Raw genomic sequence first — 164,343 nt, 5'->3', positions numbered from 1 at the left:
CTGCGCCGCCGGTAGAGGGGGTTCTAAGGCGAGTGACAGAAACCCGCAAGCAGAAAGTTGAGAAAAGTGAGGGCTTTGGGGAACCTTTCGGCAAGTAGCTGAAATTGTGAGCTATTTTTGAGCTCCCGAAGCGCAGGATCCAGCCGCCCTGCCCCGCGCCCGACGGAAGATAGGCCGGGTCCGAGTGAATCACCCACGATTCACGGCAGCGAAGCACCTATTGGGTGAATCAAATCGAAGGCCAGCACCCCTTCATAACGGCGCCGTCCTCACCCCTCTGCTTCATCATCCTCTGAACGGCTGAGCGGCAGCGGCTCTTTGAATGTGAGCGTACGGTAAGGGAATGGTATCTCAAGCCCGGCGTCATCCAACGCCCGCTTCACCGCCGTCACGACCTCATCCCGGGAGCGGCGCTGTTCCACCGGAGCCGAGCCTGTCCACCAAGTCACTTCGAAATTAATCGAGGAATCCCCAAACTCTTGGGCGAAGATCTGAATGGGGTGTTCCCCCTGCTCTACTGTCTCACAGCCCTCAACCGCTTTGGAGATGACAGTGCGCGCCTCATTCAAATCTACATCATAGGCCACGCCGCAGATCACAGTTTGACGGCGGTGCTTTTGATCCGTGCGAACATAGACAGGGTTTTTGAACAGCATCGCGTTCGGGACGATCACAAGCTGCCCGTCCGTCTGGCGAATGTGGCTCTCCCTGATGGCGATATGGGCGACTTTACCCTCGATCCCCTCGCATTCGATATGATCCCCCATACGCATCTCGCGGCGAAAGAGAATGATGATCCCAGCAAGGAAGTTCTCAAAAACATCCTTGAAGGCAAAGCCGATGGCGACCGACCCGATGCCGAGGCCGGCCAGAATGCTGGCGGGGGTAAGGCCGGGGAAGACGATCACGGCTGCGACCATGATGCCAAAGACCCAAATGAGGATCGACGTCAGGAGCGTAAAGAGGTCTTGCAGGCTTGGGCGGAGTTTGGTTCGCGACAGGGTTCTAGTGACCAGCGAACGGCCAAGCGCGGCGATCGCCCAAGTCAATATCAATACAAGGGTGGCGACGGCAATCTGCGGCAAAAGCGCAATCGTATCCCGCGCCATCTCCATGATCTGGCGCCACATAATCCTGACTGGCTCCACCCTGCCCCTCCTCCTGCTTTTCGATAGAGTGCCGCAAAACCCTTGCTGCGGTGAGTGTTAATTGCCCGCGCCTGTCACGCCATTCCTGGCCGCTTGGCCGATGAGGGCTAGCTTAGACCAGCCACTAACCCAACTAGAAAGGAGCCCGGCGGCCCCGGCGTGACACTATGGACATCATTCGCATTATCATCGCTATTCTATTGCCCCCTCTGGGGGTATTCTTGCAGGAAGGTCTAGGAAAGCACTTCTGGATTAATATCATCCTAACGCTACTGGGCTACATTCCAGGGATCGTCCATGCGATCTATATCATTATTAAGAGGTGAGTACGCCTAGCCTTGAAGCTCAGACAGAAAAGCGCGCCTCCGGTCAGAGGCGCGCTTTTGCGATCAGTCTGATAGCTTATCTTTGACGTCGCCGACGCCCTTTTGCACCTTGCCTTCAGCCTGATCGGCCTGACCTTCGTGCTTGAGGTCGTCGTTGCCTGTGGCATCGCCAGCTTCTTCTTTCAGCTTGCCACCGATGTCTTTCGCCTTGCCTTTAGCTTGGTCGTCATTCGTCATGGTTGCTCTCCTCTATATGGGTAGAGGGACAACGTCAGAAAGCTGGCGGAGGTTCCGGGCCGGGTACGGAAGTCGCGCGCGCGGCAGGGGCGGAGGGTGCGATTTGTTTGGTTCGGTGAAAGTGGTGCCCGGGGGCGGAATCGAACCACCGACACGAGGATTTTCAATCCACTGCTCTACCCCTGAGCTACCCGGGCACGGGTCACCTCTTTCAAGGTCGGGTGAGCGGGTTCTAGGACCTGTAGCGCGGGGTGTCCAGCCCCATTTTGCCCCGAAATCCACTTCTTTTCACGAAACGCAAATTATCCTGTCTTAATGGGGCCTTGCGGGGCGGTCTTGTGCTGCTTCGGCGGCCTCGATGGCTGCTTCAACGTCTTCCGGATCGCGCGAGGGGACCGCGTAGCTTCCGCTGAACCAGCGGCCCAGATCGATGTCGGCGCAGCGGCGCGAGCAGAAGGGGCGGTGTGCCTTGACGGTTTCGGCTTTGCAGATCGGACAGCTCACTGCCCTGCCCCTGCAAGTACCTCCGCCAGCACCGGACGGGCGCGTTTACGCTGCAATTCGTAATGGCCCAAAGGCGTCCAACCGACCAGCGTCGTGTCCACATCGTCGGCGCGGAAGGCAGCACGCAGCGCGCTTTCGAAGGTGCGGCGATCCTTCTTGGGCATGGGGGCGAGATCGAGGGTGATCTGCCCGCCTAGACCGCGTAGGCGCAGGGCGCGGGGCAGTGCGCGGGCGCAGGCCATGTTGGCTTTCACGCCAGCGGCTAGTGACGCATCACTGCCGGTGTTCACATCCACAGCCACAAGTGCGCGGGTCGGCTCGACGAAGATTGACGCTCCGCTGCCAAGGGGAACTTGCGGCGAGGACAGGCGGTCAAGCTCTTCCAAAACACTATGGTCGCTGAAGCCCCCAGCCTCGGTCACGACCTCGGCAGGTGTGGTCCAGTCACGCCACGCCAACAAATGCGGGCCATCGCCTTCGCTCAGCACTTCCATCTCCTGCCCGTCATCATTGGCCACGGTATCCGCAAGGGCCAGCATATTCGCGATATCCTCGGCAATATCATTGGCATCGGCCCCGGCGCAGGAGGAGCGCAGGATCAGCCCCAGATCGGCCCCGCCTGCGGCTTCATGCGCGATTTCGAGCAAACGGTCGCGCTCTTCTTCGTCCTTGATGGAGCGCGAGATGTTCAGCCCCGGCGCATCTGGCGTCACGATGGCATAGCGCGACTTGAACAGCAGCTTGTTGGTCACCGGGATCGCCTTGCCCGGCTCGGCGTGGCCCGAAACCTGCACCAGAATCGTCTGACCGGGCGCCAGACCTTTGATCTGTCGCAGGAATGCCGCGCCGTCGGCGGTCTTGAGAAACATGCCCCCCTGCCCCTTTACCGGGCGATCGGCAATCGCGCGATATACTGTGCCAACGCGCGGCGCGTCGCTGTCGACCAGAAAATCGTCCAGCTTGCCATCCACCATGAGTGCTGCAGCTTCAACATCGCCAAGATGGTCAAGAATGATGGTACGGCCCTTCATGCGGCACCTCCGTCAAATGGATAGCCTGCCGCTTGCAGCAGGTTCGCAGCCTCGGCCAATGGCAGGCCGACGATTGCAGTGAATGAGCCGCTGATCCATGGGATCAGCGCGCCAGCGGGGCCTTGGATGCCATATCCACCCGCCTTGCCGCGCCAATCGCCGGTGGCGAGGTAGCGGCGAATCTCAGGTTCAGATAAAGATTTCATCTTCACGCTGCTTTGCACATCGCGCTGCCAGAGCTTTTCGCCCCGTTTCACGGCAACGGCAGTGACCACCCTATGCCGACGGCCCGACATCAACCGCAGGAAAGCTTCGGCTTCAGCCTCATCCTCGGGCTTGCCGAGGATGCGCCGCCCTAGCGCGACGGTGGTGTCCGCGCAGAGCACGATATCATCCGCCTCAGCAGGCACGGCCGCCACCTTTTCACGCGCCATGCGGGCGCAATAGGGGCGCGGCAATTCGGCCTTGTGGGGTGTCTCGTCAATGTCGGGGGCGCGGATGGCATCGGGGACCACGCCGATCTGGGCCAAAAGCTCCAATCGGCGCGGTGATCCTGATCCGAGAATGAACTGCATCTTATGGGCCTCTTTGCCTGAGGCCGGCAGCCCGGTCGGGGCCGCGCACGGCCCCGCCTGCGCCGCGCAACGCGCGTACGCGGTGCCGCTTACTTGAAGCGATAGTTGATCCGACCCTTGGTCAAATCATAGGGTGTCATTTCCACCTGAACCTTGTCGCCAGCCAGAACACGGATGCGGTTTTTCCGCATCTTGCCTGCCGTATGCGCGATGATCTCATGGCCGTTTTCCAGCTCGACCCGAAACGTCGCGTTAGGCAGGAGTTCCTTCACGACACCGGGAAATTCGAGCGTATCTTCCTTGGCCATGGTCTCTCCTTGAGCACAAAACCCTCCAATTTGAGGGCGCAGGCTTAAATGGGCGCATTTTTGCGCTTTTTCAAGGGGGATTCAGCGCAAAGCGACGTTTATCGCCTTTCCGTCGCGGCCAATCTGGTCTTGCCAGTCCCTTCGGTTCAAAACGATGCCATCTGCGCGCACCTCGGCGACCTGCGCCAAATCGGCTTCTGCAATGGTCCAGCCGGGTGCGTTCACCTCGCGCAGCCCCAAAATGCCCGTCGGCGGGAAGCCGCGATCCGGCGGGCAGAAAATCCCCCCCGCGCCAAAAGATTGGCCCAAAGCCTCGGACCAATCCGCCGCGCCCACCACCGAAGACATCGCCGTGATGCACTGATTCTCAAGGGCGCGGGCCATGGAGCCGATGCGCACACGCCAATATCCCGCTAGCGTTTCGGTGACACTGGGCACGCAGATCACATCGCAATCGCTCAGTGCCCGGCCCAGCAGGGGAAACTCACTGTCATAACAGATCAAAATCCCGATCTTGCCAATCGCGGTCTCGAAAACCTGAAGTGCATTGCCTCCGATCACGCCCCACTCTTCACGCTCGAAACGGGTCATGATCTGCTTGTCCTGCACCCCCACCTGCCCCGTAGGCGTGATCAGCCGCGCGCGGTTGACCGGACGGCTCTCGGTCGCCGCGGGGCCAGAGCCTGCCACGATATGCACATTGTGCTCGGCGGCGAGCTTAACATGCAGCCGGTCCGCTTCCTCAAGCTTGTCCGAGACCGAGAAAAGCGAGCGCTCCAAATCGGCGGCCACTTCGGCCCCATCCAGCGTGGCCAATTCCATCGCGGCATATTCGGGAAAGACCAGCAGCTCCGCCCCCTGAACCGCGGCCTCGGCGACCCAATGCGCCAACTTGTCTTCGTACTGCGCCCATGAGGTCAGAACATCGAGCGGATAGGCGGCTGTGGCGATTTTCATTCGGAGAGGCTCCTGAGGGCTGTTTGCCCGCAGTCTGCGCAGCTTTGGCGGCGGCTTCAAGGGGGCGGCCCGGGGGCCCGAAGCGCCTCCCGCCGCTTTTCCAGATGCGACAGATATGCTGCCACTTCCATGGGCAAATGCTTGACCTAAGCCGCCCCTGGTTTCACAAGATCCGAAAGAGTTGGGACCACATGCTGAACAAAGGCATCACCCTTCGGGGCATCGAAGTGTTTGAGGCGCTCGCGCGCAGCGGATCGGTGGCGCAGGCGGCTGAGGCCACGGGGCTCAGCCAGCCCGCCGTCAGCCAGCAGATGCGCAACCTCGAAGCTGCCATCGGGGCGGAACTGGTCGATCACAACCGCCGCCCCATGCGATTGACCCAAGCCGGGCAGATGTTTCTGCGCCGAGCTGAACAGGCGCTCAGCGAATTGCGCCAAGCGCAGAGCGAAGTCACAGTGATGGATCTGGCCCATGTGGAGGCGCTGAACCTTGGTGTGATCGATGATTTCGACGATGATCTGACCCCGCGTCTTGCCACGATCCTTGGCGACAGCCTGACCGGGTGCCGCTTTCGCATGATCACCGCAGGCAGCAACGAACTGGCCCAGGCGCTCCGCGATCAAAGCCTGCATATGGCGCTTTCGGCGCAGATCGACGGACCGATTGACGGGGTTTTGGAATACCCACTGGCCCGCGACCCCTTCATCCTCGTCACCCCGGCGGGCGCGCCCTATGCCCCAGAGGCCCTGCTGCGCGGCAGCACCGATCTGCCCTTTTTACGCTACGCTGCCGACCAGTTAATCGCGCGACAGATCGAGGCACATCTTACCGCGCAGAGCCACAACCTGCGCGCACGGTTCGAGATCGGCAGCCATCTGGCACTGATGGCCATGGTAGCACGGGGCATTGGCTGGGCGATAACGACGCCCTTGGGCTACATGCGCGCTGCCCGTTTCCACGACCGGCTGGCCGCGCACCCCCTGCCCGCCCCCCTGAACACCCCGCCGCCCGCGCGAACCATTTCGCTCTTCGCCGGGGCCGAATGGTCCGGCCCGGTGCCGCGCGACATTGCCCAGACCATGCGGCAGTTGATGCAGACGCATATGATCGCCCCTGCCATCGCGCAGCTGCCATGGCTGGCGGATGGGTTTCACTTGCTTGAAGCCGAAGACCCGATCGGAGAATAATACCCCATGACCAAGATCGTGATCCTTACCGGCGCGGGGATTTCTGCCGAAAGCGGGCTCGAAACCTTCCGCGCCTCCGATGGCCTTTGGGCGCAGCACCGCGTCGAAGACGTGGCCACCCCCGAAGGCTTCGCCCGCAATCCAAAACTGGTGGTCGATTTCTACAACGCCCGCCGCGCACAGGCGGCCGAGGTGTTGGCCAACGCCGCGCATCGCGCCCTCGCCCGGCTAGAGGCCGAGCTTGACGGCGAGGTGGTCGTCATCACCCAAAATGTCGATGACCTGCACGAACAGGGCGGCTCGCAAAAAGTGATGCACATGCATGGCGCGCTCAAAGGCGCGCTCTGCGCCGCTTGTGATCACCGCTGGCCTGCGCCCATGGTGATGGCACCGGGCGATGCCTGCCCCGCCTGCAGCGCCCCTGCCGCGCGGCCAGATATCGTCTGGTTTGGCGAGATGCCTTATCAGATGGACGCGCTGTTTGATCATTTGGTTGAGGCGGATGTCTTTGCCGCGATTGGCACCTCGGGCAACGTTTACCCCGCCGCCGGTTTCGTCGCCGAGGCCCGCCGCGCCGGGGCGCATACAATTGAATTCAATCTCGAACGCTCTGCCGTGGGCAATCAGTTCGCGGAACATCGCATCGGGCCTGCCAGCCAGACGGTGCCCGAATGGGTGGCAGAGGTTTTGGCGGCGCGCCGCTAAGTCACGGCGCGCCAGATAGCCTCAGCGCGGTTCGCTGCGCAGACCCTTGTAGACCGTATAGCACATGACCAGCATCAAGATCGCAAAGGGCACACCCGTCGCCGTGACCCCGGCCTGCAGGGCCGAGAGCCCGCCGCCGATCAACAGCACGATGGCGATCAACCCTTCGACGATGCACCAAAAGATACGCTGCGGCACCGGCGCGTCGATCTTGCCCCCCGCCGTGATCGTATCGACAACCAGCGACCCCGAATCCGACGAGGTGACAAAGAACACCAGCGCCAAAAGAATCGCGATGGTCGAGGCCACCTTGGTGAAAGGCAGCTCATTCAACATTCCGAAAAGCGACAGTTCCGGCGAATAGCTGTCGATCACATTGGCCTTCACCAACGATGTTTCGGGGCTGGTCAGGATTTGATCAATCGCAATACCGCCAAAGACGCCCATCCAGATAAAGATGATGAGGGAGGGGATCAGCAGCACGCAGATGATAAATTCCCGCACCGTCCGCCCGCGCGAGACCCGAGCGATGAACATCCCCACGAAAGGCGCCCAAGATACCCACCACGCCCAATAGAACGCCGTCCACCCTTCGCGGTAGGCGTCGTCATCGCGCCCAAAGGGGTTGGAAAGCGGAATGATCTCTTGCGTATAGGCCACCAAACCGGTCCAAAAGCCATCCAGCCCCACCAACGTCGGGCCAACGAAGAGCACAAAGAGGAAGAACAGAACCGCCACGATCATGTTCACCTCCGACAGGATCTTTACTCCGCCGTCCAACCCGCGCCAGACCGACACAAGCGCCACGGCGGTGACCAAAAGGATAATGACCACCTGCACGTTGGTTGAAATTTCAAGCCCGAAGGCGAAGTTGAACCCCGCATTGGCCTGCTGCGCGCCCAAACCAAGCGATGTGGCAAGACCAAAGAGTGTCGCAAAAACTGCCAGAATATCAATGATATGTCCCGGCCAGCCCCAAACGCGATCGCCCAAAAGGGGGTAAAAACAGGACCGGATCGAGAAGGGCAGCCCTTTGTTATAGGTAAACAGGGCCAAGGCCAGCGCCATGATCGCATAGACCGCCCAGCCGTGCAGCCCCCAGTGGTAAAAGGTCGCCGCAAGCCCCATGGCGCGGGCGGCCTCGACATTCTCAGGTATGATCGACCCATCTTCGGCAATCGGTAGAGGCACCCCCAACGGGCCAGAGACGTTCATATGATACACCGGCTCAAGCACGCCAAAGAACAAAAGCCCGATGCCCATGCAAGCAGCAAAAAGCATGGCGAACCAAGCAAGGTAGGAATATTCCGGCACGGCCTCTTTCCCGCCAAGCCTGACCTTGGAGATGGGCAAGAAAATCAGCACGATACAAAAGATAACGAAGATGTTCACGATGATCATAAACAGCCAGTCCAGCTTGGTCGTGGCAAAATCCCGAACGGCAAGGAAGACCACCCCGGCTTGATCCGGGAAAAGCATCGTCAGCAGCACAAAGGCCACTGCCGTCAGGCCGGATACCATGAAGACCGGGTTGTGGATGTCAAAGCCCAGCGGGCCCAATGTCCCGTCGATGTTATCTTGGCCAACCTCGAAATCAGTCTCGATCTCATTCGTGTCGGCGGGCGTGCCCGAGGGCGGGCTAGAGTTTGGCGTGCCGGGGGTGGGGTCAGTCATGAAATCTCCGATCTTGATGCACGGTCTGAGCCCCGCTTGGCAGGTAGCATGGCCAGAACAACAAATGTCAGAGGATCAATTAGCGCGCATTTCCAAGGTTTCCCGAACAAAAACATACCCCTGCGCAACAAAACCGCTAATTGCAGCGCGGGGTGCCATCCTGATAGTCCGGAAACCCTTAAGAAAGGCCTAAGTCCAAAACGAAAAAGGCCCCGATCCTTTCGGATCGAGGCCCCAATCTGGTCTGTGGTAAGCCTTAGCTCAGCACATCGGCAGTCGCGCTGGTTTTCGCGATGGCCTTTTTGATTTTCAACGCGTTGTCGGACAGTTCAACGTCCTTGGCTTTCGCCAGGAACTTGTCCAGACCACCGCGGTGGTCGACGCTGCGCAGAGCTGCGGCAGAGATGCGCAGCTTGAACGCGCGGCCCAGTGCTTCGGACTGCAACGACACGTCGTTGAGGTTCGGCAGGAACCGACGGCGTGTACGGTTGTTGGCGTGGCTTACGTTGTTGCCCGTCATCGGGCCTTTTCCGGTCAATTCGCAACGGCGCGACATGGGTTCATCCTTTTGCTGTTGTGTCCTTCCAGCGATCCGGAAAAACACATAACGTGGGGGCCGCGCAGAGCCGACCCTGAATTGGTTCGCTGGCTTTAAGGGGAATCGCGGTAGCCGTCAACCCGAAGCGCGGGACTTGGGCATATTTCCTGCACAACGCCCGACCCCGTCAACTGCGCCCCCGCTGACCCGCCTCTGCTACGCTGGTTTTTGCCACCCGCGCCAGAGTTTCCTTTGCATCCCCCCGGCGGATTTGCGATGCAGACGCATGACCATACAGATGCGTGCCCTCTTCGTTCACCTTTTCACTGCCACCGGTGCGGTGCTGGCGATGCTTGCCATGCTCGCCGCCGTGGAAGAGAAATGGGACCTGATGTTCCTTTGGCTGGTGATCGCCTTCTTCGTCGATGGTATCGACGGCCCGCTGGCGCGCAAATACGATGTGAAGACCAACGCCCCCGAATTCGATGGCGTCTTGATGGACCTCATCATCGACTATCTCACTTATGTCTTCATCCCGGCCTTCGCGCTGTTCACCTCGGGCCTGATGGATGGCTGGAGCGGTTGGGCGATGATCATTATCATCACCTTCGCCAGCGTCATGTATTTCTCTGACACGCGCATGAAAACAAAGGACAATTCCTTTAAAGGCTTCCCCGGTTGCTGGAACATGCTGGTGCTGGTGCTCTTTGCTTTGCAGCCCGAATGGTGGATCAGCCTGATTGTTGTCACGATCCTTGCCGCAGCGATGTTTCTGCCGATCAAATTCGTGCACCCCGTTCGGACCGAGCGTTGGCGACCCGTGACGCTGCCGATGGCGCTGGCATGGACCTTCTTTGCGGGCTGGTCGGCTTGGGTGAACTTTCACTCCGAAAGCTGGGCCCATTGGGGGCTGGTGATCACCTCAATCTACCTGATCTGCGCTGGTGCTGCGCAGCAGTTGATCCCCCTCGCCGAAGACTGAGCCTGCTTCACGAGGTTAAATCAACAGCCCCGCCGCGCCTTCATGGCGCAGCAATGCGACCTTGGTTTCGACCCCGCCTGCCCCGCTAAAACCGGTCAGACCCTTTGCCCCCATTACCCGGTGGCATGGGATAATGACCGGGATCGGATTGCCACCGCAGGCCCCGCCGACCGCTTGCGCTGGCACGCCGAGGTCGCGGGCAATCTCTCCGTAGGTGCGGGTATCGCCGAACGGAATCGCCAGAATCGCGGTGCAGACCGCGCGCTGGAAGTCGCTCCCTTTGATGCGCAATGGCAGGTCGAAGCGCTGGCGCTCACCTGTCGCGTATTCGTTGAGTTGGCGCAGCGCGGCATCCAGCAGGTCCAAGCGATCCTGCCGCGCTGCCTGCCCCCAGCCAAGCGCGGTGATTGCGCCGTCTTCTTCGGTCAAGGTCAGATCGCCGAAGGGCGTGGTGAGGGAGGCGTGTTTCATTGTCCCTTTCTGCGCCAGAAATGAAATTTACGAAAGAGCGCTAAGGGCGATGCCCGTGGTTCCCACGGGCGGGGCATTGGCGACCAGAAAAAGAAAAACGGGCGCCGGTTATCCCGACGCCCGTTTTACCATGCTCTCGGACCGCCTTACACTTCCGCCAACGCCTCACGCACCGCTTCATCACAGCGCCCGCAAACGCCGGGATGCTCATGCGTGCCGACATCCGGCAGTACCTTCCAGCAACGCTCGCATTTCTCGCCTTCGGCCTTTTCGAACACCACCGCCACGCCTTGCGTTTCGGGCATGCGGAAGGCCTCAGCCGGGGCTGCATCGCCGGTTACAGTGATGTCCGAGGTGATCGCCACATCTTCGAAAGACACGCTCTCCAACGCCTCGCGCTGCGCTGCGTTGTCGACATGCACAACGGGGGCCGCTTCGAGCGAGGCACCGATCACCTTCTCGGTCCGCTGCACCTCCAGCGCCGCCGTCACCACACGGCGCGCGGCGCGGACCTTGGCCCATTTCGCGGCCAATTCCGGGTTCAGCCATGCCTCGGGGGTCTCGGGCATATCCACCAGATGCACCGAAGATGCGTCACCGGGGAAGCGCTCGAGCCAGACTTCTTCCATGGTGAAGACCAACACCGGCGCCAGCCAAGTGGTCAAACGGTGGAACAGGATATCCAGCACCGAGCGCGCGGCACGGCGGCGCAGGGTGTCGCCGTCGCAATACAGCGCATCCTTGCGGATATCAAAGTAGAAGGCCGAGAGATCGACCGTCGCAAAGGTAAACACCGCCTGAAACACGCCTTGGAAGTCAAACCGCGCAAAGCCGTCGCGCACGACCTTGTCGAGCTCTGCCACCCGGTGCAGCACCCACCGCTCCAGCTCTGGCATGTCCGTAGGATCAACCCGGTCCGCCTCGCTGAAATCATTCAACGCGCCGAGCATATAGCGCATGGTGTTGCGCAGGCGGCGATAGCTGTCGGCCACGCCTTTGAGGATTTCATCCCCGATGCGTTGGTCGGCAGTGTAATCGGTCTGCGCCACCCAGAGCCGCAAGATGTCCGCGCCATATTGCTGCACGATCTTCTCGGGCACGATGGTGTTGCCGATGGATTTGGACATCTTCATGCCCTTGGCGTCCAGCGTGAAACCATGGGTCACCACGTTGCGATAAGGCGCGCGGCCCGTGGTGCCGACCGATTGCAGCAACGAGGAGTGGAACCACCCGCGGTGCTGGTCGGTGCCTTCCATGTAAACGTCTGCGATACCGTCCTCGGTCCCGTCTTCACGGTCGCGCAGGGTAAAGGCATGGGTTGAGCCGCTGTCGAACCAGACGTCGAGAATGTCAGTCACCTGATCGAATTCCGCCGGATCGACGATGCCCTCGAGGAAGCGTTCTTTCGCGCCTTCCGCATACCACGCATCCGCGCCTTCGGCCTCGAAAGCCTCGGTGATACGCTGGTTCACTGCTTCGTTGCGCAGCAGGAAGTTCTCATCCGTTGGGGCCACGCCCTTGCGCACGAAACAGGTCAGCGGCACGCCCCAGGCGCGCTGGCGGCTGAGCACCCAATCGGGCCGTGCCTCCATCATCGAATGCAGGCGGTTGCGGCCCGATTTCGGCACCCAGTTGACCTTGTCGATACACGTCAGCGCGCGCTCGCGGATGGTCTTGCCGTTTTGGTCCAGACCGTCGCCGACCTCCTTGTCGATCGCGGCAAACCACTGCGGCGTGTTGCGGTAGATCACCGGCGCCTTGGAGCGCCAGCTGTGCGGGTAGCTGTGCTTGATCTTGCCACGCGCCAGCAGCCCGCCGACCTCAACCAGCTTGTCGATGATCGCGCTGTTGGCATTGCCCTCTTTGCCGTTCGGCTTGAGGATCGCCTTGCCGCCGAAGAACGGCAGATCGTCGCGGAAACGGCCGTCTTCCATGACGTTATAGGTGATGACCTGCGGCAGCATGCCGAGGTCACGGTAAAGCTCGTATTCCTCCAGACCGTGGGAGGGCGCGCAATGCACAAAGCCTGTCCCCTCATCCGAAGTCACGAAGTCGGCGGCACGGAAATCGCGCAGATCGTCCCATTCGCCGTTGGCTCCTTCGGCCCCGGCCAGCGGGTGTAAAAGCGAGATTTTGGCCAGTTCGTCATTCTCAACGCTGCGGACACGCTGCCACATGCCGTCTTCCAGACGCGCCCGTGCGAACACATCCGCCGCCAAGTCATCGGCCAGCAGATAGCGGTCGCCTACATTGGCCCAGCATTCCTCGGGCGTCGCGGTTACTTCATAAAGGCCGTAGGAGATGCCCTCGCCGTACACCACAGCCTTGTTCGAAGGCATGGTCCAAGGCGTCGTGGTCCAGATCACCACCTGCGCGCCGTCCAGATCACCCTCGGTGCCGGTCACCTTGAACTTCACCCAAACGGTGTGGCTTTCCTTGTCGTGATACTCGACCTCGGCCTCGGCCAGCGCGGTTTTCTCAACCGGCGACCACATCACCGGCTTGGAGCCTTGATAAAGCGTGCCGTTCAACAGGAACTTCATGAATTCCTCGGCGATAACACGCTCGGCGTGGAAGTCCATCGTCAGGTACGGATTTTCCCAATTGCCGGTAATGCCCAACCGCTTGAACTCTTCGCGCTGCACGTCAACCCAGCCACGCGCAAACTCGCGGCATTCGGCGCGAAATTCATTGATTGGCACCTGATCCTTGTCGCGGCCCTTTTTGCGGTACTGCTCTTCGATCTTCCACTCGATCGGCAGACCGTGGCAATCCCAACCGGGGATGTAGCGCGCGTCATAGCCCATCATTTGGTGGCTGCGCACGATCATGTCCTTGATCGTCTTGTTCAGCGCGTGGCCGATGTGCAGGTTGCCATTGGCGTAAGGAGGGCCGTCGTGCAGCGTGAAAGGCTGACGCCCCTCTTTCTCGCGCAGGCGGTCATAGACGCCGATCTTTTCCCAGCGCTCCAGCCAGCCGGGCTCGCGCTTGGGCAGTCCGGCGCGCATGGGGAAATCAGTCTTGGGCAGGTTCAGCGTGGCTTTGTAGTCGGGGGTCTCGGCGCACATGGGGAGCGTCCTTTAGGCATTTGGGGGTTATTCAATCTCGGTCGGTGCGAATGGCTCAAGCACCTCGGCCCGGCGTCTCAATTGCTCAGAGCGCCGGGGATATAATTCGAATAATGATCGCGGTGAGGCGTGTCATAGAGGCGCTTATAAACAGCCCCCCCTGCCCCGACAAGCCCCGGAAGAAGCGCAACAATCCGTGCTGAAAATCCCGCCACATGCGCCGCCCGCCAAACTTAACATTTTTTATGATCCCCGGCCTTCCCTTGAATTTTTCGGCAAAATCAGCATCATAAGCCTTTCGGTAAAACATATTGCCCGCGGACCCTGCATTTAAGGACCCGCGTTATTTTTAATGGGCGAAAGACCTACGTGTGACGATCAACGACACCTTTTACAACGATATGTCCGTAAAGCCCTCTGGCATGGTGGACCATTTAAGCGATGCGCAATGGGCGAGGCTTGCGCCGCTGCTGACCCAGCACAAGCATTTTACCCCGGGCGCCGTGATCAGCCGCAGGGGTGATTTCTTGGATCATAGCCTGTTGCTGCTGGATGGGCTGATCGCCCGCAGCGTGCCCCGCGGACAGCGCGCGCGAAGCACCTTCGTCGCCCTGCAGTTCCCCGGAGAGTTCGTCGATCTTCATGCTTTTCCGCTTAAAAAGCTGGACCATGATGTCATTTCACTAACCGATACGCGGGTCGCGATGATCGCGCATGATCCGCTGCGCGAACTGCTGAATGGCGATGTTGAAATGGCCCGGAAACTCTGGCTCATGACTTTGGTCGATGCCTCCATCCACCGCCATTGGGTGATGCGCAACAGTGCCATGCGCGCGCTCGCGCGGGTCGCGAATTTCCTAAGCGAGTTTGATGCCCGCATGTCGGCCGCCTACGGTATGGAGCGTCAAAGCCTGCCCTTCAGCCTGCGCCAGACCGACATCGCCGATGCTACCGGCCTTACCTCGGTGCATGTCAGCCGAACATTGCGCGAATTGCGCGAACATGGCTGCTGTGCCGTAACGGGCGGCAAACTGCTGATCCATGACCGCGCGGGGCTACATAAGGTCGGCCAGTTCGAGCCTGCCTACCTCTATATGCCGCAGTCCGAAGCGGCCCTTTAACCTGCCTCTGCCAGAGGCCGATCCGCACCCTCCACATGCAGGGCAATCGCCGGATATGTTCTGCGCGGCACCACCGCGTCGCCCTGCGCTAGGGCCGCGTGATAAAGCCGCTCAAACTTTGTCACCATCGCCTGCGCATCAAACAGCCGCGCCACACGGGCGCGCGGCACCTCGGCGGGGATCGCGAGCGCCTGTCGCAGTGCCTTAGCCAAGCCCACGGGGCTGTCATCCACAGCAACAACGCCCGCCTCGCCCAACACTTCTTCAACCGCCCCATGCGGCGTTGCCGCCACTGGCAGGCCCGTCGCCATCGCCTCTACCGCCGCGAGGCCAAAGGGTTCCTCCCACTGCGGGGTGAAAAGCGCCACCGACGCCCTGCCATAGGCCCGCCCAAGAGCCTGTGTATTCAGATGCCCAACATAGGCCACATCGTCATAAAGATGCGGTCTTACCATATCGTTAAAGTAGTCCTGATGCTCCACCACGCCGTAGATGCGCAGCGGCACCCCTGCGATCTGCGCCGCCTCTGCCGCCAGATGGGTGCCCTTGGTCGGGGTGATGCGCCCGGCCCAGACGGCGCTGCCATCGCCCGGCCCGCTTTGGGGCCATTCGGTAAGGTCGATCCCGTTGTGCACCACATGCGCCGTTTCCGGCGCGCCCTCGGGCCACCAGATGCCGCGCTGCCGGGCCGACACGACAGAAGACAGATGCCATGGCGCCGCCCCATCCATCAGCGCGCCGCGCAGCACCTTGAAGGGTGGAATATGCAACGAAGTGACCGTCGGCAGACGTTCTGCCCGCGAGAGCCGCGGCAGGTAGCGGTGCAGCGCGTTGTTGTGTACCACGTCAAAGCGCCCCTCCAGCAGCAGCCGCGCGGCGCGGGCATAGCAGGCATCGAGGTGGTCGTTCAGCGCATCGGTGCCGTGAAACTCATGCCACGGAAAGCGTGCGTCGTAATGCGTTTCGCAAATCGGCAGCAGTTTGACCCCCGGCGGCAAGCCCGCTGCACTATCGCCACTGGCCAATAGGGTCACGTCATGGCCCCGCTCGGCCAGCATACGGGCAAGGCTATGGGTAAAAGCCTCCATCCCGCCCTTGAACGGCGGGGCGATGGGGTGCCGAATATGGCCGACGATGGCGATGCGCAGGGTCATTCCGCCGCGATCCGCTCTTCGCCCCGGAGGTGGCGCAGCACACGCGCGGTATTGGCATAGGGCTGGTCTGACTGCTGCTCACAAAGCGCAAAATCATCCGCATCCGGTTCGCGCAGCTGCACCAGCGCATCGCCATCAGCCCCCACCAGCCCCATCAGGCGAAAGGCGGTAAGCCAGTGGTTCATGGTGCGGTGACCCCATTTGTCGGCAAAGATCTCGGTATTACGTAGGATCGACGGGATGTGGTGGATCGGCGGCATGCAATGCGGGTGATGCTGGTGAAAGACCTTCGCCCCCTTCGCCCAATGGATCGGCACGCCGCGTTCGTCCAACTCGCGGCCAAAGTCGGTATCCTCGCCCCCGTAGCCGGTGAAACGTTCGTCGAACCCGCCGGAGCGGTCCCAATCTTCGCGGTGGATCGCAAAGTTCAGCGACCAGAAACAGCGGTAATCGTTGCAGCGCTTCAGCCCTTCTGCGGGCGGGCCTTGGCGGTCGGAATGGCGCACAGCCACCGCTTTGAGCGTGTCATAGCTCCATCCCTCGGTCGCCGTGCCCGCGGGGAGGTAATTGACCTCGCCCATGATCAGCCCGTTTCCCGGCACCGCATAGCCCATATAGTCGGCGATCAGCTCTGGGGCCGGAATGCAATCCACGTCGAGAAAGACAAGGCAATCGCCCATGGCCTCTGCCGCGACGGTATTGCGCGCGCGTGACAGCGGCAATTCGCGGCCTGTGACCAGCACCTGCCGGATCGGGAAATCGGTCTGTGGCAGATCGTCATAAAGCGTGTCTTGCATGACCCCGATAACCAGTTCATCCGGCTGCCGGGTCTGACGGGTCAGGCCAAGGATCACATTGCGCAGATGCGTCGCCCGCCCCCGCGCAAGCGTCAGCGCGCTGACTGTGGTGTTTTCAGGCACGGATGGGGTGAACGACGTCATGTAAATCTCCGGTTTCTTTGGATGTTTTTGAAAGTAACTGATCGGTCAGACCGGTCAGCCAACGGGCGGTCTCAGCTGCGGCACCTTCATCGACCAAGCCGCGCTGCAGGGCCGGGTCATGGGTATCGAAGGTGCGTTGGATCGCCGCGCGCCACGCCCCGGCAGAGGATGGGAAATGCGGCAGATGATGCGCCGCCCCCGCGCGGTGCAGCGCCGCGGCCTTTTCGATCTGTTCATCAAAATAGCGCCACTCCGGCACGGCCAACCACGGCGTCTCGGCAGCGAGGATCTGATGACAGGTGGTATTGCCTGTCGAGGCCACGACCATATCCGCCGCCGCCAGATAATCCGCCGCGTTATCGACCCAGCCGTGATGGTGCAGGTTCGCAGGTTCGGTCGCGTGCCAATCCCGCGCCATCCGACCGATGGTGATGAATGCCGTCTCAGGCAGCGCCCGCGCCGCGATGCCAAAGGGCGCCGAGGCAAATCCAGTGCCGCCCCCGCCTGACATGACAACCACCATGCGCTGATCCGGTGCGATGCCAAGTTTTTCGCGCAACATCGTGCGCCCCGCCGGATCGGGGCGTTTTACGTCGACCCCCAAGCCCCCTGCGAAATGCGTCTTTGCCATATGCCGCGCGGGCCAATCAGGCTGCGCCAGCGCCTTTGCGGCAGGGCACAGCAGTCCGACTGCCCCGTCATAGGCCGCCTGATGCCCCGGATCGCTGCGCAGACCGTGTTGCAATACTTTGACATGTGGCACCGAACAGATCCGTGCCAATTGGGCCACTTCAGCCGATACATCGCTGATCATCAGCACCGGGTTGGCGCTGGCGAACCAAGAGGCCAGTTGCGCCATGGCCTGCCGAATACCCGGCCAGCCGAGCGGCGCGCAATGCACCGTATCCGGCGCGTTGGTGGTATCGTTGATGTCTTCGTTTCCTGTGGGCTCAAAGAGCGACGGCAAGGCAATAACCTCAACCTGCCGGGTGAAGGCGGGAAAGGTATCGGGCTTGGCGCAAAAGACGGTCACCGGCTGGCTCTCCGGGAGCGCGTTGACCACTGCGGCGCAACGTTCCGCATGGCCCCGGCCCTGATGGTGGACGAAGTAACCGATGGGCCGCGTCATTGCGCCACCATCTTGACCGGCGACTCCATCGCGTTAAGGGCGAAACCAAAGGTTTCAAGCCCTTCCAAAACCCCCGCCGCATGGGCCGCGCGGGCATGGTAGAGCCGCCTACCGCTCAGGCGTTCGCGCAGCCCGTCCATCGCATTGCCGACCAAGATGCCCCGGCCCGGCCCATCCTCCACGGCCTGCAACATATCGAAATCATTGCCACTGTCCCCGGCCACCACGACCCGGTCCATCGGCATGCCCAACCGCCGCGCCGCGGCACAGACCGCAGGACCCTTGCCCGCGGCCAGAGGCAAGACATCGATCAGCCGCCCGTGGGAGGCCACGATCTGCGCCGCCACGCCGCACCGTGCCAGATGGCGTTCCAACCGGCGCGCGGTGCGCATGTCGCCGAAACCGCTGAGCTTCCAGCGCCGCTGTTCGACCCGTGCCTGCCAGTTAAAGCCAAACTCCTTCAGCGCGCGCTCCACCCGGTCGCGCTGCCATCCGGCGTCGAGTTTTTGGGCGAAACGCTCATCCAGACAAAGCCGTCCTTCTGCATCGGGCAGATAGACCTCAGTGCCGACAGAGGTGATGAAAACACGCGGGCTTGGCAGGTTCCAATCGCGCAGGATGCGGCGGGCCTCCGGCAGACTGCGGCCCGTGGCCACGGCAAACATCGGACGGTCACGGGCGATCCATGCATTGAACAAAGCAGCAGAAGGCGCGCAGCCGGTCAGCGTGTTGTCGATGTCGCTGGCCAGCATGACCGACGCTTGCGCCGCTACTGGCGCGGGATTGCAAATATCCTCGCAGATATGCTGGACTTCTTCGGCCCATCTCGACCAATCGTAGCGCCCGACATGAGCACGCCCGGCTTGTGCAGCCTCGGCCCAGAACGCAGGCTCGTCCAAAAGCTTCAACAGCGCCGCCTCTATCGCCTCCACATCGCGGGGCGGCACACAAATGCCATGGCCAAGGTCCGCCACGATATCAGCAGGCCCGCCCTCTTGCGTCGCCACCACCGGCAACCCATGCGAGGCCGCCTCCAACATGGTCAGGCCAAAGGGTTCATGCAGCGCGAGGTTCACGAAAACCCCGCCCGTTTGCGCCGCGCGGTCATAAAGTGCGGCCACATCGCCCTGTGTATGGCTCGGCGGCAATGCCACTTTGCCCCGCAAAGCTGGCACCTCGAGCGTCTCGCGCAGGCCGAGCAGTTCCGCGCGGGCCTCTGCATTCGCCTGTAACGCATCGCCGTGCTGCCCGGCGAGGATCACAAGGTTCGCCCGCGCCTGTAGCGCAGGGCTGCCCGCATAGACCCGCGCCAAGGTCGCAAGATTCTTGCGGGCGACGGGGCGCGCCACGGCCAGCAATGTCGGGCGGTCAGGATCGCTCAGCATTTCGGCCAGCAAGGCGCGGCCTGCCCCGGCCTCTGCCGGGCGGCGCAGCGAAACGCCGGGAGAGACGCGGTGCACCCGCGCCTGCGCATCCGCCCCATAGGCTGCGACCTGCACCTCTGCCTCATCGCGCGAAGACAGCACCACCGCATCCGCCTCTTGCAGCGCGCGCCGTTCCGCCGCGATCCGGTCGGTATCTACTGCAGGCCCCGATTTGCTCAGCGCCAGCGAATGCGGGGTATAGATCACCGGGATGCCGAACCGTGCGCGCGCAGCCAGTGCCAATTGCGCCGCATCGGCAAAATGCGCGTGGATCACATCCGGCAACCGCTGCGCCTGCGCCAAATCCTCTAGAAAAGCATCCACCAGTGCGGGAATCTCCGCGGCGAGGTTTTCTTTGCTCAGATACCCCCGCTGCGCGGTCCAAAGCCGCCGGATCGACAGGCTGCGGCTGACCTGTTGTTCGGTCTGGGCGTGAACCGCCCCGAGCGCCGGCTCATCGAAAGCGCGGGTCACGATCTGCACTGCATCCACATCACCCCGTGCCGCCTGCGCGCGGGCGGCCCCCAAGATATAGGCGATGTGACCGCCGGTATCTTCGGTCACGCCATAGTTGACTGTCGGCGCCGTGAGGCAGCCCCCGAGGGCAATGTGGCAAATGAACATGAGCGGGTCTCCTTATGGAGAGGTGACCCCCCTCGCGCCCCCTCCGTTCCGATAACAAATGTTAATGCAAACATTTCTCGACGACGGGCATGGCGGTCCTAGCTTCTAGCCACTGTACCCTGCCCAGCCCCAATCAGAGCCTGCCAATGCCTTCCCAGACCCCTCCGCGCTATCTGTTCATCGGCGGGCTGCACCGCTCTGGCACGTCGTTGGTCAATCGGCTGGCCAATGCCCTGCCCGGCGCGGGTGGCATCACCGGATCGGCAGCGCCCGAGAATGAAGGCGTCTACCTGCAAGGGGCCATCCCCCATACGGCGCAATCTGGGCGGCCCATGCATTTCGCCACCAATCCACAGGAACATCTGACCGAGGCCCACCCGCTCAACACTTTGGAGACAAGGACCCGGCTGACGCAGGACTGGGCGCCGTGGTTTGCCCCGGACCTGCGCTGGCGGGTCGAGAAATCGCCGGTGAACCTGACCCGCATGCGGTTAATGCAGCACCTCTTTCCGATGTCGCAGTTCATCGTGGTCCTGCGCCACCCAGAGGCGGTCGCGGCCTCCGTCGCCGCATGGGTAGATGCCCCGCCGCAAGCGTTGATCGATCACTGGATCGCGGCACAAGCGCAGATGATGGGCGACCTGCCCTATCTCCATGCGGTGATGGTGCTGCGCTACGAGGATATCGTCGCCGACGCCCCCCGCGCCCTGCGCCGGATCGCGCGTTTCATTGACCTCTCCGAAGCGGCGCTGCCCGAAGGGATCGCGGATGGCAACCAAAGCTATACCGGGGTTCCGCAGATGACGGCTGCACAGGCGCCGGAGGCCGCGCGGTGGGGCTATGCCCCCGGGTTGCAGGTCTCACCTTGGCCCGGCCTGATACAGCACCCGCTGCGCGCCGTGCGGGAGGCGGTCGCAGCGGCCTGATCCGTTAGCCGTTGCCAAACACCCCGGTCAGCGCACGTTTGACGATGCCCCGCACGCCGGGGCGTTTTTCGCGGGCAAAGGGCAGCGGGCGGCAGACCTCAATCGCGGCCACCCCGACCCGAGCTGTCAGCGCGCCATTTACCAGCCCTTCGCCAAAACGTCGGCTCAGCTTGGCCAGGATGGAGCCCCCCAAAAGCGGCTCGATCAGGTCGTCACCCACCGCCACGGCCCCGGTGGCGACCAAATGCGACAGCACTGCGCGGGTCAGCCGCCACGAGCCGAAAAAGCCCGAACGCCCGCCATAGATCTCGGCAATGCGGCGGATCATCCGCAGGTTGCTGCTGAGCGCCGCGGCCACATCAGCCAGCGCCAAGGGGACCAACGCCGTGACGGCGGCGACCTGCCGGGCGGCGGCCTCAACCTCGCGGGTGGCGGCGCGGTCTAGGGGGGCCAGAACCTCGCTCTCGGCCAGCCCCAGCAACGCCTCGGCATCGAATTGATCGCCGCGCAGTTCGGTCAGCCGGTCGCGGCCCCAGCGGGTGTCTTCACGGTGTTTGTAAAGCGTTTCCAACCGATCCGTCACGCTGCGTGCGGCGACCAAATCCCCCTGCGCCAGCGCCTCGCCCGCGTCGTGGCGCAGCCCGTCCAGCCGCGCCAGCCGCCCAAAGGCTGCCATTTCGCGCAGGGACAGCAGCAGTAGCACCAGCAAGAACGCCCCAATCAGCAGCGTCATCGCCCAGCCCAGCAGTGGGTAGCGTGCCATCAGGTCGGTCACAAAGGTCCAAGCCGCGATCGACACCAGCGCCGTCACCAGCGCCCCGGCCAGCGCCCAGAACATCCGCACCAGCCGCGAGGGTTTGCGCGCCGCGAGCCGTGCGGCGATCTGCATCGCTTGACCCTTGGGCGGCGGCGCTTCCACGTCCAACTCAGGCACGGCCGGCGCGTCGGCGACCGAGGGCTGGGGCTTGGCGTCTTCTTCTAGGTCGAACAGGATCGGTCCCCGGGCCATCAGGCGGCCTCCCCGTGCCAGTGCAATGTAAGATCGGGCAGCCCTTCGTCATTGGCGCTGCCATCGCCACGGGCGGTTTCGGCAAACCCATGTTGGCGGTAGAAAGCGATGGCCTTTGCATTGGCCTGAAATGTCCAGCAAGTCAGTGTCTTATGGCGCGTCTTTAACCTTCGCAACAAGGCCGATCCGATGCCCCGTCCCCGCGCCGCCTGCGACACATAAAGTGCATCCAACTCCCCGCCTTCACAGGCCACGAATCCGGCGATCCGGCCTGCCTGCTCGGCCACCGTGACCCAGCCGCGGGCGATCATTGCGTCTGCGTGGGCAATATCCTCAGCTGCCGTATGAATGCGCGGCAACCATTTAGTATCGCGGGCAAAATCGCTCATGATGCCGCCCACGGCACCCGCGTCTAGGGGTTGCGCCGGGCGCAGGGTGGCGGGGCGGGTCAGCACCGCGGTCATAGCCTGTCCCCGATCAAAAACTCCGCCGCGCGGTCGAGCCGGATATGGGGCGGGCCGTCGCCGGGGCGCAGGTCCAACACCGCCGGCGCAAAACGCATGATCTGGTAATCCGCCCCCAGCCATTCCTGCGCGCCCTGCCGGGCGGGGGTCAGCAAATGCGCCGGGTCTTCGGGCAGTTCACCGGGGTAAAAAGCCGCCTGCCGCCCGCGCGTTTCATCATCGTTCAGCAGCGTGCCGCGCACCACGTCAAGTTGCTCTCCGCCATGGGTCATCACGTCTTCGGTCGTGGCCCGCAGGCTGGCGATGGCCATCGCCCGCGTGCCCGCGCCTGCGTATTGCGCCCGGTCCCGCGCGTCGCGGATCAGCGCCTGCATGATGCCGCTTAACCGTGGATGCTGGCGGTGGTGCAGGTGGTCGGCTTTAGTGGCCGCAAACAGGATTTTCTCAACCCGTTTGCCCCGCAGCAAGCTGGTCAGGAAGTTGTTTGTCCCCGGGCGGAAGGCGCCCAGAATATCGGCCATCGCGCCACGCAGGTCTTCGACCGCCCGTGGCCCTTGGTGGATCGCGCCAAGCGCGTCGACCAGCACCACCTGCCTGTCGATCCTAGAAAAATGATCCCGGAAGAAGGGCTGCACCACCTGTTTCTTATAGGCCTCGAACCGCCGCGCCATCTCGCGGATCAGCGATTTACGCGGTGCCCCGTCCGAACCGAGCAGAGGTGCAAAGGTCAACACTGGAGAGCCTGCAAGGTCACCGGGCAGCAGAAACCGCCCCGGCGTGCAGTCGGAATAGCCATTGGCGCGGGCAGTTTGCAGGTAGTCGGCAAAGCTGTCGGCAAGCCTGCGGGCAGTGGTTTCTTCCAACTCGGCATGGGGGTCGGTCTGCTCGGCCAGCGCGCGGTAGCTCGCCGCCTCCTCACGCGAGGCGATGCGCTCAATCACCTGCGCCGACCATTCGGCGTAGGTGACATCCATCAGCGCCAGATCAAGCAGCCATTCGCCGGGGTAATCCACGATATCCAGATGCAGCGTGCGCGGCCCCTGAAGCCCCGCCAGCAGCCCATTGGGCCGCACCTTGAGCGACAGCCGCAATTCCGAGATCGCCCGCGTGCTTTCCGGCCAATGCGGCGTCTTGCCGGTCAGCGCGGCGAGGTGGTTCTCATAGTCAAAACGCGGCACGGTATCGTCGGGCTGTGGCTGCAAAAACGCCGCCTCGATCCGCCCTTCGGAGGCCGCCAACAGCCCCGGCATCCGCCCCCGGTCCAGCAGGTTCGCCACCAGCGAGGTGATGAAAACCGTCTTACCCGAGCGCGCAAGACCCGTGACCCCAAGCCGGATCACCGGCTCGAAAAACGTCTCGCCCACCGTGTCGGTGACATTCTCAAACTGCCGCCAAATGCCGTCGGCAATGCCTGTGATACCCAAAGCTGCGCCCGTCCCTTTGTCTTTGCCGTTAACATAGGGTCGGCAGCCGGGGATTGCCAGAAGCGCCCGCCCGCGCTAATGCCCCGTCCATGCCCAGATATGCCTTGAAAATCGAATACCACGGTGCGCCCTTCAATGGGTGGCAACGTCAAGTTGACCAGCCCACAGTACAAGGCGCGATCGAGGCCGCCTTGGCCAAGTTGGAGCCAGGCGCGCATACCATCGCCGCCGCCGGGCGCACCGATACCGGCGTGCATGGGCTGGCGCAGGTCGCCCATTGCGACATGGCCCGCGACTGGCGGCCCTTCCGGCTGGGCGAGGCGCTGAATTATCACCTCAAACCGCAGCCCATTGCGATCACCGATTGCGTACTGGCCCCCGATGATTTCCACGCCCGTTTCTCGGCGCTTGAGCGGCGCTATCACTTCCGCATCCTCAGCCGCCGCGCCCCGGCGGTGCATCAGGCGGGGCTGGTTTGGCAGATCAAACATGGCTTGGATGTAGAGGCGATGCAGGCGGCGGCGGATCTCTTGGTGGGTAAACATGATTTCACCACCTTCCGCTCAACCGTCTGTCAGGCGGAAAGCCCGGTGAAAACACTGGACCGCTTGCAGGTCTCGCAGGTCGAGACCATGACCGGAACGGAATATCATTTCGACGTGCGCGCGCGATCTTTCCTGCACAATCAGGTGCGCAGCTTCGTCGGCTCGTTAGAGCGTGTCGGCGCGGGCTCTTGGAGCGTGGCGGATATGGGTGCGGCGCTTGCGGCAAAGGACCGTGCAGCCTGCGGGCCGGTCTGCCCGCCACAGGGGCTTTATCTGGCGCATGTGAGCTATCCGGTGGACCCGTTCGCTAAGGCGTGACGAGTTCCATCGCCTGCCCGCGGGGTGGCAATGCTACGGTATCTTCATGCCACTTTATGGCGCAACCATGGGTGGGCTTTTAGTCGTGTTCCGCCCATTGCTAAATCGCCTCCCGACCGGGCGAGCAGGCGATGGTCCGGCGCCTGCGGCTTGATGCCGGACCCGTGAGCACCCCTACGGCAGAGGCGTCCACGTCCCGTGGAATTTCCCATCTTCGCTTATCCGCTCGAACCCATGCGCGCCAAAAAAATCCCGCTGCGCTTGAATCATATTGGCCGTGCCGCGCGCCCGGCGCATGCTATCATACCACGCCAAAGCTGCCGAGAGTGCAGGCAGCGCCACGCCCAACAATGCACCCGCCGCCACGACCCGGCGTAGGGCCGGGATGCTCTCTTCCAGCCGTTTGCGCATGGCGGGGGCAAGGATCAGATGCCCGCCCGGCAACTCGCCCCGGAAAGCGTCGGCAAACTCGTCCAACAGCGCCGAGCGGATGATGCAGCCCGCCCGCCAAATCTCGGAAATACGCGCCATGTCGAGGGACCAGTCAAACTCCTCCGACGCCGCCGTAAGGATGCGAAAGCCCTGCGCGTGGCCGATGATCCGCCCGGCCAAAAGCGCCATTTCCAGATCAGCCACCTCGGGCAGTGGCGCATCTTGCACGCCCTCGGGCAGCAGCGGTTCGGCCATCTCGCGCACGACCTTTTCGCTCGACCAGCCACGCGCGCCGACGGCGGCTTCGATGGTATTGGCCGATTGCCCCATCTTGAGCGCTTCGATCAAGGTCCAGCGCCCAGTGCCCTTTTGCCCCGCTTGATCGCGGATCACGTCGACCATCGGCGTGCCGCTTTGGGTGTCGACTGACAAAAGCGCGGCCGCCGACACTTCGATCAGATAGGAATTCAGCGGCCCCTTGCGCCAGTCGGCGAAAAGGTTGCCGATCTCTACCGCGCCCTGCCCGCCTGCATCCCGCAGCAGGCCGTAGACTTCGGCGATCATCTGCATGTCGGCATATTCGATGCCATTGTGCACCGTCTTGACGAAATGCCCCGCCCCGTCAGGGCCCAGATGCGCCACGCAGGGGGAGCCTTCGAAATGGGCGGCAATCGTCTCGGCCATCGGTTTGAACTGGGTCCACGAATGTTCGCTGCCGCCCACCATCATCGACGGGCCATTGCGCGCCCCGGCCTCCCCGCCCGACACGCCCATGCCCACGAAATGCAGCCCCGTGCCTTCGAGTTCGGCACTGCGGCGGCGGGTGTCGTGGAAATCGGCGTTGCCGCCATCGATCAGGGTGTCGCCCTCATCCAACAGCGGTTTGATCGTCTCGATCATCGCATCGACCGGCGCGCCGGAGGGGATCATGAACAGAATGCTGCGCGGACGGGCGATGGCGGAGACGAAATCTTCCAGCCGTTCGGCACCGATCAGACGCTCGGCCAGCGGTCCGGCCTCGTCAAGAAAAGGCGCGATCCACTCAGCCTCACGATTGCTCACCGCCACGGTAAAGCCGTTGTCGGCCAAGTTCAGCGCCAGTGCCGAGCCCATGGTGCCCAGCCCGTATACCCCGATATCGGCGCCTGCCCCCCGTGCCGCGCCCCCGTCCGCCTGCGTGCCAGTTGCCATATCGTACATGCCTCATTTCTAGCCGGTCATACTGCCAAGCCCGCCGATCCGGCGCGCCGCAGTTTGATTTGCGTTCGGGAACACTATATAATGCGAGGATAACAAGAAAAACACCCGACCGAGGCATAGTTCTGTAATGACACAAGTATTTAGACGCGCTTGGGAGGATATGGTCCTTCCTATTTTCAAACGTCCCCGCCGCGTGCAGGTTGCGGCCCTTTGCTACCGCGAGTCCGAGGCAGGCAAAAAGGTGCTGCTGATCACCAGCCGTGACACGGGCCGCTGGATTTTGCCCAAAGGATGGCCGATCGACGGGTTGGACGGTGCCGGAGCCGCCTTGCAAGAAGCGTGGGAAGAGGCCGGGGTGACAAAAGCCGACATCGAATCCGATCCGATGGGCATTTTCGACTATGACAAGGGTCTCGGCGAAGGCTTGACCGTGCCCGTGACCACACAGGTCTACCTCACCCGCGTGCGCGATCTGAGCGAGGAATACCCCGAAGCGGGCATGCGCAAGCGCGCGTGGTTCACACCGCAGGAGGCATCCGAACTGGTGGATGAGCCTGATCTTAAAGCAATCTTGACCGCCTTTCACTAAAGTCTAGCGGCACCGGGCCTCTGCTCGGTGCCCCATTACCCTTCTCCCACCCCCAATGCCGCCGCTCGCCGGATGTTACAATTTTGTGACAGGGTGACTTGCGCCCTCGATAGCCTTATGTCACCCCCCGCTGAACGTTAGGATCGTTGGGAGATCATACAGGAATGGCAACGGAACCGCAGGGCAGCCAGTGGAAGACGCTGGACAAGGACCTCAACCGCATTTCGCAAGTCGAACTGGCCGCGACCTATGTCGCCCGTCCCCTCGTGGCGCCGGGCATTGCGCTGGCCTTTATCGTGGTGGCAGGTGCTGTCGCGGCGGTCTTCTTCGGGCATCAGCCTTCTAGCTTTGTCGTGATCGCGGCGGCGATCTTTGGCGCTTATATGGCAGTGAACATCGGCGCGAATGACGTGGCCAACAACATGGGCCCCGCTGTGGGGGCCAATGCGCTGACCATGGGCGGGGCGATCGTGATTGCGGCCTTGTGCGAATCCGCCGGTGCCTTGCTGGCGGGGGGCGATGTTGTCTCGACCATCTCCAAGGGCATCATCGACCCGGCCAGCGTGGCCGACACGCGCATCTTTGTCTGGGCGATGATGGCAGCACTGGTGTCTTCCGCGCTTTGGGTAAATCTTGCCACATGGGTCGGCGCGCCGGTCTCGACCACCCATTCGGTCGTCGGCGGCGTCATGGGTGCTGGCATCGCGGCGGCGGGCCTCGGCGCGGTGAACTGGAGCTCGATGAGCATGATAGCCGCAAGCTGGGTGATTTCGCCCGTGCTGGGTGGTGCCGTGGCGGCGATGTTCCTTGCGTTCATCAAGGCACGGATCCTGTACCAAGACGATAAAATCGCCGCCGCACGCACATGGGTGCCGGTGCTCGTGGGTCTGATGGCCGGGGTCTTTGCGGCCTATTTGGCGCTGAAGGGCCTTAAGAAAATCATCAGCATCGACATGCCGATGGCCTTGATCATCGGGCTGGTGACGGGGTTGGTGGTCTATGCCATCTCCGCCCCGCTGATCCGCCGCGCGTCCGAGGGGATGGAGAACCGCAACCGCTCGGTCAAAACGCTCTTCGGTCTGCCACTGGTGCTCTCTGCTGCCCTTCTCAGCTTTGCCCATGGGGCCAATGACGTGGCCAATGCGGTGGGGCCGCTGGCGGCGATCGTGCATGCGACAGAGTTCGGCGGCTTTGAGGATAAGGTCAGCATCCCGACATGGGTGATGATCATCGGCGCCTTCGGCATCTCCTTTGGTCTGTTCCTGTTCGGGCCGAAACTGATCCGCATGGTTGGCAGCCAGATTACCAAACTGAACCCGATGCGCGCCTATTGCGTGGCCCTTTCAGCGGCGATCACCGTGATCGTGGCAAGCTGGCTGGGCCTACCCGTCTCCTCGACGCATATCGCGGTGGGCGGGGTCTTTGGCGTGGGGTTCTACCGTGAATGGCATATGGAACGGCGCTTGCGCCGTATCGGCGGCCAGACCAACGAAGTGAAACGCATCGCCAAGGAAGAGCGCCGTCGCCGCAAGCTGGTGCGCCGGTCGCATTTCATGACCATCGTCGCCGCTTGGGTGATTACGGTGCCCGCAGCGGCGCTGCTGTCTGGCATCGTCTTTTGGATCTTGAATACCCTCGTGAACTAAGGTCAGGCGCGCCTGCGCCTCACCCTTTCCGCTGGTTCTGCCCTGCTGCCATCTCGGCCCGCAGGGCGGAGACCGGCAAATGCGGCAGCCCTTCGCCCGCAAGCTCAGCCCAGCCCATCACCCGCAGCACCATATCCGTCACTGGCGTCGCCCGGCCAAGCGCCTGCCCGCGCCGTTGCACCTCGCCCTGCAGCGCGTCGATCTCGGTCGGGCGGCGCGCGGCAAGGTCTTGCGCCATGGAGGTCCGCGCCTGCGGGTCGATCTGCAACATGGCCGAGGCGATGCGTGTGAACAGCGGTGTCGGCAGGCGCAACAGCGCCGGGACCAGACGCGCCGGGATTGGCGTGGACATGGCGGGGCGGATCTTCTCTGCCCGCAGAATGGCATGCGCCTCGGCCCATTGATCGGCCATCAGCCGCCGCCATGCCCGATCCTGCAACTGGGCCTGCAACGGCAAACCGCTTAGCGCGTTCAGCGCGTTGTTGAGGTTCATCAGGAACTTACCCCATTGCAAGGCGGTGATATCGGCGCGTTCCTCTACCTTCAGGTCCGACAGTGACAGTCGCGCAGCCAGATCAGCCGGGCCCGCCTCGATCATCAGATCGCCCGAGCTTGCCCGGTGGTAGCAGCCCTGCCCCATGGCCACGACGTTGAACGGCACCAGCCCCGCGCGCAAATCATGCTGCGGCAAGTGTTGCGCCAAAATCGCCCGGTTACCCATGCCGTTTTGCAAGCTGATGACCTGCACGCCCTGCGCCGTGTGGCGGGCGATCTGCCGGGCGATGTTTTCGGTGTCGCGCGATTTAACCGTGACCAGCACGATATCGGCATCGCGCAGGCAGGTCTCATCGCTCGCGAGGGTCAGATCATCTGCCGAGAGGTAACGGGCCATGCCGCCAAAATCGGTTAACGTCAGCCCGTGGGTACGGATCTCGGCCTGAATACGAGGCCGCGCCAGCAGGGTCACGGAATGCCCCGCCCCGGCCAGCAACCCGCCGATGAAACAACCGATCGCCCCCGCGCCCGCGACAACGATGCGGGGGCCGTCGCTCATGCCCCCAGACACCAGCGCATGACGGCTTTTTGGGCGTGCAGACGGTTCTCGGCCTCATCAAAGATCACCGAATGCGGGCCATCCATGACCGAGCTTGTCGCCTCATCATCGCGGTGCGCAGGCAGGCAATGCATAAAGAGCGCGTCAGGTTTCGCCAGCGCCATCAGCGCGTCGTTCACCTGATAGCCACGCAACTGGTTGTGCCTCCGTTCGCGGGCCGATTGCGGATCATGCATGCTGACCCATGTATCGGTCACCACCAGATCGGCCCCCTCAACAGCCTTTTGCGGATTGCGTTCGACGGTATAAAGCCCGTCGAGCGCCGCTTCAGGGTCCAGCGGCTCAGGGCCGGTAAAGACGAGATCAAATTCGAACTGTTTCGCCGCATGGGCAAAGCTGGCAAAGACATTGTTGCCGTCGCCCGACCAGACCACCTTGCGCCCCTTGATCGGGCCGCGGTGTTCCTCAAAGGTCTGGATGTCGGCCATGATCTGGCAGGGGTGCGTGCGGTTGGTCAGCCCGTTGATCACCGGCACGGTAGCATGTTCGGCCATATCAAGCAGGGTCTGCTCTTCGAAGGTGCGGATCATGATCATGTCGACATAGCGTGACAGCACGCGGGCGGTGTCGGCGATGGTCTCTCCATGGCCAAGTTGCATGTCCGCCCCCGAAAGGACCATGGTCTGCCCGCCCATCTGACGCACGCCCACGTCAAAAGACACGCGCGTGCGGGTCGAAGGTTTTTCAAAGATCAGCGCGACCATGTGGTCTTTCAGCGGCTGATCTTCATCCGGCGCGCCGCGCGGGCGGCCTTGGCGTGCGGCCTTCATGGCGGCGGCACTGTCAATGATCTGCCGCAAATCGGCGGGGTCGGTTTGGTGGATATCAAGAAAATGGTTCATCTGTCGTCTCTGTCTTGCGGGTTTAAGGCCACGGCCTCCGGTGCCCGAGGAATAATTTAGGTGAATGGCGTTCAGGCCGGGGTCAGCGCGCGCGCGATGGCGTCAAGGCGGGTCACGGCCTCGGCAATCTCATCGTCAGAAATGGTCAGCGGCGGCAGCAGGCGGATCACGTTGTCGGCGGCGGGCACGGTGATTAGGTCATGGGCATAGCCTGAGGCGACCACATCGGCATTCACCACCTTACACTTCAGCCCAAGCATCAGCCCGGTGCCGCGCACCTCTTCAAAAACCTCGGGATGCTCGGCCACCAGCCCTTCAAGGCGCTGACGCATCAACCCGGCCTTGCGGTTCACTTCGGCCAGAAACGCCTCATCTGCCACCACATCCAACACCGCACAGCCCACGGCGCAGCCCAGCGGGTTGCCGCCATAGGTCGACCCATGGGTGCCAGCGGTCATGCCCGAGGCGGCCTTTTCGGTTGCCAGCACCGCGCCCAGAGGAAAGCCCCCGCCGATGCCCTTGGCGACCATCATGATGTCGGGTGTCACCCCGGCCCATTCATGGGCAAAGAGCCGTCCGGTCCGGCCCACGCCGCATTGCACCTCGTCAAAGATCAAAAGCAGCCCGTGCTGATCACAAAGCGCGCGCATCTGCTGCAATTCCGCGTCAGGCACGGCGCGGATGCCGCCCTCGCCCTGAACCGGCTCGACCATGATGGCGGCGGTTTTATCGGTGATGGCGGCCTCCAGCGCGTCACTGTCGCCAAGGTCGAGATGTACGAAACCCGGCAGCAGCGGGCCGAAGCCTTTGGTCATTTTCTCAGACCCCGCTGCGGCGATCCCGGCAGAGGAACGGCCGTGGAACGACCCGCTGAAGGTGATGATCTCAACCCGCTCGGGCTGGCCCGCGTCATAGAAATACTTGCGCGCCATCTTCACGGCCAACTCGCAAGCCTCGGTGCCCGAGTTACAAAAGAACGCCGTGTCGGCAAAAGTCTCGGCCACCAGCCGGTCAGCCAGCGCCTCTTGCTGCGGGATGTGGTAAAGGTTTGACGTGTGCCACAGCGCTTGGGCCTGATCCGTCAGCGCCTTCACCAGCGCTGGATGCGCATGGCCAAGCGCGTTCACCGCGATCCCCGCGCCAAGGTCGAGAAAACGTCGCCCATCCGCCTCGATCAGCCATGTGCCTTCGCCTTTGACAAAGGTCAAAGGGGCGCGATTGTAGGTTGGCAGAACGGAAGGGATCATCTGTTTGTCCTTGAAAGAGGGCCGCGTCACGCCGGTAAAAGGGCATGGGGCTGGCGCAGGGTCAATGGGATTTGGTTGTTTTTGAAAGGGTGCAGCATGTCTGCTGCCAGATCAGGCCATCACGCCGCCCCCTAAAGGGCGCCATGTTTATCGAACGAAGCGTCGTCGGATGGAATATGCGGCACATTTGATCATGGCCCTTGCATAGCCGCCCTTCATCCCCCACGTAAAGCCCCAATCGCAACGCGCCGCCTTCAAGGGGCATCGGCGCTTGCACCTGCGGCCCCAGAAGATAAAATGGGGGCCGATACACTGACAAAGCGGTCCGGGCTATGGGGCCGCTTTTTAACTGGGGAACCCCGTATGTCCTGGACTGATGAGCGCGTAGAAACACTGAAAAAGATGTGGGGCGAAGGCCAGTCCGCCAGCCAGATCGCGAAAGAACTGGGCGGGGTGACGCGCAATGCCGTGATCGGCAAGGTGCACCGTCTGGGCCTGTCGAACCGCACCGCAGGGGCACCCGCCGCCGCAGCGGCCGCCAAGCCAGAGCCCAAAGCCAAGCCCGCAGCGCCCAAGGCCGAGGCCAAGCCAAAGCCCGCCGCCAAGCCAGCAGCGGAACCCGAGGCCGAAGCCGCCCCTGCGCCCGAAGCCGAAGAGCCCGCCGCAGCCCCGGCGCCCAAGCCCAACCTGCCCGCGCGCAAACAGATCATCCCCGCAGGCCAACCGCTGCCACCGCAGCCTTCGGCCAATGAGATCAGCCCAGAGGCGCTCGCCAAGGTCAGCGAAGTCGAGAAGAAAGCCAAGAAGATCGGCCTGATGGAACTGACTGAACGGACTTGCAAATGGCCCGTGGGTGACCCTGCGACAGACGATTTCTGGTTCTGCGGCCTGCCTGTGCAGCAGGGCAAACCCTATTGCGAAGCCCATGTCGGCGTCGCCTTCCAGCCGATGAGCGCACGGCGCGACCGCCGCCGCTAAGACCCGCTTCTTGAAATTAAAAAAGGCGGGTGGGTGTGAAAACCCGGCCCGCCTTTTTCTTTGCCCATTGAAAAGATCAACGCAGTTTCGGCGGTTTCGCCGGATCGCTCCCCGGAGCCATACGCGGCGTATTCTGCAAGGGCTCCATCTGCGGCAGGTCAAAGCGCAGACCGACGCGGGCCAGTTTCTCGACCACCGGGTCATTGGGGCCGAAGAAACCCACGTCCATCGCGCCTGCCTCAATGCCCGAAAAGGTCAACGCCTCGGACGCCGCCCGCACAAGCGCATCCTGCGCGCGGGGGATCGCCCCGACGAAGGCCAGAAGATGCCCGCGCCCGCCGCCGGTATATTCGACCCCCACAAGGAACGCGCCTGCCGCCATGCCGGTGGCCGTCGCCAATTTTGCATCAATCGCGGCGATCAGCGTCTCGGGCAGGCCCTGAGGCGGGAACACCCGGTCGATGCTTGCCTCCACCTCGCCCGGCGCATGGGCCAAGGTGCTGCGCAGCCAGTCCATCGCCTCGGCAGGCAACAGGATTTCCGACGGGGCCACACCGATGTTCACCGCCATGCCCAACGGCTGCCCTTCCAACATCGCGGCAATCGCCCGGCCTGAAAGCGCCACATACGGGGACGCCTCCCCCACATGGGCCGAAAGCCGCGCGGCGCGGTCGAAGACCATGACATAGCTGTCTTCAAACAACACCGGGCTGATCTGATCGCCCTGCGGCTCATCCTCCAACAGCATGAAAAGCTCAACATCCGCGATACGCTCGTAAAAGCGCAGGCGGGCGGCGTCGTCTTCGGGGGCGGCCATCATCGTGGCATGGGCTTGGTCCAGCGGGGTCGGCTCAATCAGCCGGGCTGTCTTGGGGTCAGTTTGGGGCTCGGTCATTCATCACCTCGGACACGGCGGCGCGCAGACGGGGCAAGACCTCTTCCGCGAACCAGGGATTCTTGTTCAACCATCCGGTATTGCGCCAAGACGGATGAGGCAAGGCAAAGACCCCCGGCGGATGATCGCGCCACCCCGCCACGGCCTCGGTCACATTGCGAAATCCGGGGAGGTGATATTTCATCGCATAGGCCCCGATCAGCACCGTCAGACGCAGGTCGGGCAGCATCTCAAGCACCGGTTCGCGCCATGTCTGCGCACAGATACGCGGCGGCGGCAGGTCACTGCCCTTGGCGTCATAGCCCGGAAAGCAAAAGCCCATCGGCACGATGGCAACACGGTTGCGGTCATAGAATGTCGCCTCATCCAGCCCCAACCAGTTGCGCAGACGGGTGCCTGACATATCCCAAAACGGCTTCCCCGCCTCATGCACCCGTTTGCCGGGCGCTTGGCTGGCGATCAGCAGCCGCGCGCCGGGTTTGAACCAGACGATGGGCCGCGGGCGATGCTGTGTCGCCGTCACAGCAAAACGCTCGGCACAAAGGCGGCAGGCCGCCAGATCATCTCGGATATCATTCATGAGGAGGAGATAAGCGGTAGGGCCGAAAGATAAAGGGCCGCGGGTGCTCACTTCGATATTTATCGAAATAAAGATTGCATCGCGTTGACGTTTCTATATTTCTAGAATCATGAAACAAGAATCCGCAACCCCCGCCCTTACCCTCGCTGCCAGCAGCTTTGCAGCACTTGGATCAGAACAACGCCTGTTGGTGCTGCGCACGCTGGTGCGCGCCGGATCAGCGGGGTTGAGCATCGGCACGCTGGGCGAACGCACCGGGGTGACCGGCTCGACCCTGACACATCATCTTAAACTCTTGGCCTCTGCCGGGTTGGTGAAACAGGAAAAACAAGGCCGCAGCACCATCTGCGCCGCCGTCGCCTATGAAGAAGTGCGGGCGCTGGCGAATTTCCTGCTCACCGAATGCTGCGCAGACGCAATCAACGAATGTACGGAGCATGATCATGGCTGAAACCACGCAATCCCCTCCCGTGCTCCATCGACTGGCGTTCTTGAAAGGCGCTTGGGGCATCACCTTGGCTCTTCTTGCCCTCATCGCCCTCCTGGATCCCCCGCAAGTCGTGCCGACCGTTATCTTTACCGCCGAGGCGCTTTTGGGCACCGCCCCGTTCATCGCCTTCGCCGTGCTGGCCGTGGCCTACCTGAAAGCCAGCGGCGCCGAGAGCCTGCTCGCCCGCGCATTTGAGGGCAATCCGGCCCGGATGGTGGTCATGGCAGCCGCCCTTGGCGGGCTGTCGCCCTTTTGCAGTTGCGAGGTGATCCCCTTTATTGCCGCCCTGCTCGCCGTTGGCGCCCCGCTGGGTGCGGTGATGGCCTTCTGGCTCGCCTCCCCCTTGATGGATCCGGCCATGTTCGCGATTACCTCTGGCACGCTCGGCTTTGATTTTGCCGTAGCGAAAACCATCGCAGCACTTGGCGTCGGCATGTTCGGTGGCTTCACCGTCTTGGCCCTATCGCGGACCCCGCTCTTTAATGATCCGCTGCGCGCCCAGCCCGCGAGAAGCAGCTGCTGTTCGTCGGCCAAACCCTTTTCCGGCGCACCGGTCTGGAAGTTTTGGCAACACGCCGATCGCCGGGCAAGTTTCAACGACACGGCTCTGACCAACGCGCTGTTCCTCGTCAAATGGCTGACCCTCGCCTATGTGGTCGAAGCCCTCATGCTGACCTATGTGCCCGCAGAATGGATCGCCAATGTCTTGGGAGGCACCGGAGTCATGCCGATCATCCTCGGCGCTTTGGTGGGGGCTCCGGCCTATCTCAACGGCTATGCCGCCGTGCCCCTGATCGACGCGCTGCTGGCCCAAGGCATGACCCAAGGCGCGGCCATGTCCTTTGTCATCGCAGGCGGAGTAAGCTGCATCCCGGCGGCCATCGCAGTCTGGGCGCTGGTCAAACCGCATGTCTTTGCCGCCTACCTAGCCTTTGCCTTTGTTGGCGCCATCTTCGCGGGCCTGGCTTGGCAATGGGTGGCATAATGGGGCACGGACATCATCACCATGTTGATCCCGAAAGCGGCGACGGCAAGGTCGCCGCCGCGGTGGGGATCAACATCGCCCTGACGGTGGCCCAAGTCATCGGCGGGATCGTCGCGGGCAGCCTGTCGCTCATTGCTGATGCCCTGCATAATTTCAGCGATGCCATCGCGCTGATCATCGCCTTTGCCGCGCGCAAGATCGCTCGCCGCCCGGCAGATGCGCAAATGACCTTTGGCTATGGCAGGATTGAAGCGGTGGCCGCATTGGTCAATTACACGACCCTGATCGTGATCGGCCTCTATCTTGTCTACGAAGCAGTGCTGCGGTTCTATGATCCCTCCCCCGTCGCAGGGTGGATTATTGTTGTCGTCGCAGGTATCGCGCTGCTGGTTGACCTGGGCACGGCGGCGCTGACCTACCGCCTGTCGAAGTCCAGCGTGAACATCCGGACCGCCTTTTTGCACAATCTGGCCGATGCGCTCGGCTCAGTCGCCGTGATCGTGGCGGGCAGCGCCGTGATTCTCTTTGGCTGGCATTGGGTTGATCCGGCAGCCACCTTGCTCATCGCGGGCTATATCCTCTGGCAATCCTTCACCGAAATGCCGGGCGTTGTACGTATCCTGATGCTGGGCAGCCCACCTGACATTGATGCCCATGCGGTGATCGCTACGATGAAAGACATTCCCGGCGTCGCCTCTGTTCACCATCTTCATCTTTGGATGATGGATGAACACGCCGCGGCGGTGGATGCCCATGTGGTGCTGACGGCAGAAACCCAAGCTCCGCCTGCCGGGATCCGGGACCAGATCAAAGCGGCGCTGGCAGAACGCTACCACCTGCACCACAGCACGCTGGAAATGGAATACGCACAGCAGTGCTGCGCGGAAGCGAAGGTCATCGGGCACTAAAGACGGGCCGGGCCGCCGTAGACCTAGGCTGCGGCCCGATCCCCGGAGGGTTTCTCAGGCTCTTCATCGCCAATCGGCCCGTCCCCGTTGACCATATCTTTGACATGTATCCCATGCGCCAACTCGCGCCCGGACCCATTGCCCAACGGCATATCGATATAGAACGTCGTGCCGGGGCCCGCGTTTTTGAAGTAGTCAATCTGACCGCCCAAGGCTTCGATGATCCGCTTGGAGATGTTCATGCCCAGACCGGTGCCACCCACGGCGCGCTGGTCAGACGAGTCGATCTGCGAGAATTCGTCAAAGACCTTCTCCCGCTCGGATTCCGCAAGGCCGATCCCCTCGTCAATCACGCTGATCCGCACCTTGTCATCGTGTTTAACGGAGGTGACCTTCACCGTCGACCCCGCGGGCGAGAATTTGGCCGCGTTGGACAGAAGGTTCGACATCACCTGCTGCAGGCGTTTTTCATCGGTGGCGATACCCGCCGCATCCGAGGGCTTGGCATAGCGCAGCGTCACACCCAAGTTACCCGCAAAAGACTGATTTAGCTCAATCGCGTCTTCAATAATCGTTTGCACTTCAAGCGGTTCGATATCAAAGCTCACCTTGCCCGCCTCGAACTTTTGCAGGTCGAGAATCTCGTTAATGATCGACGTGAGCCGCGCCGAATTGCGCTGCGCGATCTTCAAGACTTTCTCCATCTGCGGGGTCATTTCACCCAGAACCCCTGCGCAGGCCATATCGAGCGACCCTTTGATCGACGTCATCGGCGTGCGCAGCTCGTGGCTGATGGTCGAGACGAATTCGGTTTTTACCTTAAACGCGATCTTGGTTTTCTCATGCTCTGCTTTCAACTCTTCCAACTGTCGCAGGTTGGTGCGGTACATTTTCATGAAGATACGCGAGCAATCGACGATGAAATAAAGCACGAAGACCACGGTGAACAACTGGGTCCAGAGCTCAGACTCTATGCTCGCCCCGGTGCGGACGATGTCCCAGATTGGAATAAACAGGAACGTCGCCCCATAGATCGCAAGCCGCAGCATCAACACTGGCAGGATATGATGGTTGTTCATCGACGCAAAAAGCGCTGCCGCGAATAGGAAGAACAGCGGCAGGAAATGGGTCGTCGCCCCCTGCTGAAGCGCAATCCCAAGCGCGAAATAGCTGATCACCCCGGCGCTTAGCACCGTCCCGATGTAGATGCGGTTCATGAACAACCGCGCCAAACGGGGGCTGCGCCCGCGCCACCGGGTGATGCGCAGGAAGAGAAGGTAGTCAAAGGTCTCGGAAATCGCGATAAAGATCAACGTCGTGATCGACAGCCAAAGCTCGTAGTAAAAAGCGGACAGGCAAATGGCCGCCGCAAATATCATTTGCCGCTGCCAAAACAGGTTAACGCCGACTTGGGAATAATCCCGCATCTGCTGCACCTTGATCGCGTCAGCGAGATGCGGCGTATGAATCGGCCCGTATGTTACTTTTTCCTGCGACATCGCTCTCGTTTTCTTCGGTCGGCTGCTTGAATGTCAGCATTCTGCCGACAAACGCCCTTAACATGTTGCATTTCGGCATCGTCGCACATGTTAGACGCGATCTTCCCCCCATCTACACCCGGAAATGGGACATAAGTATGGCCATTTCGTGCAACTAGAGGTTACCCTCTTGATAAGAGTTATTTTTACAGCGAATTTTCGAGGTCAAACATGAGTCTGCAAGGACGGAGCTTCAGTGGGAAATCTTGGCAGGATGTTCTTCCCGAACTGACGCCACAAGACGCTAAAGCGTTGGAAATTAAAAATAATCGTTTCCCCCGTAAACTCCTTGGCCCCAAAGCGGCTGAACCTGATCCCTACAGCCCAGAGGCCCTCGCCCGGGCCAATCCGTACATGCGCGCCACAACTTTGTCGTTTTTGAACATGCATCAGCACGGTGAATTATTCGTCAATTTCCTCCGGGCCCGACGCCGAATCTTTATCGATGACAAGCAATGGGATCTCCCTCAGGTTGATGGGATGGAGTTTGACCAGTACGACACGCCCCGCGCGCGCTGGATCGTTCTGCACGAGTATGGAGAGGTCATGGGCGGTGTGCGTCTGATGCCCACCACCTCGACCTGCGCGCAATACAGCTACATGCTGCGCGATGCGCAGCTCGGGATGCTGCCGGACATTCCGCAGGACGTGCTGTTTTTCAAAGCGCCCGTCCGCGATGACATCTGGGAAGCGACCCGCCTTTTCCTGACCAGCGCGGTCCCCGCGCAGCGCCGCATTGCCGTGCAACGTATGCTCATGAACCAAATGGCCGGTGCCGCCTATGCCATGGGCGCAAGCCACGTTTTGGGCATCGTGCCTGCCACCTTTAGCCGGTGGATGACCCGGCTTGGCCTGATGAGCGCCGTGCCCGTGGGCCCTGTGCAAAACATCGACGGCGACCGCACGCAGGCGGCCTTGATGAACGTCAGCTACATCAGCGAGATGACCCCGACCGAAAGCACCCACACGCTGCACTGACCAGCGCACCGGGTGCCGCGCCGATGAGCAAGCCGACATCGCCCCGTCGGCTTGCCCAGCAGCCCTGCTACAGGCGGCGGTTTGAGCATCCACAGCCCTGTCCGCGCCCCTGCCCGCACGGCGACTTGCGGCAGCCGCCGCCAGCATTTCGACATATTGTGGTCAAATTCGATGAATAAACGGTTAAGGTACCTCTGATACAAGAGGCGCCGAGAGGCCGCGCTCAGCACCAACCGGAGCAGGGAATGCTGGAATTTGAAAATGTGTCCAAGTCCTTTTGGACGGGATCGCAGCACAAGGTCATCCTTGACCGGGTGTCATTTCGCGTGGAACTTGGTAAGTCCTTGGGCATTCTCGCCCCCAACGGAACCGGCAAAACCACCCTGATCAACATGATGGCCGGGCTGGAGAAACCGGATGATGGTGAGATCAGGCGCAGCTGTAACATCTCGTTTCCATTGGGTTTTATGGGCGGCGTCGTCAACAAAGTCTCGGCCATGGAGAACGCCCGCTATATCGCGCGGCTCTATGGGCTTGACCCGGACTACGTCGAGAGCTTCTGCCGTTGGCTCTGCGGCTTGGGCGAGTATTTCGACCAACCGATTGGCACCTATTCCGCAGGGATGCGGGCGCGGTTCTCTTTCGCGCTGATGTTGGCGCTGGATTTTGATATCTATCTGATTGACGAAGGCATGCCCGGCACGACAGACGTAGAGTTCAACCGCAAAGCGGGCGACATTCTGAAAGAACGGCTGCAGACCACGACGATCATCATCGTTTCGCATCAGGCCCATACGCTTGAAAAGTTCGCCCGCTCCGCCGCTGTCCTTTTGGATGGTAAATTACATATGTTCGACACCTTGGAAGAAGCGAAACAGCTCTATGACTACGAAACCCAAGGCTAGGAAATTCCGCATCCGCAAGGCACCGCCGCCCGCGGCCTCCGGCGCTTCGCCGAGCAGTGCCGCGAAAGCGCAGGCAACGCAGACCGATGCCGAAAAGGCCGAGCGAACGGCCAAGCTGCGCGCCGTGGCCGATGCAACGCAGGTGGAGCCATCGTACAGCAAGGAAGCCTTGGAACATGCCGCGCGCAGCGGAAAAACCTCTGATCCTGAAAGCCCCCGCAGTGGAGAGGTATCCTCGGCCAAGGAAGTGTCGGCCGAGCAGGATATCGACGCGATCCGCCGCGAAGGGCTGACGGGCCGCCAATTGCGCATGGCGCGGCGGGTGGCGCAGAAACACGGGCTGGCCCCGACCTCAGATTTCGACGCGGTGCGCCTTTTGCGGGCCAAGGGGATCGACCCGTTTCAGCGGTCCAACATGCTGGAACTCGTGGTGCCGCAATCGGGCGATCAGGGCGGCAACGCTCTGCCCGCCACCCGTGGGCAGCCCGGCGACGCAAAGGTGCAGCTGCCACAGACCACCCCGCGCGGCCCCCGCGGCCTGCCCTCGACCGATGTGAGCCCCGCAGAACGCCGCCAACGCGAGATTTCGGATATTCAGCGCGACATCACCCGCCGCCGTCGCCGCAAGGCGGCCATGCTGATGGTGCGGCTCGCTTTCTTTGTCATGCTGCCGACCTTTGCGGCGGGCTATTATTTCTACAAAATCGCCACGCCGATGTACGCCACCGAAAGCCAGTTCCTGATTATCCAAAACGAAGGCGGCGGCGGCAGCAGCCCCTTTGGCGGTCTGCTGCCCACGCAATTCGCCAATAGCGCGGACAGCATCGCTACGCAGGCCTATCTGCAATCGAAAGACGCGATGCTGCGCCTTGATGAAGACGCAGGCTTTCGCACGCATTTCGCAGACCCGCAGATCGACGCGATCCAGCGGCTTTCGGAAAACCCCACCAATGAGGAATCCTACAAGACCTACAAAAAGAACGTCAAAATCGGCTATGACCCGACCGAAGGCGTGATCCGGATGGAGGTCATCGCCGCCGATCCAGAGGTGTCGGAAGAGTTCTCGAAACGCCTGCTCACCTATGCCGAAGAACGGGTCAACGATCTGAGTAAGCAAAAACGCGAAGACGGCATGCGTGACGCGCTCGAAGGCTATGAGACCGCGCAGACAAACCGCCGCGCGGCGCAAGAAGCGCTGATCAAACTACAGGTCGACAACAACGTCGATCCCGAAGCGATGATCGCCTCGATCCGGACCCAGATCACCAATTACGAAACCCTGTTGATTGAAAAAGAACTCGAACTCGCCGCCTTGCTCGACAACCAACGCCCGAACCAAGCCAAGGTCGACGGCGCGCGCGGCGATGTGCGCCGGCTGCGCGAACAGCTGACCAAACTGCGCGAACGCATGACCGCCGCCAACGAAGGCGAAAACTCGCTGGCGCAACAGGCGGTCGCGGCGCAGCTTGCGCAGGCCGATCTGGCCGCCGCCGACATGGTGCTGCAAAGCGCACAAACCGCAATGGAGCAAGCCCGAACCGAAGCCGGGCGGCAGGTGCGCTACCTCACCGTGGCGGTCAATCCCGTGGCCCCGGACGAGGCGACCTACCCCCGCAAGTTCGAAAACACGATATTGGCTTTCCTTATCTTTGCAGGCATCTACCTGATGTTGTCCCTGACAGCATCCATTCTAAGAGAACAGGTAACTTCATGACCCAGCTGCGCATCGGAAATCTGACAGTCGGCAACGACCGCCCACTCACCGTGATCGCTGGCCCCTGCCAGCTAGAGAGCGAAGACCACGCGCAGATGATCGCAGGCATCCTGAAAGAAGCCTGTGACGCGGCTGGCGCGCAGTTCATCTTCAAGGCCAGCTATGACAAGGCCAACCGCACCTCCCTCTCGGGCAAGCGTGGTTTGGGCATCGAAAAGGGTCTGCAAGTCCTGCAATCCGTGGCCCGCGCCAATGATGTGCCTGTGCTGACGGATGTGCACAACGAAGCGCAATGCGCCCAAGCTGGCGAAGTGGTCGACGTACTGCAGATCCCTGCGTTTCTCTGCCGCCAGACCGATATTCTGCTAGCCGCTGGCGAGACGGGCAAGGCCGTGAACGTCAAGAAGGGCCAGTTCCTCGCCCCTTGGGAAATGCAAAATATCGTCGACAAGATCGAAAGCACCGGCAACAAGAATATCCTGCTGACCGAACGCGGCACGACCTTTGGATACAACACATTGGTTGCCGACATGCGCAGCCTGCCGCAGATGGCCCAAACCGGCTATCCGGTGGTGATGGACGCGACACATTCCGTCGCGCAGCCGGGTGGCAAGGGCGGCTCTTCGGGCGGTCAGCGCGAATTTGCCCCCGTCATGGCGCGCGCGGCCGCATCCATCGGCGTCGCCGCAATATTTATGGAGACGCACGAAGACCCCGACCGCGCCCCGAGCGATGGGCCCAACATGATTTACCTCGACCAGATGCCGGGGCTGATCAACCTGTTGATGCAATTCGATGCGCTGGCAAAAAGCCATCCGCTGACTTTCTAAATTTATCCCAAAAAGCGAGTATTTGACGTGAGTAAACCGGCCTCCACCGTGACCCCGAACACTTGGGAATTTCTCCGCGATGCGATGATCACCCCGACAGGCTTTCGCGAGTATGACGCGCGTTGGAAATATCCCGACGACATCAACCTGCCCGGTATCACCGCGCTTGGCCTTGGCCTTGGCACGCAGATGCACGCGCGCGGAATCGAGCCTGTCATCGCCGTGGGCAATGACTATCGCGACTATTCGCTGTCGATCAAAAATGCTCTGATGCTTGGGCTGATGCAGGCCGGGATCACGGTCAAGGACATCGGCCCTGCCCTCTCCCCCATGGCCTATTTCGCGCAGTTCCACCTTGATGCTCCGGCGGTCGCCATGGTCACCGCCAGCCACAACCCGAACGGCTGGACCGGCGTCAAAATGGGCTTCCAGCGCCCCCTGACCCACGGCCCCGATGAGATGGGCGAACTGCGCGACATCGTCCTGAATGGCCGGGGCGAGAAGCGCCCGGGCGGCGCCTATGAATTCGTCTACGGCGTGCGCGAAGCCTACCTCGACGACCTTGTGGGCGACTTCAAAATGACCCGCAAGCTCAAGGTCGTCTGCGCCACTGGCAACGGCACCGCCTCGGCCTTCGCGCCTGAGCTGTTCCGCCGTCTGGGGGTCGAAGTCGTCGATAGCCATAACACGCTGGATTACACCTTCCCCCATTACAACCCGAACCCCGAAGCTATGGAAATGCTGCATGACATGGCCGACAGTGTCCGCGCTTCCGGTGCTGATTTCGCGCTTGGTTTCGACGGTGACGGCGACCGCTGCGGTGTGGTGGACGATGAAGGCGAAGAGATCTTTGCCGACAAAATGGGCGTCATCATGGCCCGCGATCTGGTGAAACTCTACCCCAACAGCACCTTTGTCGCGGATGTGAAATCCACCGGGCTCTTTGCCTCTGACCCTGAGTTGCAGAAACACGGGGCCAAGGCCGACTACTGGAAAACCGGCCACAGCCACATGAAGCGCCGCGTCAAAGAACTGGGCGCGCTGGCGGGCTTTGAGAAATCCGGCCACTATTTCTTGGCCGAGCCGATTGGCCGGGGCTATGACTGCGGCATGCGCGTGGCCGTGGAAATCTGCAAGCTGATGGACCGCAACCCGGACATGTCCATGTCCGACCTGCGCCGCGCCCTGCCCCAAACTTGGGCCACGCCAACCATGTCGCCCTACGCCGCGGACACCGAGAAATACGACATCCTCGACCGTCTGGTTGAAAAGCTGGTCGCCAAAGCAGAGGCCGGGGACAAGATCGGCGGGCGCGCGATCGCCGAGGTGATCACCGTGAATGGCGCGCGCGTCATGCTCGACAACGGCGGTTGGGGCCTCGTGCGGGCGTCGTCCAACACGCCGAACCTTGTCGTGGTTTGCGAAAGCCCCGAATCCGAAGCCGAAATGCGCGGCATCTTTGCCGATATCGACGCAGTGATCCGAACCGAGCCGGGCGTTGGCGACTACGATCAATCGATCTGATCCGGCCCTTCGACGGCATGAATAAGAAAGGCCCGGGGCGATGCCACCGGGCCTTTTAACTTTGATCTCAAAGGGTTTACTTCAGCGCCGCTTCGCAAAAGGCGCGAATACGCTCCGCATCCTTCACACCCGGCGCACTTTCAACACCAGAGGACACATCGACCTGCCGCGCCCCGGTAAGGGCAATCGCCTCTCCGACATTGTCTGCATTCAAACCACCGGCGAGCATCCAAGGCTTCGGCCAGCGCCGCCCTGCGATCAGCTGCCAGTCAAAGGCCAAACCGTTCCCACCGGGCAGAACCGCGTCCTTCGGCGGTTTGGCATCAACCAAAAGCTGATCCGCGACCGTCACATAGTCGTTCAGCAGCGCCAAATCATCGCGATCCGCCACGCCGACGGCCTTCATCACCGGCAGCCCATAGCGGGCCTTGACCTCGGCCACCCGCGCGGGGCTTTCGCTGCCGTGAAGCTGTAGCATGTCGAGAAACGGCACCGCCGCGAGCAGCGCATCAAGCGCTGCATCATCCGCATTGACGGTCAGCGCGACTTTGCAAATGCCATCTGGCACCGCTTCCGTCATATGGGCTGCGGCCTCAAGCGACAGATGGCGCGGGGATTTTTCGAAAAAGACAAAGCCCAGCGTCCGTGCGCCCGCCAAAAGGGCGGCGGGCACATCCGCGGGGTCGGTCAAACCGCAAATTTTTACGTTAACATTCTCGGGCATGGGTGGGGTTTAGCCTGCTTCGTCCAGCAGTGCCAGCACCTCATCCTTGCCCTGATGCTTCTCTTCCTTAAGGCGGATCACTTCGCGCTCCAGCCGACGCCGCTCGCGGGCCTGTCGCGCCAGTTCGGCCCGGTGGCCGTGCTCTCGGATCCATTCCCAGACAAAACCGACCAAGAGACCCACGATAATCCCGCCAAGGATCACGATAAAGAGCGGTAGTTCCACAGATGGGTTCACCGCAAACCAACCTGAAATCTCGGCTGGAAGCACCTGAAGTGTCACAATATTTCGGTTCGCCAAGGCAACGGAAACCAGCGCCACCGCGAACAGCGCGATGCAGGCATAACGAATGTAACGCATCAGCTTTTCCCGTTCAGCCGGTCACGCAGCAATTTGCCCGTCTTGAAGAAGGGCACGTGCTTTTCTTCGACATTCACTGTCTCACCGGTGCGGGGGTTGCGCCCTACGCGGGCATCGCGTTTTTTGACGGAAAAAGCGCCAAAGCCGCGCAGTTCGACCCGGTCACCACGCGACATGGCGCCCGTGATCTCGTCAAAGACCGTGTTTACGATCCGCTCAACATCACGTTGATAAAGATGCGGATTGTCGTCAGCGATCTTCTGGATCAGTTCCGACCGGATCATGGCACGTCCCCCGAGAATTTATTGATGTCTTAACCGACTATAGGAAATAACGCCCCACACGGGAAGGTGTTCCACCAGCGCTGCGATAGATTTTTCGCAGCGAAACCCCTGTTATTTCGGCTTTTTTCCGCCGCATACTGCCCGCGAAGGCCCTGATGCACAGGGATTGAGCGCACATTCCTAATCCCGCTTTGCGATTCGATTGCGGGGCGCGAAGGCAAAAAGGCCCCGCATGTTGCCATGCGGGGCCTTCGCTAAGATCACACATTCAACGTAGAATGTGCTTACTCGTCGTCGCCTTTCAGCGCCGCACCAAGGATATCGCCCAAGCTCGCGCCGGAGTCGGAGGAACCGTACTGCTGTACCGCCTCTTTCTCTTCTGCGATCTCGCGTGCCTTGATGGAGACGCCCAGACGGTGTGCTTTCGCGTCGACATTGGTGATGCGCACGTCAACCTTGTCACCGACCGAGAAACGCTCAGGGCGCTGTTCGGCACGGTCACGGCTGAGGTCGGAACGACGGATGAAGCTCTTCATGCCTTCGTATTCGACTTCGATGCCACCTTCTTCGATGGAGGTCACGGTCACGGTCACGATCGAGCCGCGCTTCACGCCGCCAACGGCTTCGGCGAACTTGTCACCGCCAACGTTCTTGATCGAAAGCGAGATGCGCTCTTTCTCAACGTCGACTTCGGAGACGACGGCCTGAACCACGTCACCTTTGCGGTAGTCCTGGATCGCTTCTTCGCCGCGCTGGTCCCAGCTAAGGTCGGAGAGGTGAACCATGCCGTCGATGTCGCCGGGCAGGCCGACGAACAGACCGAATTCGGTGATGTTCTTGACTTCGCCTTCGACTTCGGTGCCCTCGGGGTGTGTTTCAGCGAACACTTCCCATGGGTTGCGCATGGTCTGCTTGAGACCAAGGGAAACACGACGCTTGGCGCTGTCGATTTCCAGAACCATGACTTCGACTTCTTGCGAAGTGGACACGATCTTGCCGGGGTGCACGTTCTTCTTGGTCCAAGACATCTCGGACACGTGAACCAGACCTTCAACGCCCGGCTCCAGCTCAACAAATGCGCCGTAATCGGTGATGTTGGTCACACGACCGCTGTGCACGGAGGACAGCGGGTATTTCGCGCCAACCAGATCCCACGGATCTTCCTGCAGCTGTTTCATGCCAAGGCTGATGCGGTGCGTCTCTTTGTTGATCTTGATGACCTGGACCTTGATGGTCTCGCCGATCGACAGGATCTCAGAGGGGTGGTTCACGCGACGCCATGCCATGTCGGTGACGTGCAGCAGGCCATCAACGCCGCCAAGGTCAACGAATGCACCGTATTCGGTGATGTTCTTGACCACACCATCGACGGTCTGACCTTCGGTCAGGTTGCCAATGACTTCGGCACGCTGTTCGGCGCGGGACTCTTCGAGGATCGCACGGCGCGATACAACGATGTTGCCACGACGGCGGTCCATCTTGAGGATTTGGAACGGCTGCTTGAGACCCATGAGCGGGCCCGCGTCGCGCACTGGGCGCACATCGACCTGCGAACCGGGCAGGAACGCAACTGCGCCGCCGAGGTCGACGGTGAAGCCACCTTTGACACGGCCAAAGATCGCGCCTTCGACACGCTCTTCTGCGGCATAGGCTTTTTCCAGACGATCCCAGGCTTCCTCACGGCGGGCCATTTCGCGGCTGATGACAGCTTCGCCACGCGCGTTTTCGACTTGGCGAAGGAAAACTTCGACTTCGTCGCCAACTTCGATTTTGGGGGATTCGCCGGGATCAGCAAATTCTTTGAGCTCAACGCGGCCTTCCATTTTGTAGCCGACGTCGATGATGGCTTGGCCCGCTTCGACAGCGATCACCTTGCCTTTGACGACTGTGCCCTCTTGGGGCGTGTCCATTTCGAAGCTTTCGTTCAGAAGCGCTTCGAATTCGTCCATTGCTTTAGTCATGTAGCTTTTCGTATCCTTATCAAATGTTTCTGGCCGCGCGGTTGTCTCCGCCGGTCTGGAGTTGCAATTGGTCGTCGTGGTGGCACTGTGCAGAAAGCGCCGGAGAAACTCCGAAGCAAAGGCACAGCGGTGGACCCGCAGCCGAACGCAAACAAAAGAGGGCCGGTTGGTACCGACCCTGCCCGTTATATCGCGCCCGAAGCTGTAACCGCCCCTTAGACAGGGCGCGTATAGGGCAATTTTGCCGCTCCTGCAAGGGCTATGCATGCGTTTGACCGGTGATATGCGGGGGGCTGCCGGGGGGCGGCGCTGCGAGGAGTGGGACAAATCAGAGATGCTCGGCACGATCCACGCGAGCGGAAAAGGCAAGCGGGGCCCGCCCCGCCAACGCGCCACCAAGCGCGCCCTACGACGCCTGCGCGAACAGCCTCACCGTGGACAGCCCCGTCACCCGACTGCCCCGCCCCATCCGGCCCCCAGACCCGGTGTCGGTTTTGGCGGATCGGCAAGATCGCCTTCAGCAAGCTCGCTGCCTTGAAAGCTGGCCAGATCCTCTACAAACTCCCACAGGCGTAGGAAGGTATAATCGACCTTTGCCAGCTCTTCCTCCACCAGCGCCGGGTTCGACCGATCAAGCGCGCGCAGGTCGCGCATTACGTCACCAACCATCGGCTTGATCTCCAGCGCGCATTCCCCGGCAAACCGCCGCAGAACACTTTGCACCTCAGAGCGTTTTTGCTCCTGCGTGGTGATGCCCAGTTGCAGTGCTGTCTTTTGCAGGGCGTTGAAAGCCGAGCGCCGCAAAGTGCTTTGCGAAAGCTCGTCCTTGGCGATGTAATCGCTACACCCGCCGCGCAGCGCCTCGATCGCCACCTCGGTTTGATCCGTCCCGGTGACCATCACGGTTGCCGCGGCACCGTTCTGCGGATGTGCCCGGATCATCTGCAGGCCGCGCAACCCGTCCCCATCGGGCAGGTTGTAATCCAGCAAGATCAGGTCAAACTCCCCCTCATCTAACTGCTGGGCTAGGGCGGCGATACTCTCCGCCTCGGACATTCGGATGGGAAAGTCGAGCCCACCGCAAAGCCGTTTGATCCGCATGCGATCAAACCGCTGATCATCCACGATCAGGATACGCGCCACAGTACCCGGCGTAGTCGTACCGCCTGCCGTATCGCCCGCGCCGGCCTCATGCCTTGCCACGCTCATCAGCTGTCCCCCTGCATTGCCCCGACATCTAGGCGCATGGAGCCTAACAAATGATTAACCCCCACCTATTCGCCACCGCCCCTGCAGAGGAATGTTGCGGTGACGCGGCGGGGCGGCTACATGGGCCGCCATGAGTGACACAGAACGCCCCCGCCGCAACTTCTATGGCCGCCTCAAAGGCAAATCCCTCAAGAAGTCGCAAAAGACCTATATCGACGAGGATCTCGACGCATTGTCGCCGGGGGCTGTCGATTGGGACGCCAATCCCGACCGCACACCGCTGGAGCTCGACACGCTGTTTGGCGGGCGCAAGGTCTGGTTGGAAATCGGCTTTGGCGGCGGTGAGCATCTGGTGCATCAGGCGGGGCAGAACCCGGATGTGGGCATCATCGGCTGCGAGCCTTATATCAACGGGGTCGCGATGCTGCTGGGCAAAATCCGGCGGGCGGGCGTCGATAACCTTGCCATCCATCCCGGTGACGTGCGCGATATGTTCGACGTGCTGACCGAAGCCTCCATCGACCGGGCGTTTTTGCTCTACCCCGACCCTTGGCCAAAAACCCGCCATCACCGCCGCCGCTTTGTCACGCCCGAGCATCTGGAGCCTCTGGCCCGCGTGTTAAAACCCGGCGCGATCTTCCGCGTGGCGACCGATATCGAAGACTACGTCCGCCAGACCCTTGAACAGGTGCCGCAGCACGAGTTTGATTGGCTGGCCGAAGGGCCGGAGGACTGGCGCGCGCCTTGGGACGATTGGATTTCGACCCGCTATGAGCAGAAGGCGCTGCGCGAAGGGCGCACCCCGCATTACCTGACCTTCCGCAAACGCTAAGCGCCTGATACCACCCTGATTACAATCCATTGCACGCGCGGCGATGGACGCTGCCGCCCGCCTGCGATAATAGGGGCCTCAAGCAGATCAGAGGTACCTCATGTCCAGTCACGGCAGCCCCATTCCCATGTCATCACGCGCTTGCGGGCCGCTTAGCGGCACTGCCGAGGTGCCCGGCGATAAATCCATCTCGCACCGTAGCTTGATCCTAGGTGCAATGGCCGTGGGCGAAACCACGATCACCGGGCTTTTGGAAGGCCAAGACGTGCTCGACACCGCCAAAGCCATGCGCGCTTTCGGGGCCGAGGTGATTGACCACGGCGGCGGCTCTTATTCCGTGCACGGCGTCGGCGTCGGCGGCTTTGCTGAGCCTGACAACGTGATCGACTGCGGTAATTCCGGCACCGGCGTGCGCCTGCTGATGGGGGCCATGGCAACCTCCCCGATCTCTGTCACCTTCACCGGTGACGCCAGCCTTAACAGCCGCCCGATGGCGCGGGTGACCGATCCGTTGGCGCTGTTCGGCACGCAATCCGTGGGCCGCGCCGGGGGCCGTCTGCCGATGACGCTGGTGGGCGCGGCTGAGCCTGTACCGGTGCGCTATACCGTCCCGGTCCCTTCCGCACAGGTTAAATCCGCTGTGCTGCTGGCCGGGCTGAATGCCCCCGGCAAGACCGTGGTGATCGAGGCCGAAGCCACCCGCGACCATACCGAGCGGATGCTGGCAGGCTTCGGCGCCGAAATCACGGTCGAAGAAACGGACGAAGGCCGCGTCATTACCCTGACCGGCCAGCCGGAGTTGAAGCCGCAGCACATCGACGTGCCGCGCGACCCCTCCTCCGCCGCCTTCCCCGTTTGCGCCGCACTGATCGTGCCGGGCTCTGACGTGCTGGTGCCGGGCATCGGGCTGAACCCCACGCGGGCGGGCCTGTTCACCACCCTGCGCGAGATGGGCGCGAACCTGACCTACGAAAACGAACGCAGCGAGGGTGGCGAGCCTGTGGCCGACCTGCGCGCGAAGTTCTCACCAAACCTCAAAGGCATCGAAGTGCCGCCCGAACGGGCTGCCAGCATGATCGACGAATACCCCGTGCTCTCGGTCGTGGCAGCCTGTGCGACGGGCGAGACCGTGATGCGCGGCGTCAAGGAATTGCGCGTCAAGGAAAGCGACCGGATCGAGGCCATGGCCAGCGGGCTGCGTGCCAATGGGGTCGAGGTCGAAGACGGGCCGGATTGGTGGATCGTCAAAGGGTTGGGCCACGGCAATATCCCCGGGGGTGCGACCTGCCAAAGCCATCTCGACCACCGCATCGCCATGTCATTCCTGATCCTCGGGATGGTCGCGCAACAGCCGGTGCAGGTGGATGACGGCGGCCCCATCGCCACCTCCTTCCCGATTTTCGAACCGCTGATGGCGTCCTTGGGGGCGCAGGTCGAACGGCTGCCTGCGTGATAGGCGACCGGCTCATCTGGCTCAGCCTCTGCGCCACACTGGCCTTTGCCGCGCTCGCGGGCTTCTCCGAAGTCTACCTGCGCGCGGAGGGCATGGGGGTCTTGGATGGGCGACGTTGGGGCTATGATCTGGCCGAGGCACGCGCCTATCTCGCCGCTCTCAGCCCGGAGCAGACCGCACTTTACCTCGGCCAGTTCCGGCTGGCTGACACCGCCTTCCCCGCGCTTTTGGCGCTGGCGCTGTTGCTGTGGTTTCGGCGTTGGTCGGCGGGCGGGCTTCGGCTGGCGCTGACGCTGGCCGTCGCGCTCTACCTCGGGGCGGATTACACCGAGAACATGCTGATCGCCCGGCTGGCCGAACTGGGGCCAGACCGGCTGACGGAACAAGCGGTCGCGACCGCCAGCCTGTTTACGCAGGCGAAATGGATGATACTGGCCGCCTGTTTCGGAGCAGCCCTGCTGCTCGGCCTTAGGGCGCGCAACGAAAGGAATGTGCAATGACAAAGAATGTAAACAGCGGCATGACCGTTGCCATCGACGGCCCCGCAGCGGCGGGCAAAGGCACGGTCGCTAAGGCGGTCGCTGCGCATTTCGGCTTTGCGCATCTCGACACAGGGCTTTTGTACCGCGCGGTTGCCGCGAAAACCCTCAAGGGGATGGACGCCGAAGAGGCCGCGCAAACCCTCGCCCCTGTTGACCTTGAAGACCCCAGTCTGCGCGACCCGGACGTGGCGCAAGAGGCCAGCAAAGTGGCGGTGATCCCCGCGGTGCGGGCCGCCCTTGTGCGTTTCCAGCGCAGCTTTGCCACCCGCGCGGGCGGCGCCGTACTGGACGGGCGCGACATTGGCACGGTGATTTGCCCCGACGCCCCGGTGAAACTCTTCATCACCGCCAGCCCCGAAGTGCGTGCGCAGCGCCGCTTTGCAGAGCTTGCGGGCAAAGGCATCGCGATCACCTATGAAACCGTGTTGGAAGACGTCAAACAGCGCGACTTGCGCGACATGAGCCGCGACCAAGCGCCGCTAAAACCGGCCGACGATGCCAAGCAGATCGACACGACTGAGATGGCGATTGAAGATGCGGTCGCCGCCGCGGTCGCTCTCATTGAGGCCAAACAGGCCGAGCGGGGCTAAGTGCCGCGAGGCCGAGAGGGTGGACGCGACCGCCCACCCCTATATCGTTATACTGCCGCCTTAAGCTGATCGACCAGATCGCGGCGCTCCCAGCTGAAACCGCCATCCGCATCAGGCGCGCGGCCAAAGTGGCCATAGGCCGCCGTGCGCTGGTAGATCGGCTTGTTCAACTGCAGATGCTCGCGAATGCCGCGCGGGGTCAGGTCGATGATCTGGCGGATCGCCTTTTCAATCGCCGCGTCATGCACATCACCGGTGCCATGGGTGTCGCAATAGATCGACAGCGGCTCGCTGACGCCAATCGCATAGCTAAGCTGGATGGTGCATTTCTTGGCCATCCCCGCTGCCACAACGTTCTTGGCCAAATAGCGCGCGACATAAGCGGCTGAGCGGTCCACCTTGGTCGGATCCTTGCCCGAGAACGCACCGCCGCCATGCGGAGCGGCCCCGCCATAGGTGTCGACGATGATCTTGCGGCCCGTGAGGCCCGCGTCGCCATCCGGCCCGCCGATGACGAAAACGCCCGTGGGGTTCACATGCCAAACCGTGTCATCGTCGATCCAGCCCTCGGGCAGCACTTCGCGGATGTAAGGCTCCACGATATCGCGGATATCGGCGCTGGTCTGGCGTTCGCTCTCATGCTGGGTCGAGAGCACGATGGAACTGACCCCTACGGGTTTGCCGTTTTCATAGCGCACCGACAGCTGGCTCTTGGCGTCGGGCCGCAGGGTGGGCTCGGTGCCGTCTTTGCGCACTTCGGCCAGACGCCGCAGCACCGCATGGGCGTAGTGGATCGGCGCGGGCATCAGCTCGGGCGTCTCATCGGTGGCGAAACCGAACATGATCCCCTGATCGCCTGCGCCCTCTTCCTTACCGTCCGCCGCATCGACGCCTTGGGCGATATGCGCGGACTGTGGGTGCAGCAGATTGGTGATTTCACATGTCGCGTGGTGGAACTCATCCTGCTCGTAACCGATGTCTTTGATGCAGGCGCGGGCGATGTCTTCGACCTTGCTAAGATATTCGTCAAGCTTGGTCTTGTTGGCCAGACCGACCTCCCCGCCGATCACGACGCGGTTGGTGGTGGCAAAGGTCTCGGCGGCGACCCGTGCTTCGGGTTCCTCGCTGATGAAAGCGTCGAGGATCGCATCGGAAATCCGGTCGCAGACCTTATCCGGGTGCCCCTCGGAAACGGATTCCGAAGTGAAAGTGTAGTTCTGACGGGACATGTAGTGCTCCAATAAAAATTACGCACCACGTCAGGAAGCCGTTGTGGTGCTCTGCCAATGGCTTAGACAACCGCTGGTGGATGGTCAATCGGCATTCCCGGGCCTGCGGCGGCGGGCCACAGCAAGCCCCGCAAGGCACAGCGCCAAAAGCACAGAAAGCGGCAAATCTCCGCTGCGGCTATAGAGTGTCGGCGGCAAGGGCGCGGGCAGTGGCGCGTCGATAAACCCTGCGGTGTTCAGCGCCAGTGACGCGGTCACCCGACCCTGCGGGTCGATCATCGCCGAGATGCCAGTGTTGGCCGCCCGGGTCATGGGCAGCCCCTGCTCAATCGCCCGCATCCGCGCTTGGGCCAGATGCTGGCGCGGGCCTGCGGCCTTGCCGAACCACGCGTCATTGGTGACCTGCATCAGAAACGCAGGCCGCGTCGGGGCGGCATTCACATCATGGGCAAAGACGGCCTCATAGCAGATCAGCGGCAATGCCGCGCCGAGCGGTCCCATATCCAAAAGCTGCGCGCCCGGCCCGCTGGAAAAGCCGTTGCCCTCCTGCGCGGCGAGCCCGTGTATCCCGAAACGCGCCATCAGATCGCCCAGCGGCATATATTCGCCAAAGGGCACAAGGTGATGTTTGTCATAGACCTGTCCGACCGCTCCATCGGCATCCAGCACCACCAGCGAATTGTAATAGCGCATGTTCGACCGGCGCTGCACGCCCAGAACCACCGGCACGTCAGAGGCCGCACCGATCTCGGCCAGCGCGCTGCCCGCCATATCCAACGCCCAAGGGATCGCAGTTTCGGGCCAGATTACCAGATCAGGCGCTAGGCTCTCGTCATTTGGCGCGGCGGCGGTGTAATCCAGTTGCCGTGTGAAAAAGAATTCGAAATTGTCGGCGTTCCACTTCTCTCGCTGGGTCGCATTGGGCTGCACCAAGCGCACAACCTGATCGGTCAATACCGCTGGCGGCGCTTGCGGTGGAAGCAGCAAAAGCAGAACGGTCGACAGCGCCAGCGTCCCCTGCCCCAATCGCAGCGCCAAAGGGCCGCGCAGCAGCAAGATCGCGGCGATGGCAAAGAGCCAGAGGTTCAGCGCATAGGGGCCGACCCAAGCCAACCCCTGCCCGGCCATCACGCCGACCAGCGCCTGCGCGGGCATGGCCCATGGGAAACCGGTGAAAATATAGGCCCGAAGCAGTTCCACCGCCGCCCAAGTCAGCGCCAAGGCCAGCCCGCGCCGTGGCGCAATCCAGCGGGCAAGACCAAAGGCCAGCCCCCAGAACAGCGCCATGCCTGCCGCCAGCAAGATCAGCGCAAACGGCGCCATCCAGCCGTGACGCTCCACATCAACCATAAAGGGCGACACGATCCATTGCAGCGCGTGCAGGAAATAGCCAAAGCCAAAGCCCCAGCCCAACAGCGCCGCTCGAAATGGGCTGCCCGATTGGGCACGGTAAAACCAAAATGCCGCCACCAGCCCGGCAAAGAGCATAAGCGGCAGTTCATAGGGCGCTTGCCCGAAGGCTGCGATGGCGCCGGCGATCGGAGCCAGCAACATCCGGCCCCGCATCGCCAGCCGTTGCCTCATCCCCCGGCCCCTTGGGTGCGGACCCGCAACCGTTTAATGCGGCGCGGATCGGCGTCGATCACTTCGAACTCAGGGCCATCAGGGTGCAAAACCACTTCGCCGCGCGCCGGAACCCGGCCCGACAGCATGAAGACCAAGCCCCCGAGCGTGTCGATCTCTTCTTCGTCGACGGTCTCATGGTCGGTCAGGGAATGGCCAATCTCAGCCTCGAAATCCCCCAGCGGGGTCTTGGCGAGCGCCAGATAGGTGCCGGGTTTTTCGACCGTCCAGTAGGTGCCCTCGTCAACGTCATGTTCGTCTTCGATCTCGCCTATGACCTGTTCGATCAGGTCTTCAATGGTGACCAGCCCATCAACACCGCCATATTCGTCAATCACCAATGCCATATGCCGCCGCTCGGCCTGCATTTTGGTCAGCAGCACACCGATGGTCATGGACGGCGGCACGTAGACCAAGGGACGCAGTATGGCGCGCAGATCAAACTTGGTGTTTTTGCCATTAAAGCCGTGGTTTAGCGCAAGGTCTTTCAGATGGACCATGCCCACTGGCGTGTCCAAGGTCCCGTCGTAAACCGGCAAGCGGGTCATCCCGCTTTCCTTGAACACCGCCACCAGCTCATCCAGCGTGGCGCTGACCGGCACGGCGGTAATATCCGCCTTGGGCACGGCCACATCATCAACGCGCATCCGGCGCAGGTTGATCATGCCATGGCCCGTGGGCCGCTCGGCCTCTCCCGATGCCTCGGGGGTGTCATCCTCGCTGTCCGATGGGCTCAACGCCTCGAACACCCGAGAAAAGAAATTGCCGGTGCGCATTGCGCTATCGTCCGGCAGCTCATGTCTATCTTCATCCGCAAGCGCGCTCTGCGCCGCGTCAGATGATCCGTCTGTATCGCCCATTGGGTCCCGTCTGTGTTGCAAAGCCCCTTAAGGCCCATTTTCCTTATATGGGTCATCATAACCCATTTTGCCAAGTATTTCGCGCTCCAACCCTTCCATCAACGTCGCGTCGGGGTCATTTTCATGGTCATAGCCCAGAAGATGCAACAGCCCGTGTACAATCAGATGGGTTACATGCGCGGCCAGAGGCTTGTCTGCCGCTTTAGCTTCGGCGGCACAGGTCTCATAGGCCAAAGCGATGTCGCCCAGTTCGAGCATTCCGTCAATGCCGGGGGCGACGGGCAGCGGATCGCCGCCCGGGGTGGCGGCACCCCGTTCCACTGCGGGCCAGCTCAGCACATTGGTCGCTCGCGCCTTGCCGCGAAAGTCTTCGTTCAGCGCGGCGATACGTGTGTCATCACAGGCCAGCAGGGTCATCTCCGCCGCCTCTGCGTCGAGGCCGAGATGCCCCAGAGTGGCCTGTGCCGCCGCATGAGCGAGCGGTTCAAGGTCGACCGCGTTCCAGCGGTCGTCCTCAATCACGATGTCGAAGTCGTCCAGCATCACATCAAGCGGCACCGCTATCCGCCTCATAAGCCTCAATAATCGCGGCCACGAGCGGGTGGCGCACCACGTCTTTGGAGGTGAAGTAATTAAAGCTGATGCTGGGGATCGTTTTCAGCAAACGCTCTGCATCCTGAAGCCCCGACTGCACCCCACGCGGCAGGTCGATCTGCGTCCGGTCGCCTGTAATGACCATGCGCGAGTTTTGGCCAAGACGTGTCAGGAACATTTTCATCTGCATCGACGTGGCGTTTTGCGCCTCATCCAGCACGACGAAGGCATTCGACAGCGTCCGCCCCCTCATAAAGGCGAGCGGCGCGATCTCAATGCGCTTTTCTTCCAGCAGCTTCGCCAATTGCTTGCCCGGCAGGAAATCATTCAGCGCGTCATAGAGCGGCTGCATGTAAGGATCGACCTTGTCCTTCATATCACCGGGCAGATAACCCAGCTTTTCTCCCGCTTCGACCGCCGGACGCGACAGAATGATCCGGTCCACATGGCCGCCGATGAACATCGACACGCCCACCGCCACCGCCAAATAGGTCTTGCCGGTGCCCGCAGGGCCGATGCCAAAGGCCAATTCATTGTCGAACAGCGATTGCACATAAGCCTTCTGCGCGTCGGTGCGCGGCTCCACCCGTTTCTTACGGGTCTGGATTTCAATCGCGTCCGAGATCGGCATTTCCAACTGGTCGCCCTGGCGCACGCCGGTGCCCACGCTGGAATTGCCCATGCGCAACATGCCGTCCACATCCGCAGGCTCAACCGAGCGCCCGCTTTCCAGTCGCACATAAAGCGCGTTGAGCAGGCTTTCTGCTTTCTCGACGGCCTCGCCCTCACCCAAGATCTGCAGGTGATTGCCGCGCCGGATGATCTGCACCTCGAGCGATTTCTCGATGGCAGCCAGATGCGCGTCATAGGCGCCGCAGAGGTCGATCAAAAGGCGGTTATCGGGAAATTCCACCACCCGTTCGGCCGCGGTTTCCGGTGTCATCAGATCAGTTGAAGGCAATGCGCGTATCCTTTGTGAAGCACTAAATGGTGAGATAGTCAGGCGGGCAGGATTTACCAACCCGTAGCGACAAAAAGGGCCGAAACGCAACGCGCTCCGGCCCGGTGTGTTTGATATGGCCCGCCAAGGTCAGTTCGGGTCTTTGATCTTGGAGCCACCTTTGAAGTGGCCCGCGGTATGTGTCGGCGGCGCCACGCCCGAGCAGACCGGCTTGCCGAATTTATCAAGCCGCGCCGAGAGATAGCCCTCGACCCCGTCGTCGATGATCCAGTGGTCGCAGCCGTTCGGATCAACCCAGATGCCCGCTTGAAGGGTGCTGAGGTGCTTTGTGTCGATGCCGCGGTCAACGGTCTTGTCCGAAGGATACCCCCGGCCCAGACCGCCTTCGTAATCGGTACAGGCCGAAAGGCCGACGGCACAGGCGGTGACCATGAGAAGTTTCGTCTTAATCACTTTTACGGTCCCTTCAGCGAATGCAGATAATTTCGACACGGCGGTTTTTGGCCATGTTCGCAGCGGAATTGTTCGGCACGGCAGGCATCCGTTCGCCATAGCCACGCACATCAGCGATCTTGGCGCCGACTTGGTTGGCGATACGCGCCACCGAGTTTGCGCGGTTGTAGGACAGACGCATGTTATAGGCATCCGAGGCACGGCTGTCGGTGTGGCCAGTGATGATGTAGGACACCGCGCCGGTCGACTGGAAGAAATTCGCCAGACGCGCGCGACCCTGGGCCGAGATGTTGTATTTGTCGGTGGCGAAGAACTGGTCCGCCTCCATCACACCGCAGACATCGCCACGGCGGCATACCGGGATGCCCTGACGGGTCGTATGCGGGGTCATATAACCCTCGGCCCCGTCATCCATGACCCAGTGCTCACAGCCGTCGGGATCAACCCAAATGGTCGGCGTGTAGACGCCCTTGTCACGGCCCTGTTGCGAAGGTGTCTGCGCATCGGCCGACGTGCTGGCCACAGTCAGCGCCGCCGCCATCGTCAGGCTGGCCATGGCGCGCAGTGCTTTGGAAATAGTGGGTCCCACAGCTTTTGTCCTATTCTAAATATTGGTTCTTATTCTTGGCAAATGCGACCCCTCCCCGGACCCGCGCCTTGTTAGTATAGGGTTAGGTTAGGTAAAAACTGCCCTGCTGTGAAGCTGTGAAATCAACATTTTGTGGCCGGGTCTTGGCGGATTACAACGAATCCTTCGCGCAATAACGGTGAAACCAGTGACTGCGGCAGCCATTCTTTGTTCGCCGGAACGGCTGAAATTACCCTATTGCCTATGCCCTGGCGACAATCCCCCGCAAGCCCTTGAGATTGTTCTCAACCCCCTGACAGTGCCTTCGAATCTTCTTGAAACACGCACCTTTAGACCTAAACCTCTATCTATCGGATCGCGAGGGTGGGACTTCGCGCGGCTTTGCCGATCTTGATTGCTGCAATGATAACTGGGGGACCAACTCATGATGAAAATGCTACTCGCCACCGCCGTCACCGGCTTGCTTGCCATGCCCGCTTTTGCCGGGGGTGTGAAATACGCCTACCACAACCAAGGCAAGGCGCATCCAACGGGCAATGTGATCCACGTCAGCTGCTACCGTGGCCCGTGGAATGATGTGATCTGGGACCGGCCAAACTCGGTCTTCGTGGATAGCCTCGTGGCCGTCGGCTATGACTTCTCCACCGCCCACGCCGTGGCCGAGCGTGTCTGCCGGGATCACACGCTGGTGGGCAACCCTGAGGGGCTGAAAGCGACGATGAAACGGATCTTCGCGGATGCCGCTTCGCATCGCAAGCACAACTACTGATAAGCTTAGGGTGCGCGGCAACGCGCACCCGCAACGGCCCTAGTCGCGGCCCGTTAGACTAAGACAGCCGCCAAAGAGTTCGTCTTGGCTTCGGTCACCCTTACGCGCTGGATGTCACCGATTTGCGCCGTGCAGTTCTCGATATGAACCGCGTGGAGATACTCTGACTTGCCAAGCATCTGACCGGGCAAGCGGCCCTTCTTCTCAACCAGAACCGACACCTCGCGCCCCACCATCGACTGCTGGATCTCTTGCTGGTGTTGGGTGATTAAACCTTGCAGGCGTTGAAGCCGGTCATCAGCCACCGCTGGATCGACCAGCGGGCGTTCGGCTGCCGGGGTGCCGGGGCGGGAGGAATATTTGAACGAATAGGCATAGCCGTAGCGCACCTGCCGGACGAGTTCCATCGTCGCCTCAAAGTCGGCATCGCTTTCCTCGGGGAAGCCGACGATAAAATCGCCCGATAGCACAATATCAGGCCTCGCTTCGCGGATGCGTTCCAGCAGTTTAAGATAGCTTTCGGCGGTGTGGCTGCGGTTCATCCGTTTCAGGATATGGTCGCTGCCCGACTGCACCGGCAGGTGCAGGTAAGGCATCAGCTCGGGCACCTCACCATGGGCCGCGATCAGATCGTCGCCCATGTCGTTGGGGTGACTGGTGGTGTAGCGGATACGCTCCAGCCCGTCGATCTTGGCGAGCGCGCGGATCAAACCGGCCAGCGTCATGCCACCGTGGTAGGCGTTTACGTTCTGACCCAGCAGGGTGACTTCGCGCACGCCGCGCTCGACCAGATCGCGGGCCTCCTCCAGCACCTTCTCGGCGGGACGAGAGACTTCGGCCCCCCGCGTATAGGGCACCACGCAGAATGCGCAGAACTTGTCGCAGCCCTCTTGCACGGTGAGGAAGGCCGCGGGCGCGCGTTTCATCTTGGGGCGACCCTTGAGGTGGTCGAATTTGTCTTCGGCCGGAAAATCGGTGTCGAGCGCGCTCTGCCCGGTCTGCACCTTCGCTTCCATCTCTGGCAAACGGTGGTAGCTTTGCGGGCCGACCACCAGATCGACAGCCGGCTGGCGGCGCATGATCTCTTCGCCCTCGGCCTGCGCCACGCAGCCCGCCACACCGATCTTCAGATCGGGGCGCGCGTCTTTCAACGGTTTCAGGCGGCCCAACTCGGAATAAACCTTCTCTGCGGCCTTTTCGCGGATGTGGCAGGTGTTGAGCAGGATCATATCCGCGTCATCCGCGCGGTCGGTCGTGACATAGCCCTGACCGCCAAGGCTTTCGGCCATGCGTTCGCTGTCATAGACGTTCATCTGGCAACCATAGGTCTTGATGAACAGCTTTTTCGGTTGTGTCATGGCGGGCATCCAAGGGTTTTGACGGATTTCGGGCAGATGGCGTCGTCTAACAGCGGTGGCCGCGTCTTGCAATGGACCCGGAATTGACCGACCTTGCGGCACGGAAATGCCAGCGGGGGCCTATGCGGTATCGCGATCTAGATCATCTTATCAAAGAGGCCCGCCCGGCGCTGGAGGCAGGCCCCATCGCCATGATCTTGGTCGAGGATGAGGTCGAGGTCGACACCACCCTGCGCCACCACCAGCAGGCGGGCTTTGACAGCGTGGTGGCACTGATGCCCCCCGCTTTTGACCTGCCCCGCGACTTGCAGGACAGCGTGCTGCGGGTGGACTATGACACCACCGCCGAAGCCGCGCTGGAGGGCGCGGTGAACCGCATGATCGCCGCGGTGCCGGGGCAATGGCTTTATTACTGCTACAACGCCGAATATCTGTTCCACCCCTTCAGCGAGACGCGCAACATAAAGGAACTGCTGGCGTTTCACAGCGAAGAGCGACGCGATGCGCTGCTCGGCTATGTGGTCGACCTCTACGCGCTGGACCTTAAGCGGCACCCCAATGCAGTGTCATTGGATCAGGCGCATCTGGACCGCTCGGGCTATTACGCGCTGGCACGCAAGGATGCGGCCCGGCAGGGGCACCCTAAGGAACGGCAGCTTGATTTCTTTGGCGGACTGCGTTGGCGGTTCGAAGAGCACGTCCCCGTGCAAAGCCGCAAGATCGACCGTATCCCGCTGTTTCGCGCCAAGCCGGGGCTGGTGTTGCGCGGCGATCACACGTTCAATGATGAGGAATACAACACCTACGCCTGCGCGTGGCACCACAATGTCACCGCGGCGGTCTGCTCTTTCCGCACGGCGAAGGCACTGAAGAGCAATCCGGGCAGCCGCTATGGTATTCCGACATTCCAATGGCAGAATTCCGAGCCGTTCGAGTGGCATTCCCGGCAGCTAATGGATTTAGGGCTGATGGAGCCGGGGCAGTGGTTTTGAGCGGGACCCGCCGGTTCTAAAGGCGCCGATTGGAGCCACGACCTATTCGAACCGTCCCGCCCGGTGGCACACCGGGCATCGCCCTCCCTCCCCCCGGAGGGCGATACCCTCGCCATGATCCCTGCACCGACCCGCCGATGCCGCCCCCAAGATCAAAACCTCCTTGCACTCACCCGCCATGCACCTATGACGGAAGACAGCCTGAACGGGAGGGTCCGATGTCCGTCAACATGCTCGACACATTCATCAAGCCGATGCACCGTGAGGGCATCAAATTCGTGGCGATCTTCGTCGCCGTCACACTGGTGCTCTTCGCCATCGAAGAAGTGCTGGGCTGGATCAGCGTCGGCCTCACCATCTGGTGCTACTACTTTTTCCGCGACCCAGAGCGCGTCACGCCGGATAGGCCCGATCTGATCGTCAGCCCCGCCGATGGCATCGTCTCGCTCATCGAGCCTGCCGTGCCGCCTGCCGAACTGGGCATGCCCGATGTGCCGCTGACCCGCGTCAGCGTTTTCATGAGCGTGTTCAACTGCCACATCAACCGCGCCCCCGTCGCGGGCAAGGTGCAGGCCGTGGCCTACCGCCCGGGCAAATTTTTCAACGCATCGCTCGACAAGGCCAGCGCCGATAATGAGCGTAACAGCCTGTGTATCCGTATGGACGATGGGCGTGATCTGGCCGTGGTGCAGATTGCGGGCCTTGTGGCGCGGCGTATCGTTTGCTTCGTCAAATCCGGCGACGGGCTGGAAACCGGCGAACGCTTTGGCTTGATCCGCTTCGGCTCCCGGCTAGATGTCTATTTGCCCGAAGGCGTCGACCCGATGGTGCGCATTGGGCAGACCATGGTCGCCGGGGAAACCGTGCTGGCCGAGTTGAAACAACCGGTGATCGACACCGCCCCACTTTAGGAAAGCCTCCATGCGCCCCCCTTCTGAAAAGACCGGCGCAGACCTTGCGCTGATCCAGCTCCTGCCCAATGCGCTGACGATCACCGCGATTTGCGCAGGGCTTTCGGCGATCCGATTTGGGGTGCAGGGCAACTATGTGCTGGCGGTGCAGCTGATTTTGCTGGCCTGTGTGCTTGATGGGTTGGACGGACGGCTCGCGCGGCTTTTGCGCTCCTCCAGCCCGATGGGCGCGGAACTGGATTCGCTGGCGGATTTCCTGAACTTCGGGGTGGCCCCGCCGCTGATCCTCTATTTCTGGGCGCTGCAAGACATGCGCAGCGCGGCCTGGATTTCCGTGCTGATCTATGCGGTCTGCTGCGTGGTGCGGCTGGCGCGGTTCAACGTGAACGACAAAGCAGAAGCCGAAAAGGCCAAGAACGGCGACGCGGTGGGCGAAAGCGGCTCGTTCTTTACCGGCATCCCCTCGCCTGCCGGTGCCTTGCTGGTGCTGCTGCCGATGACCGCCTCTTTTGCCTTTCATAACCGGCCCATCGTGCCGGATTGGTTGATCTGCCTGCATATGGTGCTGATCGGATTTTTGATGATCAGCCGCATCCCCACATGGTCTTTCAAGACCACCAAGGTCTCGCGGCGCCATGTGAAATATCTGCTGGTGGGCGTGGCAATTTTTGCCGCCGCATTGGCGACATATGCGTGGACCACGCTTGTCGTGCTCTGTGTGGCCTATATCGGCATGGTGATTTGGGGCCTATTGCGGGCGAAGAAAACGAATAAAACCAAAAGGATTTAAGATGGATATCAAGGCGGTCGAGACTTCTTATGCCCGCTGGGCGCCGATCTATGACAAAACCTTTGGCGCGTTGACCAGCGGTGGCCGCCGCCATGTGGTCGCCCATATCAACAAGGGCGCGGGCTCGGTGCTGGAAGTGGGCGTTGGCACGGGCCTCTCCCTGCCCCACTACGCGCCGCATCTATCGGTCACCGGCATTGATTTCAGCGATGAAATGCTCGCCAAGGCCCGCAAGCGCGTGACGCGGGAAGGGGTGAACCATGTGACAGACTTGCGCCAGATGGATGCGCGCGCCCTTGATTTCCCCGACGCCAGCTTCGACACCATCGCCGCCATGCATGTGCTGTCGGTCGTGCCCGAACCTGAGCGCGTCATGGAAGAGATCGCCCGCGTGCTCAAACCCGGCGGTCAGGTGGTCATCGCCAACCACTTCATGCGGACCACCGGCGTGCTGGGCTTTCTTGAAAAGGTCTCGGCCCCCTTCGCCAATACGCTTGGCTGGCATTCAGATTTCGAGATGGAGACCGTGTTGCAACAAGACGCGCTGCAGGTCGAAGACGAACGCGCCTTGCCGCCAATGGGCATGATGACGTTTCTGGTGCTACGCAAACGCGGTTAAGCCGCGCCCTGCGGTAAGGTGTAATGCCCCGCCGCCTAAGACTTCCGGCGCAGGCGGATCACCACATCGACCGAAGCAATCTCGGCCCCATCTGGCGCATCGGGCAGCTGCGCGATCACCAATTGCTCTGACGGCGCATCGGTCAGCTTGCTGTCGTCTTCCCAGAAAAAATGCGGGTGGTCGTGGGTGTTGGTGTCGAAATAGCTTTTGGAGCCATCAACGGTCACTTCCTGCAACAGCCCCGCATCACAAAAGGCGCGCAGCGTGTTGTAGACCGTGGCCAGCGACACGGCTTCGCCCTGCCCCTTGGCCGCCTCAAACAGGCTTTCAGCGGTGACGTGACGGTCTTGACCATCGCCCACCAGCAGGCTTGCCAGCGTGACACGTTGGCGTGTGGGGCGTAGTCCGGCCTGCGCCAGCCAGCGCGTCCCGACCTCTTGTTCCTGTTCGGACATCAGTTTCCTGCCTTTCAGAGCCATATAAAGGATGAAATCCCCGGTTTTCAATTGAAAACCTCGCGCCAATCGTCGCAGCCGCCCTTGCGCGGCCCTTGCAGCACGCGGTGACGCGGTGCTAAACGGGGCCGGTGTTATAACAGAGCAGCAGGAGAGCCGCAGGATGGCCGACTACCCCACGAGTTTCGACAAGGAAGATCTGCTGAAATGCGCCCGCGGCGAGCTTTTCGGCCCCGGTAACGCACAGCTTCCCGCCCCGCCGATGCTCATGATGGACCGGATCACCGATGTCTCGGCCGACGGTGGTGCCCATGGCAAAGGCCATATCACCGCCGAATTCGACATCACTCCGGACCTGTGGTTCTTCGAGTGTCACTTCCCCGGCAACCCGATCATGCCCGGCTGTCTGGGCCTTGACGGTCTGTGGCAGTTGACCGGCTTTAACCTCGGCTGGCGTGGCTGGCAGGGCCGCGGCTATGCGCTTGGCGTGGGCGAAGTAAAGCTGACCGGCATGGTACGCCCGGACCGCAAGATGCTGACCTACAAGATTGATTTCACCAAGGCGATCCAGACCCGCCGTCTGACCATGGGTGTGGCCGATGGCATCGTCGAAGCCGATGGCGAGGTGATCTATCAGGTGAAAGACATGAAAGTGGCGCTGAGCGAAAGCTGAGCTTGCTGACATCGAGACGAAAAAAGGGGGCCACGCGGCCCCCTTTTTGATTGAATGACGCCAAATATCAGGCGGTTTGCATGTCCATCGCCTTGCCGTCATGGCGGCCCGAAACAGCAGCCTCGGCCAGCACGGCGGCGACGTCGGCGCGGTGCGCCTTGGCGCTTTGGTCGACATCATCGCCCAGCTTCACCGCATCCGTCTTGCGGTCATCGGTCAAGGCCACGGGACGCAGGATCACATAAGTTAACCCGGAAGCCTCTAGGTGTTGGTCCGCCGCCTGTTTGGCCTTGAGATAATGCGCAATCTCATTGTCGTCTGGCGGATTATCCGCGCCGATTGAACTCAGCATCACAAAACGACCGACGCCAGCTTCCTTGGCCAGATCAACCAAGCGCTGCGCGCCTTTACGGTCGACCTTCTCGGTCATTTCCGGCCCAGTACTGCCGCCTGAGCCGGCCGCAAAGATAACCACATCCACACCCGCACAGACACCGTCCTGCAGGTTGGTCAGATCGCCTTTGCGGGTCTGAGTGCCTTCAGGCAGCACCGATGTGTCAGAGCCATCGCGGACCAGCGCAATCGGAGTGGCGCCGCGGTCTTGCAATTCAGCGACCAAGAGCCGCCCGGTCTTGCCGGTGGCGCCGGCGACGAGAACAGTATGTGACATGTTAAACCTCTTTGTTCGCTGTGAAAAAAATGAAGGGGCGAGCCAAGGCCGCCCCTCAATTGTTTGGTGGTCTGTGCTGCTTAGGACGGCAGGAAGATCGCCTTGGCGTTGACAAATTCACTCATGCCAAAGCCGCCATGTTCGCGGCCATAGCCAGAGTTCTTGACCCCGCCGAAGGGCATATTCGGATCTGCCAAACCAAAACCGTTGATCCGGATCATCCCGGTGTCAAACTCGGCCCGGGCCAACTCCAACGCGCGGTCTTCGTCTTTCGAGAAGATACCGCCGCCAAGACCATAGCGGCTGTCATTGGCAATGCGCATCGCATCTTCGTCATCCTTGGCGCGGATCACCGAGGCAACGGGGCCAAAAATTTCATCGTCATAGGCAGGCGAGCCGGGCTTTACATTGCCCAACACGGTCGAGGGATAATAGGCACCGGTACGGTCAGGCACTTCGCCACCGCAGAGCAATTCGCAGCCCTTTTCAATGCTTTCCTTGACCTGATCGCGCACTGTTTCGAACTGCTCTTGGCTCGACAGCGGGCCAAGGCCGGTGCTCTTGTCCATCGGGTCGCCCATCTCGATCGATTTCATCTGCTCAACAAATGCTTTCACGAAGGCATCGTAATTTTTGTCGGTCACGATAAAGCGTTTCGCCGAGATGCAGGTCTGGCCGTTGTTGTAAATCCGGCCAGCAGCAGAGAATTTCACAGCTGTGTCGATATCCGCGTCATCCAACACGATAAAGGCATCGTTCGAGCCCAGCTCCAGCACCGATTTCTTGAGGTGCTTTGCCGCCAGAGACCCAATGTGGCTGCCCGCTTTGTCCGAGCCTGTCATGGTTACGCCGCGTACCAGATCATGGGCGATCAGCTTGTCGCTGGTGTCGTGGTCGATGATGACAACGTTAAACAGGTCTTTCGGCAGGCCCGCCTCTTCGCAAATTTCTTTAAGACGCAGCGCGCTGCCGGTACAAATCTGGGCATGTTTCAGGACGTTACCATTGCCTGCCATCAGGTTTGCCGCCAAAACGCGGACCGGCTGGTAAAAAGGGAAGTTCCAAGGCTGGACTGAATAGATCACGCCAATCGGCTGATAGGTCACCACGCCGTTTTTCTTGCCATCCATCAACTCGCGGGTCTCGTCCTTGAGCTTTTCCGGGCCCGCATTGGCGGTCCAGTCGAAGATCGCAGCGCAGAGGTCAACTTCGTCAAGACTGTCTTGATAAAGCTTACCCACCTCGCGGGTCATCAACTCGGCCAGCTCCTCTTTATTATCGCGCAGCTTTTCAGCAATCTTTTTCAGATAGGGGGCGCGTTCAGTATGGGAGAGCTTGCGCCAATCCTTAAAGGCCTCATGCGTGGCTTCGACCGCGCGGATCGCCTCGGCTTCTGACATCACGGTGTAGGTGTTCAGTATCTCTTCGGTGGCGGGGTTTACCGTCTTGATCTCGGGCATTCTGTTCTCCTTTATGTCTCGTTGGTCAAACACCGCCCGTCCATTGCGCGTTCCATCACAGAACCTTGACCGCGAACTTCGCGCCCGTAGGACCGGCAAACCGCTTGCGCCGTATGGGCGTGCTGGCATACACCGGGGCTGCCAAAACAAAGGAGTGCTGCGCATGCGCCGCGTCGTCGTCACAGGGTTGGGGATTGTCTCATCCATCGGAAACAACGCCGAAGAAGTGCTCGAAGCACTCAAGAACGGCACATCCGGGATCGAAGCCAGCCCGGAGATGGCCGAACACGGGTTCCGCAGCCGCGTCGCCGGCACGCTCAAGATCAATCTGGCCGATCACATCGACAAGCGCACCCTGCGCTTCATGGGGCCGGGCGCGGGTTATGCCTATGTGGCGATGGATCAGGCGATTGCGGATGCGGGGCTGGACGAAAGCCAGATCAGCAACCCGCGCACCGGTCTGGTGGCAGGCTCCGGCGGACCGTCGACCAGCGCCATGTTCACCGCGCATAACATCGTCAAAGACACCGGGGCCACCAAGCGCATCGGGCCGTTTGCGGTGCCGAAATGCATGTCTTCGACCGTCAGCGCGAACCTTTCGACCGCGTTCAAGATCAAGGGCATCAACTATTCGATTACCTCGGCCTGCTCCACCTCGCTGCATTGCATCGGCAACGCGGCCGAGCAGATCATGCTGGGCAAGCAAGACGTGATGTTTGCGGGCGGCGGCGAAGAGTTGGACTGGACGCTCAGCTGCCTCTTCGACGCGATGGGCGCGATGTCGTCCAAATACAACGACGCGCCCGAAACGGCGAGCCGCGCCTTCGACGCGGACCGCGACGGTTTTGTGATCTCTGGCGGTGGCGGTATGCTCGTGCTCGAAGACCTCGACCACGCGCTGGCGCGCGGCGCGAAAATCTATGCCGAGGTGACCGGCTATGCCGCCACCAGCGATGGGCATGACATGGTGGCACCCTCCGGCGAAGGCGGCGAGCGCGCGATGCGTCTGGCGCTCGACACCCTGCCCGAAGGCCGCAAGGTCGGCTATATCAACGCCCATGGTACCTCCACCCCGGTTGGCGATGTGGGTGAGATTGAAGCCGTGCGCCGCGTCTTCGGCAAGGGCAGCACGCCACCGGTAAGCTCCACCAAGTCGATGACCGGCCACGCGCAGGGTGCTGCGGGCGCGCTGGAGGCGATCTTCTCGCTCTTGATGCTGGACAATGACTTCATCGCCCGGTCGATCAATGTGCAAAACCTCGATCCGGCGCTTGATCCGTTGGAAATCGCGCTTGAGCGGGTGGACAATGCGGGGCTCGATTCCGTGATGACCAACTCCTTCGGCTTTGGTGGCACCAATGGATCGATGATCCTGTCAAAGTATAAGGGCTGAGGGCGCGTTATGTCAGGATTGCTTGCAGGAAAACGCGGCCTCATCATGGGTGTGGCCAATGAACGCTCCATCGCTTGGGGCATCGCCAAGGCGATGGCAGAGGCCGGGGCCGAACTGGCCTTCACCTATCAGGGCGAGGCCTTTGGCAAGCGTCTTGAGCCGCTGGCGCAGAGCGTCGGGTCTGACTTCATGGTCGATGTCGATGTGACCGATGACGCCTCGCTCGACCGGGCGTTTGAGGAGCTGGGCGCGCGTTGGCCGACGATTGATTTTGTCGTGCATGCCATTGCTTTCTCGGATAAATCCGAGTTGACGGGGCGGTTCCTGAACACCACCCGGGCGAACTTCAAGAACTCGATGGATATCTCGGCCTATTCCTTTATCGACGTAGCGCGCCGCGCGCATCCGCTGATGGTTGAGAATGGCGGCACGTTGATGACGTTGACCTACATGGGGTCAAACCGGGTCACGCCGAACTACAACGTGATGGGTGTGGCCAAGGCGGCGTTGGAAAGCGCCACGCGCTATCTGGCGAATGATCTGGGACCGGAAGGCATCCGCGTGAACGCGATTTCGCCGGGGCCGATGAAGACGCTGGCGGGGGCTGCGATTGGTGGCGCGCGCAAGACGTATAAGCACACGGATCAGAACGCGCCACTGCGGTCCAATGCGACGCTGGAGGCGGTTGGTGGCACGGCGGTCTATCTGGCGTCTGATGCGGGGGCTTGCACAACGGGCGAGATCATCCGCGTCGATGGTGGTTTCCACGTGTTGGGGATGCCGCAGGCGGATCACCTGTAAGTCTAGAGCTAAGGGCCATCGTCTGCCCGTGGGGTGGCGATGGCAACGTGGCTTGGTGCCACTTTATGGTGCAGCCTTTAGACGACTTCGAAGGCTCCCGCCCAGCCTCACCAAATCGCCAGCCCGCCGGGACGGGCAGGCGATGGCCCGGCGCCTGCGGCTTGATTCCGGGCTCAGGTGGTAGGTTCTACCGCAGCACATCCGTCTGCCAGAGCCAGATTTTCATCCCACCATGCGCAATCGCCGGCCCCTGCGGCTTCCACGGCAACCCGGTCGCCCGCGCCAAGGGTGGCTCTGACGTCACCAGCCCCACACGCCAGCCGCGGAACCGCGCCTTCAGCGTCTCGCCCAGCGTCCCATACAAAGGATAAAGCAGCTTCTTATTCCCGATGCGCCCGCCATAAGGCGGGTTCACGATCACCAGACCGGGCGGGCCTTCGGGCGGCTGCACCTCCCCTGCCCCGTGGCAGGCGAAATGGCACCACGCACCCACACCCGCACGCTCGGCGTTGGCCGTGCTCATCCGGATTGCGCCTGCGTCCCGATCCGAGCCGTAGAACCGCGCCGCAGGTTCGGCCACCGCCCCACCGCTGCGCATCTCCTCCCAAACCCCGGCATCGAAACTCGCCAAGTCCTCAAATGCAAAGCTCCGACTGCGCCCCGGCTTCAACCCCGCCGCAATCTCCGCCGCCTCAATCAAAAACGTCCCCGAGCCGCACATCGGATCCACCACCGGCTCCCCCGGCGTGTAGCCGCAAGACCGCAGCATCAGCGCCGCCATGTTCTCGCGCATCGGCGCCTTGCCCACAGCCTCTTTATGCCCGCGCTTGTGCAGCGCCTCGCCAGAGGTATCGAGGCTGAATTGCACCGCGTTGTCGTGAATACGTACCTTCAACACCAGCGCTGCCTCGGCATCCACCGTAATCCCATGGCTTTCGCGCAGCGCCGTCTCAACCCGCTGCTGCGCGGCCCCGGCATGGTAAATCTTGGACGCCTTGCACGTCACCTGCACCTTCACCGGCACATCGGCGCGCAATACGTCACCAAAGGGAAACTTGCGGCAGCGCTTGTCCAACTGCGCCAGATGGAAGGCCATAAACCCGCCAATCCGCGCCAGCACCCGGCCCGCGCCGCGCAGCTCTAAGTTCGCGCGCCATACCTCGGGCCAGCCGCCCTGAACGGTCACGCCGCCGGGCTGCGCCTGCGCTTCTGCAAAACCTTTTTCCTGCGCCTCGGCGCAGAGCAAATCCTCAAGCCCGGGCGGGCAGACAAGGAAAATCTCGAATGTATCTGGGGTATCCATGCCCCCTGCATAAGCGCCTGCGCGCTGCGGTGCGAGAGGAAAAGACGCGCATCGCGGCTTGTAGGCCCGCCGGAAAGACATCCCCCCGGCAGGCAATGTCAGATCGCTTAGGCGATTTTGACCAGTTCGATGTCGAACTGCAGGTCTTTGCCCGCCAGCGGGTGGTTGGCGTCGAGGGTCACGGTGGTCTCGTCCACTTCCACCACGGTCACCGGCAGCGCCTGACCTTCGGGGGTCTGCATCTGCAACTGCGTGCCGGGATCAAGCGGGATGTCCGCCGGGATGCCTTCGCGCGGCACCGACTGGCGCATCTCAGGGTTCACCGGGCCGTAGGCTTCCTCGCTGGGCACCTGAACGACCTTCTTGTCGCCTTCGGCCATGCCGGGCAATGCGCTGTCGAGGCCGGGGATGATCTGACCCGAACCCACAACGAACTCCAACGGGTCACGGCCCTCAGAGCTATCAAATGTGGTGCCGTCCTGCAGCGTGCCGGTATAGTGAATCTGTACTGTGTCGCCGGATTTGACCTCAGCCATTGTTGTCTCCAATTTGTCGGGGGAAAAGGGAAGGAGGCCGCGTATCTGCACGGGTGCTCCAAATTCCGCGACAGCATGAAGATTGTGACCCCGAGAGTAAACCCCCAGTCCCGATCGATTGGGGAATTCGCCCCTTTCCGCCGCTGCGCCCGCGTGCCACTCTGCCGCGATACGGAAAGGGAGAGCCTGCCAGATGCCTATCACCACCTGCGTTTTCGACGCCTATGGAACCCTGTTCGACGTGGCAGCCGCGGCGCGTGAGGCGGCCAAAGAGCCTGCCTTTGCCGCCATCGCCGAGACTTGGCCGCAGCTGGCAGAACACTGGCGCCTCAAGCAGTTGCAGTATTCATGGCTGCGCGCCGTGACCGGGGCGCATGACGATTTCTGGCAGGTCACCCAGGAGGGACTCGACTGGTCGCTGGAGAAATTAGGCGTGGCCGATGACCCCGCTCTACGCGAGCGTTTGCTGGCGCTTTATTGGGAGCTTCAGGCCTTTGCCGAAGTTCCCGCCATGCTGCGTGCGCTGAAAGACGGCGGCCTGAACACCGCGATCCTGTCGAACGGCTCGCCCGCGATGCTGGACGGGGCGGTGAAATCTGCGGGAATCAGTGACCTTTTGGATGTGTCGCTCTCGGTCGAAAGTGTTGGGGTCTTCAAACCCCATGCATCGGTCTATGACCTTGTCGGGCAGCACTACGGCTGCGCCAAAGACGAGGTGCTGTTCGTCTCCTCCAACGGCTGGGATGCAGCAGCGGCGACGGGCTATGGCTTCACGACCGCATGGGTGAACCGGGGTGGCGATCCGGTGGACAGGCTGCCATGGAAACCGGCGCATCAGTTGCGTGAGCTCAGCGGCATCCCTGCACTGGCGGGCCTCTGATGGCGCGGTTCATCACCTCCGACGGGCTGTCGCTTCACTACACGGACGAAGGTTCCGGCCTGCCGATCCTCTGCCTTGCGGGCCTCACCCGCACCGGCGCGGATTTCGACTACCTCGCCCCACATCTGTCGGATCATCGCCTGATCCGCATGGACTACCGGGGCCGAGGGCGTTCGGATTTCGACAAGAATTGGCAGAACTACACGCTGCCGGTGGAATGCCGCGATGTGCTGGAACTGCTGGCGCATCTGAGGTTGGACAAGGTCGCCATCATCGGCACCTCGCGCGGCGGGCTCAATGCCATGGGGCTGGCGATGATCGCCCATGATCACCTGCTGGGTGTGGCGCTGAATGATGTCGGGCCAGAGCTGGACGCCAAGGGCGTCGAGTTCATCATGGGCTATCTGGGCCGCAGCCCCGCCGCCAAGACCTATGAAGAGGCCGCCGCCGCCATGGCCCGGGCCTTTCCCGAATTTCGCGGCGTGCCGGAAAGCCGTTGGCTGGAAGAGGTGCAGCGCCATTACACGGCGACCGAACACGGGCTGAAAATCACCTATGACCCGCATCTGCGCGACGCGGTTGCCACCGCAGGCCAGCCGACGCCCGACCTCTGGCCGTTTTTCGACGCGCTTCAAGGCCTGCCACTGGCTGCGATCCGGGGCGCGAATTCGACCTTGCTAAGCCGCGAGACGCTGATGCAAATGCAGGCGCGGCGGCCTGATATGATCACAGCCGAAGTGCCGGATCGCGGCCACGTGCCGTTTCTCGACGAACCCGAAGCGCTGGCCGCGCTGCACGAATGGATAGGACAACTGCAATGAATATCGACATGATCCGCGCCTCTGCCGCCCGCGCAGAGGGCCATGTGCGGCGCACGCCCCTGCTGAACTCGCATTTTTTGGATGAGATCGCAGGCCGTCGCGTCTGGATCAAACCGGAGTGCCTGCAACATACCGGCAGCTTCAAGTTTCGCGGTGCATGGTCGGCGCTGTCAGCACTTGCACCAGAGGCGCGGGCAAACGGTGTCATCGCCTATTCCAGCGGCAACCACGCGCAGGGCGTGGCACTGGCCTCCAAAATGCACGGTGCCCCCGCCGTGATCATTATGCCTAAAGACAGCCCGCGCCTGAAAATCGCCAACACCCGCGCCTATGGGGCCGAGGTCGTACTCTATGACCGCGCGAACGAAAGCCGCGAAGAAATTGGCGCGCAACTGGCCGAAGAACGCGGCCTGACGCTGATCAAACCTTACGACAATCCGCAGGTGATCGCGGGACAAGGCACCACGGGGCTGGAGATCGCGCAGCAGGCAGCCGATGCGGGGATCAACTCTGCTGAAGTCATCGTCTGCTGCGGCGGCGGTGGCCTGACCTCCGGCATCGCGCTCGCGTTGGAGGCCGAGGCCCCCGGCTTTCGCGTGCGTCCGGCAGAGCCGGAAGGCTTTGACGATGCGGCCCGGTCGCTGGCCTCTGGCAAGATCGAGCAGAACCCGAGCGCCTTGGGATCAATCTGCGACGCCATCGTCACACCCGCGCCGGGCGAGCTGACCTTTCCGATCATGCAACGGCTTGTCGGACCGGGGCTGGTGGTGAGCGACGACGAGGCGCTGCAGGCGATGGGCCATGCCTTTAACCGGCTGAAGGTCGTGGCCGAGCCGGGCGGTGCCGTAGCGCTGGCGGCGGCACTGTTCCGTGGGGCTGAGATTGAGGGCGACGATGTGATCGTCACCATCTCTGGCGGGAATGTGGATGCGGATATGTTTGCGCGGGCGCTGCAGACGTTGGGGTAAAGGCAAGGGCAGCCCCGCCCTAGGGCGGGGCATTTTTGATCTGTCCCGCCTTTGACCTTCGCCCCTCGCGCGATATGCTGGCCACCACCGCCGCTCACAGGAGACCACCCATGCAGATATTCGACACAGGTGACGTCCAACTTCACTACCGCGTCGATGGCCCCGAAGACGGCGCGCCTGTGGTCTTTGCCAATTCGCTCGGCACCGACATGCGCCTGTGGGATCCCATTCTGCCGCTCCTCGCGCCCGGTCTACGCATCATCCGTTTTGATAAACGCGGCCATGGCCTGTCGTCCTGTCCGCCCGCGCCCTATTCGATGGGGTCGCTCATTACCGATACCGAACGGCTGCTCGATCACCTGCAGGTGCGTAACTGCGTCTTCGTCGGGCTCTCGATCGGCGGGATGATTGCGCAGGGGCTGGCGGTGAAACGGCTCGACATGATCCGCGCGCTGGTGCTGAGCAACACCGCCACCAAGATCGGCAACCGCGACATCTGGGACACGCGCATCGCCGCCGTGGAACAGGGCGGCATCGAAAGCCTTGCCGATGCGGTGATGGAGCGCTGGTTCTCCGCACAATTCCGCGCCACGCCGGAAATGGCGCTCTGGCGCAACATGCTCACCCGCCAGCCGGACGCGGGCTATGCGGGCTGTTCGGCAGCGATCTCGCACAGCGATTTCATGACCCCCACCTCCGGCCTGCGCCTGCCCGCGCTCGGCATCGCAGGGTCGGAAGACGGCTCCACCCCGCCCGATCTGGTGCGCGAGTTGATGGACCTGATCCCGGCCTCGAAATTCAAACTGATCCGCCGCGCCGGCCATCTGCCCTGTGTGGAGCAGCCGCAGGAATACGCTGATACGCTAAACGATTTTCTTGCCAGTGTCGGGCATATCCCGAAGGCACAGGGCTGAGCGTGGCGGCAGGTGTCTCTGGAGGCAAGCGGGCCATGCCCCGCAACGCCTGCCGCATTCGCGCCCTATCGCGACGTCCACCCTTGCCTTCGCCCCCTGCGCGGACCAGATCTGACCGGATGCCGCTGCCGCTGATCTTTATTCTTGTGACGGTGATGATCGATGCCATGGGCGTCGGCCTGATCCTGCCCGTGATGCCCGACCTGATCCGCGAAGTGCGCGGCGGGGGGCTGAGTGATGCGGCCCTTTGGGGCGGCGTGCTGGCCACGGGGTTTGCCGCGATGCAATTCCTCTTCGGACCGGTTTTGGGTGGCCTGTCCGACCGTTTTGGCCGCCGTCCGGTGTTGCTGCTGGCGCTGGTCGTGATGACGGTGGATTACGGTGTCATGGCGCTGGCGGGCAGTGTCTGGTTGCTGCTGATCGGGCGGCTGGTGGGCGGTGTGACGGCGGCAACCCACGCCACGGCCTCGGCCTATATGGCCGATATCTCTCCGGCGCAGGACCGCGCGGCGCGTTTCGGGCTGATCGGTGCGGCCTTTGGCGCGGGCTTTGTTCTGGGGCCGCTGATGGGCGGCATCTTGGGCGAATATGGCACCCGCGCGCCGTTTTGGGCGGCAGCGGTGCTGGCGGCGGGCAATGCGGCCCTCGGCTGGGCCGTGCTGCGCGAAACCCTGCCCCAGACGCAGCGCCGCGCCTTTGACTGGCGGCGGGCCAATCCGCTGGGTGCGCTGCGTGCCCTTGGCCGCCTGCCCGAGATCGCCAGGCTTCTGGCGGTCTATTTTATCTACCACGTGGGCTTTGCCGCCTATCCGGCTGTCTGGGCCTATTTCGGGGTTGAGCGTTTTGGCTGGTCGCCGACGATGATCGGCCTGTCACTGGGTCTTTTTGGCGTGCAGATGGCCCTTGTCCAAGGCGCGCTGATCGGCCCCGTGATCCGCCGCTTGGGCGCGCGCGCCACGGTGATCTTGGGCCATGTCTTTGCCATTGCCGCCTTTGCCGCGCTGACCGTACTGACCTCAGGCACCTGGGCGCTGATCATGACCCCGCTTGCCGCCCTTGCCGGGGTCATCCCGCCCGCGCTTCAAGGCATCATGTCGGCCCGCGTCAGCGCCGATGCCCAAGGCGAGCTGCACGGCGCGCTCAGTTCCTCCACCGCGCTGGCGATGATCCTTTCGCCACTGACGATGACGGCGGTCTTTGCCTATTTCACGGCCCCCGATACCGCGCTCTATCTGCCCGGCGCACCCTTCCTGCTGGCGCTGTTTCTGACCCTCGGCGGGCTGGTGACCTTTGCCAGCCGCCCTACCCTCACGTCACAAACCGACACTTCGCCGCATTAGTCCATTCCCCGGCTTGCGCCACCGGCCCTTCCGCGTCAGGCTGGCGAAAACCAAGTGAAAGGGACAGGCCATTGCAAACCATCAAAGCCGCCGTCTGCCATGCCTTTGACAAGCCATTGAGCGTCGAAGACATCCGCCTGCAGGCACCGCAATCGGGCGAGGTCGAGGTGACCTTGGATGCCGTGGCGATCTGCCATTCCGACATCCTGTTTGCTGAAGGCGGCTGGGGCGGCACCCTGCCTGCCGTCTATGGCCATGAGGCCGCAGGCCGGATCAGCGCCGTGGGGCCGAATGTACAGGGGCTGGTCGAAGGCGACAGCGTGGTGGTCACCCTGATCCGCGCCTGCGGCAGCTGCCCCAACTGCGCCTCGGGTCAACCGACGATCTGCGAAACACCGCAGGCGCCCGAAGGGCCACTTCAGACCGCAGAGGGGGCGCCGCTTTTTCAAGCCATGAATACCGGCGGTTTCGCCGAAAAAGTGGTGGTCGACCGCTCGCAGGCCGTGAAAATCTCGCATGACATCCCCAAAGACGCCGCCTGTCTGATCGCCTGCGGCGTGATCACCGGCGTGGGTGCCGTGGTCAATGCAGCGGGTCTGCGCGCAGGCCAAGATGTGGTGGTGATCGGCGCGGGCGGGGTTGGCCTTAATGCCATCCAAGGGGCGCGCATCGCGGGCGCAAGGCGGATCGTGGCGGTGGACATGACCGAAGAAAAACTCGCCATCGCCCGCGAATTCGGCGCGACCGACACCGTGCTCGCGACCGAGGAGAAACCGTGGCGCGCGGCCTCCAAGGCCATGGGGCGCGGGGCGGATGCCGTGATCGTCACCGTGGGGGCGATCCCCGCCTATGAAACCGCGCCGCGCTACCTTGCGGCCGGGGGCCGGGTGATCATGGTCGGCATGCCCCATAGCGGGGCCGAGGCCAGCTATGAGCCGGTGGTCCTCGCGGCCCTAGGGCAAGGCATGGTCGGCTCCAAAATGGGCGACGTGGTGATCCAGCGCGATATCCCGTGGATGGTCGACCTTTACCTTCAGGGCCGCTTGCAACTCGACAGCTTGATCTCAGGGCGCTGGCGGCTGGATCAGATCAACGAGGCGATAGCCGACACCAAGACCGGCGCTGCGAAGCGCAACGTGATTATCTTCGACCGCACCTAGCCGGACCCAGAACCGGCTCAGCTATCGGGCAGATCGCCGATCAACAGGGCGCGGAAATCATTCACGTTGGTCCCGGTGGGGCCGGTGTGAAACAGGGCGTCTACCGCCGCAAACGCGCCAAAGGCGTCGTTGTGTTGCAAGGCGCGGCGCGGGTCCACCCCTGCCGCGCGCATCGCGCCCGCCGTGTCCGGCGCGACGAATGCGCCCGCGTTATCCTCTGACCCGTCGATGCCGTCGGTGTCCGCCGCCAAGGCGGTGATGCCTTCTTGCCCGTCGAGCGCCAGTGCCAAGGACAGCGCGAATTCACTGTTGCGCCCGCCGCGCCCCTTGTGGCGCAGGGTGACCGTCGTCTCTCCGCCTGAGAGCAGCACCAGCGGCGCGGGATGCGGGTAACCACTTCGTTGCGCCTGCCGGGCGAGCGCGGCATGCACCAGCGCCACCTCGCGCGCCTCGCCTTCGATCGCGTCCGACAGTATCCATGCGGTCACCCCCCGCGCCTGTGCCGCCTTGGCCGCCGCGGTGAGGGACAGACCCGCAGAGGCAATAACATGCGTGGCCGTCTTGCTGGGCGCGTCTTGCGCAGGCTGCTGCGCGGCTTCCTGTAAAAACGCCATGCAACGGGGTGGCAGTTCCAGCCCCCGCGCGGCCACCTCCTCCAAAACCTCCGCCGCGGCCCTCCGCCCCGGCACCGTAGGGCCAGAGGCCACGGCCCCCGGATCGTCCCCCGGCACATCCGAGACGACAAGGCTCACCACCTGCGCGGGATAGGCCAGTTCCGCCAGACGCCCGCCGTTCACCGTGCTGAACTGTTTGCGGATGTCATTCATCACCGAGATCGGTGCGCCCGAGGCCAGAAGCGCGGAATTCAACGCCTGCAAATCCTCCAGTGTCAGCCCCTCGGGCGGGGCGGGCAAAAGCGACGACCCGCCGCCGCAGATCAGCGCGATCACCTGATCCTCCGGCCCCAGCCCGCGCAGCGCATCCTGCAAGGCGCGGGCGGCCTCGATCCCGGCCTGATCTGGCACCGGATGGGCGGCCTCTATCACTTTGATGCGCTCACAGGGCGCGCCATAGCCATAGCGGGTGACCACGACACCGTCATAGGGATGCGGCCAAAGCGCCTCGAACGCCTGCGCCAATTGCGCCGCTCCTTTGCCTGCGCCGATCACCACCGTGCGGCCCTTGGGCGGCGGCGGCAGCCTGTCTTTCAAGATCAGCCGTGGATCGGCGGCGGCGACGGCGGCGTCGAACAGGTTGGCCAAGAACTGGCGTTTCGGATCATTGAGGTTGGGCATAGGGCACTCCGGCTGCTGTGGCGATCATGGCGGCCCGGTGCCTGCTGTCAATCCGGCAGGGGGCGATCGTGTTGCACAAACAGACAGTTGCGCGCACCCATGAGGCCAAAGTCGGGGTCATTGCACAGGCCCAAGGGCAGCGCCGCGCGCCATTTGCTGTGCCGCCCGCCCGCGTTGAAGGCGGCGAGGAAGGCCTCATCCAACATCCAAGGGTTCTGCTGCGCCACGCCCCCCGTGATGAAAACCCCACCGCGCGCGCCCAAGACCAGTCCCAAATCCCCTGCGACCCCGCCGAGGTATCGTGCCATCAAGGCCACCGCCCGGCAGGCACTCGTGTCCTCCCCAACCTTGGCCGCGGCAAAGATCGCCGCCGCCCCCTCCAGATGCGCTGGCTCGCCGCGGGCAGTTGCGATGGCCCGGTACCAATAGGGGATGCCGGTGCCCGACAGGATCGCTTCGGCCTCGACCGCCAGCACGTCGCCCATCTGGACCTCGGGCCAGAGCGCGATCAGGGCTTCGAAATAGGCCACTTCCTCGGCGCTATGGGGGGTGAGCCGCAGATGCCCGCCTTCGCCCGGCACCGCCGTGGGCCGCGCCCCTTGCCAGACCAAAGCCCCCACGCCCAAGCCCGTTCCCGGCCCGACAATCACCCGCGCGCCCGGTTGCGGCGCAGGGCCGCCCTGAAGAAAGCTCACCTTTGCCGCATCCAGCGTGGCCAAGGACCAGGCCGCCGCCTCAAAATCATTGAGCAGCAGTACCTTGCCGGGCGCCACATCGCAGGCCCGCGCCAGATCATCGCGCGAGATGCTGCGCGCGGCGTTGGTCATGCGCACCTGACCGTCGACAACCACCCCGGCCACCGCCACCGCGACCCCCTCGGGCGCGCCGCCCATTTCGCTACAAAGCGCCGCACAGGCCTCTGGCAATGTGCTCAGCCCATCGGTGCGATGCGTGCAGCGCCGCACCACCGCGCCTGCCGGGTCCACCGCCGCAAGCCGCAGGTTGGTGCCGCCGATGTCCCCTACAAGATACCACATATGTCTGCCCCAATTCCCTTGTTACCAGTGCAAGATGGCCCGCCCGCGCGACCAAGGCAAACAACAAAAAACCCGGAAGCAGAGGCTTCCGGGTCATGGGGGTCAATGCTGTTGGCTGGGGGTCAATCGGGTGCGACAGGCACGGTTGCCGTATCATCGCCCTCAATCGCGGTGCCCTCGTCGATGATGACCTCGTCTTCGGTACCGGGGGCGGTGGCGACTTCCTCGCCCGTCCAGAAGACAATGATGCCGATTCCAAAGATCACGACAATCGCCATGCCGATCAACGGCCACTTGTGACGGCTTTCCTGCTTTTTCAGATTTGTGTCTGGTGGACTCATGATCCGCTCCCTTTCGCTAGCTTCGGGCTATGCCGCGCAACACCACGCCGCGCGCGGCCCTTGTTAAGGGGCAAACCCGGCGGGCCGCGGCAAAGTTCCCGGAAGCTGGAAGGTTTCACAAAAGCGCCGTCAACTCTGCCATGGCGCGCCGGTAGCCCGCCACGATCCGGTCACGCTGCCGGTGCCGCCCGCCCGTCACCGCATGGCGCCCCGCCGACCACAGGTCCGTCACCACCCGATCCTTCGCGGCAAAGACCAGACCGTCGAGCAGTTGCGCGGGCCGCAGCGCACAAAGCGCCGGGTCTTGGCTGTCGATCGCCATCAGATCGGCCCATACGCCCACTGCAATCTCGCCCCGGCCCCGGCCAAGCGCCTGCGCACCGCCGCGCGCGGCCCCGGTATAAAGCGTCTCCCCGACCGAGCCTTCGCCCGGCACCATCACGTTGCGCGCCAGATCGCGCAGGCGTTGGGAATACTCCAAGGTGCGCAACTCTTCGGTCAATGAGATCAGCACGTTGGAATCCGACCCGATGCCAAACCGCCCCCCGGCAGAGAGGTAGCCCGGCCCGTTGAACGGCCCATCGCCCAAATTCGCCTCCGTCACCGGGCACAACCCCGCGACCGCGCCGGAACGGGCCAAGGCCGCCGTCTCTGCTTCGGTCATGTGGGTCGCATGGATCAGGCACCATCTCTCTTTCACTTCGGCATTTGCCAGCAACCATTCCACCGGACGCGCGCCTAGCCAGTCGGAAACGTCGGCAACCTCTTTAGGCTGTTCGGCGATGTGGATATGCGTCGGCACATCGGGATGTGCCTGAATCACGTCTGCCAGTTCCGCCGGAGCCGTAGCCCGCAGCGAATGCGGCGCGATGCCCACGCGGCAGTCGTTGGGCAGGTTGCCCACCGCATGCTGCGCCCGTTCAACCAGCGCGCTGAACCGGTCCACTCCGTTGCCAAAACGCGCCTGCCCCGGCTGCAATGGCACCTGCCCCGCGCCGCCATAGGTATAGAGCACTGGCAGATGGGTCAGGCCGATCCCGGTTTGCGCCGCCGCTGCCGCGATCCGGGCCGAAAGCTCCCCCAAATCGTCATAGGGCGTGCCGTCGGGCTGGTGGTGGAGATAATGAAACTCGCCCACGCTGGCATAGCCCGCTTCTTGCATCTCAAGGAAAACAAAAGCGGCAATGGCTTCGATATGCGTGGGCGTGAGATGGGCGGTGAAGCGATACATCAGATCGCGCCACGTCCAGAAACTGTCTTTGCCGGCCATGCGCGTCTCGGTCATCCCGGCCATGGCGCGTTGAAAGCTATGGCTGTGCAGGTTGGCGAGCGCGGGCAGCAGGGTATCGACGCGAGTGTCATCAGGACGCGGCGACTGCGCCGTTTCAACCTGAGCGATCCGCCCCTCGGCAACCGTAATCCGAACGTCACGGGCCCAGCCCTGCGGCAGTCTTGCGTGTTTGGCGAAAATCATTTGACGGCCTTTCGGTTTTTTATGTATAGACATATAACAATTAAAACCGCGTTAGAAAAGTGAAACCTCAGAAGGGGGCGAGAGAGATGACAGAGCATGACCGTGTCCTGATCGACCTCACCGCCGCGACCTTGGACGGCGCGGAACCCTATGGAATGATTGAGAATGCAGCGATTGCGATTACTGGCAGCCAGATCGCATGGGTCGGCCCGTGCGCTGACCTGCCACGCGCCTACCGCGATCAACCGACAGAATCACTCGGCCACCGCCTCGTCACCCCCGGTCTGATCGACTGCCACACCCATATCGTCCACGGCGGCGACCGCGCGCGCGAGTTCGAAATGCGCCTTGAAGGGGCCAGCTACGAAGAAGTCGCCCGCGCCGGGGGCGGCATCGTCTCAACCGTCACCGCCACCCGCGCCGCCAGTGAAGCCAAACTGCTGGCAGAAGCCCTGCGCCGCGTCGATGTGTTGATCGCCGAAGGCGTCACGGGGATCGAGATCAAATCTGGCTATGGTCTGGATATCGAAACCGAGCTGCGCATGCTCCGCAGCGCCCGCGCCGTGGGCCAGCAGCGCCCGATCCGAGTGCGGACGACCTTCCTCGGCGCCCATGCCACGCCTGCCGAATACGCAGGCCGTGACGACGCCTATATCGATGAGGTCTGCATCCCCGCCCTGCGCGCCGCCCATGCCGAAGGGCTGGTCGATGCGGTCGATGGGTTCTGTGAGGGCATTGCCTTTCAGCCCGCCCAGATCGCGCGGGTCTTTGACGTGGCGCAGGAACTGGGCCTGCCCGTCAAACTCCATGCCGAGCAGCTGTCAAACCTCGGCGGCGCAAAACTCGCGGCCTCCTATGGCGCGCTCTCGGCGGATCATATCGAATACCTTGACGAAGACGGCGTGAAAGCGATGGCTGAGGTGGGCACCGTCGCGGTCATCCTGCCCGGTGCTTTCTACACTTTACGCGAAACCCAAGCGCCCCCGATTGACCTGCTGCGCAAACACAGAGTGCCGATGGCGCTGGCGACGGATATCAACCCCGGGTCGTCGCCGCTGAACTCCCTGCTGCTGACGCTCAACATGGGCTGCACCCTGTTCCGCATGACGCCCGAAGAGGCGCTGCGCGGTGCCACGCAACATGCCGCCCGCGCGCTTGGGCTGGACGGCTGCGGCATGATCCGCCCCGGCCTGCGCGCCGACCTCGCCGTTTGGGATATCAAACACCCTGCCGAGCTTGCCTATCGCATCGGCTTCAACCCGCTTCACTCTCGCATTTTCGGAGGCCAATCGTGACCACCCTGACCCTCACCCCCGGCGCGGCCACCTTGGACGATCTGGCCCGCATCTACCGCGAAGAGGCATCGGTGAGGCTCGACCCCGCCTGCTGCCCGGCGATTGAACTGGCCCATGCGCGCATTGCCAAAGCGGTGGCGGGCGAGGATGCCGTCTACGGCGTGAACACCGGTTTCGGCAAGCTCGCCTCGGTCAAGATCGCCTCGGAAGACACGGCCACCCTGCAACGCAACCTGATCCTGTCGCATTGCTGCGGCGTCGGCCCGGCGATCCCGCGCGGCCATGCGCGGCTCCTGATGGCGCTCAAACTGCTGAGCCTTGGGCGCGGTGCCTCGGGCGTGCGGCTTGAGGTCGTTGACCTGATCGAAGCCATGCTGGACTGTGGCGTGACCCCGGTGATCCCCGCGCAAGGCTCGGTCGGCGCGTCGGGCGATCTGGCCCCCTTGGCCCATATGGCCGCCGTGATGATGGGCCACGGCGAGGCAGAGTTTGAAGGCCGCATCATGCCCGGCGGCGCGGCACTGACCGCCGCGGGTCTCACCCCCCTAGAATTCGGCCCGAAGGAAGGGCTGGCGCTGATCAATGGCACGCAATTTTCGACCGCCTTCGCGCTGGCGGGGTTGTTCGACGCATGGCGGGCGGCAAATTCAGCGCTGGTGATCTCGGCCCTGTCGACCGATGCCATCATGGGCTCCACCGCGCCGCTGCAGCCGGAAATCCATGCCCTACGCGGACATCGCGGCCAGATCGAGGCGGGCGAGACCATGCGCGCCCTTCTCGACGGCTCGGAAATCCGCGAAAGCCATGTGGCGAATGATGCCCGCGTCCAAGACCCTTACTGCATCCGCTGCCAGCCGCAGGTGACCGGAGCCGCGATGGACGTGCTGCGCATGGCCGCCCGCACGCTTGAGGTCGAAGCCAATGCCGCCACCGACAACCCGCTGGTGCTGGTCGGCGCAGACCTGATTGTTTCAGGCGGGAATTTCCATGCCGAACCGGTGGGCTTTGCCGCCGATATGATCGCGCTGGCCGTGGCCGAGATCGGCGCCATCGCGCAGCGCCGCGTGGCGCTGATCGTCGACCCGGTGCTCAGCTTCAACCTGCCGCCCTTCCTGACGCCAAACCCCGGCCTCAACAGCGGCTATATGATCGCCGAGGTCACCACCGCCGCGCTGATGAGCGAGAACAAACACCTCGCCAATCCTTGCGTCACCGACAGCACGCCGACCTCGGCCAACCAAGAGGACCACGTCAGTATGGCCGCCCATGGCGCGCGGCGGTTGGGGCAGATGATCGAGAACCTCAACCATATCTTGGGGGTCGAGCTGCTCTGCGCGGCACAAGGCATCGACTTCCGCGCGCCGCTGGCCACCAGCGAGACGTTGCAGCGCGTGGTGACACGGGTGCGCAAGGATGTCGCGACGCTGGACGAGGACCGCTACCTCGCCCCCGATCTGGAACGCGCGGCACAGATGGTGGCGCAAGGCGAGATCACCCGCGCCGCCGCCATCGAAATGCCGGAGCTTTCCACATGACTCCGGTAGAGATCATCCGCGGCAACAGCCCCATCGTGCTTGGCCTGCCCCATACCGGCTCCGATCTGCCCGACACAGTGCGCCGCGATCTGAACCCGCTTGGGCGCGAACTGGCGGATACCGATTGGCATATCCATCACCTTTACGAAGGGCTGTTGCCCGGGGTGACCACGGTGCGCGCGAAATTCCACCGCTATGTGATCGACGCCAATCGCGATCCGTCGGGCGCATCGCTCTACCCCGGCCAAAACACCACCGGGCTGGTGCCGCTGACGGATTTCGACGGGCAAGACATTTGGACCACCCCGCCCGACGCAGCCGAAGTTGAGGCCCGCCGCCGAGCATTCCACGCCCCCTATCATGCGGCGCTTGAGGCGGAACTGGCCCGCGTCCGCGACCTGCATGGGGTCGCAATCCTCTATGACTGCCACTCAATCCGCTCGCTGATCCCGTTCCTCTTTGACGGCCCGCTGCCCGACTTCAACATCGGGACGAACCTCGGCACCACATGCGCGCCCGAAATCGAAGCGGCTGTTGAAGAGATCTGCGCCGCAGCACCCGGCTACACTTCCGTCAGCAACGGACGCTTCAAAGGCGGCTGGACCACGCGGCACTATGGCCGCCCCGCCGAAGGGATCCACGCGATCCAGATGGAACTGGCGCAGAGCACCTACCTCAGCGCCGAGGCGCCGCCTTGGCCCTATGACCCCGACAAAGCCGCGCGGCTGCGCGGGCACCTGACCGACATCCTGACAACTCTGGCCGCCCTGGCCCCGACCCTGAAAGGCACAGCATGAGCAATCCGCGCAAGAACACCCGTGACGTCTATCCCGCGACAGGCACCGAGCTTTCGGCGAAAAGCTGGCTCACCGAAGCGCCCCTGCGGATGCTGATGAACAACCTGCACCCCGACGTGGCCGAGAACCCGCATGAGCTGGTCGTCTACGGCGGCATCGGACGCGCGGCGCGGACGTGGAAGGACTATGACCAGATCGTCGCCTCGCTACGCGCGCTGGAGGACGACCAAACGCTGCTCGTGCAATCGGGCAAACCCGTGGGCGTCTTCCAAACCCATAAAGACGCGCCCCGCGTGTTGATCGCCAACTCCAACCTCGTGCCCCATTGGGCCAATTGGGATCACTTCAACGAGCTCGATAAAAAGGGTCTGGCGATGTACGGCCAGATGACGGCTGGATCGTGGATCTACATCGGCAGCCAAGGCATCGTGCAGGGCACCTATGAGACCTTCGTGGAGGCGGGCCGCCAGCATTATGGCGGCGACCTCAAAGGCAAATGGATCCTCACCGGGGGGCTTGGCGGCATGGGCGGTGCGCAGCCCTTGGCGGCTGTCATGGCCGGGGCCTGCTGTTTGGCGGTGGAGTGCAATCCCGACAGCATCGATTTCCGCCTGCGCACCCGCTACGTCGACGAAAAGACCGACAGCCTTGATGAAGCGCTGGCGATGATCGACCGCTGGACCGCAGCGGGAGAGGCGAAATCCGTGGCCCTCCTGGGCAATGCCGCCGATGTCTTTCCCGAACTGGTGAAACGCGGAGTCCGCCCCGATATCGTGACCGACCAGACCTCGGCCCACGACCCGGTAAACGGCTATCTGCCGCAGGTTTGGACGATGGGAGAGTGGCGCGAAAAACGCGAGAGCGACCCGAAGGCAGTTGAAAAAGCCGCCCGCGCCTCGATGAAGGTGCAGGTCAAGGCGATGGTCGATTTCCATGCCGCTGGCATCCCCACGGTCGACTACGGCAACAACATCCGCCAGATGGCGCTGGAGGAAGGGTTGGAGAACGCTTTTAATTTCCCCGGCTTCGTCCCCACCTACATTCGCCCGTTGTTCTGTCGCGGTGTGGGGCCGTTCCGCTGGGCGGCACTCTCGGGCGATCCAGAGGATATCTACAAGACCGACGCCAAGGTGAAGGAAATCCTGTCCGAAGACACCCATCTGCACAACTGGCTCGACATGGCCCGCGAACGTATCTCCTTCCAAGGTCTGCCCGCACGGATCTGCTGGGTGGGTCTTGGCGTGCGCCACCGCCTCGGCCTTGCCTTCAATGAAATGGTCCGCACAGGCGAGCTGAGCGCGCCGGTCGTGATTGGCCGCGATCACCTCGACAGCGGCTCCGTCGCCTCGCCCAACCGAGAGACGGAGGCGATGAAAGACGGCTCTGACGCCGTGTCTGATTGGCCGCTGCTGAACGCGCTTTTGAACACTGCCTCGGGGGCCACTTGGGTGTCGCTGCACCACGGCGGCGGGGTCGGCATGGGCTTTTCGCAACACTCCGGCATGGTGATCTGTTGTGACGGGTCCGAAGACGCCGACCGCCGTATCGAACGGGTGCTGTGGAACGATCCGGCGACGGGCGTGATGCGCCATGCGGATGCGGGCTATGACGAGGCGCTTGATTGCGCCCGCGCACATGGGCTGGACCTGCCGGGCATCCTTTGAACCCCACGCGCCGCCGCCTTAGCGTGGCGGCGCATCAATAGCGGGTCGTCAGTCGGTGACCGGGGCGATGGGACAGGCGCACATAGGTCACCGCCTGCCCCTCCCACCATGTCGACCGCTCGACCGTGAAAACCGGATCGCCCAAGGCGCAGCCGAGATACTCGCTCAGCCGCTGATCGGCGAGGCCCGCCGAAAGGCTAATCTCTACATCCGAAAAGGGTATCGCCGAGATCAGCCATTCGTTTGGCCCCACGTCCGCAAACGCCTCCCCCCGTGCCTGAGGCAGACAGGCGAGGTTAATAAAACGATCCTCATATTGATAGGGATCGCCATCGGCGTAATGCATGCAGACCAGATGCAGCACCTCACCACCCGCGCCCAGTTTCAGCCGCGCGCGCAGCCAGTCCGGCGCAGGCTCAACCGCGTGGCTAACCAGCGAATAGCGATAATCAGCGCCCTTTTCTTCGATCTCTGCCCGGACCAGCGGAATGTCGAAGCGCGCCTGCCGCACCGGGGCCATCCGCACCCGCGTCCCGGCCTTGCGGCGGCGTTCGATAAACCCCTCGTCGGCCAATTCGCGCATGGCGCGGTTGACCGTCGCGCGGGCGCAGCCATAGGTCTCGGCCAGATCAACCTCATTGGGCACAAGGCTGCCCAGAGGCCATTCGCCCTTAGTGATCTTTGACAGGATGTCGGTTTTCACATCCCGGTAGGTGACTTTCATAAGAACGGCCCTGCTGGGTTCATGACTGTTTTATCAAGCATTACACTAGATCAATCGTCAGCCCAAGCGCCCCCGCGCGCCCCGCCCGGAGAGAAACCGCCTGAGCCCGGGCGCGGGTCTTGCCTCGCCCCGCGTTTGCTGGAAAATTACGCGCCACCTGCCCCCTCACCCAGAAAGGCCGCCCATGCGCGTTCAGCCCCCGAAAATCCGCACCGCCGCTTTGATGCTGGGCCTTGGCCTGCTCGCCGCTTGTGGCGGTAAGCAGACCGAAGTGGTCGCGGTCCCGGTGGATGAGGTGGAGTGTATGGCGCGGGCGATGTATTTCGAATCCAACCGCTCCAGCCGCGACGGGATGGTCGCCGTGGGCACGGTCGTGCTGAACCGCGTCCATTCCGAAGCCTTCCCCGATACGGTCTGCGACGTGGTCGGCCAGCGCAATCAGTTCGCACCGGGCGTGATGACGAAACCGATGAGCGACCGCGGGGCCCCATTGGCCCGCGCCACGGCGCTGGCGGTGCTTCAGGGCGAGCGGCACCCCAAGGTCACCCGCGCGAAATTCTTCCACGCCGCGTGGTACAATGCCAATTACAACAACATGCATTACGTGGTGACCGCAGGCGGCAATGCCTTTTACGAAAAGCGCCGTCCGGCCCTTGTGACTACGCCCAACCCGTTGCCGCCGCTCGAAGGGATCACCCCCCTCTGAGCGTCACAGAACCCCGCGCGCGAGCAGGATCAGCACCAAATAGCGCCCGCCTTTGGCAAGGGTGACGATCAGCGAAAAGCGCCAGAGCGGTTCGCGCATCATGCCCGCGGCCAAGGTCAGCGGATCGCCGATGATCGGCACCCAACTGGCCAGCAGGCTCCAATAGCCCCAGCGTTGATACCAGCCAGAGGCCCGCGCCATCTGCCGCGCCGAGAAAGGAAACCAGCGGTGATCGGCAAAATGGCTGAGGTAGCGCCCGAGCAGCCAGTTCAACACCGAGCCCAGCACATTCCCCAGCGTCGCCACCAGCCACAACAGCACCGTGGCATGGGCACCCGACCACATCAGCCCCAAAAGCACCGCTTCGGATTGCGCGGGGATCAGCGTCGCCGCCAGCAGTGCCGCGAAGAACAGGCTCAGCAGGGCCAGCATGTCAGCGGCGAAGGACGGGAAAGGCGAAAAGGCCGGGCATGTCGCGTCAGTAAAGTCGCCGTGGCGCGAGGGCAAGCCGCAGCCGCGCCTTAGGCGTTCCGCGCCGCACTTGGCCAGCCGCGCGGCCTACTTCGTCAGGATCAATTTCCCTGCCCGCGTGATGCGCAGCGTATAGGTTTGGCCGTCCAGCACGATATTGGCCGTCGAGCCATTGGGCACCAAGGCACGCGCATCATGCACGGCGTCTTCAACCGGTTGGCCTGCGGGCGAGGGATCAGGCAGCTTTTGCATCAGGCTCATCCTGCGTCCCCCATCTGGCGGGCGCGTTGCAGATCAATGAGGTGCTCAAGGCCGAAGCCGTCGCAGGGCGCGGTATCGGTGCTGCCAAGCGCGATATCGCGCCAGCTGTTGTTGGATTGAGTCTGTAGCCGGGCATGGGCCATTGGCTCGGGCGTGGTCACGGGTGTCCTCACGGGGGCGGGCTCCTTTCCATTGACATCCGGGCTTCCGACGCGCGGTGGCTTGGACAGTTTCGGCGTAAAGTCGTTCATACCCCGGCCAAAAATACCGGGCTCCTATAACGGCTACTTAATCCGATTATTTTAGTCAAGTATAGAAAGGCCCAGCCTGCCCCGCGTCAGGCCGCTTCGATTTGCTGAATGGCCTGAAAGCCCTCGAACCGTGGCGCGCCTTCGTGCAGCTTGCGGGTTTGCCCCGCCCGCGCATGCGCCGCGCGAAAGGCATCGCTGGTGGTCCATGCCCGAAAATGCGCTTCGCTTTCCCAAATGGTGTGCGAGGCATAGAGGATCGCCCCCTCCTCCTCTGGCCCTTTGAGCATGTGGAAGGACACAAACCCCTCCGTCTCTTTCAGATGACTTTCGCGGTTCAGCCAAAGCTCTTCGAATGCGGCGGCATTCTCGGGCAGTACGGTGAAACGGTTCATGGCAAGATACATGGGCGGGTCCTTTAATTCTTGGTCAGGGCATTACAGGGATCTTCGCGCTTGGCGCGCGGGATCAGGCGGGTCTCATCAAAAGGCATCTCTGTCTGTGTCTCGACAAAGCCGATAGCATGGGTCGTGATCTCGGGCGCCGCTTGCGCGATCAGCGCGGGAATGCCCCAATCGGTGCGGGCATGGCCGTTGCCGGTGATCACGGCCACGGGCGGGCCGTAGGTCTCGAGCGCTTCAAGCGCCGCGCGCGCGAATGTGGCGTCGCGGTAGCGTTGCACGGCGACCATGCCGCCCATCATGTCGCGCGGCATGGCCCGGCAATGGGCAGCGAACTGCACCTCGATCCGGGCCGCCTGCTGATCGTCGGGCAGCGGTTGATCAAGGCCAAAGCGCGCCGCCTCTGGCCCGAAAAGCGCGGCTGCACCCTCCAGATACACGCTGCGCACCGCATCGCGGGGGGCGGCGGCACCGATGATCCGCGCCTCGCCCAAAGCATCGAAGATCGGTGCGTAGATGTCGAAATCCTGCCAACCGCTTGCCGTCCAAGCCTGCGCGATCTGGCTGCGATCGGCATCGGCTTTTGCCCCCTGCGCGGCAGTGAGCATCTCGAACACCACGGCAGTGGGGCGCAGCGTCTCCAGCGCGGCGGCCTGTTCGAGATGGGCATGGGGGTTGTCATGTACCTCCCCCAAGATCACGATCTCGGCGAAGGTGTCGGCGCCCGCAGGCAGCGCGAGCCAGAGCAGCAAAGCGGCGCTGCGGGTCTTACCGCTCACGATTTGCGCTCATCCGCGTCGGTTTTCACTTCGGGATCGTTATAGTCGTTGGGGTCAAAATCGTCGGGGTCGAAGGGGTCTTCGTCTTCGGCGATGCCGCTGACATGGGTGGTGCCGCTTTCCTCATCGAAAACCAGCCCATAGTTCGCCTTGCCCTCGCTTTTGTAGCGCCGGAATTCGTGGATGCCTGCGTAGACAAAAACCAATGTGATCGGCAACAGAATCAAAAATGCGATAATTTGGGCGTCCATAAACGCGCTCCTTTAGATGCTTGTCGGGGGCCTGTATCACCGAAGGGGGCGCGGCGGGGTGGCACTGCGCGACCGGTGATCTGGCCAAAGATATTACGGTCCGCCGCGCGAGGCTGCGCGGTCTGACCCGATGCGGCCCTATCCGAACCGCCCTGTAAGAGAAAGCATTAATCCGGGGGCTTTGTTCCGCAAGCTCTATTTGACTGGCCCTTATTTTATTGAGGTTGGCTGGCCCTCGCGCTGCACATTCCCTAGCCTGCGCGGTGCCCCGCGCGGGGGCAGCCGCGCCACCCAACCGCCTATAAAACAAGCACAAACGCCCACACTTGGGCAGCCGTTCCTGAAAAAACCGCGCGTTACAAAAGCTTCGTCAAACTTAAACATTCGTGACATTCACCGCTGCGATAGCTCGCCCCGCAAACCCCGGGGGACTTATGCTCGTCATTTCTGAACTGACCAAAACATTCGGCGCAAACACAGCGGTAGCCCGCGCCAATCTGCAGGTCGACAAGCCGCAGATGATCGGAATCATTGGCCGTTCCGGCGCGGGGAAATCCACGCTGCTGCGGATGTTGAACCGGCTGACCGATTCCTCTTCGGGGCAGATCCTGTTCCAAGGGCGCGATGTGACTGCTCTGCGCGGCGCGGCCCGGCGCGGCTGGCAGGCAGAATGCGCGATGATCTTTCAGCAGTTCAACCTCGTCCCACGGATGGATGTGGTGTCGAACGTGCTGCACGGCACGCTCAATCGCCGCTCGACGTTGAGCAGCATCTTCAACCTCTACCCCGATGCTGACATCACCCGCGCCATCGAAATCCTCGACCGGCTGGGAATTGCGCAGCACGCGCCCAAACGGGCCGAGGCGCTTTCCGGCGGGCAGCAACAGCGCGTCGCCATCGCCCGCGCCCTAATGCAAGACCCGCAGATCATTCTGGCCGATGAACCCATCGCCAGCCTCGACCCGATGAACGCGCAGGTGGTGATGCAATCGCTGCGCCGCATCCACGAGGAAGACGGCCGCATGGTCATCGCCAACCTTCACACGCTGGATACCGCGCGCCGCTACTGCGACCGCGTGGTGGGGATGCGCGACGGCAAGATCGTCTTTGACGGCACGCCCGAGCAACTGACCACCAGCATGGCCCGAGAAATCTACGGTGCAGACAGCAGCTTTTCCGAAGCCGCCACCTCAACCGAGATCGAAACGCTGGACAAGGTGCCAGCCTGACACGACCCGCCCCAAGGGGCATATTTTCAAACTGGAGACGACAAAATGAAGAAGCTCATCGCCGCCGCATTGGCAACCACGGCCCTGACCGGCGCTGCACTGGCTCAATCCGCAGATGTCACCGAATTTCGGATCGGCATCCTCGGCGGGGAAAACGCGCAGGACCGGATGAACTCCTACGAATGTCTGCGCAGCTACACCGAAGAACGCCTTGGCGTTCCGGCCAAGCTCTTTGCCCCTGCCGACTATAACGGCGTGATCCAAGGTCTGCTGGGCGGCACGCTCGACATGGCGTGGCTGGGTGCCTCGGCCTATGCCGCCGTTTACCTGCAAGACCCCGAAGCGGTTGAGCCGGTGCTGGTCAAGATCAACCTCGATGGCTCCTATGGCTACCACTCCATCGGCTTCGCGCGCAAAGATGCGGGCATCAACACGCTGGAAGACATGCAGGGCAAGGTCTTTGGCTTTGGCGATCCGAACTCCACCTCCGGCTACCTGATCCCTTCCATCGAAATCCCCCAGACGACCGGTGCCACCATGGAATCCGGCGACTACTTCGGTGAAGTGAAATTCACCGGCGGTCATGAGCAGACCATCGTCGCGGTCAACAACGGTGATGTGGCGGGCGGCGTGACATGGGCCGACGGTCAGGGCAACTGGGAAGACGGCTATAACTCCGGCGCGCTGCGCAAAGCCGTGGACGCGGGCCTTGTCGACATGAACGATCTGGTGGAAATCTGGCGCTCCAAGCCGATCCCCGAAGGCCCGGTCGTGCTGCGCAAAGACCTGCCTGAAGAGGTCAAAGCGACCATGACCCAACTGGTGGATGAGCTGCACGAGATGGACGCCGACTGCGCCTATGGCGTGGCTGCGGGCGAGAGCCTTGGCTTCGATCCGATTGCCCATGACGCCTATGTCTCGATCGTGGAAGCGCGCAAGGCGAAATCCAACTAATCCTAAGGGACAAAAGACATCTGGCAGGTCCCGGCAACGATTGTCGGGGCCTGTCGTCATAAGGGGACGACAGATGCACCAGACCACCACCGCGCCTGACATCACGGCGGATTACCTTGCCCATACCCGACAGAAGCGGGTGATGAATATGATCCTGCTGGTCGTTTTCGTGGCCCTGCTGATCGGCGGTTTCGGCACCGCCAATGCCCGTAACGCGGGCGGGTTCTGGAACGGGCTGCCCAATGTCTTTGACTTCCCCGCCGATGTGCTGAGCGAGGCTTGGGAGCGCGCCCATCTGCTGCCCGGCTATTTCGTCAAATACCTCCCCTCTCTGATTGAGACCGTGAACATCGCCGGGGCTGCCACGCTAATCGGTGCGCTCTTTGCCTTCTTCGCCGCCCTGCTGGCCACCCGTGGCCTTGCCCCCGCCCCATGGCTCGTCGGCCCCCTGCGCCGTTTGTTGGACGTGCTGCGCGCTGTGCCTGAAATTGTCGTCGCCCTTGTGCTGATCTTCCTGCTCGGCGGTGGCCCGGTGCCTGCGATGATCGCCATCGCGCTGCATACCGTGGGCGCGCTTGGCAAACTTTTTTCCGAGGTGAACGAGAACGCCTCCCTCAAACCCGTCGACGGCCTTGCCTCTGTCGGGGCGGGCTGGCTGCAACGCATGGTGCTGGGCGTCGTGCCACAGGTCGCGCCCAACTACCTCTCCTACACGCTGCTGCGGTTCGAGGTGAACATCCGCGCCTCGGCCATCCTCGGCTTCGTCGGCGCAGGCGGCATCGGCTATGACCTGCGCAACACGATGTCTTGGGGCCAAGGCAAATTCGATGAGGCGGCGGCAATCTTTCTGCTGCTCTTCGGCACCATCATCATCGTCGACCAAGTCTCAAGCCATTTCCGCAACCGGCTGACCCATGGCCGCGCCTATAAGGACAAGGGAGCCATCCTGTGACCGACCTTACCGCTTCCACCCTCCCCGCTCAGCAGGTCGCCAGCCGCAGCTTCCGCCGCAAGCGGATGGCGAGCCTTGCCGCTCCGGTGCTGATCCTTGCCTACCTCACCTACGTCTTCTTTGCCTTCGACGTGGCCGGACTGGGCGATCGCATCAACGTGTCGAACATGAAGACGTTGGTCGCTGACAGTTACAGCTACAAAACCCATGTCGCCCGCGACAACCGCAATGGCGAGATGGAGATCGCCATCGAGGGCGAGCGCAAGGGCCGCTATGCCCCCGGCACCGCCCCCGATTGGGTCACCTTGGGCGAGACGACCCGCGTCGAGCTTGGCAACGGCCATACCGTCGAACTGGGGCCAGAGGTGCGCTATGACGTGCCGGGCTACGGGCTGATCACCGCCACACCGGGCCGCAGCGGCGTCAATGCCACCCTGCCTGACGGCCCCCTGCCCGAGTGGATCAACGCCTCGAAAAACCGCCTTGCGGTGACCACGGACGCGGGCCGCCTGACGATCACCCGCAACCGTGCCGAGGTCTTTCGCTATTTCAATGGGTGGGAGCTGTTCTTCTTCACGCTCGACAGCCCCTATCACGGCATGTCCCCGCTAGAGCTGCTGCGCAGCGGTGAATATGGCGCGATCTGGCAGGATTTCTGGTCCAACAAAATGTGGCGTCACGGCGATGTGGCTTGGGCGCTGGTTGAGACCGTTCTCATGGCCTTTCTCGGCACCTTTGGCGCGGCGATGATCGCCCTGCCGTTGGGCTTTCTGGCTGCCAAGAACTTCTCGCCCCTGGGCGGTCTGCGCTTCGCGGCACGGCGGCTCTTCGATTTCCTGCGCGGTGTCGACGGGCTGATCTGGACCATCGTCCTGTCCCGTGCCTTTGGCCCCGGCCCGCTGACCGGCTCGCTGGCGATCCTGTTGACCGATACCGGCACCTTCGGCAAAATATTTTCTGAGGCGCTGGAGAATGTGGATGACAAACAGATTGAAGGCATCGCCTCCACCGGGGCAGCGCCGGTGCAGCGCTACCGCTTTGGCGTGATCCCCCAAATCACCCCGGTGCTGCTGAGCCAAGTGCTCTACTATCTGGAGTCCAACACCCGCTCTGCCACCATCATCGGCGCGATCACCGGCGGCGGCATCGGCCTGCTGCTGACCCAGGCCATCATCACTCAAAAGGATTGGGAGGAGGTGAGCTATTACATCGTGCTCATCATCCTGATGGTTATCGCGATGGACAGCTTCTCGGGCTGGCTGCGCCGCAAGTTGATCGCGGGCAATGAGGCGGGCCACTGATGGCGCGTCTCAAAGCCGACGCGCCCTTCCTTCACCCGGACTGTGAGGTCACTGACACGCAGTTCGGGCGCTATGTCGAGATCGGGCGCGCCACGCGCCTCGCCCACTCAGAGATAGGGGATTACTCATACTGCGACCGCTGGTGCGACATCGCCAACACCCAAGTCGGCAAGTTCAGCAATATCGCCGCCAGCGTGCGCATCGGGGCCACCGATCACCCGATGGAAAAGGCCAGCCTGCACCACTTCCACTACCGCGCCGGGGATTACTTTGACGGGGCCGAGGATGACGCCGATTGGTTCGCCCTGCGCCGCAGTCGCCGCACGGTAATCGGCCATGACACATGGCTGGGCCACGGCGCGCAGGTCCGACCCGAGGTGACCATCGGCCATGGCGCGGTGGTGGCGGGCGGGGCCATCGTCACCCGCGATGTGGCGCCCTATATGATCGTTGCTGGCATCCCCGCCAAACCGCTGCGCCGCCGCTTTTCCGAAAGCATCGCCGCGCGGATGGAGGAATTGGCGTGGTGGGATTGGCCCCATGAACGGCTGCACGCATCATTGAAGGACTTCCAAACCCTGCCCGCCGAAGCGTTTCTAGAAAAGTACAGCTAGTCGCCGGGGTTGAGCGTCAGCGTCACCCGGTCGCCCGCGAACCAGGTCACCCCGTATTCCACCGGCACGCCCTCGGGGTCGACGTTGATCCCGGCAGAGCGCAAGATCGGCGCGCCTTCGGACAGCCGCAGATGCAGCGCCTGCGTGGCATTCGCCAGCTTCGCCGTCAGCCGGGTCGAGGCGCGGGTGTAATCCGCCACCCCGCCTTGCGCCAAGGCCGTGGTGACCGAGCGGCTGGTCTCAAGCGCTTCCAACAGATCGGGAAACCGCGCGGCGGGGAAGATGCTGCGGAAAATCGCGATGGGCTGCTCATCGGCCAGCGACAGCCCTTCATAGACATGCACCAGCGCCTCGCCTTCCAGCCCAAGCTGCGCGGCCTCATGGGCCGAAGCGGCGCGCGTCTCCAAGGTCAAAACCTCCTTGGCTGGCACCCGCCCCGCCGCCGCGAGGTTTTGGTGAAAGCGCACCCGTTTGCCGATGGGATAATCCGTGGGCCGCTGCGCCACGAAGACGCCTGCGCCCCGGCGGCTGTAGGTCAGCCCGCTCTCGTTCATGTCACTGATCGCGCGGCGCACCGTATGGCGGTTGACCCCGAAGCGCGCGGCCAATTGCGCCTCGGTCGGGAGCCGGTCGCCGGGGGCGTATTTCCCCGTGGCGATGTCATGGGTCAGCGTGGCGGTGATGGTTTTCCAAATCGCAGTACGGGCCATGTCGCAGAAGTTTCACATATCCAAGCTTGCGCCAGCAGGAGGCCAACGGCTAATACTTGTCTAGTTGTATAGTAAATTAGACAAATGCACAAGGTGTCTAGATGACCGTTGAAACCAAAGAAAAGACCCACGATCGGCAGGCTTGGATGGGGCTGCTCGCACGGGCCGAGGCCCGCGATCTCGCCCGGCTTTGGGAGGGGTTCGGCCCCCTGCCCGCCCATGAGATGCTCCGCGCGCCCGAGATCGGCGGCGTCATGCTGCGGGGTCGGATGGGCGCTGTGGGCGATGCCTTCAACATGGGCGAAATGTCGGTCACGCGCTGTTCGGTGCGGCTGACGGATGGGCCAGACGGCCACGCCTATGTGCAGGGCCGCAGCCGCGACAAGGCCCTGCAAGCGGCCCTCGTCGATGCGCTGATGCACAGCGATGCGGCAGATGAGGTCCGCGCCAAACTGCTCGACCCGCTGGCCGAAATCGAAAGCCAGCGCCGCGCCAGCCGTGCCGCCAAGGCTGCGGCCACCAAGGTCGACTTTTTCACCATGGTCAGAGGAGAAGACTGATGCAGACCCTATCGTTGACAGGCGGGTTTCGCGACGCGCCCAAAGACGCCGCCTTTGCCTTTCGCGCGGTGATGAACGCCATGGCCAAACCGGGTGAGATCAACAGCGTGACCGGGGCCGAACCGCCTGCGGGTCTCTCCACCGCCGCCGGGGTCGTCCTGCTGACGCTCTGCGATCCCGAAACGCCGCTCTACCTCGCGCCCGGCTTCGACCGACCCGAAGTGCGCGACTGGATCACCTTCCACACCGGCGCACCCTTCGCCCCCGCAACTGCGGCGCAATTCGCCTTGGGCGCCTGGGACGACCTGCCGCGCGGCGACTTCCCCCTCGGGACCGCCGCCTACCCCGACCGCTCTGCCACGCTGATCGTCGAGGTGGATGATCTGCGCAGTGATGGCGCGACCCTCACCGGCCCCGGCATCAAAGACAGTGCCGCGCTGTCGCTGCCCGACCGCACGGCCTTCCAGCAAAACGCGGCGCTCTTTCCGCGTGGATTGGATTTCATTTTCACCTGCAGCGACCGTTTGGCGGCGCTGCCCCGAAGCACAAAGGTGTCCTGATGTATGTAGCGGTAAAAGGCGGCGAGCGGGCGATTGACAACGCCCACGCATGGCTTGCCGAAGAGCGGCGCGGTGACGCAAGCGTGCCGGAACTCAGCGTCGCGCAAATCCGCGAGCAGATGACGCTGGCGGTGAACCGGGTGATGGCCGAAGGCTCGCTCTACGACCCCGACCTCGCCGCGTTGGCGATCAAACAGGCCCGGGGCGATCTGATCGAAGCGGTGTTCCTGATCCGCGCCTATCGCACCACCCTGCCCCGGTTTGGCGCCTCGCGCCCGATGGACACTGGCACCATGGCCTGCGACCGCCGCGTCTCGGCCACCTTCAAGGATGCGCCGGGCGGGCAGGTCTTGGGGCCGACCTTCGACTACACGCACCGCCTCTTGGATTTCAAACTTGCCGCCGATGGTGAGGTGCCGCCCGCGCCCGAAGTGGCCGATGCCGAGCCGTCTAATGACACGCCGCACATCATGGAATTCCTCGACCGCGAAGGGCTGATGCAGCGCGACACAGACAGCAAGACCCCGCCGCGCGACCTAACGCGCGAGCCGCTGGAACTACCTGCCACCCGCGACCTGCGGCTGCAAGCGCTGACCCGCGGCGACGAGGGTTTCGTGCTTGGCATGGCCTACTCCACGCAGCGCGGCTATGCGCGCAACCACGCTTTCGTCGCGGAACTGCGCATTGGCAAAGTGGCGGTCGAGATGGACATCCCCGAACTGGGTTTCGCCATCGAGATCGGCGAGGTCGAGCTGACCGAATGCGAGACGGTGAACCAATTTGCCGGCTCCAAGACCGAGCCACCGCAGTTCACCCGCGGATACGGGCTGGTCTTCGGCATGTCCGAGCGGAAGGCGATCTCCATGGCGCTGGTGGACCGGGCATTGCGTTGGGAAGAGTTGGGCGAAGACAACCTCGGCGCGCCTGCGCAGGATGCGGAATTCGTGCTCTATCACGCCGACAACATCCAGGCGACGGGGTTTTTGGAGCATATCAAACTGCCCCATTACGTCGATTTCCAATCCGAACTGGAACTGATCCGCAAACTGCGCCGCGAGGCGACAGCCGCGGCCCAAGACGTAGCACGGGAGGCCGCGGAATGAGCCCCGCCATGACACAGAGTGACCAAGACAGGCATGAGGACCGGGGCATGAACGACTACAACTTTGCCTATCTGGATGAGCAGACCAAACGGATGATCCGCCGCGCGATCCTGAAAGGGTTGGCGATCCCCGGCTATCAGGTGCCCTTTGCCAGCCGCGAGATGCCGATGCCTTACGGCTGGGGCACGGGCGGGGTGCAGGTCTCCGCCGCCATGCTGACGCCCGAGGATACCTTCAAGGTGATCGACCAAGGGGCCGATGACACGACCAACGCCGTCTCGATCCGCCGCTTTTTTCAAAAGACCGCCGGGGTCGCCGTGACCGAAGCCACGACCGAGGCCAGCGTCATCCAAACCCGGCACCGCATCCCCGAAGCCGCGCTGCGCGAAGATCAGGTGCTGGTCTATCAGGTGCCGATCCCCGAACCGCTGCGTTTTCTTGAACCTTCGGAGGTCGAGACCCGCAAAATGCACGAGCTGGAGGAATATGGGCTGATGCATGTGAAACTCTACGAGGACATCGCCCAACACGGCGCGATTGCCACGGCCTATGCCTATCCGGTCAAGGTCGAGGGGCGCTATGTGATGGACCCTTCGCCGATCCCGAAATTCGACAATCCGAAACTGGAAATGGCCGCGATCCAACTCTTCGGCGCAGGGCGTGAGCAGCGGATCTATGCGCTGCCGCCCTATACGCAGGTCGTCTCGCTGGATTTCGAGGATTACCCCTTTGAGGCGAGCAAGGCCGACCATCCCTGCGGCCTCTGCGGGGCCGAAGACAGCTATCTGGATGAGTTGATCGTCGATGACGCAGGGGGGCGCTTGTTCATGTGCTCCGACACCGATTATTGCGCGGCCCGTCAGGCCGCCGGGCATCGCGGCGCGGATGCGGCCCCTGTGTTGGAGGGCATGGCATGACTCCTTTGCTGCAAGTTGAAAACATCGCGAAATTCTATGGCGCGCGGATCGGCTGCACTGATGTCAGCTTTGATCTCTACCCCGGTGAGGTGATGGGCATCGTCGGCGAGAGCGGCTCGGGCAAGTCGACGCTGCTGAACACGCTGGCGGGGCATCTGACGCCTGATCGCGGGGCGGTGCGTTTCGACACCCGCGCCGATGGGCTGCGCGACACGGTAACGATGAGCGAGCCGGAGCGCCGGATGCTATCGCGCACCGATTGGGCCTTTGTGCACCAACACGCGCGCGACGGGCTGCGCATGAACGTCAGCGCAGGCGGCAATGTGGGCGAGCGGCTGATGGCCGTGGGCGCACGGCACTACGGCGACATCCGCGCCAGCGCCACCGATTGGCTGGGCCGGGTGGAGATCAACGAAGACCGGATCGACGACCGGCCTTCGGCCTTCTCTGGCGGGATGCAGCAGCGCTTGCAGATTGCCCGCAACCTCGTGACCGGGCCACGATTGGTTTTCATGGACGAACCCACCGGCGGGCTGGACGTGAGCGTTCAGGCACGGCTGCTCGACCTGTTACGCGGGCTTGTGCGCGAGATGGGACTGAGCGCCATCATCGTGACCCATGATCTGGCGGTGGTGCGGCTGCTGGCGGATCGGCTGATGGTGATGAAAGACGGCCATGTGGTGGAAACCGGGCTGACGGATCAGGTGTTGGACGACCCGCAGCACGGCTATACGCAGCTTTTGGTCTCTAGCGTTCTACAGGTTTGACGGTGCAGGGAAATGTTTCGCACGCGAAAAAAATGACAAACGTTAACAATAGGTTAAACAAGGCTGAACCCATGATACGCGTGGAAAATGTAAGCAAATCCTTCACCCTGCACAACCAAGGTGCGGCGGTGATCCCGGTGATGCGCGGCGGCGAATTGACCGTGGCGCGCGGCGAATGCGTGGCGCTGACCGGGGCGTCGGGCGCCGGGAAATCGACGCTGATGCGGATGATCTATGGCAATTACCTGACCGCTTCGGGCCGGGTCATGGTGGGCGATCTGGATGTCGCCCATGCCGCTCCGCGTGAGATTCTGGACCTGCGCCGCCATGTACTGGGCTATGTCAGCCAGTTCCTGCGCGTCGTGCCACGGGTAGCGACGCTGGATGTCGTGGCCGAACCGCTGCGCGCGGTGGGCAGCAGCGAGACCGAGGCACGGGCGCGGGCCGGAGAATTGCTGGCGCAGCTCAACATTCCGCAGCGGCTCTGGCAGCTCAGCCCCACGACCTTTTCGGGCGGGGAGCAGCAGCGGGTGAACATCGCGCGCGGCTTTGCGCATCCCTACCCCGTCCTGCTGCTGGATGAGCCGACGGCGAGCCTCGACGCTACCAACCGCGCCACGGTGCTGGCGCTGATCGAAGAGGCCAAGGCCCGCGGCACGGCGATCTTGGGCATCTTCCATGATGAGGCCGCCCGCGATCAAATCTGCGACCGCGAAGTGGACGTAACCCGTTTCACCCCCGGATTGGCCGCATGAGCGGGCGTTTTATCGCAGTCGTAGGCCCCTCCGGCGTCGGCAAGGATAGTGTAATGGAAGGACTGGCGGAAACCCTGCCCGACCTCTTCCTCGCCCGCCGCGCCATCACCCGGCCCGGTGAGGCCGGAGGCGAGGATTTCGAAGGGATCAGCGAGGAGGAGTTTCTGCGGCTCGAAGCAAATGGCGCCTTTGCCCTGAGTTGGGCCGCGCATGGGCTGCACTACGGCATTCCCATCGCCGTCGAGACGGCGCTGGTTGAGGGGCGCGATGTGCTCGCCAACCTCTCACGCGGGGTGCTGACCGAGGCCAAACTGCGGTTTGCGCGGTTCGAGGTGCTGTCGCTCACCGCCTCCCCTCAAGTCTTGGCCGCGCGGCTGCGGGGCCGTGGGCGCGAGACGGAGGAGGAGATCACCGCCCGTCTGGCACGGGCCGAGCGCGTCCTGCCCGATCATATTACCGCGATGGAGATCGACAACTCCGGCCCCTTGGAGCAGACCGTGGCGCAGGCGTTGGCGGCGCTCTATCCCGAGAGGGCGGCGCGGTGAACCTCGTGGAACATACCGTCTTCGGCCTGCCCCACCAGCGTCAGGCTGTCCAGAATAAAGGGCTGCGGCAGATGCGGCGTGATATAGGGGGCCAGCGCTGCGATGACCTGCGGCAGATCGCCCTTGGGCAGCTTGCCGGTCAGGGTGATGTGAAAGCGGAACGCCTCCATCACGTGAGGATAGCCCCATTTGGTGAGGTTCGCCTCTTGTGCAGGCGTCAAGTTGGCTTGGCGGCGGCGGGCCAGATCGGCTTCGGAAGGGGGCGCGCGGAACGTGTCGAGGCCGCGCACCACCTTGGCGGCCATGGCGTTGAGTGCAGCGGTGTCCCCCTCGGGCGTCAGCGCCAGAAAGCGGCCCAGCGGGGTGAGCGCAAGCCCGTCGAGCGTGACCGGCGAAAGCCGCGTGCAAAGCGCCTCAAACTCGGCCAGCAACCCGTCAGCCGTGGTGCCTTCGGCCAACACAAAGGGCGGCTTGATCGTCGCATGCAGCCCGTATTTGCGCGGCGTCTGCGTCAGGGCGGCCACGTCCAGCCCGGCGACCTCTGGGTGCGCAACGGCGCGCCCGCGTGCCACATCCCAGCCCAGCCAAGCGGCCCCAGCCTCGGCCAAACTGCCCTGCGGCGTGTAATAGATCGCATAGCGGTCGAACTTCATTCATCTTCTCCCTGCATCCAAAGATGCGCAACAAGCGTGACGTTCACATGACAAAAGAAACCATTCTCGCCAATGCCAAAATCATCCTGCCCGATGCGGTGATCCCCGGCAGCGTCGTGCTGCGTGACGGGGTGATCGCCGATATCGCGGAAGGCACCGCCCTGCCCAAAGGAGCGGTCGATTGCGAGGGCGGCTACCTCGCCCCCGGGCTGGTCGAACTCCACACCGATAACCTTGAGCGCCACATGAAGCCGCGCCCCAAGGTCGACTGGCCGCACCGCGCGGCGATCATCGCCCATGACCGCGAGTTGGCGGGCACCGGGATCACCACAGTTTTCGACGCGATCCGGGTGGGGTCGATCCTGTCGGACGCGGGGCGCAAACGCTACGGGAAATACGCCCGCGACATGGCCGATGAAATTCTGATGATGCGCGACAGCGGGGCGCTGGCGATCAGCCACCATATCCACCTGCGCGCCGAAATCTGTTCGGAAACTTTAGAGGAGGAACTGGCCGAGTTCGGCCCCGACGACAAGGTCGGCATCGTCAGCCTGATGGATCACACGCCGGGCCAGCGCCAGTTCCGCGATGTGCAAAAGTTCGAGGATTACGTCTGCGGCAAGAACGGTCTGCCCCGTGAGGATTTCGGCGATTACGTCACCTTCCTGCACGGGTTGCAGGAACGGCTTGGCGCGAAGCATGAGGCGGCAGCGGTGGCGGCGGCGGCGCGCTATGGCTCGGCGCTGGCCAGCCATGATGACACCACGGCCGAGCAGGTCGCGACCAGCCACGCCCACGGCGTGCGCTTGGCCGAATTCCCCACCACCCGCGCGGCGGCAGAGGCCTGTCACGCCCAAGACATCGCAACGATCATGGGCGCGCCGAACCTCGTGCGCGGGGGGTCGCATTCGGGCAATGTGGCGGCAAAGGAATTGGCGGAACTGGACCTGCTCGACATCCTGTCGTCGGACTATGTCCCCGCGGCCCTGCTGCTGGGGGCGGTGCAACTGGGCAATCTATGGGGCGATATGGCGCGGGGGCTGGCGACCGTCACCCGCACGCCCGCGCATCACGTAGGCCTGACCGACCGGGGCGAGATTGCCGTGGGCGCGCGGGCTGATCTGATCCTGTTCGAGGTGATGAAAGACGCGCCGATCCTGCGGTCGGTCTATGCCATGGGCCACCGGGTCGCGTAGCCTTTCACCCTCTCCGGCATCCGCCAATCTTGGCGGGTGCTGGCCCGCATTTTTCTGCGCGAAAACCCGCCCCTTGAAAGAATGTGCTTTTTGCGCTCGTCTTGTCGCTTCATAAGACTAGGTTACATATACCCTGCATCTTGCAGGTCGAATTTAGCCGGGTCCAGCGACCGACAAGCTTGAGGAAAATGGTGCAAGAAGCATTGAGATTGGCGAGCGATCGCCTTGGGCAGATCGTCGAAGACGCGGCCAGCGAAGTTTACCTGTTTTCAGTCGAAGACTTTACCTTCACCCTCGCCAATCGCGGCGCGCGGGAGAACCTTGGCTATTCGATGGAAGAGCTGCGCGGCATGGCGGCGTGGGACATCAAGCCCGAACTGTCGCGCGAGGCGTTTCTGGACCTCGTTGAGCCGCTGATCAACGGCAAGACGGCCACGCTTGAATATGAGACGGTCCACCAGCGCAAGGACGGCTCGCGGTACTGCGTTCTGACCCATTTGCAGCTGATCTCAACCGAGGGCGAAAAGGTCCTTTATGCGGCCATTCAGGACATCACCAAACAGAAAGAGACCAACGCGGCGCTGACCAAAGTCTCGGCCCGGCTGGACGCGATCCTGAGCAACACCACGATGGCCATCTTCATGATGGACGACAAACAGCAATGCGTCTTCATGAACCGCGCAGCCGAAGAGTTGACCGGTTATAAATTTGAGGAAACCGTCAACAGACCGCTGCATGACGTGATCCATCACACCCACCCCGACGGGCGGCATTTCCCGATCGAAGACTGCGCCATCGACCGCGCTTTTCCGGAAAATCACCAGACGCAGGGCGAAGAAACTTTTGTCCATAAGGACGGCAGTTTCTACCCCGTAGGCTTTACCGCCTCGCCGATGAAGGATGAGACGGGCAAGACTGTGGGCACAGTGATCGAGGTCCGCGACCTGCGCGAGGAACTGCGCGCACGCAATGCCGAGATTGAGTTCAACAACGCGCTGAAAACCAAGATCGAAGAGGCCATGGCCGAACGGGACCGGCTTGAGGCGCAGTTGGTACAGGCGCAAAAGATGGAAGCCGTGGGCCAGCTCACTGGCGGCATCGCGCATGATTTCAACAACCTGCTTCAGGTGGTGGGCAGCAACCTTCAGCTTTTGTCAAAGGAACTGGCCGAGGTCGACGGCAAGCGGCGGTTTGTCGACAACGCCATGGCGGGTGTGTCGCGCGGGGCAAAGCTGACTGCGCAACTGCTCGCCTTTGGGCGGCAGCAGCCCTTGGAACCAAAGCCGCAGAACCTTGGCCGATTGGTGCGGGGCATGGACGACATGCTGCGCCGTACCCTTGGCGAGGGGATTGAGGTCGAGACAGTGATCTCGGGCGGGCTGTGGAACTGTCTTGTCGATCCGGCGCAGTTGGAAAACGTGATCCTGAACCTTGCGATCAATGTGCGCGACGCGATGGCCCACCACGGCAAGCTGACAATCGAAGTGGGCAACGCCGCGCTTGACGATGCCTATGCCCAAAGCCACCCGAATGTGGCCCCCGGCCAATATGTCATGCTGGCAATCACCGATACCGGCTCAGGCATCGCACCGGAGATCATGGAAAAGGTCTTTGACCCCTTCTTCACGACCAAAGACACGGGCGAAGGCACCGGGCTCGGCCTCAGCATGGTCTACGGTTTCATCAAACAATCCGGCGGACATATCAAACTCTACAGCGAAGAGAACCAAGGCACGACCGTGCGAGTCTATCTGCCGCGCACGCAGCGCCAGGAAGAAAGCGCCCCGCTGCCCGCCGCAACCGAAACGCCCACGGGCAGCGGTGAGGTGATCCTTGTGGTCGAAGACGACGCCGCCGTGCGCGAGACCGCCGTCGATCAGCTGCGCGACCTTGGCTATGGCGTACTGACCGCCGAGAACGCCGATAGCGCGCTGGCGATCGTCAAAAGCGGTGTGCAGATCAACCTGCTCTTTACCGATGTGGTCATGCCCGGCAAAATCCGCAGCCCCGAGCTTGCCCGCGAGACCAAGGCGCATCTGCCGAATGTTGGCGTGCTCTTTACCTCGGGCTATACCCAGAACGCGATTGTCCACGCCGGGCGGCTGGACGAAGGCGTCGACCTGCTGAGCAAACCCTACACCCGCGAGCGGCTGGCGCTGAAAATTCATGAGATTCTCTCTCGCCAATCCAGCACCGATGCCGCCCACATGGCGCAGGAAGACGCGCACAGCGCCCCCGATGACGCGCTCAAAGTCTTGCTGGTTGAAGACGATGCGCTGATCAGCATGGCGACCGCGGATATGCTTGCCGATCTGGGCTATGCCGTGACCGAAGCCGACAGCGTCGCCGCCGCCGAACGCAGCCTTGAGGTCGAGCGGTTCGACATCATGTTCACCGATCTCGGCCTTCCCGACGGCTCTGGCATGGATCTGGTGCAGCACGTCACGCAACTGCGGCCAGAGATTGCCGTTATCATCGCATCGGGAGCCGATCCGCGGGAATATGCCGAAGGCGAAACCGAGCGCGCGCGCTATGTCAGCTTGATGAAACCCTATGATGAGCATTCCCTGAAACGCGCCTTGGAGCAGTGTAGGGAAACGGCAGGATAAGGCGGCTAGGATCAGCCCGGTTTTCGATCTATGAGGTGAGAAAACAAAAGAGAGGCAGATCATGCGCAGCATTACATTCGCAGCAGTTTCCACCCTTATCTTCGTCGCAGGTTGCGCAGGCATCGCCGCCGACCAAGTGATGGTTCACCGCACCGGGCCAAACGAGCTTTTGAAGCTGCGGTCTGGGCCCGGGCTTGATTTCGGGGTCATCATGGGCCTGCCCGATGGCACCGTCCTGAACCGCCGCGATTGTGTGACCGAGATTGGCCAGCTTTGGTGCCGGGTGTCCTTGGCCGATGCGCCAGAGGTGCAAGGCTATGTCTCGGCGGATTATATCTCAGACATCTGAGCGATAGGTCAGATTGAGGGTGGCGCGTTTGGAGCGCCGCCCATTCCGCCGACACGGTGGCCCCGCCCGCATGGGCATTCCTAAAAACTTGCCCCCAGCGTCCCTTCGCCCCTCCGGCGAAGAAATCGCCCCCCGTCCGGCACATGGGTCGATTTACTCTAAGTTCACTCTATCTCAGGCCTTCACACCCTTCGTGAAAGCCACTGAAATATCTCAAGAGTAAGGAAAACCATGTGCCGCTTCCTCGCCTATATCGGACCTGAACTGCCAATTGACGCGCTGCTCCTTGCGCCTGAGAACAGCTTGCTGAACCAGAGCCTTGATCCGGAACTGCACCCCAGCCTGCAACTGGCCGGTTGGGGCTTTGCGGCCTGGAGCGACCATCTGCTGAAACCCGACGCGCCGCTGCTTTATCACCGGCCCAAAGCGGCCTTTCACGACGACAATGCCAAGACCCTAATCCCCAGCCTACAGGCCCATACAATGCTGTCGCATATCCGCGCGGCCTCTTATGACGCCAGCGTCGTGCAGGCCGATGAAAACTGCCACCCGTTTTCCTTTGACCATACCCCGTGGATCATCGCGCAGAACGGTGCCCTGCCCCATTGGCGGCAGTTGCAACGTGAGCTCCTGCCCCATTGCAAAGATCAATACCTCACCCAGATGCGCGGCACGACGGATACGGAATTTCTTTATGTGCTGCTGCTGTCATTGCTGGAAGGCGACAGCGATGACGATGTGCAGCGCGGATTTGAAAAACTGTTGCGGGTCATTTGTGAGGCCGCGCGAAAACTTGATCTGGCGGCATTGACCAAGCTAAAAATCGCGCTTGTCAGTTCAGATCGTATTATCGGCGTAAACTATGGCTGCGGGCATGACGGCGAGACCGATGTGACCGGCGACTGGAAGAAACTGCGCGACGAGGACTTACCCCTCTCTATGCTGCTTGAACCGGTCTATGTCCTGACAGGCGCGAACTTTGAGGATCATGCGGACTCCTATAAGGTCGACCCCTGCCCCGAGGGCGAAGCCGAATCGGCGATTTTTGCCTCCGAGCCGCTGACCGAAGATGGGGATGAATGGCAGGAGATCGAGTTTGGCGAGATCGTGTTTCTGGAGCGGAAAGACGGGCTTATCTCTAAAACGGTGCGCAAGCTCGACGTTTGATCGCCCTCCCCAGCCGATAGGAGCCATTTCATGACGGATCGTTTCCAGAACTATGCCGACCTCTCTGCCGAGATGCTGCGCGATGATGATTACCAGATACGCGCCGAGGATCGAGGCAGCGCGGTGATCATCCTCGCGCCCCATGGCGGCACGATTGAGCCGGAGACTTCGTTGATCGCTGAGGCTATCGCGGGAAGCGACTATTCCTACTATCTGTTCGAGGCACTGAAAGCCGGGGCGCATGGGGATTTCCACATCACCTCGCACCGCTTTGATGAGCCGCAGGCGTTGGAGCTTGTGGCGGGGGCGACGTTGGCCGTGGCGATCCATGGGCGCAAGGATGATGGCACCGAAACGGTTTGGCTTGGCGGGCGGGCCGAAGCCCTACGCGATGCAATCGGCGCTGCCCTGCGCGACGCGGGGTTTGACGCGGCGCCCAACACCACCCTGCCCGGCGTGCATGAGACGAACATCTGCAACCGCACCCGCACAGGCGAAGGCGTTCAGCTTGAACTGCCGCGGTCGCTGCGGCGCACGCTTGCCGAAAACCCCGACCTATTAGAGAGATTCAGTAAAGCGGTACGGCAGACGCTGTGACCAGAGAGCGGCAGGCCCAGCGCGGGCCTGCCGAAGTCTTAGCTCCGTTTTTGAAACAGGATCACCATCAGCGCCAAAAGCGATGAGCCCAGCATCAACAACAGCGACACGGCGTTCAGCAGCGGGGTCGAGCCTTCTTTCAACCGGTCGAACATGGCGATGGTCAGCGGCGCGTCAGAACCCACGAGCATCAGCGTTGTGTTGAAGTTCTCAAAGCTCATGAGAAACGCCACCACGACCGCTCCGATCATCGCGGGTGCAAGGAACGGCAGCGTGATCGTGCGCACCGCCGTCAGCCGGTCCGCGCCAAGGTTCAGCGCCGCCTCTTCCAACGTGCGGTCAAACTTCTGCAAGCGGGCCGAGATCACTAGCGTGGCGATTGTGGTGATAAAGCTGAACTGCCCCAGGATCACCAAAAGCAGACCGGGGCGCAGCGCCTGAATGTCGATCTGCGCCATGTCCCAGACGCCATTGGCCAGCGTGGAGGAAAACACCAGCACCGAGATGCCCAGCACGATGCCGGGGATCACCAGCGGCAGCAGCATCAGCACATAGAGAAACCCCTTGCCGCGAAACTCATAGCGGTTGAACAGAAAGGCGTTCGTCGTGCCAACGCAAACCGACATGATCGCCACGCAAAGCGCCACGAATGCCGATGTGCCCACCGACCGCAGGATGCCACGTTCATGAAAGACGCCGATCTGAGGGCGCTCCTCGCCGAAGAACCAATTCCACGTGAATCCCTCCCACGGAAGAGACGGAAACTGGCTGTCGTTGAAGGCGAATACCGCCACCACGGTCAGCGGCAGGGCCAGATAGAGAAAAAACAGCGCCACATAGCCACCATACAGGATGCGAAAGCTGCGCGATTGCGGGATTGTCGGGATCATTGGATCACCCCATCGTTTCCTTGAGGGTCCGGCCCGTGAGCCAGAGCATCCCCCAGACGATCACCGAAGACAGCACCAAAAGCATAAAGCCAAAGGCGGCGCCCAGCTCCCAATTGGAGCGCACGATGAACTGGTTATAGATCATTTCGGTGAACCACAGGCTGTCCTTGCCGCCCAGCATCGTCGGCGTCAGATAGTTGCCCAAGCTCAGCATGAAGACCACGATACAGCCCGATACGATGCCGGGCATGGCATGGGGGATGATGATCTTACGCAGGACGGAAAGCCCGCTGCCGCCCAGATCATAGCCCGCCTCGATCACACTGTCGTCGAGACTTTCCAGCGTGGTGACAAGCGGCACCACCATGAAAAGCATGGAGGTATAGACCAGCCCCACCATCATCGTAGCATCGGTATAAAGCAGTTCCACCGGACGGTCCGCCAGCCCCACCCATTGCAACAGGTTCGAAACGAGACCGGTCTCGCGCAGCAGGATCATCCAGCCGAAGGTGCGCACCAGTTCGGAGACGTAAAACGGGATCAGACAGAGTAGGAAAAGCACCTGCTGCAACCGCCCCTTGGCCATCTTGGCGATGTAATAAGACACTGGGAAGGCGATCAGCAGCGTGAGCGCGGTTGCCAGCACCGACATCACCGCCGTGCGCCAAAAGGTGCGTAGGTAAAGTGGTTCGGTCAACGCCTTTTCATATTGCGCCAGACTAGTTTCATAGACGCCAAAGCTGATGCGTTCGCGCAGAGAGATCAGCAGCATGTCGATATGCGGGATGATAATCAAAAGCCCCAGCCACAGCACCAAGGGCGTCAGCAGCAGGTAGAATGTCAGTCGGGATTGGCTGCGCATCACGCGACCCCAAAGCAGGTCGCCTGCCCCGCGCCCCAGCCGATATGCACCGCATCGCCGCGATGCAGGCTTGAGAATTCACCTGATTGCGGCAGCGTGACTTCGAGCGTCTCACCCACGTCATCCTGTACCAACACGCGCGAAGCCGCGCCGTTGAACAGCAGGCTGGTCACAGTGCCCGTCAGTTGATTGTCAAAGCCCGACAGCGCATCGGCACTGGCGGCCAGCCGGATGGATTCAGGCCGCACGAAGATCTCGGCCCGTGCGCCTTGGGCAAGGCCCGCGCCGGTGGCCCGCATTGCAAGCCCGCTGTCGGTGCGCAGTTGCAGGGTGTCGCCCTCAACCCGCTCAATCTTGCCCTTCCAGCGGTTCGATTCGCCGATAAAACCGGCGACGAAGGGCGTCTCGGGGCGATAGTAGAGGTCTTGCCCCCGGCCCACCTGCTCGAACTGGCCATTGCTCATCACCGCGATCTGATCGGACATCACCAGCGCTTCGGATTGGTCGTGGGTGATATAGACGAATGTCGTGTCAAAGGCGGCTTGCAGGGCCTTCAGCTCAACCTTCATATGTTCGCGCAGCTTGAGGTCCAGCGCCCCCAGCGGCTCATCCAGCAGCAGCACGTCCGGCTCCAGCACCATGCAACGCGCGATGGCGACCCGTTGCTTCTGACCGCCCGAAAGCTCATCCGTCTTGCGCGCGCCGATGCCCGGCAGGCCGATCCGGTCGAGCGCCTCGTCGACTTTACGCGCAATCTCGGCCTTGGGCATGCCACGGCGGCGCAGCCCGTAGCCGATATTCTCGGCAATCGTCATCATCGGGAAAAGCGCCAGATGCTGGAACACCATATTCACCGGGCGTTTGTTCGGCGGCGTATCGAGCACCGATCCGCCCTTGATCCGAATGTCACCAGAGGTCGGGTCGAGAAACCCCGCGATCATCCGCATGATCGTCGTCTTGCCGCAGCCCGAAGGCCCGAGGATGGAGAAGAAACTGCCGGGCGGCACCGTGAAGGAGACGTTGTTAACAGCGGTGGTATCGCCGAACCGCTTAACGAGGTCGACGCATTCCAGATCTGGGGTCATGTGAATTCCGTATAAAGAAGCGACACCCTCAGCGTGAGGGTGCCGCTCGTAGGGTCAGTTATCAGTTGGCAGCTTGGACGCGGTCCAGCACTTCGCCTTCGATCGTTTCCAGACCGGCGGGCACCGGCGGATACCATTTGATGTTGTCGATGGCTTCTTGGGGGAAGCTGGCCTGATACTTGGCTTTCAGGCTGTCTTCGGCAAACTCATCTGCGCCTGCGGAGGCGGTGAAGTTGCCTGCCGCCGCGGTAATCATCGCCGCGACTTCGGGCTGCATGACAAAGTTGATCCACTCATAAGCCACATCATCGGCCTGCCCTTTGGCGGGCAGAACGAAGGTGTCGATCCAGCCTAGAGCGCCCGAGGCCGGGGCCACGAAGGTCAGATCAGCATTGTCGTCGTTCAGCTTCCAGCCGCCGGTATCCCATGCCATCGACGCGGTCACTTCGCCCGAGCGCAGCAGGTTCATCAGCTCATCACCGCCGCCCCAGTAGGTTTTGACGTTCTCTTTGCATTCGATCAGCTTGGCTTCGACCTTGCCCATGATCTCGGCGTATTTGGCTTCGTCGCCATAGGCGGCAAAGGGGTCTTCGCCCATCGCGAAAGCGAAACCGATCAGGGTCGGACGCTTGAGACGGTAAGAAACCTTACCCGCCACTTCCGGCGCGCAGAGATCGGTGTAATCCTTGACCGTGTCACCCGCTTCGGCGGTGTTCATCACCAGACCGGAGGTGCCCCAGACATGCGGCACGCCATAAACGTCGCCGTTCACGGTGGTGTTCGCCATGGTCGAATCGAGCATGGAGGTGATGAAAAGCTCTTTGTTCAGCTTGGAGACATCAATCGGCTTGTAGATGCCGAATTCCATCTGCGGGCCCATGATGCGGTCTTGCGACGGCTGAGCGAGGTCAAAACCACCGCCGCCAGTGGCGCGCAGCTTGGCGATCATCTCTTCGTTGTTGGATTTCGTGACTTCGACGGTATGGCCGGTCTCTTCTTCGAATTTCGCGACCACGTCCTCAGGTGCGTAGCCGCCCCATGTCAAAAGACGTAGCGTGTCGGCTTGGGCCACGGAGGCAAGCCCCGCCAGCATCGTGCCGGCCAGCAGAATGGTTCGTGTCATGGGAAATCCTCTTTCTAGTGTACTAATTGTCGGCAGAATGCGCGCGTTAGACCATTTGGTCAATTTATACTTCGACGCATTGCGGCCCCTTGTGGCCTGACAATGCAAAACATTTGTGACAGAGGCGGAAAATGCCGTTTGTTTTGGCAGGGTTGCTGCGGGCCTAGGCGCGCCGTGGGCCCGCAGCTTCTGCGGCCTTGCTCACCCAGATGACACAGCGGCCGGATTGCAAAACAGCCTTGCTGGGGGTCGAAGCCGGGTGCTGCATCTAAGCAGAACCCTTTCAAATATGCAGGCAATCACCGCAGGGATGATGGCCGCGCCGGGAGGCGAAACCATCGTAGTCCCAGCAAAACGCATGCAATCCCGGGCAGGATCGCCCACCCGAGAATGCATTGATCTTGCTCAATCAAGGTAGTGCGTTAGCGCGAGAGAGACTTCGGGCACATAGGTCACCAAGAGCAGGACAAACGCCAGCACGGCAATGAACGGCAAGTTGGTGCGCGACGTTTCCCAGATGCCCGCGCGGGCGATGGAGCAGGAGGTGATAAGCACCGATGCCACAGGCGGGGTCTGCTGACCGATGGCAAGGTTCAGCGTTACCATGATACCGAAGTGTATCGGATCAATCCCCACCGCATTGACCAGCGGCATCACCACCGGCACGACCAAGATGATCGCGGCGGCCCCATGCAGGAACATCCCCAAGACCAGCAAGAGCAGGTTCAACAGCGCCAGAACGATCAGCGGGTTGGTGGTGACTTCGGTGATTTGGGCCGCCAAGGTTTGCGGCACCTGCGCTTGGGTCAGGAACAACCCCAAGGCGGCGGAGGTGGACACCAGCAGCATCACCACGCCAGTCTGGCTGACGCCTTCGAGCATGGTTTTGCGGAGCCGCGAGACATCCAGATCACGGTAGATGAACAGCCCGATCACCAAGGCCGCCAGAACCGCAAGCCCCGCCCCTTCGGTGGCGGTGACAAGACCAGAAAAGATACCGCCAAGGATGATGACCGGCATGGTCAAGGCCCAGAACGCCTCTTTGAAGGTCCGGCCCACATGGCCCAGATCAAAGCTCTCGGCACGCGGCAGGTCATAGCGGACGGCCAGCACATAGGTCACCGTCATCAAGAGAAAGGCCCCCAAAAGCCCGGGCACGACCCCCGCAACGAAAAGCTTGATCACCGAGGTTTCGGCAATGGCCCCGTAGAGGATCATCGGGATCGAGGGCGGGATAATGATGGCAAGCGATGCCGAAGAGGATGTGATCGCCGCCGCCAATGTCCGCGAATAGCCGCGCCGCTTCATCTCGGGGATCAAGACGGTGCCGGTCGCCGCCACATCGGCCACAGCCGAGCCAGAGATCTCGGCAAAAACCATCGACACGCCAATGTTTACCATGCCCAGCCCGCCGCGGATAAAGCCGATCAGCGCGGTGACAAAGTTGATCAGCCGCAGAGAGATGCCGGAGGTGTTCATCAAATTGCCCGCCAGAATGAACAGCGGAATGGCAATCAGCGGAAAAGAGGTCGAGCCGGAATAGAGCTTGATCACCATGTCATAGAAAGCGTCTGGCCCGGAGGTCAGCAGAAAGCCCGCCATAGAGGTCACCCCGATCGCGACGGCGATGGGCACGTTGATCAAGATCAGGGTGATCAGGGCAATGGTGGTGTAAAGGAGGATCATTTGGCGGTGTCCTTTAGGTCGAGCGTGGCGGTTTCGGCCTCGGCCTCGGCGATGGCTTTGTCGATTTCTGCATGTTCGGGATCAATCCCTTGCGCGGCCAAGCGCAGGGCGCGCGGCAAGGTCAAGAGGGTGCCGATGATCATCAAGACCGAAGCGATCGGGATCACCGATTGCACGATGTCCAAGGTCATCCAGCGCAAAGACAGCAGGGAATCCCATTTCGCCACTGCCAACACGGCATTGCCGTAATAAGCTGTGACGGAGAAATAAATGATGACGAGCAGCTCGGAAAATAATGTCAGCACGATGGCCGCAGATTTCGGCAAGGCGATGACGATGCCCGAAAAGCCCATGTGTTGGCGCATGAACACCGCATAGGCAGCGCCGAAATAGGTGAGCCAAGCCAGCAGGACGCTGGCGATCTCATCGTACCATGCGGGCGATGCACCGAGGTAACGCATGGTGGTCGAATAAACGACCGCTCCCGCCAGTGTCACCAACAGCGCGAGGCAAACCGTTTCGATTGCCCAAAGAAGTAAACGCTCGATCTTAGCGACCATGCCTGTCTCCTGTTCTGAGTGGCCCCGGCCAGCCCATGCCAACCGGGGCGAAGCTGCGTTTACTTAGCCAGTTCTTGCGCGCGCGAGACGAGCGCGTCGCCACCCGGCACTTGGCTGGAGAAGGCAGCGTAGATCGGCGCGGAGGCTTCGATAAAGGCGGCCTTATCAGCCTCATTGACCTCTACCCCCGCTGCGCGGACCTTCTCGACCAGTTCACCGTCGGCGGTTTCGCCCTGGTTCAGCGACCAGTCCTGAACGGCTGCGGCAACTTCGGTCGCGGCGGTTTTGACCTCATCGGGAAGTTTCGACCAGGTTTCGGCCCCGGTGGTCAGATAGGTAGGTGAATAGACGTGGCCAGTCAGGCTCAGGTAGCCCTGCACCTCTTGGAAATTCGCGCCGACAATATTGGTCAGCGGGTTTTCCTGCCCGTCCATTGTGCCGGTTTGAAGGGCGACGAACACTTCAGAGAAAGACATCGGCGTCGGGTTTGCGCCCCATTCTTTGAACATCGAAACCCGCCATTCAGAAGAGGGCGTGCGGATTTTGAGCCCCTCCAAATCGCTGGGGGTGTTGATCGGGCGAGCGTTGTTGGTGATCTGGCGGAAACCGTTTTCCCAAGTCGAGAGCACTTCAAGCCCGGCTTTGCGCGCCAGTGGGGCCAAATCGGGCTGCACGATTTCGGCGTCGATTGCTTTTAGGTGCGCGCGATCCTGCACCAGAAACGGCATGTCAAATAGCGCAAATTCGGGCGCAACGTTGGTCATGATGGAAGAGATCAGCGTGAAATCCACGGTGCCCAGACGCAGCTTTTGCATCAGTTCCTTTTCGTTGCCGAGCTGTGCATCGGCATAGAATTCCACCGTGTGGGCGTCGCCCAGTTGCTCTTGCAACTGTTCGGCAAAGCGTGCGGCGCTTTTGCCCTGCAGGCTGTTCGACGCCGCACCCACGGCCACCACATAGGTGTCCGCGGCCACGGGTGTCACAAGTGCAAAGGTCGCAGCGGCCAAACTGGCGCTCAGGCTCTTTGTAAGGGTTTTCATCGTATCTCCTCCGTTGGTTAAGAAAGTTCTGCCGCATCCTTTGCACCTTTGCCTATCGGGAAATGAGCCACGAACGCGCGGCAGCTTGTGCAGTCGGTCATATTTCATTTCTTCCCCTCCGTAATTTGGCGCTTTAGCATTTTGGCATTCCAAAACTCCAATATGATGCTAAGAGTGATGTCAACATGATTCGTCTTCGGAAGTGTCCGGCAGAACGAGAAACAGCGAAAAAAGAGAGGCCCTGATGACTAAGATCAAATCCGTCCGCACCCGTGTCTGGAACTGGAAAGGGCCGACCGTGCCCCCCTCGGGGAATTTCTGCACCAATGCGTCGGATGCCCTTTGGATTAAGGGCGATGCCATGGCGAGCTTTCGTTTTCACCAGTGGCTGACCTGCGAGATTGAGACAGAAGACGGCACAATCGGCATCGGCAATGCAGCCTTGGCCCCTACCCTTGTGAAACAGGCAATCGACGAATGGTTCGCCCCGCTGGTCGTTGGCGAAGACCCCTTCGACTACGCCTATCTGTGGGAGAAAATGTACCGCCGCAGCCACGCTTGGGGCCGCAAGGGGGTCGGGATGACCGCGATCTCGGCCGTCGACATCGCGATCTGGGATCTGATGGGCAAACTGGTCGGTAAACCCGTGTTCAAACTCTTGGGCGGGCGCACCAAAGAGAAAATCCCGGTCTACTATTCCAAGCTTTACGCGGGGTCTGTCGAAAGCATGCAGGCGGAAGCGGAAGAGGCGATGCAGCACGGCTACACCGGGTTTAAAACGCGGTTTGGCTTTGGCCCGAAGGACGGCATGGCAGGCATGCGTGAAAACCTCAAACGGGTCGAAGCGCTGCGCGAGGTGATCGGCTATGACAAAGACCTGATGCTCGAATGCTACATGGGTTGGAACCTCGACTACGCCAAGCGGATGCTGCCCAAACTGGCGAAATACGAGCCGCGCTGGCTCGAAGAGCCGGTGATCGCCGACGATGTGGCAGGCTATGCCGAGTTGAACGCCATGGGGATCGTCCCAATCTCGGGCGGCGAACATGAATACAGCGTGATCGGTTGTGCCGAACTGATCAATCGCCGCGCGGTCAGCGTACTGCAATATGACACCAACCGCGTCGGCGGCATCACGGCGGCGCAAAAGATCAACGCCATCGCCGAGGCGGCGCAGATCCCGGTCATCCCACATGCCGGGCAGATGCATAACTATCACCTGACCATGGCCAATATTAACTGTCCGATGTCCGAATACTTCCCGGTCTTCGATGTCGAGGTCGGTAATGAGTTGTTCTACTACATCTTCGAAGGCGACCCCGAGGCGCAGGACGGGTTCTTGCAGCTTGAAGACGACAAACCCGGCCTCGGCATCACCATTTCCGACAAACATCTTTCCAACTTCGAGATCACAGAATGACCAAATACTCCGGCATCTGGCCCGTCGCCCCCACCCCGTTCAACGATGACGGCACGGTCGACTATGAGGGCATGAAACGTGTGATCGACTGTATGGTCGATCAGGGCAGCGATGGCATTTGCATCCTCGCCAACTTCTCTGAACAGTTCCTGATCACCGATGAGGAACGCCGCCTTTTGACGGAGGTATCGCTCAAGCATATGGATGGGCGGCTGCCCGTCATCGTCACCATCAGCCACTACGCCACCCAAATCGCCGTGGCCCGTGCGCAGCACGCCAAAGACCATGGTGCCGCAATGGTCATGATGATGCCCCCCTACCATGGCGCATTGCTGAAGGGCTCGGCGGAACAGAGCTTTGAGCAGTTTGCCCAAGTGGGAGAAGTCGGCATCCCGATCATGGTGCAAGATGCGCCGCTTTCGGGGGTGGACCTACCGGTGCCCCTGCTGGTGCGCATGGCGCGCGAGATCGAAGAAGTGCGTCTGTTCAAGATCGAATGCCCGCAGGCCGCGACCAAGCTGCGTGATCTGATTGCGGCAGGCGGTGACGCCATCGAAGGCCCTTTCGACGGAGAAGAGGCGATCACGCTGCTCGCTGATCTCGAAGCCGGGGCCACTGGCGCCATGACCAGCGCCATGATCCCTGACCAGATCAAACCGGTGATCGACCATTTCGCGGCTGGCGATCTTCGGGCCGCGACCGATGCCTATGCCCGCGTCTTGCCTGCGGTGAACCATGAAAACCGTCAATGCGGCTTTCGGTCTGCCAAAGCGGCAATGGTTGAAGGCGGGGTGATCCGCTCGGAATTCTGTCGTCACCCGATTGCCCCATTGCATCCTCAGACACGAGAGTCCCTACTCCGCTTGATCCGGCCGCTTGAGCCGGTGTTGCTGAGCTGGGGAAAATGACATGAGCAAGAAGACCGACATCACAGACCTCGACACGGGCGAGCTTGCCCTCGCGCGGCCCCGCGCCACATTGGTAGAGGTGGCCGCCGACAAGCTGCGCGAGTTGATTTTGCTAGAGAAACTGCCCGCCGGGGCGCATATCTCGGAGCGTGATCTGGCCGCTGCCTTGGGCATCAGCCGCACCCCCCTGACCCGTGCGCTGACCATTCTCGAACAGGACGGGTTGATCGAATATTCGGTCACCCGTCGACCGCAGGTGGCCAATCCCCGGCTGGATGAGATCGAACAGAACCTGATCGTTATGGGCGCGCTCGAAGCCTTGGCCGGGGAGTTGGCCTGCGCCTGCATCACCGATGCCGAGATCGCTCAAGTGGCCGAGTATCAGCGCCAGATTGAGGCGGGAGACAGCACGCTTTCCCCGCTGGAATCCTTTCGCCTCGATATGCAGATGCACGAAGCCATCGTGCAGGCAAGCCGCAATGCCCCGCTGATCGATACGCATCTTAAGTTCAATGCGCGGCTGTGGCGGGCGCGGTTTCAATCCTCGCAACGTCGCTCGGGCCGCGGCCAGACCCTGGCCGAACACCGCGCCATCGTCGACGCCCTGTCGCGGCGCGACGCCAAAGCCACGTCCGAGGCGCTGCGCCATCACCTTGCCTCGGCCGTCACCAATACCAAAAACGCTTTGCAAGAAGACGGCAAAGCCAAGGACCACAATACAGAAACGGAGTGAACATGACCCCAAGAATTGGTGTTATCCCCGGTGACCCCAGCGGCATCGGGCCGGAACTTGTCGCCCGGCTGCTGGCCGATGACTGCTGCGATCAGGCGCAGATCCTGCTGATCGGCGACCGTCACGTCTTTGAGATGGGGCAGCGCCAAGCCGGGTACGACCACACGATGACTACGGTGAACGCGGCGGCACAGGATTGGACGGCGCATGCGCCAATCGCTCTGCATGAGATGGAAACCATCGCGGCCGAGGATGTCGTCATTGGCCAAAGCACCGAAGCCTCGGGCCGGTCCACGCTACGGGTCCTCGACCAAGCGCTCGCCTTTGTGCAGGAGGGGGTGATCGACGCGATTGTCTTCGCCCCGTTCAACAAGGCCTCGATGCATATGGCCGGGATCGGGCATTCCGATGAGTTGCATTACATCGCCGAAAAGCTCGGCGTGACCAACTATATTTCCGAACTCAACACACTCGACGATATGTGGACCAGCCGGGTCACCAGCCATATCGCCCTGCGGGACGTGGCCGACGCGATCACCCCCGACCGCATCCAAGAAGCCACCCGTCTGATCGACCGCACCCTGCGGCAAGCCGGCCACGCCAGACCCCGCATCGCCGTTGCAGCGCTCAACCCCCATGGCGGGGACGGCGGCAACTTTGGCCGTGAGGAAATCGACGTGATCGAACCCGCAGTGCGTCACATGGCAGGCGGTCAGATGGCTGTGACCGGCCCCCTGCCCTCAGACACAGTCTTTCTCAAGGTCACGAAAGGCGAGATCGACGCCGTGGTCACGATGTATCACGACCAAGGCCAGATCGCCCTTAAACTGCTGGGATTTGACCGCGGCGTGACCGTTCAAGGCGGGCTGCCGGTGCCCGTCACCACCCCGGCGCATGGCACGGCATTCGACATCGCAGGCCAAGGCACAGCCGACGTCGGGGCCACCCGCGCCGCGTTTGAGATCGCCTGCAAGATGGTCCGCAATTCGCAAAAGGAGACAGCAGCATGAGCTTCACCCCGCATGGTAAACATTTGATCGCCGGCACATGGATCGGCTCTGACCAGACCTTTGCCTCTGAACCCGCAAGCGGTCCGGCGCTTGATTTCAGCGTCGGGACAAGGGCGCTCGTCGATCAGGCCTGCGAAGCGGCAGAGGCTGCCTTCTGGTCCTACGGCTATAGCACCCGCGAGGCGCGGGCCGCATTCCTTAACACCATCGCCGACGAAATCGAAGCCCGCGCCGAGGCCATCACCGATATCGGCACGCGCGAAACCGGCCTGCCCGAAGCGCGGCTGAACGGTGAACGCGGGCGCACCACAGGGCAGCTGAGGCTTTTTGCCGATCATATTCTAAAGGGCGACTACCTTGATACGCGGGTCGATCCAGCCCTGCCCGACCGGCAGCCCCTGCCCCGCCCGGAGCTGCGCATGGTCCAACGCCCGATTGGCCCTGTCGCCGTCTTCGGCGCGTCGAACTTCCCGCTGGCCTTTTCCACCGCCGGGGGCGACACCGCCGCGGCGCTGGCCGCAGGATGTCCGGTCGTCGTAAAAGGGCACTCCGCCCACCCCGGCACGGGCGAGATCGTGGCCGAGGCCGTGCATGCCGCGATTGAAAAATGCGGCATGCCAAAAGGTGTCTTTTCCCTGATCCAAGGCGGCAACCGCACGGTCGGCCAAGCACTGGTGCAGCATCCGCTTATCAAAGCCGTGGGCTTCACCGGCTCGCTTGGCGGGGGCCGCGCATTGTTCGACCTTTGCGCCGCCCGGCCCGAGCCGATCCCGTTTTTCGGCGAACTCGGCTCGGTCAATCCGATGTTCGTGTTGCCCGAGGCGTGTAAAGCGCGCGGCCAAGCCCTTGGCGAAGGCTGGGCCGGGTCGCTGACGATGGGCGCGGGCCAGTTCTGCACCAACCCCGGCATCGCAGTTGTGCCGAAAGGCGCGGAAGGCGACAGTTTTGTCGCAGCCGCGACCGCAGCCCTGCAAGACGCACCTGCGCAGGTGATGCTGACAGACGGGATCGCGCAGGCGTACCGCGACGGCAAGGCCCGGTTTGATCGGCGCAATGCCGTGCAGCCGCGCCTGTCCACCGACAGCGAAGGCCGCAACGCCCTGCCCAACCTCTATGAAACGGATAGCGCGGCCTATTTGCAGGATCACGAGCTTGGGGAAGAGGTCTTTGGCCCGCTTGGCCTCGTCGTTCGGACCGGTTCAGTCGAAGAGATGGAGAGCCTCGCGAAGGGGCTGGAAGGCCAGCTTACGATCACGCTGCAAATGGACGACGCGGATACTGACACTGCACGACGTCTGATGCCAATTATCGAACGCAAAGCCGGGCGCCTGCTGGTCAACGGCTTCCCCACCGGCGTCGAAGTGGCCGACAGCATGGTTCACGGCGGGCCCTACCCGGCCTCGACCAACTTCGGAGCAACCTCGGTCGGCACCCTGTCGATCCGGCGTTTCCTGCGCCCAGTGTGCTACCAGAACTTGCCAGCGGGCCTTTTGCCCGAAGGTTTCTAGTCAAGAGGCTCGCCCAGATCGGGCGGGCCACATCGCGTTTGAACTCTTGAGGCGTGCGGCATTGGCTGCTGGTTCGGTGGCATTGGCGCTATAAACGGTTCCTGCACCAAGCGGGTTCACACCGCTTGGTCGATCTGATCGCTGAGTTGACCGACACCCCTTTATGATACCTTGCAGGAATCCGGGGAAGGACAGCTTGCAGTCGGGCGACCCCACGAATGGTCAGGGCAGATACGCGCTGCGAGTTCAGTCATCATAGGTAGTATCGAACGATAGTTGGGCATTACGATGAAAGGGCTTTGAATTCCCTCCATAGCAATTCCGCTACGGAACCGATAATCGGTTGTGTTTGGCGAAACGCATAGATTGTAACATCAAATGCAAGGTGTGTGTGTGGCAAGTCTATCTCGCATAGCAGCCCTTGCTCCAACTCTTCCGCGATCATGTGTTCTGGCAGGCGGCCCCAGCCGAGACCTGCAATCAGCAGGTGCTTCTTGGTGTGCAAGTCGCTGACATACCAGCGGCGCTGGCCTTTCTGGACGCCGATTTCGCGGTCGAACAGCCCTCCGGCTTGGCCGCTGTCGCTCGCGATGACCTGATGGAAACGGCGCATGTCCGAGAGCCGCTCGGGATGATCCATCTCAGCCCAAAGGGATGGTGACGTAACATTGCGCAAGATCGATTTCCCGAGAGGGATGTAGTCGCAGCCCTCTTCCTCAAGCATGATTGAGGACATTGGCGAAATAGCGATTGCCGCGGTCTCCGTTTTTACGGCCTCGATGGCGCCGGACAGAACCTCCGGGCGCAAGACTACACGGGTCTCGGGAAAATCCGTTTGCAGTTTGCACAAGACGGGGGTCAGCGCGTTGAGGTTGGTGCTGGAATCCACCGCGATTGTAATCGTTTCTTCCTGCCCTCTCTCGAAGTGCTGGATCAACTGACCCAGATCCTCCGCCTCCGTCAAAACCCGCAAGGATTGAAGATAGACCCGTTTGCCCACCGGTGTGAGTACAAGCCGATACCCCGACCGATCAAACAATTCGGTCCCAGTCTGAAATTCCAGAGTCTTCAACGCTTGGCTGATCGCTGGCTGCGTCCGGTTGAGGCGTTCGGCGCCCCCTTTGACCGAACCGGTTTCAACAACGGCGCGCAAGACGTTCAGTTGATCGAGTTTCATGAGGCACCACAAGTTAAGAATTTTTTATTTAGATACTAAAAAAGTATAAATATCAATCAGGCTTCGCTTCGCTTATCACTGGATCAACAACCGGAGCAATTCAATGAAACAAGTTTCTTTCCAAGAGCCAACGCAGCCCGATCGAGTCGGTACATTTACCATCGCACGAGCCCTTCCGAACCGGGCTGTGAACGCGGTCGGCCCGTTCCTTCTTCTCGATCATCTGCCCAAGAGCGAAATTGTTGCTGGTGAGTTGCCCGAGCCCGATGGCAGCTTCGCCCACCCCCATCGGGGTATCGTGACATTCACCTATGTCATGGAAGGGGCGATGACCCATTTCGACAGCCTGGGGAACAACAGCACCGTGACAGCAGGAGGCGTGCAATGGATGAACGCGGGCAACGGCATTATCCATGACGAAATGCTCGCCACGCCCCTGCGCCGTGATGGCGGGGTGCTGCATTCCTTTCAATTCTGGATCAACCTGCCTGCGCCGAACAAAAACGAGCCCGCGCAATACATGCCCGTCTCATCCCCGGACCTGCCCGTTGTAGGACTCGCGGGGGGACGTGGGGAGGTCAAAGTTCTGCTTGGCGCTTATGACAGGCAATCCTCGCCCATCCCCACCTATGCGGGCGAATTTATCTGGCACGTGAGGATCGAGCCGCTTGCGACAGTCGATATCGCCCTGCACGCCGGTCTGCCTGTCGCTGGATTCCTGCCAACGCAAGGGGCCGTGGTCGGTGATACCAAGATCGATGCGCATACCCTCATCGGATTGGACGCCCCGAATGGGACGTTGGAGATCACTAACCCGGCTGTTGAACCGCTCGATCTGCTGCTGTTTGGCGGTGAGGCGATCACCGACCCCATCGCCATGCGCGGCCCGTTTGTCATGAACAGCGACAACGAACTGACCGAAGCGTTCCGCGAGTATCGCGCCGGGAAATTCGGACAGATCACCTATCCCGCCGATCACGCCGCCCACAAATCATAGAATTACGCCGCAAGGCCCCCAAGAAGGTTAAAAATCATGCCACAGAAAGTTGCCATTGTCGGCGGCGGGTACATAGGCGCCGAACTCGCGAAGTCTCTCGACGACACCGCACAAGTCACATTGATCGAGCCGCGCAGTCACTTCGTTCACGCGCCGGCCATGATCCGCGCGGTTGTTGATCCTTCGCTGCTGGATCGCGCTCTTATTCCCTATGATCGGCTGCTCACGAACGGCAAGGTAATCGCCTCCAAGGCGAAATCCATAGACGCGGACAGTGTTACGTTGGAGGACGGCAGTCGGGTAGAGGCGGATCAAATCGTTGTTGCCACCGGATCTGGCAACGCCATGCCATTCAAGCCTCAAGGCGCCGATATTGCGGACCTCAAGGCCGACAACCAGCGCATTCACCAGCAACTCAAAGCGGCGCGGCGCATCGGCATTGTCGGGGCTGGTGCCGTTGGCACCGAGCTTGCGGGCGAAATCGCCTATGCCATGCCGGACAAGAAGGTGACACTGATCTCAAGCGACGAGACATTGTTCCCGACGATGCCGTCAAAGCTGGGCACCTCTTTGGCCGCGAAACTGCGCAAGACTGGCGTCACGCTCATTCTTGGCCAGTTGGCGGAGAACCTGCAAAGCATGACCGAGCCTTATGCGGGCACCCTGCAACTCGCTGATGGGTCACAGCACGACTTCGACCTGATCTTTCCGGTTATCGGATCGCGCGCGAATTCCGAGGTGCTTGAAACGCTTGCCGGTGTCCAGAAAACGACGGAAAACCGGATCAAAGTCGACCCGTGGATGCGCCCATCGTCGCTGCCCAATGTGTTCGCGGCCGGCGATGTCGCGGATGCAGGCGACGGGATGACCATTGTCGCCGCAAGTCGCCAGTTGCCATGGCTAAAGACGACGCTGTCCGGATTGGCAGCGGGACAATCGGTCGAAGACATGAAGCCATATAAGCCATGGGGCAGCAAGGCACCGATCCTTGTGCCGCTTGGCCCCAAACAGGGGAATTCCTTCCTTGGTTTCTTCACTGCTGGTGACTTCCTGACCAGCAAGATGAAGGGCAATGATCTGTTCCTCAAAAAATACGCGAAGCTAATGAACCGGGCTCAGAGCTGATCAACTTACTTAACGATTCCAAGAGGAAAGACCATGGAACTCTCCCGAAGATTCTTTTTGACTTCAAGCGCGTTCGGAGCGGGCCTCGTGCTTGTACCTGGCCTGTGCTCCATCGCGACTGCCCAAGCGCCAAAGCGCGTCATTGGTAACTATGAGGCACCGGGTCTGTACGACCAGGCCGCCCAAGAAGTCGTGACAGATCGCGACGACGGCTATCACAATGACGGAAACCCGCGCCATTACGAATGGTGGTATTTTGATCTGTTCACCCAGTCAGGCCTCAAGGCCGCGGTGATCCTGATGGACCGCCCGTTAATCATGTTGGACAACCCTGACCTACCGCCGATGTTGATGTTGAACGTCGAACTCCCCGACGGCACCAACCGCGATTTCCAAGTGCCCTTCCCCGGTGTGGACTTCATCGCGTCCGAAGAGCATTGCGACGTAAAGCTGGGCAATAACTGGTGTAAAGGCCGCTACCCGAATTGGCAGCTACATGCCGAACATGATGATGTGGTCGTCGACCTAGAGCTTGTTGCAACCGTTGAGTCCTGGCGTGCCGGTTCCGGTGCGATGTATTTCGACGAGGCGCTGACGGTGTTTAACGCGCATGTCGTGCCCGCACCGCGCGCAGTTGTGAACGGCACTATTCAGGTCGCGGGCGAAACAATCGCTATCGAGGATGGTCACGGTTATCACGACCACAATTGGGGTAATGCCGGTATCGAAGGTGTTCTCAAAGCGTGGCACTGGGGCCGTGCGGAATGCGGAGATTTCACGCTTAACTTCTCGTATATTCAACACAACGCGGATTACGGCAACAAGGTCGTCTGCAAGTTCATGTTGGCAAAAGACAGTGAAATCCTGCTCAGCACCGGTGAATTTGAGGACAGTTTCGTTGGTGAAATCCATGTCGGCCCGCAGTCCGGCAACGGTTGGCCTGACGGCTTCCTGATCGAGGCACCCTACAATGGAGACATGATCCGTATCGAAATTTCAGGCAATCACCTCTTGAGCGACGCGCTCAATTCCGACCAGCAACCGAATGAAAACACCGCGCAACCAGGCTATATCCGTCTGGGCGGCGACATTAGGATAACAGTACCGCTCGCAAACGGTCCCGAGGTCGCCACCGGCAAGATCATTCACGAAATGTCCTTCTCAGAAGCGATCCCTAAAGCCGATGCAAACTGGCTCTTGTAAGTCACCGTCAGCCCCCTTTGCGAGCAAACGCCGCAAGGGGAGCCGCATCGAGTTTCCGCTATAGGGCCCTGCGCAGAGCGCTTTTTAACCGGCGACCTGTCAAAGCGCCTCAATGATCGTGGCGTTTGCGATCCCGCCGCCTTCACACATAGTCTGCAAACCGTAGCGTTTGCCGCGGGCTTTGAGAGCGTATATTAGCGTGGTCATCAACTTCGTTCCGCTGGCGCCTAATGGATGGCCCAAAGCGATAGCGCCTCCATTGACGTTTAGCTTTTCTGGATCAGCACCCATTGCCTTGAGCCATGCCAACGGGATGGGAGCAAATGCTTCGTTAACCTCATAGAGATCAATATCGTCCAGCGACATGCCTGTCCGATCGAGCACTTTTCGGGTCGCTGCCACCGGCTCATCCAGCATGATGACTGGATCACCCGCCGTGACTGACATACCGACGATCCGTGCCATGGGCGTTAGGCCATATTTTTTCAGCGCATGTTCCGACACAATCATAACCCCTGAGGAACCATCACAAATCTGGCTGGCGTTCCCGGCGGTGATTACACCACCCTCTGTCAGGGTTTTCAGTCCAGCCAACCCATCGAGTGTCGCTTCGCGGCGGATACCCTCGTCCCGCAGGTGGGGGGTGCCGTCTACGTCAACCGGTACGATTTCCTCGACGAATGCGTCGGCATCATCGGCAACTGCTGCCAGACGATGGCTTTCCAGCGCAAATCGGTCCAATGTCGTCCGGTCAAATCCGTACTTCTTGGCCACCAATTCGGCGCCATCAAACTGGCTGAAATTATCGACTCCGTATTTTTCCAATACGCGCGGGCTGTAGGCGCTACCGCCGATGCCTGCTTTCTTGTGCAGCATCATGTTCGAGAACATGGGCACCCGCGACATGCTTTCGGTCCCTGCAGCGATAACCACATCCTGTGTGCCCGACATAACTGCCTGTGCCGCGAACTGCACCGCCTGCTGCGAACTTCCGCATTGCCTGTCAATGGTGACCGCCGGAACGGTCTGGGGCAGCTTTGACGACAAGACCGCGTTGCGGCCGACCTGAAGTGCCTGTTCGCCCGCTTGTGTAACGCAGCCCATGATGACGTCGTCGACCGCTGTCGGATCAATGCCGGAGCGATCTACAAGTGCGTTGAGTACTTCAGCTGCCAAATCCGCTGGATGCCACTGCGATAACTTGCCGTCGCGTCTGCCACCTGCTGTCCGACCTGCCGCTACGATATATGCGTCTGCCATTTCGTTCTCCATTATGAGTTCTGGTGGCCATTCAAGGCCCCATGGTTTTCTTGCGCGGCTTTCCAGTCGCGGCGTATTTTGTGAGCGAGGCTCCACTTGTGAACTTCCGTTGGGCCGTCATAAATGCGAAAGGCGCGAACCTCCCGGAAGACCTGCTCCACGATGGTCTCGCCGGAAACACCCGAAGCCCCCATGACCTGGACGCATTTATCTGCGATGCGCATCAAAGCCTCAGATACGGCCACCTTCGCCATAGAGCTTTCGACGGTGCCTAGACGCCCCTCATCCAGAACGCCCGCGCACCAATCAATCATCAGCCATGCCTGTCGCAGGTCGATGTGATTTTCTGCCAGCATGAAGCCTACACCCTCGTGGTCGATCAGCGTTTTGCCGAACGCCTTCCGATTATTGGCGTAGTTGACCGCGATTTCCTGTGCGCGGGTGCAAGCGCCAAGCCAGCGCATGCAATGCGATAGTCGTGCCGGGCTTAGTCTGATTTGCGCATATTTGAACCCGTCACCGGGTTCACCCAACATCTGATCTTCGGGTACGCGCAGATCCTTGATCTCAACGACAGCGTGGCCGCCAGGCATTGAGGTATCGATCGTGTTGGGGATGTGTGTGATTTCGATTGCAGGGTTCGGCAGATCGACAAGAAACAGACAAGCGCCCTCTTCGGCCTTTGCCATAATGATCCCCACCTTTGCGCCCTGCGCACCGGTGATGAACGCCTTTGTGCCATTGATGACCCAGTGATTGCCGTCGCGCCGGCAAGCCGTTTGCATCATCTTTGGATCGGACCCTGCCCCACCTGACGATGCGGGCTCTGTCATAAAGAAGGCCGACCGCGCTCCTGCGACCAACGGATCAAGAAAACGTTTTTTGATTTCAGGACTACCGATTTTGCCGAGCAGGTACATGTTGCCCTCGTCTGGCGCGGCTGTATTGCACGCCAAGGGTCCAAGGGGTGAGAGGCCGCTTTTGTGCAGAACCACAAGGGTTTCCCGTTGAGATAAGTGACTGCCATCCGCCATGATATGGGGGGTCAAAACCCCTGCCTCTTTGGCTCTGGCGCGGAGTTCAATCACGAGCTCCTCAGTTGGGCAGCCATGATGATCACGACGCATGTCGGACTCGTAAGGTATTACCTTTTCCCGAACAAAGGTTTCGACCCGTGCGGCGATTTCATCAGCTTTGACCGGGCCTACGCCCTTCATTTCGGAGCCATCCGAATTGCACCGTCCAATCGTATCGTCTCGGCGTTCAACATGGGGTTTGAGATGATGGCTTCCACCATCTGAGCGTATTCCTCGGGTTTGCCCAAACGGCTGGGGAAAGGCGCCTGTTTGCCTAGTGAATCTTGTGCTTCTTGCGGAAGCGTTTCCAACATCGGTGTTAGAAATAGCCCCGGCGCGATCGTATTCACACGAATTGCATATCGCGCAAACTCACGTGCAATCGGCAAAGCCATACCGGCGACACCGGATTTGGAGGCGGAGTAAGCCGCCTGTCCAATCTGGCCTTCAAATGCTGCAACCGAAGCGGTATTGACGATAACGCCGCGTTCTTCCCCGACGGGCTCAGCCTCATAGAGCCGGGCTGCGAAATGAGACAGAACATTGAACGTGCCGATCAGGTTGATCTGGATAACCTTTGCAAAGTCTTCCAGCGGCAAGGGTGACCCATCTCGATTCAACACCTTTGCCGGCGGACCGATCCCTGCACAATTGACAAGGATGCGCGCTTTCCCATGTAATCCTTCTGCATCCTGAACTGCGCTTTTCACCATCTCAGGATCAGTGACGTCGACAGAATGGAATGACCCGCCAATCTCATCGGCGAGTTGATTGCCGAGCTCAGCATTAACGTCGAACAATGCGACCTTTGCCCCCCTCTGCGCCAAAAGTGATGCGGTCGCCGCGCCCAGCCCTGAGGCGCCCCCGGTGACAATCGCGGCGGTGTTTTTAATGTCCATGTTATCCTCCCCTATCGCAGCCTTGGGCTGCCCTGATTCCAGTCACCTTAGTTATTTGCTTGATGGTAAGCAAGTATAGTTGTATTTGACCTTAAACGCGCAGAGTGAGGATGAACCAGAATGGATAGCCAAGCGGAATCTTCAGCCGGAACCGAGAAGTTATTGAGTTTCCCGTTCGGTGAGAATGTCCCATGTATCGGTGACGGTTCCACCATTGAGGTTTTGGACAATCTTCTCTGGGCGAGAATGCCGGTTGGCGGCGGTCTAAAGTCAGTCAACATTTGGCTGTTCCATCATGAAGTATGTTGGGACATTATCGATACGGGCATCAATTCACCTGCAACCGTCGCAGCGTGGAATGAAATATTTGCGAGCACCATTCAGTCGCAAGCTGTGAACAGCTTAGTTCTGACGCATGGGCACCCTGATCACGGGGGTCTGGCCGGATGGATCAGCCGATGCAGAGGTGCGCCAGTCCTGATTACCATGAAAGAAGAAACGGAACTGGTTGCACTGGCCATGGGCATGTCGCAGGAACGCGATGCCCGCCAGACAGCATTCTTTCGCGCGGCCGGCGGCAGTGATGCGTTGATCGAGGCGAACATGGAACTTCAACGTTCCTATAGTGGGCTTGTCTGCACGCCACCGACGAAGTTTGAGCGCATTGCGGCAGGTGACAAGCTGACCTTGGGCGGTGATGCATGGCAGGTTGTCATAGGTTCCGGCCATTCGCCGGAACACGCTTGTCTCTACAATCATAAAAAAAGATTGTTCATCGCGGGCGACCAGGTGTTGCCAAAAATCACACCAAACGTATCGGTCCGCGCACACAATCCCGAAGCGGATCCAATGACGAATTGGCTCAGCAGTCTGGCGCGGATAAAATCAGAAATTCCGGATGACGTGTTAGTGCTGCCTTCGCACGGTGACCCCTATCGCGGATTGCACACGCGCATCGACGCGCTGATCGATGGACATGAACAAGACCTGAAAAATGCGCTTGCGGAAATCCAAGAGCCCAGGCGGGTCATCGACCTTTTCACGGTTCTATTTAACCGTGAGGTGACGGAAAGCATTTACGGCCTTGCCGCCGGCGAAGCATTGGCCAATCTGCATTGCTTGCGGACGCGTGGTCAGGCCACACGCAAGATCGACGCCGAGGGCGTCGCGTGGTGGCAGGCAACCTGAACTCGCCCGCGCACCTCGCATATTATAGTATGGTCTATTTCATCAGGACATGCGCGTAACAAACGGCACCCACCCCCACCATATGAGCGAGTCCGGTCTTGGCGTTTTTATGCTGGCGCGTACCTGCCTCCCCACGAAGCTGCCGGGTAATCTCGCCCACCTGCCCGATGCCTGTGGGGCCAACGGGATGACCCATGGCAAGCAGTCCGCCCGAAGGGCTGACGGCACAGTGACCGCCAATATTCCATGCGCCTTCTTTCAGCATCGGTACGTAGTGGCCCGGTTTGCAGATGCCAATCGCTTCAGCATAGAGCAGTTCTTCGACCGAAAAGGCGTCATGCACTTCTAAAATGTCCAGATCCGTCGCCGCGATCTGAGCCTGAGCGATGGCAAGTCGCATGATATCAGCCGTAAGCGCGGTGTCGGGATTCAGATTGTTGCCCGCCCGTTCGCTGCCCGCAGCAGAGGATGCAATCCGAACGGCTCGGCCCATATCCAGCCCCAGTCGCTTAATACCCTCTTCGGAAGCAAGAATGACCGCCGCGCCGCCTTCGCCGATAGGGGTGCATTGCAAAGCAGTAATCGAGCCAGAGATCGGTCGGCTCATCACCTCTTCGATCGTGCGGACCTTTTGACGTTGGGCATTGATATTCTTCGCACCGTTTGCGTGATTTTTCACGGCGACCAGCGCCATGTCTTCGGGGGTCACACCATATTTATGCACGTATTCGTCCGTCAGCAGGGCGAAATGGGTAAAGGGAAGGATGCTGTCCTCTGCCAGATCCGGCAGCCCGGTGCTGGCGCGATAAACTTCGGGGCGTTCCCGCTTGTCAACGCCGACCGCCAGAACGACATCGCTGATGCCAGAGGCTACCTCCATACAGGCGTGCCGTACCGCGGCCGACCCCGAAGCAGAAGCGTTTTCAATGTGTACAATTGGGCGGCCGCTATCGCCGAGATGGCGCAACATCGGGCGGCCAGCCGCCATGCCCAGTAGTGCATGCGCCACATAGGAAGACTCAACGTCTTCCCACGACACCCCAGCATCTGCTAACGCTTCGCGAACGGCGGTCAGCCCGAGCTGTACATAGCTCGTTTCGCTGCTCCGCTGGTAGGGGTGGAAGCCGATGCCGACGACGTAGACGGGGCGAAGATCGCTGATAAGTTTGGCCATGTGCTGATCCTTAATCTGCCGCCGGCATGAAACGCAGGTCTTGCGCGCCGTGGTTTGGGCGCGTTTCGGGAACAAGTTTCGTGATCATTGGCGTCCCCGGTTTTAATACGGCACCCTCGGAAACCTGCAAAATAGACCGTAGGATCGCACCATCATCTGTTTGGATCGATCCGACCCAAAAAGGGCCCTCGTGAGGGGTGCCGACAGGCATATGCACAAAGGCAGAAGCAATCAAAGTGCCCCGCCCAGTCAGCTTCTTCACGCGCAAAGCCGTCGACCCGCATTTTTCGCAGCCATATCGCTGCATCGGAAAAAACACATACCCGCAATCATCGCAGCCCCCACCGATCAGGGCAGGGTTGTCCGGCAACTGGTCTGTTCCCTCGCTTTGAAACAATGCAAGCGCTTCTTCGGTCATGGTGCCTCCCCCTACGCCTATCCTCAAATATAGCTCTATAAATTTGCTTGCTGTTTGACAAGTTTATAATTCCGCAGGCTTCCCCATTTTTATCTGGGTCCGCCAGGACAGGCTATAGATTACCCGGCCTGAATGGACTGCTTAAGGTTAGCGATGAATGTCTCCCCCAGAGAGACTGTTTCATAACTGGGGTCGAGCACTGCAAACGCCAACTGCCCGCGCAGGAATGCATAGATGACACCGGCCTGAAGCAATGGATCGACATCCCTGCGAATACTGCCGTTTTCAATGCCGATTTCAATTTCCTGCTTAAGGGTCGATATCGCCTGATTGTGCAACCGTGTCATCGTCTTCTTCAGGCTGTCCTCGATTTGTGCCTGGGTAAACAAGAAGGTCAGCGCTTTGACACGCTCGAGTTTGGATACTCTGATATAGTGCCGAATAAGGTCGTTGACCCTTTGAAGACCTCGTTTTCGGATCGGCAAATCGGCAGCATCTTTGTAAAATTCTGAAACGATATGTTCAGCCACTCGGTTTTGTAGCTCAATCTTTGACCCGAAATAATGGCCAGGCAAACCGCGACTATAGCCTGCCAGATCACCGACCTCCGCAAGCGAGAAACCATCAAAGCCCTTTGTCGCCACCAGAACCGTCGCGGCCTCAATAAGTTTTGACTCGGCTTCCTCTCGCCGTTCCCCCTGAGTTCTACGCTTCTTCGTCTTTACGTCTGCCGCCATCTTAAAACCCAGTTCTTGTCGGTGTGAGCAGCGGCTCAAAATCTAAACCGCTGCTGATGCATGCAATTCAATGTACGGATTAATTTGCTGGCCGTCCAGCTAACGGCGCGGAAGAAGGCTGTTCAGCGGTAAAGAAGCAAAGGCCGCAATTATCAGACGATACTTCTTGACGGGTTGCAGATCCCTACAATAATACTTGCTTGATAGTCAGCAAGCAAGTTGGCGAGACACGGGGAGGATCGTGTCAGTTGCTGGCACAATGGAGGACTTGCAATGAACACGACCCAAAACTCGACCTGCACGATGGGCGAATTACTTGATCGGGCGACTCGCCGCTTTGGCGACAGACCCGCGATTTCCGACGGAAAGAACAAGCTAACCTATCGAGAACTTGGTGCGAGAATCTCGCAGTATAAATCGGCGCTCGGAGCGCTTGGCCTCAAAAGCGGTGATGCCGTGGGGCTGCTCGTCACGAATACCATCGAAGCCTACAGCGTGATGGCTGCCGCCATGTGCATGGGGGTACGTTATACCGCTCTCCATCCGATGGGGAGCCTTGACGACCACCTGTTCATCGTGGGTGATGCCGAAATCGACCTCTTGGTTGTTGAGCCGACAGCCTATGCTGGGCGGATCGAGCCACTTTCAAAAGCATGCAAAATTGCGACTCTGGGACCTTCCGAGGGTCACACCGACATTTGCGCCCTTGCCGACGGACAGACGCCCGGAGATTTATCCCCAACGCTTGATTCAACGCAGATCGTCTGTGTCGTTTACACGGGCGGAACGACCGGCATGCCCAAGGGCGTCACCCACCGCCACCCGTCTTTCGTGAACAGCGTTCAGACCGTCTTGGGCGAATATGAATGGCCGGCCGAAACGCGCATGCTGATTGTGGCCCCTATTTCCCATGCAGCTGGCTTGCTGGTCCTTCCCGTACTGCTTCGGGGCGGGATGGTGGTCATGGCCAATGGCTTTACGCCGACAGGATTTCAAGAGACCATTCTTGAGCACAAGATTACAGCGACATTTATCGTGCCGACAATGATATACGCACTGCTCGATCACCCTGATGTGGTCGCCGAAAAGATGAAGTCGTTGGAGCTTGTCATCTACGGTGCTTCACCCATTTCGCCGTCCCGCCTAGAACAAGCGCTCGGCTTTTTCGGCTCGGTCTTTATGCAAGGATACGCCCAGACAGAAGTACCTTTGCAAATCAGCATCCTGCGGCGCGAAGACCACGACCCGGCGCGACCCGAATTGCTGGCGTCCTGCGGGCACCCGACCGCGGCCGTTCAAACCGCGATACTTGATGAAAACGATCAACCTGTCGCCCGCGGTGAGGTAGGTGAGCTGTGCATTCGCAGCCCAATGGTGATGGATGGTTATTGGAACCGGCCCGAAGAGACTGCTGAAGTCTTCCGCTCAGGTTGGCTACATACCGGCGACATGGCGCGCGAGGATGACGAAGGGTACCTCTATCTAGTTGACCGGAAGAAGGACATGATCATCTCCGGCGGTTTCAATGTCTATCCGCGTGAAGTTGAAGACACACTTGCAAGCCATCCGGATGTTGCCAATGTAGCCGTCGTCGGCATGCCGCATGACAAATGGGGGGAAGCCGTTACGGCTGTTGTGGTACAGCGCGAAGGATGCACGATAGACAGTTCAGCATTGTCGGCCTTTGTCAAAGACAAGAAGGGGCCGGTTTATGCGCCCAAGGCAATCCATGTTGTAGACGCGATCCCGCTGACCGCCATCGGCAAACCGGATCGCAAGGCAGTTCGCGCGATGCTGGCAGAATAGCAATTTGCTTCTGCGCAAGCGAAAACGGCCCGGATGTTGTCCGGGCCGTTTGCTTTTAAAGGTCGCAGTCTGATCACCTAGAAGGCTTCTGCGGCAAGCTCATACAGCAACTCCGAGCCAGCAGTCGCCGAAGCCCACAAACCGGCAGCCTCTGGTACCAAATGTTCGAGATAGAACCTTACGACGACTGCTTTCGATTTGCCGAAATCATCTGTTGTTACCGCTTCGAGCTGCCGTTCCAGCAACCAGCCGCTGACCGCCACGGAAACCATCATCAAGAAAGAATAGCTGCCTGCGAGCCGGTCATCGGCAGAGGCCGTCGCGTAGCGGTCCGCGACATCTTCGCATAGGTCGATCAGCCGCTTCAGTTCGGGATGTTTTGCCGAGGCCCGCATGTCGGAGATCAGCGCTGCAAAGGCCGCTCCATCCTCCATAGCTAATTTGCGTCCAACCAGGTCGGCGGCCTGAATGCCTGTGGTCCCCTCATAGATTGGAGCAATCCTGGCGTCTTTCCAATATTGCGCTGCACCCGTCTCCTCAATGTATCCCATACCGCCGTGAACCTGCATGCCCAAACTCGCAATTTCCACACCGACTTCCGAGCCGTAGGCTTTGGCAAGCGGTGTCATCAATTCGAGACGTTGCGCTGCTTTTTTGTCGCCCGCCGCGGCCCGGTCCAAACACCCCGCAGCATAAAACAAGAGCGCGCGGCTTCCTTGAGTCAAAGCTTTCATCCGCAGGAGCATGCGCCGCACATCCGGGAACTCAATAATTGGCACCGGCTGCCCATTGCGGCGGCCCTGAATGCGTTCTTGGGCATAAGCGACCGCCTTCTGCGTCGCTGCCTCTCCCAGTTGAACGCCCTGATGTCCGACACCAATTCTGGCACTGTTCATCATCGTGAACATGGCTCGCATGCCTTGATTTTCTTTGCCTATCAATTCACCGATACAGGGCTCGGATTCACCGAAAGCGACGACACAGGTCGGCGAAGCATGGAAACCGGCCTTGTGTTCGATTGAGACGACATTCATGCCATTTCTTACCGTAAACTCACCGTCGTCATCGGCCCGAAACTTCGGCGCAAGAAACAGCGATATGCCTTTTGTGCCAGCCGGAGCGCCCGGCGTCCGGGCCAATACCAAATGGACGATATTGTCCGTCAGGTCGTGGTCTGCAAAAGAAATGAAGATCTTCATACCCCTGATGGACCATGTTCCGTCTTCAAGAGGCGTGGCCGTTGTCTTGAGTGCGCCAACATCGGTGCCTGCTTGCGGTTCGGTCAGGTTCATCGTGCCTGTCCATTCCCCCGTACCAAGACGCGGTAGATACACGGCCTTTTGCGCATCGCTGCCGTGATGGAGTATCGCCTCGATCGCTCCGGCAGTCAGCGTGGTACAGGATGTGAGCGCAAAATTGCTGGCACCAAGGACCTCCTGCACGGCCATTGCCAGGCTGAATGGCAAACCCTGCCCGCCGAAACCCTCAGCCAGCGGTAGTGTGCCCCACCCTGCCGAAACATACTTTGCATAGGCATCGGGAAGTCCCGGAGGCATTGTCACCTCAGACCCTTCAATGCGGGCACCGACAGTGTCAGCTATTGCGTTCAGGTCACCCCAGCCAGATTGCGCAAAACTTCCGACCCCATCCAATATGGATACCAGTGTTTCATCATCAACACCCGAAACGGCTTCGGTCATCGTAGCCGTCTCCCGCAACACCAACATGTGCTCTTTGGCATCTGGAATATAAGTCATTGAACTGTCATCTCCTGCTGATCTGGAATCTATTCGCGGAAACTTGAAATTAGGTCACAGGCCTCCCTGCCTAGGACCGGCGCCATCCCCTATGGCCATGCGCAATTGTAAGCGGCGGGAGGACTGCACAGTTGGCGCGCGAACATCACTGCGAACCGAAAAATGGTAAGAGCGACACGAACGTTGCCTGCGCGAGCTTTCCCGCACCGCATTTTCCTATCAGGACGCGCTCGATCGTTGCGCGGGCGGAGCCAAGGCTCGGCACCGATCACTTAGCGCCCAGTAAACACAGGTTTGCGCTTTTCGATAAAGGCCGTCATGCCTTCCTTCTGATCCTCGCCCGCGAAACACTGCGCGATGGCGTAGGCCTCAACTTCATCTAGGGTCTCAGAGGCATCATCGATGATCCGGCGAAAAATGCGTTTGATGCGGGAGAGAGCCGTCGGGCTCATTTCTGCGAAAGCAGCTAGACGCTCTTCGGTCGTCTTTTCGAAGTCATCGGCTTCATGCAGTTCGTCGATTAGGTTAAGGCGCAGCGCCTCGGAAGCATCGATTACTTTGCCAGTCATGCAAAGCCTGCGGGCAGCGTTTACGCCGATCATCGCTGCCAGACGCGCTGTTCCGCCTCCTCCGGGAAGGATCCCCAGTGTTACTTCTGGCAGTCCGAACTGTGAACGGTCCGTCGCAATCCGCAGATCACACGCAATCGCTAGCTCAACCCCACCGCCAAAACAAAGACCGTCAATAAACGCTATGACGGGGCGGGGAAAATTGTGGATCGCAGAATAGAGGGTACGAATGTCCCTAACCATGCCCTCGGCATCGGAGGGGCCATTGGGCAGCATTTCCTTGATGTCAGCGCCTGCCACGAAAGCGCGGCCAGGTACCGCTGAGATCGCGACCACCCTGACGTCAGCATCATTCTGGGCCGCACGTAATGCCGTGCGCATAGCCTTAATAACGCTTGCATCGACGGCGTTCAATGCTTGGGGTCGGTTCAGAATAAGATGCAGTACAGCCCCCCTTCGACTGACGATTACAGGTTCCGCGGCAACATTACTCATCACTTAATCCTCCCAGATTCGCTTTCGGTTTAAGCTATAAACTTGCCATGCGACAAGCAAGTTTATTAATTGCTGTGAGGTTTTCAAGCCAGTCAGGCACCCTTTCTCTCGAAAGAAATAAAAGCGCTAATTCATTCTAAAGCGCTGATCTTCAGGTACAGCCTTGACGCGCACATTATTTGCTTGGTAGCAAGTAAGTAAGATGGCTGAGTGGTGTTTGGGAGGGCAGCATGAACGCGATAGAGGAAAACAGTGTCTTCATCGGAGCAACCCCATGTTCCGCATTGAAACTGCGCCTCACCTAACAAGCTACCCTTGAAAGCCCAGCAAGGCGGTTCCGCCACGCAATCGATATCGCCCAAAGTAGGCAGTGTGCCTACCCTTCTGCCCGTTTCTTGCGCGAACCTTCTCGTATCTCCGCGCCACAATAACATGAGGAAGATAAGATGAGCTATATAAAGACGGAGACCGACGGGCACGTTCTGATCATTACGCTTGATCGGTCCGATGCACGAAATGCTTTCAATCTCGCAATGTCCGAGGAGATGGAGTCGATCATCGACCGTTACGAAGAAGACATCAATCTGCGGTGCGCGATTATCCAAGCGAATGGGCCAACCTTTTCCGCTGGCCAAGATCTTATCGCGGCAGCAAAGGGTGAGCGCTCGGTCACGAAGGGACGCGGCGGTTTCGGAATCATGAATCGCCCCCCGAGAAAGCCTCTGATTGCCGCGGTCGAGGGTCAGGCGCTGGCCGGAGGTATGGAATTGACCTTGTGCTGTGACATCGTCGTGGCATCGACCAGCGCGGTGTTCGGTTTGGCCGAAGCCAAACGCGGGCTGGTCGCGATTGGTGGGGGTTGCTTCCGCCTGCCCCACCGCGTCCCGCACAACATCGCGATGGAGATGATCATCACGGCCGAGCCCCGCTCTGCCGCGGACATGCACAGCTTTGGCTATGTCAACAAACTGGTGGAACCGGGAAAAACCCTTGAAGGGGCGATGGAATACGCGGCCCTTGTCGTACGCAACGGACCTCTCGCCACGGTGGCCTCAAAGGAGATCGCTCACCGCTCCGCCACGGAGCAATGGCGCGATGAGGCCGGCTGGCGCATTCAAGAAGAGATTATCAAGCCGGTTCTGGCCTCTGACGATCTCAAAGAAGGCCTCGCTGCCTTTGCTGAAAAACGTGATCCTGTCTGGAAAGGAAAATGACCATGAACACGCTTGAGGGAAAAGTTGCGGTCGTTACCGGCGGCGCACAGGGCATCGGCTATGCCATCACGAAAATACTGGCAAATCACGGTGCAAAGGTCGTGTTCGCCGATGTCGATGGTGAAGCTTCCGCGAAGGTGGAACAGGAGTTGGGGGCAAACGCAAAAGCGCATGTCGGTGACCTGTTGGACCCCGAGGTGCCCAAAGCGCTGATCGACACCGCTGTCGATGCGTTCGGCGGTGTGGATATCGTGGTCAACAACGCCGGATACCATTGGGACGCGATGTTTCACAAGATGACCGAAAAGCAATGGCAGGCCATGCTCGACATCCATATGACAGTGCCATTCCGGGTGCTTCAGGCCGCAGCGCCCGTCATGTTCGCTGCCGCCGCCGAAGACGCCAAGGCAGGCCGCGAGGTCATGCGTAAGGTCGTAAACGTGTCATCGCTTGCCGCGTCTTTTGGCAACATCGGCGCATCTAATTACTCTGCAGCAAAGGCCGGGATGATCGGGCTCACCAAATCTCTCGCCAAAGAATGGGGGCCGCGTAAGATCTGCGTGAACTCCGCCGCCTTCGGCGTCATCCAGACCCGTCTCGGCCTGCCTCAAAGCGAACAGAACCAGATTAAGGTTGGGGGAGAAGAGGTGAACTTGGGCGTGCCGGTCAAGACGCTACAGGCAATGGGCATAGACCACGAAACTGAAACAGGCGACGTCTATAAGCCGCGCGAGATCAAGCAGATCCCGCTGGGTCGCGCCGGTCACATCGACGAGGCCGCAGGCCTTGTCTATTTCCTGTGCTCTCCTCTTTCCGACTACGTCACCGGCCAAGTGATGTCGGCGAGCGGTGGTTCTGGGGGCGGTATGTCCTGACGCCTTGGTGACGCGCACCGTCGTACTGGCATGCAAAGGAAGGCTCATCGCTTGGGAGGGGGAATCAATTCAAAACTCACCCCCAAGCAGGCTGCCACCGCACAGACCGCAGTGAGACTGATACAGGTCGATTGCTTCCAACCGAGAATTTTACTGTATCTTTTCAAACGCTTGAAAACTCGTGCCCTACCCCATCACGTAAAGGATCACACAAATAAATACTTGCTTTCTAACAAGCAATTACTAAGCTTCTTATAGGGAGAACATCGCGCGGACCACCGGGGAGGTTGGTAGTCCGAAGCGATACGGAGGACGACATCGGAAAAATACAGCTACCGAATGCAAGCCGCAATTGCGGGTGCAGAGCGGAGCCACCGACGCTGCGTTTACGTCGCAGCGATGGTCAATCAAAACGAAGGAGGATCGTTATGTACCTGAAAAAAACCATTGCCATTACAGTCGCGTCTTTCGCGCTAAGCGCGACCAGCGTGACAGCCCGTGACATCACCTATGCTCATTTCCTGCCGGCGGCAGGCTCGATCAGAGATGCAACTGTCGCTTATTTCGACCGCGTTTCGAAGGCAACCGATGGAGAGCTCACATTTGAGACATTCTGGGCAGGCGCTATGGGCGGCCCGGTTGAAATGCTGGACACGATCGGCAGTCAAACCGTTGATGCAGGCGGGATCGTCGACGCATACCTACGATCCAGCATTCCAACGGCTTCGATGTTCTCTGACTTCGGCCGTTTGGTTTCTTCTAATGAAGACATGCTTGCCTATTCCGCTGCCGTTACCGAACAGCAATTGTTGAGCTGCCAAGAATGCACTGCCGACTATGAAAACAACAACGTCAAATTACTAGCGACAACAGCGGTTGCGCCCTACTATATCATGTGCAAGCCGGAAGTAACCTCGACCGCTGATATGGTGGGCAAAAAGGTACGTGCTGTAGGCAATCCAGCCAACTTGATGCAACAGATGGGCGCGGTACCCGTATCAGTAACCACAGCTGAGATGTACGAGGCCATGCAGCGCGGCCAAGCCGATTGCAGCACAGGATCGGCCGCTTGGCTGGATGAATACAAGCTGGGTGAGTTTGTGAAGTCGATGATCAACGAGCCGATCAACGATTACATCAGCTCGGGCAATATCCTGTTCAACCTTGATGTTTGGAACGACTTTTCCGACGCCCAACGTGCTGCCTTCGTTGAAGAGCTTCCGGCGTTCGTAGCGCAGATCAACTTTGAAGCGCTTTCCGATGCGGATAAAGCGATTGAAGCGGCGAAAGCCAATGGTTTGAAGATCTATGAGCCCGATGATGAATTCAAAACACTCATCGCAGAGTTTCGCGGCGGCACCTTCGCCGATGCCATCACGACCGCCGAAGGTACTGGCGTAAAGGTCGCAGACCGGGTGGTTTCAGACTTTGAAGCATTGGTGGAAAAGTGGAGTGCCATCGTGACTGATATCGGCATGGATCAAGACGCCTACGAAGAGGCACTGCGCACGGAGATCTACTCCAAATTGCCGAACTGATCCTCCCAAGAGAACTGCGGGCGGCCTCTTTGGGTGCTCGCAGTTTTTGGCTTGCCGTGAAGTGGTTCTTAGCCCGCTTCATTTAATTCGACGCCATAAGTCAGAGATCGGAGCCGCGATGACCAAGGTGGTACAGATTGCAAACTGGGTTGCGAAAATACCGGCAGTATTTGCCGCCCTTCTCGTGGGCGCAATGATGGTCCTGGTGGCGTCGGACGTCGTCCTCAAATACGTTTTTAATGCGCCAGTCCCCATGACGCTCGAGCTTGTCGCAGCCTATTTCATGCCCGCCATATGCTTTCTGCCTCTGGGCAATGTGACACGTACAGAATCTCACCTTGAGGTCGAATTGTTCACCCAAGGCATGACAGGCCGCCCCCTCGCCGCAATCAAGCTATTCGGCTGCGCTTTCGGAATTGTGTACGGTTTATACATGCTGGACCCCGCTATTGCACAAGCCATGAAAATGACAGCACGAGCGGAATACTGGGAGGCGGCAACCGTACATGTGCCAGTTTGGCCCGCCCGCTGGTTCTTACCACTGGGGGTCACACTGATGATCTTGTGGCTCTTCCTTCTCGCCATATCGCATCTATGGGTGTTGGTGACGGGTCAGTCACCCATCGCGCGTGAAATGTCGAAACAGGCCGCTACCAAACATTCTGCAGGAACCAACCATGACTGATCTAGCCATCGGCGGCGGCGCTCTTGTCGCCATTCTCATCCTGCTTGCGCTGCGCGTCCCGATCGCGTTCGTGTTAGGTGGGGTCTCATTCGTTGGGATCATCCTCGTCCGGGGATGGAACGCGGCGCTTAACATGCTGGGCTCTTTGCCCCATAGCTTCGCATCTTCATGGGAGCTGTCTGCCGTACCGATGTTTCTACTCATGGGCGCGGCAGCGTTTCAAACCGGCTTGACGCAAAGTCTATATTCAGCCGCGCGGCTGTGGCTGAACAAGCTTCCTGGCGGCCTCGCGGTCGCAACCAACTTCACTGCCGCCGGCTTTGCGGCTGCCTCTGGATCATCGGTCGCCACGTCGGCTGCTGTGGGACGTTTGGCAATTCCGGAAATGCTGAAGTACGGATATGATAAGGGCCTCGCAACCGGCACTGTCGCGGCGTCCGGAACGCTGGGCGCGCTCATTCCGCCTTCCATCGCCTTTGTTCTCTATGGCTGGTTCACAGGTGAATCCGTAGGTAAGCTTCTGATCGCAGGCCTTATTCCAGGGGTCATGACGGGCGCGATCTATACGCTAATGATCATCCTGCGTTGTATGAAGTCACCAGAACTTGCGCCGAAAATGACCGAAGTTGTCACTATGAAAGAGAAAATGCAGGCCCTGGCCGCCGTCTGGCCGATGCCAGTTCTTGTTCTATGTGTCATCGGCTCCATCTATTCTGGCATTGCTACACCGACCGAAGCTGGCGCAGTTGGCGCAGTGATGGCGTTCGTCATCGGTGCAGCCAAGGGCAAACTCACCTGGTCGGTTCTGTGGCGAAGCATGGACGACACGATGAATACGACCGCCTCGCTGTTCTTCCTTGCAATCGGCGCTGTGATACTGACACGTTTTCTTGCGATTGCCGGCATTCCCACATTCATCGCCGAAGTGGTATCCGATCTCGGCCTGGGGCCCGTTCAACTGGTCATCGCCATGGCCATCGTGTTTTTACTGCTAGGTATGTTCCTAGATCCCATCGGCGTCATGCTCGTGACGCTTCCAATCTTCCTGCCCGCGTTTGAGGCCGCTGATTTGAACTTGATCTGGATCGGGGTCATCGTCGTCAAGATGATTGAAATCGGGCTGCTCACGCCGCCGGTCGGCATCAACGTTTATGTGGTAAAACAGGTCGCCGGTGAAAGCGTGTCGCTATCGACCGTGTTTAGGGGTGTAGGGTGGTTCCTCGCCTGCGAGGTTTTCATCATGGTTCTTCTGGTCGCCTACCCAGCATTGTCCTTGTGGTTGCCCGAATACATGGGTCACTAAGCTAATGCATCTACCCTGGTTTGCTTGTGGGGCCTTCCGACGTCTATAGTTTAGCGTCTATTTCGTTTTGTTCAGAAAATTTGAGACTGCAGCCTGGGCAAAGGGCTTGCTGGACGCCTCCGCTATCGAAGACGCCTCGCGTTCCAAATGCGCGTGCAGTTCACTCTCGCTTCCCTCCCGCACCAACCGACGGGTCCGGCCCAAAGCCCAGGCAGGGCCTTCCGCAAGACGCTTTGATACCTTTTCGGCCTCACTGTTCAACTCATCGTGGGGGACGATCCGTGTCACCAGTCCTGCGCTTTCCGCTTCCTTCGCGGTCAAAGCTGTGCCGGTCAAAAGCATCTCCATCGCACGGCGCTGGCCTAGCAAGCGCGGTAGTATCCATGTCGACCCACCATCGGGGGTTAATCCAATCGACCCATATGCTGGAACAAACTTTGCTTTATCCGAGGCCAAGACAATATCCCCGAGCGCTGACAAAACGAGCCCGGCACCCGCAGCAGTACCTTGGACAACCGTGACCAACGGCTTGTCCATCCCCTCCAACACTTCGATACTTTCGTGCAATCCACGAGCCAAAGCGCCGATGTTTTCAGGAAACTTTGCAGCGTCACTGCCAAACCCAGCGATATCACCACCCGCACAAAACAATTTCCCTGCTGCAGATAGGACAACACAATGAACGCTGCTGTCCAAAGATGCCTGCCGCACCGCATCGAATAGATCCTTCGCCAAGGTCAAGTTAATGGAGTTGCCTTGATCGGGCCGATTGAGCGTAATCCAAACAACGCCACCGCGTACCTCTGACAAAACAGTCTTCATCTCAACATTGTTGTCCTGCATTTTTGCTCCAACTTCCGTCAGCTTTCATCTGATGACCAAAGCCTGTCACCCATCAGGCCCCAAGCTTCCACCACACTTGTTAATCGTCAAGCAAATGCGACCACTGGATTCGCTTTATCTCTGAAATGCCCCGCACGTCCCGATCTCAGTGCGACATTGGCCCATACCAAAGCTCGGGAAGCCACAGCGACAATGATGGCACGAGCAACAGCAACAACAAAACGATGAAGTCCCCAATCAGGAACCGCCAGACCCCGGCAAAAGTACGTTCAACCGGTGTGTTGGTCGCACCCGAAACGACAAAGCTGTTAAGACCAAGTGGTGGGGTCACCATGCCAATTTCCGATGTTTTAGTCAGAACGATGCCAAACCAGATCGGATCATACCCCAAGCCCACGACGAGCGGAAAAGTCAGAGGCAGCGTGAGAAGGATGATCGCAAGCTGGTCAAGAAAACATCCCAAAATGAGATACATTGCAATCAAGATTGCGATCACAACAAATCCTGGCAAATCCATTGCCACGATCGTTTCAAGCAGATCCTGAGGCATTCGCGTCAGAGCGAGGAACTTACCGAACACCATTGCGCCAATAATGATCGTAAAAATCATGGCCGTGGTTCTGACGGACGAACGCAGGGCATCGATTGACCCACGGGACCGCAAACCGCCAAAGATGATCGAGATCAGCAGCGCGGAGCTTGCGCCAATTGCGGCAGCCTCCGTAGGTGTGGCGGCGCCGGAATAGATTGCGCCGGCGATGAACACGACGAGCAAAAGTGCCGGGGCGACTGGCAGCAATGTTGCCCTGCGCTCGCCCCATGAAGCACGAGCGACGGATGGCGCAATCTCCGGTTCGCGGCGGACCCATACGAGGATCGAAATGACGAACCCTGCAGCCGACAGCATACCGGGAATGATCGCCGCGATAAAAAGCCGTCCAATCGACATCTCCGTGAGGATACCGTAGATGATCAAACCCAAACTCGGTGGGATCATGATCGCCAGCGTTCCGGCTATTGCAACGGTCCCAAGCGACAAACGATCATCATATCCAAAGCGCCGCATCTCCGGCACAGAAATACGCGCCATCGCGGCCGCAGCGGCGGTGGACGAACCACTCAAGGCCGCAAAGCCGACATTCGCCGCAACAGCGGCCAAGGCCAGCCCGCCGCGCAAGTGACCGAAGAACGCGAAAGCGCTTCGAAACAGGTCTCTTACGACAGTACCGCGCGCCAGAAATTCTGCCATCAGGATGAACAGTGGGATCGTCGTCAGCAAGAATGAAGCGGTGTGCCTGTAAGGTTCGCTTTGCAGGATACCCATCATCGGCATGTAACCGATATTAAGGTAGATCCCGATCGCGCCGGTCGCCAGCAGCGAAAAACCGATCGGCATGCCCAAAACGAGCGTGATCATGAAAAGACCCAAGGGCAGGAATTCCGTGAAAGTCATTTGATGTCAGTCCTGAAATTAGTGCCCGGAACCGGAGCGTTCTGGCAAAGGTGCGCCGGTCAGCAGCAGAACCGTCTGCGTCACCAACCGAAGGCAAATCATCACAATTCCGGTGAAGAGCAAAAACCATGACGGCCAGACTGGCATCGGAACTGTGGTAAACGGAAACGGTGTGGCAATGACCTGCTGGCGCACAAAGCTATGCTCGACCTGAGTAGCCGCCTTTATTGCGATCAGCCCGAGGAAAATAAGCGCAATTACGGAAAAGACGATCAGCAGGACCCGCCGCAAGGATGGGGGGAAGTGTCGCGCAACGATGTCGACCGCCACCTGCCCCCCTGTCGCCTGCAATCTGGCCATACCCAGAAAGACAACACCGACCATCAGGTAGGCCTCGACGAATTCATGAGTACCAAACACTGGCTTGTGCAACAGATAGCGCCCGGCCGTATCGGCCGTCACCAGTACCATCATGATCGCCAATAGGGCGATTGCAACATACTCGAACGTCAGTTCAAGCGCGTCCTGCACACGAGCCAGCATTCTCATTTCAGTTTCCGCCGTGCTTTTTGAGGAGCGCGACCCACTGGTCTACGACTTCTTGCGCTGGCAGACCGCGGTCACTGTAGAGCTGGGTCCATTCTTCGCGGATCGGGTTCAATCGCTCAGTGATCTCAGCCAACACCTCCGGTTCGAGGTCATAGATATCGAGGCCTCTGTCACGGAACTTCGAAATGTATTCTTCCGACAAACCTTCGACGACTGAACTTTCGTGCGCAATGATCTCCTCGCCTACCTCGTCAAAGATGGTCCGGATATCCTCGGGAAGCGACTCCCACAACTCGCGATTCATGGCGAAGTAGGTCGCAAACACACCAAGATTCAGGTTGTTCGTTGAATACTTCAGCAAATCATCGAGTTTGTAAGAGTTTACGCTAGGCAGGCTGAAGACCGTACCATCGAGCGTGCCGTTCTGAAGTGCATTGTACATCTCCGGCGGCACCATCGTTACAGGAATTCCCCCCAGTGCCTGCACGGTAGTCTGCTGCACGTTGCCGCCTACCCGGATCTTCATGCCGGCAAGATCTTCCAGCTTTTCGATCTTTTTGGTTTTCATATGAACGTTGTAGTACGATGTGGTACTGGCGCGGACCACGCGCACACCTGCGTCGCGCATTTCAGCCTCGTCCAGAATACCTTTGCCAAGTTCCAGATAGGCACGATCCAGCGCTTCGACACTCGGCTGGAGTTCTGGGATTGGCAACGATCCGACCGTGGCCAGCGGCATCTTTTCGGCAAAGTACTGAACCGGAAGATAGGCAATGTCGGCGATGCGGTTCTGAATGGCATCCAGCATATCCTGAGCTGAGGCTACTTGCCCCGCTGGGTAATGCACAATCTTGATCCGCCCGTCGGAGCGTTCCTCCAGCAGTTTGATCCATTCCTGCGTGATGTCGTAAGTGTAATGCGTCGTCGGCAACGAGTCCGCGAGAGAGAAGGTGAAACTTTCCTGAGCTTGCAGCAAACCCGGCGCCATGAGCGCCGCCGCGAAGATACCAGCGGCTGTCTGCTTTATCAGATTTCGTCTTGTCTGCATGTTCATTCTCCCTTGATTTTTACTATTGGTAGAGCATGCCGAAGCTGGATGATGGCCTGCGGGCAAACCCCTATCGGCTGCCGCAAAATGCACAGTTCATCATTATTAAGGCCATTAGGCGTCGGCTTATGCTACGCAGCTCTCCAGTGGCATCATCGCAAGTCCTACATCCTCCCGAGACGACTGCGATGGCCGCTGCGTATACCTAAAGGCTAACTCGCCAGTACTTTCCAAACAACGCTGTCGACGGTCTGGACGCTCTATTCGCATATGCGCAAAATATCGGGAGCAGTTCCTGACAAACGAATAGCTTGACTCACCGAAGTCCCAGACCGCGCGCCACGATACCGCGCAGGATTTCGGTGCTTCCGCCTTGGATTGTCAGTTTAGGCGCGATGCGCAGGTAATAATCCAGGCACTCTCGAAAGGCCGCAACATCATAAACCTCATGGGCCATCAATCCGCTCAGACGCCGTAGTTCGGCTGGCAGTGCCTGTTCCCAAACTGTCCCCATGTCCTTGACGATAGAGGCTTCCGTCACGGGTTCGCGTCCGTCTTGCAACATGCCCGCAACCGATACCGACATGCGCCGCAATCCATAAAGCTGTGCCACCAATCGCCCAACCCCTTCGCGCAACCGCAAATCATCGGCCCCTTGTGCCAGCTTAATAAAAGCCTGTAGAGCGCCGAACGTCTCAAGAAACCTCTCGGGCCCTGAACGCTCGAACGCCAATTCGGAAGTCGCCTGTTTCCACGCGCCGTCGACCTCCCCAATTAGGTGGTCTTCGGGAACGAAAACGTCGTTGAAATTGACTTCGCAGAAATCAGCATTGCCCGACATCTGACGGATCGGGTTTGTCGTAATACCGTCAAGCTTCATATCGACGAGAAAGTTGGTTAACCCGTGCCTCCGGTTTTCTTCGGTCGGCTTTGAGGTGCGGAAAAGCCCGATCATGAAATCGGATATATTGGCATTCGAGACCCAGATTTTCCCGCCGTTAAGCCGCCATCCCCCTTCGACCCGTTTTGCGCTGGCACGTGCCGCAAACAGGTCGGAGCCGGAGTTTGGCTCGCTCATCCCGATACAAAAACTCGCGTCGCCGGCGATGATCCGAGGCAGTATTGATCGTTTAATATTTTCAGAGGCATAGCGTATCAGCGTGGGCCCACTTTGGCGATCCGCGACAAAGTAGCGGCCCGTGGGCGCTCCTGCGATAAGCATTTCCTCGTTCACGACATACCGCTCAAGGAACGACCGCTCCTGCCCGCCATACTCTCGCGGCCATGCCATTCCGATCCAACCTTTCTGGGACACCGCATGGGCGAATGCCTCGTTGTCGGATGCGATGTTGTCACTGCTGCTGAACACACCGCGCTTGATCTGGTGAGCAAGGAAATTGCGCACTTCCTGTCGCAGCTCCTGTGCGCTTGCGGGCAATCTGATCGGGTCAAATCGAAGGGATACGTTCATCTGATTTTCCTCAGCGACTGGACAGCAGCGGCCAGAGGGCGTCTGCCGGTTGTTGCATTATCTGATCGCCCAGCTTCAGCGCCCAATGGCTTTCATTGCCAAAATCATCCCGCCACGCGAGCGCGCCCAATGTCAGCCGGTGCAAAGGGTGCTCAGCGGTATAACCGATTGCACCAAAGACTTGATGGGCAATGGCACAACCGCGTTCCGCCGCTTCACCGCACCTGATTTTCGCGCTGGCGACTTCCAGCAGCAATTCTGGCCCCTTAGTTTCCATGGCCAATGCGTCCGCCGCCGAGCAGGCAGCGGATACCGCAGCAGCAGTCTCTTCTCCCAGTAAGGCAAGATGATGTTGGATCGCTTGGAATTTTGAGATCGGGCGGCCAAAGGCGACCCGTTGCTTGGCATAGTCGACCGACATGTCCAGCATGGCTTCCAGTGCGCCAGCAATTTGGTGGGCGCGCCCAACGGCTGCCATCTCAAGTATATTGACGGCATCGCCAAGCGGCTCGACCCGCAAAGGGGCAGCCCCTGTGACGGTCACACGATCTGCATTTTCGAACGATAGAGATTTGCCGCTTTCAATCTTGCAGGTTTCGGGGTCGATCAAGATCAGCTGTGGGCTGCCTTCATGCTCTGCAATGGCAATGATCTGTGTAGCGGTGGATGCGTCGGCAACGCCCACGGCCCAGCCAGTGATCAGGCCACCATCGTCGATCTGGATCGTGCTGCGCAAAGGATCGACAATCGCAATTTGTCCCTCACCATTCGGATCACAACCCGTGAGAGCCAGCGCCCAATTTGCAATCATCGTGTCCGCGAGTGTTGTCGGTACGGCCCAACGCCCGGCGACCTGCAACAACTCGAAAGCCTGATCCGCAGCCATACCTACGCCGCCCAGTTCCTCAGGCACCATCGCCAACGTCAGCCCATTCTCCAATAGCGTCTGCCATAACGCCGCGCGCCATGCGCCATAAGGCGCGTCTGCAGCGGTTTGAAGATCGGCCATATCGGTAAAGATGCGTTCGGCCGCTGCGGCAAACATGTTTTCCGTGTCGTCCACTTCGCACTCCAGCAGAGGAATTCCGCTGGAGCAGGAGACCATCGTCGCAGTAGTGTTTCAAGCGAAGCGGCAGAGGCGCAGCCTTATTCGCAATAGAGAAACTGTGCGCCCGGTCGCTATCTTGACCTTGCAGCGTATGTTCTGTTTGCTGGATCGAGGTTTCATCAGGAAACCTCGTCGTGTTTGGGGGAGCGTAACGATGCGAATTAATCGATCCGCCATGCGCGCCATGCAGGTATTTGAGACGTTCGACAAGTTTCGCAAGCCTCTCAGCCTCAATGAAATCACCCTCGAGCTGGACCTGCCGCCGTCCAGTGGCATCGCCCTGCTCAAGACCCTTGTGCAATGCGGATACTTGGAGTTCGACCGCAACTCGCGCACCTATCTGCCGACGACGCGCATCGCGATGCTAAGCTCATGGGTGCCGGATCGGCTTTTCGCGCGCACGAACATCATTCCCGTAATGCAAAGCCTCGCCGACAGCACGGGCCAGACGGTCATGATGGGAACGCGAAGCGACCTTTCAGCGCAATACGTCCACGTCATCGTCGGCAAGGAAACACCCTATTGGGAGCTTTTGCCCGGAACGCTGCGGCCTTTGGCAAGCTCTGGCATCGGGCTGCTGCTTCTCAGCACTCTGAACCCGGATGAATTGGACTATACAATCCGGCGCCTGAACATCGCCTCCGGCGACCGCGCCTTGCATTTGGATTTCGAAGAAACCGAAGCAAGCCTTAAGGTCATCAGACGCCAAGGCTATATGTTCAGCCGAAATCTGTTCCACAGCGATCAAGGCATCATCACCATTCTGCTGAACAACAAATTCTTTAACCGCACCCTGACTTTGGGCATTGGCGGACAAACCGTACATCTTGAGGAGAATCTGGAAAATTACCTGCGACTTCTGTTAAGCGCCGTTCGAGACATCGAAGCCGCCGCCAAGGAAACGCCCCCCGTACAAGAACAAAACCGCTAAAGGCACCGCCGCGCTGAAGCAACTATTTCCGCTGTTCCCGAAGGGCTGCCCAATCCTTGTCCGACCATGTCAAAAGGTCTTCGGCACCGGAGCCGGTGAAATGCAGCCCACCGTCCAGCACGACCATCTCACCGGTCATGTAACGCGCGGCGTCTGACACCAGAAACGCAGCACAGTCGGACAGTTCATCCGGGTCCCCTACCCGCCCAAGCGGTATCGCCGTTTCCTCGTTTGCATTCTTGGATTTGCGATCCGACGGGTTTAGCTGCGCCTGCGCGCCTTTGGTCGGAAAGTTCCCCGGCGCAAGGGCCACCAGACGGATGCCCTTGCTGCCCCACTCAACGGCAAGGCTTTTGGTCATCGCCAACAGCGCCGTTTTCGCCATTGCCGAAGGCACGGTGAAAGCCCGTCCCGTGATGGTAGAGGTCGACAGGATGCTCAGAACAACGCCCGTGCGACCGCTTTCAATCCAGTGCCGCCCGGCGGCAAGGGTGACATACATGGTGCCATGCAGGGTTACGGCAAGGATCGCATCCGCTGCCCGCGCGGATAATGCAGCGCTTTGTGCAATGAAATTGGCCGCAGCGTTATTGACGAGAATGTCGATCGGGGTCTTGTCCGAGATACTCTCCATCATCGCCTCGACTTCCTCCGAAGAACGGATGTCGCATTGGTAGGTTTCGACAAAACCGGAGCCAGCATCGCGCAACTGGCTGGCGGCGGTTTCCAGAACCTCGTTGCGACGTCCACAAATGACAATGTTCGCACCGAGTGTCATGAACTTCATGCCCATTGCCAGCCCCAGACCGGTCCCGCCCCCTGTGATGAGGACGGTCTTGCCGGCAAGAAGTTCAGGCGAAAAATACTTTGAATACTGGGTCATCAGGTACCTTTGAAATCTGGGGCGCGGCGTTCGCGGAATGCCGCGACGCCCTCGCGGAAATCGTCACTTTGCAGGCTCTGCCATTGCTCGTCGTTGGACATCCGAACAGCGTCTTGAAGCGACTGGCCATAGGCCAGGTTGATCTGCTTTTTGATGACCCGCAGCGACCTCGGGGACGATTGTCTGACCAGATCGCGCGCAAAGGTTTGAACGGCGTCAATGAATCCCTCGGCAGGCAACATGCTGGCAAGGCCCATCCGGTCAGCCTCATCCGCCAGGAATGTGCGACCCGTCATAAGCAGATTGGTCGCATATTGAGGGCCGACAATTCGCGGCAGCAGCCACGCTGACCCATGCTCTGCGATCAGGCCGCGCCGCGCAAAGGCTGTCGTCAGCTTGGCCCCCTCCGCGACGAACCGCAGATCGCAATACAAAGCGAGACAGAGACCGACACCCGCAGCCGGCCCGTTGATCGCGGCAATCAACGGCTTGGGCATCCCCATCAGATAGCTGTAGCGCTGGTTGAAATCGCCGTCCACTTCGGGTTGCGGGCCTGCTGGCCCACTCCCCGCCGCCTTGAGGTCCGCACCGGCACAAAACCCGCGCCCGGCACCTGTCAAAACGACGGCATGAACGGCGCTGTCATCGGCAGCCCGCTTCATCAGGGCGCGCAGCAGTTCCTCCATGTTGGGTGTCCAGGCATTCAACTGTTCTAGCCGGTTCAATGTCACGGTCGCGACACCCTCCGATACAGTATAGAGAATTTCGTCGCTGCTCATGTCGCCGTCCAGTTGCCGGCTCTGCGTTCATTCACGGCGGCAACCCCTTCGGCAAAGTCGTTGGTCTTGAACAGCTTCACCTGCTCCGTCTGCTCGCGTTCGGTTTGCTTTTCGATTGCCTCGACCATACCGGCACGCAGTGTCTCGCGGGTGGATTGCACGGCCAGCGGCGCTCCATTCGCCAGGGCACCCGCAAATCTGACGGCTGCGGCGCGCACGTCTTCCAAGGGCACCAATTCGTCCAGTAGTCCAATCTTTGCCGCTTCTTCCCCATTGATACGCGTTCCGGCAAGGAACATCCGCGATGCGGCGCGCTGTCCGATCACGCGCGGCAGCGTATAGGTCAGGCCAAACCCCGGATGGATGCCGATATGGACAAAATTCGCCGCGAACCGTGCCTCCGCCGCGCCGACGCGAAAATCCGCCACCAGCGAAAGCCCCAGACCGCCGCCGATCGCGGCACCCTGTATGGCCGCGACCACCGGCTTGCGGCATTTGAACAGCCGCAAAGCCTCACGGTACAATGCACCGGGATCACCCCCGCCCGCGTCCTGACCGGCGAAATCGGCACCCGCGCAGAACACCTTGCCTTCGGAAGCAAGCACAATCGCGCGCTGCTCCGGCTGCTGGTCAATACGCTCGAAAGCTTCGGCAAGCTCGACGATCAGATCCAGACCAAAGTAGTTTTTTGGACCGCTTTGAAAGACAACCACCGACACAGGGCCTTTCTGAGAAACACTTACATACTTCATATCCATTCTACTCCGGTATCATTTCGGACTGGTCCGCGCGCGTTGCATCAAATGCCGCATCCCGGCGAAAAAGTGCCTCGATCTGGCTGGCGGCTAGCCCACATTCCAACAAGACTTCACGCGTATGCACACCCGCTTCCGGGGTCGGCGTGTGCGTGTCATTCGTCCCGCTGAACCGCACCGGCGCAGGGATTTCTTTATAACGTCCGACGACCGGATGCTCCCTCATTGGGAAGGATGCTGCGACTTCCTCAATCGATGCAATGCGGCCAAACGGGATGGAATTAGCCGTGCAGAATGCCGCCCATTCCTCAGTGGATTTGGTCGCTATACATGGAATCAGGTCAGCGTAAAGCGATGGCGCATTTACCGAAAGCTTCCCGGCAGCGGTCCTCGGATCATCAACGAGATCCGGTCGACCGCCCGCCTTAAAAAGATGGTTATAGGCGTCGCGCGAATAAGGCATGATATTGATCCAGCCGTTCGCCGTCTTTTGCGGGCCTCGGTGCGGGCTGAGTAGGCGCTGGTATCCCGCGCCTCCCTGATCCGCATTCAACCCCGCGCTATGCTCTACCAAAACAAAGGATGCCATCACTTCAAACATCGGGACTTCGATGAACTGTCCTTCACCGGTACGTTCACGGTGCAGCAACGCGGCTGTTACTGCACCCGCGATAACCGTACCACAAACTTTGTCGGCCATGATCGTGGGTGCCAGCCGTGGAATTCCGTCAATCTGTTGGGCGGCAAACGCCAATCCCGTTTCTGATTGAATTATGTCGTCATACGCTGGATCCGCCTGACGCTCTGTACCGTTGCGAAATCCTTGAGCCTGACAGAATACAATATCCGGTCGCACCGCGGAGAGGTCTTCAAAAGTCAGGCCAAGACGCGAAAGCGGCGCAGTTCTCAGATTGGTCACGACAGCATCGCAAGTGGCTGCAATTGCAAGAACCGCTTCACGCGCCTCAGCGTCTTTAAGGTTCAGGCAGATGCTCTTCTTGTTCCGAAGCAAGTTCAAGACGACGTCAGATAAGCCCTCGGCCAAACTTGGACCCATGCCACGGTTCTCGGCTCCTCCTACCGGTTCGACAGCAAGGATCTCTGCGCCATAATCGGCAAGGATCTGGGTTGAATACGGTCCCATGATAACAGAAGACAGATCGAGAATGCGGAAGCCGGCCAGCGGACCGCCACGCTTGTTAAAAGAACTTCCCACGTTGATCATTTCCCTCCCCGGCCTAGGCATCGTCCAGCTTCGAGCCACAACTCAGGGGATCACAGGGGGGATCGTCGGCGCAAGTTCAACCGGAGCAAGTGCAGAGCATTCGGATATGAGAATGTGTATCGAGCGTTCCAAACGGGGCGCAAATACGCAACAGAAAAGGTCATCCGAAATAACTCCGAATGACATGGGTCAGATTGTTGTTTCTCAACCTCTGCGCATAAAGCTCCTTCTTTGGCTGTTGGCGGTCCAACCTGAACAGGGCGGAGAATGTCAACGCAGGCAGCGCCCTGCGCCGACCCAGCAATGCCCAACCGCGACAGGTCCAACTGTGGCGCAGACGAAACACTGAGGTTCTTGCAAAAAACCTCACTTGCTCTTCGGCCACTGCTCCCCTAACGCGCAATCAGCATGAAGCGAATGGCCTCATGCAATGGAGATTTTATGCAAGAGCCCCGGGCCCGCGCCCGTTCCTGACCTTTCCAAGCCGGTAGGCTTCAGGAGCAACTGACACATCAAGAACACTCACGCGCTTTGCTGAGTGATCCTGTTTCTGTGCTCTCATGAAATCGAGACAATCCATTGAATATATCAAAGCACGAACAGCGTGTTTTGCACGAACTCGCCCTTGGTGGAGCTATCCACTACGAACGGTGCGACAAGGGCAAGATCCGCGAAATCACCTGTTTCACACGCGAGGGACACGCCCTGACGGACTGCCCGCTCGACCTGTTTCAACGGCTGAGACGACGCCGATTCATCCGCTCGCAAAACGGACGCCCCTACCGCGTGACGCGGCTGGGGATCACCTCTGTGCGCGCGCAACTTAACCAACGCTAAAAGGATCAAAGACAATGAATGATACAACTGAAACCATCCGCCCCTACCTCGCCGAGGACGTTGAGGCGGTAATCGACATCTGGCAGCGGGCGAACGCCTTGGCCCATCCGTTTCTTTCCAAAGACTTCGTCGCCGAGGTGCATCAGGCGATGCGGGACGTCTACCTGCCCAACGCCGAAACCTATGTTCTGGAAAAGGGTGGGAACGTTGCCGGCTTCATTGCACTTATCGGCAATGAGATCGGCGGCCTGTTTCTCGATCCGGCGTTGCATGGGCAAGGCCATGGCCGGGCGTTGGTGGACCACGCGGTCTCACTCAAGGGCCCACTGTCCGTAGAGGTCTTCCGCGACAACAAAATCGGGCGGCCCTTCTATGAGCGCTACGGGTTCGATTTCGTCGCCGACGAGTTGCACGCGCCATCCGGTCAGGTTAGCCGCAAAATGGCGATGCCGGGCGCGTAATCTAACGAAATACTGCCCGCCCCCGTGAGTGGGGGGCGGGCAAACCAACCTTCGTCGTGCGATCCCAGGCGGTTCCGTTCGTGACGATTGTGCTGTGTGAACTGAGTTTCTCGAATTGGGGCGCGCCAAACACCCATGCGAACTTTCGGCGGAGGGTGTTGAGGTCAAAAGCAATCCGCATTTTCTCTGGGCGGGCCATATATATCTGCGCAAGGCCAGTCTTTCTCGGCCGATTTCTCTGCGGCTGCGTTATGCTTGAGCAGTTCGCTCGTTAGAATGGGCTCACTGCCAACGTTTGCCGCACGACAGATAAAGGTTCGCACAGCGGACTTTGCTGCCGTTCGACTGGCGGGTTGCGCCGCCTCCATGATAGGTTCGCGGAATGAATATTTTAGTTTCTCTTTCCGGACTTCCCGGTGTCGGCAAAACGACCTTGGCAAGGAAACTGGTGGCGCTTACTCCGGCTATCCATCTTCGTGTGGATTCCGTTGAAACTGCTTTGAAACGCAGCATCCTATGTATTCATCCCGCAGAGGACGCAGGCTACTTGGCGCTCGCAGCTATCGCGGAAGACAACCTTTTGCTTGGCTTCGACGTTATTGCCGACACAGTCAATCCTGTCGGAGTTTCACGAGAACTATGGACGAAGACTGCTTCTAACGGCGCGGCTCATTTGTTGAACGTCGAAGTCATCTGTTCTGATAAAGCGCTTCATCGAAAACGAGTCGAGACGCGTGTCAGCGACATCAAGGGGCTTGTCGTTCCCAACTGGCACGAGGTTTCCAAACGAACCTTTGAGCCGTGGCAGTGCGACCGCTTGTTTGTGGATACCGCCCTCGACTCAGTTGACGTATGCGCGTTTCTGATCGCCAAGGAAATGGACCGCTTGAGGTTTGTAGCTCAGTAAGTTTGGGCTTAGAGCCGCCAATAGCTGCAACGAGCTCCGAGCTCTGCTGGGCGGACTGGACCGGCCCCCGTTTCACCGGGCTGTGGTATTCGCGCAACCTATAATAATATTATGAGATGATAATACGTTACAGAATCTCAATGAGGTTACCAATGGCACCGCCGAGAGCAGCAACAGACGCGGAAATCATTGAAGCAGCGGCGACGCTATAAAGTAGGGCCGCCCGAAGGCGACCCTGTGATCCAACTTCCTCTTGGTTATCTCGCTCACACGTGGACCTCCGGGGAGGCGGACAGACGCTTTTTCAGTCGGTCTGTCGTCTCACGAAGCAGTGTATCCCAAGCGAAGCCCTCATCCAAAGTCTCGATGAGCAAAACTCGGATTTGAATGTAGCGATCTTAACGGCTGTCGTTGCCGGGGCCGTAGCCACCGTAGATGTAGCCTTCACCGGGGCTGCGCTCTATGGAGCGGGTGCTCATGACTGTGTCGGCGTCGAAGCTGTCATCGGCCGTGCTGAAGGTGATGTCATTTGCTTTGGTCGACTCGAGCGGCGCCAGCATGCGTGTCTCATCGCCAAAGGTTGTCTCTGCGCCAATCGAAGTGTCGAGGAAGAGGTCGCTGCGATATGTCGATGTGTCAGCCAGAGCGGCAGTGGAAATCAGGGCGGCGGCGGCGGTTGTCATAATCAGTTTCATACTGGGGTCCTTTGATCATACGACTGTCGCGTGATTGCGACATCATCGTTGCTGGAGAAGTAACGGAACCAGCATGATCAAAGTTTCCGCAGTGCAGCGCACACGGTCTGTGCATCGGCAAACATCTTAATTGAACAACACGGAATGGCCCTACAGCTCAGATGGGTAAACAAAGTCCGAGAAGCGCTCGTTAGGCGTCTCAAACAGGAGATCGTATGCCGCGTCTGAAAGCGCCATGACCCACCCCGACTCGGAGTTGGTCCGTCCTGGCGTTCCAAATACCATGCAGCGCACAGAGCTCTGCTCAGCGCACCACTGCAAGAGATCTGCATCTGCGCCCCCTGACCTCTTATCGATCACTCCGAGATACAGCATGTCGAATTCTTCTTTAGCGTCAGTGATCGAGTAGTTTCCTAGATCCTATGCTAGGTGCGCGCCGAGAACCTTAAAGATGCCGATGACGCCGACGCTGCATAGCTCGTCGTCCTCAAAAGTTTAGCCGCCTGATCAGTCAAGATTACCTTGAACGCATCGAAGGTAGTGATGGTATCATCATTGGGCGATACGTTCCGAGCAACAATCGAAAAAGGTACGCTTTGCATCCCGGATGGCAGCATCAGCGTCTCCGGTCAGTCCAACCCCGCCGCCTCAAGCGCCCTGTTCGCGAACCGCTCCGCCAGCGGTGCGAGGCTCGCCGCTTCATCCGAATTTGCGCTTCCGGCTCGAGCGCGATCGGCGATGCCAACGAAAATCACTGCAAACCGGAAGAGCGCGAAAGCCACATGGAACGGCCGCAGTTCAGCAGTCGGCTGCGCAAGGGCCATGTATTCGGCAATGAACTCCGCCTCCGTCGGGATACCGGCATCAGCCCAATCTGTGCCAAGAATACCCCCATATTCTTCAGGGGTCGTGCGCCACGGCATGACCGAATAGCCGAGGTCGGCCAGCGGATGACCGAGCGTTGCCAATTCCCAGTCGAGCACTGCGATGACCTTGGGTTCGGTCGGATGGTACATTAAGTTGCCAATGCGGAAGTCGCCATGGGCAATTGAAACGGCTCCGTCCTCGTCAGGCAGGTTGGCGGGCAACCATTCGGTCAGGCGGTCCAACGCGGGGATACGGGGGCCGTCAGATTCTGCATATTGCCGGGACCACCGGTCGATCTGCCGTTGAAAGTAATTGCCGGGCTTGCCGAAGTCGCCGAGGCCCACTGCATCGGGAGAGACTGCGTGCAGTCGCGCCAATGTGCGCGCGTAGTCGAGATACATCTCGCGGCGATCCTCAGAACTGACGCCCTCAATCGAAGCTGTGTCGAAGACGCGCCCTTCAAGCCGGTCCATCACATAGAATGGTGTGCCCAGGATTGAATCGTCCTCCTCCAACCAGCGCACGGTGGGCACAGGAATGTCGGTCCCGGCGAGCGCGGTCAGCACGCGAAATTCCCGCTCAATGGCATGGGCACCTTTCAGGATTGGTCCGCCCGGTTTCTTGCGCAGCACCAGTCGAGCCGAGCCGAAGTCGACGAACCATGTGGGGTTGGACTGGCCACCGCCGATCCGTTCAAGGCTCAGACCCGCCTCGCCGGGCAGGCGGTCGCCTAGCCAGCGGGTCAGGGCTTGGGTATCGATGTCGCTCATGACGCCTCCTTTGCGCGCTCGCGCAGGATAAATTTCTGGATCTTGCCGGTCGCCGTTTTCGGGAGTTCGCCGAAGAAGAACGTCCGGGGTCGCTTGAACCCGCTCAGATTATCGCGGCAAAAAGCGTCGAGGTCGTCCGAAGTGATGGAGGCCCCGGCGCGGGGCTCGATGAATGCGCAGGGGGTTTCTCCCCATTTCTCGTCTGGTGCGGCAACGACCGCGGCAAGCAGAACGTCCGGATGGCGGTGAAGGGCGTTTTCGATCTCGAGCGAGGAGACATTCTCGCCCCCTGTAATGATGACGTCCTTGGCACGGTCCCGGATCTCAATCTGACCATCGGAATGCATCACGGCCAAATCGCCGGTGTGGAACATGCCGCCCGCAAAGGCCTCCTCTGTTGCCTCCGGATTGCGGTAGTAGCCCGCCATGACGGTGTTGCCGGCCAGCACGATCTCACCCATCGTTGCGCCGTCGGCGGGCACATCTGCGCCATCCTTACCAACGACCCGCGCGGGGCCGGCCAACACATGACGCTGCCCCTGCCGCGCAAGATAGGCGGCACGCGCGTCATAGCTGTCGAACGCGCGGCTCAAAGGGTCGTTCAGCGTGGCGGGGCCGTGGCTTTCCGTTAGTCCATAGAGGTGGATTAGCTGAAACCCTTTTGCCCCCAATCCGGCCAGAAGCGCGGGCGTGGGCGCCGCGCCACCGGTGGCCACCTTAACCGACACTTGCAAACTGGCGGGGGCGCGGTCCAGAAGCATGTAGAGCACCACCGGAGCGCAGCTCATGTGGGTGACGTCATGATGAACGATCTCTGACAAGATCAGGTCAGGATCAACCCGGTCAAGGCAGACGTTCAGTGCCCCCGCCGCCACCGCCCCCCAGGTCTGGCACCAGCCGTTGCAGTGGAACATCGGCAAGGTCCACAGCAGTCGACTTTCGGGCGTGAAGCCCATGGACAGCACATTACCAAGCGCATTCAGCGCCGCGCTGCGATGCGTATAGACGACTCCCTTAGGGCGCCCGGTGGTACCCGAGGTGTAATTGAGCGAGATGGCATTGGTCTCGGCCCCAGGATAAAGCGTTAGGTCTAGCAGCGGGACGCCCCCAGAAAAAAGATCGGCGCCACCCGCCTGCCCGGGTCCGTCCGCCAGCCGCAGGACCGGGGTCTCGCTGGTCTGGCCCGGATCGGTCACCGCTTCGACAACCAGTACACGGGTGCCTGCGTGGTCAAGGATATAGGCAACCTCGTCGGCCGAGATGCGGATATTGATCGTATTGAGAACCGCACCGATCGCCGGTACTGCGAAATGCGCGGCCAATAGCTCGGGGCGGTTCGTCAGCATTACTGACACAACATCGCCGGGCCTCACGCCCTGATCTTGCAACCAACGCGCCATGCGCGCGACCAGATCGCCGAACTCCCGATAGGTCCAGAGATCATCGCGCCAGGCCACAGCAGGCCGGTCAGGATGTACTTCCAAGGTGCGCGATAGGTAGGTCAGCGGGCTTAGCGGCTGGAAGTTGGCCGGGCGCGGGGCAAGATGTGGATCGGTGAACATGATGGCTCCTTTTTTGAGCGATTATCCGGCAACATCCCAATTCCAAAATTCCCGATCTTCGTCGGTGAAATGGCGATTCAGAACCATCTGATGGACTTCGTCTGCGCCGTCGACCAGTCGCGCTTGGCGGGCGTAGCGATAGATCCATTCCAGCACCGTATCTTTGGAATAGCCCCGCGCTCCATTGATCTGGATCGCCACGTCCGCTGCCTTGTGTAGCAGGTTCGCGACGTGGATCTTCGCCATGGAAACCTCTTTTTTCGCGAACCGTCCCTGTTCGATTTCCCACGCGGCCTTCATGACCAGAAGACGCCCCATCTCGATCCCCATCGCCAGATCGCCGAGCTTGATCTGGATGCTTTCGCGTTCAGAAAGGCGCACGCCGAAGCCGTGCCGGTTTTGCGCATAGTCTTTGGCGATTTCCATGCAGCGTTTGGATAGGCCGAGCCAACGCATGCAGTGAGTGAGCCGTGCGGGGCCAAGCCGGGTCTGGGTGACCCGCAATCCCAACCCTTCACCTGCGAGAACGCGGTCGGCGGGCAGGACCATGTCCTCATAGACGATCTCGCAATGACCGCCGTGCTCTTCAGGCCCCATGATCGGAATGCGGCGCTCGATCTGGAAGCCGGGTTCGTCGGCAGCGTGAAGAAATGCCGTCAGCCCACGGCGCGGATCGTCCGAAGTGCGCGCCAGCATGATGAAATGTTCTGCATCCGCGGCACCAGTAATGAACCATTTACGACCGTTGATGACATAGTCATCGCCCCTCCTCTTGGCCGTCGTCAGCATCATCCCCGGATCGGAACCGCCGCCGGGGTGCGGTTCGGTCATGACGAAAGAAGAATTGACCTCTCCCGCCACGATCGGCGCCAACCAGCGCGATTTCTGGTCTTCGGTCGCCACTTGTTCCAAGACACGCATATTGCCGTCGTCGGGCGCGGCCGCGTTAAAAACCACAGGTCCGAAGATCGACCGGTTCATTTCCTCATAACAGACCGCAACCGCCGTAAAAGGCAGCCCCTGTCCACCCGCAGATTTTGGCATCTGCACCGCCCATAGTCCCTGCGCCTTGGCCTTCTGCCGCAGCGGCTCAAGCGCGGACCGGGCGATGTTGTCGTGCTCGTCCCAATTTGCACGGTCGGCTTCAATCGGCAGGATTTCGTCTTCGACGAAGCGAGAGATACGGCGGCGCATATCGTCGATCTCGGGAGTGATGGTGAAATCCATGGTATCTGTCCTTCAAATGGAGGTAACGAGATGGCCGCCATCGGCCACAATCTCACTGCCGGTCATGAACCGGCCAAGGTCTGAGGCCAGTAGGAACAGCGGGCCCTCGAGGTCTGCGGCCTGCCCCAACCGTCGCTGCGGCACGCGTTTGATCAGCGCCTTACCCGCATCGGTGGCAAAGAAATCGCGGTTCAAGTCGGTTTCGATATAGCCGGGGCACAGGGCGTTCACTCGGATGCCGTGCCGCGCCCATTCCAGCGCCAGTGAGCGGGTCAATTGCACCAGCCCGGCCTTCGAGGCAGCATAGGCCGAGACATGGCTCGCCACCCGCTTGCCGAGGATCGAAGCGACATTGATGATACTCCCGCCCTGCCCCGCTTCGATCATGGCCGCGGCGGCGGTCTGTGAAACATGGAAGGCGCCTTTGAGATTGGTGTCGATGATCGCGTCGATGTCTCCGGCACGGTGCTCAAGCGCGGGTTTCGACGTGGTTGTCCCTGCGTTGTTGATGACGATGTCGAAAAGTCGACCATTCAGCGCGGTGCGGACCGATCCGGGGTCGGCCACGTCAAGATCAATGGCGTCAGCAGTGCCGCCCGCAATGGCAATACGATCCGCGAGAGCCGCCAGTTTCCCGGCCCGGCGCGCGGCAAGCGTCACGTTAACGCCCTGCCCCGCCAATACCTGAGCAAAATGCGCACCCAACCCTGAAGATGCGCCAGTGACCAACGCGGCCTTTCCTGACAGGCCCGGCCATATCATTTCACTCATCGCATCCCCTCCATCCCATTTTCCGAGCAAACGCTCGAAAAAATGGATAGCCCATCGCGGCTACCCTGGCAAGACAATCTCTGTCATAACGCCCTTCGAAGTTAAGGACCCACGATGATCGACCCCGCTGCCTATTCGACCGACACGCTCTGCGCCGGCATACTGAGCCGCCACCGCGACACAATCGCTGTCAAGAAACCGGCGTTCGCCGTGCGCAAGTTGTCCAAGATCGTGAGCGCGGCGCTTGACCTTTCAAACCAGAAGGGGTTTCAGGCGATGACGCTGCGCGAGCTTTCCGAAGCCTCGGGGGTCTCCATGGGCGGGCTCTACGCCTATTTCGATACAAAAACGACGCTACTTAAGATGATCCTTACTGAGGTGACAGAGCAGGTCAGGTCCGCCTTAAGCACGGCACCCCAAGACATCCGCGCCGATCCCGCTCGCCACCTCGATTGGTTGATTGATACCCATGTGCGCCTGACAGAGACAATGCTGCCGTGGTTCACCTTCGCCTTCATGGAGGCCAAGAACTTTCCCCCGGCGGAGCGTCGCATGGCCACCGACAGCGAAGAGCTGACGGAAAGCTTTTTCGCCGAGACTATCGCGCGCGGCGTTGCGGATGGCACGTTCCGATCTGACACGTCTCCCCTGCTGGCCTCGCTTATCAAGCCGCTCCTGCAGGACTGGTATGTCAAACGATCCAAATACCGCAGACGCGGGGTGGATATCGCGGCCTATGTGCAAACCATCCAGCAGATCGTTAATGGCGCCTGCGCGCCGCCGGAGGGCGATGGGCCGGGCCAGCCTATCGTCCCGTCTATTCGAGGGTGAATAATAGGGCGCATGCCCTTCAGTCGCCCTCAGCTAATTGCTCGAGATGTAATAGGGTCACCTAATACCTTAAATGCTCGCCTCCAAAGACAGAGCCGATCTATACTTTCAGAATGGCCCGCTCAGGCGGACATACTTCAGATAAAAGTTCGGTCAGCTTTCACTCGTAGGGCGCCCCTGAAAGTCTAGCAGCATTAACTCTGCTGCAATTTAATTTAATACGTCCTTCGAGTTCCCGGAAACAGTATCAGCCTCTGTGAATTTTTAGGCAGTCAAATTGTTGGCTCACAGAAAGACAGTATCGAGGCGGAAGGCGTTGAGAGCATTGGCGGGCGAACGGTGTAGCGGTTCATCGCAGTCTCGCGCTGCATCAAACTGCTCGGTCAATCGTTGGATGTTAAGCGGCTTCTCAGAAAGCTGAACGCCGGGCGTCAGACACACGCGTGCGGGCTCAGCAATCGCATGGTCAAGTTCGGTCTGTTTCGCCGCATCGACCACACTCGTGGGTGGTGCCATGGTTTCCGGATCAGCGGCCTCCTGCATTGGGAAGCCTTCGGACACGGGCTTCGCGATCTCGCGGAGCATGCTCTGGTACGCTTCACGAACGGACATCTGGTCCGTATCGAGGCAGTCCAGAGTGGCCAGGCGTGCCTGCAGATAGACCTCCATGATATAAGCGCGACGCTCCATCGATCTCGGAATCATTCCTGTCGCCCTGGTAAACTCCTCTGCCAGTGCATTCATCGTTTCCGGTGCCGAAAAGGGCAAGGGCCTCCGTATGGTGGCACTGCATGACGTTCGTGAGCATGTCCGGGCGAACGAGATGTGGATAACTCTGGGATGCGCCGACGAGAATAGTACCGTCCGCGTTGCTGGTAGAGGTAACTCGAAAGGGGCATGCAATCTCCGCGTTTCGGAGAGCCTGCTTCGATGGGTGAAATGGAGCAGAGGCAACCTGATGTGCAACCTCGTGTGCAACCAAATCTGCCAACTCAGAAAAACAACATCGGAGCCAAACACGAAATGTGTTTATTCTCATATGCTTGTCAGGAAATTGGCTCCGGCGGTAGGGATCGAACCTACGACCAATTGATTAACAGTCAACTGCTCTACCGCTGAGCTACGCCGGAATGCCTATGTCTGTCTTTCGGGCAACGCCTTCGGACAGCGGCTCTTTAACGCGGGCAGTCCGGGGTGCGCAAGTGCAATTGGTCCATTGTGGCGATTTTTTTTTCGATTATTTGCCTCCGCTTGGAATTAGCCTCTGTCACCCGCGGTATCGGGCGCGCCTAAATCACAGATACGTGACAAACCCCCCTCGCCCGCGCTTGAGGGTGGACGGTTCGCGCGGACTGGGATTGATACTGGCCCGGTGAGCACAACCCAAAGTCCTGAAAGGGAAAATCATGACCTTCCTCTCCCCATTCCGGCCGCAGATACTATCGCTTTTCCGCATCATGTCGGGCCTATTGATCCTGCAACATGGCACGAGCAAAATTCTCGGCTTCCCGACCAGCCAAATGAGCGGCGTGTCGATCGCCTCCTTAGGTGGCATCGCCGGGGTCATCGAGCTGATCTTCGGCGTCTTGTTGGTGATCGGGCTGTTCTCGCGACTGTCGGCCTTTGTCCTCAGCGGCCTGATGGCCGTGGCCTATTTCGTCGCACATATGCCGCAGGGGTTTTTCCCGATGCTGAACGGCGGTGAACTGGCCGCGCTCTACAGCTTTGGCTTCCTCTACCTAGCGGCTGCCGGTCCGGGGCCATGGTCTGTTGACGCGAAACGCGCTCAGGGCTGAGCGTTTAGATTAAACTGGCATGGCCCGATACCGGGCCATGCCAATCCTACCGGGGGGGGGGGGGGGGGGGGGGTGGGGGGGGGGGGGCCGGCCGCTGGCCGTGGTTGGGGGGGAGGGGCCCCGGCGAAAAACCCCCCGCGGGGCGGGCGGGGCACCATTTGCCCCCGCCCCCAG

At 60.8% G+C, this 164,343-nt stretch carries 167 protein-coding genes, 2 tRNA genes and 1 riboswitch; of the genes, 79 read left to right on the top strand and 90 right to left on the bottom strand.

All coding sequences use genetic code 11. The annotated features are described in order from the left end of the window. Nucleotides 1–269: 269 nt before the first annotated feature. Entirely contained in the window at nucleotides 270–1,130 is an 861-nt protein-coding gene (locus O4H31_RS07000; RefSeq protein WP_269344123.1) for a mechanosensitive ion channel family protein, read from the bottom strand. 185 nt (nucleotides 1,131–1,315) lie between these two features. Between O4H31_RS07000 and O4H31_RS06995 the strand changes: the two genes are divergently transcribed. Continuing rightward, nucleotides 1,316–1,474, top strand: a complete 159-nt coding sequence (locus O4H31_RS06995; protein WP_243265093.1) for a YqaE/Pmp3 family membrane protein — start codon at nucleotides 1,316–1,318, stop codon at nucleotides 1,472–1,474. A 63-nt stretch (nucleotides 1,475–1,537) separates the two neighbouring features. On the opposite strand, the gene O4H31_RS06990 is transcribed toward O4H31_RS06995, so the two are convergent. The 7 genes from O4H31_RS06990 to O4H31_RS06960 all read right to left on the bottom strand — a co-directional run bounded on the left by O4H31_RS06990 (nucleotide 1,538) and on the right by O4H31_RS06960 (nucleotide 5,086). Next, nucleotides 1,538–1,711, bottom strand: coding sequence for a CsbD family protein (locus O4H31_RS06990; protein WP_269344119.1), 174 nt, complete (start codon nucleotides 1,709–1,711; stop codon nucleotides 1,538–1,540). Nucleotides 1,712–1,833: 122 nt separating this feature from the next. Further along, nucleotides 1,834–1,908: transfer RNA gene (locus O4H31_RS06985), tRNA-Phe, on the bottom strand. 115 nt (nucleotides 1,909–2,023) lie between these two features. Continuing rightward, nucleotides 2,024–2,215, bottom strand: a complete 192-nt coding sequence (locus tag O4H31_RS06980) for a DNA gyrase inhibitor YacG (RefSeq protein WP_269344117.1) — start codon at nucleotides 2,213–2,215, stop codon at nucleotides 2,024–2,026. Then, complete coding sequence (locus tag O4H31_RS06975; protein ID WP_269344115.1) at nucleotides 2,212–3,246, bottom strand: ribonuclease E/G; 1,035 nt, start codon at nucleotides 3,244–3,246, stop codon at nucleotides 2,212–2,214. Before O4H31_RS06975 ends, O4H31_RS06980 begins: the two co-directional genes overlap by 4 nt. Further along, on the bottom strand, nucleotides 3,243–3,821 hold the full coding sequence (locus tag O4H31_RS06970; protein WP_269344113.1) for a Maf family protein: 579 nt from the start codon (nucleotides 3,819–3,821) through the stop codon (nucleotides 3,243–3,245). The genes O4H31_RS06975 and O4H31_RS06970 overlap by 4 nt, the downstream gene beginning before the upstream one ends. Nucleotides 3,822–3,910: 89 nt before the next feature. Continuing rightward, a complete protein-coding gene (gene infA / locus O4H31_RS06965) occupies nucleotides 3,911–4,129 on the bottom strand; it encodes a translation initiation factor IF-1 (protein WP_005978431.1) in 219 nt (72 codons plus the stop codon). 81 nt (nucleotides 4,130–4,210) lie between these two features. Then, entirely contained in the window at nucleotides 4,211–5,086 is an 876-nt protein-coding gene (locus O4H31_RS06960) for a carbon-nitrogen hydrolase family protein (RefSeq protein WP_269344085.1), read from the bottom strand. Nucleotides 5,087–5,277: 191 nt separating this feature from the next. Between O4H31_RS06960 and O4H31_RS06955 the strand changes: the two genes are divergently transcribed. Next, nucleotides 5,278–6,273 (top strand): LysR family transcriptional regulator, encoded by a 996-nt coding sequence (locus O4H31_RS06955; protein WP_269344084.1) that lies wholly within the window; start codon nucleotides 5,278–5,280, stop codon nucleotides 6,271–6,273. 6 nt (nucleotides 6,274–6,279) lie between these two features. Then, nucleotides 6,280–6,978 (top strand): NAD-dependent deacylase, encoded by a 699-nt coding sequence (locus tag O4H31_RS06950; RefSeq protein WP_269344082.1) that lies wholly within the window; start codon nucleotides 6,280–6,282, stop codon nucleotides 6,976–6,978. 21 nt (nucleotides 6,979–6,999) lie between these two features. Here O4H31_RS06950 and O4H31_RS06945 read toward each other — a convergent pair whose 3' ends face one another. Then, complete coding sequence (locus tag O4H31_RS06945; RefSeq protein WP_269344080.1) at nucleotides 7,000–8,652, bottom strand: BCCT family transporter; 1,653 nt, start codon at nucleotides 8,650–8,652, stop codon at nucleotides 7,000–7,002. A gap of 256 nt (nucleotides 8,653–8,908) precedes the next feature. After that, nucleotides 8,909–9,208 (bottom strand): 50S ribosomal protein L28, encoded by a 300-nt coding sequence (gene rpmB, locus O4H31_RS06940; RefSeq protein WP_067625199.1) that lies wholly within the window; start codon nucleotides 9,206–9,208, stop codon nucleotides 8,909–8,911. A 268-nt stretch (nucleotides 9,209–9,476) separates the two neighbouring features. Here rpmB and O4H31_RS06935 point away from each other — a divergent pair, with 268 nt between their 5' ends. Next, on the top strand, nucleotides 9,477–10,172 hold the full coding sequence (locus O4H31_RS06935) for a CDP-alcohol phosphatidyltransferase family protein (RefSeq protein WP_269344076.1): 696 nt from the start codon (nucleotides 9,477–9,479) through the stop codon (nucleotides 10,170–10,172). Between the two features lie 15 nt (nucleotides 10,173–10,187). Here O4H31_RS06935 and O4H31_RS06930 read toward each other — a convergent pair whose 3' ends face one another. Continuing rightward, nucleotides 10,188–10,643, bottom strand: a complete 456-nt coding sequence (locus O4H31_RS06930) for a methylated-DNA--[protein]-cysteine S-methyltransferase (protein WP_269344074.1) — start codon at nucleotides 10,641–10,643, stop codon at nucleotides 10,188–10,190. A 146-nt stretch (nucleotides 10,644–10,789) separates the two neighbouring features. Next, the gene (ileS, locus tag O4H31_RS06925; protein WP_269344072.1) at nucleotides 10,790–13,711 is read right to left on the bottom strand and encodes an isoleucine--tRNA ligase; all 2,922 of its coding nucleotides are present in this window, start codon (nucleotides 13,709–13,711) and stop codon (nucleotides 10,790–10,792) included. A 371-nt stretch (nucleotides 13,712–14,082) separates the two neighbouring features. On the opposite strand from ileS, the gene O4H31_RS06920 reads away from it, so the two are divergent. Beyond that, the gene (locus tag O4H31_RS06920) at nucleotides 14,083–14,832 is read left to right on the top strand and encodes a Crp/Fnr family transcriptional regulator (protein WP_269344070.1); all 750 of its coding nucleotides are present in this window, start codon (nucleotides 14,083–14,085) and stop codon (nucleotides 14,830–14,832) included. Here the strand turns inward: O4H31_RS06920 and O4H31_RS06915 are convergent. Genes O4H31_RS06915 through O4H31_RS06900 form a run of 4 tightly spaced genes read right to left on the bottom strand, consistent with a single transcriptional unit; the run spans nucleotide 14,829 to nucleotide 20,104 of the window. Continuing rightward, complete coding sequence (locus tag O4H31_RS06915) at nucleotides 14,829–15,986, bottom strand: glycosyltransferase (protein ID WP_269344069.1); 1,158 nt, start codon at nucleotides 15,984–15,986, stop codon at nucleotides 14,829–14,831. The two genes, O4H31_RS06920 and O4H31_RS06915, sit on opposite strands and share 4 nt — an antisense overlap. Beyond that, entirely contained in the window at nucleotides 15,983–16,927 is a 945-nt protein-coding gene (locus O4H31_RS06910) for a glycosyltransferase family 2 protein (RefSeq protein ID WP_269344067.1), read from the bottom strand. The genes O4H31_RS06915 and O4H31_RS06910 overlap by 4 nt, the downstream gene beginning before the upstream one ends. Then, nucleotides 16,899–18,056, bottom strand: a complete 1,158-nt coding sequence (locus O4H31_RS06905) for a glycosyltransferase (protein WP_269344066.1) — start codon at nucleotides 18,054–18,056, stop codon at nucleotides 16,899–16,901. The genes O4H31_RS06910 and O4H31_RS06905 overlap by 29 nt, the downstream gene beginning before the upstream one ends. Continuing rightward, nucleotides 18,053–20,104: an HAD-IIB family hydrolase gene (locus O4H31_RS06900; RefSeq protein ID WP_269344065.1), complete on the bottom strand. Its 2,052-nt coding sequence runs from the start codon at nucleotides 20,102–20,104 to the stop codon at nucleotides 18,053–18,055. Before O4H31_RS06900 ends, O4H31_RS06905 begins: the two co-directional genes overlap by 4 nt. 146 nt (nucleotides 20,105–20,250) lie before the next feature. On the opposite strand from O4H31_RS06900, the gene O4H31_RS06895 reads away from it, so the two are divergent. Next, nucleotides 20,251–21,030 (top strand): sulfotransferase family protein, encoded by a 780-nt coding sequence (locus tag O4H31_RS06895; RefSeq protein ID WP_269344064.1) that lies wholly within the window; start codon nucleotides 20,251–20,253, stop codon nucleotides 21,028–21,030. A 4-nt stretch (nucleotides 21,031–21,034) separates the two neighbouring features. Here O4H31_RS06895 and O4H31_RS06890 read toward each other — a convergent pair whose 3' ends face one another. The 3 genes from O4H31_RS06890 to O4H31_RS06880 are packed head-to-tail and all read right to left on the bottom strand — an operon-like array spanning nucleotide 21,035 to nucleotide 23,927. Next, nucleotides 21,035–22,039, bottom strand: a complete 1,005-nt coding sequence (locus tag O4H31_RS06890) for a YcjF family protein (RefSeq protein ID WP_269344063.1) — start codon at nucleotides 22,037–22,039, stop codon at nucleotides 21,035–21,037. Beyond that, nucleotides 22,039–22,503: a GNAT family N-acetyltransferase gene (locus tag O4H31_RS06885; protein WP_269344062.1), complete on the bottom strand. Its 465-nt coding sequence runs from the start codon at nucleotides 22,501–22,503 to the stop codon at nucleotides 22,039–22,041. The genes O4H31_RS06890 and O4H31_RS06885 overlap by 1 nt, the downstream gene beginning before the upstream one ends. Then, a complete protein-coding gene (locus O4H31_RS06880) occupies nucleotides 22,500–23,927 on the bottom strand; it encodes a YcjX family protein (RefSeq protein ID WP_269344061.1) in 1,428 nt (475 codons plus the stop codon). Before O4H31_RS06880 ends, O4H31_RS06885 begins: the two co-directional genes overlap by 4 nt. 89 nt (nucleotides 23,928–24,016) lie before the next feature. Here O4H31_RS06880 and truA point away from each other — a divergent pair, with 89 nt between their 5' ends. Beyond that, a complete protein-coding gene (truA, locus tag O4H31_RS06875) occupies nucleotides 24,017–24,790 on the top strand; it encodes a tRNA pseudouridine(38-40) synthase TruA (protein WP_269344059.1) in 774 nt (257 codons plus the stop codon). A gap of 174 nt (nucleotides 24,791–24,964) precedes the next feature. On the opposite strand, the gene gndA is transcribed toward truA, so the two are convergent. Then, nucleotides 24,965–26,413, bottom strand: a complete 1,449-nt coding sequence (gndA, locus tag O4H31_RS06870; protein ID WP_269344150.1) for an NADP-dependent phosphogluconate dehydrogenase — start codon at nucleotides 26,411–26,413, stop codon at nucleotides 24,965–24,967. 136 nt (nucleotides 26,414–26,549) lie between these two features. On the opposite strand from gndA, the gene O4H31_RS06865 reads away from it, so the two are divergent. Together O4H31_RS06865 and O4H31_RS06860 are read left to right on the top strand one after the other, a co-directional pair. After that, nucleotides 26,550–27,011, top strand: a complete 462-nt coding sequence (locus O4H31_RS06865) for an NUDIX hydrolase (protein WP_269344057.1) — start codon at nucleotides 26,550–26,552, stop codon at nucleotides 27,009–27,011. 164 nt (nucleotides 27,012–27,175) lie between these two features. Then, nucleotides 27,176–28,657 (top strand): inorganic phosphate transporter, encoded by a 1,482-nt coding sequence (locus O4H31_RS06860; protein ID WP_269344055.1) that lies wholly within the window; start codon nucleotides 27,176–27,178, stop codon nucleotides 28,655–28,657. A 19-nt stretch (nucleotides 28,658–28,676) separates the two neighbouring features. On the opposite strand, the gene O4H31_RS06855 is transcribed toward O4H31_RS06860, so the two are convergent. The 3 genes from O4H31_RS06855 to O4H31_RS06845 form a co-directional block, all read right to left on the bottom strand. Then, entirely contained in the window at nucleotides 28,677–29,711 is a 1,035-nt protein-coding gene (locus O4H31_RS06855) for a 2-dehydropantoate 2-reductase (protein ID WP_269344054.1), read from the bottom strand. Further along, complete coding sequence (argF, locus tag O4H31_RS06850) at nucleotides 29,708–30,613, bottom strand: ornithine carbamoyltransferase (RefSeq protein ID WP_269344053.1); 906 nt, start codon at nucleotides 30,611–30,613, stop codon at nucleotides 29,708–29,710. Before argF ends, O4H31_RS06855 begins: the two co-directional genes overlap by 4 nt. 71 nt (nucleotides 30,614–30,684) lie before the next feature. Beyond that, on the bottom strand, nucleotides 30,685–31,860 hold the full coding sequence (locus tag O4H31_RS06845) for an aspartate aminotransferase family protein (RefSeq protein WP_269344052.1): 1,176 nt from the start codon (nucleotides 31,858–31,860) through the stop codon (nucleotides 30,685–30,687). A gap of 363 nt (nucleotides 31,861–32,223) precedes the next feature. On the opposite strand from O4H31_RS06845, the gene O4H31_RS06840 reads away from it, so the two are divergent. Beyond that, nucleotides 32,224–32,838 carry a GcrA family cell cycle regulator gene (locus O4H31_RS06840; RefSeq protein ID WP_209217338.1) on the top strand — a complete coding sequence of 205 codons (615 nt, stop codon included), beginning with the start codon at nucleotides 32,224–32,226 and terminating at the stop codon, nucleotides 32,836–32,838. 76 nt (nucleotides 32,839–32,914) lie between these two features. Here the strand turns inward: O4H31_RS06840 and O4H31_RS06835 are convergent, their stop codons facing one another. Together O4H31_RS06835 and O4H31_RS06830 are read right to left on the bottom strand one after the other, a co-directional pair. Then, a complete protein-coding gene (locus tag O4H31_RS06835; protein ID WP_269344148.1) occupies nucleotides 32,915–33,697 on the bottom strand; it encodes an SseB family protein in 783 nt (260 codons plus the stop codon). Between the two features lie 16 nt (nucleotides 33,698–33,713). After that, nucleotides 33,714–34,313: a uracil-DNA glycosylase family protein gene (locus O4H31_RS06830; RefSeq protein WP_269344051.1), complete on the bottom strand. Its 600-nt coding sequence runs from the start codon at nucleotides 34,311–34,313 to the stop codon at nucleotides 33,714–33,716. Between the two features lie 109 nt (nucleotides 34,314–34,422). Here O4H31_RS06830 and O4H31_RS06825 point away from each other — a divergent pair, with 109 nt between their 5' ends. The 3 genes from O4H31_RS06825 to O4H31_RS06815 are packed head-to-tail and all read left to right on the top strand — an operon-like array spanning nucleotide 34,423 to nucleotide 36,696. Further along, a complete protein-coding gene (locus O4H31_RS06825; RefSeq protein ID WP_259981992.1) occupies nucleotides 34,423–34,764 on the top strand; it encodes an ArsR/SmtB family transcription factor in 342 nt (113 codons plus the stop codon). Continuing rightward, nucleotides 34,757–35,788, top strand: coding sequence for a permease (locus O4H31_RS06820; RefSeq protein WP_269344050.1), 1,032 nt, complete (start codon nucleotides 34,757–34,759; stop codon nucleotides 35,786–35,788). Before O4H31_RS06825 ends, O4H31_RS06820 begins: the two co-directional genes overlap by 8 nt. After that, on the top strand, nucleotides 35,788–36,696 hold the full coding sequence (locus O4H31_RS06815) for a cation diffusion facilitator family transporter (RefSeq protein WP_269344049.1): 909 nt from the start codon (nucleotides 35,788–35,790) through the stop codon (nucleotides 36,694–36,696). The genes O4H31_RS06820 and O4H31_RS06815 overlap by 1 nt, the downstream gene beginning before the upstream one ends. A 23-nt stretch (nucleotides 36,697–36,719) precedes the next feature. Here O4H31_RS06815 and O4H31_RS06810 read toward each other — a convergent pair whose 3' ends face one another. Next, on the bottom strand, nucleotides 36,720–38,195 hold the full coding sequence (locus O4H31_RS06810) for a sensor histidine kinase (protein WP_269344048.1): 1,476 nt from the start codon (nucleotides 38,193–38,195) through the stop codon (nucleotides 36,720–36,722). Between the two features lie 393 nt (nucleotides 38,196–38,588). Between O4H31_RS06810 and O4H31_RS06805 the strand changes: the two genes are divergently transcribed. The 5 genes from O4H31_RS06805 (at nucleotide 38,589) to O4H31_RS06785 (ending at nucleotide 44,185) form a co-directional block, all read left to right on the top strand. Next, on the top strand, nucleotides 38,589–39,212 hold the full coding sequence (locus O4H31_RS06805; RefSeq protein WP_269344147.1) for an acyl-homoserine-lactone synthase: 624 nt from the start codon (nucleotides 38,589–38,591) through the stop codon (nucleotides 39,210–39,212). A 245-nt stretch (nucleotides 39,213–39,457) separates the two neighbouring features. Continuing rightward, a complete protein-coding gene (locus O4H31_RS06800; protein ID WP_269344047.1) occupies nucleotides 39,458–40,117 on the top strand; it encodes an ABC transporter ATP-binding protein in 660 nt (219 codons plus the stop codon). Further along, nucleotides 40,095–41,831 (top strand): capsule biosynthesis protein, encoded by a 1,737-nt coding sequence (locus tag O4H31_RS06795; RefSeq protein ID WP_269344046.1) that lies wholly within the window; start codon nucleotides 40,095–40,097, stop codon nucleotides 41,829–41,831. Before O4H31_RS06800 ends, O4H31_RS06795 begins: the two co-directional genes overlap by 23 nt. Then, entirely contained in the window at nucleotides 41,828–42,661 is an 834-nt protein-coding gene (kdsA, locus tag O4H31_RS06790; RefSeq protein ID WP_067942157.1) for a 3-deoxy-8-phosphooctulonate synthase, read from the top strand. The genes O4H31_RS06795 and kdsA overlap by 4 nt, the downstream gene beginning before the upstream one ends. A 27-nt stretch (nucleotides 42,662–42,688) precedes the next feature. Beyond that, complete coding sequence (locus O4H31_RS06785) at nucleotides 42,689–44,185, top strand: phosphomannomutase/phosphoglucomutase (protein WP_269344045.1); 1,497 nt, start codon at nucleotides 42,689–42,691, stop codon at nucleotides 44,183–44,185. 76 nt (nucleotides 44,186–44,261) lie between these two features. On the opposite strand, the gene O4H31_RS06780 is transcribed toward O4H31_RS06785, so the two are convergent. From O4H31_RS06780 to O4H31_RS06760, 5 genes are all read right to left on the bottom strand, one after another. Next, nucleotides 44,262–44,909, bottom strand: a complete 648-nt coding sequence (locus O4H31_RS06780) for a phosphoribosylanthranilate isomerase (RefSeq protein ID WP_269344043.1) — start codon at nucleotides 44,907–44,909, stop codon at nucleotides 44,262–44,264. Between the two features lie 9 nt (nucleotides 44,910–44,918). Beyond that, entirely contained in the window at nucleotides 44,919–45,269 is a 351-nt protein-coding gene (locus tag O4H31_RS06775; protein WP_259948657.1) for a lipopolysaccharide assembly protein LapA domain-containing protein, read from the bottom strand. After that, nucleotides 45,269–45,553: an integration host factor subunit beta gene (gene ihfB / locus O4H31_RS06770; protein ID WP_067626061.1), complete on the bottom strand. Its 285-nt coding sequence runs from the start codon at nucleotides 45,551–45,553 to the stop codon at nucleotides 45,269–45,271. The genes O4H31_RS06775 and ihfB overlap by 1 nt, the downstream gene beginning before the upstream one ends. 284 nt (nucleotides 45,554–45,837) lie before the next feature. Then, on the bottom strand, nucleotides 45,838–47,781 hold the full coding sequence (gene rpsA / locus O4H31_RS06765) for a 30S ribosomal protein S1 (RefSeq protein WP_269344037.1): 1,944 nt from the start codon (nucleotides 47,779–47,781) through the stop codon (nucleotides 45,838–45,840). 180 nt (nucleotides 47,782–47,961) lie between these two features. Next, the gene (locus O4H31_RS06760) at nucleotides 47,962–48,723 is read right to left on the bottom strand and encodes a response regulator (RefSeq protein WP_269344034.1); all 762 of its coding nucleotides are present in this window, start codon (nucleotides 48,721–48,723) and stop codon (nucleotides 47,962–47,964) included. A 130-nt stretch (nucleotides 48,724–48,853) separates the two neighbouring features. On the opposite strand from O4H31_RS06760, the gene trmB reads away from it, so the two are divergent. The 4 genes from trmB to O4H31_RS06740 all read left to right on the top strand — a co-directional run bounded on the left by trmB (nucleotide 48,854) and on the right by O4H31_RS06740 (nucleotide 52,140). Further along, complete coding sequence (gene trmB / locus O4H31_RS06755) at nucleotides 48,854–49,555, top strand: tRNA (guanosine(46)-N7)-methyltransferase TrmB (RefSeq protein WP_269344031.1); 702 nt, start codon at nucleotides 48,854–48,856, stop codon at nucleotides 49,553–49,555. Nucleotides 49,556–49,655: 100 nt separating this feature from the next. Continuing rightward, nucleotides 49,656–51,008, top strand: a complete 1,353-nt coding sequence (aroA, locus tag O4H31_RS06750; protein ID WP_269344029.1) for a 3-phosphoshikimate 1-carboxyvinyltransferase — start codon at nucleotides 49,656–49,658, stop codon at nucleotides 51,006–51,008. After that, on the top strand, nucleotides 51,005–51,508 hold the full coding sequence (locus O4H31_RS06745; RefSeq protein ID WP_269344027.1) for a hypothetical protein: 504 nt from the start codon (nucleotides 51,005–51,007) through the stop codon (nucleotides 51,506–51,508). The genes aroA and O4H31_RS06745 overlap by 4 nt, the downstream gene beginning before the upstream one ends. Continuing rightward, nucleotides 51,505–52,140, top strand: a complete 636-nt coding sequence (locus tag O4H31_RS06740) for a (d)CMP kinase (RefSeq protein ID WP_269344025.1) — start codon at nucleotides 51,505–51,507, stop codon at nucleotides 52,138–52,140. Before O4H31_RS06745 ends, O4H31_RS06740 begins: the two co-directional genes overlap by 4 nt. A 47-nt stretch (nucleotides 52,141–52,187) precedes the next feature. Here O4H31_RS06740 and metK read toward each other — a convergent pair whose 3' ends face one another. The 7 genes from metK to O4H31_RS06705 all read right to left on the bottom strand — a co-directional run bounded on the left by metK (nucleotide 52,188) and on the right by O4H31_RS06705 (nucleotide 58,416). Continuing rightward, a complete protein-coding gene (gene metK, locus O4H31_RS06735) occupies nucleotides 52,188–53,369 on the bottom strand; it encodes a methionine adenosyltransferase (RefSeq protein ID WP_269344023.1) in 1,182 nt (393 codons plus the stop codon). 4 nt (nucleotides 53,370–53,373) lie between these two features. Continuing rightward, nucleotides 53,374–53,422: riboswitch (SAM-SAH riboswitch) on the bottom strand. A 31-nt stretch (nucleotides 53,423–53,453) separates the two neighbouring features. Then, nucleotides 53,454–54,953, bottom strand: a complete 1,500-nt coding sequence (gene lnt / locus O4H31_RS06730) for an apolipoprotein N-acyltransferase (RefSeq protein WP_269344021.1) — start codon at nucleotides 54,951–54,953, stop codon at nucleotides 53,454–53,456. Continuing rightward, a complete protein-coding gene (locus tag O4H31_RS06725; RefSeq protein ID WP_269344019.1) occupies nucleotides 54,950–55,852 on the bottom strand; it encodes a hemolysin family protein in 903 nt (300 codons plus the stop codon). The genes lnt and O4H31_RS06725 overlap by 4 nt, the downstream gene beginning before the upstream one ends. Before the next feature lie 27 nt (nucleotides 55,853–55,879). After that, nucleotides 55,880–56,425, bottom strand: coding sequence for an rRNA maturation RNase YbeY (ybeY, locus tag O4H31_RS06720; protein WP_269344017.1), 546 nt, complete (start codon nucleotides 56,423–56,425; stop codon nucleotides 55,880–55,882). Continuing rightward, nucleotides 56,400–57,389, bottom strand: coding sequence for a PhoH family protein (locus O4H31_RS06715; RefSeq protein ID WP_269344146.1), 990 nt, complete (start codon nucleotides 57,387–57,389; stop codon nucleotides 56,400–56,402). Before O4H31_RS06715 ends, ybeY begins: the two co-directional genes overlap by 26 nt. 147 nt (nucleotides 57,390–57,536) lie before the next feature. Continuing rightward, nucleotides 57,537–57,839, bottom strand: a complete 303-nt coding sequence (locus O4H31_RS06710; protein WP_386283760.1) for a hypothetical protein — start codon at nucleotides 57,837–57,839, stop codon at nucleotides 57,537–57,539. 34 nt (nucleotides 57,840–57,873) lie between these two features. Continuing rightward, nucleotides 57,874–58,416, bottom strand: a complete 543-nt coding sequence (locus O4H31_RS06705) for an OmpA family protein (protein ID WP_419723588.1) — start codon at nucleotides 58,414–58,416, stop codon at nucleotides 57,874–57,876. 457 nt (nucleotides 58,417–58,873) lie between these two features. Between O4H31_RS06705 and O4H31_RS06700 the strand changes: the two genes are divergently transcribed. Beyond that, nucleotides 58,874–59,218, top strand: coding sequence for a hypothetical protein (locus tag O4H31_RS06700; RefSeq protein WP_067627307.1), 345 nt, complete (start codon nucleotides 58,874–58,876; stop codon nucleotides 59,216–59,218). Nucleotides 59,219–59,271: 53 nt separating this feature from the next. On the opposite strand, the gene miaB is transcribed toward O4H31_RS06700, so the two are convergent. Then, entirely contained in the window at nucleotides 59,272–60,576 is a 1,305-nt protein-coding gene (gene miaB, locus O4H31_RS06695; RefSeq protein ID WP_269344011.1) for a tRNA (N6-isopentenyl adenosine(37)-C2)-methylthiotransferase MiaB, read from the bottom strand. Nucleotides 60,577–60,698: 122 nt separating this feature from the next. On the opposite strand from miaB, the gene O4H31_RS06690 reads away from it, so the two are divergent. The 4 genes from O4H31_RS06690 to O4H31_RS06675 all read left to right on the top strand — a co-directional run bounded on the left by O4H31_RS06690 (nucleotide 60,699) and on the right by O4H31_RS06675 (nucleotide 63,888). Continuing rightward, nucleotides 60,699–61,568 (top strand): hypothetical protein, encoded by an 870-nt coding sequence (locus O4H31_RS06690; RefSeq protein WP_269344010.1) that lies wholly within the window; start codon nucleotides 60,699–60,701, stop codon nucleotides 61,566–61,568. A gap of 218 nt (nucleotides 61,569–61,786) precedes the next feature. Then, the gene (locus O4H31_RS06685; RefSeq protein WP_269344009.1) at nucleotides 61,787–62,479 is read left to right on the top strand and encodes a phosphatidylserine decarboxylase; all 693 of its coding nucleotides are present in this window, start codon (nucleotides 61,787–61,789) and stop codon (nucleotides 62,477–62,479) included. Nucleotides 62,480–62,489: 10 nt separating this feature from the next. Then, nucleotides 62,490–63,269 carry a CDP-diacylglycerol--serine O-phosphatidyltransferase gene (pssA, locus tag O4H31_RS06680; protein ID WP_259948618.1) on the top strand — a complete coding sequence of 260 codons (780 nt, stop codon included), beginning with the start codon at nucleotides 62,490–62,492 and terminating at the stop codon, nucleotides 63,267–63,269. 1 nt (nucleotide 63,270) lies between these two features. Beyond that, the gene (locus O4H31_RS06675; RefSeq protein ID WP_269344004.1) at nucleotides 63,271–63,888 is read left to right on the top strand and encodes a class I SAM-dependent methyltransferase; all 618 of its coding nucleotides are present in this window, start codon (nucleotides 63,271–63,273) and stop codon (nucleotides 63,886–63,888) included. A gap of 35 nt (nucleotides 63,889–63,923) precedes the next feature. Here the strand turns inward: O4H31_RS06675 and irrA are convergent, their stop codons facing one another. Further along, the gene (irrA, locus tag O4H31_RS06670; protein ID WP_120350574.1) at nucleotides 63,924–64,343 is read right to left on the bottom strand and encodes an iron response transcriptional regulator IrrA; all 420 of its coding nucleotides are present in this window, start codon (nucleotides 64,341–64,343) and stop codon (nucleotides 63,924–63,926) included. A gap of 163 nt (nucleotides 64,344–64,506) precedes the next feature. On the opposite strand from irrA, the gene fabA reads away from it, so the two are divergent. Next, a complete protein-coding gene (gene fabA, locus O4H31_RS06665) occupies nucleotides 64,507–65,016 on the top strand; it encodes a bifunctional 3-hydroxydecanoyl-ACP dehydratase/trans-2-decenoyl-ACP isomerase (protein ID WP_067261401.1) in 510 nt (169 codons plus the stop codon). A gap of 67 nt (nucleotides 65,017–65,083) precedes the next feature. Here the strand turns inward: fabA and O4H31_RS06660 are convergent, their stop codons facing one another. Continuing rightward, entirely contained in the window at nucleotides 65,084–65,686 is a 603-nt protein-coding gene (locus O4H31_RS06660) for an SDR family oxidoreductase (RefSeq protein ID WP_269344001.1), read from the bottom strand. Between the two features lie 80 nt (nucleotides 65,687–65,766). Beyond that, a complete protein-coding gene (locus tag O4H31_RS06655; protein ID WP_269343999.1) occupies nucleotides 65,767–67,146 on the bottom strand; it encodes an NAD-dependent succinate-semialdehyde dehydrogenase in 1,380 nt (459 codons plus the stop codon). Between the two features lie 163 nt (nucleotides 67,147–67,309). Between O4H31_RS06655 and fabB the strand changes: the two genes are divergently transcribed. Continuing rightward, nucleotides 67,310–68,539, top strand: a complete 1,230-nt coding sequence (gene fabB, locus O4H31_RS06650) for a beta-ketoacyl-ACP synthase I (RefSeq protein ID WP_269343996.1) — start codon at nucleotides 67,310–67,312, stop codon at nucleotides 68,537–68,539. Nucleotides 68,540–68,548: 9 nt separating this feature from the next. Next, complete coding sequence (locus tag O4H31_RS06645; protein WP_269343994.1) at nucleotides 68,549–69,340, top strand: enoyl-ACP reductase FabI; 792 nt, start codon at nucleotides 68,549–68,551, stop codon at nucleotides 69,338–69,340. Nucleotides 69,341–69,527: 187 nt separating this feature from the next. On the opposite strand, the gene O4H31_RS06640 is transcribed toward O4H31_RS06645, so the two are convergent. Together O4H31_RS06640 and O4H31_RS06635 are read right to left on the bottom strand one after the other, a co-directional pair. Then, complete coding sequence (locus tag O4H31_RS06640) at nucleotides 69,528–70,643, bottom strand: THUMP domain-containing class I SAM-dependent RNA methyltransferase (protein ID WP_269343992.1); 1,116 nt, start codon at nucleotides 70,641–70,643, stop codon at nucleotides 69,528–69,530. 107 nt (nucleotides 70,644–70,750) lie between these two features. Then, nucleotides 70,751–71,179, bottom strand: a complete 429-nt coding sequence (locus O4H31_RS06635) for an FKBP-type peptidyl-prolyl cis-trans isomerase (protein WP_007120820.1) — start codon at nucleotides 71,177–71,179, stop codon at nucleotides 70,751–70,753. A gap of 193 nt (nucleotides 71,180–71,372) precedes the next feature. Between O4H31_RS06635 and O4H31_RS06630 the strand changes: the two genes are divergently transcribed. The 6 genes from O4H31_RS06630 (at nucleotide 71,373) to O4H31_RS06605 (ending at nucleotide 77,262) form a co-directional block, all read left to right on the top strand. Beyond that, nucleotides 71,373–72,059, top strand: a complete 687-nt coding sequence (locus O4H31_RS06630; protein ID WP_269343986.1) for a haloacid dehalogenase type II — start codon at nucleotides 71,373–71,375, stop codon at nucleotides 72,057–72,059. Next, the gene (locus tag O4H31_RS06625) at nucleotides 72,059–72,880 is read left to right on the top strand and encodes an alpha/beta fold hydrolase (protein ID WP_269343984.1); all 822 of its coding nucleotides are present in this window, start codon (nucleotides 72,059–72,061) and stop codon (nucleotides 72,878–72,880) included. Before O4H31_RS06630 ends, O4H31_RS06625 begins: the two co-directional genes overlap by 1 nt. Beyond that, a complete protein-coding gene (locus tag O4H31_RS06620; protein WP_269343982.1) occupies nucleotides 72,877–73,848 on the top strand; it encodes a threonine ammonia-lyase in 972 nt (323 codons plus the stop codon). Before O4H31_RS06625 ends, O4H31_RS06620 begins: the two co-directional genes overlap by 4 nt. Before the next feature lie 110 nt (nucleotides 73,849–73,958). Next, nucleotides 73,959–74,762 (top strand): 3-oxoadipate enol-lactonase, encoded by an 804-nt coding sequence (gene pcaD, locus O4H31_RS06615; protein WP_269343980.1) that lies wholly within the window; start codon nucleotides 73,959–73,961, stop codon nucleotides 74,760–74,762. Between the two features lie 119 nt (nucleotides 74,763–74,881). After that, a complete protein-coding gene (locus O4H31_RS06610; protein ID WP_269343978.1) occupies nucleotides 74,882–76,102 on the top strand; it encodes a TCR/Tet family MFS transporter in 1,221 nt (406 codons plus the stop codon). A gap of 71 nt (nucleotides 76,103–76,173) precedes the next feature. Next, nucleotides 76,174–77,262, top strand: a complete 1,089-nt coding sequence (locus tag O4H31_RS06605; RefSeq protein WP_269343976.1) for a Zn-dependent alcohol dehydrogenase — start codon at nucleotides 76,174–76,176, stop codon at nucleotides 77,260–77,262. Nucleotides 77,263–77,279: 17 nt separating this feature from the next. Here O4H31_RS06605 and O4H31_RS06600 read toward each other — a convergent pair whose 3' ends face one another. From O4H31_RS06600 to O4H31_RS06585, 4 genes are all read right to left on the bottom strand, one after another. Further along, entirely contained in the window at nucleotides 77,280–78,557 is a 1,278-nt protein-coding gene (locus O4H31_RS06600) for a glycerate kinase type-2 family protein (protein WP_269343973.1), read from the bottom strand. Between the two features lie 47 nt (nucleotides 78,558–78,604). After that, complete coding sequence (locus tag O4H31_RS06595) at nucleotides 78,605–79,594, bottom strand: ROK family protein (protein WP_269343971.1); 990 nt, start codon at nucleotides 79,592–79,594, stop codon at nucleotides 78,605–78,607. Between the two features lie 122 nt (nucleotides 79,595–79,716). Further along, a complete protein-coding gene (locus O4H31_RS06590) occupies nucleotides 79,717–79,935 on the bottom strand; it encodes a hypothetical protein (RefSeq protein ID WP_269343969.1) in 219 nt (72 codons plus the stop codon). Nucleotides 79,936–80,050: 115 nt separating this feature from the next. Beyond that, nucleotides 80,051–81,409 (bottom strand): formimidoylglutamate deiminase, encoded by a 1,359-nt coding sequence (locus tag O4H31_RS06585; RefSeq protein WP_269343966.1) that lies wholly within the window; start codon nucleotides 81,407–81,409, stop codon nucleotides 80,051–80,053. A gap of 86 nt (nucleotides 81,410–81,495) precedes the next feature. On the opposite strand from O4H31_RS06585, the gene hutI reads away from it, so the two are divergent. The 4 genes from hutI to hutU are packed head-to-tail and all read left to right on the top strand — an operon-like array spanning nucleotide 81,496 to nucleotide 86,700. Beyond that, a complete protein-coding gene (gene hutI / locus O4H31_RS06580) occupies nucleotides 81,496–82,704 on the top strand; it encodes an imidazolonepropionase (protein WP_269343964.1) in 1,209 nt (402 codons plus the stop codon). Next, nucleotides 82,701–84,239, top strand: coding sequence for a histidine ammonia-lyase (gene hutH / locus O4H31_RS06575; RefSeq protein WP_269343962.1), 1,539 nt, complete (start codon nucleotides 82,701–82,703; stop codon nucleotides 84,237–84,239). Before hutI ends, hutH begins: the two co-directional genes overlap by 4 nt. After that, nucleotides 84,236–85,036: an N-formylglutamate deformylase gene (gene hutG, locus O4H31_RS06570; RefSeq protein ID WP_269343959.1), complete on the top strand. Its 801-nt coding sequence runs from the start codon at nucleotides 84,236–84,238 to the stop codon at nucleotides 85,034–85,036. The genes hutH and hutG overlap by 4 nt, the downstream gene beginning before the upstream one ends. Next, the gene (gene hutU, locus O4H31_RS06565) at nucleotides 85,033–86,700 is read left to right on the top strand and encodes a urocanate hydratase (protein ID WP_269343956.1); all 1,668 of its coding nucleotides are present in this window, start codon (nucleotides 85,033–85,035) and stop codon (nucleotides 86,698–86,700) included. Before hutG ends, hutU begins: the two co-directional genes overlap by 4 nt. 34 nt (nucleotides 86,701–86,734) lie before the next feature. On the opposite strand, the gene O4H31_RS06560 is transcribed toward hutU, so the two are convergent. Next, on the bottom strand, nucleotides 86,735–87,424 hold the full coding sequence (locus tag O4H31_RS06560; protein ID WP_269343954.1) for a UTRA domain-containing protein: 690 nt from the start codon (nucleotides 87,422–87,424) through the stop codon (nucleotides 86,735–86,737). A gap of 184 nt (nucleotides 87,425–87,608) precedes the next feature. Between O4H31_RS06560 and O4H31_RS06555 the strand changes: the two genes are divergently transcribed. Continuing rightward, nucleotides 87,609–88,130, top strand: a complete 522-nt coding sequence (locus O4H31_RS06555) for a cell wall hydrolase (protein ID WP_269343952.1) — start codon at nucleotides 87,609–87,611, stop codon at nucleotides 88,128–88,130. A gap of 3 nt (nucleotides 88,131–88,133) precedes the next feature. On the opposite strand, the gene O4H31_RS06550 is transcribed toward O4H31_RS06555, so the two are convergent. From O4H31_RS06550 to O4H31_RS06525, 6 genes are all read right to left on the bottom strand, one after another. After that, entirely contained in the window at nucleotides 88,134–88,562 is a 429-nt protein-coding gene (locus tag O4H31_RS06550) for a YqaA family protein (protein ID WP_269344144.1), read from the bottom strand. A 126-nt stretch (nucleotides 88,563–88,688) separates the two neighbouring features. Next, complete coding sequence (locus O4H31_RS06545) at nucleotides 88,689–88,853, bottom strand: hemin uptake protein HemP (protein ID WP_082849466.1); 165 nt, start codon at nucleotides 88,851–88,853, stop codon at nucleotides 88,689–88,691. Between the two features lie 5 nt (nucleotides 88,854–88,858). After that, nucleotides 88,859–89,035 carry a hypothetical protein gene (locus tag O4H31_RS06540; RefSeq protein WP_269343947.1) on the bottom strand — a complete coding sequence of 59 codons (177 nt, stop codon included), beginning with the start codon at nucleotides 89,033–89,035 and terminating at the stop codon, nucleotides 88,859–88,861. A gap of 164 nt (nucleotides 89,036–89,199) precedes the next feature. Continuing rightward, entirely contained in the window at nucleotides 89,200–89,517 is a 318-nt protein-coding gene (locus O4H31_RS06535) for an antibiotic biosynthesis monooxygenase family protein (RefSeq protein ID WP_269343946.1), read from the bottom strand. A gap of 11 nt (nucleotides 89,518–89,528) precedes the next feature. Beyond that, nucleotides 89,529–90,290 (bottom strand): ChaN family lipoprotein, encoded by a 762-nt coding sequence (locus O4H31_RS06530; protein WP_269343944.1) that lies wholly within the window; start codon nucleotides 90,288–90,290, stop codon nucleotides 89,529–89,531. Continuing rightward, entirely contained in the window at nucleotides 90,287–90,541 is a 255-nt protein-coding gene (locus tag O4H31_RS06525; protein WP_067623293.1) for a hypothetical protein, read from the bottom strand. Before O4H31_RS06525 ends, O4H31_RS06530 begins: the two co-directional genes overlap by 4 nt. Nucleotides 90,542–90,975: 434 nt before the next feature. On the opposite strand from O4H31_RS06525, the gene phnC reads away from it, so the two are divergent. From phnC to O4H31_RS06500, 5 genes are all read left to right on the top strand, one after another. Then, complete coding sequence (phnC, locus tag O4H31_RS06520; protein ID WP_067623287.1) at nucleotides 90,976–91,770, top strand: phosphonate ABC transporter ATP-binding protein; 795 nt, start codon at nucleotides 90,976–90,978, stop codon at nucleotides 91,768–91,770. Between the two features lie 45 nt (nucleotides 91,771–91,815). Further along, on the top strand, nucleotides 91,816–92,724 hold the full coding sequence (phnD, locus tag O4H31_RS06515; RefSeq protein WP_269343940.1) for a phosphonate ABC transporter substrate-binding protein: 909 nt from the start codon (nucleotides 91,816–91,818) through the stop codon (nucleotides 92,722–92,724). Nucleotides 92,725–92,797: 73 nt separating this feature from the next. After that, a complete protein-coding gene (gene phnE, locus O4H31_RS06510; RefSeq protein ID WP_269343939.1) occupies nucleotides 92,798–93,676 on the top strand; it encodes a phosphonate ABC transporter, permease protein PhnE in 879 nt (292 codons plus the stop codon). A gap of 65 nt (nucleotides 93,677–93,741) precedes the next feature. Continuing rightward, nucleotides 93,742–94,977 (top strand): phosphonate ABC transporter, permease protein PhnE, encoded by a 1,236-nt coding sequence (phnE, locus tag O4H31_RS06505; protein ID WP_269344142.1) that lies wholly within the window; start codon nucleotides 93,742–93,744, stop codon nucleotides 94,975–94,977. Then, a complete protein-coding gene (locus O4H31_RS06500) occupies nucleotides 94,977–95,591 on the top strand; it encodes a chloramphenicol acetyltransferase (protein WP_269343937.1) in 615 nt (204 codons plus the stop codon). Before phnE (O4H31_RS06505) ends, O4H31_RS06500 begins: the two co-directional genes overlap by 1 nt. On the opposite strand, the gene phnF is transcribed toward O4H31_RS06500, so the two are convergent. Continuing rightward, a complete protein-coding gene (gene phnF, locus O4H31_RS06495; RefSeq protein WP_269343935.1) occupies nucleotides 95,588–96,301 on the bottom strand; it encodes a phosphonate metabolism transcriptional regulator PhnF in 714 nt (237 codons plus the stop codon). The two genes, O4H31_RS06500 and phnF, sit on opposite strands and share 4 nt — an antisense overlap. A gap of 101 nt (nucleotides 96,302–96,402) precedes the next feature. On the opposite strand from phnF, the gene phnG reads away from it, so the two are divergent. From phnG to phnN, 7 genes are all read left to right on the top strand, one after another. Beyond that, nucleotides 96,403–96,861 carry a phosphonate C-P lyase system protein PhnG gene (phnG, locus tag O4H31_RS06490; RefSeq protein ID WP_269343933.1) on the top strand — a complete coding sequence of 153 codons (459 nt, stop codon included), beginning with the start codon at nucleotides 96,403–96,405 and terminating at the stop codon, nucleotides 96,859–96,861. Next, nucleotides 96,861–97,421 (top strand): phosphonate C-P lyase system protein PhnH, encoded by a 561-nt coding sequence (gene phnH, locus O4H31_RS06485; RefSeq protein WP_269343931.1) that lies wholly within the window; start codon nucleotides 96,861–96,863, stop codon nucleotides 97,419–97,421. The genes phnG and phnH overlap by 1 nt, the downstream gene beginning before the upstream one ends. Next, on the top strand, nucleotides 97,421–98,524 hold the full coding sequence (locus tag O4H31_RS06480) for a carbon-phosphorus lyase complex subunit PhnI (protein WP_269343929.1): 1,104 nt from the start codon (nucleotides 97,421–97,423) through the stop codon (nucleotides 98,522–98,524). Before phnH ends, O4H31_RS06480 begins: the two co-directional genes overlap by 1 nt. Nucleotides 98,525–98,571: 47 nt before the next feature. Continuing rightward, nucleotides 98,572–99,441, top strand: a complete 870-nt coding sequence (locus tag O4H31_RS06475) for an alpha-D-ribose 1-methylphosphonate 5-phosphate C-P-lyase PhnJ (protein WP_269344140.1) — start codon at nucleotides 98,572–98,574, stop codon at nucleotides 99,439–99,441. Continuing rightward, nucleotides 99,438–100,208, top strand: a complete 771-nt coding sequence (gene phnK, locus O4H31_RS06470) for a phosphonate C-P lyase system protein PhnK (RefSeq protein WP_007117460.1) — start codon at nucleotides 99,438–99,440, stop codon at nucleotides 100,206–100,208. The genes O4H31_RS06475 and phnK overlap by 4 nt, the downstream gene beginning before the upstream one ends. Nucleotides 100,209–100,279: 71 nt before the next feature. Continuing rightward, nucleotides 100,280–100,963: a phosphonate C-P lyase system protein PhnL gene (phnL, locus tag O4H31_RS06465; protein WP_269343924.1), complete on the top strand. Its 684-nt coding sequence runs from the start codon at nucleotides 100,280–100,282 to the stop codon at nucleotides 100,961–100,963. Next, a complete protein-coding gene (gene phnN, locus O4H31_RS06460) occupies nucleotides 100,960–101,508 on the top strand; it encodes a phosphonate metabolism protein/1,5-bisphosphokinase (PRPP-forming) PhnN (RefSeq protein ID WP_269343922.1) in 549 nt (182 codons plus the stop codon). The genes phnL and phnN overlap by 4 nt, the downstream gene beginning before the upstream one ends. Here phnN and O4H31_RS06455 read toward each other — a convergent pair. Then, nucleotides 101,484–102,161, bottom strand: coding sequence for a DUF1045 domain-containing protein (locus tag O4H31_RS06455; RefSeq protein ID WP_269343920.1), 678 nt, complete (start codon nucleotides 102,159–102,161; stop codon nucleotides 101,484–101,486). The genes phnN and O4H31_RS06455 overlap by 25 nt on opposite strands. 47 nt (nucleotides 102,162–102,208) lie before the next feature. On the opposite strand from O4H31_RS06455, the gene O4H31_RS06450 reads away from it, so the two are divergent. The 5 genes from O4H31_RS06450 (at nucleotide 102,209) to O4H31_RS06430 (ending at nucleotide 108,079) form a co-directional block, all read left to right on the top strand. Beyond that, nucleotides 102,209–103,357 (top strand): alpha-D-ribose 1-methylphosphonate 5-triphosphate diphosphatase, encoded by a 1,149-nt coding sequence (locus tag O4H31_RS06450; RefSeq protein ID WP_269343918.1) that lies wholly within the window; start codon nucleotides 102,209–102,211, stop codon nucleotides 103,355–103,357. A 209-nt stretch (nucleotides 103,358–103,566) separates the two neighbouring features. Next, on the top strand, nucleotides 103,567–105,966 hold the full coding sequence (locus O4H31_RS06445) for a PAS domain S-box protein (RefSeq protein ID WP_269343916.1): 2,400 nt from the start codon (nucleotides 103,567–103,569) through the stop codon (nucleotides 105,964–105,966). 61 nt (nucleotides 105,967–106,027) lie between these two features. Next, nucleotides 106,028–106,315, top strand: a complete 288-nt coding sequence (locus O4H31_RS06440; RefSeq protein ID WP_259982115.1) for an SH3 domain-containing protein — start codon at nucleotides 106,028–106,030, stop codon at nucleotides 106,313–106,315. Nucleotides 106,316–106,546: 231 nt separating this feature from the next. Further along, the gene (locus tag O4H31_RS06435) at nucleotides 106,547–107,482 is read left to right on the top strand and encodes a class II glutamine amidotransferase (protein WP_269343911.1); all 936 of its coding nucleotides are present in this window, start codon (nucleotides 106,547–106,549) and stop codon (nucleotides 107,480–107,482) included. Between the two features lie 30 nt (nucleotides 107,483–107,512). Then, nucleotides 107,513–108,079 (top strand): poly-gamma-glutamate hydrolase family protein, encoded by a 567-nt coding sequence (locus O4H31_RS06430; protein WP_269343909.1) that lies wholly within the window; start codon nucleotides 107,513–107,515, stop codon nucleotides 108,077–108,079. A 38-nt stretch (nucleotides 108,080–108,117) separates the two neighbouring features. Here the strand turns inward: O4H31_RS06430 and O4H31_RS06425 are convergent, their stop codons facing one another. The 7 genes from O4H31_RS06425 to O4H31_RS06395 all read right to left on the bottom strand — a co-directional run bounded on the left by O4H31_RS06425 (nucleotide 108,118) and on the right by O4H31_RS06395 (nucleotide 115,325). Beyond that, a complete protein-coding gene (locus O4H31_RS06425) occupies nucleotides 108,118–108,969 on the bottom strand; it encodes an ABC transporter permease (protein WP_120350533.1) in 852 nt (283 codons plus the stop codon). Between the two features lie 4 nt (nucleotides 108,970–108,973). Next, nucleotides 108,974–109,831, bottom strand: a complete 858-nt coding sequence (locus tag O4H31_RS06420; protein ID WP_269343906.1) for an ABC transporter permease — start codon at nucleotides 109,829–109,831, stop codon at nucleotides 108,974–108,976. After that, a complete protein-coding gene (locus tag O4H31_RS06415; protein WP_269343904.1) occupies nucleotides 109,831–110,916 on the bottom strand; it encodes an ABC transporter ATP-binding protein in 1,086 nt (361 codons plus the stop codon). The genes O4H31_RS06420 and O4H31_RS06415 overlap by 1 nt, the downstream gene beginning before the upstream one ends. Nucleotides 110,917–110,977: 61 nt before the next feature. Continuing rightward, the gene (locus O4H31_RS06410) at nucleotides 110,978–112,039 is read right to left on the bottom strand and encodes an extracellular solute-binding protein (protein ID WP_269343902.1); all 1,062 of its coding nucleotides are present in this window, start codon (nucleotides 112,037–112,039) and stop codon (nucleotides 110,978–110,980) included. A 405-nt stretch (nucleotides 112,040–112,444) separates the two neighbouring features. Next, nucleotides 112,445–113,725 carry a TRAP transporter large permease gene (locus O4H31_RS06405; protein ID WP_269343900.1) on the bottom strand — a complete coding sequence of 427 codons (1,281 nt, stop codon included), beginning with the start codon at nucleotides 113,723–113,725 and terminating at the stop codon, nucleotides 112,445–112,447. Next, nucleotides 113,722–114,285, bottom strand: a complete 564-nt coding sequence (locus O4H31_RS06400) for a TRAP transporter small permease (RefSeq protein WP_120350529.1) — start codon at nucleotides 114,283–114,285, stop codon at nucleotides 113,722–113,724. The genes O4H31_RS06405 and O4H31_RS06400 overlap by 4 nt, the downstream gene beginning before the upstream one ends. A 59-nt stretch (nucleotides 114,286–114,344) precedes the next feature. Further along, the gene (locus tag O4H31_RS06395) at nucleotides 114,345–115,325 is read right to left on the bottom strand and encodes a TRAP transporter substrate-binding protein (protein WP_269343897.1); all 981 of its coding nucleotides are present in this window, start codon (nucleotides 115,323–115,325) and stop codon (nucleotides 114,345–114,347) included. Nucleotides 115,326–115,569: 244 nt separating this feature from the next. On the opposite strand from O4H31_RS06395, the gene O4H31_RS06390 reads away from it, so the two are divergent. From O4H31_RS06390 to O4H31_RS06370, 5 genes are read left to right on the top strand one after another with little or no spacing between them, the layout of a single operon-like run. Continuing rightward, complete coding sequence (locus tag O4H31_RS06390; RefSeq protein WP_269343895.1) at nucleotides 115,570–116,745, top strand: L-rhamnonate dehydratase; 1,176 nt, start codon at nucleotides 115,570–115,572, stop codon at nucleotides 116,743–116,745. Next, on the top strand, nucleotides 116,742–117,653 hold the full coding sequence (locus O4H31_RS06385; protein WP_269343893.1) for a dihydrodipicolinate synthase family protein: 912 nt from the start codon (nucleotides 116,742–116,744) through the stop codon (nucleotides 117,651–117,653). The genes O4H31_RS06390 and O4H31_RS06385 overlap by 4 nt, the downstream gene beginning before the upstream one ends. Nucleotide 117,654: 1 nt before the next feature. After that, nucleotides 117,655–118,386 carry a GntR family transcriptional regulator gene (locus tag O4H31_RS06380; protein ID WP_120350525.1) on the top strand — a complete coding sequence of 244 codons (732 nt, stop codon included), beginning with the start codon at nucleotides 117,655–117,657 and terminating at the stop codon, nucleotides 118,384–118,386. Nucleotides 118,387–118,388: 2 nt separating this feature from the next. Continuing rightward, the gene (locus O4H31_RS06375; RefSeq protein WP_269343888.1) at nucleotides 118,389–119,396 is read left to right on the top strand and encodes a 4-hydroxythreonine-4-phosphate dehydrogenase PdxA; all 1,008 of its coding nucleotides are present in this window, start codon (nucleotides 118,389–118,391) and stop codon (nucleotides 119,394–119,396) included. Further along, the gene (locus O4H31_RS06370; RefSeq protein WP_269343886.1) at nucleotides 119,393–120,904 is read left to right on the top strand and encodes an aldehyde dehydrogenase (NADP(+)); all 1,512 of its coding nucleotides are present in this window, start codon (nucleotides 119,393–119,395) and stop codon (nucleotides 120,902–120,904) included. Before O4H31_RS06375 ends, O4H31_RS06370 begins: the two co-directional genes overlap by 4 nt. A gap of 283 nt (nucleotides 120,905–121,187) precedes the next feature. Here the strand turns inward: O4H31_RS06370 and O4H31_RS06365 are convergent, their stop codons facing one another. After that, nucleotides 121,188–122,081, bottom strand: a complete 894-nt coding sequence (locus O4H31_RS06365) for a LysR family transcriptional regulator (RefSeq protein ID WP_269343883.1) — start codon at nucleotides 122,079–122,081, stop codon at nucleotides 121,188–121,190. A 103-nt stretch (nucleotides 122,082–122,184) separates the two neighbouring features. On the opposite strand from O4H31_RS06365, the gene O4H31_RS06360 reads away from it, so the two are divergent. From O4H31_RS06360 to O4H31_RS06350, 3 genes are read left to right on the top strand one after another with little or no spacing between them, the layout of a single operon-like run. Beyond that, on the top strand, nucleotides 122,185–123,078 hold the full coding sequence (locus tag O4H31_RS06360) for a pirin family protein (RefSeq protein ID WP_269343881.1): 894 nt from the start codon (nucleotides 122,185–122,187) through the stop codon (nucleotides 123,076–123,078). A 36-nt stretch (nucleotides 123,079–123,114) separates the two neighbouring features. Beyond that, nucleotides 123,115–124,203: an NAD(P)/FAD-dependent oxidoreductase gene (locus tag O4H31_RS06355; RefSeq protein WP_269343879.1), complete on the top strand. Its 1,089-nt coding sequence runs from the start codon at nucleotides 123,115–123,117 to the stop codon at nucleotides 124,201–124,203. A gap of 33 nt (nucleotides 124,204–124,236) precedes the next feature. Continuing rightward, nucleotides 124,237–125,406 carry a hypothetical protein gene (locus tag O4H31_RS06350; protein WP_269343877.1) on the top strand — a complete coding sequence of 390 codons (1,170 nt, stop codon included), beginning with the start codon at nucleotides 124,237–124,239 and terminating at the stop codon, nucleotides 125,404–125,406. A gap of 99 nt (nucleotides 125,407–125,505) precedes the next feature. On the opposite strand, the gene O4H31_RS06345 is transcribed toward O4H31_RS06350, so the two are convergent. From O4H31_RS06345 to O4H31_RS06335, 3 genes are read right to left on the bottom strand one after another with little or no spacing between them, the layout of a single operon-like run. Further along, a complete protein-coding gene (locus tag O4H31_RS06345; protein WP_269343875.1) occupies nucleotides 125,506–126,666 on the bottom strand; it encodes an acetyl-CoA C-acetyltransferase in 1,161 nt (386 codons plus the stop codon). Nucleotides 126,667–126,677: 11 nt separating this feature from the next. Then, the gene (locus O4H31_RS06340; RefSeq protein ID WP_269343873.1) at nucleotides 126,678–127,883 is read right to left on the bottom strand and encodes an acyl-CoA dehydrogenase family protein; all 1,206 of its coding nucleotides are present in this window, start codon (nucleotides 127,881–127,883) and stop codon (nucleotides 126,678–126,680) included. Beyond that, the gene (locus O4H31_RS06335) at nucleotides 127,880–128,641 is read right to left on the bottom strand and encodes an SDR family NAD(P)-dependent oxidoreductase (RefSeq protein ID WP_269343871.1); all 762 of its coding nucleotides are present in this window, start codon (nucleotides 128,639–128,641) and stop codon (nucleotides 127,880–127,882) included. Before O4H31_RS06335 ends, O4H31_RS06340 begins: the two co-directional genes overlap by 4 nt. 120 nt (nucleotides 128,642–128,761) lie before the next feature. On the opposite strand from O4H31_RS06335, the gene O4H31_RS06330 reads away from it, so the two are divergent. After that, nucleotides 128,762–129,829 carry an MBL fold metallo-hydrolase gene (locus tag O4H31_RS06330; protein ID WP_269343869.1) on the top strand — a complete coding sequence of 356 codons (1,068 nt, stop codon included), beginning with the start codon at nucleotides 128,762–128,764 and terminating at the stop codon, nucleotides 129,827–129,829. A gap of 34 nt (nucleotides 129,830–129,863) precedes the next feature. On the opposite strand, the gene O4H31_RS06325 is transcribed toward O4H31_RS06330, so the two are convergent. From O4H31_RS06325 to O4H31_RS06315, 3 genes are all read right to left on the bottom strand, one after another. Further along, nucleotides 129,864–131,003, bottom strand: coding sequence for a thiolase family protein (locus O4H31_RS06325; RefSeq protein ID WP_269343866.1), 1,140 nt, complete (start codon nucleotides 131,001–131,003; stop codon nucleotides 129,864–129,866). A gap of 10 nt (nucleotides 131,004–131,013) precedes the next feature. Continuing rightward, on the bottom strand, nucleotides 131,014–131,421 hold the full coding sequence (locus O4H31_RS06320; RefSeq protein WP_269343864.1) for a Zn-ribbon domain-containing OB-fold protein: 408 nt from the start codon (nucleotides 131,419–131,421) through the stop codon (nucleotides 131,014–131,016). 119 nt (nucleotides 131,422–131,540) lie between these two features. Next, nucleotides 131,541–132,158 (bottom strand): TetR/AcrR family transcriptional regulator, encoded by a 618-nt coding sequence (locus tag O4H31_RS06315; RefSeq protein ID WP_269343862.1) that lies wholly within the window; start codon nucleotides 132,156–132,158, stop codon nucleotides 131,541–131,543. Between the two features lie 273 nt (nucleotides 132,159–132,431). Here O4H31_RS06315 and O4H31_RS06310 point away from each other — a divergent pair, with 273 nt between their 5' ends. Further along, nucleotides 132,432–133,964 (top strand): AMP-binding protein, encoded by a 1,533-nt coding sequence (locus O4H31_RS06310; protein WP_269343860.1) that lies wholly within the window; start codon nucleotides 132,432–132,434, stop codon nucleotides 133,962–133,964. Nucleotides 133,965–134,041: 77 nt separating this feature from the next. On the opposite strand, the gene O4H31_RS06305 is transcribed toward O4H31_RS06310, so the two are convergent. Then, the gene (locus O4H31_RS06305) at nucleotides 134,042–135,721 is read right to left on the bottom strand and encodes an acyl-CoA dehydrogenase (RefSeq protein ID WP_269343858.1); all 1,680 of its coding nucleotides are present in this window, start codon (nucleotides 135,719–135,721) and stop codon (nucleotides 134,042–134,044) included. A gap of 272 nt (nucleotides 135,722–135,993) precedes the next feature. After that, nucleotides 135,994–136,785 carry an enoyl-CoA hydratase/isomerase family protein gene (locus tag O4H31_RS06300; RefSeq protein WP_269343857.1) on the bottom strand — a complete coding sequence of 264 codons (792 nt, stop codon included), beginning with the start codon at nucleotides 136,783–136,785 and terminating at the stop codon, nucleotides 135,994–135,996. A 446-nt stretch (nucleotides 136,786–137,231) separates the two neighbouring features. Between O4H31_RS06300 and O4H31_RS06295 the strand changes: the two genes are divergently transcribed. From O4H31_RS06295 to O4H31_RS06275, 5 genes are all read left to right on the top strand, one after another. Beyond that, nucleotides 137,232–137,999, top strand: coding sequence for a crotonase/enoyl-CoA hydratase family protein (locus O4H31_RS06295; protein WP_269343855.1), 768 nt, complete (start codon nucleotides 137,232–137,234; stop codon nucleotides 137,997–137,999). Nucleotides 138,000–138,001: 2 nt separating this feature from the next. Continuing rightward, nucleotides 138,002–138,874, top strand: coding sequence for an SDR family NAD(P)-dependent oxidoreductase (locus tag O4H31_RS06290; protein ID WP_269343853.1), 873 nt, complete (start codon nucleotides 138,002–138,004; stop codon nucleotides 138,872–138,874). 428 nt (nucleotides 138,875–139,302) lie between these two features. Continuing rightward, complete coding sequence (locus tag O4H31_RS06285) at nucleotides 139,303–140,412, top strand: C4-dicarboxylate TRAP transporter substrate-binding protein (RefSeq protein WP_269343850.1); 1,110 nt, start codon at nucleotides 139,303–139,305, stop codon at nucleotides 140,410–140,412. A 118-nt stretch (nucleotides 140,413–140,530) separates the two neighbouring features. Next, nucleotides 140,531–141,097: a TRAP transporter small permease gene (locus tag O4H31_RS06280; RefSeq protein WP_269343848.1), complete on the top strand. Its 567-nt coding sequence runs from the start codon at nucleotides 140,531–140,533 to the stop codon at nucleotides 141,095–141,097. Next, on the top strand, nucleotides 141,090–142,400 hold the full coding sequence (locus O4H31_RS06275) for a TRAP transporter large permease (protein WP_269343846.1): 1,311 nt from the start codon (nucleotides 141,090–141,092) through the stop codon (nucleotides 142,398–142,400). Before O4H31_RS06280 ends, O4H31_RS06275 begins: the two co-directional genes overlap by 8 nt. Before the next feature lie 57 nt (nucleotides 142,401–142,457). Here O4H31_RS06275 and O4H31_RS06270 read toward each other — a convergent pair whose 3' ends face one another. The 6 genes from O4H31_RS06270 to O4H31_RS06245 all read right to left on the bottom strand — a co-directional run bounded on the left by O4H31_RS06270 (nucleotide 142,458) and on the right by O4H31_RS06245 (nucleotide 148,827). Then, complete coding sequence (locus O4H31_RS06270; protein ID WP_269343844.1) at nucleotides 142,458–143,243, bottom strand: enoyl-CoA hydratase/isomerase family protein; 786 nt, start codon at nucleotides 143,241–143,243, stop codon at nucleotides 142,458–142,460. A 145-nt stretch (nucleotides 143,244–143,388) separates the two neighbouring features. After that, the gene (locus O4H31_RS06265) at nucleotides 143,389–144,696 is read right to left on the bottom strand and encodes a TRAP transporter large permease (RefSeq protein ID WP_269343842.1); all 1,308 of its coding nucleotides are present in this window, start codon (nucleotides 144,694–144,696) and stop codon (nucleotides 143,389–143,391) included. 18 nt (nucleotides 144,697–144,714) lie between these two features. Then, nucleotides 144,715–145,239: a TRAP transporter small permease gene (locus O4H31_RS06260; RefSeq protein WP_269343840.1), complete on the bottom strand. Its 525-nt coding sequence runs from the start codon at nucleotides 145,237–145,239 to the stop codon at nucleotides 144,715–144,717. A 7-nt stretch (nucleotides 145,240–145,246) separates the two neighbouring features. Beyond that, on the bottom strand, nucleotides 145,247–146,293 hold the full coding sequence (gene dctP / locus O4H31_RS06255) for a TRAP transporter substrate-binding protein DctP (protein WP_269343837.1): 1,047 nt from the start codon (nucleotides 146,291–146,293) through the stop codon (nucleotides 145,247–145,249). A 316-nt stretch (nucleotides 146,294–146,609) separates the two neighbouring features. After that, on the bottom strand, nucleotides 146,610–147,764 hold the full coding sequence (locus O4H31_RS06250; protein WP_269343835.1) for an acyl-CoA dehydrogenase family protein: 1,155 nt from the start codon (nucleotides 147,762–147,764) through the stop codon (nucleotides 146,610–146,612). A 10-nt stretch (nucleotides 147,765–147,774) separates the two neighbouring features. Continuing rightward, nucleotides 147,775–148,827: an acyl-CoA dehydrogenase gene (locus O4H31_RS06245; protein ID WP_269343833.1), complete on the bottom strand. Its 1,053-nt coding sequence runs from the start codon at nucleotides 148,825–148,827 to the stop codon at nucleotides 147,775–147,777. Nucleotides 148,828–149,026: 199 nt separating this feature from the next. Between O4H31_RS06245 and O4H31_RS06240 the strand changes: the two genes are divergently transcribed. Next, on the top strand, nucleotides 149,027–149,803 hold the full coding sequence (locus O4H31_RS06240; protein ID WP_269343830.1) for an IclR family transcriptional regulator: 777 nt from the start codon (nucleotides 149,027–149,029) through the stop codon (nucleotides 149,801–149,803). A 22-nt stretch (nucleotides 149,804–149,825) separates the two neighbouring features. On the opposite strand, the gene O4H31_RS06235 is transcribed toward O4H31_RS06240, so the two are convergent. From O4H31_RS06235 to O4H31_RS06220, 4 genes are read right to left on the bottom strand one after another with little or no spacing between them, the layout of a single operon-like run. Then, on the bottom strand, nucleotides 149,826–150,686 hold the full coding sequence (locus O4H31_RS06235) for an SDR family oxidoreductase (protein ID WP_269343828.1): 861 nt from the start codon (nucleotides 150,684–150,686) through the stop codon (nucleotides 149,826–149,828). Then, nucleotides 150,686–151,465 (bottom strand): enoyl-CoA hydratase-related protein, encoded by a 780-nt coding sequence (locus tag O4H31_RS06230; protein ID WP_269343826.1) that lies wholly within the window; start codon nucleotides 151,463–151,465, stop codon nucleotides 150,686–150,688. The genes O4H31_RS06235 and O4H31_RS06230 overlap by 1 nt, the downstream gene beginning before the upstream one ends. Beyond that, on the bottom strand, nucleotides 151,462–152,217 hold the full coding sequence (locus O4H31_RS06225) for an enoyl-CoA hydratase/isomerase family protein (protein WP_269343823.1): 756 nt from the start codon (nucleotides 152,215–152,217) through the stop codon (nucleotides 151,462–151,464). The genes O4H31_RS06230 and O4H31_RS06225 overlap by 4 nt, the downstream gene beginning before the upstream one ends. Before the next feature lie 7 nt (nucleotides 152,218–152,224). Next, entirely contained in the window at nucleotides 152,225–153,445 is a 1,221-nt protein-coding gene (locus O4H31_RS06220) for a CaiB/BaiF CoA transferase family protein (protein WP_269343821.1), read from the bottom strand. A gap of 579 nt (nucleotides 153,446–154,024) precedes the next feature. On the opposite strand from O4H31_RS06220, the gene O4H31_RS06215 reads away from it, so the two are divergent. From O4H31_RS06215 to O4H31_RS06205, 3 genes are all read left to right on the top strand, one after another. After that, complete coding sequence (locus tag O4H31_RS06215) at nucleotides 154,025–154,282, top strand: YjhX family toxin (protein WP_269343818.1); 258 nt, start codon at nucleotides 154,025–154,027, stop codon at nucleotides 154,280–154,282. Nucleotides 154,283–154,296: 14 nt separating this feature from the next. Continuing rightward, nucleotides 154,297–154,743 (top strand): GNAT family N-acetyltransferase, encoded by a 447-nt coding sequence (locus O4H31_RS06210; RefSeq protein WP_269343816.1) that lies wholly within the window; start codon nucleotides 154,297–154,299, stop codon nucleotides 154,741–154,743. A 382-nt stretch (nucleotides 154,744–155,125) separates the two neighbouring features. Then, nucleotides 155,126–155,650, top strand: coding sequence for an AAA family ATPase (locus O4H31_RS06205; protein ID WP_269343815.1), 525 nt, complete (start codon nucleotides 155,126–155,128; stop codon nucleotides 155,648–155,650). 398 nt (nucleotides 155,651–156,048) lie between these two features. Here the strand turns inward: O4H31_RS06205 and O4H31_RS06200 are convergent, their stop codons facing one another. From O4H31_RS06200 to O4H31_RS06180, 5 genes are all read right to left on the bottom strand, one after another. Beyond that, complete coding sequence (locus O4H31_RS06200; protein ID WP_269343813.1) at nucleotides 156,049–156,345, bottom strand: hypothetical protein; 297 nt, start codon at nucleotides 156,343–156,345, stop codon at nucleotides 156,049–156,051. Between the two features lie 629 nt (nucleotides 156,346–156,974). After that, nucleotides 156,975–157,982, bottom strand: coding sequence for a phosphotransferase family protein (locus O4H31_RS06195; protein WP_269343811.1), 1,008 nt, complete (start codon nucleotides 157,980–157,982; stop codon nucleotides 156,975–156,977). Further along, entirely contained in the window at nucleotides 157,979–159,544 is a 1,566-nt protein-coding gene (locus tag O4H31_RS06190) for an AMP-binding protein (protein WP_269343809.1), read from the bottom strand. Before O4H31_RS06190 ends, O4H31_RS06195 begins: the two co-directional genes overlap by 4 nt. Before the next feature lie 21 nt (nucleotides 159,545–159,565). After that, nucleotides 159,566–160,771 (bottom strand): acyl-CoA dehydrogenase family protein, encoded by a 1,206-nt coding sequence (locus tag O4H31_RS06185; RefSeq protein WP_269343807.1) that lies wholly within the window; start codon nucleotides 160,769–160,771, stop codon nucleotides 159,566–159,568. Nucleotides 160,772–160,783: 12 nt separating this feature from the next. Further along, nucleotides 160,784–161,542, bottom strand: a complete 759-nt coding sequence (locus O4H31_RS06180) for an SDR family NAD(P)-dependent oxidoreductase (protein ID WP_269343805.1) — start codon at nucleotides 161,540–161,542, stop codon at nucleotides 160,784–160,786. A 114-nt stretch (nucleotides 161,543–161,656) separates the two neighbouring features. Between O4H31_RS06180 and O4H31_RS06175 the strand changes: the two genes are divergently transcribed. Further along, nucleotides 161,657–162,373: a TetR/AcrR family transcriptional regulator gene (locus tag O4H31_RS06175; protein ID WP_269343803.1), complete on the top strand. Its 717-nt coding sequence runs from the start codon at nucleotides 161,657–161,659 to the stop codon at nucleotides 162,371–162,373. A gap of 285 nt (nucleotides 162,374–162,658) precedes the next feature. Here the strand turns inward: O4H31_RS06175 and O4H31_RS06170 are convergent, their stop codons facing one another. Both O4H31_RS06170 and O4H31_RS06165 read right to left on the bottom strand, forming a co-directional pair. After that, nucleotides 162,659–163,078, bottom strand: coding sequence for a hypothetical protein (locus tag O4H31_RS06170; RefSeq protein ID WP_269343802.1), 420 nt, complete (start codon nucleotides 163,076–163,078; stop codon nucleotides 162,659–162,661). A gap of 350 nt (nucleotides 163,079–163,428) precedes the next feature. After that, nucleotides 163,429–163,503: transfer RNA gene (locus O4H31_RS06165), tRNA-Asn, on the bottom strand. Between the two features lie 276 nt (nucleotides 163,504–163,779). Here O4H31_RS06165 and O4H31_RS06160 point away from each other — a divergent pair. Beyond that, nucleotides 163,780–164,169, top strand: coding sequence for a DoxX family protein (locus tag O4H31_RS06160; protein ID WP_269343800.1), 390 nt, complete (start codon nucleotides 163,780–163,782; stop codon nucleotides 164,167–164,169). The last annotated feature ends 174 nt before the right edge of the window (nucleotides 164,170–164,343 follow it).

Origin of the sequence: Sulfitobacter dubius (assembly GCF_027214245.1) — a bacterium.
Lineage (GTDB): Bacteria > Pseudomonadota > Alphaproteobacteria > Rhodobacterales > Rhodobacteraceae > Sulfitobacter > Sulfitobacter dubius_A.
The sequence above is the reverse complement of the archived record's forward strand: the minus strand, read 5'-3'. Positions and strand labels throughout refer to the sequence as shown.

Excerpts from the sequence above, each read along its gene's own strand:
- O4H31_RS07000 (WP_269344123.1), bottom strand. The coding sequence starts at position 1,130 with ATGTGGCGCCAGATCATGGAGATGGCGCGGGATACGATTGCGCTTTTG.
- O4H31_RS06995 (WP_243265093.1), top strand. The coding sequence starts at position 1,316 with ATGGACATCATTCGCATTATCATCGCTATTCTATTGCCCCCTCTGGGG.
- O4H31_RS06990 (WP_269344119.1), bottom strand. The coding sequence starts at position 1,711 with ATGACGAATGACGACCAAGCTAAAGGCAAGGCGAAAGACATCGGTGGC.
- O4H31_RS06975 (WP_269344115.1), bottom strand. The coding sequence starts at position 3,246 with ATGAAGGGCCGTACCATCATTCTTGACCATCTTGGCGATGTTGAAGCT.
- O4H31_RS06970 (WP_269344113.1), bottom strand. The coding sequence starts at position 3,821 with ATGCAGTTCATTCTCGGATCAGGATCACCGCGCCGATTGGAGCTTTTG.
- infA (WP_005978431.1), bottom strand. The coding sequence starts at position 4,129 with ATGGCCAAGGAAGATACGCTCGAATTTCCCGGTGTCGTGAAGGAACTC.
- O4H31_RS06960 (WP_269344085.1), bottom strand. The coding sequence starts at position 5,086 with ATGAAAATCGCCACAGCCGCCTATCCGCTCGATGTTCTGACCTCATGG.
- O4H31_RS06955 (WP_269344084.1), top strand. The coding sequence starts at position 5,278 with ATGCTGAACAAAGGCATCACCCTTCGGGGCATCGAAGTGTTTGAGGCG.
- O4H31_RS06950 (WP_269344082.1), top strand. The coding sequence starts at position 6,280 with ATGACCAAGATCGTGATCCTTACCGGCGCGGGGATTTCTGCCGAAAGC.
- O4H31_RS06945 (WP_269344080.1), bottom strand. The coding sequence starts at position 8,652 with ATGACTGACCCCACCCCCGGCACGCCAAACTCTAGCCCGCCCTCGGGC.
- rpmB (WP_067625199.1), bottom strand. The coding sequence starts at position 9,208 with ATGTCGCGCCGTTGCGAATTGACCGGAAAAGGCCCGATGACGGGCAAC.
- O4H31_RS06935 (WP_269344076.1), top strand. The coding sequence starts at position 9,477 with ATGACCATACAGATGCGTGCCCTCTTCGTTCACCTTTTCACTGCCACC.
- O4H31_RS06930 (WP_269344074.1), bottom strand. The coding sequence starts at position 10,643 with ATGAAACACGCCTCCCTCACCACGCCCTTCGGCGATCTGACCTTGACC.
- ileS (WP_269344072.1), bottom strand. The coding sequence starts at position 13,711 with ATGTGCGCCGAGACCCCCGACTACAAAGCCACGCTGAACCTGCCCAAG.
- O4H31_RS06915 (WP_269344069.1), bottom strand. The coding sequence starts at position 15,986 with ATGACCCTGCGCATCGCCATCGTCGGCCATATTCGGCACCCCATCGCC.
- O4H31_RS06910 (WP_269344067.1), bottom strand. The coding sequence starts at position 16,927 with ATGACGTCGTTCACCCCATCCGTGCCTGAAAACACCACAGTCAGCGCG.
- O4H31_RS06905 (WP_269344066.1), bottom strand. The coding sequence starts at position 18,056 with ATGACGCGGCCCATCGGTTACTTCGTCCACCATCAGGGCCGGGGCCAT.
- O4H31_RS06900 (WP_269344065.1), bottom strand. The coding sequence starts at position 20,104 with ATGTTCATTTGCCACATTGCCCTCGGGGGCTGCCTCACGGCGCCGACA.
- O4H31_RS06895 (WP_269344064.1), top strand. The coding sequence starts at position 20,251 with ATGCCTTCCCAGACCCCTCCGCGCTATCTGTTCATCGGCGGGCTGCAC.
- O4H31_RS06890 (WP_269344063.1), bottom strand. The coding sequence starts at position 22,039 with ATGGCCCGGGGACCGATCCTGTTCGACCTAGAAGAAGACGCCAAGCCC.
- O4H31_RS06885 (WP_269344062.1), bottom strand. The coding sequence starts at position 22,503 with ATGACCGCGGTGCTGACCCGCCCCGCCACCCTGCGCCCGGCGCAACCC.
- truA (WP_269344059.1), top strand. The coding sequence starts at position 24,017 with ATGCCCAGATATGCCTTGAAAATCGAATACCACGGTGCGCCCTTCAAT.
- gndA (WP_269344150.1), bottom strand. The coding sequence starts at position 26,413 with ATGGCAACTGGCACGCAGGCGGACGGGGGCGCGGCACGGGGGGCAGGC.
- O4H31_RS06865 (WP_269344057.1), top strand. The coding sequence starts at position 26,550 with ATGACACAAGTATTTAGACGCGCTTGGGAGGATATGGTCCTTCCTATT.
- O4H31_RS06860 (WP_269344055.1), top strand. The coding sequence starts at position 27,176 with ATGGCAACGGAACCGCAGGGCAGCCAGTGGAAGACGCTGGACAAGGAC.
- O4H31_RS06855 (WP_269344054.1), bottom strand. The coding sequence starts at position 29,711 with ATGAGCGACGGCCCCCGCATCGTTGTCGCGGGCGCGGGGGCGATCGGT.
- argF (WP_269344053.1), bottom strand. The coding sequence starts at position 30,613 with ATGAACCATTTTCTTGATATCCACCAAACCGACCCCGCCGATTTGCGG.
- O4H31_RS06845 (WP_269344052.1), bottom strand. The coding sequence starts at position 31,860 with ATGATCCCTTCCGTTCTGCCAACCTACAATCGCGCCCCTTTGACCTTT.
- O4H31_RS06840 (WP_209217338.1), top strand. The coding sequence starts at position 32,224 with ATGTCCTGGACTGATGAGCGCGTAGAAACACTGAAAAAGATGTGGGGC.
- O4H31_RS06830 (WP_269344051.1), bottom strand. The coding sequence starts at position 34,313 with ATGAATGATATCCGAGATGATCTGGCGGCCTGCCGCCTTTGTGCCGAG.
- O4H31_RS06825 (WP_259981992.1), top strand. The coding sequence starts at position 34,423 with ATGAAACAAGAATCCGCAACCCCCGCCCTTACCCTCGCTGCCAGCAGC.
- O4H31_RS06820 (WP_269344050.1), top strand. The coding sequence starts at position 34,757 with ATGGCTGAAACCACGCAATCCCCTCCCGTGCTCCATCGACTGGCGTTC.
- O4H31_RS06815 (WP_269344049.1), top strand. The coding sequence starts at position 35,788 with ATGGGGCACGGACATCATCACCATGTTGATCCCGAAAGCGGCGACGGC.
- O4H31_RS06810 (WP_269344048.1), bottom strand. The coding sequence starts at position 38,195 with ATGTCGCAGGAAAAAGTAACATACGGGCCGATTCATACGCCGCATCTC.
- O4H31_RS06805 (WP_269344147.1), top strand. The coding sequence starts at position 38,589 with ATGCGCGCCACAACTTTGTCGTTTTTGAACATGCATCAGCACGGTGAA.
- O4H31_RS06800 (WP_269344047.1), top strand. The coding sequence starts at position 39,458 with ATGCTGGAATTTGAAAATGTGTCCAAGTCCTTTTGGACGGGATCGCAG.
- O4H31_RS06795 (WP_269344046.1), top strand. The coding sequence starts at position 40,095 with ATGACTACGAAACCCAAGGCTAGGAAATTCCGCATCCGCAAGGCACCG.
- kdsA (WP_067942157.1), top strand. The coding sequence starts at position 41,828 with ATGACCCAGCTGCGCATCGGAAATCTGACAGTCGGCAACGACCGCCCA.
- O4H31_RS06780 (WP_269344043.1), bottom strand. The coding sequence starts at position 44,909 with ATGCCCGAGAATGTTAACGTAAAAATTTGCGGTTTGACCGACCCCGCG.
- O4H31_RS06775 (WP_259948657.1), bottom strand. The coding sequence starts at position 45,269 with ATGCGTTACATTCGTTATGCCTGCATCGCGCTGTTCGCGGTGGCGCTG.
- ihfB (WP_067626061.1), bottom strand. The coding sequence starts at position 45,553 with ATGATCCGGTCGGAACTGATCCAGAAGATCGCTGACGACAATCCGCAT.
- rpsA (WP_269344037.1), bottom strand. The coding sequence starts at position 47,781 with ATGCATAGCCCTTGCAGGAGCGGCAAAATTGCCCTATACGCGCCCTGT.
- O4H31_RS06760 (WP_269344034.1), bottom strand. The coding sequence starts at position 48,723 with ATGAGCGTGGCAAGGCATGAGGCCGGCGCGGGCGATACGGCAGGCGGT.
- trmB (WP_269344031.1), top strand. The coding sequence starts at position 48,854 with ATGAGTGACACAGAACGCCCCCGCCGCAACTTCTATGGCCGCCTCAAA.
- aroA (WP_269344029.1), top strand. The coding sequence starts at position 49,656 with ATGTCCAGTCACGGCAGCCCCATTCCCATGTCATCACGCGCTTGCGGG.
- O4H31_RS06740 (WP_269344025.1), top strand. The coding sequence starts at position 51,505 with ATGACAAAGAATGTAAACAGCGGCATGACCGTTGCCATCGACGGCCCC.
- metK (WP_269344023.1), bottom strand. The coding sequence starts at position 53,369 with ATGTCCCGTCAGAACTACACTTTCACTTCGGAATCCGTTTCCGAGGGG.
- lnt (WP_269344021.1), bottom strand. The coding sequence starts at position 54,953 with ATGAGGCAACGGCTGGCGATGCGGGGCCGGATGTTGCTGGCTCCGATC.
- O4H31_RS06725 (WP_269344019.1), bottom strand. The coding sequence starts at position 55,852 with ATGGGCGATACAGACGGATCATCTGACGCGGCGCAGAGCGCGCTTGCG.
- ybeY (WP_269344017.1), bottom strand. The coding sequence starts at position 56,425 with ATGAGGCGGATAGCGGTGCCGCTTGATGTGATGCTGGACGACTTCGAC.
- O4H31_RS06715 (WP_269344146.1), bottom strand. The coding sequence starts at position 57,389 with ATGACACCGGAAACCGCGGCCGAACGGGTGGTGGAATTTCCCGATAAC.
- O4H31_RS06710 (WP_386283760.1), bottom strand. The coding sequence starts at position 57,839 with ATGGTCACCGCCTGTGCCGTCGGCCTTTCGGCCTGTACCGATTACGAA.
- O4H31_RS06705 (WP_419723588.1), bottom strand. The coding sequence starts at position 58,416 with ATGGCCAGCCTGACGATGGCGGCGGCGCTGACTGTGGCCAGCACGTCG.
- O4H31_RS06700 (WP_067627307.1), top strand. The coding sequence starts at position 58,874 with ATGATGAAAATGCTACTCGCCACCGCCGTCACCGGCTTGCTTGCCATG.
- miaB (WP_269344011.1), bottom strand. The coding sequence starts at position 60,576 with ATGACACAACCGAAAAAGCTGTTCATCAAGACCTATGGTTGCCAGATG.
- O4H31_RS06690 (WP_269344010.1), top strand. The coding sequence starts at position 60,699 with ATGCGGTATCGCGATCTAGATCATCTTATCAAAGAGGCCCGCCCGGCG.
- O4H31_RS06685 (WP_269344009.1), top strand. The coding sequence starts at position 61,787 with ATGTCCGTCAACATGCTCGACACATTCATCAAGCCGATGCACCGTGAG.
- pssA (WP_259948618.1), top strand. The coding sequence starts at position 62,490 with ATGCGCCCCCCTTCTGAAAAGACCGGCGCAGACCTTGCGCTGATCCAG.
- O4H31_RS06675 (WP_269344004.1), top strand. The coding sequence starts at position 63,271 with ATGGATATCAAGGCGGTCGAGACTTCTTATGCCCGCTGGGCGCCGATC.
- irrA (WP_120350574.1), bottom strand. The coding sequence starts at position 64,343 with ATGTCCGAACAGGAACAAGAGGTCGGGACGCGCTGGCTGGCGCAGGCC.
- fabA (WP_067261401.1), top strand. The coding sequence starts at position 64,507 with ATGGCCGACTACCCCACGAGTTTCGACAAGGAAGATCTGCTGAAATGC.
- O4H31_RS06660 (WP_269344001.1), bottom strand. The coding sequence starts at position 65,686 with ATGTCACATACTGTTCTCGTCGCCGGCGCCACCGGCAAGACCGGGCGG.
- O4H31_RS06655 (WP_269343999.1), bottom strand. The coding sequence starts at position 67,146 with ATGCCCGAGATCAAGACGGTAAACCCCGCCACCGAAGAGATACTGAAC.
- fabB (WP_269343996.1), top strand. The coding sequence starts at position 67,310 with ATGCGCCGCGTCGTCGTCACAGGGTTGGGGATTGTCTCATCCATCGGA.
- O4H31_RS06645 (WP_269343994.1), top strand. The coding sequence starts at position 68,549 with ATGTCAGGATTGCTTGCAGGAAAACGCGGCCTCATCATGGGTGTGGCC.
- O4H31_RS06640 (WP_269343992.1), bottom strand. The coding sequence starts at position 70,643 with ATGGATACCCCAGATACATTCGAGATTTTCCTTGTCTGCCCGCCCGGG.
- O4H31_RS06635 (WP_007120820.1), bottom strand. The coding sequence starts at position 71,179 with ATGGCTGAGGTCAAATCCGGCGACACAGTACAGATTCACTATACCGGC.
- O4H31_RS06630 (WP_269343986.1), top strand. The coding sequence starts at position 71,373 with ATGCCTATCACCACCTGCGTTTTCGACGCCTATGGAACCCTGTTCGAC.
- O4H31_RS06625 (WP_269343984.1), top strand. The coding sequence starts at position 72,059 with ATGGCGCGGTTCATCACCTCCGACGGGCTGTCGCTTCACTACACGGAC.
- O4H31_RS06620 (WP_269343982.1), top strand. The coding sequence starts at position 72,877 with ATGAATATCGACATGATCCGCGCCTCTGCCGCCCGCGCAGAGGGCCAT.
- pcaD (WP_269343980.1), top strand. The coding sequence starts at position 73,959 with ATGCAGATATTCGACACAGGTGACGTCCAACTTCACTACCGCGTCGAT.
- O4H31_RS06610 (WP_269343978.1), top strand. The coding sequence starts at position 74,882 with ATGCCGCTGCCGCTGATCTTTATTCTTGTGACGGTGATGATCGATGCC.
- O4H31_RS06600 (WP_269343973.1), bottom strand. The coding sequence starts at position 78,557 with ATGCCCAACCTCAATGATCCGAAACGCCAGTTCTTGGCCAACCTGTTC.
- O4H31_RS06595 (WP_269343971.1), bottom strand. The coding sequence starts at position 79,594 with ATGTGGTATCTTGTAGGGGACATCGGCGGCACCAACCTGCGGCTTGCG.
- O4H31_RS06590 (WP_269343969.1), bottom strand. The coding sequence starts at position 79,935 with ATGAGTCCACCAGACACAAATCTGAAAAAGCAGGAAAGCCGTCACAAG.
- O4H31_RS06585 (WP_269343966.1), bottom strand. The coding sequence starts at position 81,409 with ATGATTTTCGCCAAACACGCAAGACTGCCGCAGGGCTGGGCCCGTGAC.
- hutI (WP_269343964.1), top strand. The coding sequence starts at position 81,496 with ATGACAGAGCATGACCGTGTCCTGATCGACCTCACCGCCGCGACCTTG.
- hutG (WP_269343959.1), top strand. The coding sequence starts at position 84,236 with ATGACTCCGGTAGAGATCATCCGCGGCAACAGCCCCATCGTGCTTGGC.
- hutU (WP_269343956.1), top strand. The coding sequence starts at position 85,033 with ATGAGCAATCCGCGCAAGAACACCCGTGACGTCTATCCCGCGACAGGC.
- O4H31_RS06560 (WP_269343954.1), bottom strand. The coding sequence starts at position 87,424 with ATGAAAGTCACCTACCGGGATGTGAAAACCGACATCCTGTCAAAGATC.
- O4H31_RS06555 (WP_269343952.1), top strand. The coding sequence starts at position 87,609 with ATGCGCGTTCAGCCCCCGAAAATCCGCACCGCCGCTTTGATGCTGGGC.
- O4H31_RS06550 (WP_269344144.1), bottom strand. The coding sequence starts at position 88,562 with ATGCTGGCCCTGCTGAGCCTGTTCTTCGCGGCACTGCTGGCGGCGACG.
- O4H31_RS06545 (WP_082849466.1), bottom strand. The coding sequence starts at position 88,853 with ATGCAAAAGCTGCCTGATCCCTCGCCCGCAGGCCAACCGGTTGAAGAC.
- O4H31_RS06535 (WP_269343946.1), bottom strand. The coding sequence starts at position 89,517 with ATGTATCTTGCCATGAACCGTTTCACCGTACTGCCCGAGAATGCCGCC.
- O4H31_RS06525 (WP_067623293.1), bottom strand. The coding sequence starts at position 90,541 with ATGGACGCCCAAATTATCGCATTTTTGATTCTGTTGCCGATCACATTG.
- phnC (WP_067623287.1), top strand. The coding sequence starts at position 90,976 with ATGCTCGTCATTTCTGAACTGACCAAAACATTCGGCGCAAACACAGCG.
- phnD (WP_269343940.1), top strand. The coding sequence starts at position 91,816 with ATGAAGAAGCTCATCGCCGCCGCATTGGCAACCACGGCCCTGACCGGC.
- phnE (WP_269343939.1), top strand. The coding sequence starts at position 92,798 with ATGCACCAGACCACCACCGCGCCTGACATCACGGCGGATTACCTTGCC.
- phnE (WP_269344142.1), top strand. The coding sequence starts at position 93,742 with ATGGCGAGCCTTGCCGCTCCGGTGCTGATCCTTGCCTACCTCACCTAC.
- O4H31_RS06500 (WP_269343937.1), top strand. The coding sequence starts at position 94,977 with ATGGCGCGTCTCAAAGCCGACGCGCCCTTCCTTCACCCGGACTGTGAG.
- phnF (WP_269343935.1), bottom strand. The coding sequence starts at position 96,301 with ATGGCCCGTACTGCGATTTGGAAAACCATCACCGCCACGCTGACCCAT.
- phnG (WP_269343933.1), top strand. The coding sequence starts at position 96,403 with ATGACCGTTGAAACCAAAGAAAAGACCCACGATCGGCAGGCTTGGATG.
- phnH (WP_269343931.1), top strand. The coding sequence starts at position 96,861 with ATGCAGACCCTATCGTTGACAGGCGGGTTTCGCGACGCGCCCAAAGAC.
- O4H31_RS06480 (WP_269343929.1), top strand. The coding sequence starts at position 97,421 with ATGTATGTAGCGGTAAAAGGCGGCGAGCGGGCGATTGACAACGCCCAC.
- O4H31_RS06475 (WP_269344140.1), top strand. The coding sequence starts at position 98,572 with ATGAACGACTACAACTTTGCCTATCTGGATGAGCAGACCAAACGGATG.
- phnK (WP_007117460.1), top strand. The coding sequence starts at position 99,438 with ATGACTCCTTTGCTGCAAGTTGAAAACATCGCGAAATTCTATGGCGCG.
- phnL (WP_269343924.1), top strand. The coding sequence starts at position 100,280 with ATGATACGCGTGGAAAATGTAAGCAAATCCTTCACCCTGCACAACCAA.
- phnN (WP_269343922.1), top strand. The coding sequence starts at position 100,960 with ATGAGCGGGCGTTTTATCGCAGTCGTAGGCCCCTCCGGCGTCGGCAAG.
- O4H31_RS06455 (WP_269343920.1), bottom strand. The coding sequence starts at position 102,161 with ATGAAGTTCGACCGCTATGCGATCTATTACACGCCGCAGGGCAGTTTG.
- O4H31_RS06450 (WP_269343918.1), top strand. The coding sequence starts at position 102,209 with ATGACAAAAGAAACCATTCTCGCCAATGCCAAAATCATCCTGCCCGAT.
- O4H31_RS06440 (WP_259982115.1), top strand. The coding sequence starts at position 106,028 with ATGCGCAGCATTACATTCGCAGCAGTTTCCACCCTTATCTTCGTCGCA.
- O4H31_RS06435 (WP_269343911.1), top strand. The coding sequence starts at position 106,547 with ATGTGCCGCTTCCTCGCCTATATCGGACCTGAACTGCCAATTGACGCG.
- O4H31_RS06430 (WP_269343909.1), top strand. The coding sequence starts at position 107,513 with ATGACGGATCGTTTCCAGAACTATGCCGACCTCTCTGCCGAGATGCTG.
- O4H31_RS06425 (WP_120350533.1), bottom strand. The coding sequence starts at position 108,969 with ATGATCCCGACAATCCCGCAATCGCGCAGCTTTCGCATCCTGTATGGT.
- O4H31_RS06420 (WP_269343906.1), bottom strand. The coding sequence starts at position 109,831 with ATGCGCAGCCAATCCCGACTGACATTCTACCTGCTGCTGACGCCCTTG.
- O4H31_RS06415 (WP_269343904.1), bottom strand. The coding sequence starts at position 110,916 with ATGACCCCAGATCTGGAATGCGTCGACCTCGTTAAGCGGTTCGGCGAT.
- O4H31_RS06410 (WP_269343902.1), bottom strand. The coding sequence starts at position 112,039 with ATGACACGAACCATTCTGCTGGCCGGCACGATGCTGGCGGGGCTTGCC.
- O4H31_RS06405 (WP_269343900.1), bottom strand. The coding sequence starts at position 113,725 with ATGATCCTCCTTTACACCACCATTGCCCTGATCACCCTGATCTTGATC.
- O4H31_RS06400 (WP_120350529.1), bottom strand. The coding sequence starts at position 114,285 with ATGGTCGCTAAGATCGAGCGTTTACTTCTTTGGGCAATCGAAACGGTT.
- O4H31_RS06395 (WP_269343897.1), bottom strand. The coding sequence starts at position 115,325 with ATGAAAACCCTTACAAAGAGCCTGAGCGCCAGTTTGGCCGCTGCGACC.
- O4H31_RS06390 (WP_269343895.1), top strand. The coding sequence starts at position 115,570 with ATGACTAAGATCAAATCCGTCCGCACCCGTGTCTGGAACTGGAAAGGG.
- O4H31_RS06385 (WP_269343893.1), top strand. The coding sequence starts at position 116,742 with ATGACCAAATACTCCGGCATCTGGCCCGTCGCCCCCACCCCGTTCAAC.
- O4H31_RS06380 (WP_120350525.1), top strand. The coding sequence starts at position 117,655 with ATGAGCAAGAAGACCGACATCACAGACCTCGACACGGGCGAGCTTGCC.
- O4H31_RS06375 (WP_269343888.1), top strand. The coding sequence starts at position 118,389 with ATGACCCCAAGAATTGGTGTTATCCCCGGTGACCCCAGCGGCATCGGG.
- O4H31_RS06370 (WP_269343886.1), top strand. The coding sequence starts at position 119,393 with ATGAGCTTCACCCCGCATGGTAAACATTTGATCGCCGGCACATGGATC.
- O4H31_RS06365 (WP_269343883.1), bottom strand. The coding sequence starts at position 122,081 with ATGAAACTCGATCAACTGAACGTCTTGCGCGCCGTTGTTGAAACCGGT.
- O4H31_RS06360 (WP_269343881.1), top strand. The coding sequence starts at position 122,185 with ATGAAACAAGTTTCTTTCCAAGAGCCAACGCAGCCCGATCGAGTCGGT.
- O4H31_RS06355 (WP_269343879.1), top strand. The coding sequence starts at position 123,115 with ATGCCACAGAAAGTTGCCATTGTCGGCGGCGGGTACATAGGCGCCGAA.
- O4H31_RS06350 (WP_269343877.1), top strand. The coding sequence starts at position 124,237 with ATGGAACTCTCCCGAAGATTCTTTTTGACTTCAAGCGCGTTCGGAGCG.
- O4H31_RS06345 (WP_269343875.1), bottom strand. The coding sequence starts at position 126,666 with ATGGCAGACGCATATATCGTAGCGGCAGGTCGGACAGCAGGTGGCAGA.
- O4H31_RS06340 (WP_269343873.1), bottom strand. The coding sequence starts at position 127,883 with ATGAAGGGCGTAGGCCCGGTCAAAGCTGATGAAATCGCCGCACGGGTC.
- O4H31_RS06335 (WP_269343871.1), bottom strand. The coding sequence starts at position 128,641 with ATGGACATTAAAAACACCGCCGCGATTGTCACCGGGGGCGCCTCAGGG.
- O4H31_RS06330 (WP_269343869.1), top strand. The coding sequence starts at position 128,762 with ATGGATAGCCAAGCGGAATCTTCAGCCGGAACCGAGAAGTTATTGAGT.
- O4H31_RS06325 (WP_269343866.1), bottom strand. The coding sequence starts at position 131,003 with ATGGCCAAACTTATCAGCGATCTTCGCCCCGTCTACGTCGTCGGCATC.
- O4H31_RS06320 (WP_269343864.1), bottom strand. The coding sequence starts at position 131,421 with ATGACCGAAGAAGCGCTTGCATTGTTTCAAAGCGAGGGAACAGACCAG.
- O4H31_RS06315 (WP_269343862.1), bottom strand. The coding sequence starts at position 132,158 with ATGGCGGCAGACGTAAAGACGAAGAAGCGTAGAACTCAGGGGGAACGG.
- O4H31_RS06310 (WP_269343860.1), top strand. The coding sequence starts at position 132,432 with ATGAACACGACCCAAAACTCGACCTGCACGATGGGCGAATTACTTGAT.
- O4H31_RS06305 (WP_269343858.1), bottom strand. The coding sequence starts at position 135,721 with ATGACTTATATTCCAGATGCCAAAGAGCACATGTTGGTGTTGCGGGAG.
- O4H31_RS06300 (WP_269343857.1), bottom strand. The coding sequence starts at position 136,785 with ATGAGTAATGTTGCCGCGGAACCTGTAATCGTCAGTCGAAGGGGGGCT.
- O4H31_RS06295 (WP_269343855.1), top strand. The coding sequence starts at position 137,232 with ATGAGCTATATAAAGACGGAGACCGACGGGCACGTTCTGATCATTACG.
- O4H31_RS06290 (WP_269343853.1), top strand. The coding sequence starts at position 138,002 with ATGAACACGCTTGAGGGAAAAGTTGCGGTCGTTACCGGCGGCGCACAG.
- O4H31_RS06285 (WP_269343850.1), top strand. The coding sequence starts at position 139,303 with ATGTACCTGAAAAAAACCATTGCCATTACAGTCGCGTCTTTCGCGCTA.
- O4H31_RS06280 (WP_269343848.1), top strand. The coding sequence starts at position 140,531 with ATGACCAAGGTGGTACAGATTGCAAACTGGGTTGCGAAAATACCGGCA.
- O4H31_RS06275 (WP_269343846.1), top strand. The coding sequence starts at position 141,090 with ATGACTGATCTAGCCATCGGCGGCGGCGCTCTTGTCGCCATTCTCATC.
- O4H31_RS06270 (WP_269343844.1), bottom strand. The coding sequence starts at position 143,243 with ATGCAGGACAACAATGTTGAGATGAAGACTGTTTTGTCAGAGGTACGC.
- O4H31_RS06265 (WP_269343842.1), bottom strand. The coding sequence starts at position 144,696 with ATGACTTTCACGGAATTCCTGCCCTTGGGTCTTTTCATGATCACGCTC.
- O4H31_RS06260 (WP_269343840.1), bottom strand. The coding sequence starts at position 145,239 with ATGCTGGCTCGTGTGCAGGACGCGCTTGAACTGACGTTCGAGTATGTT.
- dctP (WP_269343837.1), bottom strand. The coding sequence starts at position 146,293 with ATGCAGACAAGACGAAATCTGATAAAGCAGACAGCCGCTGGTATCTTC.
- O4H31_RS06250 (WP_269343835.1), bottom strand. The coding sequence starts at position 147,764 with ATGAACGTATCCCTTCGATTTGACCCGATCAGATTGCCCGCAAGCGCA.
- O4H31_RS06240 (WP_269343830.1), top strand. The coding sequence starts at position 149,027 with ATGCGAATTAATCGATCCGCCATGCGCGCCATGCAGGTATTTGAGACG.
- O4H31_RS06235 (WP_269343828.1), bottom strand. The coding sequence starts at position 150,686 with ATGACCCAGTATTCAAAGTATTTTTCGCCTGAACTTCTTGCCGGCAAG.
- O4H31_RS06230 (WP_269343826.1), bottom strand. The coding sequence starts at position 151,465 with ATGAGCAGCGACGAAATTCTCTATACTGTATCGGAGGGTGTCGCGACC.
- O4H31_RS06225 (WP_269343823.1), bottom strand. The coding sequence starts at position 152,217 with ATGAAGTATGTAAGTGTTTCTCAGAAAGGCCCTGTGTCGGTGGTTGTC.
- O4H31_RS06220 (WP_269343821.1), bottom strand. The coding sequence starts at position 153,445 with ATGATCAACGTGGGAAGTTCTTTTAACAAGCGTGGCGGTCCGCTGGCC.
- O4H31_RS06210 (WP_269343816.1), top strand. The coding sequence starts at position 154,297 with ATGAATGATACAACTGAAACCATCCGCCCCTACCTCGCCGAGGACGTT.
- O4H31_RS06205 (WP_269343815.1), top strand. The coding sequence starts at position 155,126 with ATGAATATTTTAGTTTCTCTTTCCGGACTTCCCGGTGTCGGCAAAACG.
- O4H31_RS06200 (WP_269343813.1), bottom strand. The coding sequence starts at position 156,345 with ATGAAACTGATTATGACAACCGCCGCCGCCGCCCTGATTTCCACTGCC.
- O4H31_RS06195 (WP_269343811.1), bottom strand. The coding sequence starts at position 157,982 with ATGAGCGACATCGATACCCAAGCCCTGACCCGCTGGCTAGGCGACCGC.
- O4H31_RS06190 (WP_269343809.1), bottom strand. The coding sequence starts at position 159,544 with ATGTTCACCGATCCACATCTTGCCCCGCGCCCGGCCAACTTCCAGCCG.
- O4H31_RS06185 (WP_269343807.1), bottom strand. The coding sequence starts at position 160,771 with ATGGATTTCACCATCACTCCCGAGATCGACGATATGCGCCGCCGTATC.
- O4H31_RS06180 (WP_269343805.1), bottom strand. The coding sequence starts at position 161,542 with ATGAGTGAAATGATATGGCCGGGCCTGTCAGGAAAGGCCGCGTTGGTC.
- O4H31_RS06175 (WP_269343803.1), top strand. The coding sequence starts at position 161,657 with ATGATCGACCCCGCTGCCTATTCGACCGACACGCTCTGCGCCGGCATA.
- O4H31_RS06170 (WP_269343802.1), bottom strand. The coding sequence starts at position 163,078 with ATGATTCCGAGATCGATGGAGCGTCGCGCTTATATCATGGAGGTCTAT.
- O4H31_RS06160 (WP_269343800.1), top strand. The coding sequence starts at position 163,780 with ATGACCTTCCTCTCCCCATTCCGGCCGCAGATACTATCGCTTTTCCGC.